Raw genomic sequence first — 230686 nt, forward strand, 5'->3', positions numbered from 1 at the left:
AACTTAGTAGATTTTAGCTTTATTGAATCTCTAGCTTGGCAAACATTGAATAAAGATGATTTACAGCAAATGACTGAAAGAAGTTTCTGGCAACATGACCATCATATCTTTGCATTACGTAATGATTTCACCGACCAATTATTGCGTTATTACAGTAATTATCCTCCGCGTCATCAAAAAGTAGTTTATGCGGGACCGATTGTTCGTGATAACCATGTCTATACGCAATTGGGTATCGAACATTACAACCCTACCATAACGGATATGCAGGAAGATTTTATGACGTTTTATAAATATATACAACAATATCTTAATGACGATATCGATTTTGTCATTTTAGGACATTATCAACTTATCGATTTACTGTTAACTACTAAAGAACAAACAATAACGATTTTAAAATTAGTACAAGAGCGTAATATTTCAGAACTTTCATCCGAACTTGGCACTTCTCATCCGCTTGTTCAATTATTGACAACAAAAACAACGGATCAATTAGATTTACTAAGTCAACTCTTTCCTTACGATCATCGTACAATACAAGCTTTGCGTCGTTGGGAACAGTGGTTTAAGTCATTAAATGTAAAAGATATACATTTAGATATCACACCACAACCGCCTCGTTCATATTACAAAGGTGCATTTTTAAAATGTTATCTAAAAAATGATAAAAACCACCAACTTACGGGAGGTTTCTACAAAGGTGAATTAGATGGTTTTGGATTAGGTTTTATATTATAAATAAAAGGAGTTCTTATTATGCTTACAGTAGCTATAGCCAAAGGTCGATTATTAAAAAGCTTTATTACTTATTTAAAACAAGCTAATGAACAAGAACTAGTAGATGCATTAGAAAAACGAGAACGTCAATTATTAATTTCTGTAGGATCTATTCAAATCGTATTAGTTAAAGGTAGCGATGTCCCTATTTATGTAGAACAAGGTGTAGCTGATGTCGGGATTGTTGGCAGTGATATTTTAGAAGAAGGAAATTATACAATTAATAATTTGGTGGATTTACCATTTGGAGATTGTCATTTTGCTTTAGCTGCTAAACCAGAAACTTCTTCTTTCAATAAAATTGCTACGTCGTATGTAAAAACTGCACGTGCCTACTTCGAAGCACAAGGTATAGATGTAGAATTGGTAAAACTATCAGGTTCTATTGAATTAGCTTGTCTCGTAGAAATGGTGGATGGAATAGTAGATATTGTACAGACTGGTACAACACTAAAATCAAATGGCTTAGTTGAAAAAGATACGATTAAACCCATTAACGCGAAACTTATCACAAATAAGCAATCCTATTTTAAAAAATCATCTGAAATTGATGCTTTTTTATCAACACTGGAGGTGTCACTCATTGATCATAGATAAAACGCTATTTTTGAAAAAGTATTTAAACCAATCTTCCTTAAATGAAGACCTATACCCCATCGTAAAGGATATTTGCGAAAACGTCAGACTTCACGGAGATGATGCCCTCAGAAATTATAATCAACAGTTTGATCAGGTAGAGACTTGCAATTTAGAAGTCGCTTATCAAACTTTAGAAAATGCCTATAATCGCCTAGACAGTGATTTACGTGAGGCCTTACAACAAAGTCACGCGCGTATTCAATCTTACCAAGAATCCATTAAATGGACTAAGCAACAAGGCACATCAGATTGTTATGAATTGTATCATCCTTTAGAACGCGTTGGCGTATATGTACCAGGTGGTAAAGCCAGTTACCCATCAACCGTCTTAATGACAGTAACACTGGCAAAGGTAGCTGGTGTAAAAAATATATCTGTAGTCACGCCCCCACAACTAAATGGTATACCAGATATCGTATTAGCCGCCTGTTATATCTCAGGTGTCGATAACGTTTATCAAGTTGGAGGTGCTCAAAGTATTGCTGCCCTAGCTTACGGTACAGAAACATTGCCAAAAGTTGATAAAATTGTAGGACCTGGTAACCAATTTGTTGCCTATGCTAAGAAATACCTCTTTGGTCAAGTAGGAATTGATCAAATCGCGGGCCCTAGTGAAATTGCATTAATTATTGATGACTCTGCTGATTTAGACGCCATCGCATATGATGTATTTGCACAAGCAGAGCACGATGAACTTGCAAGAACTTTTGTCATTAGTGAAGATGAAGCATTATTAAAACAACTTGAACAAAAAATACAGCACATACTTCCTCAAATTGAACGTCAATCAATCGTTCAAGCAAGTTTAAATGATAACCATTTTTTGATACATGTGAATAACTTTAGCGAAGCGTGTGATTTAATGAATCTCATTGCACCAGAACATGCTTCAATACAAACAGTTTCACCACATGATTATCTAAATCATGTCCGTTACGTCGGCGCACTATTCTTAGGTTATTATTCACCTGAAGTTATTGGTGACTATGTCGCTGGCCCAAGTCACGTACTGCCAACCAATCAAACAGCTCGATTTACCAATGGTCTATCTGTTAATGATTTTTTAACACGTCATTCAGTGATAGATTTATCAAAAGATACATTCGATACCGTAGAACTGACTGCGCGTAAATTAGCCCATGTTGAACAATTATATAATCACGAACAATCCATAGAAATTAGAACATCAAAGGAGTTTAACGATGATAAGAATTAACAAAAATGAAAGCCCACTTCGCCCTTTAACAGAAGCACAACTCACATCGATTATACATCATGCTTCATTTAACTTTTATCCAGATGAAGAATATGAACGATTTAAGGCAGGTTATGCGCGTTATTATAATCTATCACCAGACCAAATTATTGCAGGTAATGGTTCTGATGAATTAATTCAAAAATTAATGCTTATCATGCCAGAAGGTCCAGCATTAGCACTTAATCCAGATTTCTTTATGTACCAAGCCTATGCCGACCAAGTTCATCGACCAATAGCGTTTGTAAATGCAGATAACGACTTAACATTTAATCTAGAAAATATATTAAGTCGCATTGAAACAGTGCAACCCGCATTCTTTATTATGAGTAATCCACACAATCCATCTGGCAAGCAGTATAATCTAACATTTTTAACTGCAATTGCAGATAAAATGAAAAATATTGGTGGTTATTTTGTTATTGATGAAGCTTATTTAGATTTTGGGGATGCCTACACGCTTGAATTGCAACCACATGTTCTTCAAATGCGTACCCTTTCAAAGGCATTTGGTATTGCCGGTTTACGTTTAGGCGTGTTAATTGGAACACCTGAGACGATTCAACTTATACAAAGTATTGAACATCCTTATCCATTAAACACACTCACTTTACACATTGCACTTTTCATGTTTGAACATATTGATAAGACACGCACATTCATTGAACATCAGCGTGCATTAGCTGTTAGATTAAGACAAATGTTCCAAGATAATGTTAGCGATATAATGAAAGTCTTCCCTTCATCAACTAACTTTGTCTTAACAAAAGGATCCGCAGCGCAAAGTCTTGGCCTTTATATTGAAGATCATGGCTTCTTACCTAGACGTTATGACGAACCAAACATGAACGATTATGTAAGATATTCCATCGCCACAGACGACCAGTTAGACCAATTAGAACAGCTCATTAAATCATGGAGGTCACAATATGATATTTCAAAAGAAACGTAAGACTGCAGAAACAGAGTTATCAATCATTTTAGCCGATGACAAACGAACAAGTGAAATTAACACAGGGGTTGGTTTCCTAAATCATATGCTCACACTCTTTACGTTTCATAGTGGGCTGTCAATTATAATTGAAGCAAATGGAGATACCGATGTAGATGATCATCACGTAACAGAAGATATTGGCATCGTACTAGGTCAGCTATTATTAGACATGATTCGAGAACGCAAATCTTTCCAAAGATATGGTGTGAGTTACATCCCTATGGATGAAACTTTATCTCGTGCTGTAGTTGATATTAGTGGACGCCCTTATTTATCGTTTAATGCCACTTTGAGTAAAGAAAAAGTAGGCACATTTGATAGCGAATTGGTTGAAGAGTTCTTCCGTGCTTTGATCATCAATGCACGTTTAACTACGCATATTGATCTACTTAGAGGCGGCAATACGCATCATGAAATTGAAGCCATATTTAAATCATTTGCCCGTGCATTAAAAATGGCACTTTCAGAAAATGATAATGATAACATCCCTTCATCTAAGGGTGTGATTGAGTGATTGCGATCATTGACTACGGATTAGGTAATGTAAAAAATGTTCAACGCGCAGTTCAGTATTTAGGATACGATGCGATATTGACCGATAAGTATAACGAAATTGCAAATGCTGATGTCGTCATCTTACCCGGTGTAGGTCACTTTAAAGATGCCATGCAAGCAATTAACGAGCGCGGTTTAGCAAATATAATCACATCCATTACGGATAAACCAGTGATTGGTATCTGTCTCGGTATGCAACTATTTTATCATTGGAGTGCAGAGGGTGATGTCAAAGGGTTAAATATTTTCCCGGGAAATATAATTCCAATACAGTCCCCTTATCCTGTACCGCATTTAGGATGGAATAATCTAATAAGTAAACACCCTTTATTATTACATGATGTTTACTTTGTCCATGCGTATCAAGCTGAAATGTCACAACATGTGGTTGCTTACACAGAATACGGCACAAAAATCCCAGCAATTGTGCAATATCAAAATTATATCGGCATTCAATTCCATCCAGAAAAAAGTGGTGATGATGGATTAGCAATACTTAATCAAGCACTGAAAGGCGGATTTCAAGATGATCAAACTATGGCCGGCAATTGATTTAATCAATGCTACTAGCGTGCGACTTACTGAAGGTAAATACGATTCAGAAGTTAAAATGGCGCGTAGCGCAGAAGAAAGTGTACTTTTCTACAATCAGTATCAGTGTGTAGACCGAATTCATATCGTCGATTTAATTGGTGCAAAAAATCAAGTATCCATCGAGAGTGACTATATCAATCAATTACGCTCACTGACTGATAAACCTATGGAAGTTGGCGGTGGTATTAGAGATAGAAATACCATTGACACTTACTTTAATAATGGTATTGATTATTGTATCATCGGCACCAAAGGTATCGAAGATTTAGCGTGGTTATCGCACATGACACAAGCATTTCCAAATCGTTTATATCTATCCATTGACGCTTACCGTCGACAAGTCAAAATTAATGGCTGGGAAGAAGATGCTGGCCTCGATATCTTTGATTTATTACAACAAGTAGAAGCTCTCCCACTCGGTGGTATCATTTACACAGATATTTCTAAAGATGGCAAACTCGAGGGCCCTAATTTCGAAATCACACAACAATTAGTTCAAGCAACTCAAAAACCAATTATTGCTTCTGGTGGTATTCGTCATCAACAAGATTTAGCCCAATTAGAATCCATTGGCGTTCATGCAGCCATTGTTGGCAAAGCTGCACACAACGCTACCTTCTGGGAGGGATTGTCATGATTAAAAAACGCATTATTCCATGCTTAGATGTCAAAGATGGTCGCGTCGTCAAAGGCATTCAATTTAAAGGCTTGCGTGATATTGGCAACCCTGTAGATTTTGCACTTTATTATAATGAACAAGGTGCTGATGAACTTGTTTTCTTAGACATTTCACGTACAGAAGCTGGACATGATCTTGTACTTGATGTTATTTCGGAAACAGCAGAAAAACTTTTCATTCCATTGACAGTTGGCGGTGGTATTTCAACCATTGACGATATCTCTCAATTATTAAACCACGGTGCAGATAAAGTATCCTTAAATTCAAGTGCACTTAAAAATCCAAGTTTTATAAAGGAAGCCAGCGAAAAATTTGGACGACAATGTATATGTATCGCCATAGATAGCAATTACGATAGCGAACTAAATGATTATTTTTGTTACACACACGGTGGTAAACAGCGAACGGATAAACGCGTTTATGATTGGGTTCAAGAAGTTGAAGCCCTAGGCGCAGGTGAACTTCTCATTACAAGTATGACGCACGATGGTATGAAACAAGGTTTTGATGTCTCACACTTACATGAAATTGAAAAACTTGTGAATATTCCCGTTATCGCTTCTGGTGGTGGCGGAAATCCTGAACATTTCGTTGACTTGTTTAAAGAAACAAACGTTTCAGCGGGACTTGCGGCAAGCATATTACACGATAAAGAAACAACTGTGAATCAAATTAAATCATCAATGAAACGAGGAGGTATTCCAGTAAGATGACTACTCAAGAGCCTGATTTTGACAAAGGACTTATCCCTGTTGTATTACAAGATGTACGTAACAAGCAAGTGCTCATGCTAGGATATATGAATGAAACTGCCTATCAAAAAACACTCACTGAGGGAATTGTTACATTTTACTCTCGCTCAAAAGAACGTTTATGGACTAAAGGTGAAACTTCAGGTCACACTCAAATAGTGAAACATATCCATCTGGATTGTGATCAAGATACATTGCTTATTGAAGTACTTCCAAACGGACCAACCTGTCATACAGGTAATCAAAGTTGTTTTAATACGTCCGTACCTTTTAATGTGCAACAACTTGAACAAACAGTTGCAGCAAGTGCGCAGGCAGATAAAAGTAATTCGTATACTCAATATTTATTAAAAGAAGGACTTGAAAAAATAACTAAAAAATTTGGTGAGGAAGCATTTGAAGTGGTGATTGGTGCAATGAAAGGCGACGTTGAAGAAGTGACGAATGAAACCGCCGATGTTATGTATCACCTTTTTGTATTATTACATGCTTTAAATATTAAATTTGAAGAAGTTGAAAAAGTACTAGCAAAACGTCATCAAACAACTAATAATTTTAAAGGCGAACGAAGTGATATTGATCACTGGTAAGCGTCAAAATAAAATAAGCACATCATAGATATCAAATTATATAAATTCGATGACTATGACGTGCTTAGTTTTTACTTATGCTTTAAAAGTTCTTTTTTAAATAGTTCAGCTTGTTTCTCTACTGAAATTAAATCTGCATAAATTGCTTCATCCATAGAATAATAAATAACATTACCGTTTTGAACAGCTTTATTATTTTTCCAAGTATTTGATTTCACAAAATCATTATTCGGTTTCTTACCATCTTTAGTAGGAAGGAGTAAATAATCTCCCGAATACGTATTGAATTTCTCTTTTGAAACTTTCATAAACTTCTCTTTTGGCATTGCTTGCTTAGCTTCTGGGTCCTCTTTCAACTTAAACCCTTCATATATAGCTTTACTTCCGCAGCCGAATCTAGGGCCAAATTGATAAATATCTTTTGCTTGAATATCCATAATTGAAAAAGTATTATCTTTACCAATTGCTTTCTTAATTTCTTTACCATCTTTAGCTAGTTTTTCTCATAGTTTATCAGCTTGTTTTTTAGCTTTAGCTTCTTTGTTTACTAATTTCCCAATTTCATTATGTGTATCTTTATAGTCCATATCCTGTACTTTAATAGGTACTGTCGGTGCAATTTTAGCTAATTTTTTATTATCCTTGTTCTCTTTATATGTAATAATTAAATCTGTTTTTAATTTTGCCGCCGCTTCAACATTTTCAGGATTAATTTTTTAACCTTACTCATATCTATATATTTAGAATCTGGAAATACATTTGTGATAGCGACAGGTTTAACACCTAATTTTTAAAGTTTCCATAATTAGCGGTTAACACAAGTACTCTTTTTGGATTTTTAGGTATTTTTACTTTACTACCATCATCTGTAGTATAAGTCTTTGTATCTTTGTCATCTTTTGACTCTGAATTTTTCGAACCATTACCGCAAGCTGCTAAAAATAATAACAAACATAACATCAAGCATAAAAATTTGTTCAAAACGATAACCTCTTCTCTTGTTTATTACTACTATTTTAATCGAAAACGATTATCAATTTCAATAGAATAAAATGAACTTTTAAAATAATTAGTTGCTTCTAATTTATAAAAAAATAATTTACCAAATACTTTTATAGTTATATTTTTGCTATTATATATTAAAGGAGTTGTTATTTATGTTCAATCAATTTTTAGGTATTGATCATGTTCAGTTAGCTGCACCACCTCACAATGAATCGTTAGCAAAGGCTTTTTATTCTGATAAATTAGGTTTTAAAGAAATAGCAAAACCCTCCAATCTCGCGAAAAATGGTGGCGTTTGGTTTCAAGTTGGTGACCAACAACTACATATTGGTGTTCAAGATGACTTTAAACCAGCAACAAAAGCCCACCCAGCGTTTTTAGTACAGAACGCTTCAGATATACGGAAAGAACTTGAAGCTAAAGAAATTGAAATCATCTATGGTGATGAACTTGAAGGCGCCAATCGTTTTTATATCTATGACCCATTTGGTAACAGAATTGAAATTATAGAATGGTTATGATATTTCAAACTAAAAAACCAGAACGAGACATAATGGTGACTCGCCCTGGTTTTTTTATGTGCACCCATAAGTTGAATACGTGTTATTTATAACAACTACACTTCAAGATACATTAAGTCTTCATCATAATACCTATGACCATCAAAGATTGATTTAGGTTCCCTACCATAACGCTGAAACCCTAATTTTTCATACAAACGAATGGCTTGTGTATTCTCAGATAATACACATAAGCCAATGATTTTCACAACACCAACCACACTAACATCGTTAATGATATGTTGTATCATTTGAGCTGTAATACCTTGACCTCTATATCGGGGATCACAATAGACAGTCACTAAGTTACCTTTATGTTTTACCTTTTCCATTCTCTCACTATAAAATGTAGCGATACAAATAAGCTCCCCACTATCAAACGTGCCTATCGTAAAATGCGTATCATTTAATTTAAGCCGTGCTTTAAATTCATCTTCCGGCAATGATTTTTCACGTTCATATGTTGATACAAATCCCTTTGGATCCGTCTGTAACGATTTTAATCGAATGGCTCGGTACTGTTTTACATCTCTTTCGGTAAGGTATCGCATTTCCATTTTTCTCACTTCTTTCACGAATACATTCAAGCTAAACTATTAGAAAAATGAACAAAATCAAAAAGTCCTGATAAAAATTTCATAGTCTTCGCTCTTATTAAATAACGCGTTAAATGAATCTCATTTGCGTAATACATGAGCTAGCGTTTTTATATTTGTAACTTAGCATGTAGATTACAGTCCATATAAATTAATTTGGCCGAGACACTTCTTATTAATGTCCCGGCCTTCTAATATTTCATTTATGTTTAAACAGGTCTCACTGTCACTTCATTCACATTGACATGGCTTGGTTGCTGTAATGCATAAATTGCTGCTTCTGCAATATCTTTAGGATCTAATTTTTTGCGTGCTCCCCAATCTGTATCTCCACTTAATGGTGTATCAACCATCCCAGGAGAGATACTTGTCACACGTACGCCTGTTTTCGCTAATTCTTTTTCTAGACCTTGTGTAATACTGTGTACAGCTGCTTTGGATGCACTATAGAGCGTGCTTTTTTTAGTAACTTCAAATCCAGAAATTGACGCAATATTGATAATGTGACCACTAGACTGATTTAGCATAGATGGTAGCACAGCATTAATTGTATATAAGGTACCTTTGATATTCACATCAATCATTGCTTCCCATGCTTCAACGTCACCCTCAGTTATTGCTGATGATAACATTAAGCCAGCACTATTCACTAAAATATCAATCTGACCAAATTTTTCTTTTGTTTTTTCAACTAATTCTGTTACTTCTTCTTTGTGTGTAACATCCACAATACTTGTCTCAACTACTGCTTGTTTATTATCTTGTATACGTTTAGCCACTTCTGCTAAGCGCGACTCATCTCGTCCTGTTAAGACAACTTTGACTCCTTGATTAGCTATTGTTTCGGCTATACTTGCACCGATACCACTACTCGCTCCTGTTACGACTGCCACTTTATCTTGTAATTCAACCATGTATATCTTCCTTTCTATTTATACTTCTCTATATTTATTTAAATATTTCCCTAATTACGATTATTGTATCATGGCGTTTTCATTTTCTTGAAAGTTTTGCTTTTGATCAGCTTGTCAATATCCATATTTCAATATAAAGTGGGTATATAATAAAGTATATATTAATAATGTTTATTGTAGCGTTAAGGGAGGGGCATATATATTATGAATTTTGATGAAAAATTAGAAGCATTAAGAAAATCAATAGATCGAACAAGTTTCCAATTTCATTTTGAAGATTTATTCGACAAAGATGAATGGATTCAAATGCCTATATTAGAACGACAACAATTAGAAAAAACTTTCCGTAAATATGTAGCACAACATAATCACTTACGCATTCCTTATGCATCTGAAGAACATATTCGTATGCGTATGTACAACTCTTTATATGATTTTAATGAAATCAAGCATAATTTTAAAGATTATGTTTAATTGTCATCATTAAATACTATAACTAAAAGCCTATGTTACTGGATGGACAGTAAACATAGGCTTTTTAAAATACTTTAGGGCGTTTCAAATAAATCATGAAAGTTAATACGAGGGAGAAAAACTTTAAAAATAATACCCGTTTGCTATATTAATAGATTGTGAATACAACAAAACTTTTTAATTACTTGATGCATACAGTGTATTAATGATTAACTAATAGCGTCTTTTTCAATCCATAGTTGTATAACTTTTCTGCATCAATATAAGCTATATAGTCAATACTTCTGTATCCATCTTTAATATCATTAATAATACCTTGATTTACACCTGTATGAGTGTAAATTTCATAGCTGCTTTCATTTGAAAAAATAACCTTTTCAATTACTTCTCTCATATGAATCACTCCGTATTTTTTCTTTCGCAAAGCTTGCGTCATTTATTACATCTTTATCTTAATTCATAAGGATACAAATTGGAAGTGTTTTGTGATTAATTTCACAAATTTATCACTTTTGCCTTTCTCCGGTTAATTTCCTTAGTTTTAAAATTGACAATATAATCAATACAGCAATTTTAACTTCTGTTAAGATACACGAAGTTTTTAATTTCAATCTGTACAATCGAAACCAATGAGATCTTATTGCTTACTGAAAAGTGCATTAATACAACCTTTTTATATAAATAGATGACTGTTAATTTATTTTGTTATTTACTTAACCTTTTTATAATAAATTCAACCTAAAGTGATTATATTGTGAGTTATTTCACATAATATGATTGAATCCTATAGTTTTTTTGAACTTGAAATGCTAACTTTAATAGTATAAAGAAAGCGCTTTATTTTACACTCTGCTTTTCTTTTATCTATTTTCATTTCAACACTCAAGCTCTATAAACGGTACATATCGATTGTTTAATCAATCAATTTATTTCGAGAGGAATTTTTAACATAATCGAATCATTAACACAATACAAACCACATTATAAAAAATTAATATGTGTTGATTCTGATGGCTGTGCTATCGATTCAATGACTATTAAACATGAACGTGCATTCGGCCCTGCGCTTGTTAATGAATGGCAACTTGATACCTATTCCGAAAAGATATTAAACCGTTGGAATGCATTTAACCTCTATGAAATCACAAGAGGTATCAATAGGTTCAAAGGTTTAGAAAAAATGTTAGGCGAATTGGTCTCTGAGGGGATTGAAATTGAAGGTTATAAATACATTAAACATTGGGTTACAACAACCGATTCATTTTCTAATCCAAGCTTAGAACAAGCTATTACTGCCTCTCCAAATCAAATAGGCTTACGCAAAGCACTCTCTTGGTCTCACATGGTAAATAGTCGAATTAAGTCATTACCTAGTACCGGGCCATTTAATTATGTGCTTGATACATTAAAACATGCTGCAACATTCGCCGATATCGCCATCGTATCTTCGGCTAATCTATCTGCAGTACAACACGAGTGGGAAACCTATCATCTAACACCTTATTTAAATGGTATGTTCGCACAAGAAGCAGGTACGAAAGAACATTGCTTAGATATTTTAATATTCGCTTGTTGTAGCAGTTCATTACAACGTTGTTCATTGGATCGCTGTTCCATATATGGGCCTATAATGTAAATCTGTTTATATTTTTTAAATTTAAATATTAAGAAGTTCACATCGAAAACATTGGTATAATGGTATATTTTATTACTGCCCATATTGATGATAAAATGTTTCAACTCATTTTTGAATTGTTTACGTGACGTATTTGTAAATGGTGACTTAATATGATTGCTGATCCCTTTTAAGTCATCCATATCATAGCCTTCTAGTTGAATCCCCAATAATTGCAACGCATTCGTCTGTAAAATTTCTAATGTTTCCTCGTTCATAAAAAAACACCCTCTATTCCTTTATTTTATTATAACTAAAAATAAGGATAAGGTGTGTTTCGAAATTAATTTTATATACATAAATGTCAACAAGCATAAACAAAGTTATAGATTATAATAAAACTTTTATATATCTTTCTTGCCAAACTTCAATTTAAAAGGTGCATACAACAATACAAAAATTAATACAAGGCCTAGGTAGCCGATTAATGGGTAGAAGATTGCTACTAAATCTGTAAAACCAACAAAACTCAGACATAGACCTACAATAACGGTAACAGCATAGAACAGTTTGAAACGTTTCGTATCTACGACTGTAAACCTTGTAGCAAACGCATAAAACATACCTAAACCCGTATTAAAGATCATTCCAAAAATAACAATAGCCATAATGACTCCAAGTATAGGTGAAATATGATTCACAATACCTAACATTGGCATTTCCATATTTCCAACGATATCTATTTGTGTGAATATAGCCAAATGACTCAATACAATCATGACGCCTAACGCGAGTCCACCAACTAGTCCGCCAATAGCTGCTACTTTCGTATTCTTCTCTGAACCTCCCATAACAATGGCCATTGATGCACCTACAGCTGTATTAAATGATGCGTAGTTCACACCTGCTACAAACCAATTCGGTAATGTTGAAGGTTTCGCATCAGACAAAGTATTTAACTGTGAAAATGAACTATCCGTTGTCATAAAACTATAAACTGAAATAATAATTATAAAAATGATTAAAAACGGCGTAATATTTCCAATTACTTTTACAACACCTTCAACTTTCAGCATACCCGCGAGAATGATAAGTACAGTCATCAATAGTGTGCCAACGATAGATGGTAAGCCAAACTGCTGATTAAGATTTGAACCTGCACCTGCAATCATGACAACCCCTACACCAAATAATGTGAATATGATGACTAAATCAATCACCCATCCCAATAATTTTCCAAACATTGACTTACCCGTGATACGATAAATGACTTCTTTATGAGAATCAGTTTCAGACTTACTTCCCAGCCAAACTAACATCATTCCAACATATGTAAATAATGCGGTCGTTATCATTGCGCCGAATGTTCCCATCATGCCAAAACTTGTGAAGTATTGGAGCACTTCTTGTCCAGAAGCGAATCCTGCACCAACAATGACGCCAATAAAAGTACTCGCAATTAATAATATCCTTTTCATTTTCCAACCCCCTATAGCGATATAACTACTTCCTTTACAACATACTTCCGTTTATCTCTATACTTTAATCTAGCATCTAAATTATACATTCCAATGCATTTTCAGTATGTTCAGACAATAGTAACTTCTCTATTTTATCATTTTAAAATTAATTCATGTTGTAATTCAATGGTCTCACATTCAAACAAACGGCATTGATATCAACATTATTAAATTTGTTTCATTAAAAAATCGGACAAAAATGATTTTGTCCGAAGCATCTGTTTATCTATTATCTTAGTAAATAACCACCATCTACTGGTAATGATATACCTGTTACATAATCTGAGGCTTCACTAGCTAGAAATATAAGTGGACCCATTAAATTTTCCGGAACACCCCGTTGTCCCGATGGTATATGTCCTTTAATTTCTGGCCCTCGAATTGGATCTTCTTCTAGCACTTTCGTCATATCAGTACGGATATAACCAGGAGATAATGCATTTACTTGTATATTGTATGGTGCCAAAGTATCTGCATAGGCGCGCGTAATGCCAACTACGCCATGCTTACTCGCTGCGTAAGGAAAGATATTTTTTCCAGCGCGGTATGACTGCATAGAACCTATATTAATGATTTTACCTGAGCCTTGTTCTGTCATCACTTTAGCCGCTTCATGAGCCATATAATACGTTGCATTTAAATTAATATCTATGACATTTTGCCAATCTTCATCTTTATAATCTAAAATATTATTTCTAATTTGAACACCTGCATTATTAACTAATATATCAAGTGATCCCCACGTTCCAACTGCATTTGTGATAACCTTTGCTGCAGAACCCGATTCGGTTAAATCTTGCTGAAGAAAGGATACATTACCCTCATGCTGTTTCACATATGCTTTCATTTCATCCCAGGCATTGGTTGAAGAACTAACTACAGTTACATTTGCCCCATACATTGTTAAAGCAATGGTATAATATTTGCCTAATCCGCGTGCACCGCCTGTTACTATCGCATTTTTACCTTTTAAAGAAAAACTTTCTAAACTAAATTTTGTTATTTTCAAACTCCTTCACTGACCCTTTTATGTTAAAACATTGTCCAAGTATTCATTCAGTAAGCATTTGTACCATACTATAAAATAAACCAAACTCAATAATTAACTTAATTTAAAATAAGCTTAATCTAAGCCTTTAAAAATTGAAGTTATGTTAGTGAGTCTGGTCAAAAAACATCTACAATGTAAACCGTGATCCCATTCAATCTTCTATCGTTTTCACTGCTATGATTTCGTTTTATACAAATATACTTAAAATCAAGATAAAGACAAGACCTGAAACTGAGATAACTGTTTCTAGTAATGACCATGTTAGGAAGGTTTCTTTAACTGTTAAACCGAAATATTCTTTGAACATCCAGAACCCAGCATCATTAACATGAGATAAAATAACACTCCCTGCACCAATTGCTAATACCACTAATGCAACGTTAACGTCTGATGCTTGTAATAACGGTAAAACGATACCTGTGGATGAAATAGCAGCTACGGTTGATGACCCAAGTGCAATACGAAGCACTGCAGCTACAATCCACGCAAGTAATATCGGAGACATTTCTGTACCTTCAAATAATTTAGCGATTGTATCACCGACACCGCCATCAATTAATACTTGTTTGAAAGTACCGCCACCACCAATAATTAAAATCATCATTCCGATTGGATAAATCGCATTTGAAACTGAATCCATAATATCGGCATTTTTACGTCCTTGTTTGATACCCATTGTAAAAATCGCAAATAAGACAGCGATCAACATTGCAGTTGCTGCAGTACCAATAAAGTAAATAAATGATTCAAAACCATTCGTCGCTGATTCATGTCCTGTTACTAACTGTACAATTGTTGATAATAACATTAAGATAACTGGAGACACAGCTGTCAAAAAGCTGATGCCAAATCCTGGCATTTCTTCTTCAGTAAATTCTTTTTGTGCACCTAAAGCTGATATGTCGCCTTCACGACGATAAGCTGATGGTGTGATTTTTTGTGCAATTTTATTGAATAATGGTCCAGCAATTAATGTCACTGGTATTGCAATAATAATACCGTATAGTAATACATGTCCTAAGTTTGCTTGTAATTCTTTTGCAATTACAACTGGGCCAGGGTGTGGTGGTAAAAATCCGTGTGTTACAGATAGCGCCACTACCATTGGTAAGCCTAATTTTAATTGTGAAACATTAGCTCGTTTGGCAATCGTAAATACCAATGGAATTAATAAGACAAGACCTACTTCAAAGAATAACGCAATACCTACAATAAATGCGGCAACTAACATTGCCCATTGTACGTGCTTATGACCGAATTTCTTTATAAGCGTATCAGCTATTCGTGTAGCACCGCCACCGTCCGCAAGTAATTTACCGAGAATGGCACCTAGACCAAATATTAAAGCAATGTGACCTAGTGTACTGCCCATGCCATTTTCGATTGTTTCTATGATTTTATCTAAAGGCATTCCTAGTAATATAGCAGTTACAACTGATGTAATAATAAGTGAAATAAACGTGTTTAATTTCAAGAATATGATGAGCGACAATAATACAATGATACCGATTACCACAGTGATCAGTGGCCAAATTGTTTCAAACATTTCCGTTCTCCCCTTTCAATATCAAGATTGAATTTCAGCTAATTGAAATCGCCATTCAATCTTGGTAACGCTTTCTTAATTACGTAAAATTTTTATTCCTAATAATATGACACAGGTAAGGTAACGTCATGATTAAAAATACATTGTTTGTTTAATCATGACATCCGTTATACCTGCTCTAATATTTCATCATTCGTCTCCTGTCATATGTTCGCGTTGGAATGCTGCTATTTCTGTATAACGTGCTTCCAATGAACGACTTAAATTAATAAATATAGATACTAACTGTTGATACGTTCTTACATTATCCTCATTAGGATGATGTTTGTTTGTTGTTCCAACCATATCTTCTATAATTGAAAAATCATCAATTTCACCTAATGCCTTCATACCTAATACGCAAGCGCCTAAACAAGAACTTTCGTAACTTTCTGGCACAATTAAATCTGTATCAAATATATCTGCCATCATTTGACGCCAGACTTCACTTTTAGCAAAACCACCAGTCGCCTTGATTGTTTTAGGCGTTTCATTCATCACTTCAATAAGCGCAAGATACACAGTGTATAGATTATAAAGTACACCTTCTAAAGCGGCTCTTATCATATGTTCTTTCTTATGTGATAGTGTTAAACCAAAGAATGAACCTCTTGCATCAGCATTCCATAAAGGCGCACGCTCTCCCGCTAAATAAGGGTGGAAGATTAGTCCATCTGCACCGGGTTTGACATTATTAGCAATCTTGGTTAAGACATCATAAGGATCAACGCCTAAACGTTTAGCTGTCTCTACTTCACTAGCTAGTAATTCATCGCGTAACCATCTCAGTACAACACCACCATTATTAACTGGACCACCAATAACATAATGGTCTTCTGTCAGAACATAGCAAAATATTCTACCTTTATAGTCTGTACGTGGTTTGTCAATCACGGTTCTAATGGCACCAGAAGTTCCAATGGTCACTGCAACTTCACCTTTTTTAAATGCGTTCACACCTAAATTTGAAAGTACGCCATCGCTTGCACCCACTACAACTGGCGTATTTTCATCGATACCCATTAATGCTGCATATCTACGTTTCATACCTTTTAAGATGTGTGTCGTTGGTACAATTTCAGGCAATTGAGCTTCAGTTATACCTAAAAGCGACAAGGCTTCTTTATCCCATTCCAACGATTCCAAATTAAGCATCCCTGTCGAAGAAGCCATTGATTGATCAATCACAAACGTTTCAAAAAGTTGATAAAAGATATAGGTCTTAATATCCGCAAACGTTGCAGTTTGATTGAATATTTCTTGTTGTTCATGTTTCATCCAGAATATCTTAGACAATGGCGACATTGGATGGATAGGTGTCCCTGTTCTTTGATAAATCGCATCGCCATTATGCTTGGTTTTAATTGATTCTGCATATCGACTCGCACGATTATCAGCCCAAGTTAAATTCTCTGTTAAACGTTGATGACTTGCGTCCATTGCAATTAAACTGTGCATTTGTGCACTAAATGAAATTAATTTGAGGTCTTCTTTAGCTATGTCTGCTTCTCTCATAACATATTTTATGGTCATTAACACGGCATCAAATAATTCATCTGGATTCTCTTCTGAAACTTCAACATTTGGTGTGTGCAATGGATAACCAATATTATGTTTCATTATAAACTGACCTTTTTCGTCATAAAGTACTGACTTTGTACTTGTTGTACCAATATCAACACCAATCATGTATTTCATGATTTCGCCTCCTACAATCTTTACTGCATTAAATTGCTAAGTTAACCAAAAACTATCGATGTCTTCACCAACATCATCAAAGTTTAAATGGAATGCTTTATTTAATTTCTTAGCATCTTGTTGTTCTATCGCTTCTATAAATATCTCATGGTTATGATGAATACGTTCAAAATCTTCCGGATTCTCATTCATTCTTTTACGCATAGATAATAATATGAGTGATTCCATCACTGGTCTCAAATTATTCCAGAATGTTTTTAAATATTGGTGCTTTGAAGCCATAATCGTTAATTCATGAAATTTCATATCATGTTCAGTGAAGGCTTCTGCATCTTCAAATTGCACTGCAACTTTCATCATTTCAAGCTGCTTTCTCATTTCTTTTACAATTTGCTCATGATTTAAGTTTTTAATTCTACTAAAAGCAAAGGACTCTAGCATAATTCTCAAATCATAGAGTTCCTTTTTCTCTTTATCTTCAAACGGTAAAACTTCTGCTCCCATTCGTTCAAGATGAATGAGTTGGTCTTGCTTTAATAATTTAAATGCATCTCTCACTGGTGATCGACTTACATTATATTCTTTAGCAATTTGGTTCTCCGTTAATAATGTATCTGGTGCTATTTTTCCATCTACAATTCTCAGTCGAATTTCTGCCGCAATCATTTCGCCCTTTGAAACACCTTCTAACCATTGTTCTGGGTAATCGTATTTCACTAAAACATCACCTCGATAACTTTACGATATACTTGTATACAAGTATATTAAAACACAAGTACCCAATTTGCAAGCGCTTGCAATTATAAATATCGTTTTTCTTAAAGTAAAAAAACCGATATGTCAGGTTTCATCCCTCACACATCGGTTACAAAAATTTTTTTATTCATATGAAATTTGATTAAGATTGGACAATTGCTACACAGTGATGATCTTGGTCACAATGTGGACATTGTAATTTTCTCGTTTTAGGCGTATGTGCCGAAAACATCCATTGCTTTAAATTGGGTTTAAATGTTGCTTGGCAATTTGGACAAACATAGCTTAGTGCCGTATAAGTAAATATTGTAAAATTTACAGCATAGGTAAACAATATAGGTAAGGTAGATAACAATGGCCACCATTTTTTAGTGACCATACTTACTATTAAAGCAGTATATTGAAATATACCTATAGGTATGATGCGATACAATACAGATTGTTTAAATTGTTTCATTTTTGGTTTTTGATTTACGTATGTTTTTGTTTCTAATAGTTTTTCTAAAGGCGCTTCAGAACGTCGACCAATATATTGTTTAAATTGTCGTATCTCTGCAAGCAAAGTCTTATGGCTCTGCATTTCCTTTTCTATATCTAATTCTTTTTGTGCTAACATAACACGAACCGTTTTCAACTTATTTTTTTCATTCAAGATTGTTTTAATATCTTTCAAGGAGAAATTAAAAGCTTTTAAAATTAGAATGATTTCTAAATCTTGTTTGCTTTGTTCATCAAATATACGCCGCCCATTTTTTGCTGTTTGTACCGTTTTTAATAAACCTTTTCTATCATAATATTGAATGGTCCGAACAGAAACATTTTTTAGTTTCGCTAATTCACCTGTTTGATATTGGCTCATGTAATCACCTCCTGAGTCTAATCATAGTTGATGACGCGACGTCATGAGCAAGCAAATTGTTATATTGCATTGTTATTATTTAATTATCAAATACTTCAGAATGTATTTCCTGCATTTTACTTTCTACTGATGTAATGTCTGTTGCACATTGTTTCAATATCGCTTTATATTTTTCCGTATTTTCTGTGTTTTTATAACGTATTTTATGCTCTAAGCTCGCCCACATATCCATTCCAATCGTTCTTATTTGTATTTCTACGGGGACTATTTCAACAGAATGCGCTAAATAAACTGGGATGGTTACAACAATATGTAAACTTCTATAACCATTTTCTTTCGGATGTTCGATATAATCTTTACGTTTAATCAATTTCACGTCTTCTTGTTTTAATAATAATTTTTCAATAACATATATATCATCAAAGTAATTACAAACTACTCTAATACCCGCAATATCTAATATGTTTTCTTTGGCTGACTCAGTGCTAATAGGGTAACGCTTTCTGTCTAATTTTTTAATTAAGCTTCTCATCTCTTTCACACGACGTTCCATGTGATGAATGGGATTATGTTTATACATCTGTTGAAATTGATCATCTAAAATATCTAACTTTGTACTAATTTCTTTAAGAGCCGACGTATAAAGTTGCTCTAAAGCAACAAAGCCTACAACCATATCTAATGCTTCTTCTGACGCGTTTATATGATCAATACTTTCCTTAAATTCAGCTTTCAAATCGTCAATGTTTACCGAGGGTTTACGTTCTATATACATTTTGTCTTACCTCCAATAAAAAACTTCTTTAAAATTCATTATAGCTTATTATAATTGACTTATTAAATTTAAAAGCTATTCAAATTTTACGCTTCTAAAAGATTCAATTTGTGTTTTAAGTGGTTATTTTCAATACAGAAAAGCAACCCAATGCCTTCAATTTATGCATTGGATTGCCCTTTTAATTATTTTTAATTGTTCTAGCATGCTTAATTTTATTCATCTTTTTTATGTTCGATAATTTCAGTTCTACGGTTATCAGCGATATTACGTGCACGTTTCATGGCATCTTCTTTTTTATCGAAACTATCAGATGCCTGTTTCGCACCATCTGATTTAATCTTCCATTCATCATCTTCATAATAAACATGTACATCTTTCTTGTTTAATGCAGGATCTGCTGAATCATCTTTTTCATGTTTAGTAATTTTTTTGTTTTTTAAGGATTCCAATTCTTTTTCGGATGCATCTTTATACCAAGATTCTGCTTGCTTTGTAGCAATAGGTATCACGTTACTCTCCTCATAACCATCTTTTAACATGGCATTGCCAATATCAATGGCTTTTTTTCGTTCAAGTTTATCCATATTTTTCCAACTTTGAGGGTAATCTTCCATTGTCCAAGGCATTATGAGCACTTCCAATCTGTTTTGTTCTTGTTATCTATTTACCACCAACATTGAATAATAAACGCGCGCTAGCGCTTGATATTTTGTACTCTTATAAAATGGTGCATGATTAATACTGGTCATAAAGGGAATTATAAAACAGTGGAAATTTAATCACATACATAGATTGGTGGTGTTGTTTATGGCTAATATCACCGTTGGTTTAATCCCTTCACCCGATATGCCACATAAAATTATAAATAAAATATATACTGATTTACCGAATGAAATCCGTCATCATACAGGGGGAAATGATGAATGGCACATTGAAAAACACATTGCTTCAATTGTAGGCACTGCTGAGCACATGGATAAAGCAATGGATATCACGACGAATATGAAAAAACAAAAAGCATGGGACTATGCTATTTGTATTACAGATTTACCTACTCTTTCTAACAATAAAACCGTCGTATGTGACATAGACTTAACAAATAATATTGCCTTGATTTCATTACCAGCATTAGGTGCAATAAATTTAAAACAAAAATTACGCCATTTTATTTCATTTGTCATTCAATATATGCATAGTAATGGTTCAGATAATAATCTCTTGAATAGTCAACATTTTAAATTAACTAAATTTACCACAGTTACTCCAAATGAAGAAGATAAAAATAAAAATCATTTACGTATTATTTCAACATCTACCTTCATAGGTTGGTTACACCTCATATCCGGTATGACTTTTGCTAATGAGCCATGGTCAACAATTTTTGATTTCAAAAAAATCATTTCTGTCTCCTTTGCGACAGGTACTTATATTTCAATTTTCTCTACTCCTTGGGATATAAGCTTAGATTATGATTATTGGCGCTTCATTTTACTTATGTTTATGTCCATTTTCGGCATGGTTGGTTGGCTTATTTATTCTTATAATTTATGGGAACGTAAAAACCCAAAAACACAAAAGTTATATAGATATATCTATAATTTTACAACGTTGACCACATTAACTGTAATTACGCTTTTTAATTTTATAACCCTATTTCTATTACTAACCATTAGCACATTATTATTTGTACCTCCGGAATTGTTTTCCAACTGGACTTCGCTTGGTAGTAAACAACCCACTTTAATCAATTATATTAATTTGATATGGTTTATCACTTCTTTAGGAATCTTAGCAGGTGCAATGGGATCAACCGTAGAAAATGCTGACAAGATTAAACGTGCTACTTATTCATTCAGACAATATTATAGAAACAAGCAATTAGAACAAGAAAATGATGCGGATTATAATAACGATGAAGAATCAAATGATTATGCAGGTCGAAAACAAACGCACAGAGAGGAGGAAGAATAATGTGCAATCACATTATCAAGATAGGTTTAGTAGCTGCACCTGGTGTGACTGAAACAATAGCCAACCATTTGCAACAAGAGCTACCTTCATTGTTATCATCTACTATAAATTCAGAAGTTGAATGGCAAATTGATACAATGATTGACCCACTTACTGGTTCTGCTGAAACGGTGCAAAAGATATACACTAAAATTTCTGATAATCAAAATGATAATGAATGGCAATATACGATTGGTTTAACTGATTTACCAATTATTAAGAACAAGCATGTTGTCGCATTTGATATCAATAGTAAAAATGGCGCAAGCTTAATTTCATTACCTGCATATGGTTGGCGCCCCATAAAAAAAAGAATTAAGCATTCCATATCGGGCATTATTAAAGCAATTGACGAAAATATGAATCCAAACCAATCGTCTACTCAACATCATAGTGAAGAACAATTAAATTCACAGTTCCCCTTTTCAACTTTAGAAACACATACTGAGTACTTTGAAGATACAGACTCTCAACATACTTTATATTATGTATCTTCGAATACGAGAGGCATGATACGTTTAATTAGTGGGATGACTTTTGCTAACAATCCTTTTAATATGCTCAAAAGCCTCAGTAATGTAGTTACTATTGCCTTTACAACTGGTGCCTTTGGCATTGTCTTTACAACAATGTGGAATTTAAGTTTTGTTTATTCTGGATGGCGCATGTTATTAATTATGCTGGTCGCTATTTTAGGCATGATGTTATGGATTATTGTTGCACATGGTTTATGGGAATCTACTTCTGAAAGTAATGATAGACAAATAACAATATTATACAATTTAACTACAACTTTAACGTTAACTGTATCCATTGCTTTTTATTATGTCATATTGTTTTGTCTTTTCTTGTTAGCCACACTCGTTGTATTGCCACCAGGATATTTAGGGCAAGCACTCCAGTTGCAGGGCTCGGCTAACTTTATGACTTATATTAATCTCGCTTGGTTTGCAACATCCATTTCTACTGTTGCAGGTGCAATTGGTGCTGGGTTGAATAATGAATCACAAATACTAGAAAGTACATACGGTTATCGCCAAAAACAACGTTATCAAAAAATGAATGAAGATAAACAAAATGAAGCAGAAAAAGAACAACACGCGCAAGCTGCCATTGAAAAGAAAAAACAAGAAAGTGAAGCAAAGGCTAGACAAGAACGAAGCGACGATTGACACTTTCAAGTGGCGGCAGTCTGACCTAAGACAACCCGCACACTACCTATCTCAATATACTCAAATATTTTTAATAAAAAGGCCAAGACATTAATAAATGTCTTGGCCTTTTTTCAAATAACCATATTTAATTAAGAGATAATTTAACTTCTTTTCGAGCATTGACACAGTTGTTTTGTATACTCATTAAAGCTGTTTTTATATGTGTATATTGCGGTAATGTAGCCATTTCTTGAACTTGAATATTCGTGCCTCTTTCAAAATGTTTGGCTATATTTTCAAAGACAAGTAAATACTGTCCCATCGTTTCATCATCAATATGATATCGTTTTTCATTACTTAGTGCTCTTGTTAACATAAAGCTGATTTCTTCTAATGCGTAAATGCTTGGATAATAATACTGTATAACCATTTTATTACTGAATAGTTCACCGTTTGCACTGTTATACACTTGGGTCATATTATTCAATTTCACACTTAGTTTTAACATTTCTTTTTTATCTTGTTCTCTAGATGCATATTTGTTACTTGAGAATAAGTAATGAAATAATATGGATTCGTCTCTCGCTACGGCTGCTAATGTACCTGGCAACATAGAAGATGCTGTTTTTCTACCGATCACTAGCAAGCAAATCACTGCTATGATAATTCCTACAATTACATCAATAATTCTTGGTAATGCAATGAGTATGGTTAGATGATTTGACGCTAATCCATTTAACAAGATAACTTGTATCGTGATAAATATAACTGCAAATGAGTAATTTGCACCTACAAACATTTCTGTCACACCGGCAGCTAAAGCCAATAAAACAATGGCTACTGGTACAGGCGGTGTTGTTAATAAGATGAGTGATAACACCAACACCCCGAAGATCGTGCCAACGCCCCTTGCCCCAGCTCTTTCAAAGCTATGCAGTGTTGTAGAGCCTAGTAAGACTGTATGTGTACTCAAAGGTATCCAGTAGGCTTTTTCAAAATCAAACATTAAAGCAATAAAAATAGAAATTGCCATAATGACTGTGTAGCGTATTGTATTTCTAAATATAAAAGAATCTAACGTCAAGTTTTTCAACATGCGATGTCCATAGATTGGTACACGAATATCTATTTCATGTTCGACTCTATCATTATTTGCATTCATAATTGCGTCAACTTTAATGATACTATCTACTAAACTTTGATACTCTTTATCGAAATCTACTTTTTTAGTCCACTGTTGGGTTGACTTACCGAGTGAATAAACACGTTTAATGACAAAATCCGTCATTTCTTTTATTTCCGTTGGTAACGGACGTGCATTACATTCATTTAGTTCCAATAGTTCGGAATGAATACCTTGCGCTGTATTATGCAATAATAATAAGCGTTGAAATTCAGGTGAGGTTTTCGATTTTGGTGTACTTGACGTAATCAATTGATTATCCGAATTTCTGAAAGCTGTTACTGCAAATTGTGATGCTTTCGCAAACGCTTTGGGATCATCAAAGTTATAGACCAATTGTTTAATAATATTATAATCATTTTTAATGGCTTTGATTTCTGTAGATTCTTTAGATAGTAGGATTACAGCGATTACAATCAGTGTTGCTAATAATCCACCTACAAACATTGCTAGACCTCTATTTAATGCTTCTTCTGGCGCTACTGGTAAATTAATTGGCAAACTGAAGGCAACGATAAAGAAGGTTGAAGATGGCCCTGGGATATTTAACGAACTAAAGATGTAATATGGAATAACAGTTACTAATAGTAGTAACACACCAAATATAAGTGGTTGATTAACTGTGAGTGTCCCTAAAATCATCGCAATGGATAAACCTAGAGATGAAAATAAGACAATGCGTAACTTAGATCTCTTAGGACCACCAAATACATAAATATGCGCTAGCGTCCCTGTTGAAATGAGTAATCCCTTAGAAAAGTGACCTGTCAAATAGCCAACAAGTAACGGAATGAGCATGAGAATACATTGTCTTATACCTTTAGCAACATCGATTTTCATCGAATTGAAACGTATTAATGACTTTAAATATTTAATCAATGTTGTCATGCATCTCCTTTAATTTTTAATATTTCGTATTTTATTTCATTTATTGTCACCATATCAAATGACATTTAAAAATACGTTACTCATAAATAACGTATTTTTCAGAAAAACATATAGGTAAAGTAAACATCAATTTACTTTTCATTTTATAAAATCTATATCTTCATTCTAAAATATCCGCGCATAAATTCGTAACAATACCTTACTATTTTAACACTTTTTTTAAATTCTTCTAGTGGCGATGTCTTTAAAATAAATTTACCTCCATATCATTGTCTTTATATTCACATACATACGTGCTCATTTAATTCTTCTCAAATCGCTGTGTAAATCATGGCAAGTGCTATATAGACAGAGTTCATGACTAAATATTCAAATTTAGCTATTTATCCATCTAATACGTTATGTAATGACATTATATTTACACAATAACAAGCCCATTTTTTTCTCTCTTATCACACTATTCAAAAAAACCCTGAACTCACAGTTATTTGTAAGATCAGGGTTTAATATATTAATTTGAACTTAGCACTTTAATTTCAGGTTCTTCAACTAAGTATTGTTTAACTTCGCTAAAGAATTGTTGAAAGTGTTCTGACTGATTATGCGCTTCCAAAGCTTGTTCATCTTTATATCGTTCAATAAAAGCAAACGTATTCGGTTCATCTGTATTTTCAAAATGTTCATAGTATAATGCACCTGCTTCTTGATTTGAAGCGCGCTTTAATGGGTCTATTAAAGCTAAGTAATTATCACGTTGTGCAGCATCCACTTTCATAATCGCATTGATAGTAATCATATCATTTCCTCCTTTATAAGCATGATGTTTAATAATTACCTAAAAGTTAATAAATTAAACATTACAAGTCTTCTTTTTCTACGATAAGTGGTTGGTCTGGTTTTACAAAGAACCACATAATAATTGCGAAAACAACTGGGATAATCACAAGTTCTAACGTTACTGTCCAACCTACAATATCAACCATCATACCAGCTAATAGTGGACTTAATAACGCACCAATGTTCCCCCATAAATTCATCCAACCTGATACAGAACCTGAGAAGTTACGTCCTAAATCTGTTGCTGCTGCCCAGCTCATTCCAGTCGCAATACCAATACCGCCTAAACAAAGCGATAACCAAATAACATTTGTTACTAAATTATCCGTTTGTATAGACATGAAGAGTGAAATACAGAATACAACAAATCCTGTGATAGCGATAGAAGCACGTGCTATGAAACGTGACATACCACTTTGTAATAATTTATCTGAAATAGCACCACCACATAAAATCAATAAGAACATTGCAATCCATGGTGCACCGGCTGCCCAAGCCATGTCTGGATCTGTTAATTTAACGTTATACTGTTCCGTTAGATAGGTTGGTAACCAAATCAAGAATAATGAAACGACGAATTGCACTACAAAATATTGAGCTGCTAATGCATAGAAACTAAAGCGTTTTAAAAATATATTCCATGGCGCATTAGATTTCTCAGTTTTAATAATGTCTCGATTTTCCATAATATAGCTTTTTTCTGCTTCATTAACCATTTTATGTTGTTCTGGCAAGTCTTTGGCAATAACCATCCATAATATAGCAATAATAAAACCAATAGCACCAAAAATATAGAAAACGGCTTGCCAACCAAACATATTTACGATTGCAATGGTTACTACTGGCGCGATGACTGGGCCAAAATAGGATCCAGCTAATAACGCACTAGATGCGCGTCCTTTCTCACCTTTCGCAAACCAGTTCGTATTAAAAACTGCGTTAGAAGGATACATTGGCGCTTCACCAATACCAAATAAGAAACGCACCGCATATAACATCCCGTGATTCTTCACAACACCTGTCAATATTGTAAAGGCACTCCACCATACAAGTGCAATGGTTAACATTTTTTTAGAACCAAATTTCTCAGCTAAAAATCCAGAAGGCACTTGCATCAGTGCATACCCCAGTGAGAAGAATGACGCTAATAACCCAAATTGTGTCTTATTCAAATGTAAATCTTCCATCATCGGACCGGCTATAATCGATATGTTCGAGCGGTCCATATATGCAATAACCCCTATAATGAAAAACGCTATGGCAAAATACCATCTAATATTTGTTCTTTTTTGATCCATGTTTTCTCCAACTTTCTCCCAATCTTTTATAGTCATCATATGACCTATTGTTTAAAAATAGTACCACAATATGAAATCGCTTACAATGACTTTTTTCAAAATTTACTTATTTAAAATGTAATATACTTCCTATAATTGATTTACACAAAAATCATCCTGTAGACCTATAACATAACAATGCATATTTATTGTTTTTGGACTATAATAAAAAGACATGTTTTAATTAACTACTAAGTTACATTTTAAAAGGAGCACATTGCAGAATTATGGAACAGATACTCACTGATTTTATTAGTACATGGGGCTACGCCGCAATCACTATATTAATATTACTTGAAAATATATTACCTTTTATCCCTTCAGAAATTATATTAACCTTTGCCGGACTGATGTCCGTCAAATCTGACTTATCCATTCCCGTACTCTTTACAATTTCAACCATTGCCTCATTAATTGGTTTACTTGTGCTTTACTATATTAGTAGGCTTGTTTCTGAAGAACGTTTGTATCGTTTTGTAGATAAATATGGCAAATGGATTAAACTTAAAGGTAAAGATGTTGCACGTGCAAACGATTGGTTTAAAAAATATGGCGCAATTGCTGTTTTTATTTGTCGCTTTATACCTGTCTTACGTGTACTGATTACGATTCCAGCGGGTATTAATCGCATGAATGTGATGCTATTCGCGATCTTGTCTTTAATCGGGACTACGATATGGAATTTTGCACTGATCTACCTGGGTAAAATGTTGAGCGGCAGTTGGGATATGCTAATGAATGGTCTCCATACATATTCATATATTATGTATGTCATCATCATTCTTGCAGTGATTTTCATCGTATATAGATTATTCAAAAAGAATCGCGCTCAATAAATAGATTCAATTCCAAACAAACAGGGTCTGACATCAATAAGTGTCAGACCCTGTTTTATAATAATATAAAAAGACTAACTCCCCCTTGAAGTTAGCCTTTTCTCTATTTAAAAATTTCTCCCTTTTGATAACAGACATAGCCAATTATCATTTTCTACATTAAATCATAATTTAAACCCCTTTTTAAATTATGATTCTTTTTGATCTTCACCAGTTTTAACCAGACGACGAACATCTGTTAAATCTGCTTTAACATCAATTTGTGGTTTCTTCGTGAATTTACTTACTACAACCGTAACGATTAAACTAGTTAAGAATCCAGGTATAATTTCATATAAATTAAAGAAATCATTCACATCGCCTAATGGCTTAACAAATGCAATCCATATTATGACTACAATGGCACCTGATAACATACCACTTACAGCACCTGTTCTACTTAACCCCTTCCAATATAAGGATAAGAGTACAAGCGGTCCGAATGCGGCACCGAAACCAGCCCATGCATTACCTACTAGACCCAAAATGGTATCGTTAGGTGACCAAGCAATCCAAATCGAAACAATCGCTACGATGATGACTGATAATCGACCTACTAAAACAAATTCTTTTTCATGTTCCTTTGCAGCTTCCTCACCACGAATTAATTTGTAAAAGTCTTCTGTTAATGAACTTGACGTTACTAACAATTGTGAAGAAATTGTACTCATAATCGCAGCTAAAATAGCAGCAAGTAAGAATCCACCAACTAACGGATGGAATAAAATTTGTCCCATTAAAATGAATAGTGTTTCAGGATTTTCTATATCTGTACCACTTTGATTAATAAACGTAATACCTGTCAATCCGACACCCACTGCGCCTAATAAGCTGATTGCCATCCAACCGATACCAAAACGTCTTGCCGTTGGTAATTGTTTGACAGATTTAATTGACATAAAACGTACAATAATATGTGGTTGACCAAAGTAACCTAATCCCCACGCAAAGAATGAAATAATACCTATAAACGTCGTTCCTTTAAACAAGTCTAAGTTTGTCGGTTTTAATTCTGCTGTTTGCGTAAAAGTATCAAGTCCGCTTAATTGCAACATAGCAACTATTGGTACCATAACCATAGCAATAATCATCACTACACCTTGGAAAAAGTCTGTTAATGATACTGCTAAATAACCTCCGAAAAATGTATAAGCAATGACAATCACAGCGACAAGTAACATACCAATGTGATAGTTAACGCCAAACGCACTTTCCAATAATACACCGCCTGATACCATTCCAGAATGCGTATAAAGTGTGAAAAATACAACGATAATGGCACCTGAAATAATTTTAATCGAATTAGATTTATCATCTAATCTATTTTTAAAGAAATCAGGTAGTGTAATTGCATCTCCGGCTTTCTCTGTATATATACGAAGTCGAGGTGCAACAACAATATAGTTTATGTATGCGCCAAGTGTTAATCCAATCGCTAACCAGGCTGCTGATAAACCGGTAGTATATACTTCACCAGGTAATCCCATAATCATCCAACCACTCATGTCAGATGCGCCTGCAGATAATGCAGTTACATATGGACCAATGTTTCTACCGCCCAGCATATATTCACTGACGTTACCGGTAGATTGTTTAAAGCCATAGTACCCAATCACTAGCAATACCACAAAATAAACGACAAGCATGATATATGTTTGCCAGTTTGGATCGACTTGACTCGATAATGATGTCCCCAATGTAAACATGAAACAAAACGCCCCCTTATAATTTTGTTACATGCATATATTATACAAAAATAAATTATAAATTAAACAGTAAATCAATAATTTTTTTCAAATAAAACCAATAAAATACAGCTTTATAACGATTAAGCATTGATTTAACAGTATTTTCAAGCTCCAAAATTATAATGGTAAAATTACTACACAATGTTAATTATACAATAAATAACATTCATTAAAATGTATGTTTCCTACAACTTTTATATAAATCCCCATTTTATTATATTTGAGTAGCATCATTTCCTTTTTCTACTTTTCTAACATATGCGCTTACTAATAAACCTTAAATTTTTCAGTTAGTAATATACACTCAATCCATTTTTTAGAATTTAATTTAACTTCATAATATAATAAGAAATAGACAAAGGCGTGCCAATTAATGCTACAATAAGAAACATAATTTGGAAGCGTTTTATAAAATGCATTTCATAATTACGATATTTTTACAACTGGAGTGACATAACCATGCAGAAATCAGCAGATAAGAGCCTAAAAGATAGATATTTAGATTTACTTTCACAACAATTTAATACTAAAGAAGAACTTGCAACAGAAATTATTAATTTAGAGTCTATTTTGGAACTCCCTAAAGGTACTGAACATTTTGTGAGTGATTTACACGGTGAATTTCATGCCTTTCAACACGTATTGCGTAATGGTTCAGGCAACGTTCGTTCAAAAATTAATGATATCTTCCAAGATACTTTGACACGCAAAGAAATTAATGAATTTTCTGCGCTTGTATACTATCCTGAAGAAAAACTTAAATTAATTAAAAACAGCTTTAGCTCAAAATCCGAGCTCAATGAATGGTACATTACAACGATTAATCGTCTGATAAAACTAATCACCTATGCTTCATCCAAATACACGCGCACAAAGTTACGCAAATCTTTACCAAAAAATTACGTCTTTATTATAGAAGAACTGTTATATAAAAGTAATAAATATAATAATAAACATTCTTATTATGAAACATTAATTAATCAAATCATAGAGCTAGAACAATCAGATGATTTGATCATTGGCTTATCTTTCACAGTTCAGCACCTTGTAGTGGATCACCTTCATGTTGTTGGCGATATCTACGACAGAGGACCAGAACCTGATAAAATTATGGAAACACTGATTGATTATCCTTCAGTAGATATTCAATGGGGAAATCATGATGTCCTTTGGATTGGCGCCTATGCAGGTTCCAAAGTTTGCCTTGCAAACCTACTTCGCATTTGTGCACGTTATGATAACTTAGACATTATTGAGGATGCTTATGGTATCAATTTAAGACCCTTATTAACCCTTGCAGAAAAACATTATGATGGAAAAAACAAAGCATTCAGACCTAAAAATGCTGAAGGCTTAACTGAATTAGAACTTGAGCAAATCACAAAAATTCATCAAGCCATCGCCATCATACAATTTAAATTAGAGGCACCAATCATTAAACGTCGCCCTACTTTTGAAATGGAAGAACGATTGGTATTAGAAAGTATTAACTATGAAAAAAATGAAGCAACACTCTATGGAAAAACATATCCATTAGAAAATACTTGTTTCCAAACGATTGACCCAAATGATCCAAACAAACTCACAGACGAAGAGTCAGAAGTGATGGATAAACTATTATTATCTGTCCAACAATCAGAAAAATTGAAACGACATATGACCTTCCTTATGCAAAAAGGCACGCTTTACCTGCCTTATAACGGTAATTTATTGATTCACGGCTGTATTCCAGTAGATGAAAATGGTGAAATGGAATCAATGGTTATCAACGATGTGAAATGCTATGGCAGAGATTTATTAGACCATTTTGAAGATTACGTCAGAGAAGCTTTTGATCACAAAGATATTCAAGACGATTTAGCCACAGATTTAGTATGGTATCTTTGGACTGGTAAATACTCTTCACTATTTGGCAAACGCGCTATGACGACTTTCGAGCGTTACTTTATTAAAGACAAAACAGCGCATAAAGAAACTAAAAACCCTTATTACCATTTGCGTGAGGATGTTAATATGTGTAAAAAAATGCTCAAAGATTTTGGCTTAGACCCTGAACAAGGGCACATTATCAATGGGCATACACCTGTCAAAGAAATTGATGGTGAAGATCCAATTAAAGCTGAAGGAAAAATGATTGTGATTGATGGTGGCTTTTCGAAAGCTTATCAGTCAACAACAGGTATCGCAGGTTATACATTACTTTATAATTCATTTGGTATGCAACTAGTCGCACACCAACATTTTAATTCCAAAAAACATGTTTTACTGAATGGCGCTGATGAACTTTCTATACGTCGTGTCGTCGATAAGGAATTACAACGACAAAAAATAAGACATACAAACACCGGACAAGATATTCAAGAAAAAATCGATATTTTAAAAGAACTTATGCATGATCGTTATGTTAACTAATCAGTATTCATAAAAAACCCCGTTCACACATGATTTTCAATCTGTATGGACGGGGATTTTTTATATATTCGAATGTAAATAAGCATCTTTTAAATAGCCAATCATACCTTCTTCTGAATTTGTAATATTTTGATTATCACGTTTAAATGTGACTTCGTTATTATCATCAATATGATAGAGGACCATGTCATAAGCCGTTAAATTATCCTTACTCGAAACTGGCATTTCTAAAATATTATGTTCGACGATATAGCGATTAAACCAATGCGACGTAAAATTAGAATCAAATAGTATGTGATTTCTAATTGGTCCATCTAAGTTACTTCGCGCATGTTCATCACTAAAAGAAACTGGCATCATGTTGACATTTTTCAAACCAAACTCAGGCACTAATTCATTAAACGCCAAACTATTGAACACAAAAGATTGAGTCATTAATAAACATTTATTGTAACGTGTCATATCGGCATATATACGATCATTACTAGATAATAAATTGCCTTCAAATACTTCAAAATCTAATTCCTGTGCTCGTTTTGATGTGTTATTAAATAAATTAAAAGTCATAACTGGAATGTGATGTTCCCTCAATTTCGCACCTAAATGAAATGAAAATTCACTTTCTCCAACAATAATGACGCCAGGTGGTTCCGTACTTGAAAGGTGCGTCATTTTGCTTAACGGTAGAAAACTAAAGCCATAAATGACCACAGTTATAAATACTAATCCAAATGTAACAGGCGTGATGTATTCTGCCATGGGTGTCCCTTTTTCTACAAATAAGCCTCCAAAGAACTGTGCAACAGTAAGTACGACAATACCTCGTGGTGCCATCATTGAAACCATAGCTCTTTCCCGTTTAGAAATCTCAGTATTCATCGTAGATAACAATATAGAAATAGGTCTGACTAATATAATCATGACTGCACAGAATATAAATAGTTTCCACGATATAATACTTTCTAACACATTTAAAGTTAACGAAGACGTAATTAATATAAAGACGGTAGAAACCATAATAGAAGATGCATTTTCAATAAAATGATCTGATTCTTTAAAGATCAAATCATGACGCTTCATACGTGCCATCATTAACCCAAATATGGTTACCGCAAGTAGCCCTGATTCATGCAATATTTCATCACATATTGCAAAAATAAGTAAAATAAATACCAATTGGATAGGTGGCATTAAATTTTGTGGAATGAGATCTCTTTTAATGAGCAACATAAATAAATAAGATGCGCCAAAACCTATAACAATGGCAATAACAAAACGTAAAGCAAAACTTAAAATAATTTGAATCTCAAAACCTTGCTCTACGATTTGAAAAACATAAAATGCACCTAACGCTAACATTGGTCCAATAGGATCAAGAATAATACTTTCCCACCTTAAGATGGAATCTACACTTTTCCTAACTTTCGCTTGTTTTAATAATGGTTGAATCACGGTAGGACCCGTAATTAAAAATAAGCCACCTAATACAAGTGATATCGTTACTGAGAAACCTAATACAAAATGTAAAGCCATGGATCCTAAAATCCAAGCAATCACTGCCCCCATAGTAATGATTCTTATAACTGCTTTAGAGATACCTTTCAACTCACGAAAATCTAAGTTACTGCTACCTTCAAACAAGATGATTGCAACTGCCAACGAAACGAGTGGGCTAAACACCTCTTGACCCAAACTTTCTTGAGGGTTAATCAATCCAAAAATAGGGCCCACAAGCAACCCTACAATAGCCATAACAACGATGGATGGCCATTTTATTTTATCGGCGAACCATTGGCTAAAAATACCCAACGCTAAAAAGATAACAATGAGTAATGTTAGTGGTAAGTTTAATAAAGTCACTTTGTTCCCTCTCTCTTATACAGATTAAATTTCGTTATCTTCCAAATCACTTTAAACATTTATCACATAATAAAAAAACATACTATCAAATTTTTAAATTTAACGCATCCAAAGAACCTTCATCATTTACCCACTTTGATAAACCATTAATCTAAATACGTTTATGTGCGCACTTTTAAGTTCTCTCTAAAAATACAATTGTTCTTATCAAAAATACTTTTTCTTTTCAATTTATTTTATTTTAAGCTAAAATAATAAATTGTGAGTTTATATATATGAATGACATTTATATTATCTACACCATTGAAAGGATTTATATGACTATGACAAGTTTAAAAGAAATTATTATTGTGGCATTTGCTTTTGTTGGTGTGGTTGTCGGCGCTGGATTTGCTACAGGTCAAGAAATATTCCAATTCTTTACCAGTAATGGCAATTACAGTATCTGGGGCGTGATTATAACGGGTTGTATTGTCACTCTAGGTGGCATTTTTGTACTCCAAACTGGCTATAAATTAAATGCACATAATCACACTGGACCTATAAAGTATTATTTACCCAAGCGTATTGCCACTTTATTTGATATCATCTTAACTTTATTTCTACTTGCACTCGCTATGATTATGACGGCAGGTGGGGTTTCAACGATTCATGAAAGTTTTAATATACCATATGCATTGAGTTCTGTACTTTTAATTTCAATTATTTTAATAACATTATTCTTAAAATTTGAACGCCTCATCGCAATTCTAGGTATGGTCACACCTTTTTTAGTTATTATCGTTACTATTATTGCTATGTATTATTTAATGACCGGTTCACTCAGCTTTAGTGATCCCAATCAATACACGAATACCGGGACTCGTTCTGATCAATGGTGGTGGTTCGATGCAATTAACTATGGGAGCTTACAAATTGCAGCAGCGTTCAGCTTTTTATCTGTAATGGGAGGTCGTTTAAAATTTAAATCTTCCTCTGTTTACGGAGGCATGATAGGTGGCTTAATCATTACTTTCTTATTGCTTATGTTAAACTTAGGTATGGTATCGCAATTCTCTCACATAAAAGATGTCGCACTGCCATCACTATTATTAGCAAAAGAAATTTCTCCTATGATTGGTTTATTTATGTCTATCGTTATGATATTAGTTATTTATAATACTGTCGTGGGTCTTATGTATGCATTTGCTTCTAGATTTACAAGACCTTATAGCAAACATTATTATATTATGATTATTTGTATGGCAATCCTTACCTTTGCTACGACCTTCATTGGGTTTATTGATTTAATAGGAAAAGTATTTCCTGTTATGGGGATCTTTGGTTTTATATTATTATTTCCAATTTTGATAAAAGGTATTTCACGTAAATAACCCCCATTTAAAAATGCTAAACTATTGCTTATTACAATAAAATATCTCTGTAAATGGCAACATCATTAACTTATACGCTATAAGTTAATGATGTTGCCATTATTTTTCTAAAAGCTAGCTTTACATAAGGTTTTGACAGAACTATAATTATTATGAAAAATCTTATAATAAATTAATAGGATATGATGTTAAATATAGTGTGGTAAGCGCTTTAGTTGCGTCTTCTACGCTAGTTTTCTTAAATACTATTTTAATATCATATACTTGTACTATATTTAGTTTTTTATCAAATAAAAGGACAAGAAAGGTGCATCATAATATGAATAGTGACATCCACTACAGAAAATTTATCTTTCCCATATTGATTGGTATCATTATCTGGCTACTTACCCCAATTAGACCAGAAGGCTTAGATGTTGGCGCATGGCATATGTTTGCAATTTTTGTAGCAACAATTATTGGTTGTATTACACAACCACTTCCAATAGGCGCCGTTGCAATGATTGGTTTTACACTCGCGGTATTAACGCAAACCGTTAAGATAGACACTGCAGTTTCTGGATTTGGAAATAGTAGTATTTGGCTTATAGCAATGGCATTTTTTATTTCAAGAGGATTTGTAAAAACAGGTCTAGGCCGACGCATCGCCTTACAATTTGTTAAATTATTTGGTAAGAAAACTTTAGGCTTGGGCTATTCATTGATTGGTGTAGATTTAATCTTAGCACCTGCCACACCAAGTAATACAGCACGTGCTGGTGGTATTATGTTTCCAATCATTAATGCACTTTCCCGTTCATTTGGATCAAAACCTGAAGATGGTACCCAACGTAAAATGGGTGGATTCCTTATCTTTACAGAATTCCACGGCAACCTTATTACAGCTGCCATGTTTCTTACTGCTATGGCAGGCAACCCTTTGGCTCAATCTTTAGCGAAACATCAAGGCGTAGATATTACCTGGATGCAATGGTTTATTGCAGCACTCATCCCTGGTATCATATCGTTAATCCTTGTGCCATTAATTATTTATAAAATGTATCCTCCAGAAATTAAAGAAACTGCTAATGCGAAATCTTGGGCTCAAAACGAGCTTAAAGATATGGGTAAAATGGCGACCAGTGAAAAATTTATGGTTAGCATCTTTCTCGTTGCACTTGCACTTTGGGTATTAGGTAGCACGTTAAATATCAATGCGACATTAACCGCTTTTATCGCACTATCCTTATTACTCATTACCGGTGTCCTTACTTGGAGTGACGTACTCAAAGAAACTGGTTCTTGGAATACATTAGTATGGTTCTCAATATTAGTAATGATGGCTAATCAACTTAATGAACTGGGCTTTATTCCTTGGCTAAGTAAGTCTATCTCAGGTAGTTTAGGAGGTCTTAGTTGGCCAATCGTGTTAGTACTATTAATCTTATTCTACTTCTATTCTCATTATTTATTTGCTAGTTCAACCGCGCATGTAAGTGCTATGTACTCAGCATTATTAGGCGTCGCTATCGCTACTGGTGCACCACCACTTTTCAGTGCGTTAATGTTAGGTTTCTTCGGTAATTTAATGGCATCTACTACACATTATAGTAGTGGTCCTGCACCTATTTTATATTCAGCAGGCTATGTTTCTCAAAATCGATGGTGGACGATGAATGCCGTACTTGCGATATTTTACTTTATTGTATGGTTAGGTATCGGCTCTTTATGGATGAAACTCATCGGCCTTATGTAACTATAAAGCCCTATGTTATGATTTCAACGACATGATTAATGCTAAAGTCATGTAAATGTTTGAAATATAACATAGGGCATTTATTTTTATTTTAACTGTTACACCATGCTTCTACTGTTGTCACATCTGCATAACGCGTTAATATTTTGTCGATTAAAAATTGATGTTTTTCTACATCTTGATCGGCCATTGCATCTGATAATAGCGTTAGCTTATAATCTTTGTCTGCCGCTTCAACTGCTGTAGATAATACGACACCGCTTGTACTCACACCTGTAAGTACAAGATGATCAACTTGCAAACCGCGTAATAACACCTCTAAATTACTACCAGTAAACGCACTTAATCGATGCTTCGTTACAAGGGGTTCCTTTGCTTGGCGATTCAACGCTTCAACAATTTGAGTTGATTCATCTTGTTTATTCATAGGCACGCCTTTTGCTTTCATTTGCGAAAACATTTTATTATTTGGTGAAACTTCCATATATTCCCCTGTAAACGCAACACGTACAAAAATGACTGGCATACTATTACGACGTGCAGTCTCAATTACTTTTTGATTATTAGCTATTATATTTTCTTTTTGCTGCAAACCATTTACAATACCATTTTGCATATCCATCACTATCAACGCTTGATGATTCATAATGATCGCCACCTTTTCTATTATCCATATATTATAGTCTAGATTGACTTCATTTTCTAAAATTGAAATCGCCACAAGCCATCTACACTTTGTATCATGTGTAACAAATGGTGACTTATATTGGTAATTTATTTAAAAATATTGTTTAATAAGTCTCGACCGGCTACCACACCTGCTTGAGTCAGTTCGTGACTATTTACCCAAACTTGCGTGACATTTGCACCACGGTTTTCGAATAAATCAATGACATTTTGACTATCTTTGCTTGTAACAATTGGGTCATGTTCGCCCATTGAAAGTAATACATGCATACCACTTAAATCTTTATCATTGGCGTCATTCACCGGATAAAGTGGTGCATATAACAGTGCTGTTTGAAATGAAATGTCTTGATGTAAAATCATGCTGATTGCAATATTAGAACCGTTTGAAAAACCTACAGGAATTGCTAGCGATAAATCAAAACCATAGCGTTCAGCAGCTTCTTTTAAAAATGCAATGAGTCTATCTGTTCGAAAGTTTAAATCCTCTATATCGTATTGTCCTTCACCGTGACGTTTGAAGAAACGGTTCATTCCATTCTCAGATACTTCACCTCTTATACTTAACACATTATACTTAGGGTTAAGTAGCTGACTTAATGGTAATAAATCACTTTCATCTCCACCTGTCCCATGTAGTAAAATCAATGTAGGTGCATTTGCTTCACCTTCTCTAAAAATATGTTCCATATCAAGTGTGCCTCCTCTTATATCTATTTTCTATATACGAATAGGTGGTAGCAATTGAAGTATCGTTTCTCTTCTGTCTTCAAATTGAGGTGGTAATACTAAATGCGTACCTAATGTTTCAAATCGTTCATCCACTGTAAAACCAGGGCCTTCTGTCGCAAATTCAAAGATAATGCCACCCTGCTCTTTCATATAAATAGCTTTGAAATAGTTGCGATCTTTAACGTCAGTCACATGATAACCTTTACCAGTCATTTTAACTAACCATTCTCGTTGTACTTTATCAGTTGGAACTGACCAAGCAATGTGATGAACAACACCAACACCCCAACGAACATTCATTTGAGCGCTTTCTTTTTTGATAATCACATGATGTTGCCAATGGCCTTTTGTTTCAACATGTACCACATTGTCATCTTCGTTCACTTTATGAAGACCCATATCGTTTACTAGTGTATTCAACGTTGCCTTAGGATGACTAGATAATAAAGTCACCCCATGAAATCCAATGATACTCTGTGCGTCAGTTTGGTCGTTATCGTCATCTGCTTCAACTAGTGCTAAAGGTAAGTCATGTGTATCGTTAAATTCTAATGTTTCACGATCAAACAATCTAGTTTCTACTACTTCAATTTGATGTGCTTGTAAATGTGCTTTCCAAATATCCCTTGAGTTTTTAGGTATTCTAAAAGCAATGCGTTCGACTTGCCCATTTCCTTTACGACCTTTATGTGCATTTGGCCAATTGAAAAACGTTAAAATCGTACCATTTTCAATATTTCCATTTGAGAAGTAAAGATGATAAGTGGATGGATCATCATAATTAACCGTTTTTTTAATTAATTTTAGATTTAATACATCTCTGTAAAATCGAATATTTTCTTCTGGATTACCTACAATTGCTGAAATATGATGAATATGTTGAATTGCTTCCATAAAATTACCTCCTTAAATATTTGAATTTAAATTTCCCTTTATATCTTATGCTATGGTGGTTTACTCTAACCAAAAGTCCTTTTATCTGCTTGTATCAAACGGACGTATTTCTGATTCAATATAGGCTCTTTGTGGTTCTAGAAATGGTGGTAAAGCTAGACTTTCACCCAATGTTTCATAAGGCTCATCACCCATAAATCCAGGTCCATCTGTAGAAACTTCAATTAATATATGTCCTATTCGTGCATATAACGCTTCAAAATAAAATCGATCTACTAAACCAGAATTACCGATACCTAATGTTTGATATTTTTCTAACCATTGTACGATTGTTGCATGATCTTTTAGTCTAAATGATACATGATGCACCTCACCATAACCTTGTCTTGCTTCAGGTCCATCTGTATCTTTCCTTAAGATAACTTGACCCCCATTACCCCCTTCACCGACTTCTAAAATGGCTACTCCGTCTTCTTTAGTTAAGACTGTCATGCCAAATACATCTTCAAGTATTTTCATAAAATCTTCAAAATAACTCACGGTAATTTCGATAGGACCTAGACCATAGATTGCTTTATCCATTGGTACTGGACCATTTTTCCATGGTTTACCTGGTGCCACACCTTTATTATGCTCATCAGACACCAGTTGGTAACTTTGACCATCTACCTCTTCAAACGGTAATACCTTTGTACCAAAGAGTGATTGTATACCCTCATGTTTAATATTAAATTCGTCAAATCGTTGCTCATAATATTCCAACGCTTCATCGTTTGGCACTCTAAATGAAGGACGTGTAATTGAATTTGTACCTGCTGCCCCTTTAGGAATATTAGGAAAATCAAAGAATGTCATATCCGTTCCAGGCGAGCCTTCGTCATCCGCAAAAAATGTATGATACGTATAAATATCATCTTGATTTACTGTTTTCTTAACGAGTCTCATACCTAATACTTCTGTGAAAAATTGATAGTTTCTTTCCGCATCATCTGTCATTGCTGTGACATGATGAATACCTAATAATTGGTTATTTGTCATAATAAACGCCTCTCTCTTATAATTATCTCGATTTCGAAGTAATTTTTGATAAAAATTTTAAGTGCCCTTTTATTCAATCGGTTGAGCACTTAATTTTTTTAAAGCTGTTTGTAATACCGTTATTTCTTCATCTGTTAGTACTGAAAAAGTAGATTCTAATGTTGATGCATGATCTGGGAATATTTCATCCATCATACTACGTCCCTTATCGGTTAAAGATGCATTCGTCACACGCTTATCTTTCTCATTACGTTGTCTAACTACACAGCCTTTTTCTTCTAATTTATCTACGACATACGTAATACTACTACTTGCTATTAATACACGATTACCGATGCGTTGAATGGGTTGGTCACCTTTATTGTAAAGCAGCTCCATTACAGCAAATTCTGTTACATTTAATCCATAACGTTGCACATCTGTTTTAACGATTTTCATTAGATGATCTAAGGTTCGATTTAAACCAACAAATGTATTTAAAGATATTTGTGTACGATCCACTTTATTCACCTACTCCCTAAATTTATTTCGAATTCGAGATAAATTATAATGGGCTATTCACTTTCTGTCAACATATAAGTATAAAAAATATATCACCCGCTCCAAATTTAGCATTAGTCCGTTTTAAGCACTTTCAGTTGGACATATAAAATAATATATTGAATGTACGTTTCAATGAAAATCAAGCGTTCGGTTTTTCAACATTACTTAAGTGTTATGTATATATTGTGGAGGTGTCACAATTGAATCAATTATTTATAAACAATGAATTTATAGCAAGTAAATCTACTGACACAATGGATGTTATCAACCCTGCAACAAGAGAAAAAAATAGATACGATTACATTTGCAACGGAAGCCGAAGTCAATGATGCTGTAGAAAAATCCAAACAAGCTCAATTAGAATGGGAAAAAACACCAGAGCCTACACGCGCTGATCATGTTAAATTGCTCATTCCATTATTAGAACAAAACAAAGATACATTAGCTGAACTTTATGTTAAAGAGCAAGGTAAAACCTTAGCTTCAGCAAAAGGTGAAATTGATAGAGCTATTCAATTCATTGACTATATGACTGGATTGAGTATGAATAATAAAGGAGAAGTTTTACAAAATAGTCGTGAAAATGAAACCATTTTACTAACGAAAAACCGATTGGTGTAACTGCAGGCATTGTACCTTGGAATGCGCCAATTATGGTCTTGATGAGAAAAGTGATTCCTGCTGTTATTACTGGTTGCTCTGTTGTCATTAAACCAAGTGAAGCAACTTCTTTAATTACATTAAAAATCGCAGAATTACTACGTGCCTCAACGATACCTGCTGGCCTAGTACAAATATTACCAGGTACAGGTGAAACTGTAGGAACGCAACTAGCACAACATCCTGATATCCAACTCATTTCATTAACCGGTAGTATGCGCGCTGGCAAGTCTGTCTATGCTGAAAGTGCCTCTACAGTCAAAAAAGTGACCTTAGAGCTTGGAGGTAACGCGCCAGTTATCGTTACACCAAATTCTGACTTAGATAAAGCCGTTAATTATATTGTTACAGCAAGAATAAATAATGCTGGTCAAGTTTGCACTTGTCCTGAGCGTATTTTTGTCCACCAAGATGTTCACGATACATTTATCGACAAATTGAAAGCTCAAATGGAACAATTAACAGTCGGCGATCCGTTTGATGAATCTACAGATTATGGTGCCATTATTAATCAACAACAACTTGACAGTATAGATGACAAAGTACAAAATGCTGTATAAAATGGTGCTCAATAAATCACTGGTGTTCATAAAATTAAGCGTTCTGGTTTCTTTTATGCTCCTACTATTTTAGATCATATCAATCCCGAAGACAGTGCGTTCAAAGAAGAAATATTCGGTCCTGTTTTACCAATTGTGACATATTCTGAATTTGAACATGCGCTTAACCAAGCCAATGATACGAATGCAGGCTTATCATCATATATCTTTTCTGAAAACTTAAAAGAAATTATGTTAGCTACTGAAAAACTTAAATTTGTTGAAGTTTCTGCCAATTGTGAAGCCGAAGAAGTAGTTAATGGTTTTCATGCTGGTTGGAGAGAATCTGGCTTAGGTGGCGCTGATGGTATTCATGGCTTAGAAGCGTATTATAATACAACTGTTTCTTATATTAGATATGATTAACTAACTTAGACCATGCCTTTTGTTAATACCGACTATTATTTTTATAATATAAGTTCATTAGATTGATACTGACGGAAAAGTGCTCAAAATAAAAAAGGTGCACATAGCTTATTTATGACAGTTCATAAATGGTTATGCGCGCCTTTTTCTAATTAATGATTTAATGCTTTATCCAATGATTTAATATTTTCTTTCATAAGTGATTGATAGGTTATATCTTTATCATTCATTTCTTTTTTAGATAGTGTAGCCATATTGTGCAAGCTAAGCGGTGTTGTGTTAGATTCTTTCTGAATAACATCTGTTACTTTAGAAGAGATGTTTTGTTCATAAAGCACATATGGTTGTTTTGTATCATCAATGCGCTTAACAATAGCCATTAAATCCCTTTGACTAGGTTCTTCATTATTCATACCACTGACACCTTCTTGCTTAAATCCATAACGATTGGCTAAATAACCAATAGAATCATGCGAAATCACTACTGTATCTCGTTTAGGATTTGAAGTAATATCTTTCATTTTATGATTAATATCATCCAAATCAGCAATAAGTTGTTTATAACGTTTTTCATAATATGCTTTATGGCGTGAATCTTTTTTCACTAAGTCATCCTTGATCGCTTTCACCATCTTTTTGTTTAGAACTGGGTCTAGCCAAATATGTGGATCTTTGCTGCCCTCTTCGTGATCATGCCCTTCATGTTCATCATGTTCTTCATGCGCTTCGTGTCCTTCGTGCTCATGGTCATGTTCATGATTTGATAATAAATCAGCTTGCTTTAAATTCGCTGCTACAGGTAATTTTAGATGCTCATTATTGATTGAGCCCGCAATTTTTTTAGCGACAGGATCCATATCTTGATTAGAATAAATAAATAAATCGCTCTTAGCAATATTCACCATTTCTTTTTGTGTTGGCTCAAAAGAATGCATATCTGCGCCAGGCGGATAAATTGATTCAACATCTACATATTTGCCACCAATTTGCTCCGTAAAACTTTGAAAAGCAAAAGCTGTTGTATATATTTTAAGTTTATTATTTGTACTGACGTCTTTTTTCTCACTTTTATTGATGTTACCACACGCACTTAATGTAGTCATCATTACACATGTCAGCATGATTATTATACTTTTCTTCAAAAAACGCCCCTCCAAATCGAAATTATTTCGTTAAAACTATAAACTTATTTTTGCAATATTTCAATGCTTTTAACTCAATCTATTACATTTCTTCTCATTTCATTCAATCACAAAATGTTTAATAGTCGCTCAAATGTGATATTTAATAACTATAGACAAAAATTAAGGAGCGATATTATGGCTGAAATTAAACAAGGTACAAACAAATTTTACATTGGTGATGACGAAAATAATCCACAAGCTCAAATTACTTTTAACCAACAAAATGATAATCAAATCGATATTGACCACACTGGTGTACCAGAAGAAATGGGCGGCCAAGGTATTGGTTCTCAGTTAGTTAAAGCTGTTGTTGATTACGCACGTGACAATAATTTAAAAGTATCTGCTACATGTCCATTTGCTAAAAGTGTTATTGAAAAACATGATGAATATCAAGATGTGTATGTCGGTTAATCAAACATTGGACCTATTAATATAGGCATAGGACATCGAGTTTCACACTCGTCATCCTATGCCTATACTTATATTTAAATTAATTATGATAACAGTTTTATCCATTCTGTAATAAATACATATTATGATAAATACCTTTTTGTGCTATCAATTGTGCATGCGTACCACGTTCAACAATTTCCCCTTTATTTAATACAAATATTTGATCAGCATCTTGAATTGTAGATAATCGGTGGGCAATCGCTAATGTCGTACGGCCTTTTCTCATTTTATTCAAAGATTGTTGGATTTGTTCCTCTGTTTCTGAATCTATATTCGCTGTGGCTTCATCTAAAATTAGGATTTTAGGATTTGTTGCAATCGTTCTTGCAAAAGCAATCAACTGTCTTTCACCACTTGAAAATGCGCTACCTTTCTCAATCACTTTATGTTGATATTGATTTGGCAGTTTTTCAATAAAATGATTTGCATGAACAAACTCTGCTGCTGCTTTCACTTGTTCAAATGTCATTGAAGGATGATAAAGTTTAATATTTGAAGCTATCGTGCCATAGAACATAAAGGCATCTTGTAAAACCAAGCCAATTTTTTCTTTCAATTCTGTTTTTGGTATCTTTTTAATTGAATTGCCGTCTATTTTAATATCACCGCGATTGAATTCATAGAAACGCATGAAGAGATTGATGATAGAACTTTTACCAGAACCTGTATGACCGACAAGCGCAATCATTTCTCCTGGTTTCGCGGTCAAACTAATGTTTTTTAACACGTCTGTTTCTCCGTCATAACTAAAGCTCACATTGTCGAACTCGATTTCACCGGTCTCAATAGCATTGTCATTGTTTGCTTCTTGTTGTGGTTCATACGTATCATCATCGATGAGTGCAAACACTCTACTTGCTGAAACCAGCGCTTGTTGCAGTATATTTAAATTTTGACTTACTTGATTGATAGGTTCAAAAAAACGTTCCATATATTGTACAAAAGCAAACACCACACCTGCAGTGATGCCAGTAGTAAAGCTGATTACTCCAAAGTATCCAAGAATCATTACAACCGCAAAAATTGAAATAGAACTGATTGCAGGGCGAAGTAAAAGACTGTCTAATTTAACAGTTTTTAACATATATTGATAATGTTCATCATTAATCTTATTAAATTCTTTATTTAATCGGCGTTCTTGATTAAAGGCTTGGATAATTTTCATGCCTTCTATAGATTCCGCTAACTTCGAATTTAAATCAGATAACCGTTGTCTTGACTTTGAAAATAAAAAAGCAGAATACTTTCTATAACTTGCTAATATTATCATTATGATAGGTAAAAAAATGAGCGCAATTAAAGCTAATTTGACATCTAACACAAACATCATGATGTAACTTGAAATCATCATAAAGAATGCCATTATAAATGTGGAAAAAACACCTACAATCATATCAACAATCGTTTCTGTATCATTTGTAAGTCGAGAAACAATGCTACCACCAGGTACTTTATCAAAGTATCTCATACCTAATTTACCCAGCTTATTAAATGCATCAATCCTTAATTGTTGAATTACTTTAAATGCTAAATATTGAAATAAATATTGGCTAAAGTAAAGGGTGATAGCGCCAATCAACTGTATGCTAATAAAAATAACAATCAACCATACCATTGTCTCTTTAGGAAAATGGCGTGGTGTTAAATAATCATCGATGAAAATTTTCACCATATAAGGTGTCATCATACTAGCAATCGTTGATAATATGAGCGTAATAAAGGCCAAAACAATAATCCATTTATAGGGTAAGGTGTATTTAAATAACCTAATGAGTGCGCTACCTTGATCTTTTGCTGTTAGATTAGCATTTTCAGTCATTTTCACCATCCCCTTTCGTTAGACTATCCAAGTTGCGAGACAGTTGCTCTTGTAATGCTTGAGCCTGGTAAGTATCATAATACCAACCTTTTTTACTCATCAGTGTTGCGTGATTACCACGCTCGATGATACGGCCTTCATTCATTACTATAATTAAATCGGCGTGTTTTACAGCACTCATTCTATGTGCCGTTATAATATTGGTCTTACCGCTTCTCAGATGTTCCAAATTTTCTAATATGGCTTCTTCTGTTTGTGCATCTACTGCTGATAATGAATCATCTAAAATGAGTATTTCTGGATTAACGAGTAGCGCACGTGCAATAGAAACACGTTGCTTTTGACCACCTGATAACGATACACCACGTTCGCCTACTACGGTTTGGTAATCTTTAGAAAATTGCATGATATCATCGTGAATGTGACTAAGCTTGCTAGCTTCAAATATTTTCTCATCGTCAATCGTTTCATTACTAAATGCAATATTATTACGTATGGTTGTTGAAAATAAAAAATGTTCTTGTGGCACATAACCAAATTGAGCTCTTAATAACTCAACATTGTAATCACGAATGGGATGTCCACCAAATTCAATATCTTGAGCGTGTTGTGTATCAAATTCTCGTAATAATAACCTAATTAATGCACTCTTACCTGAACCTGTACGACCAACAATACCAACTGTAGAACCTTCTTTAATTGTAAAATGAATATCATAAATACCTTGATCCTCATTACCCGGGAAATGAAACTGATTTATATTAAACCTTATATCCCCTTGAGGACGTTCATCAATGACATATGAAGTATCGATATCATTAGGTAGTTCGCCAATTTCCTCAATACGTTCATATGATGCTTTAGCTCTTTGGACAATATTAAAAAACAGGCCTAGCGCTAGTAAAGGCCATACCAGCATGCCAAGATATGTATTAAATGTGATTAACTGCCCCAAGCTGATATCATTATGAAAAACCATCTGCGCACCGAATGCAATTGATAAGAAATAACTCATACCTATGACTAAAGTAATCGTCGGATCAAAAAGTGCATCTATTTTTGATACTTTCAAATTTTTCGCAACAACATCATCACTTAAATGCTTAAAATCCGCCTGATCACTTGGTTCATAGCCAAATGTTTTAGTTACTTTAATACCTGCCACACTCTCTTGTGTCTTATCATTTAGTTTACTAAACGCAGCTTGTGCTTTTTTAAATCCTTTACTTAGTAGCGAACCATAAATGCTGGTAAGCAATACCATAAATGGAAGTGGAATCATGGCAATTAACGTTAATTTCCAACTGACTGTTGTTGCCATCGTGATAATGACTGTGCCACCAGTTATCAACGAATCTGCAATCATTAAAATACCTGCACCTGCAGCATTTTGAACAGCTCTGATATCATTCGTAGCATGTGCCATCAGATCACCCGTTCTTCTATTTTGGAAAAAGATAGCACTCATTTCTGTATATTTTTTATATAGATAGGTCCTTAATATCTTACCTAATTTTTGACTTGTTCCAAATATAGATAATCTCCATACATATCTGAGAACATAAGTTAATATTGCAGTAATAACAAGTATGAATAAATAAATGGCTAATAATCGAGGCGTTAATCTATTAGAAGTCATCTCATCAATTGTACGACCAATGATTTGAGGCGGTACAATTTCAATTAATGCGATTAACAATAAGGTGCCTAAGCCTATGAGATAACTCGTTTTTTGTTGTTTAAAAAACCAACCTAATTTCAAGAATACTTTCATCACGCCACCTCCATAAAATCATGATTTAATAACAAATCTATCAACTATTATGGACATCCATGCTTTATATCAGTCCATACAATACGTGTCTCATATTTTACCACAACTTAACATCTGTAAATAGAATGGATATATTACACACTAACTATCCACAGATTTCCATTGAATTTAAAAAATGAACTTGAGACATTTGCCATATCTCAAGTTCTAGCTTTGTATTATGCTATTGTTAACCTAGTTTGCATTTTTACGTTGTTTTTCCTGAAATTCATAAAACACTTGGAACAATAGTATTAACATAGCCGGATGATATGTTTCCGTTTCTATATACACATCGTGCCTGGAAGCAAATTTAAATCGCTCTGATTCTGTTTGCGTAATTTCTTGATTACGCTTTGTCACCTTTACACTTCTCGAAAAAAATCCTGACTGAAATTTTATTATACCTCCTTGAGTCCCTTCAAAATACATAGTTGGTTTGAGCCCCATTTTTGAACGAAATAGGCCTATGGGTTGATTATTCTTTTCAACTGTCCAGACTGTCTTAAAAGGTGTTTTAATAGCACCCTCTTGCAACACACGATAGGTATCTTGACCATCTGTAATCTCAAAGTTCTGCTTGTTATTACCTAAATATGCCATTGTTTGTTGTACAGCCGACGTATAAAACAGTTCGATGGTAAACACTACATCTTCTTTATCATTATAAATTTCTATCGCTGATCTAGAAGCATTGAAAAAGTTTTCTTTAAAATAATAGTGTGTCATCTATAACATCCTATTCTTTTGGATTTAATACATTGTGTTATACCCATTTTACAAAAACGAATCTTTTAATGCCACCAAATATATTTTTTATACTTTCCAAGCTTTGTGTATTGACTTAGTATATTTTTTATACTAGAATTCAACTTGTAATAATTATAAATACATGCAATGAATAAGGAGCTAAATTATGACTTTCCACGATAAAAATGCAACGCAAGTAACAAATATCACATTAAACGTCTCAGATTTGAAAAATATGATTAAATTCTACACACAAATTTTAGGGTTAACTATTAAACACGAAACAAATCATGCCGTTACCTTTAATGTCGGCGCACACGGACATACGCTAACACTAAATGAAATAGAAAACGGACGTCGTCCCTCTATGAGAGAATCAGGACTATTTCACATGGCGCTCTTATTACCGACACGTCAAGATCTCGGTAATTTCTTATATCATGCTGCAAGTACAGGTGTTCAAGTTGGCGGTGGCGATCACCTTGTCAGTGAGGCGCTTTATTTTGCAGACCCTGAAGGTAATGGGATTGAAATTTATTATGATAGACCTAAAGCAGGTTGGATTTGGAATGACAATAAAGTGAAGATGGATACGCTCGAAGTCGATGCGAATGACTTAGTTGAACAAAGAAGTGAAAATGGATGGCAAGGTATGCCAGATGATGCAAAAATTGGTCACCTACACTTAAAAGCTGCTGATATAGGTCAATCCCGTCATTATTATCTCGACGAACTCGGCTTAGACCACGTTTCTGATTTACCACAGGCTGTATTTATGTCAACTAATCATTACCACCACCACATTGCTTTTAATACTTGGCAATCCAATATATTACGCCAAAACAATAGCCAAAGTTTAGGCTTAACACATATAGAAATATATAAACCAAATGCACAAGAAACACAATTTATTGGACCAGAAGGTTTCGAAATTTTAGTTCATAGCAATACACAACTCGTTGCTGATAAAGACTAATTGATGCTAGGAAGATGTTATGACATTGATTGCAAAAGCAGTGTTCATTCAAGTTGAATGCGCACTGCTTTTTATTGTTTTCAGAAACGATATCGGCGTTTCTTTTTGACTTATGATAAACATCTACTCTATATTAAATATATAATCATTTTTATTACTAAGTTAATAAATAAGGGATGTTATATTTATTATGAAAATTACTAAAATACTGAATAACAATGTGGTTATTTCAAAGATTAACAATGAAGAACGTATCGTCATGGGAAAAGGGATTCCCTGTGGCAAACAAAATGGTCAAGAGCTAGAAAAAGACAAAATTGATAAAGTTTTTAGAATCACAAGCGAAGAACAAGAACGTATGCTTACGTTACTTAATGAAATCGATCAAAATGTCTTATTAACGACTCAAGATATTATTATCAAAGCCAATCAGCTTTATGAAAAACCTATGTCAGAATCTATTTACCTATCACTAACGGACCACATAGATTACGCTATTAAAAGAACCAGAGAAGGTCACATTATTAAAAATCCATTATTATACGAAATCAACAGACTCTATCCTAAAGAATATGATTTATCAATAAACGCAGTTGAGACCATTAACCGCCGCTTTGATATTCAGTTACCTAAAGATGAGGCTGGATTTATTGCTATGCATATTGTCAACGCAAGTATGGATGAAAATATCGCAAATATATATGAAATCACAAAGATTACCAAAAGTATTTTAGATATTGTGCGCTATCACTTTAATTTACACATTAATGAAGATGCCCTAAGCTACTCCAGATTTATGACTCACCTCAAATTTTTCAGCCAAAGGTTAATTAACCATGAGTCACTAAACGAAGTGACTGATGAATCATTGCTACAAGTATTGCAACAAAAACATGTGAAATCCGATGCATGTGTAGATAAAATATCCTTACTTAGAAGCATCCCATTGGGGCTGGCAAATCGATCCAATCGGACTCAGAATCGTCTTAAATGAATTGTGGGACCGTTATAATAAACCGTTATTCATTGTTGAAAATGGGTTAGGTGCAAAAGACACTATTGAAGATGGCCAAATTCATGATAATTATCGCATTGATTATTTACAAAAACATATTGCTGAAGCAAAAAGAGCCGTTGAAGATGGCGTTGATTTAATGGGTTACCTTGCATGGGGGCCTATTGATTTAGTATCAATGTCAACGAGTGAAATGACTAAACGCTATGGCTTCATTTATGTAGATCAAGATGATTACGGTCAAGGTACTAAAAAACGTATTAAAAAAGATTCTTTTGACTGGTATAAAGCTTTAATTCAATCGAATGCACGTGATTTATAATATAAAAAGCTTGGTGCAACTGCACCAAGCTTTTCTTCATTTATTCTAACCATTCTACGATATCATCTTGTGTTTGGCGTACTTTATCTTTCGGTTCCGTTTCTCTATAACCAAAAGCCACCATAACAGATGGCGCAAAATGCGCTTCGTCTATAATGCCTTCATCAGTTAAAAATTGTGTGACCGCATCTAAATCAAAGCCTTCTATTGGACATGAATCGATATTTAATAATGCTGCACTTGTCATCATGTTACCCAGTGCAATATAAGTCTGTTTTCTCGCCCAATCTAATAAAGATTGGTCATTGTCATTAATGTGAAAGTTAGTTTGAAAATCATCAAATTTCTTTTCTGTAGCTGGAATGCTCGCTTCACTATATTTTTTTACATTTCTTATCATATGTTGTACGTAATCTGATTGTGAAGTTACATTTTTGCGTGCTAAAATTAATACAAAATGACTTGCTGTATCAAGTTGCCCTTGTGCACCCCAACTGATTGCTTTAAGTTTATCTCTAATTTCACGATTTTGAATAACTACAAATCTCCAAGGCTCTAAGCCTAGTGAACTGGGTGAAAGTCTCCCCGTTTCTAAAATTGTATTAAAATCACTCTCTGAAATTTTTTTGTTTGCATCAAAGCGTTTTGTTGCATGTCTAAAATTAAAAGCATCTAAAATCGTTTGTTGCATTTGAGTTATCACTTTTTGAAACCTACCTTTCAAATTAATCATTTATATATGTAGTGTAGCAATTTTGAAATTCGTATTAAAACAATATGTTTTATAACACAATCAAATCGGTTTGTTTAATACTTCGGATTCAATCACGCTTAACACACCTTGCTTATCATTCGAGGGTGCCACATGTTTTGCTGCTTCAAACAACGAATGATCTTCACTATTCTCCATCACATAACTATGCTCGGCTAATAGCAACATATCTAAATCATTATTTGCATCACCAAACGCCATTAATTCTGACGCGTCGAGTTGCCATGTGTTCAATAAACGTTTTAATGCGTTCCCTTTTGTTACACCAGGGATAATGATATCAATACTATCATGTCCACTAGATACAAATTCTAACTTACCATGAAAACGCGCTTTAAGATCCTCATCAAGTGTAGGATGCGTCTCACGGTTTATGTTAAATGCTATCTTCACATACTCATCTTCGGGTAAGTGTTGTAAAGAATGAATTTCTTCTAATTGACGATAATAAAAATGTGCATCTTTTTTAAACGACTCAGGATTTTCCTTTAAAATATAGGCACTACTTAATCCGCATACAATTAAGTTATTGATACCTCTTTCAATATTTAAATAATCTACCACTTGCTGATAAAAGTCTCTATCGAATGTTTGATAATCATATAATTTATCCCCTTCATAAATAACCGCACCATTTTCTGCCACAAAGTACATCGCTCGTTCTCCGAAAATTGATTTCAATTTCGCATATTGGTTACCACTAGCAGCTATAAACTTAATCTGCTGCGTTTTTAATTGCTGAAATATACGTTCAAATCGTTCTTCATCGTATGTTTTTTGCGTATTTAAAAATGTACCATCCATATCAACTGCAATTGCTTTTATCATAGTGTCCCCTCAAATCTTTCAATTTATATGTTTATCTATTATTATATCGATATTGTAGTTTGATTCAAAGTAAATCCCTTACATAATAGCTGAATTCATAAAAAAACAGAGTCAAACAGCAATCTCTTTTAATAAGATTTCGCTTGTTCCACCCTGTAGGTATGAAACCATATTATAAATACCTATACTTTACCGCTTCAATTCAATCATGTTAAATATAACCATAAACGAAAAAATTTGTCTTAGATTATCTTTAATTACTTGTTTAATGATTGAATAAAGTTCAAATAATCTTGCGTATTCTCTTCTAATTGACTAGGCGCAATAGTAAATGCACTGTATAGCTTATGCGCACCAACATAGTTTGCAGATACAAATAGTGTCGTTGCAATCATCGGACTCACTAATTCATCAATTGTAAATTTCACATTACCTTCTGGTGTATAGGCTTCTGCTATTGACCCAATAGAAATCGCCAATCCTATATTCTTTCCTTTTAAGGCGTCTCCTTTAGAACCATATGCCCAACCATGTGTAAAGACTTCATCTAAGTACTGTTTCATTAATGGTGGAGAACTATACCAATATAATGGATATTGAAAAATAATATGATCATGCGCTTCTATCAGTTTTTGTTCTTTTTCGATATCAATTTTGCCATGTGGATATTCTGCATAGATTTCATGTACTGTGACAGACTCACCTATCTTAGAAAGTGCATCTCTCCAATGCTTATTCACAGTTGAATTGCTAATATCTGGATGTGCAATAATGACTAATGTAGACATTTGGTCAGTACCTCACTTTTTTAAATTTAATAAGTATATATTAATCGCATATGACTCAAATTGAAAATTTTTTGCCTAATTTAACTAAATCTTTTTAAAATTATTTATTTTTTCATATTTATTTCAAGAAAAAAGTTCATCTACTGTCACATCAAATAACTTCGCGAGTTTAAATGCTAATGACAATGAAGGGTCATATTTATCATTTTCTATAGCATTGATTGTTTGCCTTGATACTCCCAATTTTTCACTCAAATTTTCTTGAGAAACACCAGTACGTTTTCTATATACTTTAATTTTATTTTTCATTTAATCAATCCTTAAAAGTGTACTTTGAACGCGTAGTTAAATAATTAAATAGTAGTAGAAATAGACCAATAACCAAGAATATAATTTCAGGATATGTCGATATTAATGCTCCATCCATATCAAACCAACCAAAGGTTCTTAGTATAAATATAAACAACAAACAGTACACGAGCCAAATAAAACTTTTAGCTAGTATTTCTACAAACATTTTACTTTGTCTTTCATCATATTTCGATCTACCTTTGTGTTGGTCTAAAGTTTCTTTTGGTAAAAATTTATTGGTAAACCAAGTCCAAATACATGAAAAAATCAATACAACTCCAAATAGTAGAATATTCATATTTAACAATCCTAAATGTCAAAGGTTTTTTACATTATTAATATAACTATCCTACTAGAAAATGTCAAATTTATTTTACATTTTCTATCTTGAGATTCTTCGCATATTTAATTGCTAATTAAAAAATAAATTACAATAAAAAGCTTACCAGTGTGTACTACACTGATAAGCTTTACTTATCTATTTCTTCACATGTATTTTAGAAACGTAATTTCATTTTTCTTTAATATCAAAAATAGTTAAGCCAACAATATCTTTTTTCTTACCAGGTATTACAATACTGATTAGATAAGAGAAGATAAATGCAACTAGGAATGAAATAATGGATACAAAGAATGGCGAATTGCCACCGCCAATACCATTGAAGATATAAGCGAAGATAATACCTAACGCCAAACCGCATATAACGCCTAGGGTATTTGTTCGTTTCGTAAAGATACCTACAGCAAATACACCCGCCAATGGCACACCTACAAGGCCTGTAATTAATAGGAATAAATCCCATAAGTCATTATAATCTGAAGCAATTAAGTAGATAGACATACCAAATCCAAATAAACCAGAAAGTATAATCATCCATCTAGCAAAAGTAACTTCGTCTTTCTCTTTACCTTTACCGAAAAATCTATGTTTGATATCGACAGATAAACAAGCTGAAATTGAATTTAAGCTTGATGAAATTGTAGATTGTGCAGCTGCAAATATTGCTGCAATAAGTAATCCGGCAATAAATGGTGGCATTTCTATCAGTATGAAATAAGGTACAATCGATGATGTATTAAAACCTTCTGGCAAAGCACTTTCATGTGTGTAGAAGGAATAAAGCATTGTCCCCATATCATAAAATAATGGGGCTGAAATCAATGCCAAAACACCATTCATCCATAATGATTTCTTCGTTTCAGACATGGATTCAGATGCTTGATAACGTTGTACAACATCTTGACTTGCAGTATATTGATGCAAATTATTAAATATATTCCCTAAGAAAATAATAGGAATTGCTGCCGCGGCAGTATTAAACTTCCAATTATTTGCACTGATTAATTTTTTATGATCTAGCGCGTCCGTCACTACAGTTCCCATACCACCTTTGATATGTACAATACCCAAGATAATGATTGCTGCAACACCACCTAATAGGATGACCCCTTGAATGAAGTCACTCCATACCACACCTTCAAAACCACCAAGGAATGTATAAAGAATACACAATATCCCTACTAGACTCGCTACGACATAAGTATTTAAATCAGAAACCGCAGTAATCGCTAGCGTCGTTAAATAAATCACAATAGCTACCCTTCCTAAATGGAACAATACAAATAGCAACGACCCAATCACACGGACATTCGGCCCAAATCGTGCTTCTAAATATTCATAAGTTGATGTCAACTTTAATTTTTTTAAAGAATGGTACATAAAAATAAATTAACAATGGAATAATAGCTACATTAGTGATATTGCCAGCTATGTAAGACCAATCTGTTAAAAATGCTTTTTCTGGTGTCGACATAAATGTAATCGCACTTAATGTCGTTGCATAGATAGAGAACCCAACTGCCCACGAAGGCAAACGGCCACTAGCTGTAAAGAAACTATCTGTGTTTTGACTTGCTCGTTTTGTAAAATACGCACCCACCAATAACATTAATACGAGATAAACTATTACAGCTACCCAGTTCCACGTCCCAAAACCTACTTGTTGCATTTACTTCATCCCCTTACGCGATGTCTTATAAATTATAGTCTTTAATCAGTTTGTCTAATTTACTTCTGTTTGCTTCGTTAAATGGTTTAAATGGACGTTTAGGTACGCCGCCGTCAATACCACGTGATGCTAAAATCTCTTTTAACGTAGAATAAATCCCCATAGATAATAAATTTTCGATAATATTATTGGTTTCGTGTTGAATTTCATAAGCTTCCGCAATATTGCCATTTTGCGCTTTTTCAAATATTTGTCTTGCACGCACACCATTGACATTATAGGTTGAACCAATTGCACCATCTACGCCTGATACTGCTGCTTGAACTAACATTTCATCAAATCCTGATAAGATTAATTTATCTGGAAAAGCTTTACGAATTCTTTCTAATAAGAAGAAGTTTGGCGCTGTATATTTCACACCAATGATTTTTTCATGGTTGAAAAGTTCACCAAATTGTTCAATCGAAATATTTACACCCGTTAAATCTGGAATTGCATAAATAATTAAGTTATTTTGTGTAGCTTCAATAAGTTCAAAATAATAGTCTTTAATTTCTTCAAATGAAAATGGATAATAGAATGGTGTGACTGCAGATATCGCATCATACCCAAGTTCTGTAGCATACTTACCAAGTTCAATCGCTTCATTTAAGTCTAATGAGCCAACTTGCGCAATCATTTTCACATCGTCATTGACCGCTTCTTTTGCGACTTTGAAGACTTGTTTCTTTTTGTTCTTTACTGAGCAAGAAATTCTCACCTGAACTACCATTAACATATAAGCCATCTAATTTTTCTGTCTCAATCGCATTTTTGTCAATTTGTGCTAACCCTTCTTCTTTCACTTGTCCATTTTCATCAAATGGTACTAATAATGCTGCATATAGTCCTTTAAATTTATCTTCCATGAAATAAACCTCCGTTTGCTTTTATGAGTATTCTTCTGTTAAAAACCCTGTGTTCCTTTATCCAAGTTGAAAAATGTTTGTTTAATACTATTTACAGTTCAAATTGTAAACGCTACCATAAAGTGTATCAATAGTATTTTGAAAAAATTCATCATTTATACTAAATTTCAATGAAAATATTTTTCAAAGTTATTATAGCTACACTTTTAAATTTAAAAATGATACATATATATTTGAATACATTACAGGAGGCAATATAAATGACGGATTATAAAGTCGCAATTGATATCGGAGGCACTGATATCAAAGCTGCTGTTTTAGATAACGGCTTAAATTTTGTAGATTATCAAAAAATACCCACACCGAATAATATAAATGAATACATCGTTGACAAAGTTTATGACATTGTTAAACATTTTCAAATGACCTATAAACTTTCACCACTGCATGTAGGCATTTCCAGCGCAGGTGTAATAGATGAAACCAATGGCGTGGTTGATTATACTGGCCCTACCATTCCGAATTTTAGGGGCACAAATTTCCCCAAACTGTTAGCATCACTCAATGCGGATGTCAAAATTTACAATGATGTTAATGCGGCTTTATTAGGAGAACTTTATTTTCATCAATATGATGTAGATAACATTTTTTGTCTTACTTTGGGGACTGGTATTGGTGGTGCTTTTTATAATCAAACTTTAGGTTTATACAATGGCACACGTCATCGTGCGAATGAGATTGGCTACCTATTATATCGCTCTGAAGATCAATTAACATTTGAACAACGCGCTTCTACAACAGCACTTAAATCTTTAATGAAATCCAAATCATTTCCTTATAGCGATGATGTGCCAATGCTATTTAAATTGGCGGATCAAGACAATGAACTCGCCTTAGATATTCTAAATGAATGGAGCTTTAATGTTGCAGAAGGCCTAGCACAAATACAAATCATATATGATCCTGGTTTAATTCTGATTGGTGGAGGGATTTCTGCTCAAGATCAAACTTTACTTAAATATATCGTTCCTAAAATTCAGAATTTCCTTCCACCTGAATATGGTCATGCCGAAATTAAAACGACACACACTAAGAATCATGCTTCACTATTTGGTGCAGTTTCACAATTTTAATAATTTAAAAAAACGCACTTTATCAAAACCAAATATGGTTTGATAAAGTGCGCTTTTAAGTAACAACATCCTACATATAAAATACTATTCATTCAGCACTGTCTTTTTCGTATGTTGATAGACATTATGCATATAATCGTCATCTAACAGTAAATAACTTACAATATCTATTAAAAAAAGTGTCGCTATTTGTGTATTGATAAATCTTGAATCATTGATTCTTGATTGATCCGTAGTAATTAATACCAAGTCTGCACATTCCGTCAATGTACTACCTTCGTAATTTGTTATAGCAACCACATAGGCCCCACGCGCGTGTGCCACTTCAGCTGCTGCAATTAACTCAGCAGTTTCCCCACTATTTGAAATGGCAACAAATGTATCAGAAGTTGTTAATAATGATCCAAATATTTTCATTTGATGCGCATCTGTCGATACACTACCTTTTAATCCCATGCGCATCATTCTGTAATAAAACTCTGTCGCAGATAAACCAGAACTACCTAAACCCGCATAAATAATTTGTCTACTTCTCATGATTTGATTTACAAAACTTTGAATTTTTTCATCAGATATAAATTCACCAGTTTGTTGGATAATATCTTGATGATATTTATGAATACGCTGAATCAACGGACTATTTTCTATCACTTTATCCGTCATTTCTTGCTGTAAATTAAATTTTAAATCTTGGAAATTATCATAGTCTAATTTATTACTAAAGCGCGTAATCGTTGCTGGCGATGTTCCAATCGCATGCGCCAATGAATTGATTGTTGAAAATGAATCATCAAAATGATTACTTTGAATATATTCAACAATTTGTTTGTCTGTCTTTGTAAATAAATGATGATAGCGTTGAATGCGATTCTCAAATTTCATATAATCCCCTGCTTCCAAATTTTGATTTCATTATATTATAAATGAAAATATTTTTCATAACAACGAAATGTATCGATTAATATTTTCTTAGTGTTATATTGAAAATACAAATCTAATACAATATAAATATTCAATTAAATCTACTAAAGTTATGGAGAGTGCAATTATGTTACCACAGGGATTAATCGTATCGTGCCAAGCATTACCAGATGAACCATTACATTCATCTTTTATTATGTCTAAAATGGCCTTAGCAGCATATGAAGGTGGCGCCGTTGGTATCAGAGCGAATTCTAAAGCAGACATTATTGAAATCAAAAAAGAAGTCGACTTACCAGTAATTGGAATAGTAAAACGTGATTATGCGCATTCTGACGTTTTCATCACGGCTACTAGTAAAGAGATCGATGAATTAATTGAAAGTAACTGCGAAGTCATCGCATTAGATGCAACCAAACAAACTCGTCCTAAAGAATCATTATCAGAGCTTGTATCCTATATAAGAAATAAAGCACCAAACGTTGAAATTATGGCGGATATTTCTACACTTGAAGAAGCTAAAAATTCAGACGAACTTGGTTTCGACTATGTCGGCACTACGTTACGTGGGTATACGTCATATACAAAAGGTCATATTTTATATGAAAACAACTATCAGTTTTTAAAAGATGTCTTGGCTCATGTAAATGCTAAAGTCATTGCTGAGGGTAATGTAATTACACCTGAAATGTTTAAAGATGTAACAGATTTAGGTGTTCATTGTACTGTTGTAGGTGGCGCGATAACAAGACCGAAAGAAATCACAAAACGTTTTATCAATGCTTTTGATAAATAATACAATAAAAAAGACCTTATCTTAAGAATGATCTGTATCGTGTCATCATTTCTATGATAAGGTCTTTTATTTAAACTTATACCGCTTCAGCTATAAATATTTTACGATCTTCCCAAGTATTTGTTTGTTCATTATAGTTGTCACAAGTAATTAACGTTAATTGTTTTTTACTAGACTTGTGTTCATCTAAAACTTGCACATCTTCAGGTTTGACATCAAATATTTTTGTGATTTTATAGACATTGTTCTTATTGCCTACTTTAAAGCGCACTTCACTGCCTTTTTTCGCTTCTTTTAAATTAGAAAATTGATAATCAGACGATCCGATATTAGTATGACCAGCAATGGCAATATTCTGATCATCTAGCGACTCATCCGCTTCTGCAAAGCTAACACCTCTATCTAACAGCTCAGGCGTTGCCGGTCCTGGATAAACAGGCGTCTTTATTTCTGCATCTGGGACTGTTAAGTATCCCACCATCTCAGATTTATCTTTTGGAATTTCCTGTTTGTTTTCTTTTTTATTTGCAGCATCTTTATCATACGTTTCTATTTTTTCTTCGCTTTCTTTTTCATGTAAATACTGGTCAATATGCGGTTTAGCGAATAAATAAATCGCTGCTAATATGAATAGCATACCAATTAAGGTAATGAGTCGATTCCCCCATTTTTTCATACACGTGTAACTCCTTTTCCAAATCATCTTTTCTTCAAATATTATAAATAAGTATAGCACAACTTATAATGTATGATGTACCTTAATCTAACTATACCAAAAGAAGTATAATGCTACTAAATGTTAACTTTTATAACATACATTTGCTAAATTTTGCGCTGAGGTGTTTAATGATTTTATTATTTAATTTGAAACATAGTAAAAAAAAAGGATGGTCATATAATGATAAGACATGCTACTAAAAGTGATTTGCCAAATATTTTAGATATATATAATGATGCAATTTTAAATACAACTGCAGTATACTCGTATAAGCCACAGACCTTAGCATCACGTGAAATTTGGTTTGAAAATAAATCTCAAAATAATGAACCCATTTTTGTTTTCGAAGAACAAGGTGAAGCTGTTGCATTTGCTACTTATGGGTCTTTCCGTGATTGGCCTGCATACCAATACTCAATTGAACATTCTATATACGTAAATGAACATCATAGAGGTAAAGGCATCGCTTCGCAACTACTCAAACAACTTATAAATCATGCTCAGGTTGAAGGTTATAAGACACTCGTTGCAGGTATTGATGCTACAAACGATAATAGTATTTATTTGCATAAAAAATTCGATTTCCAACACTCAGGTACGATACAAAATGTTGGTTATAAGTTCGATAAATGGTTAGATCTTGCATTTTATCAACTTGACTTAAGCAAATAAAACACGTCATTACGACATCAACTCACTTCTCCTATGCGTTTTAAAAATGCATGTTAGTGGTGTATAGTACTGTAATGTCAGTATTATCTAATGAAGAACGCGTGAAAATATTATCAGATATCATTGAAATTCAATCCGTAAATGAAAAAGAGTTAGATGTTGCACATTATTTACAAAAACTATTTAAACAATATGATATTAATTCCGAAATATTAGAATTAGAAGATGAATCTTCACGTGCAAACTTGGTGGCTGAAATTGGAAGTGGCAAACCTGTGGTTGGAGTTTCAGGACATATGGATGTCGTTAAAACAGGTGATACAGAGCAATGGAACTATGATCCATTTAAATTAACAGAAGATGATCAGGGTAGATTACACGGGCGTGGTTCTGCTGATATGAAATCAGGGTTGGCAGCACTCGCTATTAGTTTAATAGAAATTAAAAAAGCAGGTACATTAAATCAAGGTACCATTCGCTTTATGGCAACTGCTGGTGAAGAAGTAACGAGTAATGGAGCTGCTTTATTGCATGAAAAAGCTTATATGGATGACGTTGAAGCATTATTAATTGCTGAGCCTTCACAAGATGGTATTGTTTATACTCACAAAGGTACGATGGATATCCAAGTGATTTCAAAAGGTAAATCCGCACATAGTTCAATGCCAGAACTTGGATTTAATGCTATTAATCCACTCGTTGATTTTATTCACTATTTAAATGTTGAATATAATAAAGTAGATGTTCGTAGTAAACTTTTAGGTACACCTACAATGAATTCAACGATTATCAATGGTGGCGATCAAGTGAATTCCATTCCTGAATACGCAGAATCATTATTTAATATGCGTACCATTCCTGCATATGATAATAAAAAATTCGAAAGCTTATTCAACAGTATAAAAGAAAAAGTAGAAAAAGAAGATAACGCCGATATTACTGTTAATCCTTATGTTAATCGTGATCCAGTATATACGACTGGTGACAATGAATTCTTAAAATTAGCAAAATCTTTAGGCGATGAATATTTCAACAGAGATTTAGATGTTACGTCTTCTACAGCAACTACTGATGCGTCTTATTTAATGAAAGATAAAGGTGAAGATTTCTCATTTGTTATGTATGGTCCAGGTGAAACAGGACAAGCGCATCAAGTTGACGAATATGTATATAAAGATACGTACTTAACATTCATTGATCTTTACACACAAATGCTTCCACAATATTTGAATGACTTTAAATAATCTAATATATTGTTTTTAATACAAGATGTACTAAAAGAGCTTGGGACACAAATAAGTGGCTCAAGCTCTTTTTCTATTTGGCAATGGGTATAGAGTTTATTTCTTCTTCAGTCAATATTAAATTCACTTATAACAACTATCAACATAAAGTAATCCAAAATTTTCACTAAACTTCAAAATGTTATTTTATTATTTATTCATTTCTAACCATTTAACTAACTTATTAAGATTGCTCACAGTCATCGTAGGAGATTGGCCATTATAATCGAATTGTACTTTGTCACGATTTATCCAAACGGTATCAAAGCCAAAGTTTGCAGCACCTGTAATATCCCATGAATTTGAGGAAACAAATAAAATCTCTTCTCTAGTCAAATGATAATAATTTAATATTAAAGCATAGCTCGCAGGACTTGGTTTATACTGTTTAATTTCGTCCACACTCATGACAGTGTCAATATATTCACTGATTTTCGAATTATCAACTAAAGGCATTAACATGCTATCATTACCATTCGATAGCACACCTATATCTATATTTTTAGCTTTTAAATCCGAAAATACGCTTGGTATTTCTTTAAAATAGTCTAGATCTAAAAAAGCATCAAACAATTGATTAATATCTTCTCTATTATATTGTACTTTGTGTTCATCTAACGTATATCGCAAAGCATCTTTAGTTAAATCATCAAAAGTGATATAACGTTGCATAATTTGTTTTAAAAACATATGTTGTAATTGTGTTTTTCTCCATAATTGTGAGATAGAAGATGCTTGCGCTTCATCAAATTGGTCCATATGCTTTTCAAGTGAAGATATATCAAAAATAGTGCCATACACATCAAAAATAATCGCTTTATACATCATTAACCTCCCCTTCATCCAAAAATCAAACTCACTTACTATTTATCACCAATTTAATCAATCAAAACCGTTTTTACTCAAATTCTATATATATAGCTTACTAAACCTAATTAATTAAATTTTTTAATGTCTTCAATCATTCGATTCATATAAACACTTTAATTATAGTTATCATGCTAAATATTAAGAATTTGTAAAATTACACTTATGTAGATTATATAATCTTAAAACGGTTATAGCATAGTAAAAAGGAGGCTGGTTGATATGAAAAAACTTTTTCTGGTAGATTTATTAAACTTGTTCTTCATAGCACTGGGTTATTTAATAATCATTGCAATCCTACTATTTTCATTCGACTTACTTGAAATTAAAACAACCGGTTCTGTTTTTCTAATCGCCCTGAGTCAGATTACTTTTGTTAATATTTTTAGTAATTCAGTATTCAATGGATTATTCACTTTATTTTTAATCATTTCTTCTCTAATCTTCATATATAAATCAATCGATTTATATATATAAAGCAAATAAACGTGCACTTAATGATAATGCGACGTCATCATGAATGACTTTATAGCAGTAATTAGTATTTATCGCAATTAAAATCGTTTTATCTTTAAAATGTTTTTGATTTAATATTGTAAAGATACATTATAAGTTATATAATATCCATATAGAATGTGTGTGTTTATATCGAGGCTTGTGATGTGCCGTTAATTATCATAGTTATATTCCATTCCCAGAATTAAACTTTATGCACCCATTTTAATCTATGATATAAAACTACATTCTTAAAATGTGCGCTTAATTGTGTGTGCATTAAAAAGAGAACTAAAGTCACATTCAGGCTGTGACTTTAGTTCTTCTATTTATAATCAATTTATTCAGGTTTACCATTAGGATAAACCATTACTTTTAATGATCCACTCTTATTCGTTCTCGCCTGTTCCATCGCTTCTTTTGCCTCATTTAAATCATAAGCATCCGTGAACATCGTGTTTAAATCTGCTGATGTGGACGCCAACATTTCTAGACCCATATCATACGTATTTGCGTATCTAAAAATACCTACAATATTGATTTCATGATTTGCTATAAAAGGAATGTTTAACTCAATATTTTCTTGTTGAGGTAAACCAACAATAGCTAATGTACCACCATTGTTTAAAGCAGCTAAAGCATTTTGTAGAGCAATTGGGTTACCCGCTGTCTCAAATGCATAATTAACACCTTTACCTTTTGTAATTTCATTAATTCGTGTAGCCACATCTTCTTCTTTAATATTAATTGCATGTGTTGCACCTAATTTTAATGCTTCGTCTAGACGTATTTTTTCAAGATCAGATACAATAATTTTTGTAGCACCAAATGCCTTGGCTGCCACAACTGCCATGAGCCCTACTGGTCCCATTCCCATAATAACCACTGTTGAGCCTGGTTGAACATTGGCTCTTTTACAAGCTTGCACACCTACAGAAAATGGTTCATTAAGGGTTGCCTCTTCGTATGATAATGCTTCTGGTATATGGAATAAAAAGCCCTCAGGATGGCTGATATATTGACTAAATGCACCGTCAACTGGCGGTGTTGCAAGAAATTCTACATCCGGACATAGATTGTATTTCCCTGATTTACAATACTCGCATTCACCACAAGGCACACCAGGTTCAATCGCTACTCTATCCCCGACTTTAAATCTTGTTACATTACTACCTACATCGGTCACTACACCTGAACACTCATGCCCTAGAATGAGAGGTTTTTCAACTACAAATTCACCTACACGTCCGTGCTCATAATAATGTACGTCTGAGCCACATACCCCTACAGCCATAACTTTTACCAAGACATCTGTTGCGCCTATCTTCGGCACTTTAACTTCTTTCATTTCCATATCAAATGGCTTATTTAATAATGAGATATTCATTGTTTCTGGTATATTTTTTTCCATAATTGTACTCCTCCTATATTATTTAATAGTTAATAATTGTTGCGTTAATGTCTGTGTTTGTTCATAAATTTGTCTATAAACGTTATAATACTGTTCATATTTTTTATGGTTTTCCAAGTTTGGATAATACGTTTTATCATATTCAATAAAAGCATCTACACAGTCTTCCATAGATTTAAACCAACCCAATCCATAAGCTGCCAGCATTGCTGCACCCATACCTGGCCCCTCTTCATATTTCAAAGGTGTGACCTCTGCGTTAAAGACGTCAGCTTGAAGCTGTAACCAAAAATTACTTTTAGATCCTCCACCAATCGAAATAACACGATTACTGTTACTGTTCGCTTGCATCATGTATCGATAGGATTCATAAAGCGAGTATGTGATCCCTTCAATTGTTGCTCGTGCAAAATCAGCCTTAACTGTATTACTACTTAAACCAATAAAGCTGCCTCTTATATATGCATCACCATGAGGTGTACGTTCACCTTGTAAATATGGGGCAAATAGTAAACCATTGGCACCAATTTGAGATTCGGCAGCCTGTTGCACAATATCATCAAAGGATTCATCATCAAACATTGTACGTTTTAACCAATTCAAGCTATCTCCTGCACTCAAAGTCACCCCCATTGTATATGTGATTTGAGGCAATGCATGATTAAAATAATGTATATTGTTTCCTAATGATTTTTCATTTTCTTGTGAGCAAGTTAATACAACACCAGACGTTCCTATACTGCATAAAGCCTGTGCTTCATTTATAACCCCTGCTCCTAAGGCGCCACAAGCGTTATCAGCTCCGCCAGCAAATACAGCGACATCATTATCAAGCCCTAATGCTGCTTTTACATCTTCTGTTAAATTACCAACAAAATCATGCGAATTAATTAACTTAGGATATATATCACCTATTGCTAATTGTTCACCTACTCGTGTATCCCATTGCTTTGTATCTGTATTCAATAATAACGTACCTGCAGCATCACTATATTCCATTGAAATATCACCAGTCATTTTGTATCTAACATAATCTTTAGGTAGTAAAAACACATCTAATGCTTGCCAATGTGTTGGTTCATTCTCTTGTAGCCACAATAATTTAGGTAAAGTAAATCCTTCTAGTATTGGATTTTTCAGCAATGTTTCTCCAAACTGATTTTTGATTGATTGGCATTGTTGTGTCGTTCTTGTGTCATTCCATAAGATTGCATTTCTAATTGGTTCTCCTTGGTGATTCAGTGCTACTAATCCATGCATCTGTCCGGAGAACGATGCGCCAGATATTTTTTTATTTTTCAACTCATCTAACTTAAGCAGTTCTTTAATGCTTTTCATAACCGCTTCAACCCACGAATCTGGATCTTGTTCATTATAACCAGGTTCAGTTTGAATTAATGTCAATGGTTTACTCATTTGACCAACTACTTGCCCATCTCTATTAACTGCGATTGTTTTAACTGCACTTGTACCTAAATCGATACCTAGAACGACCTCTTCCACTAAAATCATTCCTTTACTAATTAGTTTGTGTTTGTTTATTCATTTCAGTTACTTTACGATCATCTATACCCGGTTGATGTACTTTTATAAAGTAAGTAATCACTGCACCCACGAAATAACAAATTGCAAATGCCCATACGACACCAACTTCATTAAATATTGGTAAGAACAGTGTTGCAATGGCTGGTGCAGCAAAATTACTCAAACCTGCAGCTAAATTATGTGATGATAACGTTGCACCAATATGTTCAGGTTCTAATGCAGTAAAAATTGCAAAAATTGGAACAAATGCTGACTGCGTAATACCAAATAACACTGCACATAAAATAGCAATAGCAAATATATCTCCACTCAATATTGGTAAATAATAGAAAAGTAACGTTGTAATGCCACATCCTATACAACCAAATAACATGACTTGGCGTTTCCATCCAATCTTATCCGCTACAATACCCCATACGACATCTCCTACAATACAAGTAATATGCATCGTTCCCCATGTCCATAGCCATTGTTGCATTGTAAAACCAATCGTATCTGTAAATAAAACAGGGAAAATAACGACTAATCCAAATAGAGAAAGCTGATTAATAATCCTAACTACAAACACTTTAATAATATCTGGATTTTTATAGACAATCCCCACTTCTTTAAGTACTTTTACATATCTTTCTTTAATAGGCTTATCCACATTAGGTTTAATATTTCTCTTGCCAACGACATAGAATGCAATTAATCCACCTACCCCAATCCAGATGACAGACATCCAAAGTGTGCCCATAAATCCTATATGAGGGATAGTAAAGCTTGGTAAATATGTACCAATCACACCCATACCTACTGAGAACATTGCCCAGAACCAACCTATAGCAGTTGCCAACCGCGCTTTATTCGTAATATATGTTACCCACACTAAAAATCCATATAAGAATAAAGGATAACCTAATCCTCTAATACCGTACATGAGCAACATCATACTGTAATTTTCTAAACCAAGCCCAAAAACTAAAAATAATATGTGAAATACTAACCAAATAACTGTTCCTAGAACCATCACTTTTCTCGGACCATAGACATCTGATAAAACTGCCGCTAACCATGAACCGACGACTACCATGACACCATATAACGTGAATACAAGTGATGCTTGTCCGCTTGAAAAACCTAAATCAACAATGTTTTTTGATAAAAATGCTTGTTCGATGCCATCACCTGTCATGAAAATGAATATTGCAATGAGCGCTGCAAATATGATTCTCGGTACTCCCATCCAAGTCTTTTCTCTCACGCTATTACTTGAAGTATCCAAATTAATTCCCCCCTTTATGATTAACCATCTTTCAACTTAAACGTTTAAGTTAAATTCAATAAAAACCCATATAGTCATGGATTTTTTAAGTTTTATTAAATGAACACGATTCACGGATAATCAATTTTGTCGATAGTTTGATTGACGTTACATCCTTACCTTTAATCAATTTATAAATCATTTTTGCTGCAACCTGACCCATTTCTTTAACTGGTTGAGATATTACTGTAAGTTTAGGTGTATAAATTTCATTCCAATAACTATCATCAAAACCCACGATAATAACATCTTTTTTAATTTCTTTTTCACTTTCTTTTATGGCTTGTAACGCGCCTAACAGTAATAAATGATTCGTAGCAACAATTCCTTTAATCCCTTTACTTAGCAAAGTCTTCGTAGCTTCGTAACCACTATAGATTTGAGCATTTGTCCCTAATTGTTGATCACTATAATGAATTAATGACGGATTAACATTTAAATCAAACTCGGAAATAGCCTTATTATAGCCATTTTTCCTGCCAATTGTAGTGCTAATATTAGGATTCGCAAGTAGTAAGCCCACTTCTTTACATGTACTTTCTAAAACACGTTTTGTTGCAATATAACCCGCTTCTTCATTATCAACGGTTATTGACGGTAGGCTTGTAGATTCAAGCTCTCTATCCAACGTCATTATCGGTATTTTCAACCACTCACGCTTCATTTGAAATTTTGATTTCACTGGCACAAGTATAATAGCGCTTACATTTTGTGATACAAATGTTTCTATTAAATCTTGTTGTTTGTCTTCATTTTCTTCTGAAGATGCAACGGCAACATGTAGATGATGTTTTTGACACTCGTGGCTTATCTCAGTTAACACTTCTGTAAAAAATGGATTTTGGTCTGGGACAATAAATGCAATAATATTGGAACGTCCTGTCTTTAATCCCCTAGCAAATTGATTAGGTTCATAGTTCAATGTTTCTATGGCATTTAGCACCTTATCTTTGGTTTTATCACTTAATTCAGAACTTTTATTGTTCAACACGTTTGATACTGTGGCAATGGATACACCGGCCACACGAGCTACGTCATGCAAAGTAGGTTTATTATTTTTCATCTCTCTCACCTTAAACGTTTAAGTTATACTGTAGACTTTTACAAGTCAATATATACATTATAAGAACTAATCTTTGTTTTTGCAAGCGCTACCAAACAAATTTTGAATTTCCTCGCTTCAAGTTTTCTTAGACATCTTTTTATTAATCCAACACCCCAACTTTTTAATACCATCTGTACAAAATCTAAAATATAAATAAATTCACCCCTCATTAATTATTTCAAATAGTCTTTATATTAATAAATTTAGATATTCAACATTTTCAAACAATGAAGTTGTACAATAATAATATTATTATCTAAATCAATCGTTATTTATCTAGGCAAAGGTGATATTTGTGATTAGTTCCTTATCAATTAGAAATCATTACACAACTGAATTAAAAAGATGTATAAACAAAGTTATTATACTACTCCCCTTAAATAAACCTTGTAAAATCAATTTAAATGGATCAACGATTACCATTGAAGACGGGATCATCATTAACAACGCTGATCTATTTCAAATGTTCGATGTACAAGATTTAGTAGAACTAAGTTTGCCTTTACCATTATTTTTTGAAAAAGATACCTGTCTTTCAACCTCTTACTTTGATTTCAATCACATCAAACTTGTAGAACAGTTTAGAAATTTAATACTAGAGAATTTGCACTTACCCTTACAAGATGAAAACACTGCAAGTCTTTATATTTCAAATATCATTGACTTTTTAATTAAAGAAGCTAAAGTAACCTTAAATACAGTCTATATTCCACCACTTAATACCAAACATCCGCTATTGCAGCAAATAACTGAATATATACATCACAATATCTATCATAAAATAAGTACGAAGAATGTATCTAAAGCATTTTATATTTCACAATCATATATCTCAATATTATTTTCCAGTATTCTAAATATGAACTTTAAGCATTACACTACTTCATTAAGAATTGCTTTATCATTATTTGATTTAATACAAAATGATCAAAGTATTTATGATGTGGCTATCAAATATCAATTTACAAATGTAAGTACGTATTCAAAACATTTCAAACATTACATTCAGATGCCACCCAAAAAATATATTTATAATTTTAGGCAAGAATACTATAACGAGCCCAAACAAATTGATATAGATCAAGCTAAAACGATTCACTATTTTGCACAAATTCAAAAGTCAGCTAAACGTGTAGACCACATTGCAAAGACACTCAACTTATCAACATTATCTTTTAGCGATACTTTTAATGAACCTCATACATTCATACAATTAGAAAGACTTGATGACTTAGTACACTTTGATGCTATGATTTCAGAACAAAATGATATCCTTGTATTTCCAAAAGTAAATATATCTATATTAGATACGCAAATCATTCATTTAAATGCCTTTAAATTACAACAAGTATTAACATCTATACACCAACTCATTGATAGAAATTATCACATTACGCTTAAAATTACGTCTAAATTTTTAACAAATCAATCTAGTACTTTTTTGCGTAAATTATTGCTTGAATTAAAAAATAACTTAAATCATATTACATTACAGTTAGATTTAACTTTTAATGAAGCTAAGTCGATGACTGAAACGATTAACAATATCAAACAGTCTTACCCACAAATAAAAATTGGTGTGATAATTGATAAGATTATTGAAAACAGTGCTAATATACTACAAATTCGTCGCTTTATGTCATTGTTAGAAACTGATTTATATTTTATTAACTTAGATTTAATATCTTTAGCAGAGTTAATCACACAAAAAATCTCACCTATACAACAGGACCTTGATTTAAAAGCACGTATCGTATTGTTTATTCACAGTTTAGGTTCTAAGCATGCTAAAAAATTGATATTCAATCACCTTACCCATAGTGCAATAAAAAGTTGCTATCACTACTCTAAACAAGAAACACATGTCGCAATAACTCAATTTCTTATTGAATTTAATCAACTTATTGGAGGATTTGGTTATCCTTACTATTCTGATGATTATGATCGCATCATGTTGTTCAATCAATATCAAAGTGCTATGCCAGTGGTTCATATTTACGGTTTGTTATCACCTTATTATAAGCAACCAATTACAACACTGCCTTATGCTATCGTCACAAAAACCAAAACACACTATCATATATTACTTTTTAATAATCTTAGCGAATCAACGATTTCAGTTAATATCAATCATCATTTCATTAAGTCATTTCCAATATTTTCTAGTTTAATCAATAGTGAATATGGTCTGATTAACAATTTAATACCTCAAAATATAAACCAAACCTATATAGATAAATCACTATTAAAACAAATAAACAGAACGAATTATCCACGTTTAAAATTAACAATGCATTATTTTAAAGATCCTTTGATTTTCAAGCTAACAAAATCTGCTTTACTTAACATTATGATTTCTATCAATTAACTCAAAAAAGAACCTGAGACATCCATTTATGCCTCAGGTTCTTTTGCATGCGCACTAGCCCTAATATTCACTTTATATCCTAGTCGTTCATATGCGCTACTTTATCCATACACTCAATAACTTTATATTTCAAAAAATGATTGTAATTTCCCTAAATTTGCATCATTCATTGTATATTGATCTTTAACGTGCCCATTTTCTAAATGTAAGATTTCATCGGCACATGATAGTAATAGTTCATAGTCATGAGTAATCACTATAATGGTATGCCCATTAGTTGCTAAATCGTCGATGATTCCACTAATTTCTCGCATACGCTGACCATCTAAACCACTTGATGGTTCATCAAAAATAAGTATATCACGGCTTGTTTCTACTGCACTTGCAATAGCCAAACGTTGTTTTTCTCCTCCTGATAATGATAAAGGATGCCGTTCAATGTGCTGAGAAATACCATAATATTGTAACTGTTTTTGAATTGTTTCGTCATCTAAATCAGCATGACTTAAACGTAATTCTTCACCAACACTTTCTGCAAAAAGTTGATTATTTACATCTTGAAACACCAAATAGACATTGTTTAATCTATGTCCCCGCTTCAAAGTAACTTCATCATTATCAACTTTCCCTTTGAATTTACTTTCCACACCTGTTAAGCATCGTGCAAATGTAGATTTTCCCGAACCGTTTTGCCCTATAACTCCTGTCACTTTACCTTTATTTAGTTCAACTTTAGGTATATTAATTGATAAAGGTAATCTAGGTTTATATTTAAAATTAAAGTCTTTCAACGTTAACGTACCACATGCGACATTGTGATGAACTTTAGGTTTCATTTTATCTAAATGTGTTGTTCTCAATCCTAACTCTGCCAATGTTTCATGACTCAGTTTATTAAATGTATCCTTGTCATATTGTTTACGCATTGTAGCTTGTGCCAATATGATAAAGCGATCAACAACATCCATTAAATAATGTAAACGGTGTTCAGCTATAATAATGGTTTTACCTTCTTGCTTCCATATATTTAACATTTTTCGCAGTTTGCTGATTGTTTTGAAATCTAAATTTGATGAAGGTTCATCTAAAATAATGATATCGTGACCACTCACTTGAATCGTCGTACATGCTATTAACTGTTTTTCTCCACCAGAAAGATTAAATATACCTCTATCCAATAAATGTTCAATATTAAATTCATAGGCGCTGTTAGCAATTTGTGTATTAATTTCGTTTGGCTCCACACCAAAATTCTCAGGCTCAAAAGCAAGTTCACTTGTTGTATTTAAGCAGAAAAATTGTGAGCGTGGATTTTGAAAGACTGAGCCACTTACTTGTGAAACCTCATAAATAGATTGTTTAGTAATGTCTTTACCATTCACAATGATACGACCATCTATCTCTCCATGAAAGAAGTGTGGTATCGTCCCATTCAATAATCGTGTTATGGTGGTTTTACCGCAACCTGATGCACCAGTTAAACAAATAACCTCACCATCATTAATAGTAAGGTTTATATCGTTTAAGATTTTTTCGCTATTGTCATAATTAAATGATACATTTTCAAATTGAATCATATTTTAACCTCACACTATATAGTAAGTTATACATAAAAGCAGTGTGCCAATTATGAATAACCAATCAAGCCAACGTATTTTCAACGTCACAATAGAACTTCTTTTATGTGTCAAATTCAATCCACGAGTAATGGATGCGATAGTCAATTCATTCCCTATTTTAATCACACTATTTAATAAAGGTACAATACGATACTCGATATATTGCATTGGTTTTTTAAACGCAAACCGTAAAGAAATCCCTCTCATTTTCATTGCATCCTTAATGGAAGCTGATTCCATTCTTATTGTGGGTATAAATCTAAACATAACAGCAATTGGGATAGTTATTTTTCTAGATAACTTCATGCGTTCTAAACCTATAATAAGCACTTCTACTTGTGTTGTCTTAAATATATAGTAACCCATGGCTAAAGAAGGCAAAAATCTTGTAATAATTCCAGAAGGTACAAACACGAGTAATGTTGCAACTTGGCTTTGTTCAATAGACACAAATGCTTCACCATACCAAGCAGCTACGGTTAGCACAATACAGGCAATGCCAATCTTATATTTCCCTATCACAATCAATAATAAGACGGGAATCACCATTATAATCAATCTGATAAATATGCCCTGACCCGTTACGCCACCTGTTAGTGAAATGAGTGAAATAATTAGCATGAGTCCAATTTTTATCCTTGGATCAAAGTTAAATATATGATTTTGACTTAATACTTGATTATACATTTTATATAATACCTGCCCGCTTAAAATGCTTTTTCAAAATGCCTTTAGCAATGTATGCACCTATCCAAGCACCAATAATTGTAGTGATAAGAATAATGGGAATCATACCAATAGAAAACAATCCTTCTACTGTCGCTTCATAATCTGTACCATATTTGTCTTGAATAAAAGCTAAATATGAATTTCTCATAAAATAAAACGGTAGTAAATTACCTATTGGCCAAAATGAAAAAATAATATAACCTATACTATTTAATTTCCAACTTTTATATTGGCCCATCGCCATAACCATATCTGCAATCACAATCACTGGCACGCTTAAAATCAAAGCCATCCAAGGATGCCCCATGATTGCTAATAATAAACTTACGACAACACCACAAATCGTTAATGCACCAAATTTCTGCGTTTTGGTAATAAGTAACATCACAGGTATGCCACCTACTAGCCCTATCATTGCAGGAAGTAACAACATAAAGATAGGTATAATACCTAAAATACCCGGTGGTGCTATAAAAATGAAGTATACTGCCGTAAAGAGTCCTATATTAATTAAATCTTTAACATCTATTTTACTTTTTGTCATCGGTAACTCCCTCTTCACATGAATCTAAAAGACAATCTATATATAAATTAATTATTATTAAATTAAGATATAAAAATCATTCATTTCAAACATACTATAATTGAAAATCATTATCAATAACATTCGATTAAAAAAATAGTAAGTCAGCTAATATTTCTTTAACTCACTTACTATTATATACCAACTAGTATTTTAAAACTAAATGGGGCGTTTCAATTTTGAAGTTCTTTTTCAGATCTTTATCTTTCACTTTTTCTCCAACAGACAGATGATAAGTAAGTGTGTCTTTTGTAGTCACAGACGTTAAATAACCATACGTAAACATATGAGGTAAGATGACAGCTGTCATCCCTTCAGATAGAATATAGTTAAATTCTAAGCTGCGTAGTTGTATTGTCTGTTTGTCCTTAATTTCAACAGCTAACATTTCATTTAATTTGTTGCTCGTTATATAAAATGATAAATTATCGAAGTCTTTCGTAAAATATGGTGTAAATCGATAATACTGATTGTTATATTGGGTAATTGTGCTCGTTTCCTTACTATACGGGTACTTAACACGTTTATTGCCAATACGTTTCTCAATGGTCATATTATCCACACGCATCTCTAGATGTGCATCCCAGACTTTTTCTTTTATGAGATAAGGCATCAAATCATTTAAATCTGCCTTAAACTTAAATCTAGTCTGATCATTCATAGTTAAAGGTATATAAATAAATTCTTTTTTATTACGTGATAATAATTTGAGTTGAATCATTGAAGCAACATGGTTGGGATTAATAATAGAACTAATAAATTCTAACTCCAGTTCAAAACCTTGATCGTTAAATTCGAAATGTGACATTCTAATATCAGGCTTCACTAATTTTTTGAAGACAAAATACGGTTCACCTTCATCAAATTGTATTTTTAACGTTCCTTCTTGAGCACTGTAGCTATGAAACTTCCCATTTTTATAACTTTCTTCTACCATTTGGTAATGCTTCATGTCTTTTAGACGAGCGTAATGTAATAACGGTTTGAATGAATCATTCACTAATTCATCTACAGCTGTTGGTACTTTTTGAATAAAATCTCCTAACGCATCCATCCACGCTTCTTTTTTATCATCTGCAATTTTAAGAGAAAAGTTATTTGTTCTAGAGAATGAGAAATGTCTATCTATAAAATATCCTAGCACTTCATTTTTATTTTCTAATGGGCTGTTTAATATTTCTTCAGTAATTAATGACATCACTTTATAAAAATCTTCGGGTGAGACATACGCAGAACTCATATGTTCTCCCTCACGTTTAGTTGCATAATAGTAAGGCTTATCTGCAAGTACAGCGATTCGTTTCGCATTGACATATGCCTTCATTGTAAATAATTGATCTTCTGCACTTCTTAAGTCCTCTGGAAATTCGATTGCGTGATCACGTAATAATGAGGTTCTATAGAACTTAGTTGGGCTAAGTGTATAAATAATTCTAGAATTGGCTAATGTGACTGCATCACTCGTTTCTTTAAACATGGATTTCGGTACACCACGACCATTCACGCCTTCCATTTTCACCAAGACCACGTCTGCATGATTTTGATCAACAAATTTCGACACATCTTTTAATGTATCTTTATTAATGTAATCATCTGAATCTACGAAAAATACATATTCACCTTGCGCTAATTGTAAAGCCGTATTTCTAGGTTTACCTGGTCCGCCTGAATTTGTATCAAGTTGTTTTATTATCAAATTTAATTTATTTTTATAAGCTTCTACCACATTTAAAGTATTATCTGATGAACAATCATCTACCAAAATAACTTCAAAATCTTTTTTATCATAACTTTGATTTTGTAAACTGTTTAAAAGTTCTGCTATATATTTTTCTGAATTGTAACTTGGTACTATAATTGAAAATTTCATTATACTCCACCTTGTAAAAATGAGTTAAGTACAAATCAATATCAGCCGTTCAGCAATCTCAATTACAGGATCCCGTTCTATATCTAACGCTGAATATATATTTTTGTAGTTAACTCATTATGTTTTAATTGGTATTTCTATTCACTTAATTTAGCTGCCAAAAACATTTCTTACTAAACGTTCACTTGAACGTCCATCTTGATATTTAAAATGTTTATCTAAAAATGGCTCAACTTTTTCAACGTCAAAATCTTTTTGATCCAATGCTACAATTAAATCGTTAAACGATTCAACGATTTTACCAGGTACAAATGTTTCATATGGTTCATAAAAATCACGTGATGTGATGTAATCTTCTAAATCAAATGCATAAAATAACATTGGTCGTTTAAATACAGCAAATTCATATACAAGTGATGAATAATCACTAATTAAGATATCCGTAATAAACAAAATATCATTCACTTCTCTAAAATCAGATACATCTACAAAGTATTCTTGATATTCTCTAGGAATATTCAATTTATTTTTAACAAACGGATGCATCTTGAATAGCGCAATTGCATTATTCTCACGGCAATAACGTGCAAATCTTGCAAAATCAATTTTGAAAAACGGATAATGCGCAGTATGATGGCCACTCCCTCTAAATGTCGGTGCAAATAATATCACTTGCTTTCCTTTAACAATTGGAAGTGCTTCTTCCATATCTGCAACAATGGCTTTTTCATAGTCTTGATCAAATAATATATCCGTTCTTGGTACGCCAGTTGGAATAATATTTTGTTCTTTTATACCAAACGCCTCACCATAAAATGGAATATCCGTTTCTGATGATACAAATGCTTTGGTGTAATTCCTATGGTTTACTGAGTTAAAAAATGGTCCGCCTTTTTTACCAGTACGGCTATAGCCTACTGTTTTAAATGCGCCTACTGCATGCCATACTTGAATAATTTCCTGACTCTTTCTAAATTTCACAGTATAAAGTAATGGATGGAAATCATCTACAAATATGTAGTCTGCTTTACCTAATAAATACGGAAATTTAAATTTATCGATAAAATTACGTCGTACAGATATATTAGATTTAAACAATGCATGTATTTTATATTTTTCATCTAAATTTTGACGTAACATTTCATTGTAAACATACTCAAAATTACCTGACATTTCCGCTCTAGAATCAGAAGTGAAAAGTACTGTATTCCCCTTTTTCAGATGGAAAAATTTAGTAATCTTGAAAATAGACTGAAAGATGAAGTTACGGACATTAAATGAATATTTATTATATTTTAATTTAAGGTCTGTAATCCTTTTCTTAACTGGATTCATTTTAGGCATAGGTGCTTTAAATATAATATTCAATACAAATTCGTTCACTTCACTCGAAATCATAGGCTTTACAGTATATTCTGTTTTAGATGATTTACCTCCCTTTTTAAAGGTAAATGTAAAGTGGTCTAATAATAAATTATTTTTGCCATTTTGAGTCATTTCATCGCTATACTGTTCGAGTGCTGTTTCTTCTAATTCATAATTATTGGGATCTAACAATGTTTCATTTATATTGGCAATATAATCAAAATCGCCTTTATAAACAATTAAGTACTCACCTGGTGGAAGATAATTACCGTCATCTAATATGGCAACATTAAAACGTGCCTTAAATTGGTTGCCTTCTACTTTCACATCGTTTGCTTTTAGTTCTTTGGTTTCAGTCAAATTTCTCAATACAAAGTTTTTCTTATTAAGCTTTATATCTTCAACATGACCTTCAATAAATAATTGAATTCTTTCCCAATATATATTATCAATTATTATTTTAGATTTACTCAATTTTAAAAAATCCTCTCTTCATTCAAGTTGATAGGTTTTTATTACTAATTAAAAAAGCGAAAATGCCTTACAAATTTACATTGTCCATTTGATAACCGTTTTACCCCATGAAGTGGATAAATCTGTTTCAAATGCATTGACCGCATCGTTGATTGTTTTGACATCAAACTCATTACCTTTAAGGAGCGCTAATTTTTCTACAACATCTGGATTATTTTTATAAAATTCAGCAATTTCTCTAAAGTCTTGTGCGCCACTTCTACTACTACCAAACATCGTCAAACCTTTTTCAAGTACTAAACGTGTATTGACTTCAATTGGATATTCACTGACACCAAGTAAACTAATCGTTCCTTCAGGTGATACTAAGTCAATAATCTGGTTAACTGCGGATTGGCTACCTTTGCCACCCACGCACTCAAAAGCATGATCAAACGTGACATCTGCAGGTACTTCGTCAATATGATAGATGTGCTCCACAAACGAAAAATGACTTAATTTATAATCTGTTTTACCAAACACATAAATTTTAGCTTGAGGATACAATTTACTTAACAAAATAGCTGTAATATAACCTAAATTCCCATCTCCCCATACACCAAAACTATTTTTATTGGAAATTGATTTACGTTCAAATCTTTGTAATGCGTGCCAACTTACACTCACTAACTCTGAATAAGCAATCGTACTTAAATCTTCAATACTGTCGTCTATTTCAACGACGCGATCGTGATCCATAAAAACGTAATCTTGCATAAATCCATCGAAGCCACTAGATCTAAATTTACTACTAGGTAAATAGTTTTCTGCTATAACATCATCTTTTTCAACTGGTGTATTAGGAACCATAATGACCCTTGTACCAATTTCATATTCACCTTTACTGTCATAGACGACTTCGCCAACACCTTCATGAATTAATGACATAGGTAATTTCTTTTTCAAAACTTTTTCATTTCTACTACCTGTATAATATCTTTGATCAGCAGCACAGATAGACAAATACAACGGTCTGACAATCACTTTGTTACTTTTAATATCTTCATTATTATAGGTTACTTCAAATTGTCTTGGCGCAACGAGTTGATAAACTTGATTAATCACTCAACATCCCACCTTTTATGATTGAGTTTGCCACTTTAAGATCATAAGGTGTCGTTATTTTAATGTTATATAATTCTCCCATTACCAATTTCACTTGTTTACCTGCTACAACTAAAATCTTACATGCATCTGTCATGATTTGTTTATCTTCATCAGATAAATCATTGTAGCTATTTCTCAATAGATTTACATTGAAAGATTGCGGCGTTTGTCCTTGATACATCTCACTTCTCACCGGTATCGATTGAATTGAATCACCATCTGCCGATGTGATAATCGTATCAGTTGCTGTAATAACAGTGTCTACTGCGCCATATTTCAGAACACTTTTAATATTTTCTTTAATTATTCTGCGTGTTAAAAATGGTCGTACCGCATCATGCGTTATAATAACATCATCATCAGAAATACCATTTTCTTTTTCTGCTGCACTAATAATATTCATAATTGTTTCATTACGATCAGAACCACCTTGAACAACTTCAATTCTGTCATCTGTAATGTGATGCTTACGTAATGTATCCTTTGTGTGAGAAATCCATTTTTGAGGTGTCGCGATAAATATCTTATCGAATTCACTTGTTAATAAAAACTTCTCAACCGTATGTACTAAGATAGGTTTTCCATCTAAATCTAAAAATTGTTTTGGTAGTGGTACATTGCCCATTCTTGAACCAATGCCACCCGCTAATATACCTGCATAAATCATATACATTCCTCCATTAAAGTTCTAACTCATACTGTTGTTCAACTTCGTTACTATTTATTTTCATGTTTAATTAACGCTATATATATTTCCTGAATTTTGTTATAGATAAAAATATTATTTTATAAGAACAATATTACCAATTATCCCTCACTTTTTCTACTTATTACATTTTTCACAGTGTCCAACCATTTCTCAAATCAATGCTATTTATTAGATACAATATTTTCAGGATTAATTTCATCCACAGAATATTTGTGTCAAATTACACATAATGAGCGTTATTCAATTTTAATTTTTCAGAATATATTTACAATTCTAAATTTTCTTAGTATATTCATACGTATCAACGATTATTTGGGAGATGTCATAATGCATGCACTGTGGCGTATAGTAATCATTTCTATTTAGAAATACACTAGCAATTAATAGAGTGCCAATCACTATTTTCAATCCAAATCTGCATCAATCATGCGCACTATCTTATTTTCAATCATTGGGAGGCACAAATTATGAACAAATCAGAGCAACTTATAAATGAGGACAGTCAATACTTCGCAAAACCAGGACGCATCAAATATTATCCTTTAGCAATTTCTCATGGATATGGTGCGACACTTGTTGATGTTGAGGGCAATACATATATTGATTTATTATCAAGTGCAAGTTCACAGAATGTTGGACATGCACCTGAACAAGTTACTGAAGCAATTAAGGCACAAGTAGACCAGTTCATTCACTATACCCCTGCTTACATGTATCATGAACCCTTAGTTAAATTAGCAAAAAAATTATGTGAAATTTCACCCGGCCAATATGAAAAACGTGTCTTATTTGGACTATCTGGATCAGATGCCAATGATGGTATTATCAAATTAGCACGTGCTTACACCGGCAGACCTTATATCATCAGCTTTGTAAATGCATACCATGGTTCAACCTATGGTTCACTTTCAATGTCTGCTATTAGCTTAAATATGCGTAAACATTATGGTCCAATGTTGCCTGGTTTTTATCATATTCCTTTTCCAGACAATTATCGTGGCATGTTTGGCAGCAACCAGCCCAATACCGTTTCCGAATATCTAGCACCACTTAAAGAAATGTTTGAAAAATATGTACCTGCAGAAGAAGTGGCCTGCATCATGATTGAAACAATACAAGGAGATGGTGGTTTGCTCGAACCAGTAGATGGCTATTTCGAAGCCTTACAAGACTTATGTAAAGAACACGGTATCTTACTTGCTGTTGACGATATTCAACAAGGATTAGGACGCACAGGTAGCTGGAGTTCTGTCTCACATTACAATATTGAACCTGATTTGATTACATTCGGTAAATCATTAGCAGGCGGTTTACCAATGTCTGCAATCGTAGGGCGTTCAGAAATCATGGATTATTTAGAAGCACCTGCACATCTCTTTACCACGGGGGCTAATCCAGTGAGTTGTGAAGCAGCATTAGCAACCATCGCCATGATTGAAGACCAGAATTTATTACAAGCAAGTACAGATAAAGGTAATTATGTGCGCAAACGTATTGATGCTTGGACAGAACAATTCAATACTGTGGGTAACGTTAGAGGAAAAGGATTATCCATTGGTATTGATATCGTTTCTGATAAAATTAATAAAACACGCGCATCAGAAGCAGCACTAAAAATTTGTAACCGTTGCTTTGATAATGGTGTTGTCATTATTGCAGTAGCAGGCAATGTACTACGCTTTCAACCACCACTTGTCATTACCTATGAGCAACTGGACACTGCGCTTAACGTTTTGGAAGCAGCGATATCAGATTTTGAATCGGGTAAACTAGATAACTACGACACTGCAGGTCAGGGTTGGTAATAAATGAGTAAACTATGACAACCTTCTTGAATTTAAATAAACAACAAAAGTTAGATTTTAAAACTACAGTATAATTAAAAAAACAAGAGTCTGGGACATAAATAGATGTCTCAGACTCTTGTTCATTTGTGAAGTAGATGATTGCGTTGAATAAGGATGGGACTACGAAATCGCAATTAGAAAATTTGATTTCTGTCCCGCTTCCTTGTTTTGAATTATATATTACGTTTCATACCCCTTTGTATGAAGATATATGGATTATCTATTACCAACATCTTGTCCTATTTCTACTGTTTTATCATTTTTATTGTAAAGTGCAGCTTGGACACTACCAAAGTTTGGATCATTGCGTTTTTCTTCAATTTCGAATCCTAAACTTTTGAATATATCTACATCTTGTTTACTAGTTGCATTTTCATAGAATATTTTTCCACCATCGTTGTAAAAGCGTGGTTTATCTATAGACTCTTGTAACGTGCCATCGCCTCTTAAATAATCTACCAGTACTTCATTCAGTGTTGTTGGTATTTTATTACCACCCGGTGTTCCTATACCCATATAATAATCAGGGCCTACAACAATACTTGGTGCAGTAAATGATCTCGGTTCTTTGTGTTTACCACCATAGTTAGGACTGGCTGGATTCGATGAGAAGTTACTTAAAGAGTTATTCATATAGAATCCCTCTTTCATGAATTTACCAGATCCAAAGAAACTCGCGAGTGTATTGGTAGTACTTGTTAATTTTCCATCTTTATCTATGACAACAAAATGCGTTGTGCTCGTATTATCAACATTATTCGTATTAAAGTTACTATTAAAGTTAACCTCGTTTAGTCTACCGAGTAAATAATCTTGTGATAAATATTCATCATAATCTTCATCTTGTCCATTGATAATATCTCTATTTCTATACATCAATGCTCTAGATTTTAAGATACCTGTTATGTAATCTAGACGATTATCTGGTGCTGCTTGGTTATCAGTAGCTTCATCTATTTCCAATCCTTGAAGCATTAATGTACCACCAAGTGGGTTAGACGCAGAGTAAACTTTATTATTCAAATAATCTGTACCTACAGGTTCTTTCTTCTCTGTTTTATAACTTTCAAAATCTTTCTCATTAATTTCATCATCTACTTGTTTAGAAACACTTTCACCAATTTTATCATAGAAATAATCTGGTCCTTTGTCTCTAATCCCTTTGATAGTAGAAGCTAGAGCTGGTTGTTTAACAACATCGCCTTCTCTTTTCGTTTGTTTTCCATCAAAAAACGGTGAATTTCTATCGATGTCTGAACCGTATAATTTTAGACTTCGCTCGAGTTCTGAATCTACTTCAAAACCATCTTCAGCTAAAGGAATAACGTAATTCAGGATTTTCTTTTCATCCATTTTCCCTGCTTCTTTATGTGCATCATGTATGCCTCGAACAAAACCAGGTGTACCGATTTCATCCTTTTGTTTAAAGTTAAATGACGAAATATCTTTATATTGCCATTGTTTTGGTGCAACGTTCTCTTGACCATCATAAGATAACATTGCACCTCCACCACCTAAACCGGATGAATGCGGTTCTGTTATAGCTAAAGCATAAGAAACACCCATGGATGCATCTACGGCGTTACCACCATCTTTTAATATTTTTTCACCAACGCGCGTAGCAATTGGGTTATTTGAAGCGACACCGTAATTTTTATCTGACTTATCTTGGTTATGATCAGCTATTTTATTCTCATATAAATCATCTTTATCGTAATTATCTTTTTTTGTAATCATAAAAAAGATAAACGAAATAATGATTGTTAGGAGTAATATTACGATGAGCGATTTCTTATTGTAAATACTCATACTTAAGCTCCTTTAGACAAATATTGGTGATGAGAAGTCTCCAGTTCATTTTTTTCATATTGATCTAAGCCTTCATTCGCTCTAGCAAATACAATTAAAAGAAAAATAACCAATACGATTGAAATGATTGTAATACTTACCCAATGTTGTTTAATGTTCATAAACGTAGCCTCCATTCTCTTTTTTAAGATCCAAGTTTTTACCTTCTATATTGTTCAATAACTTTCTCTCTTCTACTACATTTGGTGATGACTTCGTCACTTTACCACCTTGCGATTTAATTGGTGTAATCATAAATTTAGATTGTTTACCATTCCAAGTTTGCTGAACTGCTAGACCTTGTTTATTTTTTGATAAGAAATCTTCGGATGTCGTATTGCCTAAGCTGTAAAAAATATCTGTATTTTTATATTTTTCAATTTCTTGAACAACCGAATTATGGCCAATAATCACATCAGCACCAGCTTTAGATAATGAATGTGCATACTCTCGTTGTCTAGTCGTCACTGAACGTTCATCGGTAATCCCCCAATCAACATTCACGACGACATAATCGTTATTCTCTTTTAATTTTTTAATTAATGGCATATAAATACTGGGTTCTAAACTAACTGATGTTGTATTTTTCAATGTATCCGTGTAATTTGACTCAACATCTGTAAATGAAACATTGGCAATTTTTTTACCCTTTATAGTTTGTTGTACCGTCTTACTATTTATCGGATTTGAACCATTTCCAGTAAGATAATTATATCCAGTTTGAGCTTCTACTGATTTCATAAAATCACGCGCCGTAATATTATCGGTAACTTGATTGATCACATTCAAACTTTTTAAATTGAGTCCCTTTAAGAACAATACATTTTCCAAGTTTTTGGATATATTCGTTTTCCTGTCATCTGAGAACTTCGTCATTTCTAAACTCGCAGTAGAATAATCACTTCCCTTTAAGATCTCTTTAATGGATGCAAAAGCATCATTAAGATTGTTCTTTCTGATATGATTATTTAATTCAATGTTTCCTAGATATGTCATACTTATCTCATTTGGTGCTTTTCCTATTGCTTTTACTGGTTCTATTTTTTGTGAAGTCATGGCAAATACTAAAAGTATCAATGCTACAACGAAGATAATACCGGTGTATATTGAATTCCTTTTTTTATGCCGCTTCGTCCACTTTAGTATGCGTTCTTCCATTGAAAATTTTTTAGAATTCTTCATAATCCAAGCTCCTTACTAGTTGATAAAGCTGTAAAAGAATAAGATGACATATGTAATACATGTGAGTAACATACAAGTTGACAAAGTAATTATGACACCTTGTTTTTGAATCGTATTAGCTATGATGCCCGGTATTACAACACCAATGCCTGACATCTCTACCATTTGAAATGGACTTAACGGATAAATTAAATCAAAAACAAATTTCAACACCATACCGGTTAGTATCATCGCCGCAAATTTTCTACGTCCATATAATATAACGATACGACTAATACCATGGTTAACGATGAAGTATGTAATACAACTAATAATCAGTACGGATAATAACATGATCGGCTGATCAAATATTAAAGCTAAATATCCTGGTACTACTAAACCAGCAGGACTGATACCAAATTTTTCGGCAAATATTAAACTTAATACGATGCCTACAAATAATGAAAAATATAACTCTGAACCTATCATATTATTTGATCCCTTCTATATACTCTGCTATTTGTTTACCTGGTCCGTGAATATTCCCTACACAGAACATCAAGGCATTTTGAGATTCATTATAAACTGCGCGTTCAACCTCTTTTATGTCTTTACCTTCAAAGTTTAAATATTTCTTCTCGGGCAATCCTTTCATTACGTCCGTTACCATCTGTGTACTCTTTCCTGTACATATCAATGTATCGAATTCAACATCCGTAATAAAGTCTTCACAGAACTGTCTCGTTCTATCAATTCTGTCTGAACGACAATTTAATATAAGAACAATTTTATTGTAAGGGTAATTATACGTTTCAACCTTATTTAAAATTGCTTTTGTAGACTGCGGTTCATTGGCAGCAAATGCATTTACATAAACATTTGTTGAATTATTCGCATTATAGTATTTCACTTCTACTGCGCCGACATCTGGTGGTGCATTTAACATGCCTTGTAACGCAACGTCTCTGTTGATGCCAAGTGCTTCAGCCACACCCATTGCAATTGCAACATTATCTGGAAACACGATATACCCAAATTTCCTTAAGAATGATTCAGGCACTTCTTCTTTATTAACGACAATTAATTTAGTCTTACGTCTTTTGGCTACTTTAGCAAAAAAGTCGGTGTAATCATCCTTCATTACAATAAGATGACCTTTGTAAGGAATTGTCGCTGTAAATGCTTCAGCTACCTCGTCTAAAGTAGGTCCTAAGACATCCATGTGATCTTCCATGACATTAACGATAACGCCAATATTAGCTTTAACCAATTCTTTTTGAAAGGTTATCTGATAATCAGGATTCACTGCCATACACTCATTTACAAGCGCGTTCGCCTTTTGTTTAACAACCTTCTTTATAATGTCGCGTTGTTCACCAATATTAGCGCCTTGAGGCTTTCTATAAACTGGATACTCTCTCGGTGTAAACCAATACATCATACGAGCGTCTGTACCTGTTGTCTTGCCTATTACACGATATTGATCTTCGCGTAAAATACTATAAATCAATCTTGTAATTGTTGATTTACCTCTAATACCATTTATATTGATGCGTATAGGAATTTTTTCTAATCTATCAGAATGCTGTCTTTTCTCAACAATTCCTAACCATAGAATCAAACCTACACAAATAATGATTAGTAGCAAATTTTGTCCCTCTTTTCACTTCAGACTATTAAATTTTATGTATAAATGCTTAAAGGCAAAGCACATGAGTCAACCACACTATACATACGATGTTTGAGACTATGTATATTCTTCACCATTCAATAAAGCCATCCTAACACGGAGTTATTGATTTAATATAAACACTTTGAACTAAGTGTTAATCAAATGTAAATTCGCATTTACAATACATGTAAAAAAGAATTTTTTTCAATCAACAAATCCTATCACAACAATGTTTTAATTTTTTTAAAAGCAAATATTTTTTTGATTATTTTTTAAAAATATTTTTACTCATCTCAAACAATTTTCAAAAAACAAAAATATAATATTTACTTCAACTTTACATGATATTAAAAATCAAATGTTATCTTGTATGTATTAAGACATATACGAATAAATGATAAGGAGGCAGTTTATGAGTAAGTCAGTTAAATTAGTAGTTTCAATTTATCTTGCAGTAGTTGTAATTATTTGTTGTAGCTATCTAATTATGATTCTAGTTGGTAGTTTTCAAGGAAATGATATGAGAGGTTCTGTGCTAGATACGGATAACACAAAAAATATTGAAAATGTAGACTATATTAACAATACTTTAAAATCATCAGAATCAAATGCATCTCCTTCAGATAGTGTTCCAAAAAATTCACAATCTAGTATCGATACAACTTCAAATAAACTGTCTTCTATACAAGACGCTCATCATACATGGTCTTTAGATAATTCAATTTCTAAAAACCATGTATGATTTTTTTATTTCTATATATAACAATGATTGAAAGCCCTTTTTGATTTAATACGTCATGATATCCAATATTCAAGTTGAACATTCAAATGCAAATACCTTCCCTTTCTGAATTTATGCGATGCCATCTTTAATATATTCGATATAATTAAAATAACTCACATAAATTGTTTATTTATTGAAAAGGGGTTTTTAATTATGAGTAAATTTACAGAAGCTGAAAAAGTTCAAATTCTAGAAGATTTAGTTGCGATTAAATCAGTTAATGACAATGAAATGGAAGTTTGTATGTATTTAAAAGACTTACTATCGCAACATAATATTGATGCTAAGATTGTTAAAATCAATGACACGCGTGCCAATCTAGTTGCTGAAATTGGTGAATCAGGACCAGTCTTAGGTATTTCAGGACATATGGATGTTGTGTCAGAAGGCGATATTAAAAAATGGACATATGATCCATTCAAATTAACTGAAGTTGACGGCAAATTACACGGTCGTGGTGCTGCAGATATGAAATCAGGTTTAGCCGCTTTAGTATTGAGCTTTATTGATATTCATGATCAAGGTTTATTAGAATATGGTAGAATCCGTTTACTCGCCACTGCAGGTGAAGAGATTGTTGTCGAAGGGGCTAAAGCTTTCCAAGAACAAGGTTACATGACAGATGTAGAAGCACTTGTCATCGCTGAACTTTCACAAGACCGCATCATCTATGCACATAAGGGTTCGATGGATATCCGTGTTATTTCCAGAGGTAAAGCATCACATAGTTCAATGCCACAACTTGGTTTCAATGCCATTTCACCACTCGTAAAATTTGTTTACAAAGCGGATGAAGGCTTTAAAAGTTTCAATAAACGTAACGATTTATTAGGTGATGTACTAATGAACGCGACTATTTTCAATGGTGGTAATCAAGTGAATTCAATTCCAGAGCATGCCGAATCTGAATTCAATATACGTACGATTCCAGAACATGATAATGACCAATTCATCACTTATTTTAATGAAATTTTAAAGCAAGTTGAAACCGATAAAACAGATATAGAAATTGACACTTATATGTCTAGACCTCCTGTATATACGACAGGTGAAAATAAATTAGCTTCATTAGCGCATGATTTGGGTAAAAATATTTAAATTCCGATTTACCTCTTGAAGCATCACCTGGCGTAACCGATGCATCCGATTTATTAGTTGATAAAGATGAAGACTTTTCATTCATTATGTATGGACCTGGATTAATACATCAAGCACACCAAGTTGATGAATATGTTGAAAAAGATGTTTATCTTACATTTATAGATTTGTATACAGAATTTTTCCCTACTTATTTAAAAAACATGAAATAATTTATTAACAAGTAATCCAATTACTCAACTTTTATAATACACTTTATAAAAACGACACTTCTGCAAAAGTCGTAACAGCAATATACGCGCTACAAATTTTCACTTATCAGTGTCTATTTTGTAGCGCGTATATTATTTATGTAAATATTTTCTGTTTGCATATTTGATGCGGTTAATTTGTATGATGATATTTTTGGTATTGCTTTGGCGTCATACCGTAGCGTGCTTTAAATACTTTTATAAAATAACTCGTAGTTGAGAATCCACAAGCCATAGCTATTTCTGTAATAGTAGATAACCTATCTTTATCGAGGATAGATTTACTTTGTTCTAGTCTGTATCTCAACAGATATTCAAATGGCGTTTGTTTAACATATTTTTTAAATAATCTTATCGCTTCAGCTTCGCTTAAATAAATATTTTGACTCAGAGGTCCTAGAGTGATTTTATCTTGAAAATGTTTATGTATATAAGACATCATTTGCTTTACTCTATAATCAAAATGGTATGTTAATTCCGTAGGTTGTTGTTTCATATATTGCATGAGCCATTTCACTATCTTATAAAAATAGGTCATGATATCCAGCTGAAAATATGCCTCTTGTTTCTGATATATTGTACCAACGCTTTCAATACATGCTAGTAATGCATGATGACTCAAATTTTTGTGAGATAAATATGTAAGGTACAATTTCAGCTTGTTGTGATATATAACTTAAATATTTATACTCCATATAACTCGAAATATTTGGTATTTCAATATTCCAACAATAAAACTCACTTATATGTTCAAGCCCCTGTATCTCGTGCACAACATTCGAATTAATAAATATGCCATCACCTGTATTTAACACGATGTTTTTGTCACTAATGCGAATAGTCAATTTACCACGTAATACAAATACAAATTGCAATGCACTGTGCCAGCGTATGGGTATCTGTTCCATAAACGCTTGATCTAACCTTGTTTTCAACACAATATGTCACCAATATTCATCAGGGTATTGAATGCGCTCTTCTCCATTATCTTCAATAATTATCCCTTTATACATAGCCTATCACCTCAATATATTGATAATTTTAAACCATTTATTTGTATTATATCAATATTAAGTGCGTTATATTTTAATATATTAATACATCGTAGGTGATAAAATGAAACAACAATCTCGTTTTCTCGGCATTATATTGGCAATATTAGGCGCATCTTTTTGGGGTTTAGGTGGCACAGTTTCTGATTATTTATTTAAACAGCAAAATATCGACATTAACTGGTACGTTACTGCACGACTCTTAATCAGTGGCTTTCTACTGTTAACAATATTTAAAATACTTAACCCTAGGCAGTCCATATTTATAGTATTTCGTAATGTAACCAATACAATACAGTTACTTATATTTTCAACTTTAGGTATGCTACTTGTTCAATATGCTTACATGGCATCAATTAACTATGGTAATGCTGCCATTGCTACCTTATTACAATACATTGCACCTGTTTATATTATTTTGTGGTTTATCATACTCAAAAAAGAAACCTTTAAATTATTTGATGTTATTGCAATATTATTAACACTCACAGGAACATTCTTATTATTAACCAATGGTTCCCTTGACAGTTTAATGGTTTCAAGCTCGAGTATGATTTGGGGTATCATCTCTGGTTTATCGTTAGCCTTCTATACTATTTATGCCAGTAATCTATTATCCAAATTTCCAGCAATACTCGTCGTTGGTTGGGCAATGCTCATTTCTGGTATCTTAATGAATTTCAAAGCACCTATTTGGCAATTCACTATATCTCAAATAGATATAAGTGTGATTTTGTATTTAGCCTTTGGCATTATTTTAGGTACCGCAATGGCATTTTTCTTCTTTATTAAAAGTTTAAATTATTTATCTGCCAAAGAAACTACACTTTTTGGGACAATAGAACCTGTAATGGCAATTGTTGCGAGCGCACTTTGGTTAAAAGTTGTTTTCCTACCATTTCAACTATTAGGTATCGTGCTCATTATTATTCTGATATTAGCACTTTCTTTAAAAAAGGATAAAGAACGATAAATATGTATTGTACATCAATGTAAAACATTAAAACACAACTACTCAATCTTATACTAAAGAGGACTCATCCATCATATACGGACGAGTCCTCTTTAGTTGAGGCAATCATACGATTTTGAAGGTGCATGCTTGCTTAGAACCTAGAGCATAACTTGAGTTGTCAATCTCTTACTCATACTCATACAATGCTCCCTCGGTGACAACAGATTATGAAGTCAGTGACACTACCTCTATCATGTATATTTAATGTTGTTTAATAATTTTGTTGATCTTAGCGATAAATTGTTCTTTTTCTGGTATTGGGAAAATAGGATGTATATGAAATAAATTATATCCTGGCATAAAATCATGTTGAATATTTCGAGCATTCAACATATTTGATAATTTCACTGCGTCTGGATATAACGTTTCTTTCGTCCCTATTGAAATTGTTATATGGCCCAGCCCTTCAATATCACCAAATATAGGAGATACGCGCCAGTCTGTCAAATCAAGGCCATTCGCCCATAATTTTATAAAATATTTACTTCCGTCGATTGCAAGCATTGGGTCTATTTTTTCATAAATTTTTGCTTCCGGATTTGAAAATGTTGCGTCAAGCACTGGAGATATTAAAACGATGTTACTTGGTTGTGCTAAGTTTAACGTTTTAATATATTGTGCAAATGATAAGGCTATTTGGCCTCCTGCAGAGTCACCCATTATTGTGAGTTGATGAGTATTTTCGACTTGTTTCAGTAATTGTGTATATAATGTTTCCAACAATGTGAACGTCTCTTTATAGGTTGCATGTGGTACTTTAGGATATATAGGCATGATTACTTTAGCACCTAGTTCGCCAGCCAGTGAATCTATAAAATCAAAGTGATATTTTAATGGATTTTGGAACCAAGCACCACCATGAATATACAAGACAACTGGTTGTTGTCTATCTTTGTTGTCATTCACAATATATACTGTAGACTCTTGAACTGTAGTCGTTTGGACATTGTGATTGAAATAATAATCCGTACCTTCATATAATGCTTTCGTTTCATCTTTAACCTTCTCTAATGCTTGTTGCGCATTTTCCACATTTAAAAATGAACTTTTCATTTTTGTTGCTCTAATAATGATTTCTTCTAAAAAACTTTTGTAGCTACGTTTTTCTTTAACTTTTGCATATACGTATGATGTGGCAACACCTATACCAACAATAGTGGCTATTTTTCTAATCACGTTAATTATCCTCCTCGCACTTTCTTATACATATATTTTATAACAAATTGAGCAATCATTTTAAATAAAAGGTACTATCTTTATAGTAGATTATAAAGTATATACGCAATTTCCTGTTTATAGAAAATTCTAATGCATCATGCTCAGATTTGTTAAGCGTTAAATTTTAATCTTGGTTTAGCATCATTGCCATATATAATTCATCAAAATAATGTTCTTCCATAAAAACAGATTCATGCTTAATTCCCTCAATTTTAAAACCTAACTTTTCATAAAAGTTAACTGCTGGTTTATTCGAAGTAATCACCGTTAATTCTAGCCTCCTTAATCCTTTGCGTTGTGCCCATTTGATTGTTTCATTAAACATTTGCGTCGCTAAGCCTTGTTGATGTAAGTCATTGATTAAGCCAGTCACAATATATCCAATTTGTCTAACTTTAGCTAACATACTGATATGGACAGATAAATAACCTAATATTTGATTATCGTCCGTTTTAACACCTATATAAAAATTCCTTTTTATATCTTCACTCAGTTTATCTTTATCAAAACTTCTTTCATCAGGCAAATAAAGCATATATTGCGTTTTTTAATCTATCTTTTTCATACAATTATAAAGTGCTTCTGCTTCATTTGGACAGATTCTTTCGATACGCATAAACACCCCCCTTAATGCTATAAATTAAATTTATCATACATTACTTTTTATAATTGAGATATAATTTATCTGATTTTTCTTGTTTCAATTTAACACAACTTTTTTAATTAAAAATAAAAGCATGGAAGTGTGACAGAAATCAAATTTTTTAATAGATATTTCGTAGCCCCAACTATGCAATCAAGGCAAAGATGACGAGGATAAAGGTTTACTTGAGCTAAAGCTCATGCATAAGTCTCACTAGCATTTTTACGTGGCATACATAGGCTTTTGCAAAAGAACAAGTGAGACTTAATATTTTCAATTCAGTCATCTACTGCCTAAACGAAAAAGAGTCTGAGACAACTATTTATGTCCCAGACTCATGCTTCGTTATATCAACGTGATGGTTGTATACATTTTTTATATATAGTTAATACAAATCTTTCTGTTATACCATGCTTTTATACATCAAAGTCAGTTGATGTTCAAATTGTTGCATATCAATAAATCGACCTTGACGATGCATTTCTTTACCATTAAAGTAAATTAAATCTACAGGCACAGTAAAGATAGATAATTCTCCTGCAATCTCCTCTAATTCACTTTGATTAATCACACCTAATGGAACATCAGGAAACTCATTCACTATACCCGCAATTTGAGGTAATACAGCATGACATACGCTACAATGATCTCTCATGATATGAATGACTACAAGCCTATGCTCTGCAATAAATTCATGAAACGCTTCTATCGATGTTAATGTTTTTGGCATTTTGAACACCACCTCTACAACATAAATTGAATATCATTATGTACTGTATTGCTTTGGACAATCAATTATTTTGCTCACTGTAATATCATATTTACACTTTTTCACATATTATGATTAGCTTAAAATCGTTTGAAATACTTCCGGCAATCTCGTTACTTTTTTCTTTTGTAAATCAAAAAATGTCCCACTTTGTTTGCCTATACAATGCACTGCATCCTCTGATTCAATTTCAAACTCAAATTCCCAACGTAGTTTACTTGCTTTTACTAAATAACAACGTCCTACGGGTTTATCATGTATGGTAATGGGTGTTTTGTATTCTGCTTCTGTATTCATTAGAATAGGCGATATTTGTTGATTCATCATATCAGAATATGGCATATATTGATTAATAAAGTCAGTTCGTAAATCTTCAAACCATCTTATATATACAATATTACTTACTATGCCCATCGCATCAATATCATATCCATTTACTTCAAAGTTTCTTTCAGCCACTAATTTTCTTTCAGTCATAATCCTATTCGCTCCTCAAACAACCTTTAATTTATCTATCCTCTATATTATAAGTATATAACTAGCAAATTGCATTTGTTTGAGTTTATTGTTAAAAATGCGATTATTCTTTGTAAAAGTTAAATTTACTTTAATAATGAAAGATCTATTTTATGCAACATCGTTTGCAAACGTAAACGTTTCTCTTGCGTATAGCCTTGTAGTCCACCCGTATGTATAAATAGAATGTTGTCTTGATTATCATACGCACCGGATTTTATTTCATGAACTAAACCTCTAAAAGCTTTTCCAGTATATGTTGGATCTAGTATAATGCCTTCTTTTTGTGCAATATCGATATAAAATTGTAATTCTTCGTCAGTTGCTTTACCATATCCCAGTCCAATATAAGCATCGTTTATCGTAATTGTCTCGTATGATTGAATTGTTTCATCTAATTGCTTTATTATCTCTATCACTTTATTTTTGAATGCATGTGCATTTTGGTCTACTGCATAACCTATAATTTGCGTAGTTTCACAGTTAATCATTTGCCCATACCAAAGACCAGCATACGTACCACCAGAACCAACAGCAACATTGATTGAATCAAAATGTACTTTCAGCTCATCCTGTTGCTTTATGATTTCATTATACGCATTAACGTAACCATGTGTTCCTATCCAATCCGAAGCACCCACTGGAATTAAAAATGGTGTTTTCCCTTGTCCTTCTAATGTCTTATATAGCTTATCCATCGCATCTTCCCGAGAACTTGTTGGTTCGATGATATGTATATGCGCACCTAACATTGCATCTAAAAATAGATTCCCTTCATATTCTGCCATCTCTCCTCTTAGAACAAGATGACATGATACATTACACTTAGCACACAAGGCAGCTGTAGCACGTGCGTGATTCGATGTAATTGCTCCGGTTGTTATAATAGTGTCATATCCATGATCTAATACATATTGCATTGTATACTCGAGTTTACGCACCTTATTACCTGATATTTCTGATCCAGTGTAATCATCTCTCTTAATATAAATATTTTTTCCTAATGCATCACTTAACTGATCTAATTTTTGAATTGGTGTATTTAAATTGGCAATATCTAATTTATTATGTAACATCCTTTAATCTCCTTCATACGTGTCAAATCGCTAACGCTTTATTTTCCGGAAAATATTTTTCATGCTTTTCGTTCCGCTTCGATAATATATTTTTACTTAAGTAATCATCTGTAATTATTATGCATTGATTTTAAAAGAAATAGTTCTACCTGCGCTTAAAAATCTCTTTTCAACAGTACATAGCGATTCATATCTCTAAAGCGTTCACCATTAAACACATCTTCATAATCTGTTGCAACAAATTTAAAGCCCGCTTTTTCTGCTACTTTACAACTCGCTATATTGTTAACATCCGCCATAATAGTTAATTTATTCAGTGATAATGTTTCAAAAGCGTAATGGCATAACTGTTTAACGCATTTTGTAACAATTTGCTTCCCTGTATAGCCTTCTGCTATCCAATATCCAACCTCTGCTTTGTAATTAGCTTGATCAATATGATGTAAATCTATCGTACCAATCATCGTTTCCTCGTAGTAAATCATAAATAACCTAGCCTTATTTTCTGCATGCTGCTGTATCATCATTTTCAAATATGCTTTTTCATCTTCAACGGTTACATCTTCCTTAATAAAATCTAAAAATGGAGATAAATGTGAAAAATTACTTTTAATCAAATCATATAAAGTTTCCGCCATATTTAACTCTGGCGGTATTAGCGAAACATTGGGCATTACATTCATTGCTGGTCTATAATTCATACGTTCACCTGCGATCATTTATTTGTTATCTCTCATGATATTTATATTTTCAGAATATTTCAATACTTTAGACAAAATAAAATAGGAGTAGCTTTGAAATCTATGATGAGATCTCAAAATTCTACTCCTATACTATATGGATGAACTCAAGTGTTTCATCCTAGTTTACAACATTTATTTGTCATCTATCACTTTAATGATTAATTGTTCTGCTGTTACATCTTTGACGTCTTCTACAGATAATTGTCTATCCTCTAAATTAGTAATAATTAATGGCGTAACCGTACTTGGTGCATGGGCTGTTATATAATCTAAATCAATTTGCATCAGTACTTGTCCTTTATGGACTCTATCATCTGTTTCTACAAAACTTTCAAAACCTTCCCCATTCAACTTAACCGTATCTATGCCTATGTGTATTAATAATTCAAGACCTTGATCTGATTCTAATCCAATGGCATGCTTTGTCGGAAAAATGGTTTTCACTGTACCATCGAATGGCGCAACAATTTTACCGTCAGCTGGTATAAACCCAACACCATCGCCCATCATTTTTTGCGCAAAGACTTGGTCTGGCACTTCAGACAACGGTATAACTTGACCATTTCCTGGCGCATAAATGTTTACTTCAGACGCACGTTCGATATGAACTACTTCTTCACTTTCTTCTTCCGTAACTGTCGTCTCTTGAGGTTTTGTAATTTCACCTTTCATTATCAAGGACATGTCGTGTTTAATTTGATCTGATTTAGGACCAAAAATGGCTTGCATATTGTTTCCTACTTCAAGCACACCTGATGCGCCTAATGCTTTCAATCCTGCTACATCAACTTTATCTTTTTCTTTTACTTCCACACGTAATCTTGTAATACATGCATCTAAATGCTTAATATTTTCTTCTCCACCCATTGCTTTCAATACATTAAATGGAAGTTCGCTTGCTGATGAATTTGTAAATTGTGCTTGTTTATCTTCGCGTCCCGGTGTTTTATACTTGAATTTTAAAATTAAGAATCGGAAGACAAAGTAATAAATAAAGGCGTACACAATACCTACAGGAATCACTAACCACCATTGTGTCTTGTTTGGTAATACACCTAGTAAGACGTAGTCTATAAATCCTCCTGAGAAGGTATATCCCAAATGTACATTTAATAAATATAAAATTAAGAATGATAAACCATCCAATATTGCATGCACAAAGAATAATACTGGCGCTACAAATAAAAATGAAAATTCTAATGGTTCTGTAATCCCTGTTAAGAAAGAAGTTAATGCAGCTGATCCCATTAAGCCAGCTACGACTTTTTTATTTTCAGGTTTTGCTGTATGATAAATGGCTAAAGCTGCTGCAGGGAGACCAAACATCATCACTGGAAATTCACCTTGCATAAATTTACCTGCAGTTAATTTACTACCTTCACGTATTTGTTCAATGAAGATACGTTGATCCCCATGAATCATTTCTCCAGCTGCATTTTTCCATGCACCAAATTCAAACCAGAATGGTGCGTGGAAGATATGATGTAACCCAAATGGTATCAATAATCGTTTAATAAATCCAAAGAGAAATACGGCTAATCCAGTATTCGAGTCAAGTAAACCTTCACTAAATGCATTTAAGCCTGTTTGAATACTCGGCCATATCCATGCCATTGGAAACGCTAATATGAATGATGTTGTTGCCATCATAATAGGTACAAAACGTTTACCTGCAAAGAAACCTAAGTAAGACGGTAACGAAATATTATAGAATTTGTTATAACACCAGGCTGCTAGTGCACCAATAATAATACCGCCAAATACACCTGTTTGTAATGTTGGGATACCTAACACACTTGCGTAGCCACTCGCTGCATCATTTACATTATCAGGAGATACATGTAAAAATGCACCCATTGTTTTGTTCATTACAAGATAACCTACAAATGCTGCAATAGCTGCAACTCCATCACCACTTGCTAACCCAATTGCGACACCCATCGCAAAAATCATAGGTAAATTATCAAATATAATACCTCCGGCACCGGTCATCATTTCTGCGACACTTTGAACCCCCCCATTTTGAATAAATGGTAAGTAGTGTTGTAACGATTCACCTTGCATCGCAGTACCAATTGCTAATAATAGCCCGGCAGCGGGTAAAATAGCGACTGGTAACATTAATGCTTTACCAATACGCTGTAGCTGTCCAAATAGCTTTTTAAACATATAAAAACATCCCTTCAAAAATTTAAAATTTTATCAAAACCACCAAAAAGCGCACAAAAAAAGACATGAACAAACAGACTATCTCAGATAGTCATTATGTTTGCTCATGCCTGCCTAACCAGTAACACGCAATTTGACGATTATTTTTTTATATTATATAACGCTTTCATTAAAGATACAATAACTAATTGCAAATTTATTTTATTTTTTTGATCTCAATCTAAATACCCTTGTGATTAGTAACCTACAATTAATGCAATCGACATACCAATACAACAGATAAGTACCCAAGTTAAAATAATCTTCCAAGCAAACTTCAACCATTGTGTATACGTGATTTTACCGACTGCTAAAGCGCCCATTAAAATAGCCGACGTAGGAAATAATACATTACTTATTGCATCACCATATTGAAATGCTAATACAGTGATTTGACGATTAATATCTAATAAATCTGATATCGGTACCATAAGCGGCATGGTCGTCAACGCTTGTCCCGATCCAGATGGAATAAAGAAATTTAACATGAATTGTAAAATGAACATTCCGATGATGACTAATGCTGATGGAACACCATTTAATAATGTCGTCATACCATAGACAATACTGTCTATGACTTGTCCGTTTTCCAAAATAACAATAATCCCCTTAGCAAATCCTACAATCATTGCCCCAAACAAAATATCTTTCATACCATCAATCATTGCATCAAATGTACCATTTAAACCAAGTCCACCAATAAATCCAGCAAGTAAACCTGCCAATATAAAATTCGCACTCATTTCATTGAATGACCAACCATATGAAAAAATACCGTATACATTTAAGATAATTGCTAGAACGATTAAGCCTAAACCACATGCTTGTCTTTTGGTAAAACGAGCTATATGCATGGACGTAACCGTATGTCCTTCAGATTGTTCTAATTCATAAACATAACTTTTTGTTTTATCATGCTTAACTTTACGCGCATATAACATCACTGTAGTGATAGCGGCAATTAAAATGAAAATATAGATGATGGAACGTAGACCCCATCCTGAAAACATCGGTAATTCTGCTACTGTTTGAGCAACACCTACAGTAAACGGATTTAACATACCACCCATAAAACCACTCGCTGCGCCTAATATAACCATAGCAGCACCAGTAAGCGCATCATAACCTAAAGTACGTGCAATGATGATCCCAATAGGTACAAAAATAATTGTTTCTTCTGCTAAACCAATTGAAAAACCTAAGATTGAAAAAATCGTCATCGTCAATGGAATCATCAGCACTTTATATTTTCCTAATGATTGCATTGCTTTATTTACACCATTTTCAAATGCACCCGTTTTATGTACAATGCCAAACGCGCCACCTACAAGAAAGATATAAAATACAATTTCGCCACCACTCATCAATCCTTCTGGAATTGCACGAAAAATATCGAAAAATGAAACACCGTGCTGTTGTACTTGTTCATACGAACCAGGAACGACAAGCGTCTGCCCATCTTTTTTCTCCCTGGCATATTCTCCAGCAGGAATTAAATATGTTAATATGCTAGAAATAATGATGATCATGAGTAACAGTGCATATGTATGTGGTGTTTTTATACGTAAATGCCTAAAGCTATGTTTCCCCATATTTTAACTTCCTCTCCCAACTATAAGTACGCTTTAAAATGTTCATTTATTTAAAATTTGTATAAGTCTTATTTTTATATTATGCCATTTACATATATAATTATCAGAATATTGCGCTTACTCTATTATCCCATAGTCCTAATTTTAATCAATACTAAAGCGACAAAAAACGAAAACAAAATACAAATAGCAGGCCGAGATATTATTAAACATCTTGGCCTGCTATTCTAATAGAAAATCAATAACTAAATTATTAAATTATAGCAACCTAGTTATCCATTTTTAAATATTATTTTAGTCAAATAAACACGTTGCTACGTTCCGTTTTAACTATTAGAAGAAACGTTTAACGGCAGTTGACATTGGAGGGATTTCATCTAAATCTAGTTTTTTATCTTCTGTAATAGATCTGTATGCCCATTTACCATAATTAATTGCTTCATCTTTAACAATTTTACCAGGTAATGGTGCAGCATTTGGATCAACATAAACATTTACTATTGTTGGTTTATCTTGAGACATTGCTTCTTCCACTACTTCGTCAATTCTATTTGGATCTTTCAATGTATAACCAACACCGCCACAGCTTTCAGCAAATTTTGCTAAATCCATATCTGTGAAATTAATTGCATATTCTAATTCGCCCGCTGCTTGTTGTTCATATTTAATGAATGATAATTCTTGGTTATTTAATACAAAAATTGTCATTGGTAAATCATATTGAACGGCAGTTGCAAAATCTTGCATAACCATTTCGAAAGCACCGTCACCAGCAATACCGACAACTTGGCGATTTGGGTAAGCGCGTTTTGCTGCAATAGCACCAGGTAATGCACAACCCATTGTACCTAACCAACTTGAAACGATAAATTTGTTATTTACAGTTAAGTTTAAATAACGCGTAGACCAAACAGTTGAAGTACCAACATCAATAGAGAAGATGGCATCATCTGTTCTAACTTGATTGATAGCATCCATGAGACGTTCAGGGCGGATAGGCGAACTGCTGTCTGCCATATCTTTTGCCATCCATGAATCCCAAGTCGCTTTTCTTTCAAGTGTTTTATTTAAGAAATCACGATTTTTAACGTGTTTTGCTGAATCAGTTAGTTGTTGTAACGCTAATTTACTATCACCAATGATACCAGCATTTACATCGAAACGGTGTCCAATATTTTCAGGATTTGTATCGACTTGAATTGCTTTAATATTTTTCTTAGGTAAATAATCTACATAAGGGTAGTTCGTACCTACCATAATCAATAAGTCTGCATCTTGAATTGTTTGATAAGATACTTTCGTACCAATCTTACCTAAATTACCTAAGTTATAAGGGTGGTCATCTGCAAGAATCCCTTTCGCAGGTAACGTAACAATTGTTGGGATTTTAAATGCTTCGATAAATTCACGTACTTCATCTTTAGCGTGTTTCGCACCTGTACCAAGTAACATCACTGGACGTTTACTTTTATTTATTAATTTAGTTGCTTTTTTAACACTACGAGGTTTTGGCGCAACTCTTGCTGGAGGTGCAGTATCTACACCTTTGCTTGTAGTATCTTTAACTTTATTATTTAATAAGTTGTTTGGAAGAATTAACACCGCAACACCTTTTTTCTCATAAGCTGTGCGAATCGCTTCATTCACGATACCAAATACGTCTTTATCATTTTCAGAAATTTGATGTTTATATACAGCAACATCATCAACCATGTTACTAATATCAGTTTCTTGGAAAGCTTTTGTACCTAAAGCAGTACTATCTGTTTGTCCTGCTAAAATAAGTTGCGGTACGTTATCCATTTTGGCGTCATACATACCATTAAGTAAATGTACAACACCTGGACCACCAATACTTAATGCGACACCAATTTTACCTGTTAGTTTAGTGTAACTTGCAGCAGCTAAACTTCCGACTTCTTCATGACGCACATGTACAAACTCAATATTATCTCTTTCCGTTCTTAATCTATCAACTACTGCATCTATTGAGTCACCTGGAATACCATAAATATGATCAATATCCCATGCTTGTAATGCTTTTACTAATGCTTCATTTGCTTTAATCTTGCCCATTATTAAAAACTCCCTTCATTTTTTAAATCGACTTCAATCGAATTTTTAAAGCTAATTTTAAGATAGATGTGGAACAGTAAGCTGATTTTCTAATATCTTTTTTTAAATAAAGGAGTAGTTCTTTAAAATATTTACATTAATTTCATTTAACTCCAGCTCACTGATACCACATCATTACTTAAATGTACAAATTGATTATAACGCATACCTATTTAGTATAAAAATAGTATGAGTATAGGTAAAACAATTGAACTTAGAACTGCTGTTAAAATCATACCAATTGAACTATAAGCACCAGTTTCTGAATCAATATCAAGTGCTTGAGCAGTACCAAAGGCATGTGATGCGTTACCATAAGTCATTCCTTTAGCAATTGAAGATCTAAATCTTCCTAATCTTAATAAATAAGCGCCTAAAATGCTACCAATCAAACCTGTCGTTATAATAAACATAACCGTAATTGTATCAATGCCACCTAGTTGATCTGACACTTCAATACCTACTGCAGCGGTCATTGATCTTGGTAACATCGTTACAATAGTTTCTTTAGAATAGCCAAATAATTTTAATATACTAAATACAAATACAAAATTTAACATGACCGCCATCAATACACTACTAAAAATAACACGCGCATACTTTAAAATTTTATGACGGTTTTGATAAAGTGGGAAAGCTAAACAAACCACCGTACAATTCAATAAATAATTAATCCATTTTCCACCGAGCATGTAAGTCTTGTAATCTAGTCTAAATAATAATAGAACAATAATAATACCAATAGATGCTATAAGTGCAGGATTCAAAAATGGAGTTTGAAATTTTTGTTGTAGCTTTTTCGCGCCAATATACATTGCTATTGTTAAAATAATCATTATTATCGCTTCTAAAATCAACATCTAATTAACTCCATTCCCGTCTTGTTTATTTTTAACCATTTTTTCAGCTATAAAGCCTGAAATTAAAGCTACGCAACATGTACCAAGAAGAATCATTGAGAAGAATAAAATGAAATTCAAATTAATCATTGGTACAACATCCATGATTCCTACTACTGAAGGTACAAAGAAAAATACCATTGTCGTTAGGAAAAAATTTGACCCTTCATTTACCCATTTTTCTGGAATTACTTTAAATTGTAATAATAAGAAAAATAATAATAATCCTACGATACTGCCTGCAATGGGTATATGCATATAACGTTGAATTACATTACCTAAATAAGTAATCCCCATAATCACTAATACTTGAATCAACACTGTTATTATCTTTTTAAATTGTTGCAATAGCATCATTCCTTAATTGCATTTTTTTCTACTTGCTTTCTTGATTACAATTACTAGTATAGAATGATTATTCTTATAATAAAAATATTGAATTTTTATATGACCTATTATGATTATGAATGAAAGCGGTTTGATTAATCATTTCAGATAATAAATCCTCTTATTCTAATGAATTACGCATAAAAACCGAAAAGATATCTTATTTAATGTAAGATTTCTTTTCGGCTTTTATTAAGTGTATACATGTTTATCTTTATAATCTTTCTTTCATAAAATCAATCCACTGTTTCGTTGCATGACTTAGGTACTTATCTTTTTTCCAAATCACACCTAATTCCCAACGCATACCTGGATCTTCTAATCTTTTGTTACTAAAACTACTATCTAATAAATGTACAATATTTTCGGGTAATATGCTGACTCCTAAATGGGCGTTCAATAAGTTTTCGATAAAATTCCACTGTGAAATTTTAGAAATCGTATTAGGAATAAATCCGGCATTTTTCGCCGCTTCAATAATTTTGTCGTTCAAATAAAAATCTTCATTAAATAAAATGAAGTCTTCATCTTTTAACATACTCATATCAACATGCGCTTCATTCGCTAAATGATGTTCTTTATTTAATACTAATTTTAAATCTTCTTGATATAACGTCACAGAATGAAAAATGGACTGATCAACCGGTAATGTTGTGATGCCTATATCGATTTCATCATTAATTAATTGTGTTTCTATCATTTTCCCGCCATTTTCGACAAGACTATAGGTAACATTAGGATATTTTTGATGAAATTCACCTAAAATATTAATAAATTGGTTCATGTTCATCACAGCAGACAATCCTATACTGATATGCCCGGTTTCCAATCCTAAAAGGCTATTGATTTCTTTCGGCACATCATTATATAACGTTAAGATTTCCTTACATTTTTTATAAAAAATCGAACCCGCATCGGTTAAGACAAGTTGTCGCTTACTGCGATCAAACAATGTCATATCTAATTCTTGTTCTAAATCTTTAATCGCTTTACTTATTGTCGGTTGAGCGATAAATAAATGTTTTGAAGCATTCGTCATACCTTTTTGGTCAACAACTTCAACAAAATATTTCATATGTTTAATGTCCATGTATTCACTCCTTTGCATATATTTATTTAATATTATTCAGTATACGTTGAAATTTCAATAATTCAATAATATCGTAGGACTGAAACCTAAGTTACTATTAGGCTTACATCCCACTTTAGACATTTCAACTAAAAAAATGAATACAGAACATATATTCAATACATTTTATAAACTATCATAACACGTACAAAATAAAATTATTTTCTTTTATTTATTAAATTCGTTTCAGTTTTAAGCATTATTCGCATCATTTGTTTGTGTTAATTTATTTGGTTGATTAGTTATTTCATTATCTTGATTGCTAAGTTTAACAATTTTAAATCCAATATAACCAAATATTATTGAGATGATAGGGACTGTATAATTTAATATCGCATAGGGTGCATATTCTATTACTGAAACACCTAAGGTAGATGCAATAAATACGCCGCATGTATTCCAAGGTACAAATACAGAACTTAATGTACCGCCATCTTCCAGTGCTCTCGAAAGGTTTTTAGGATGCAATTCCTTCTCCTTAAAGGCATTAATATACATGCGAGAAGGTACGATGATTGATATGTATTGCTCTGAACAAGTAATATTTGTGCCGATACATGATACGATGACCGATGCTATTAATGTACCTGTAGACTTTGCAATTTTAAGTATCTGAGTGATTAAAGCCTTTAGCATACCTGAGTACTCTAATACGCCACCAAATGTCATCGCTACTAATGTTAAAGAAATTGTGTAGAACATAGATTCTAATCCACCACGGTTGAATAATTCATCTACAAGTTTATTACCTGAATCAATCGTATACCCTGTTTGTAGCGCGGTTAATGCTTCTGTAATCGTACCACCTTGTACAAAGATTTGTGCAAAAAATCCAAGAACAATCCCCATACAGATGGCTGGAATCGCCGGTACTTTTAATACAACTAGAGCTATGACGATTAAAGGAATTAATAATAACCATGGCGTAATTAAAAAGTGATTTTGCATGGTTTCTAGAATGGCATTAATGTTTTTTGTATCAAAGTTTTTCGTCCCAAAACGGTGACCAATAATAAAGAATGCAACCAGTGAAATGATTAAAGCTGGAATCGTTGTATAGAACATATGTTTAATGTGCTCAAATAAATCAACGCCTGTTAAGCCAGAAGCCAAGTTCGTGGTATCAGAAAGCGGGCTCATTTTATCACCAAAATATGCACCACAAATGACCGCACCAGCAACCATACCAGCTGAAATCCCCATACTGATTCCAATGCCCATTGATGCTACTCCCACCGTTGCCATCGTTGACCAACTACTGCCAATCGCTAACGCAACAATACCGCACAAAATAATAACTACAACCAAGAAATATCTTGGATCTATCAATTGCAACCCATAATAAATCATAGTCGCAACCACACCACTACCAATCCATGAGCCGATTACTAAACCAACTAATATAATGATGACAATCGCTGGTAAAGCATGTCGTATGCCCTTATACATCATTTCTTCTACTTCACTGAATTCATAACCATGTATTAAGGTAACTAAAATAGCCACTGCTGTACCAATTAATAATGGGATGTGTGGTTCTTTTTCAAGCACAGCCACTGTTATAAGCATTGCTACAATCATGGTAATTAAAGTAAATAGCGCTGCACTGAAACCTAAAGTCTTTTTCGCTTTGCGTCTACTGCTATTATTGTTCGTTTTTCTACTAAAAATAATAGCCACCTCCTTTGTTAATAAAATCATACTCGAAAACGGAAACGCTTACAACACTTTACTTATTATTTAATTATATAATTAATTTTTATTTTTTTAATGATAGTTGGACAATTAATGATATTGATTTGTGATATTGACTTTTAAATATGTACTTATTCAGATGTCATATTACAATTGTGTGGCATATATTTCTTCCTTGTTAAAGTTATTTGTAATAATTGTTTATATTATTGTACTTTTTATTTCTCAACCTTATTATAAAAATACAATTTTAAAAATGACTGGAGATATGTATGAATATTAAAAAGAAATTAGTAAATGTATTTATTGCAACTACGCTATTAATGACAGGGACAGTCACTTTTCAAGCGATTAATGAATCACAAACTACAAATGCTGCTGTTAACTATTACTATAAAAACCAATGTACTTGGTATGTATTTAAAAAACGTGCGAGTGTCGGTAAAGCTGTACCAAATGGTTGGGGTAATGCAAAGTACTGGTACAGTAAAGCTAAAAAAGCCGGATATCGTGTAGGAAAAAAACCAGCAAAACGTGCTGTCATGCAATCTACTAGTGGCACATACGGTCATGTAGCATATGTAGAAACCGTTTATAATAATGGTAGTATTAAAGTCTCTGAATATAATTACAATCGACCTTTAGCCTATGGAACAAGAGTGTTAAGCAAATCCTCTGCAGCGAAGTACAATTACATTTATTAGTTTCTATTTAGACTAAATAGATGCAAATCATAATTGCCATAGAAATCTTTCTAGATTAGCCAGCGTTTTATATAACTGTTACAAGTACGCCATAGATGACGTCTTGCTGTTTAATTCAAGCCAAAACGCATACCTAAAAAAGTGGTGGCTCAATGTTTTCAGTCATCTGCTGCCAAATAAGAATAAGCGTCCGAGACATCTATTCATGTCTCGGACGCTTATTTTATATATTAATGAAATTGATAACTTTGATGACCTTTAGCAAATGCTTTAACAGTGTATATCCATGATCCCCCATCATTTTCGATGTCATTTGCACAAATGATGAGTTGGTCTGTACCTGGTATAAACGCTGGATGTGTCGATCTTAACATGTGACCTTGATCCCGCCCTGGCATTAATATCTGACCAATAGGCGAACCTTTTTTATTAAAAACGAGAACTTTTCCTTGACCATACATGGCAACATACAAATTATCATCGCTATCAATACAGCACGAGTCTGGACCCTCATGACCTGTAAAATAATATGGAATGGAAGCACCAAATGGCGCAATTGTCACCCCATCCTCTAATAAATCGATACGGTGTAAACGATTGGCATTCGTTTCTGTTACCCACAATGTTTTTTCATCTGTGCTTAAAGCTACACCGTTAGCAACTGCAAGATTTTGTATGACTGGTGTAATTGATTTAAAATCTGGCGATACATAATAAACGCCACCTTTGAGATTAGTAGAATAACCACGGAAATCAGTAAAATAAAACCCACCTTTACTATCAAAGACAAGATCATCAATACAGTATTCAGTTCCAATATCTGAAACGATATCTTGCGCGTCATTACCGTCAGCATCTACCATGAAGATTCCTCCAGTGCTCTCAAAATCCCCTAAATAGCAGACAAATAGTCTGCCATCTTTATGAATTTTGACGGCTGCTGGGTTTTGTTTATGCGATTTAAATAGTTCAGTGACTTTTTTATCTGGTAAATTCACATGAAAAATCGTACCACCAAACACTTCACAAAGTAATAAGTTACCTTGTCTATCAAAGCATAATCCTTCTAACTGTAATCCTTGTTTAGATATTTCTAGCCAAGGTTCGGCAGTGACTGTAGGTAATTGTTGCTCATGTGCAGGTATTGGTGCGACACTATTTTCTCCATCTTTATAAGCTAGTACTGGCAATTCATTTGAATCCATAAAGCTCCACCCCTTTTTTAATTACTCATCTTCTTAATTATATCCAAAGCCTTTCATAAAATAAAATAATTTCATTTCCTGAATCGTGCGTATATATCTAACGCTTATAATAAAAACCCCTTTTAATGAGAAATTAAAAGGGGTTAAATAATTAATAAATGACTCTATTATAATCATTCGTATTGTACTTATTGTTTTTGTAATCTTAATTCGTCTAATAATTGTTGGGCAACAGCTGTATTCGCTCTTGGTTGTGTTTTTAACATATCCGCAATTTGTGCTATTTCCTCACCTTGCGCACCAACAACGATTGCTAAAGATTTATATTGTAAGCTCATATGTCCTTGTTGAATACCCTCAGATACAAGCGCACGACAAGCTGCAAAGTTTTGTGCTAAACCAACTGCCGCAACAACATGACCAAGTTCTTGCGCAGAATCTACTTTCATTAAATCCAGAGATGCTTTTGCAATAGGTAACACTTTCGTGCCTCCACCTACCGTTGCAAGTGTCATTGGTACTTCAATTGTTCCCACTAAAGTTTGTCTTTCTTCATCATATTTCCATGTTGCTAAACCACGATATTGACCATCTTTACTTGCATAAGCATGCGCTGTAGCTTCTGCACCTCTAGTATCATTGCCTGTTGCGAGTACAACTGCATGTATGCCATTCATGACACCTTTATTATGTGTAGCTGCACGATGGATATCAACTTGAGCTAATACAGAAGCCCGTTCCATTCGCTTAGCAACTGCTTCGCCATCTCGATCACCTTTAGATAACGCATCAACTGTAATTTCACCTTGTACCTTTACTACAGAAGCTGTGGCATGATTCGACAAGATACTCATTAATATATCAACGTCTTTTAATTCATTTTTAAGATACGCTGTTATACCTTCTAATATGGTATTTAACATATTCGCACCCATTGCATCTTTGGTATCTACGGATACTTTTAATGATAATAACCCTTCATTTGGAAAAGTATCAATATCTATTGTACGATAGCCGCCACCTCTTTCTATAATAGAAGGATACACTTCATCCGCAATTTGTTTAATTTGCGTTTCGAGATTATATATCTGTTGTGATAGTATCTCAGTATCGGATACTCCATCAAAAACGATTTGACCAATCATTAGACGTTCACTAGAAATAACTTTAAATCCACCTGTCTGATTGACAAGTTTTGCACCGTAACTTGCCGCTGCTACTACAGATGGTTCTTCAACCATCATCGGTACCACGTAAGATTTATCATCTACTATAATTTCTGGCAATAAACCGACAGGTAATGTTCCTTGTCCAATGACATTTTCAATTAAACTATTCGCAATTTCTTCAGGGATTAAAGTATTATTTAACAAAGTATTTTTATTTTCCTCATTTAACCAACCTTTTTGAACTAACGTGTTTAACTTGTCTTCTCTTGATAAATGACGAAATGATTTGTCTAATGCTTCCATTATTAAACCTCTCTTTCTATAGCAATAGCGATACCTAAACCGCCACCAATACAAGCAGTAGCAATGCCTGTTTGTTTATCTTCTTGTGTTAAAATATTTACAAGTGTTGTAACTAAACGCGTACCACTTGCACCTATAGGGTGTCCCAAGGCAATCGCTCCACCATATAAATTGAGTTGTTCTTCAGCTATACCTAGATTTTTACTTACTGGTATACTCTGCGCCGCAAAAGCTTCTGTCATTTCAACCACATCAAAGTCTTCTATCGCTTTATCAGCTTGGTTTAATAATTTTGTAACTGCATGATATGGTGCATAACCCATTAACTCTGGATCACAGCCTATTTCTGCATGTGCTCCAACAAATGCTAATATTTCAAAACCATTTTCTTTGGCATAAACTTCATCCATCAAGATAATTGTTGATGCCCCATCATTAATGCTTGAAGCATTGCCACCTGTCACAGTACCGTCTTCTTTAAAGATTGTTTTTAGTGTACTTAATTTTTCAACACTACTATTGCCACGAATACCTTCATCTGTCGTCATCCAGTCTCCGTTTACATCTTCTAAAGGTACAATTTCATTTTCAAATTTCTTAGCTTGTGTGGCTTGATGTGCTTTCAGTTGTGATTCATTAGCAAACGCATCTTGCGCTTCACGTGTCACATCATATTTTTCAGCAATTTTTTCCGCTGTAATACCCATAGGTACATTCATAAAGGCATCAGTAAGACCATCATGCATAAAGCTATCAACAGGTGTTTCACTGTCATTTAAAATGAGTTGAGGCGCATTCGTCATACTTTCAACACCGCCAACTGCTACGACTTTGGCTTCACCTAATTGTATTAATTGTTTTCCTAAAATAATGGATTTCAATCCTGAACCACAGACTTCATTTATTGTCATAGCTGGTGTTGTATTAGGCACGCCAGCATTAATAGCGATTTGACGTGCTGGATTTTGTCCATTGCCAGCTTGTAGTACATTACCATATATGACTTGCTCAATATTTTGTGAATCTAAATTTATAGCTTTTATAGCAGCTTCCAATGTTTTAGTGCCAAGTTCTACTGCTGAATAATGACTTAACTTTCCTTTAAATCTCCCTATCGGTGTACGCTTAGCACTTACAATTGCGATTTTATTCATGTTCATTCTCCTTTATATCTCTTTTTCAAATCATTGTATTTTATTGTCACGATTTGGTATGATACAATTGCTTATTTATATATAGAAAGGTGTCGATACGCTTTATGACAGTTGGTATTGATCAAATTAATTTTTATGTTCCAAGATTTTATGTAGACATGGCTAAGCTTGCCGAATCCCGTCAAGTAGACCCAAACAAATATTTATTAGGTATTGGCCAAACTGAAATGTCAGTAAGTCCAATGAGCCAAGACATCGTTTCAATGGGTGCAAATGCTGCCAAAGCGATTGTTACAGATGAAGATAAAAAACAAATTAGTATGGTTATTGTTGCAACTGAATCTGCCATTGATTCAGCTAAAGCATCTGCAGTACAAATACATAACTTGCTAGGCATTCAACCATTTGCTCGTTGTATTGAAATGAAAGAAGCTTGCTATGCAGCTACACCTGCCATTCAATTAGCTAAAGATTATTTAGCACAACGTCCAGATGAAAAAGTGCTTGTTATCGCTAGTGATACAGCGCGTTATGGTTTACATTCTGGCGGCGAACCAACACAAGGTGCTGGTGCAGTAGCTATGATGATTTCACAAAATCCACGCATTCTTGAACTAAATGACGATGCCGTTGCATTTACAGAAGATGTCTATGATTTTTGGCGTCCAAGCGGACAAGCTTATCCACTTGTAGATGGTGCTTTATCTAAAGATGCTTATATTCGTTCATTCCAAGAAAGTTGGCAAGAATATGCACGTCGCTACAACAAATCATTAGCTGATTTTAAATCTTTATGTTTCCATGTACCATTTACTAAAATGGGCAAAAAAGCACTTGATTCTATTTTAACAGATGACATTGATGCTGAAACAAAAGAACGTTTAACTTCAGGTTACGATGCAGCCACTTATTATAATCGTTATGTAGGTAATATTTATACTGGCTCACTTTACTTGAGTTTGATTTCTTTACTTGAAACACATGATTTATCTGCAAACGATACGATTGGCTTATTTAGTTATGGTTCAGGATCTGTTGGCGAATTCTTCAGTGGTAAAATCGTAGATGGCTACCAAGATGTACTTGATATTCAAGGACATAAAGATTTATTAAATAACCGCGAAGAAATTTCAGTCGAAACTTATGAATCATTCTTTAACCGTTTCGACAATTTAGAATTTGATCATGAAACTGAGTTAGAAAATGAAAAAAATACTATCTTCTACCTTGAAAGTATTAATGATCATATCCGTAATTATAATACCTTAAATTAGATTTTAAATCACTAAATCTTATCACCTACGAACGACATCCTTTAAATTGTCTTATTTATTGTATACATTTTAATCAAATGTCCGTTGTTCGTTATAAATTCAAGTTCAAAATTATTAATTAATAATGAGCGCTTTCATACTTCAGTTTCACTGATGTAATGAAAAGCGCTTTTTATATTCAATAAACAAATCCACCTCAAAAATTGTTTGAATTCTTTGAGGCGGATATAGGTTTAACCGTAATAACAACAAATGTTATTCGTATCTTTTTCTATTTTCTTCTTCAATCAATTTTGTATATGTTTCACTTCGTTTTTCATTTATTTTTAATGTTAATCCCAAGGCTTTTCTCTCACTATTAGCATCCTTATAGAAGGAAACCATCATTAGAAAAACAACAACACTAAATGGAAGTGCTGAAATAATGGCAGCTGATTGTAAAGCGCTTAGTCCAGTATCTCCACCTGCTAACAATAATACATAGGCAATAGCTGCTAAAGCCAAACCCCAAACAATTTTTATAAAACCTGAAGGATTTAATGTTCCATATGCAGTTTGCATTCCCAGTACATATGTCGCAGAGTCGGCAGAGGTAATAAAGAAAGAAGCTATCAACGCTAATGCTACAATTGATAATATAAATCCAAATGGCAATTCATTAAAGATGCCAAACAGTTGCGTTTCTGGTGGCATTTTTAAAATGCTTGAATGCGATTGGCCCACTGTAATACCTGTAGCACCAAAAGCACTAAACCAAATAATACTTATAACAACTGGAACACCCAAGACTGCAATGATGAATTCTCTAATACTTCTCCCTTTGGAGATTCTAGCAATGAACGTACCAACAAACGGACTCCAGCTCATCCACCAACCCCAATAATAAATAGTCCAAGATTGAAGCCACTTACTTTTCTGTTCGTTCAACGGCGCTACGTCTAAACTATTAAATACAAGTGAGTTTAAATAATCACCTGTACCACTCGTCATCATGTTGAGGATAAGTAATGTTGGACCAACGACAAATATGACAATTAACAATATCGCTGCTAGAACCATATTCAAATTACTTAAGTACTGTATGCCTTTACTTAATCCACTCCATGCGCTGTATAAAAACAATACGGTAACGATTGCAATAATAATACCTTGTACAACTGAATTACTTGGTACACCAAATAAATAATGCAAGCCACCATTAATTTGAATCGCACCGACACCTAAAGAAACAGCAACACCAATCACTGTTGCAAATACAGCGAGTATATCAACGATGTTACCAATTGGCCCATCTACTTTATCACCTAATATAGGTCTCAATGTTCTTGAAATAAGACCATTTTCACCTTTACGAAACTGAGAATAAGCAAGACCTAAGGCAACAATACCGTATACTGCCCATGGATGAAATCCATAGTCAATAAATGACGACTTAAAAGCTTCAGCCATAGCCGCTTTTGTTTCTGGATCTGCTGTTGGCGGTGCCATATAGTGGGATATTGGCTCAGAAGCACCGTAAAATACTAAACCGATACCCATACCAGCACTAAATAGCATAGCAAGCCAGGAAACTGTTTTAAATTCTGGTTTATCTTTTGGTTTTCCTAACTTTAACTTTCCTATTGGACTGAATAATAAGAAAATACAAAATCCTAATATAGCAGTATAAAGTAGCATATAGTACCAACCAAACGTCTCAGAGACCCATGTTGATATATTGCCACTAACTGTTCCGAATTGTTGTGGAAAAATTGCACCCACAATCACTAGCAAGCCAATTACTGCTGTAGAATATAAAAATACACTTGAAAATCCCTTTTTTTCCTTTAACAGAACACTCACCATCCCTAAATAATTTAATAAAGACGGTTATCACGATATCATACTGAGCTAATTAATCAACTCTATTTAGAAAAACTTTACAATCCGTAATTAGAAAGTGCAAAGCTCAATACATGTAGGTGTTCATTAGACTGCATCAAGGTTTCGTACTGTGCTTGGGTCTATAAAATACATTCATGTCTAGACCCTCTAATTTTAACAATTCTATTTTGGTATCTATGCCACCACCATAACCAGTCAAGCTTCCATCTTTTCCTACAACTCTGTGACAAGGAATGATAATAGAAATCGGATTACTACCAACTGCGCCACCAACAGCTTGAGATGACATCTTAGCTTCACCTCTTTTCTCAGCAATTTTTTGAGCAATTTCTCCATAGGTCCATGTTTCACCCTGTGGTATTTCCAAAAGTATTTGCCATACTTGTTCCTTAAATGATGTTCCAGTTGCTTTTAAAGGAAAATCTATTTTAGGATTATTTCCTGAGAAATACGCATCCAACCAACGTTTTGCTTTATCAAAAATTGGCAAATCAGCTGTCATTAATTCATCTTTATACTGTGTTTCAAAGTCTTTATGATTAGGTAGCCATAAACCCGTTATATTTTCCCCATCTGAAGTGAGTGCGATTTGACCAATTGTCGATTGATAATTACTTTTATAATGCATGGTATCCCCTCTTTTCCTTACTCATTTATTGGTTATAATCTTAATGCTTTCATCATTTCGTGTAAACTCGTAAGATGATATATTATAATATTTTCATTACTTACTAAAGGAGGACTGTACATGTCTAAATTCAAACAATCATCTAAACACTTAAATTTAAGTTTCCATCAAATCCAAGCATCTGACCGCATAACAGCCATTTACAAAGCACTTTACCAATTCAATGATGTCGTACTCGGCTTAGTTTTTCTAATTGGTAGTATTCTATTTTTTAATAGTTCAACTGTAACAAATGGTACGATATTATTTGTTATTGGTAGTATTCAAATGACTATAAGACCATTAATTGCCTTCGTACATGATTTACATCTTGCTTTTAAACGAAAGCAATAATGAATCTTGTTAAAGGATTTCCTAAGTTAAAACACAATTCCAAGATAAACCTGGTCAAACCATCTAATTATGCAGCGACCAGTTTTTTTATTTTTATTATCCTTCTGTCACTTGCCCCTTTTCGCCTTGTCTCACTTTTCGCGTTGGAATAACCAATGCACTTGCACATACGCCGCCTATAACCAAACATGTTCCAACTACAAACCCAATACTAGCAGCTGTATCAACTGTTTGTCCGCTTTGTGAAACTCCAGTAAATATGGACATCATAATCGCTATACCAAAGGCTCCACCAAGCGTTGAGCCCATTTTAAAAATACCAGATGCTACCCCAACTTTTTCTGCAGGAGTTGTTGAAACTGCGGTGCTTAAAGCCGGTGTAGCAAACAAGCCAGTACCTCCACCAAAGAAAACCGCAGCAATTAATGCGACTACTACATAAATTGAAGTATTAAAGAAAGTTAAACTAAATAACAATATACCTGTCGCTGTAAAAATAGGTCCAACAACCATTGCGCGTTTTGCACCAAAGCGCTTGATACTTTTTTCTCCTAATCGAACTACAAGTAACAATGTAATTAAATAGGGTATCGTTAACAAACCAGCTTGAAAAGTACTGAATTTCAAGCCACCTTGTGCATATATATTAAATAAAGCAATAACGCCTACACCAGTATTCAACAAAAAGTTAGCAATGACAGCACCAATAAAAGGTTTGTTTTTAAATAACTCCAAATCAATAAACGGTGATTGCTTTGCTTTTTCTACTTTATAAAAAATAAAAATACAGATAATAAATACGGCACTCAATATTAGCGTTGCTGAACTTACCATCCTAATTTATATCCTTATGTAATTACAAAACTGATACTAGCAATCATAATTACAAAGATAGTTAGACCAATATAATCAAAATGGTTAGATTGTGCTTTGACTTGTTTGCTTTCTGGCAGGTTTTTTACCAACAGCAATGCAACCAAGGACAAAAGTATAGAGAGTACAAAGATGGATTGCCACGATATAAACGTAGCCATTGCACCTGCAAAGAATGATGATAGGCCGGTCCCTCCAAATGCACCTATAGACCAAAAACTTAATGCTTTTTGTCTATCATCCCCTTCAAAGAAATCATTAACGATAGAAATGGTTGCTGGCATAATAATCGCTGCTGAAAAACCTTGCACAATTCTTCCCAAGAGCAACAAAGTGACATTACCAGAAATAATAAGCATCAATGATCCAATAATACTCAAAATTAGAGCAATACGCGTCATCTTAACCTTCCCAATTCTATCTGAAATGTTACCTGCTACAACCATAAAGACGCCAGTAACAAATGATGTCAAACTTACTGAAATGTTAACAATATCTGGACTTGCTCCAAAAGTTGCCTGTATCTTATGTCCACTATTTAAAAAAGATTGTGCAAATAGCCAATAAGTTAAAATAGATAAGCCAATTCCTACCAATAACTTATTGTCTGAAATTTTAGTAGTACCTTCTGTCATAAAAAAACATCCCCTATGTTTAAACTAATACGAAAATTCAGCTTAATATTTTTAAAATCATATATCCAACTCACTGCCCAAAACGTCATTTTACACATTATGGCTAAGAGCGGTATATTTAAAAATGATTTACACTTTGAATTTTAGCATTTTTTTAACATAAAAAGGATGAATCCACTTATTTTTGCGAATTTTCTGACAATAATCGTATTTCTTTTATCTGTCGCTACTTAAAATAATTTATTGATTGCTCTATTAAAATATTTCTTAAAATAATATTGGCGGTGCAGCCCTTTTCTATTTGTATCAAAATAAAATACGGATGTCTGTGATACTAGCAGTTCATTCAAAATATCTACTGCTGCCTCTGTTTGTGGCACCATATATTGGTTTAAGTGATTACTTTGTTTCCCTTCAAGTTGGCCGACATACCAGTAAATATGATGTGTTGAATTAATAATCGGTTGGGATTTCATAAACTTAACAAAGTCAGGGTACCAAACTGAAGGTGAAATTAATATATAATGCCCAAACGTATCTGCGTGTTTAAACAACGCATATAGCGATACGAGCCCACCAAATGAGGCACCTGCAATACCGATGTCTTTTCTATCCTGAGAAATACGGAAACATTTTCTTAAATACGGTATTACCGCATCAGCCACCCAAGTGATATACGCATCCGCTTGACCACCATATTCAATATCACCAACAACACTTTTCCAGGGTGTATAATCTTTTTTTCGGTTATTCGGCACGATACCAACAAATATAACGTCTTTTTTTACATCTTTAAATAAGTAGTCTCCATCTTGAACTATAACTAAAGGATAAGACTTACCGTTTGTCTTAAAATAATTCTTCGGTAATTTAATTTTTATTTCTTGGTGATGAAAAGATAGACTGAGTTCTCTTATACTCATAACGATCACCTCTTTCTATAACCAACTTAAAATGAACTGTTTTTATAAGAAATTATAAAGGTTAATATCGTTTTCTTTAGCATACTCTAAAGCTAATATTTCCAATATATTAATCATTGATGGATTGCCTTTAACTTTAATAAATTGAAATTTTAATCCATAATTTTCAGCTTTAATTTCTTTTGTTTCAGCTTCATCTAAGCTATTTTGTTCGGCAAATACTCTTCTGAATCTTGCAGTACCAGAGTCTGATTTCACATTAAATTGGCCTAATTTATCGTTTAAATCTTTTTGTGTTATTTTATAACCCGTCATATAAGCGCCTGCTTGGCCTACAAAGATAGGTTGCTTATTATTAAAAATAACAAAAATCCCTTTTTGACCTTCAACCTTGCTTCTGCTCTCTTTATCAAAAGCACATGCATTTGATTTATCATATTTAAAAAGCTTTTTTAGTGGTTTTTTATAATTATCAAGCAGTTCACTTATTTTTTTGTCACCGTTCATTTTAATCATCCTTTATCATTTTATTATCACTCTTTATATACACTATATCGTACTTTCATAAACTTACGGTAACATATATGTTTTTTGATTAATTTTATACAATACAAATAGAAACAGAATGATGATAAGCTACTTTATATAGCTATCTCATTCTGTTTCTATGTTTACAATAAAAATAAATGAACTTTATCGAAATGAATACTAGCATATGTCTCTATTCCTCATAAGGTACAAATGCTTTTCAATCATTGGGCTTATATTTTATTTTAAATAATTCATAACTGTAACACCTACAGCCTCTGCTGAGACACGTAAGGCTTTTTCACTGATATTGAATTTAGGATGGTGATGTGGATAGATGTTACCATCTTCTGGAGCAGCACCCGCATATATAAACGTACTAGGCAGCGCTTTTGCATAATACGCAAAATCTTCTGATGGTGGCTGAGCTTCACATCTTTCTACTTTTTGAACGGCATCCGTATCAGCACTTTGAATTGAGTCGACCACAAATTGCGTAAACTCTGGATCATTGTACAACGCTGGATAATCGTCATGATAATCTAATTCACATGTTACACCAAACGTAGCTTCTAAACCTTCTGTTAAACGTTGTATTTCTTTCTTAATCGTATGTTTTGTGTCATCTGTCAGTGCGCGAACGTCTCCTTCTATTTCGATACTGTCTTTAATAACATTAAATTGTCCTTTACCATCAAATGAGCCGATAGTAACAACACCTGTTTCAAATGGATTTAATCTTCTTGAAACAATTGTTTGAACTGCATTGACGAAATATGCGCCAGCAACAATACTATCATTGGCTGTATGTGGTGAGGAACCATGTCCACCTTGGCCATTCACTTTCAATTTAAAGAAATCCCTACCAGTTTGAACATACCCTTCACGATAATAAATGTTACATGCTGGCATGTGACTCATAACATGTACGCCTAATACATGATCAACGCCATTTAATACACCATCTTGAATCATTGCTTGTGCACCACCAGGTGGTACTTCTTCGGCTGGTTGGTGAATGATGACTACTTTCCCTTTGAATTGTGATTTTAATTCAATTAACGTTTCTGCAAGTATGAGCATATATGCTGTATGCGCATCATGACCACATGCATGCATGACACCATCATTTTTAGATGAAAAAGATAAACCTGTATCTTCTTCGATTGGTAAAGCATCAAAATCTGCACGAATTGCAATTGTTTTACCCGGTTTTCCACTATCAATCGTTACTTTCAAACCATTTGGTCCAACATTTGTCTCAACTTCACAGTCTTTATCTTTATAAAATGCTTCAATATATTTAGGTGTTTCTTCTTCGTGAAATGATAGTTCTGGATGCTCATGTAAATATCTACGTATTTCAATCATACGTGACTCTTTGTTTTTTAATATATCTATTAATTGTTTAACCATTATTATTCCTCCTAATAATCCTTTGTTTAATAACATGATACACTTTCTAGTTTCTCTATATGTGTTAAAACATTTATAATTGTTTTATTTTAACCCTTCGCTTTTGTTTTAGTAGCTGGCACCATAAACATGATAATGATTAAAGATAATAGTGCCATAATGACATTTAACCAAAGACCTGCGAATGCACCAATTTGAACATTTGTTGCACTTGCTATAACACCAAAAAGTGCGCCTGATAATGCAATACCAAATGCACCGCCAAGTGATGATGCCATTTTATATATACCTGAGGCAACGCCCACTTTATCTTCTGGAGAATTAGAAATTGCCATATCTGTAGACGGTGTCGCATAGAATCCTAAGCCTAAACCATATAATAAATAACCAATAATACAAACTACTACATAAATAACACTAGGTAAGAATGTCAGCGATATGAGCATAATACCTACCATATTAAAAAGTGTCCCTAATAGCATCGGCTTTTTAGCGCCCACCTTTTGCAATACTTTCTCACCTACACGGATCATTAATAACACAGTTATTAAGTAAGTAATGGATAACAGTCCTGTTTGAAATGCATTAAATCCTAGTCCTTGTTGTACAAATGTATTAGCAACTAAAAGTGCACCTGCAACACCATTCAATAGGAAATTAGATAATGTGGCACCTGTATATGCTTTATTATTAAATAATTTAAAATCAATTAATGGATTACCCACCCTGTTTTCAATTTTTAAGAATATGATTGTTGCTACTATAAATACAATAATAAGACCTAAAATCAATGGCGACTTGATACCGAATGTTCCACTTTGCGTTATAACAACGTTAATACTCAACATCATAATCACAAATAATATCAGTCCACTATAATCAAAACGTTGCTTCAGTGTGCTTTCTGATTTTGTTTCGGGTGTTCCTTTGATTAAATACATTGCTAATAATGCAATGATAATAGATAAAATATATATCCAGCGCCATCCCACAAAAGTAGCAACCATACCTCCAAATAATGATGCTAGTCCTGAACCTCCCCAAGATCCTATAGACCAGTAACTTAACGCACGTTGTCTCTCTTTTCCTTCAAAATAAGTTTTCATAATTGCTAATGTTGATGGCATAATAGCAGCCGCAGACAATCCTTGAATAACCCTTCCGACAATTAATAATAGTGGTAAATTACTGATAATGATTAATAATGACCCAATAATACTGAGCCATAAACCAATATAAGTAATTCTTACGCGTCCCACTTTATCAGCAAGACTCCCCGCACCTACAACAAACATACCTGAAAACAAAGCTGTAATACTAACTGCAATGCTAATTGTTCCAATATTACTATCAAAAGATTGTTGTAACGTTGGGACCACATTAAGTAAAGATTGTGCAAATAACCAAAACGTAACAACGCCTAACACAATACCTAATATGAGTTTATTATCCCCTTTATAATTTTGTGTATTTCCCTGTTGTGTCATTATACTTCCTCCTCTATCCAATTTAACTAATGACCATTAGGGAAGATAAGCTTTCATTGTAAATGCCCTTCATAGTAACATTTTCAACTCTATTAATTCGCTATCCTCTCTATCTCAAGTGTAGTGATTATCAATTAATAGCAATATATATTATTTGCTATTTTAACTATCTATTTATTGCATATGTATTATTTCTTCGACTGACCACAAAAATAGATGTATCATTTTTGTCTTTATAACAACATACCTTTCAAATTTTGATAAATAGAAAGAGGCTATTACAACAAAAGGTGCCTCCCCTTCGTTGTAATAGCCAATTCAACATAGATATTTTTTAAACTCTATAATTTGGACAGCATTCGTTAGCAATTTCAAGTGATATGTGATTGTATCATTGACTTTCACTTCACTAATGTCCATTTTCGGATATGAGATGCGATTAACATAAGCAATGGTTTCTTCATCCATACCATATCGCGTATTATAATCTTGCCAAACTGTATATAATGCCCCGTTATTTTTATCTAAGGTCATATGCTTAATTTTGTATGTTCCAGGATGTGCATTGATGATATTAATCTGATATTCCTTATGATTTAAATATTGTGCATGATGATTCAATATATAATATGGATTATAATGTTCTGCATCCCACATGACAATTTGAAAATGGTCAGTCGATCCAACAACCATACAATTTTCACTTTGATATAACACTTGATCGAACAGTTTTCTATAAAAGGCACTTGTAAAAAAGGCCGGCCTTTTTCCATCAAATTGATGATATAACTCAATACCAGTGAGTTGTGCACTTGAATCTTTTAATTTAAATTGTTCATGCAGCTCATAATTCAGCCAATAACCGATCATTTGAATTCTGTCATTCATTTCAATTAACTGTTCAAATATGATACCCGCTCTAAAATACTCTCCATTCGTTAAATGTGTATCTCCAGTCAACGTATTCCAATTTAATAATATAAACGAGATAGAACTTTGCTGAAGCTCTAATGTTTCAACAACCTTATTAAATTGTTCGTAAATATGTCGTTTCGCTAATTCATATTGCTGACTTTCTATAGATTGAAAATCAATCATATCATTCTGATTGGCTGAAAAAGCAATGCGATCAACAATACTGTCTGATTGTTCTAAAATTCGTTTCGCTTTATGAGGCGCTTCTAATTTCCCTATGTCCACATTCAGCACAATTTCCACATTTGTAAAATAATATTTAAAAAGAGCAACCAGCTGATTAAATATTGAATCTTGCTTACAATCAATATAAACTACAAATTTCAATAAATTATTATTTGGTAAGCCATTAAAAATATGTTCTAAAAGGTAAGTCAATTCTTGATAATATTGGGTGAAATTAATCGTACTTCTAGGTGGCGTAAGTTCGATGCCTAAACCAATTTGATGTTTTATTAAAAAATTAATTGATTCATCCACTTGCATGTAAGGATGTATATTGGGAATCATTTCATCACTCTCAATTTCCGAATGATTGATATGTCCCTGTTGAATGGGATCTTTGATAAGTATATGGTCTAATCCTAACATGGTCTTCACTTCAATTAACTGTCTCCTAACGCGATGTGTCAGGATTGTTTCGAGATAACCAACTTGAATAACGTGTTGATAGTGGGAAATGGATTTACCGTCATTTTGTAATGTGATATCAATTACTTTTTGTGCATCGGGTGATTGAACAATATCTCCTATATTTTGATCAATCAATAAAGATAAATAATATAAATAAGATTGATACGTTGTTGTGGTAGGACAATCATCTACTTTTATATGTTGTTCTTTCATTTGAAATTTAAGTCGGTAGTTCGATGGCGTGTATGTTGTTTCAGCTTTAAAGTACTTTAATAATGCGTTAGAGTTACTAAAGCCATTTTTATAGGCGATTTGTGTAATGGGTTCATTCGTGTAAATTAAATCATTTTTACACTGTTCAAGGCGCACATGATTCACATATTGATTAAATCCAACGCCCTTTTTTTGCTTAAACAATTTAGATAAATAAGCATCGCTAAGTCCAACCATGTCTGCCATTTCAGTAAGTTTAATCGATTCAGTATAATGTTTATCAATATATTCGCAAATATATGCTAACCTGTCATCTGCTACCAATGGCATTTGTGCTTGTATATTGGTAGTTGGTAAACACCGCATCATGATAAATATTAAATCTATGAGTTGTTGTTCGATATATAAACGGTAGAATTCACCTTTTCTAATATAGACAATGCCTATTTTGGCAACTGCATTCACAATTTGTTGGTAAATGACTTCTTGCAAAGTATTTTTATTTAAAATAAATGCTTTATCTTTATAATCATTCATATACTGTTTTAAGTATGATTCCGTTAAATGAATTGAAAGATATAATGTATCTTTATGAGTTGAAAATCGACATGACGCTCTATGATTAATCAGAAATACTTCGCCTTTTTGATAGGTTGTCACAGAGTCTCCATTAATCACTTTCATCATACCGTTTAGTACGAGCACAATGCGTAACCCTTCTTCTAAATCTGTAAGGCTATTAAAATTTTTATTAAATTCCACATTATATAGTTCTCTCATGTTGCACCTCTTATTAACTTATACTTCGTGTACGAGGACTAATTAATACTTTCATTTTAGCAAGATTAGCAAATTTTTGACAGTGACGCTTACGCAATCACGAAACAATTTGGTATATAAAAAAACGTAGGTATCACAGCCTAATGGCTATGTACCTACGCTTAATTCAACAATCGAATCTATTATTTTTTAACAAGTTTTTCTATCAATGCATTTAATTCACTGATATTGTCACTTTGTTTTGATAAGAGTGACATCAATGCTTTATCTTGTAGCTCTGAATCTTCATTTAATTTAGAAGTTGCTTCATGACATCTATCAGCATCATTATCTGCCTTACCTTGATAAGCTTTTAATGCTTCATATAAGAAATGTTGATTCGTAGACTGTTGAGCAATTTGATTATATAAAGCTTTTGTTTGTGCGTCAGTAGTAATCACATTTTTGTTGTCACGGTTATCATTTGAAGTTGCAATACTAAATGAACGATCATACTGTTCTTTCGATGCATTTTGATTTTGTTTCGCTTCTGGTTTTGAAGGCATTTTATCTTGTAATGCATGTCCTTCAATATCAACATGCGGTAAGATTCTATTTAACCAACCAGGAATGTACCAAGATGCTTTACCAAACAATTGTGTTAATGCTGGTATTAATAATAAACGGACGACAAATGCATCAAATAATACACCAAATCCAAGTGCAATACCCATGGATTTAATCATCACGTCATCTTGGAATACAAAGGCGATAAACACACTGAACATAATTAATGCGGCAGCGACAACAACTGGGCCACTTTCTTTAATACCAACTTTAATTGAGTGTTCATTATTGCGTGTCTTACTGTATTCTTCATGGATACGTGACATTAAGAACACTTCATAGTCCATTGCTAAACCAAATAACAGACCTATAGTTATAACAGGTAAGAATGCAAGTAATGGTCCAGTCGTATCCACACCGAATAAGCCTGACATAAATCCTTCTTGCATAATTAAAGTTGTAAAGCCTAGTGTTGCAACTAATGAAAGTACAAAGCCTAATACCGCTTTAAGTGGAATAATAATTGAACGGAATACAATCATTAACAAGATAAACGCTAATGCTACGATAACACCTGCAAATAACGGAATCGCTTCATTTAATTTTTGAGACATGTCTATATTGATGACACTTTGTCCTGACACTTCTGTCTTGAAACCATATTTATCTTTAGCATCATCATTATAATCTCTTAAATCATGAACTAAATCATTTGTAGATTCTGCGTTAGGTCCTTTTTCTGGAATTACCGCAATTAAGGCATAATCTTTGTTTTTACTCAATTGTGGTGGTGTCACCATATCAACATTATCTTTTTTATCGATATCTTTCGTCATATCTTGTAAATCTTTTTGTAATGCTTGTGGGTTATCATTCTCATCTTTAACATTCACAAGCATGGCAATTTGACCGTTATAGCCTTCGCCAAATTTATCAGATACAATATCATACGCTTTCTTCTGCGTACTATCTGCTGGTTTCATACCATCATCTGGAATACCCAATCTCATGTTACTAATTGGTATTGCAGCTACGACTAATATAATAAGTCCTATAAGTACAGCAGCTAATGGTTTACCGACGACAAATTTAGACCATTTTGTGTCTACATCGTTGTCAAATTCTGATTTCGTTTTTTTCGGTTTGATTTGTTTATGGAAAATACTGATTAAAGCTGGTAACAATGTCAACGCACTAATAACCGCTACAAGCACACTGATTGAGGAGGCATAACCCATGATAGCTAGGAAATCAATGCCAACTAACGATAAACCACAAACAGCTATAATTACAGTTACCCCAGCAAAGATAACGGCACTTCCTGCAGTACCTACTGCTAAACCAACTGCTTTAATATGATTCGATTCCGTCTTAACAATCTGACGGTATCTAAATAATATAAATAAAGCGTAATCTATACCTACAGCTAAGCCAATCATTACCGCTAATGTTAATGTTACATTAGGGATATCGAAAGCATATGTAAGTAACGAAATAATACCTACACCTGTACCTAAGCCAAGTAATGCACTAATAATTGGCATACCAGCCGCAATAAATGACCCAAATGTAATGAGAAGCACAACAAACGCTACGATAATTCCGATTAATTCAGAAGAACCGCCAATTTCTGTGTTTTCCATACCTGTACCCATCAATTCAACTTGCACATTATGGTCATCTTCTAATTTATCGACTTTATCTTGCACATTATCCTTGCCATCTTGTGTCATAGACGTCGCAGAGATATCATAATTAATATCTGCAAATGCTGTCGTTTTATCTTTACTTATTTGTCTATTTTCGTATGGATCGGTAATGTTTTTAATATCTTTGTCATCATCTTTGATGTCTTTCAATGTATCCTTGATATCTTTTGTCATATCTTGTTTAACGATGCCATTATCGGCATCGCTTTTAAATACAACCCTTATTTGAGCCTTCTCGCTGTCTTGATTAAATTCATCTTCAATTTTATCGTTAGTATCAAGTGATTGCAAACCATTCATTGTGATATCATTATCAAATTTAGGTGCACTTACTGTAAGCGGGATAATAATTGCAGCAAGTATAATAACCCACGCAACGATACTCCACCATTTATGTTTGGCCACAAATGATCCTAACTTGTATAAAAACTTTGCCAATCTATTGCCTCCTCAGATAATCAACGTTATAGTTTAATTGTATAGTGTAGATTATTTATATTAACACAATAAACGCTGTGTACAATTAATAAAAGAATTAAAAACTGTAATATGCCTATTTAAACTACAGATTAGGAGAAATGTAGAATGAATGAAAAAGATTTACGAGTCATTAAAACCAAACGCGCTTTATCCACAAGCCTATATGTCTTGCTTGAGAAACATGCATTTTCAAACATCACGGTAAACCAAATTTGTAATGAAGCACTCACACATCGAACGACATTCTATAAACACTTCTATGATAAATACGATTTGCTTATTTATTTAATTACAGAAATCACAAAAGATTATTTTTCTATGGATATTAAAGATCGTATCAATAATCCCTTTAGTGTTATGGAAAGAACTTTAAATGATATTAACGAGTTGAAACGTGTTGGTGATAAACAATGCGATGATAAAGAATTCGAGCGTACAATCAGTAATTATTTCATCAAAATATTGCAAAATGATATTAAGGAAAATGAACATCGCATTTCAGTAGACGCAAGCGTTCCAACAGAATTGATATTTTATATTTACGCAACGAGTTTATATGGTTTTATGGAATGGATACGAGATAATGATATTCAACTAAGCGCACATGAAATCGACGTACTCTTCCAAAAATTAATCAATATCAAAGTTGAAGATGTTTAATCATTGTTGAAGTATTTTATATGATATGTCATTTCCATAATCTTAATTATAATGCCCTTTTTCAATGACATTAAAACTTATTACACTACAAAAAGGCGACGCCATTTTACTGGCATCGCCTTTTTCAATTTAAAGATCGTGTTATATTGATATGCTTTTAATAAATCACTTTATGCGATTTAAAACATTTCTGAAACTACTTTTTGTTCTAAGAAGTTTAATAAGTAGTCTGGACTTCCTGTTTTAGCATCTGTACCTGACATTTTGAAACCACCGAATGGGTGATATCCAACAACTGCAGATGTACAACCACGGTTCAGATATAAGTTACCAACATCGTATGATTCAACGGCTTCTATCCAGTTTTCGCGATTATTTGTAATCACAGCACCTGTTAAACCATAATCTGTATCATTCGCAATTTCTAATAATTCTTCAAAGTCTTTACCTTTAACAAAACCTACAACCGGGCCAAAGATTTCTTCTTGCATAATTTGGTCGCTCGATTTAAGGTCTGCTATAATAGTAGGCTCTACAAAGTATCCAGTAGCATCATCTGTACCGCCACCTTGTTTTAACTTGCCTTCTTTACTACCAATTTCAATATAATTTTTAATTTTATCGAATTGTTTTTGATTAATAACTGGTCCCATATACGTGTTATTTTCCGTATTGCCTACAGTTAAGTTTTTAGTTAATGCAACAGCTTTTTCTAAAACTTCATCATATACATCTTTGTGTACAATGGCACGTGAACAAGCTGAACATTTTTGACCAGAGAAACCAAAAGCAGACGATACGATTGATTCTGCAGCTAAATCTGTATCAATGTCTTTATCCACTACAATAGCATCTTTACCACCCATTTCAGCAATCACGCGTTTTAAGAATTGCTGTCCGTCTTGTACTTTGGCTGCTCTCTCAAAAATTCTAGTACCTGTTGCACGAGAACCTGTAAATGTAACGAAATGCGTGTGTACACTATCAACAAGATAATCGCCAATTTCTTTAGGATCACCTGGTACAAAATTCACAACACCTTTTGGTAATCCAGCTTCTTCTAAAATTTCCATTAATTTATATGCCGTTAATGGTGTATCTTCCGCTGGTTTTAAAAGTACTGTATTCCCTGCAACTACAGGTGCTAATGTTGTTCCTGCCATAATTGCAAACGGGAAATTCCATGGTGGGATAGTTACGCCTGTACCGATAGGTTTGTAGAAATATTTATTATGTTCTCCTTCTCTATCTAATACTGGTTTACCATCAGCAAGCTCCATCATTGATCTTGCATAATATTCAATGAAGTCAATACCTTCTGCAGCATCGCCGACCGCTTCATCCCATGGTTTACCTGCTTCATAAACCATTACTGCTGAGATTTCTTCTTTACGACGTCTAATAATAGCTGCAACTCTAATTAAAAATTCAGCACGGTCTTTGTGTGACCATCGTTTCCAAGATTTATAAGCTTCATTAGCTGCTTCAAATGCGTCATCCACATCTTTTTGAGTTGCTTTTGAAACTTCTGCAATCACTTCAGTTGTATTTGCAGGATTGATAGACTGATACGTATCTTTTGTGAATTTCTCTTCTCCATTAATAACTAAAGGAATTTTTTGATTTAATTCACCTTTAACTTTCTTTAATGCTTCTTTAAATGATTCAACATTCTTACTATCTGTAAAATCTATGCCTGGTTCATTGTGATAATTGACTACCATTTTTCTACCCCCATGTGAGTTTGTAAATAGAAAACTAAATGGAATCTTCCATTCTTAATGTCATTGTATATGTATCACACAATAAATGCAATCGCTTACATAAACTTTCCTAAAATTGAGTCGCTTCGAATCTATTTCCGTTCATTTTGCCACACTTTATATTATATTCGATATTTTTAATTGTGTAATGTTTATATTTTGTATTTTAAATTTAATAATTTGTTACTTAAAATTCGTGATTAGGTTATATTCTTATGTTATTATTTTAAATTATAAAACATTCGCTTTTATAATTATATTAAATTTTAAATTAAATGAACAATCGAGAGGTAAGCTATATATGAAAACATATACGTCAGTTATATTTTGGATGCGCACGATAGCTTGTTTAAGTATTGTTCTCATTCATTCTATTACAACTACATTTAGCAAAATGGATTTTGTAGGTCATGGAACTGCAATCAGAGTATTTCAATTAATGCTTATGTTCAGTACCCCATTATTTGTATTTATTTCTGAATTCTTATTAGCTAAAAATTATCACGTCAAAACAAAACCAGGATTTTTTAAGAATAAATTAATTTATTTAGGTATCCCCTATATAATCATTAACATTGGTATTGCACTATTCTATTTTGAATCCAAAACATTCGATCAATTCATGACACATCTGGGAGACACAATGTTCCATGGTGGTGCAGTGACATATTTCATTGTTATTATTTTCCAATTCTATATATTACATATACTTTTTGCAAAATATCTCATTAAATGGAAACCTGTCCCAGTGATTATTGGTGCCGTTATCTTTGCTACAATTTATTGGGCATTTAGACAATATGCACCACAGTCAGAACATCCAATCCTTGGTCTATTCTGGGAAAGAGAAGGCTGGATGCTCTTTTTAGGATGGATTAGTTACTTCTTACTTGGCTTTTACACTGGTATCTACTATGAAACTTTCATGAAGAAGATTAAAAAATATACTTGGCCAATTATTATTGGCGCAATAATAGCAACTTCTATATTAGTCGGTAACTATTTGTTTGGCATAAGCACGTGGGTAGAATCAAAACGCTTTGATATTCCTTTTTATGTAACGATGGTTATCCTAGTCTTTTTCTTATTCGCTTCATATGTTAAATATGTACCAAAATCCATATTATTTATAAGTAACTATTCCTTCTGTATCTACTTAATACATTACTTCTTCGTCCATGACTTAGGTTTGTTAAGAGCAGATAGTTCACTTAGAAATATTGCTTTCAATTTCATTATCACGTTAACCGTGTCCATTTGTTTAGCCTATATATTCAATTTGTCAAAATATGGTAAGTTTATCGTTGGTGGTATTGGCCATATAAAATATGACAAAGTATACGAAAGTTATAAACACGGTAAAATGGATTAAGCTGAAATGTTAATGTACGTCAATGCGCATTTACTACTTTCATTCAGTCATCTACGCTCTAAATTGGAAATAGCCTGAGACATCTATGTGTGTCTCAGGCTATTTTATTCGCTATTTTTTATAACGTGATTTCCTACTTAATTGTGTTGGTGCTTTATCTTGTTCTTCTGATTTATAATCATCCACTTCATGATATGTAGTTTTAGTATTACGTTTTTGATTGTTATGATGATGCTTTGCTTGTTCTTTTTTTCTATTTCCTTTAGCTGGTTGATAGCAATCATAAGATTTTTGTTTTTTTCTTACTAATAATAATATACCTGCTACTAACCAAAGTATAGCTGTTATCCAATTGAGTGTAAGAACTGTCACAAGTCCCAGTAAAATAAATATAATACCAACAAATTTTGGAAGTTTATTTGTTAATATTGCAAATATAATGGCAATCACTGTACAAACAATAACAACAATTAAAGCTAAAATAAATAGATTACTCACTAAGTCTACTATATTAGCTGGATCCATCTGTGATGCATTTTGATTATAAATATTACTCTGGTTTATTACTTCTATTAACTCATTTTTCACACTGACATCATTAAAAAATGGTGCAACGATAGCCATTAAAAAAATTAAAATAAATTGTAGAATAATACCAATCCATATGAGTATTTTTTCAGCAGTCCTTTTCATATGTCTCCTCCTAACATCATCTATGTTGTTTTCATACCCTGCTTTTCAATAACTTATGCACTGGTCTGTATGCCATTCAGTGACACGCGTTCAAGTAAATTACTTTAAAAGTATTTAATCCCTATTTGATTACATTTTTTGTTAAAATAGTAATAATACATAGTTAAGGGGTGGTTTGATTGAACCTACAAGATGCGCAACCTAGCACTTTAAGAGAAATGATTACACAAGGGAAACTAACTGGTCACACAAGCGGGATGGCAAAAGGCTATGTACAAGCTAACGTAGTCATACTTCCATCTAAATATGCTTATGATTTTTTACTATTCTGTTTTAGAAATCCCAAAACATGTCCACTCTTGGACGTATCTGAAAAAGGAAATAAATCATTTACAAAATATGGTGTAAATGCAGACATTAGTACTGAAGTAGCTGCTTACCTTATTTATCAATATGGTGAACTCATTGAAACACGTGCCAATGTGGACGATTTATATACTGATGATATGGTTAGCTTTTTAATAGGCTGTAGTTTTACATTCGAACATGCTTTATTGGAAGCAGGCATACCGATTCGACATTTAGAAGAAAATCACAATGTCCCTATGTATGTAACTAATATACCTGCTAATCCAAGTGGGCAATTTAAAGGTAACATTACAGTGAGTATGAGACCCATGACCATGACACAAGCAATTAAAGCTACAGAAATTACGACGCGTTTTAAAAATGTCCACGGGACACCTATTCACATTGGTAATCCTACAGAGATAGGTATCACAGACCTTGCTCTACCAGATTTCGGTGAATCCGTTACTATTAATGAAAATGAAGTTCCTGTATTTTGGGGATGTGGTGTAACGCCTCAGTCAGTTGCACTAGATGCTAAACCCGATTTAATGATTACACATGCACCAGGTCATATGTTTATTACAGATATACCAGATAGTCAATTAATCGATTAGTCAAAAACACTTCGATGCCTTAACTTTTTAGCATCGAAGTGTTTTACTATCTTGTTTCTATATCCTCTTTTGAGACAATTGGATAGTTTTTAAATAACACTGAACAAACATAACCAACTATTAAACCTATTAATCCAATAATCGCACCATAGATAAATATTTTTATAGGATCATTAAAACCGAACATAACCAAGAACCCTGCCAATGGTGTCGCAGTACCTGTAGCATCATTTATCATACCTGATGATGCAATCACAGCACCTGCCAATGCACCTCCAATAAAATTAGCTGTGTATATTGGTACCGGGTTCGCTGATACAACATCAGCCTGAGACAAAGGTTCAATACAAACTGCAATTCTAGATTTACGATCTCCCAATTTTAATTTATTGAACATTGTGCCATTGATAAATGATGATGCAAAGGACACCATCGCTGCAATGGCCATTGGCATACCAGTTAAACCGAGTAGCGCTGTTAAAGCCATTGAACTTAACGGTGCAGTACCTACTACTGTAATGACACCACCTAAGATAATACCCATAATAATTGGATTGACCTCAGTAGAACTTTGGATAATATCACCGATTTTTAATAATGAATTATTGACTAATGGTGTAACACCTACGGCTACTAACCTCGCTAAGGGTGCAATAATTAAAATACCAACTATTAAATCAACACCATCTGGTACTTTACGTTCTGCATATTTCATTAAATAACCAATAACATAACCAGCAACAAAACCAGGTATTAAATCTAGTCCACCACATGAAGCAGCAATCGCTAATGCATAGACCGGAGATACACCAATTGCAAGTGCAACTAAACCAGCAGCTGCAACGCCACCGAGACCTCCGGCTGCATCACCAAGATCTCCCAAAAATGAAATGCCTAATAAATCTCCACCGACATATTTGTGAAATGCCTCAACCAAAAAAGTCGCAATCGCTGCATTTGCTAAGGCACCCATAGCTCTCATACCCATAGGTGCTCGATATGTAAATAGTGTAAAAAGTGCTAACACTACAATTAAAAACAATGTTCCAATCAAAATATCCATTTTTTCGAATTCCTCATTCCTATTCTAGAAGTAGTTAAATTAAGTACGGAAATAATTTTTCAACCATTTGCTAAGCAGTATAGACAAACATTTTATTAATTATTACTCCTACTATTTCACTCATATTTTATATTAACACAAATTCGTTTTATATTCCGAACAATTTTATTAATTTTTATTTAAGCTCCGCGGAACATTTTGATAAATGGTTTTAATTATTTTTAATATATTACACAATTTTATATTAATTTTCTTTCAAAAAGCCTGAATATTTGTTTTGTATATTTTATATGTTTAACTTTTACTGTACTAAAAAAACGAGTATACAAATCTAAAAAACAACTTTAGCATTTGCACACTCGTCTTTCGGAGCATTATTATATTCTTCTATATAAAACAAGAAACACCTTGTAAATTACTTATAGCTAAGCAGCATGTCAACATACGATTAGCTTAAATTTATTGATTTTTGATATCGCTGACCGGTTTGGCTGGTGTACCTAACGCTAGCACATTCGGCGGTATATCTTTAGCCACAGTACTACCAGCGCCTATTACTGAACCTTCACCAATTGTTACTCCAGGTAAGACAACGACATTGGCACCTAACCAGACATTAGACTCAATTCGAATTGGTAGTGCTTGTTCTAACCCAATATTACGTTCCTTATATTCTAAGGGATGCACTGCTGTATATAAGCCACAACTTGGCCCGATGAACACATCATCACCAATAAATATCTTGCCACCATCCATAAAATAGCAGTCATGATTAATAAAAATTCTTTCACCTAAAAAGATATTATATCCATAATCTGTTTGGAATGGACTTAACAACTCTAATGCTTTCGGTTCATAATTTAATAATTTTGTAAGTATTGTATGACGCGATTCTTTATCACTAGGTTTGATATGATTTAATTCAAAGCACAAATCCTTAGCCTTCATTCTCTCAGCATCTAATGATTCGTCAAAATTAGCATCATACCAATCACCTGCTAACATTTTTTCTTTTTCACTCATCGTAAATGCACCTCCATATTTTTTATATTCACCCTAAATAAGTTAAAAGTTGATACATTAACGTTCCTGCATAATTTCCAATAACATAACCTAATGTGCCAATGATAAGTATAGGGCCAACCACCTTCGTCCAACCTTTGCCAATTGCTAATGCGGCAGCAGTTGTTGGCCCACCAGCAGTTGCGTTACTTGCAAGTAAAATTTCTTCTATTTTAAAGCCAAAAATTTTACCAAAGATTAAGCTTAGCCCTAGATTAAAGACAAGGATAATTATAACAAAGATAAACAATAAAGGCGCCGTTGTTATTATCGTAGCAAATGAGGCAGGTGTCCCAATAACCACAAAGAAAATATAAATTAGAAATGTACCAATTTCTGAAGCACCTGCTAAACTTTCAAAGAAGTCTCCCCAAACTGCAACTACAATTAAAGTTAAAGTGGTTAACAATAAATAAGGATCTCCCAAAAAAGAAACAATCAATGTAAGAACTACATTGTGTTGCGGCATCCATTGTTGAATGAGATCAGCACCTTTGAAACTGACTGCTACAAGCGTCACAGCACTTGCAATCGAAAAAGCAATATCTAATAATTGTATTTTTTTTGGCTCCCAATACGCTTGTTGAGATTCTGGAGTACTTTTTGATTCATAGTCACTTTTAAATTGTTTTTTAATTAAAGGCAATGAAGGTAGTGCGATTAATAGCATAAAATAAAGTGCCATGACGCTATTATCTGCTACTACAGTAGATGAAATCATTTCACTTGGTGTCTCAAGTTTGGAACTCAATGCCGCAAAGTTAACGCCTCCTCCAATGTAACTTCCAGTCATCATGGCTCCTATTTTATTTAAATATGGAATCCATTGATTTAAGATCATAAATCCTACCGTTGTACCAATCATAGTACCTATAGAGGCTACAAAAAATATCACTAATAATCTTCTACTTTCTTTCCAAATCTTCAATATATTAGAACTAAAAAGAAGTAATGGAATAGATAAGGGCACAATATAATCCCACACAGTGTCATATACTGGTGCGCTCATTGGAATCACTTTGAAATTCGATAGTAACATTGCCCCAACAAGTGCAATAATCGCACCCGAAATGGTACTCGCCCATCGATAACGTTGTTCTAAAAATAAACTCACCGTTGCCCAAACAATAATGATTGCCCATAATAACCATGTATCATCTTTAGCTACTATTGCACCTATTAGCATAAATAATCCCCCTTCGACAATCTACAATTTGTTAAATTCATTCTACCAGTTACCTCGGATTATTTTTACAATTTTCTGAAAAATGAATTGTTTATAAAGTTTTAAATTGATATTCTTACTGGTACAGGGGTTATAAACAAGGGGGATTTACATTTATGAAACAAAAAATCGGATTGATTTTAGGACCATTACTTTTTATTATCTTTTATTTTATACCTGCCATTACAGGTTTAGCAGACGCACCTAGAGCTGTGTTAGCAGTTACATTATTCGTAGCAACATGGTGGATTACAGAAGCGATTCCAATTCCTGCGACTTCATTAATTCCACTTATTCTCCTACCACTTACAGGTGGTACAGATGAAGTGATTGCAGCAAGTGCCTATGCGGATCCCATTGTTTTTATGTACATGGGCGGATTTATTATTGCGCTAGCGATTGAAAAATGGAATTTACATAAGCGGATTGCGATGACAATCATTTCCATGATGGGCACAAGCAGTAACCGCATTATATTAGGAACAATGATCGCCACTGCCTTTATATCTATGTGGATATCAAATGCTGCGACAGCACTGATGATGTTACCGATTGCCTTAGCACTTATTCAAGAAATTAAGGATGCACAATTTCTCAAACCAGCATCTGCAAGTAAGTTTAGTAAAGCGCTCTTACTTACCGTTGCTTATTCCGCTTCTATTGGTGGACTAGCTACACTCATTGGTTCAGTACCCAATGCAGTCTTTGCTGCCGTTGCATCATCAAGTCTTGATCGAAAAGTATCATTCGCGCAATGGATGATTTTCGCAGTGCCATTAACAGTTATTTTATTAGCAATTCTCTACTTTCTCTTAACAAAATGGCTATTTAAAATTGAAGACGCTGACCAAATATCCTCAGATTTTGCCAAGAAAGCTTTGCATGATTTAGGTCCGATGTCTAAAGAAGAAAAATTAACAGGCATTGTCTTTTTACTCGTTAGTTTATTATGGATTTTCGGAGGGCTTTTACCTGAAACATTGCACATCACAGATACGATTATAGCAATGTTTGGCGCTGTGTTGTTATTCCTTATTCCAGCCAAAAATGCTAAAGGCGGATTACTGGTATGGGACGATATGAATAAGTTACCCTGGGGAATATTACTACTATTTGGTGGCGGTTTGTCTTTAGCTGCAGCATTTGAAGATTCAGGGTTAACAAAATGGTTTGGTGGTATGTTAGGTATTGTGAAGCCACTGCCATTCATACTCATTGTAATTGTATTAACAACGGCCATCTTATTCCTAACAGAAGTGATGTCAAATACTGCCGTTTCAAATATGTTAATGCCTATCAGTATTGGATTTGCAGCAGCTATCAGCCAAGATCCCTTTATCATTATGGGTATCGTTGCCTTATCTTCTACTTGTGCATTTATGTTGCCTATATCCACGCCACCGAATGCAGCCGTATTTAGTTCGGATGAGTTAGAAATGAAAGATATGGTCAAGGCTGGCTTTGTACTTGATATTTTTGCAATTATTGTTATTTCACTCTTTGCGTATTTCTGGCTACCTATCGCATTCGGTTTATAGCTGGATGCTTCACAATAAACGATCGATACGTGCTATACTGCTAAGGTATGACACAACATCTATACTAAGGACGCATGTTAAATTGAGCGAAACAGTATAAACTAGGTATATAAACTTATAAAAGGAGTCAATAATTATGAAATTTTTAATTAAGGGAGCAATTGCCGTGGTCATTATACTTGGTGTCGTGAAGACTTTTGAAGATCATGATGTAACTGCCGAGGCAACAAATTACTATAACCAAGTTAAAAACGGTGAAATACTACAAAGCATTGAAAACCTAAATTTTGACGGTATAAAAAATTTGGATTTCGAAAAGTTGATTCCTTCTGATTTCTTTTAAAGTTTATAACCTCATCAAGACATGACACATAAGTATTTAACATATGCTATACGTTATCTTGAGGTAACGCTATGCATATACAAATTGGATTTACTGTATCGGAATAACGCAATTGCAACAAATAGATTTTCTAAGACAACCTTCAGACTGAAGCAACGGACCGCTTATTTAAAAGCGCCGTTGCTTTTTTGTCGTGAATTTTATTTTCCCTATAGATTATAGTGAAATATTATAAATAATTATTTATAATATAATTAAATTATAAAAGGGAGGTTTTCTTATGAAGAAATTCATTGTAAGTTCATTGTTGCTTGCCTCATTTTCCTTAAGCACTAGCCCTATACTCAAAGCCGCTACTGTTTATACTCAAGGTGGCGTTTGGAATTAAAGTATAGGTAGTATTGTCGTTATTAGAAAGTACTCATTTCATTAAAATAAAGGAGCTATCATCATGAAAAAAACCTTACTCATTATCGTTATCCTTTTTGTACTATTGACAGTTGCCTTCTTCTCATTTGATAAATTTGACAGATTTAACCCATTATTAAAAAAAAGAAACCTCTTATGCCATCGTTAAATTAAACACGCAATACTATCAAGATGTATCCATTTATTCTAAACAAGGAGAAAAACGCAGTTATAAAGTGTCATTTAATAGGTATAACCCTTCTCAACAATATGTAAAACTAAAACATAAAGGTACATACGTTGAACATATAGAATATATCAGCAAACAATCTTTCCCATCATTAAAATGATTAAAAATAATATTTCCAATAAAATATTTAACTTTAACAAAAGGTACTTCTCCCCAGTTTTATCAATTAAATATAAGTTTCCAATAACATTAAGCAATCAAAATGAGTCAGAAATCAGATTTTCTAATATATATTTTTTAGTCCCATCCTGCGAACGATGACTAGAAAATGAAAAAGAGTCTGAAACATTTATGTTTGTCCCAGACTCATTGTCTTATTTTTTCCATTTCTATATTTATGAAGTAATATAATCTCCACCATTAACATGAATAACTTGCCCAGTGATATACGAACTATCCGCATAGGAAGCTAAAAATACATAAGAAGGCGCAAGTTCTGCTGGCTGCCCTCTTCTTTCCATTGGTGTTTCCCCACCTTGATTTTCCACTTTATCTTCAGAAAATGTAGCTGGTATCAGTGGTGTATAAATAGGACCTGGTGCCACAGCATTGACTCGAATGCCTTTGCTCATTAAAGTTGTCGCTAGTGAACGCGTAAATGCAACAATTGCACCTTTAGTAGCTGAATAATCAATTAGGTGTGCAGATCCTCTATAAGCTGTAACACTCGTCGTGTTAATGATTGCGTCACCTTCTTTTAAATGTGGTACCGCTGCTTGAGATAAAAACATCATTCCAAATATATTTGTTTCAAAAGTTTCTTTGATTTGTTCAGGTGTGATATCTTCGAAATGATCTTGTGGAAATTGAACGCCACCGTTGTTTACTAGAATATTCAATTCTCCGAAATCAGCAATGACCTTTTCAATTAATTTTTGTGAATCTTCGACTTTTTTTAAATCATGGGCGTATGCTTTTGCAGTAACGCCTAAAGATGATATTTGTTCAACGACCGCTTCAGCATCTTCATATTCATCATAGTAACCAATCGCTACATTAGCACCCTCTTTTGCATAAAGCACTGCGATAGCACGTCCTATACCAGAGTCACCACCCGTTATTAATGCAACTTTACCTTTTAACTTGCCTCCACTGTGATAACTTTCCATTTCCGTGATTGGTTGTGGGTTCATATCTTTTTGTATACCTGGTTGTCTATCTTGTGTGTATCCTTTTATTTGCTTATGAAATTCTAATAAATTCATTAACTATACACCTCTCTGTTATAATCTCTATCCATTGATAGATACCACCTTATTCGTATGACAAACATGAATGGCACAACATAAATTCTAGACATACTATGTGCATTATCCAAAAACACTGTAACGATATACGCTACAGTGTTCTAAATAAAACCAATGTTATTATATTTAAATTGAATGTCTGACGATACGGCTTGAATGCACAAAAGCCATTACTGCAAAAATACCATAGACAATTGAATAGGCAATCATGACGATATAAATCGGAGTCATCGTTGAACCACCCATAAGAAACATAAAGGCTTTTGCTGCAAAGTAAGCATGTAATAATGAAACAATGAGTGGTAGACCAAAGTTGAATATCACTTTAAGTCCAAGCCCTTTCAGCATATCTTGATGTGTATAACCAATCTTACGTAGAATACGGAAGTTAGGAATTTCATCTTCGGTTTCATCCATTTGTTTGATATAAATGATACATCCTGCCGCCACTAAAAACGCTAATCCTAAAAATGCAGTAACAAATAGTAGAATTCCTACAGAATCATTCATATCTTGTCGCTGTGTTTTTTGAGATTGTATGTCTGGATTAATGGATTTAGCGATTTTATTTGCCGCTTTCCAATCACTTTGTTTTTCCAAATTATATCCATATTGATGTTTGGTTTCTACAGCACTTTGTTTCAATTGATTATATTTATCTTCACTAACAATAAGTACCGGTCCAGCATAGCTCACTTCACTACTGAAATGGACATTTTCATTACTGTCTATAACCTTAATTGATTGATCCGGTTTACTTTTCAGTTTAATAATACCTTGATCATTATGTTGTGCAAATCCACCTGCAGCTGCTAAATTAGTTATCTTAGCTTTGTTTCCAGTAATGTCTTTATCTTTAAAATATTGATTACTCGTAATAAACATTTCAGTTGGCATCATATTGCCAGTGCCTCCACTTTCCTTGAAAAAGCTATCCTTCGTCACTTTCACTCTCTCTAATTCTTTATATTGTTCATCGTAACCAATATGCGCCTTATCTAATTTATTTTCGAACGCTTCTGCTTGTTTTTGTTCTGTGAAATTAAAATCTTGTGGAGAACTCAACTTCACATTGTCATCAATCGTTGCTTTGCTAATTGCACCAAAGCATAATACTGTCACTGTCACTGCAGATATTGTAGCAATAATTGTTAAAGATAACGCATTCTTTTTCATTCTATGCATAATTGAAGAAGTAAATACAACATCTGTAATGGACACTTTACCATGTTTAGCATTTTTGATTGTTTTAAAAATAACTGATACTGAACTTCTGAAGAATAGATATGCGCCTACAACTGTTAAGAACAGAATGATAAATGGTGTGAACATCATACCACTTGCAAATTTACCAAACATTTCTGTAGACATATAGTAACCAAAGATAATCATAGCGATACCCAAAATACCAGATATGAGTTCAGCAATTGAAATATTATTTTTAGTTGCTTCTGATTTTGAACTATCGTTCATCATTGATAAAATACTGCGTTTTCGTAAAAAGATAAAACTTTGTATCATAATTAAACACATTGCTACAATAACGAGTAATACAGTTTGTGTAACTGCTGGAAATTGGAATGTTAATGATACGCTTGTACTAATATCCAATATTTTAAGTACAATCATCAGTAGAATTTTCGATCCAAAAACACCTACGATAATACCGATTACACTTGTCACTAAGAACATAGCGATTTGTTCAATCAAAATCATGCGTAAAATATTAGATCTCGTAAGCCCAATGAGTTGGTATAATGCAAATTCACGTGTACGTCTTTTAACAAATAACTGATTTGCGTACATTAAAAAGACGATAATAATAACGAATAAAAAATATGAACCAACGACAGAGCCCTTTTTAATGATGCCTATAGAATTCGCGTTATTGATACTATCTGTATATTTTAATGTAACAAAGCTAAAATATAATACAATACTCACAATGAGCGAAAATATATACATCGCATAGTGACGTAAATTTTGTCTTAAATTTTTAAGAACAATTTGATTAAAGCTCATGTGCCACACCACCTAAGGCTGTTTGCATATGAATGATATTTTTATAAAATGCTTGATTCGTATCTTCACCTTGGTAGACTTCTGAATGAATATTGCCATCTTTCAGCATGATTACTCTATTTGAGTAACTCGCTGCAACAGGGTCATGTGTCACCATAACGATTGTCGCATTCATGTTTTTATTAAGATCTTCAAGTCTATGCAATAAGTCTTGCGCATTTTTAGAGTCTAACGCCCCTGTAGGTTCATCCGCGAAGATAATTGCTGGTTTATGAACTGATGCACGCGCTGCAGCAGTACGTTGTTGTTGACCACCAGAAATTTCATTAGGATATTTATCTCCAAGTTCTTGAATACCTAATGCTTCTGTCACTTCTTTATAATTTTTTTTTTTTTCTTCTTTTGACATTTTTTGAATTGATAGAGGCAACATAATATTTTCTTTAACTGTCAGTGTATTTAAGACACTATAATTTTGGAAAATAAAACCGACTTCTTTTTTTCTAAAGTCTGCCAATGCTTTATTACTCATTTCATTCAATTTGTGACCATTGATTTCAACTGTTCCACTGGTAATATAATCAATAGAACTCAATACATTTAACAAAGTTGTCTTTCCTGATCCAGACGGTCCCATAATAGAAACAAATTCACCTTTTTCTATTGAGAATTCAATCCCTTTTAATACTTCTTGTTGACGATGTCTGTTTCCGTAACTTTTCGTTAGTCCTTCTACTTTTAATATAGACAAGTCGCTCACTCCTTAATTACTGTATAGTCATAGCTTAACGAATCTCAATTCTTTTTTCGTTTGTTTCAACTAACAAATATTTCCATTTAAATGACAAACCTGTCACATATGTAAAAAGTATTTTATTCAAATCTTAAAATGCTCAATTATATCTTATGATATAATAGCTAAGTTCAATTTTAAATAAGGAGTACAAGAGATGTTAAATAAATTAAAAAGTGAATGGCTAACTGCACCAGGCACCAATGTTTTAGCTGGTATTGTTGTTGCATTAGCGCTCATTCCGGAGGCCATTTCGTTCTCAATTATTGCTGGTGTGGATCCCATGGTCGGTTTATATTCTTCATTTATTATAGCAGTGGTCATTTCCTTTGTAGGGGGCAGACCAGCTATGATATCTGCTGCTACCGGTTCCGTCGCATTAGTAATTGTTCCTTTAGTCAAAGATCATGGCGTCCAATATTTGCTTGCTGCGACAATATTAATGGGTATCATACAAATCATTTTCGGTATTTTAAAAATAGGAAGATTAATGAAATTCATTCCAAATTCTGTCATGATTGGATTCGTTAATGCACTAGCTATTATGATTTTCATGACCCAAATCAAACATATCTTTGGTATTTCTATCCCAACTTATTTATTTGTTATCTCTACCCTACTTATTATTTACTTGCTACCACGCGTATTTAATAAAGTACCCGCACCACTTGTTGCAATTATACTACTAACCATAACGTATTTAATTACCGGTGCAAAAGTTGAGACTGTGGGTGATTTAGGTGCAATTAATCGTTCATTGCCACAATTCTTTATTCCGGATGTACCATTCAACTTACAGACATTACAAATCATTTTTCCGTACTCATTATCTATGGCGATTGTCGGTCTGGTAGAAAGTTTATTGACTGCTAGAATTGTGGATCAAGCAACAGATACATATAGTAGTAAAAATCAAGAATCACGTGGTCAAGGTATTGCTAATGTAGTAACTGGTTTCTTTGGCGCAATGGGTGGTTGCGCGATGATTGGTCAATCTGTCATTAATGTTCGATCAGGTGCAACGACAAGATTATCTACTTTTACTGCCGGTATATTTTTAATCATTTTGATTATCATCTTTGGCGACTGGGTTGTTCAAATTCCAATGCCTATTCTCGCTGCAATTATGGTTATGGTTTCAATTGGTACATTTGATTGGAGATCTTTTAAATTTATTAAAAAAGCACCTCGCACTGATGCATTTGTCATGATTTTAACAGTTGCGATTGTGCTAATCTCCAATAACCTAGCTCTAGGTGTTATCGTCGGTGTCGTTGTGAGTGCACTTTGTTTTGCAACAAAGATTTCAAACGTGGTTGTTACCTACGAAGAAGAGGACGACACCATTCATTATTATATTACTGGACAAATTTTCTTCGTATCTATTGATTCATTAATGAACCAACTTGATTTAGAATTAAGACATAAAACAATTTACTTAAATTTTAAAGATGCACATTTATGGGATGATTCTGCAGTAAATGCCATAGATACTTTAATAGATAATTATTATAAAAAAGACAATACAATTTACGTTCAGTATCTAAATAAAGATAGCCGTAAAATTGTAAATGAATTAAGTAAAGTGAATCAACAACATCTTTTATAAATATTTTCCAAGACTGAAGCATGATATACCTTAATTGGCATACGATGCTTCAGTCTTTTTTTAAACATTGTGTTTGACTTGTATACCTACTAGGGGTATATTATAAATATAAAACAAATGACTTAATCGTATGTATCCAGACATTTTATTTTAACTATAAGGAGGTCACAGCATATGACTGAACAGAAAAAGACGACCATTGGCATTACTGGAATGACATGTGCTGCCTGTGCCAATCGCATTGAGAAAAACTTAAATAAATTAGATGATGTAGAAGCAAATGTGAATGTTACAACTGAAAAAGCTACAATATCTTACAACCCAGAATCAACATCCGCAGATGATTTAACAAAAACCATAGAAAAAACAGGTTATGGTGTGTTAAATGAAACAGCTGAGTTAGATGTTATTGGCATGACGTGTGCAGCATGTTCTAACCGAATTGAAAAAGTATTGAATCGTACAGATGGTGTAGATCAAGCAACAGTCAATTTAACAACTGAAAATGCTACGATTTCCTATAATCCTAGTACAACGTCTGTTGATGCATTAATTAAAAAAATACAAAAAATAGGTTACGATGCACAACCCAAAAAAGAGGTTGCCGAAAAAAGTTCTCAAAAAGAATTAGAATTAAGAAGCAAATTAATTAAATTAATCATTTCTGCAGTGTTGGCCGCGCCACTCTTGCTAACAATGCTTGTACATCTTTTCAGTATACAAATTCCATCTATTTTTATGAATCCTTGGTTCCAATTTATATTGGCAACACCGGTTCAATTTATTATCGGATGGCAATTTTATGTTGGAGCTTACAAAAACTTAAGAAATGGCTCAGCAAATATGGACGTACTCGTTGCACTAGGTACAAGTGCCGCCTATTTCTACAGTTTATACGAAATGGTCAAATGGCTATTCAATGCTAATGTGATGCCTCATTTATATTTCGAAACAAGTGCCGTATTAATTACACTTATTCTATTTGGTAAATATTTAGAAACTCGTGCAAAAACACAAACGACAAATGCATTAAGTGAACTATTGAATCTTCAAGCCAAAGAAGCGCGTGTTTTGCGGGACAATAAAGAACAGATGATACCGCTAAACGATGTGGTTGAAGGCGATTATTTAATTGTTAAACCTGGTGAAAAAATACCTGTAGATGGTAAAATCCTTAAAGGAAAAACGTCTATTGATGAATCGATGCTAACTGGTGAATCCATGCCAGTTGAAAAAGTGCAAGATGATAACGTTATCGGTTCAACTATGAATAAAAATGGTTCTATCACTGTTAAAGCTACGAAGGTAGGAAAAGATACTGCCCTCGCGTCTATTATTAAAGTTGTTGAAGAAGCACAAGGTTCGAAAGCACCGATACAACGTCTAGCCGATGTTATTTCAGGTTACTTTGTACCTATCGTCGTTGGTATCGCAGTACTCACTTTTATTATATGGATTGCATTCGTTCAACAAGGTCAATTTGAACCCGCATTAGTTGCCGCAATTGCAGTACTCGTCATTGCGTGTCCTTGTGCACTTGGCTTAGCAACACCTACATCAATCATGGTAGGAACTGGAAAAGCTGCAGAAAACGGTATTTTATTTAAAGGTGGCGAACACATTGAACGTACCCATCAAATCGATACCGTCGTACTTGATAAAACAGGTACGATAACGAATGGGAAACCAGTAGTCACTGACTTTGATGGCGATGAAGAAGCTTTGCAATTATTAGCTAGCGCAGAAAAAGGTTCAGAGCATCCTTTAGCAGATGCCATTGTTAATTATGCCCAAACGATGAATATTAAACTATTAGATACAACTGATTTCGAAGCGGTACCTGGGCGCGGTATTAAAGCAAATATATCTGGCAAAAATTTAATTGTTGGTAACCGTCAATTTATGAACGACGAAAATGTCGATATAAAAGATTCAGAAGACACTATGACTCAATTTGAAAAATCTGGTAAAACAGCTATGTTAATTGCAATCAATCAAGAATATAGAGGGATGGTTGCCGTTGCAGATACAGTCAAAGACTCAACTGCTGCTGCAATTAAACAATTACATGATCTCAATATTAAAGTCGTCATGTTAACCGGTGACAATGAACGTACAGCACAAGCTATTGCCAATGAAGTTGGTATCGATACAATCATTGCCCAAGTATTACCAGAAGAAAAAGCAGCAAAAATCAAATCACTCCAAACCCAAGATAAAACCATTGCGATGGTGGGTGACGGCGTTAACGATGCACCAGCACTCGTACAAGCCGATATTGGTATTGCTATTGGTACTGGCACAGAAGTCGCTATTGAAGCCGCAGATGTTACAATTCTAGGCGGTGACTTATTATTAATACCTAAAGCCATTAAGGCAAGTAAAGCAACCATACGCAATATTCGCCAAAACTTATTCTGGGCATTTGGTTATAATGTTGCAGGTATACCTATCGCCGCACTTGGTTTGCTCGCACCATGGATTGCTGGCGCAGCCATGGCTCTAAGTTCTGTTAGTGTAGTAACAAATGCGTTAAGATTAAAACGTATGAAATTATAAATGATATATAGTACAATCATACGACTTTATGAGGAGGTGATTTATATGGCTACAGAAACAATTCAAGTAGAAGGCATGAGCTGTGATCATTGCAAACATGCTGTAGAAACTGCATTAACTGAGCTTGATGGTGTATCAACAGCTGACGTTAGTCTAGAAGCCGGTAATGTTAAAGTAGATTTTGACGTTGACAAAGTTACAATGCCTCAAATGAAAGACGCAATAGAAGACCAAGGTTACGATGTTAAATAAATATAAAAGAAGGGACGCTTAGTCATTTAAGCGCCCCTTCTTTTATGTATTTAATTTACTCTTAAACGTGTGTCACCTGTTTTTATGACTTCCATCGTTGCATCTAATGCATCAACAATCAAATTTTCGACAGCAGCATCTGTATAAAATGCAATGTGTGGTGAAACAATGACATCTGGTCGTTCAATCAATTGCTTTAACATATCATCATTAAATGCTGTATGACGTTGATCACTAGGGAACAAGCCTTTTTCACCTTCATACGTATCTAATGCTGCACCTTTTATCAAACCTCGATCTAAAGCATCGATTAATGCGCTTGTTTTCACAATTGTACCTCGAGCACAATTAATAAATACAGAACCTGGTTTAAATTCATTGAATAAAGTTTCATCAAACAAATAATCATTTTCCTTACTAGCTGGAATATGTACTGTTACGATATCTGCATTTTGGATTGCTTCATTGATGGTACTTGCATAAGTTAAAAAGCTTCTATAATCATCATTAGGTGCAATGTCATAAGCCGTTACTTCAGCGTCAAATCCTTGCGCAAATATCTTAGCAACAATTGAACCAATGCGACCTGTTCCAATGACAGCAACTTTCAAGTCTCTAATAGAACGTGATAATATATCCGGTTGCCACCTAAAATCATATTCAGCAGTTTTTTGTTGAATGTCATTATAATTACGAACTAGATTGAGTGCTTGTGACACAGTATATTCCGCAATTGAATGTGGTGAATAAGAAGGTACATTACTAATAATCAAATTATATTTTTCCGCCAATTCAAAATCATAAATATCAAAGCCAGCACTACGTTGAGCAATTTGTTTAATCCCAAAATCATGTAATTGCTTATAAATGGTTTCGTCCAATGGTATTTGTTGCGAAATAGACACACCATCAAATCCTTTTACACGTGAGACAGTTTCACATGTTAATAAATCTTCATCTAAATCGACTTCTACTTTATGCTTATTAGACCAAGCTTCAATGAAAGCTTTATCCTCATTTCTAACGCCAAAAAGTTTTATACGCGTCATGTTAGCATCCCCTTTAAAATTAATGTTATTCATACAGATGTCTCAGAGATTGGATTCTCTCGGCAGCTACTTTCAATTGCTCATCATCAAGCGCTAATGATATACGCACATAGTTTTTACCATGTTCACCAAACGGAATACCCGGTGCAACAAGTATGGATTGCTCTTGTAATAAATAGTCAACAAATGATTCCCCGTCAAAATTTGGCGGCGTTTTTAGCCACAAGAATATACCACCTTTCATCGGTTCAAATGGAATATTTTCTTCCTTTAACTTCGCTTCAAAAGTATCCCTACGTTGTTTGAAAATATTACTTTGTTCGTCCAAGAAATCATCATAGTGATTCAATGCATAGGTCGCTGCATCTTGTAACGCACCAAACATACCCGCATGCGTGTGTGTGTGATATTTTTTCAACGCTTGAATGATATCTTTATTGCCTACTGCAAATCCAACTCTAAAACCGGACATATTATATCCTTTAGATAATGAAAATACTTCAATCGCTAAATCTTTTGCACCTTCTGTTTGTAAAATACTCGGATTTTTATGATCAAACCCAAATGCACTGTACGCAAAATCATGAACTATTTTAGTCTTTGTACCTTTAAATTGCGCTACAGCCTCATCAAATACAGCTTGTGTAGCTACTGATCCAGTAGGATTATTTGGATACGTTAAATAGACTAATCGCGTATTTTTCAATATATCCCTATCCACTTTATCCCATTGAGGCAAGTAATATGGTGGTTCTAATACGAGCGGTTGTGGATGTGCATCAGCTAATAAGACACCCGCCTTATAATCTGTATAACCTGGATCTGGTAGTAGTACATTTTCACCAGGATTAACAATACAAGATGGTAAAGCTACCAAACCATTTTTAGTTCCGTACAAAATACAGACTTCATCGTCTTTATCTAACACGACATCATATTGCCTTTGATAAAAATCTACAATCGCTTGTTTAAAAGTCTCTTTACCATGAAATGCTACATACTTTTGATTATTTGGCTCTCGCAATGCATCTGTAAAACAATCAATAATCCCTGTTGGTGTTTCTCCATCTGGTATACCTACCGCCATATTAATTAAAGGTAACGGCCCATGTTCAACAGGCTGCCCCATCGTTTTTGCAAAATAACTATCTGGTACTTGTGCTAATCTATCCGAAATCACCATCAAAGTCCTCCTAAAAAAAACTATATACCTACGAAAGTGGCATATAGTTTACATGTCACCTATCTTTCAAGTAGTGTTACTTGTTGGACGAAGCACAGTACTTCTTTACAAAGTCTGTTGCTGAAGCTTCACAGGGCCAATTCCCTCAACTTCTCTGGATAAGTTTTGCTTTTAAATTACTATTAATTTTATCAGAATATTCAAACATGTCAATGCAAAAAAAGGGAGTAGGACAGAAATCAAATTTTCTAATAGAGATTTCGTAGTCCTACCCCGGCAAGGATGACTAGGATTGAAAAAAGCTTGATATAAGTGTATTTTCAATCCAGTCATCTACTGCCTAATTGAAAAAGAACCTAAGACATTAATTTATGTCTCAGGCTCTTATATTTATACCACCAAACCGCGTGTTCAGTGCTATAAATCCTACCACCAACCGTGTGAAGCACGGAAAGATAACGCTGCGTCTACTGAACCATAACGCTGTTTAGCGTAGTTTAACATACCTTTAGTTTGATCAGCTACTGAACCAGTACCCCATGATTCTTTAGTTTGACCTAAACCTCTGTATCCAGCTGAGTTAACAGCGTTTGGATTACCACTTGATTCAGGTAAAACGATTGAATTCCACATAGCTTCTGAACCACCAGCAGCTAAGAATTGAGCTTTAACTGATCCACCAGTTGAAGCAGCTGAAGTTTGAGCAGCTTTATAAGTTTTTACTGCAGCACTTGTTTGTGCAGTTTGAACGTTTGTGTTAGATGAAGCTTTAGGCGCTTCAACAGCTGCTACTTCAGTGTTGCTTGATTGTTGTTGTGTACGAACTTCGTTAGCTGAAGTTTCGTTAGTGTGTGTAGTTGCTTGAGCAGTTACATCTTGGATAGTGTTAGAAGATGCACTTTGAGCACCTGCAGTTGTATAATTCCATGACCAAGTTTGGCCATCAGAAGTGAAAGTATATTCGTTTCCACCTAATACGAAATCATAGTTATACGCACCAGCGTGTAATGGTTTTTCATTTAATTGCTCTGGGTTGTTTTGAGCTAAGTCAGCTAAATGCGCTTGGTCGATATTTTCTTCTGATGCATGCGCTTGATTGTGATCAGCTGTTGCTGCATATCCTGTTACACCTAATGCTACTGCTAATGATGATGCTAAAATTGTTTTCTTCATAATAAAAAAAATCCTCCAATTAATTTCTTTTTAAATTAAATTATATTTTCGTTAAATTATTTATCGTATGTGCTGAAATCTTTTAAATTTAATGTCTTATCTTTTTGCCACAAATAATATACCATAAATTTCGTTCAGTTATATTACACTTCCTTAACAAAACGTTACAAATCAAATTCCACTTTGTAACATTAGGACATATTTGTTTTATTTTGTAATGCTAAATAACTATTGATAGATAAAAGGATATTATATGAGTATATGATATAAAGCGATTAAATAAATTTACATTTAAGAAAATCATATATTCTGAAATATTACAAATCACACTTTTGTTACATAACTGTAAAATAACAAAAAGACAAAAAAATTATATTTTGGAGTAAAACTTGCAAATTTTTTTGTTTAAATTAAAAAAAGACCACTGATGTGTGGCCTTTTTTAATAATTTTATATTTTTTTATGTAACGACAACCTTATGCTTTATTACAAAACATGACACACATTTTAAGCAAATTGTGTAACCTTACGCTAAGAACTTGAAGATTTCTCTATCATATATTTTCAATATCTTCATATATAACGTATTAATTAAATACCCCATAACAAATGGTACGACAAAAAATGCAATAAACACAAAAACTAAATTCAATATTATTGAATGTTCCATAAATCTAAAAGCACTGATCGGTCCAACTAGTCCGATAATACCAAAACCAGCTGATTCCTTTGTACCTCCAATACCAATTAACCCACCAACTAAACCTGTAATAAGCGCATTGGTAAAAATAGGTAACAATATAATAGGATGTCTGACCATATTCGGAATCATCATTTTGACGCCACCTAAGAATATCGTAAGTGGTACACCCGCTCTATTTATTTTAAGTGTGCCTGCTACTAATGCACCTTCACACGCAACAATACCTAGTGAAGCTGAACCTGCAGCTAAGCCACTGATACCAATAGCTAAAGCAGTCGCAACTGTGGAAATTGGTGAAATAATAATAAAGCTAAACACTAATGCAATGAGCATTGACATAAGGACTGGCTGCAACTCAGTAAAAGAATTTACTAAGTTCCCAATACCTGTTGTAATCATTTGGATATATGGCAAGGTAAATACACCAATTACACTTGCGATGACCCCCACAATGGTAGGTAAAATAATTAATGTCAGACTGCCAAATTTTTCTCCTACTAATAATATTAAAAATACTGCAATCGCTGCAGTAAGCATTGTATTAATTAAATCTCCAACTCCAACTAATAACCACACGCCATCTTTGAATTGTGCTGCGCCGCTTCCTACAAATGCAGAGCTAGCTACGACTGCAGTTGCTAATGGGCTTAGTTTGAAACGCATGGCAATTAAAGCACCTACTAATAAAGGAACTGTAAATTGAATACTTTCCACAACTTGCAATAAAGTTGTAAATACTGAAGATTTTGGTGCAAAAAGTTTAAATAATTCTCCCAAGATCGCATTAGGAATTAAACCTGCAACAATAGCAATTGCTACACCTGACAGAACATTATATAGAAATTGTTTTGGACTTACTTTAATCATAGAAGTTCCCCCTAAGCTGAAATAGAATACTACTATATCATATCTTCTTAATTTTCAGAATATTCATTTTATATTATTTTTCACTTTTACTAAATTCATCACAGGGGTGATTTCATTTAGTAGCAAACACAAAACATTGGAGGAACTCGACTTTCTAAAAATCGCATCTTATATCAAATCAATTTTAACGATATTCTAAAATGAGATATATCAAAATAACGAGTCTAGGACATAAATAGTGGTCCTAAACTCGCTTACATTTAGGCATTAGCAGATAGTTGAATTGAAAATATGAAGTCTCACTTATTTAAAGAAAGTATTTTTTTCCATATTTATGGAAACGAGTCGTTCTGATGCATAAGCTTTAACTCAGGTAAACCATTATCTTAATCATCCTTGCCTTAATTGCATCGGTAGAACTAAGAAATCTCTATTAGAAATTTTGATTTCTGTTCTACTCACACTTTTTATATCGTCATTTTCATTTATCCATTAATTCTGTTGTTAACACTAACCCCTGTGTATCCGTTTCAAAAAATTCTAGCTTTTGTAATGAATTATTTTCAGGTAAGTGTTTATTAAATTGATGCCAAATCCAAATCGCAATATTTTCTGCTGTTGTATTCATCTCTGGCAATGTTTCATTCACAAGTTGACCATCAATATAAGGCGCTATTTCTCTTTCATACAGTTTATCTACTTCATTAAAATCCATAGCTAGACCATATGCATCAATGCTAGATAATATTTCTATGTTGAACTTATATGTTTGGTTTTCTAAATCTTTATGCACAGTTTGAGTAAAATAAATTCTATTATCACATGTAAATTCATAATAATTTTTTATTAACACTTCACCCTCTTTATATCGAAAATGGTCAGGTGGTTGAATATGATCAAATTTAGACATTATCATCACTCCTATTTCCCTTTTTATTTATATACCCATTCCTGTTCCTTCTATAATATAACTATGTTTTCAAATTTCATTTAACGGTAATAATATGATTGATACTAAATGATTTTCAGGGAGGCAGTAGCATGACAATTCAAATACAACGCATTTATGAAAATAATCAGAGCGAAGGTACGCGTATACTTGTAGATCGTGTTTGGCCTAGAGGCATATCAAAAGAAGACGCAAATTTAGATTTTTGGTTAAAAGAGCTAGCGCCAACTACCGAATTAAGAAAATGGTTCAATCACGATCCCAAATTATATGCTGCTTTCAAAGAAAAATATGCCAAAGAATTACGTGACAATGAATCACAAAAAGAAGCCTTTGAAAAATTAAAATCTATCATTTCTAATACTAAGCATGATGTCATATTATTATTTGCAGCAAAAGATGAACAGCACAATCAAGCAGTTGTGCTTCAAGACTTATTAAATTAAGAGGTAATTTATGAATACATGGCAAATTTCCGTTCAAGATGCATGCGTACAAACGCTAATTAAACAAGATGCCACACTTGCGCATTTAATTAACCAGATAGGAGATTTACAGATCCAGACGCGCCCAGACCCGTTAAAATCCCTTATCCGGTCTATCATTGGACAGCAAATTACAGTAGCTGTAGCGCAGTCTATTTTCCAAAAATTATCCATCGCCATTGACGATCACTGGACGGTAAATCAATTATCACAACTAAGAGAATCCGAAATGAAAGCGTTAGGTTTATCTCAATCAAAAATAAACTATATCCAAAATGTACTATTTGCAGTGCGCAATGGACAATTGAATTTTGAACAACTCTACAAAATGGACGACAATAGTGTTATTAACGCACTGACTCAAATTAAAGGGATTGGTAGATGGACTGCCGAAGTTTTTCTTCTATTTACATTACAGCGCAAAAATATATTACCTATATACGATGTTGGATTGCAACGTGCTGCTCAATGGTTATATCAAACAACCAAAGCCGAAAGAAAGAAACAACTCACTATCTGTAAGGAACAATGGCAGGGTTGTGCTTCAATTGGTGCATTCTATTTATGGGAAGCAATTCATCAAGATTTATTACAATACGATTCTATCTATGATATACCAAAAGACCATAAAAATTAGGGCGAGGCAATGAAATCAAACATTATCATTTGAATTCATCGTCTCGCCCTATTCACGTTATCTCAAAAGCTATTATTTTTTCATAAACCCCATTTTTCATTACTTCTTGTGTTGTTTGGTATTAATAGTATGAAAAACTCTAACTTCTAGAATCTCTTTTATTTAATATAGCGATTTACTCTACTTCAAATAAACTTTCTTCTCCATTTGGCAAATCTTCAACATAATCTTTAGGGTCTATCGCATAATCGTTACCAACGCCACCTTCCATACGTTGAAAATGCAAGTGTGCGCCAGTCGTTTGTTCACCGGTATTACCTGACAGTGCAATCGTATCACCTGCTTTAACGTCATCTCCTACTTCTACTTTAAATTCATTAAGATGCATATACCACTGATGATATTCACCATTTGACTCTGCTATCTGAATTACTTTACCACCTAAATCATCATCGAATGTTCGCGTCACTTTGCCATCAGCAGCCGCTTTGATTGGCGTATCTTCAGGCAAATGATAATCGATGCCGTAGTGTTTACCATCAAATTCACTAAATTTATATTCCCCAAAATTTTCTGTTTCCCTACTGCCATCGAAAAACTTACTAAAAGAACCTTCACTTTCACCTTGGTCTGCGTCCTGATTTTGTGTAGTAAATGTTTCATTCATATTTTCTTTTATATCATTTATATTCAGTATTAACCACGTTAGTGGAACAATAATAAGTATTAGTAAGACAATCCACTTCATTATATTTTTCACTATTTGATTCACCTTTTAATCATTTTAAGTATTGGCTTTTCAGTATACTTTTTATAGTGATAAATCTCTAATAATTCGCTTGAATTAGCGCTCATACTTTAGTTGTAGCAAAAAGGAGCAGCACTATGAAATCTTTATAGTAAAATCAGATTTCTGTACCACTCCCGCTTATAAATGTCTGCTTGTTAATGTGTATGCTTCTCATAACTTGCTAACATATTTTCCATTAATGTCCATACACTCGCTACATCGACCGCTGTAGCAAAATAGGCATTTTTCTCTTTATTCATAATATCATTTAAATCTACTGACATCGTGCCATATGTCAATGGACTCTGGTGCTCTATATCGATATGTGTATGTTGCATTGTAAATAAATCAGGTTGCATCAAATAAAGTACCGTACAAGCATCATGTATTGGACCACCATCCATGTCAAAGTGCGTTTTATACGTAGATTTGAAAAATTCTAGAAGTTCTACAACAAAGTTTGCAATTGGATTCTTAATCTGTTTAAATCTATCGATAACATGATCTGTGGCTAATACTTGATGCGTCACATCTAAACCAAACACATTGATACACACACCACATTCAAAGACGCGCTTAGCCGCTTCTGCATCAACCCAAATATTAAATTCTGCAGTAGGAGTCCAGTTCCCGAAGGTGCCACCGCCCATAATTGTAATAGATTCAATATGTTGTGTGATATTTGGTTCCTTAATCAGCGCCGTAGCAATGTTGGTTAATGGACCCGTTGCAACAAGCGTGACTGGTTCCTTACTTTGCTTCAATGTTTCGATAATAACATCGACTGCTTGTTTTTGCGTTGGTTTTAGTGCTGGGACTTCAGGCAGTTTCGGACCATCTAACCCACTATCGCCGTGTATTTGTGAAGCAAAGGATGCTGGCTTAATAAGTGGACGCGTAGCACCAACAGAGACACTAATATCATCTCTTCCCATCACTTCTAATACATTTAAAGCGTTTTTGGTATTTTTTTCTACCGATTGATTCCCTGCTACCGTTGTCACAGCTAATATATCTAATGGACTGTTTTGTGCTCCTGCTAAAATTAATGCGATTGCATCATCATGACCCGGGTCACAATCCATAATTATTTTTTTACTCATTTTAATCACTCCAATATAAAAATTCACAACCTATGCGTATTCATGTTAAAAGCACGCATTACTCAGCTGTATGCTTTTTGTATTGTCTATACATTAAAGCAAGTACAATCAACCATAAAGGTGCTAAAATAACCCCAATACGTGTTTCTGGGTTAACAAATAATACCCCGAAAATAAATACGAAAAATGCAATAATACAAATCGACATAATTTTTCCGCCTGGCATTTTATATCTACTTTGTTTATGTAAGTCCGGACGTGCTTTGGTGTACCTTACATAGGCAATCATAATAATTGTCCAAATAAAGATATTTAATACTGTAGAAACTGTACTGATATACACAAATACAGTCGTCGCATTTGGAATAAAATAATTCAATAATACTGCAAATAACAATAATGCACACGTTACAAGAATTGCGACAACTGGTACGCCTTTACGGTTTGTTGCTTGAAGCTTCGGTGGTGCTTGTTTTCTATCTGATAATCCGAATAGTGTTCTACTATTAGCAAATATCCCACTGTTACACGCTGACGCTGCAGCTGTTAACACAACAAAATTAATCATGCCTGCAGCAAATGGTATCCCCACTAATGCAAATACTTTCACAAAAGGACTGCCTTCTGGATCTAGTTCATTCCAAGGTATAATAGAAATGATGACTGCTAACGCACCAATGTAAAACAATAAAATCCTAAGCGGCACATTATTAATCGCCTGAGGAATTGTCTTATGAGGATTTTTTGTTTCTCCGGCTGTGATACCAATCATCTCAATGCCGACAAATGAAAAGATTGCCATTTGAAACGACATTAAGAAACCAGACATACCATTAGGGAACACCCCACCATGACGATAGATATTTGATACGCTAGCATGACCAAATGGCGTTTTATAAGCCATGATAATCATTACAATGCCGACAATAATCAATGCCACAATAGTTACTACTTTGATTATTGCAAACCAAAATTCTAATTCGCCAAATAATTTCGTACTTAATAAATTAAACGACATAAGTAACAATACACATGCCAGTGCTGTTAACCAGTTTGGAATATCTGGATACCAAAAGGATACATATTTAGCTACTGCTGTCACTTCTGCCATCCCTGAAATAATCCATGTTAACCAATATGTCCATCCCGTTATAAATCCAGCTAACGGCCCTACATATTCATGCGTGATATCCGCAAAAGAATTAAATTCAGTGTTTGACAATAACATTTCTCCCATTGCCCTCATGAACATAAACAACACAAATCCAACAATAATATAGGTGAGTAAAATGGATGGTCCAGCTAAGTGAATAGATTGTCCAGCACCTAAAAACAATCCGGTTCCAATGGCTCCTCCAATCGCAATTAACTGTATATGCCGATTACTGAGTTCTCTCTTTAATTTATCTGCCATTATTTCTACCCCTTATTCGAAATATTTGCACATTTTTATCATACTACTTTTTCATGATAAGTATCAAAATACTTTTAACACAAATGAAATCATATTGCTTTACGCTTATTATTGCCTATAAATATATTTACAAACATACTAGCTTTGCTAATTTTTAAATAAATGTTAAATTAAAAATATTAATTATTTTCAATTACAGTGTTAAAGGGTGAATCGTATGCGTGCAATATTAATTGGTATTCTTGGTGCATTATTTTTTTCTGTAACATTTATCTTGAATCATGCAATGGCTAAAGATGAAGGCAATTGGCTATTTAGTGCTTCATTACGCTTTTTATTTATGTTCCCCATACTTTTTATAATTATATACATTAAAAAGAACCTAACTAAAGTACATCATCATATTAAAACGCATTTTGTTGCATGGATGATTTGGAGTACCCTAGGATTTGTATTTTTTTATATGCCAATTACATTTGTCGCTAATTACAGTCCCGGATGGCTTATCTCTGCAACATGGCAATTAACAATCATTTGTGGTCTACTCCTCGCGCCATTTTTTTATGAATATGTGCAAATAAATCATCAACAAATAAAAGTAAGAGAGCGTATTTCTTGGCGCTCTGTAGGTACCTCTAACATTATGGTCTTGGGTGTGGTACTTGTCCAAATACCTCAAGTTTCTCATATTGAAATACAAGTTTTTATCATGTCGGTACTTCCTTTAATTATAGGTGCCTTTTGCTATCCTTTAGGTAATCGTAAGATGATGATTCTTGTGGATAATCAATTAAATACACTTGAACGTATTTATGGTATGACGCTCGTCACACTACCTATATGGGTGGTTATATTTATATGTGGTGTATTGAGGTCCGGTCCGCCTTCTTCTAATCAACTTTTACAGACATTTATCGTAGCCGTATTCTCTGGGATAATAGCTACGACACTCTTTTTCTATGCAACCAATATGGTAAAACATAACCAAGCAAAACTTGCAGCAGTCGAATCGACACAAGCGACTGAAATCATTTTTACATTAATTGGTGAAATGCTCCTTTTGGGCTTACCGCTTCCAAGCACAGTTAGTATGATAGGGATCATCATAATTACATTAGGTATTTTCATCTATAGTTTCATGAACAGCATAATTAAGGAAAACAATAACATGACACTGTAATTCAAATCACAAAATATTTTGGGACAAAGTTTTATAGTAAGGTTTTTAAACGTATTCCTTAATTTGTAATATATGCAGTTCAAATCATTCACATTGACATCTCGTTATGAAAGCAAGATAATTTGTTTGAATACATAATCGTTTTATAAATTAGAGGAGGTATGAGGTCAATGACTACAACACATGTTGACCCAAGAGTAACCAGAACTAAAAAGTTGTTGATGGACGCCTTTCGTGAAATTGCTAAAGAAAAAAAATTACAAACTATAACAATTAAAGACATTACGGAACGTGCAACGGTAAATCGCGCTACGTTTTATGCTCATTTTTATGATAAATATGACATTATGGATTATACGCTCTCAGAAACTGTATTAAAAAATTTAAATGATGCATTAGATGTTTCTTCAGAACTTAACGAAACGACATTATCTTCCAGCTTCATTACAATTACGAGTTATATTCAAGAAACACATAATGAATGTAAATTAAATAGCGAAGCCTATGGACAAGTTGTTGAAAAAAGAGTCAAAGAAGAGTTAGAGGATATCTTTTTAACATTGCTTGTCCAACAACATCCAAATGAAACAAGAGAATCTCTTGCGGCAAGTGCGAGATTTCTTTCATGGGGGTTATACGGTACAGCTAAGCATTGGTTTCATAGTAGTCAATTATCAGCAAATGATTACATTGAGGGTGCACTACCCTTTCTAATGAAACAGATTTTAAAATAAAAATCCACGTCAGGACTTATTAGGTCTCTGTCGTGGATTTTATGCTTGTACCTTTTATTAACTTTTATTCTTATTAATAAAGCTCAATACATCATCTGTCATAGCTACGGCACTATTACTTTCCCCTTCAATACCACCTTGGTGTATACCAATCACTTCATTATTTTCGTTAAATACAGGAGAGCCAGAATTACCTCCGAATGTACTCGCATTATATTCAAATTCAGTAGTGTTCGTATTCAGTATTTGGCCCTTACTCTCCCACATTGTAGCCAAGGACTTATCTCCTGGATAACCCGTTACGGTAATCGACATATCTTTTGTTACCGCTGAGGCATCTTTTAAAGTCGCCGGTTGAACTACATCTCCAACTGATTGGCCATCTTTATTTTTATTTAAATGTATAAGCGCTAAATCTTCATTTCCTGGGTACACTTCAATTTCTTTTTCAGAAAATGTACCATAAGACATCGTATTTTCATTTTGGGCAGCTGGTGAAAAAGTCATATTCCCTTCAGAAAGGTTGGCAACGTGTTTATTAGTTAACACTGTATTTTTATCAATCACAACACCCGTCGCAATATTATCTCCAATACTAATATAGCCAACAGATTGATAATGACCATTTGTTGTATTTTCTATTTGTGTTCTATCGTCATTAGGTAAGACGACTCTTGTCTTAATTTGATTGGTACCGACTTTAGCGTCTTCAGACTGAGCTGACTGATCAGTCGATTGATGTGTTTGCGTTGCAGCATATGTATTTCCATTTATCGAGATCACAGTACATAATAAAGCTATTATGAATATGAGACCACCTCGTAGTTTTCTTTTAAGCATAAACAACCTCCATCAAAATTTTTTCTATTTCAATTTAATGAATTTTCGGATAATAATCAAATAATTGTATTATCGTTTTAGAAATTTAGCTTTTAAAATAATAAATATCATTTAAATTCAACTGACTTTTTTAGTGAATAAACAACACAATTTCATTTTTGTTGTTTAGACAATATATGCATAAACATGTTGTTTGCATTAGTTAACAAATCAGTATACAATGCATTTATACAACAAGTGTTAGTTAGTTATCAAGTGTTGTAAATACAAGTTAAGGAGGGATAGACGTGACAACAATTCAAAAACACAATGGTTTCAAACGGACTTTTCAACAAGGCCATTTAACTTTGGGTTTAATGCTGCCTTTTGATAATTCTGAAAACATCGCATTGTCGTTTGAAAATCAAGTTGATTTAGCACAGTATGCTGAAAATCTTGGATTTACAAGCCTTTTTGTGAGAGATAATCCACTTTATAGTCCACATTTAGGTAATGTAACGACAAACTACGATCCGTTTGTATTTTTATCTTATTTAAGCGCTAAAACATCGAAAATCGCTCTCGGAACATCTAGTATTGTTGCTACATTGCGTCATCCAATTCATACAGCTAAAGCTGCAACTTCTCTTGACTTGATATCAGACGAGCGATTTTTATTAGGTTTAGCAACAGGAGATCGTCCATTTGAGTTTCCAGCTTTCAAGATAAAAGAAACGCAATTATCAAAGCAATTCCAGGATGCGATCTATGCAATGAATGATTTGTGGCAATCACATTCGCCAAAAATATCAAATTCAATATTTGAATTATATGAAGATTCAGGTCTTCAAATATTGCCAAAACACAATCATATACCCATGTTTGCTACAGGATATTCGCGACAGGAACTCTCCTGGATTAAGAAAAATATGGATGGCCTTATGTTTTATCCACAACCATTTCAAAAACAAAAAGCTTTATTAAAAGAATGGCATAACAATGATGTATTCAAACCATTTATGCATCCATTAGTTATCGACTTATCTTTAAATCCTAATGAACTCGTTAAACCAATTAAAGGTGGCTACCGTTTAGGTAGAAATACTTTATTAAACATTTTAAAATCATATGAAAAAATCGGTACAAATCATATAATGTTGCATTTAACATCTAATGATAGACCATATAAATCACTATTAACTGAGGTCGGCGATTATATTATTCCACACTTCCCACCTCATTTATCACAGGAGGAAAAAAACAATGACATTACTAGACAGAATTAATGAACTTGCAAATAAAGAAAAAATAGAAACGTTAAGCATTGAAGAAAAAGAAGAACAACAAACTTTGAGACAAGAATATTTGAAAATGATACGTGGACAAGTAATCCATACATTTTCAACGTTAAAAGTAGTCGATCCTTTAGGTGAAGACGTGACACCAGACAAAGTTTACCAATTAAGAGAAGAAATGGGTACACTTGATATAGATTAATTTAAATGAATCATCTAGAGATACTTGATTGTTATGAATAAGAGCCTGAGACATAATTAGATGCCTCAGGCTCTTTTTTCGTTTAGGCAGTAGATGACTGAATTGAAAATGTAACGTCTCACTTGTTTAAAGAAACGATGTTTTCATTTTTATGGACACAAATCATTCTGATGTATCAGCTGAAACTTAGCTATGCCACATAAAAATGCTAGTGAGATTGATGTATGAACGTTAGCTCATGCAAACCTTTATCCGAGTCATCCTTGCCTTGATTGCATAGATAGGCATACGAAATCTCTATTAGAAAATTTGATTTCTATCCCACTTCCTTATTTTATTGATTTAATATTTTTTGCATTGAACGATCAACACTACCTGCATACATTTCACCAAATTTAACTAGATGTACCATTAAAAGATACAATCTATAAAATTCTAAGCGCACATCTGCTCCCTCACTCAGTGGATAGTGCTTATGATAAGCGTCATAAAATGCTTGCGTAAATCCTCCAAACACTGAAGTAATGCCTATATCAAATTCTCTATCCCCATATAATGGTGCAGGATCGAATAGCGCTGGTGAACCATCTGTTAAAAACATGTAATTACCGCCCCATAAGTCGCCATGTAATAACGAAGGTTTGCTATTATGACTTTCTAATTCATTTACAATCACACGACGTACTGCCTGATATTGAGTGACATCTGCGTCTCCCCATAATCCTTGTTGCACCAATCTATCTTTGAGCTTATCTAAGCGTTTTTCTACAAACAAGGTAATCCAACTATCCGTCCAACTATTATCAAATGAAATATCGCCACCTTCATAAGGTAAATCAAAACCAAATTGATTATCTGCTTGTTGCTCGCTATGCATACGCGCCACAAGTTGTCCTAATGCTTCTTGGCTACCTGACACGCCTTCATCTAAATAAGTTAATAGTAAATAAGCGTCATCTTCAATTTCTCCACTATCAATGACTCTCGGTGCAGTAATACCGACTTTTTCAAATAAATTGAGCCCTGCAATTTCGGCATCAAAAAAAGTTGACTTTCTCTTACGTTGTACTAGTAGAAAATAATCTTCCTGATCCGTTTCAATACGAAATGCATCATTAACATCTCCACCACTTACAGGAACGATATTTTTAATATGACTTAAAGGCAATTGTGATTGCCACGCTTGATTCATGAATCATCCCTCCACTAATCTCTTAAAATTAAGTTATATATGATTATTTCCTTTTTCTTATCTACTTAATCATACAAAACTACCCAATGATTTCTGTGAATCTTCTATTAATTATTTTTATTTGGTCTAGGCATATATTCCGTAAAATGCTAGTCTATTAAAGACATCATTTTCAATTCAGCTTTTTTACATATTGAACTTAATATACATAAATATTTTTAATTAAATTTGATAAATGGAGCGATCACTATATGTATAAACTCATCAAACCAATGTTATTTCAATTCGATCCTGAAAAAGCGCATGGAATGACGATAGACGCGCTTAAATTTGTTCAAAACCATCCAAAATTATTACCTGTAATTAAAAAAATCTTTCATTACGAAAACGACTCATTAAACCAAAACCTCAAAGGCATTCACTTTGCGAATCCTATTGGTTTAGCAGCCGGCTTCGACAAATCTTGTGAAGTTCCTAAAGCTTTAGAAAATGCAGGATTTGGATCAATTGAACTTGGTGGTATAACGCCTAAACCACAACCAGGTAATCCAAAACCGCGTATGTATCGTTTAGTTGAAGATCAAGCACTCATTAACCGCATGGGATTTAACAATTTAGGTATGAATAAAGCTTTAAGTTATTTACGCAAGCATCGTTATCAAATTCCAGTCGGTTTAAATGTTGGTGTAAATAAATCCACACCTTATGAAGCGCGTTATGAAGACTACATCAAAGTGATTGATACGTTTAAAAACGACGTCACATTCTTTACTGTCAACATCAGCTCACCTAATACAGAAAATTTACAAAGCTTCCATGATAAAGATGAATTCTCGCAATTATGCGAAGCTATTCAGACATATAAACATAAAGAAAGCCTTAATGTTCCTATTTTCATAAAATTAACTTCTGATTTATCTTTAGATGGTCTTGGTGCAATGTTAACACCAATTACGCAAACTTTTGATGGCATTATACTAGCCAACACAACACAACAACGTGAAGCACTGCATTCAAATCATCGTGAAGAAACTGGCGGTTTAAGTGGCAAACCACTATTCGAGCGTAATCTTAAACTCATTTCTTATGCTTATAAACAAACAGATGGCCAATTTTTAATTATCGGAACTGGTGGTATTTTCAACGCAGAAGATGTCATAAAAATGATGCGCCAAGGTGCATCACTAGTTCAAATTTATAGTGCTTTAGTATTTGAAGGTCCAGGACTAACTCAGAAATTGAATAAACAATTAGCACATTATCTTAAATCAAATGGCTACAACAATGTTAACGAAATTATCGGTTTAGATGTAAAATAACGCTATGCTAACAAGCGTCATCCTATTTATTTAAGCAATCACTTAATCATCAATATTAAATTATTACTTTATTTTTAATAGGGTATATGAATAAAAAGGAGGCGCTATCATGTATAAGAAAATATTATTAGCTTACGACTTTGATAATTCGTTCAATAACGTCCCTAAAGAATTGGAAAATTTAACCAATGGCGTTGAAAATGCTGAAGTTACAGTATTTAATGTTATTCCAGAAGGTGAACTTGAAACGTCGGTACGTTACGATAATAAGCATTTTGAAGATTTAGCAAACGAGAAGAACGAAGTGCTCTCACCTTTCATTCAACAATTAGAAGCACTCGATTTAACTGTCACGGTTAAATTTAGCGCAGGTTATGTTAAACAAGCGATTTTGACTGAAGTGAAGGAAAATGCATATGACATTATCGTAATGAGTAATACGCGTGAAAAATCTGATATCAAGAATATACTTGGTAACGTTACACACAAAATTGCAAGTAATGTTGACATACCTGTATTAATTGTAAATTAGCAAATAAAAACTCAATTTCAGTTATAACTCGCCTCTATTCATTGGCAGGTATAACTGAAATTGAGTTTTATTATTAAATGCACTATTGTTGAAGATATCGTTCAATCACTTGTAAAACACCTGATTCATCGTTAGACGGTGCCCGATGTTTTGCAATCGCTGCTAATTCATCACTGCAATTTGCCATAGCATAACTATGTATGGTTAAACCGAGCATTTCTAAATCATTATTGGCATCACCAAACGCGAGTAATTCGTCCTGCTGTATGTCCCATTCTTTTAACAATTCTTTGATTGCAACGCCTTTATTCACACTAGGTAAGATTAAATCCACACTGTCATTTCCACTTGTCACTGCACGTATCTTCCCTTTATAACGTTGTTCTATTTCGTTAGTCACTTGCTTAACCAAGTCTTCATCTTTAATCCGTAAAGCTATTTTTACAAAGTGATCCTCTGTGATTTCATTAAATGAAGCTACTTTTTTGATATCATAGTAATAATTTCGTATAAAATTTAGGAATTCGTCGCTACTCTCATCACTTACATATGCTGAATGTATACCACTTAAAACAACATCACTGATATGATACGTTTGATGAATCATTTCTAAAACTTCAAATATGAGTTGTTGGTCAAAATAATGTGCTGTCAACAATGCATCATTTTGATAAGTTACCGCGCCATTTTCTGCTACAAAAGTGATATTATCTACCTTGTCAGGAAAAAATGAGCGTAACTGTGCATATTGATTACCACTAGCTACGATAAATTTTATATTTTGCTGTACAATTTTTTGATATAAACGATCAAAATATGCTTTGTCATAGGTATGGTCAGATTTAAGAAATGTACCATCTTTATCTACCGCAATTGCTTTTATCATACTGATACTCCCTTCAATACTGTATATAAATGTTTACGTTATAGTTTAAATTACATTGCGATAATATTAAATAAATGTCCATCAATATCGCTAAATAGACCACCATAAAAGCCTTCATGTTTTGTACCACGTTGAAGTACTTTTCCACCTGCTGTTTCAACAAGATTTAATAAGTCATCTACCTCTGCTGCCTCTTTTACAGAAACTGAAACCAATGCTTCATGTCTACCTATATCAGATTGTTGCGCCACTTTTTCAAATTGACCTTGCTCAATTAACATAATGATTTTATGATCTGCTGTTTCAATACCTCTCATTTTGTCTAAAACAGCTTCATTCTTTTTAATCGTAAACCCAATATTTTCAAAGAAAGTCGCACTCGCTTTTAAATCTTTTACTGGTAAATTAAGCCATGATGATTGTATATTCATCATAAATCCCCCCTATTTCATTCAATCTCAAATTTAATATTAGCTTACCATTTGCACTTGAATAAAACTATAAATCACTGTTTTTAATATAAATAAAAATACATCCTTTAAGTTAAGACCATGTGCCTAACTTTCGGGATGTATAAATTATTTTTCATCAGAGCATTCTATTATAATGAGGCTAAATAAAAATACTTTTTGAAAATATTAATGCGCTGCTAAAAGTATGTGTTAATTAGCTTTATTATCACTTTTCTAAAAATTTCTAGGTAATTATCTACTGGTATTAAACACTGCTTAACAAAGGTTCACATAAAAGTGGTATTTTTGTGTATATTTACACATATTTTTATAATATTTTTCTGAATATTTAGATATATATGTGCTATGATATACATTATCATAAATTAGTTATTAAGTTTTACGATATAGTATTCATTGGGAGAGGTTCATTATGAAAGGTTTTTTTAATAAGATTTTAAAAAGAGAAGATCCTTCCGTCTATCAAGTGAAGGATGCACATTTAAATAGAACATTACGTGTAAAAGATTTCCTTGCTTTAGGTGTTGGTACCATTGTTTCAACTTCTATTTTTACATTACCAGGTGTAGTCGCAGCACAGCATACTGGGCCAGCAGTTGCACTTTCGTTCTTATTAGCTGCAGTTGTAGCGGGTCTCGTATCTTTTGCTTATGCTGAAATGTCATCGGCAATGCCGTTTGCTGGTTCAGCATATTCTTGGATTAATGTCGTATTTGGGGAGGTATTCGGTTGGGTTGCCGGTTGGGCATTGTTAGCTGAATACTTTATAGCCGTCGCCTTTGTTGCCTCTGGTTTTTCGGCAAATTTACGTGGTCTCGTCTCACCATTAGGGATTGAATTACCCAAATCATTATCCAATACATTAGGGACAGATGGAGGCATCATTGATATCGTTGCCGCTGTGGTCATTTTACTTACTGCTTGTCTCTTGTCATATGGTGTTTCGGCAGCAGCACGTATTGAAAATATACTCGTTGTAATTAAAGTTTTAGCTGTTTTACTATTTATCGTAGTAGGTTTAACCGCTATTAATTTAAGCAATTATGTACCATTTATACCTGAACATAAAGTAACTGAAACAGGTTCCTTTGGTGGTTGGCAAGGTATTTATGCAGGTGTATCAATGATATTCTTAGCATATATTGGTTTTGATTCAATTGCAGCAAATTCGGCTGAAGCAATTAATCCACAAAAAACAATGCCTCGCGGTATCTTAGGGTCATTAGCAATAGCTGTCATTCTATTTGTCGCAGTATCACTTGTCCTTGTAGGTATGTTTACTTATTCAGCTTATGCTGATAATGCTGAACCTGTTGGTTGGGCCTTAAGACAAAGTGGTTTTGGTGTTGTGGCAGCTATTGTGCAAGCAATTTCTGTTATTGGTATGTTCACAGCCCTTATTGGAATGATGTTAGCTGGCTCACGTCTACTATATTCCTTTGGTCGTGATGGTTTATTACCTTCTTGGTTAGGTAAACTAAACAAGAAAAATTTACCTAATCGTTCATTAATTATTTTAACCATGATTGCAGTTATCATTGGCTCTATGTTCCCATTCGCCTTCCTTGCGCAGTTAATTTCTGCAGGAACCTTGGTCGCATTTATGTTTGTTTCCATTGGCATTTTTGGGTTACGCCCAAGAGAAGGAAAAGATATTCCGATGCCAGCTTTTAAAATGCCATTCTACCCTGTTATGCCAATCATCACGTTTGTCAGTGTCGTTGTTGTATTCTGGGGCTTAGGTGCTGAAGCAAAATTATACACACTCATCTGGTTTATTATTGGGTTGCTCATTTACCTTCTATATGGTGTGAAGCATTCTAAAAAACGTCAATCTTAATAATACGAATAAAAAGGGCTAAAACATGCATACGTGTTTTAGCCCTTTTATTTATAAAACACTCGTTTTATCATTCAACCAAATATTTATACTGCTGTTTATTTATCAACACAGCTATCGTTATAGCTTACATACACCATTAATCTATACTATCTATTTGAGAAAGCTTACGAATATTAGAAAAGCTCACTTTTGAGATCAGACTTTCATACGTGTTCAAAGCTTTTTCAGTAATGTCCTGCCCTTCCTCAGTTAAATAAATATACATCGCCCGGTGATCTTCAAGACATTCTTGTCTCACTACTAATGCTTTCGTTGGCTTTTCTATTCTTACAATTAAACGTGACATTGCACTTTGGCTTAAATCTACAATTTTAATCAAATCATTAATTTTATATTTTTTCCCTTTAGCTTTGTAAATCTCATACAACACATAAAACTCTTTTAAACTCAAATTGTATTCTTGCTTCAATTTTTTCTCAATCATCGTATCGATATAGTTTACATATTTCGTGAGCTGTACCCAATTATCAATTTTCTGTTGTTTTTTCATCGTATCCTCCCAAAGATATAAGCATCGTTTTAATACAATGTGATTTTATTTATGTAAATGATAACATTTATTTAATTAATTCTATAAATACATTTTTTGTCTTAATATAGGATGTCACCTTATAATGTTTAGCTCAAAAACTATGACATATGCATCTTTCTTTATCATCTTAGCGCTGTTATCAAAATAATGACCATTGATACACATTGACATACTCAATCAAATAGAAAAACTGCCGCAAAGTTTAACAACTTTGGCGACAGTTTTAAGTTTACTTCACTAACTAATTTGTTTTAAATGACTAATGATTTAATAATTTTTCTTTTAAGTCTTTACGTTCATAGTCTAATGAATATGGATCATTTAACCAGTAGATACCTTCATCCACTTTAAATGTTTTACCATTTTTAACCGCTTCTGTATTTTTCCAAATATCTTTATTTTCGAATGATAAATCTGCACCTTTGGCAACTGGTGTAACAACATAATCTCCTGACATTTCAGGAATTTGTTCTTCAGATATATCAGCTAAATCATTTTTCTTAGTCGCTTTTTCTACTTTTTCAGGCATTTTCAAACCAAATGAATCATATAGAATTTCACTACCGTGACCATATGTTTTACCTAATGCATAGATTTTTTTGTCGAAATCTTTAATGATAGATACAGTTGTATCTTCACCGATGGCATCTTTAATTTCATTACCATCATCTTTTGTTTTTTCTTCCCAGTCTTTAATCCAATCTTCTGCTTTATCTTCTTTACCTACGATTTTACCTAACTCTTTATGCTGTTCTTTATAATCATGTTTCATATAATCAAAAGCAATAGTTGGTGCAACTTTATTTAATTTTTTCAAATTCTTGTCAGTGTTGTATGTAATAATCAAATCTGGTTTAAGTTTCGCTACACTTTCAACATTTTCAGCATCTACTTTATCAACATCTTTAAATTTGTCTTTTAACACTTTACTATCATCTACAATGTTTGCGACACCCACGATATTTGCATCAAGTTCTTTCAATCCACCTGCATATGTTGCACCTAACACTACGATACATTTAGGGTCTTTAGGTATCTTTACTTTTTTACCTGAATCTTGTGTATACGTCTTTTCTTCTTTATCCTTTTTCGAAGCGTCATCACTTGAATTATTGCCACACGCCGCTAGTATTAACATCAGTGCTAGCAACGGAAATATTAATTTTTTCATTTATCTTTCCCCTTTTCTCATCTTATTCTCAATTATACATTATTATATATTAATCTCAATCATATATCACGCATTATTTTTGAAATTTAAATATATTTTATTATCGAAATTTAAATATATTTTATTATCGAAATTTAAAAAAATACTACTTTCTAATAAATAGAAAGTAGTGTTTTAGTATATTCATGACGCGTAACATTAAATAAATCTTTAGTTTCAAAATCATCTACAATTTCACCATTTTTCATTACAATGAATCGATTAACAATTTGATTTAGAAACGCAAGATCATGTGATATTAATATCATGCCTTTATGTGTTGTTTTATAATAATGCCTTAATATATCAATCATACGTTGTTCTGCAATGACATCTAAGCTTGCTGTAATTTCGTCACAAATAAGTATGTCAGGTTCTAACATTAATGTACGTATCGTATTAAAACGCTGCAATTGGCCACCACTTAACTCTTCAGGCAATCGATCCATCAATTTTGTATCTAATTGCATATAGACCATTAAATCAGACAAGCGTTGCGCCGCCTTTTGTGATTCCCCTCTACGTTGATACTTTATTGGCTCTTCCATAGATTTTCTAATTTTAAATTTAGGATTAAAGCTATCTACAGCATGTTGAAATATTGGTAAAACGCGTTCCTTATGCGTGATAACTTCACCATGTGTTGGTTGAAGTAATCCGAGCATTATTTTTGCTAGTGTCGTCTTACCAGAACCACTTTCACCAACGATTCCGACAATCTCGTCGGCTTGTATGGATAATTGAATCTTTTTTAAAATAGCTTCATGTTTATAGCTAAAGCTAACGTCTGTTAAATTAAGCATGGTAATCCCCTTTCTTTAATCGACTACGGGAATTAAATAATTTTAAACTATACGGTTTAACATCATTATTTTTAAAAGCATCAATATGATTGGACTCTACCATTTCACCATTTTTAATGACATGAATCCAGTCACTAAAATCTAATACATGCGATAGATTATGTGTTATTAACAGCAAAGTCACTTTGTGTACTTCAGCCAAATGTTTAATCAAATTCATAATACTCACGCCTGTAACAGCATCTAATGAAGCTATTGGTTCATCGGCAATAATGACCTTAGGATTGAGCATTAATACGCTAGCAATTTGAACTCGAGCTAATTGCCCTCCAGAAAGACTGAAACGGTACTTTGACATCATTTGAGAAGGATTTAATTCGACCCATGATAGTGCTTGTTCCACAATTTTTTGCGCACCTTTTTTATCTGTATTGTAATGTTGTCTATATATAGAAATCAATTGTTTCCCAAGTTTCGTATGATCGTTAAAGCTGTGTGTATAGTTTTGAGAAATAAAACCAATTTCTTTACCTAAAAGATTGTGCATATCAGACATCTCACTATGTTCATAAGTCATGCAATCGTATTGCATATCTAGTGTGTTCGGTATCTGTTGGACCATTGCTCTAGCTGTTAAACTTTTGCCAGAACCACTCTCACCAATTAAGACATTCACTTTACTTTTTTTAAGACCTAAATCCACGTGTTGAATCAGCTTATTACCAAAACGATCTGCTATAGATAAATTTGTTATTTCTAGTATATTAGTCATTCACATCACGTTGTCCTTTCAATAACCTGTCTCTCAGCGCGTCGCCTGCTAAGTTAAATAATAAAATCGTAACAGTAATTAAACAGGCTGGCACAATAATCAGTAACGGGTAGGAACTAATATAATCTCTGCCTGCATTAAGCATCGCGCCCCATTCAGGAGATGGTGGTTGTGCACCTAATCCTAAAAATGAAAGTGAAGAAATATATAATATAATTTTCCCAAAATCTACAGTCATTAATACAATAATAGATGGCATCACTTGCGGCATAAAATGTTTAAAAATAATGACATGTGTCGGTACATGAAATAATCTTGCCATCTGTATATATGGTTTATTGATTTCACTACTAACTACTGACCGCGTTAATCTTGTATAGGTCATCCACTTGATAATTGTAATCGCAATGACAAGGTTCCAAATACTCGGTTTGAAAAAACTAGCTAATGCAATCATTAATACAAACTCAGGAATGCTTAACCCAATATCAATTAAACGCATAATGAACGTATCTACGATACCTTTCTTATAACCAGCAAGCAGACCTAATGGCACACCAATGATAACTGTAATAAACAGCGTAATTAAACTTATGATTAATGTATATCTAGCACCGATAATCACTCTTGAAAATAAATCACGTCCGTAATCATCCGTACCTAACCAATGTGTTAAATTTGGCGTTTCCAAACTACTGCCTAAATTGACTTCGTATGCACTATGAGACGATACAAAAAACTGTGCAATGATAAGTACAACAAAATAAACCGCAAATGCATAAAATATCATATTTCGTCGGTTAATGTGCTTCATAATGACTCACCATCCTGACGTTTCATGCATTCAATATCCGTTGGCTTGTTATATCGTCGCTTGGGATCAATCCATAATAATAGTAAATCACTCACTGTATTTGCTAATACAACAAAGAAACCAATCATGATAACAGCACCTTGAACAACAGGGTAATCACGTGCTCGAATACTATCTACAAGAAAATGACCAATCCCTGGTATACCAAATAAATTTTCTATCACAACAGTACCACCGATTAGACTGCCCACAGACATACCTAACACCGTAATGATTGGAATAATTGCTGGTTTAAATAAATCTTGCCATAATATATAACGTTCAGACATCCCTCTTAATCTTGCTGCTTCCACTTCTTTTGATTGGTAGAGTTCGACTAAATTTGAACGCATTAACCTTACGTAATATGCACTCATACCAACGCTTAATGCAATGACTGGTAATATATAGCCTGCCATTGTATCAAGACCAGAGGACGGGAGTAGATTCCACTTTTGCGCAAACACATAAATCAATATCGTACCCAAGAAAAAGGACGGTATACTTACTGTAAAAGATGTCACACTTCTTATTAAACTGTCTAACCATGTATGATAGTACTTTGCTGCAATCATGCCTAATGGTATGGCTACGACAAACACGACAACTATTGTCATCACTGCGATAAATAATGTTGGCGGTGTATAGTAAATTAATTCTTTGATAACGGGTTCACCTGTTTGATAACTGGTCCCAAAATTTAATTGGATAATTTGCCCGAGCCATTGCACATACTGAATGATTACGGGTTGGTCTAGCCCCAGTTTTGCTTTAGTCGCTTCTATTTGATCACTTGAAACATTTGCTACATCCAAATGTAATATTTTATCTATAGGATCTCCTGGCGTAAGTTTCATTAAAATAAAAGTAATAGTAGAAAGGACAAACAATACAATAATCATTTGTCCAATTCTAGAAAGTATATTTTTTAATATCATTTCGCTTTATCAACCTTATAATCAATGAGATAAATGCCTTCAGGCGTTGCTTTTAAGTTTTTAACTTTTTTATTCATACCGACAATATTATCCATATAAGTAAGATAACTATTGGCTTTATCTTTATCTGTAATATCGATAATTTCATTAGTTAGTCGATTACGTTCAGTTTTATCAACTGTTTTATTGAATTGATCAATCAGTTTGGTTACTTTCGCATTGTCATATCCACCTGCATTGATTGCACCCTCAGGCTTATACGCTTGATTAAAGAAATAACCCGTATCACCTCTAGGAATCGTTCCAAAGCTATACATTGATGCATCCCATTGGCTCTTGTCTTTAAGATAACCCTCTATATCATCTACGTTACGAATCGTAATATCAATATTTGCTTTTTTAGCATCTGATTGAAGTACTTGAGCCATTTTTGGAAGCTCTGGACGTCCGTTATATGTTGATACCGTTAGTTTTAAAGGATGTGCTTTCGTGTAGCCTTGCGCTGCCATTATTTTTTTAGCTTCATCAATATCTTGCTTTTGTACCTGTTGTTTATCAATAAAATCTAATTTTGTATTAAATGGCCCAGTGGCAGGTGTCGCATGATGCTTGGAGACATTTTTAGCAATGCTTTCTCTATCCACAACTTTGTCAAGGGCTTCACGCACCGGTTTCGTCATTTTTTTACTTGTGTGGTTATACATGATCAAGGACGTTCTAAATCCAGAAACTGAAGATGTTGTCGTTTTATCACCTTGATTTAATGTTTTTTCTTTTTCGACTGGCACATCTGTGATGACATCGGCTTTGCCTGAACTTAGATCACTTGAACGCGCATTACCATCTTCTTGATATGTAACATTTACATGGTCTAATTTTGGTTTACCTTGCCAATAATCCTTAAATTGATCTAGTTTAATATTTTGAGATTGTTTGTAATCTTTAATTTGGTATGGTCCCGTACCAACAGGCGCTTTCGTTACATCACTATCCGCTTTTGTATCGTAAATAGCCGAAAATGGACTGGCCAATTCAGATACTAATTCAGGATAAGCCTCTTTGGTAGTGATACTTACATTTTGGCCATCTACTTTAATTTCTTTAATTGGTAATGAGCCTTTAACGAGATCACTTTTTTTTATACTTTCCTCAAGACTCGCCTTTACAGCTTGGCCCGTTACTTTTTTACCATTTTGAAATTTAATGTCATCTTTTAATTTCAAATCTAATTGCGTTGGTGATTTCTGGTTATACGTATCTACTAAAAGTTTTTGTACTTTACCATTCGCACCTGCTTTAAATAGTGATTCTGCTGAGCCTATCTTAACAGGTACATCTGTTTCGTAAGGTGCTATAGAAGTTGTCTTTAGTGGCAATTCGACATTCAATGTTTTACCTTTTGATTCATTACCTGATCCACTGCAACCTGCCAACACAATCGCTGTTGTTGCTAATAGTGCGACCATTTTTTTCATTCATATTCCTTCTTTCTAATAAATTATTAATCACTTAAAAAATATACTTATGACTTTATCTTGCATAACATTCATTATTAATAACCTATGATTATATTTCTTGCGCTTTCATTTGATTACCCGCAAATAGCATTATCCACGTTGCGATAATAAACGGCAGTGTAAAGACAGGGAGTCCATAGGGTGTTAATAATGTCGTCATACCTGCATGGATGACCACAGTCAGCAATATACCTAAAACGATACTAATTGGTCGTTGTATTCTAGTTCGAAATGCTATGCCTAGCGCTAACACAGTGAGTATCACATTATAGCCGAATAAACCTTCATTAATTTGATCATGATTTGCACCTAATACAATCACTGCTAAAAATCCTATTAAATTGGCTACTATCGCATAAACACCCGCTTTTCTAGATGCTATAAAAATGCCGATTAATATTAACGTGCCCGCTAACACACTTTTCAATAAAAATATTTCACTAAATCCGGATAAAAAAGCATTGATAAATTGAATATGATGACCCGAAAATTGAATTTCCTGTATCGCATTGGGAAGAATATTTACATCAGCATTTACGAATTTAAATTGAAATGACATGAGTAAAATGAGCCAACTTACGAACACATAAGGCATCGTTAACATAGGTACACCAAAAGGTTTAAAGAACTCTCTAAATGCAGAACCGATTGGCATCGTAATGATGATTGCAACTAAAATAATAATTAAACTGTACCATTGTGGTACTAAAAATAATGTCAATGCAATTGCTGTTAATACTGGATTAAAACCTGATAATCCTGTATTGATTTCTTCTTCTGAATAATTAGTCCTTTTTGCTAGTAACAATGCAATGACGCTCGCTATGAGTGCCATCACACCCACCTTCCAGCTACCTATAAATAGCCCTAGCAAAATAAATAATCCCGTCCATGCATTATTTAGCAGTAGTACTTGTGAGATATTCTTCAATACAATTCGAATCGCATCCACATTGTCACCTGATTTCTATATATTCTGACTTAAACAATAATATATGAGAAATACAAAAAATTAAAGCAATATATATCATGATTTTATTTAAATATTTTTGAATTTTGTAAAATGTAATGGGTTATTCTTGTAGTTCTAAATTAATCGTCTTATTATTAAGGTGCACATATAATTTTTTATGTACACAATTCAATTTGTCGAAAGGTAGTGAGATTGTGCATTTTACACAACGTGAACAAGATAAACTGATGTTGGTCATCGCAGCAGATTTAGCTCGCAGACGTCAACAACGAGGTTTGAAATTAAATTATCCGGAAGCTGTAGCTATTATCAGTTTCGAGTTACTCGAAGGCGCTAGAGACGGAAAAACAGTTGCCGAACTCATGAGCTATGGTAAACAAATATTAAATGAAGATGACGTGATGGAAGGCGTTGCAGATATGTTAACTGAAATGGAAATCGAAGCAACGTTCCCAGATGGTACGAAACTCATTACTGTCCATCACCCAATCGTTTAGAGGAGGATTAAAATTATGAAACCTGGTGAAATTATAGTCAAACGTACAGAAATCGAAGTGAATCAAGGGCATAATGCAACAATCCTTAATGTTAAAAATACAGGCGATCGCCCTATTCAAGTTGGTTCACACTATCACTTTTTCGAAGCTAACCCAGCGTTACAATTCGATCATGAAAAAGCCTATGGCAAACGTCTAGATATACCAGCAGGCGCGGCTGTTCGTTTTGAACCTGGTGATGAAAAAGAAGTACAACTCGTAGAATACAGTGGTAAACGTAAAATCTACGGTTTTCATGGTGACGTAAATGGTTCCATCGATGAGTCACGTGTTTATAAACCGGAAGATGATGGTACTGCAACAGAAGTCATTGCAGAACAAGACAAAACGAGTAAAAATGCTAACAAAGGAAGAGGGTAAAAAGTATGAGCTTTAAAATGACGCAATCCCAATATACAAGTCTGTATGGACCCACTGTTGGTGATTCTGTAAGATTAGGCGATACAAACTTATTTGCTCGCGTAGAACGTGATTACGCTACATATGGAGATGAAGCTGCATTCGGCGGTGGTAAGTCTATCCGTGATGGTATGGCACAAAATCCAAATGTCACACGTGATGACAAGCAAGTTGCTGATTTAGTCATCACAAATGCGATGATTATTGATTACGATAAGATTGTCAAAGCCGACATCGGCGTTAAAAATGGTTATATCATGAAAATTGGTAAAGCTGGCAATCCAGATATTATGGATAACGTAGATATTATTATTGGTGCTACAACAGACATTATTTCTGCTGAAGGTAAAATCGTAACTGCGGGTGGCATAGATACACATGTCCATTTCATTAACCCTGAACAATCGCAAGTTGCATTAGAAAGTGGTATCACAACACATATCGGTGGCGGTACAGGCGCGTCTGAGGGTACGAAGGCGACAACTGTCACACCTGGACCATGGCACTTACATCGTATGTTACTCGCAGCAGAGTCATTACCGTTGAATATTGGCTTTACTGGTAAAGGGCAAGCTGTAAACCACACAGCTTTAGTCGAACAAATTCACGCTGGTGCAATCGGCTTAAAAGTACATGAAGACTGGGGTGCAACGCCTTCAGCACTGGATCATGCTTTACAAGTCGCAGATGACTATGACGTACAAATCGCGTTGCACGCAGATACGTTAAATGAAGCTGGTTTCATGGAAGAAACGATGGCTGCAGTAAAAGATCGCGTATTGCATATGTATCATACGGAAGGTGCTGGTGGTGGCCACGCGCCCGATTTAATTAAATCTGCTGCGTATGCTAACATTTTACCTTCTTCAACAAATCCGACGTTACCTTATACTGTCAATACAATCGATGAACATTTAGATATGGTTATGATTACCCACCACTTAAATGCATCAATCCCTGAAGATATTGCGTTTGCGGATTCACGTATTCGTAAAGAAACCATTGCAGCTGAAGATGTACTTCAAGATATGGGCGTATTTAGTATGGTAAGTTCTGATTCACAAGCAATGGGACGTGTCGGAGAAGTAATTACCCGTACTTGGCAAGTTGCTCACCGTATGAAAGAACAACGTGGATTATTAGATGGCGACAGTGAATACAATGACAATAATCGTATTAAACGCTATATAGCTAAATATACGATTAACCCAGCCATTACACATGGTATCTCTGACTATGTAGGTTCAATTGATGAAGGTAAATTAGCCGACATCATTCTTTGGGAACCAGCATTCTTTGGCGTTAAACCTGATGTCATCGTTAAAGGCGGATTAATCAATGCTGCAATCAACGGAGATGCGAATGGCTCTATCCCTACTTCAGAACCTTTAAAATATCGTAAAATGTATGGTCAATTAGGTGGAAATCTCCAAAGTACATCGATGACTTTTGTTTCTACAACTGCTTATGAAAACGATATTGGTAAACTTTTAGGCTTAAAACGCAAATTAAGACCTGTGCACAATATCCGTAAATTAAGTAAAAAAGATATGAAAAACAATAATGCAACACCAGATTTAGACGTTGACCCACAAACATATGAAGTTTTTGTTGATGGAGAGAAAATTACAAGCGAACCTGCTACAGAATTACCATTAACACAACGCTATTTCTTATTCTAGGAGGTAAATCATGATTATCGAAGAAATTGTAGGTAATATCGCTAATCTTTCAGATAGTGAAAAAGGTAAACATATGGAAAAGGTATACCTAGAAAATTCAGATTTAGTAAAAAGAATTCAACGCGTTACAACAGATCATGGTAATGAAATAGGTATCCGTTTAAAACAGCCTATTGATTTACAATACGGCGATATATTATATAAAGATGATAAAAATATGATTGTTGTTGATGTAAATTCTGAAGATTTACTGGTAATCAAACCACGTACATTACAAGAAATGGGAGATATCGCTCATCAACTTGGTAACAGACATTTACCAGCACAATTCACAGAAACTGAAATGCTCGTTCAATATGACTACTTAGTGGAATCTTTATTAAAAGACCTAGGTATTCCTTATGAACATGAAGACCGCAAAGTTAACAAAGCATTCAGACACATAGGACATTCACATGATTGATCATGCACACCTACGCCTGTTTCAATTTTGCGATTCGCAATTCCCAACAGGCGCATTCAGTCATTCATTTGGACTTGAGACATATATCCAGCGTGATACTGTCCATGACGAAGAAAGTTTCCAACAATGGCTTGTGTTATTTTTAAATGAGCAATTAACATATGCAGATGGTTTAACAATGCGTTTAGTGTATGATGCCCTAAATGAAAATGATACAAAAGCAATATTGAAATTAGATCGTATTCTTTTCGTTCAAAACTTACCAAAAGAGACGAGACAAGGTTCAAAACAAATGGGAAATCGCATGGTTAAACTTGCGTCTGAATTATATGATAGCGATTGGATTAATTGGTATCATGACCAAATGAAAGATAAAAAAGCATCCTTGCATCCTGCAATTTGCTTTACAATGCTTGGTCACCATCTCGGTGTCGATATCGAAACCATCATTGACTATTATCTATATCAAAATGTGTCCAGTCTCACTCAAAATGCCGTTCGTGCAATTCCATTAGGACAAACTGCCGGACAGCGTATTGTTCATAAGATGATTCCAATCATGAAAGAAACAAGAGACCATATCATGATAATTCCTGCGTCACAGCTCGGTATTACAGCACCAGGTTTGGAAATCAATCAAATGGAACATGAAAACGTAAATGTAAGAATTTTTATATCTTAGGAGGACAAGCTTTATGACAGATACAATTAAAATAGGTGTCGGCGGCCCTGTTGGTGCAGGGAAAACGCAACTTATCGAAAAAATTGTCAAACGCTTAGCAAAAGACATGAGTATCGGTGTAATTACAAATGATATCTATACTAAAGAGGATGAGAAAATATTAGTAAATTCAGGTGTCTTACCCGAAGATAGAATCATCGGTGTAGAGACAGGTGGTTGCCCTCATACAGCAATTCGTGAAGATGCGTCAATGAACTTTGCAGCGATTGATGAATTAAAAGAGCGCAATGATGATATTGAACTTATCTTTATAGAATCAGGTGGCGATAACTTAGCTGCTACATTCAGTCCTGAACTTGTCGACTTTTCAATCTATATTATCGATGTTGCCCAAGGGGAAAAAATCCCACGTAAAGGTGGCCAGGGTATGATTAAGTCCGACTTTTTCGTCATTAACAAAACAGATTTAGCACCTTACGTTGGCGCATCATTAGATCGTATGGCAGAAGACACGAAAGTCTTCCGTGGGAAACGACCATTTACTTTTACAAATCTTAAAACAGATGAAGGCTTGGATGAAGTCATACAATGGATTGAACAAGATGTCTTTCTTAAAGGATTAGCCTAAATGTCTAACAACAAACAAGCTTGGACAGGACAATTAGATTTATCCGTTTTTAACAATGGTAAAAAATCTGTTGCTAGAGATGTCTTTTTTGAAAAAGCCTTAAAAGTCATGCGTCCAGTCTATCTAAATCAATCTGATATCCCCACCTTCTATATCGTCAACGTAGGTGGCGGATACTTAGATGGTGACCGCTATACGATGAATTTTAATATTGATTCTGATGCTAAAGTTATATTAACTTCACAAGGTGCCACAAAAATTTATAAAACATTGAATGATCATGTCGAGCAATACCAAACCTTTAATATAAAAAATAATGGTTATGCTGAATATGTTGGTGATCCCATTATAGCCTTTGAAAACGCTAAATTTTATCAACACAATGTATTCAATTTGGAATCAACTGCTTCCCTATTCTATACAGATATTCTTACGCCAGGCTATTCCAAATCAGACAAACGCTTTAGTTATACGTATATGCACTTACTAAACGAAATATATGTAGATGATGCATTGGTAACGTTTGATAATATGTTACTCGATCCACAGAAACAAAATGTAGATGGTCTAGGTTATATGGAAGATTATACGCACCTTGGTTCTTGTTATTTCATCCACCCTAGCGTAAATCAAAAATTTATTGAACAAGTTTATGAGGAAATTAAACACTTCCAACATAAATATGACTGTCGTTTTGGTATCACACATTTACCAACTCACGGTTTCAGCCTTCGTATCTTATCTAATAAAACACAAGTGATTGAAAGTATCATAACTGCAGTTCAATGTTATGTCGTCAAACAAATCTTTGACCGTGATGTAGATTTTTTAAGAAAGTATTAGTTTTAAAAAAGGGCTGGAATCATTTCCAGTCCTTTTTATTATGAATATGAGTTCAGTTATATTATTAACGTTCAAAGTCTATTTCTTAAATCAGGTTAAGTAGCCAAACTAAGCTTGCTACAAATAATACAATAGTAATGAGATAAATGGTTAACTTTTGCCCTTTAGTTAATGCTTTTTCTTCTTTTGTAAACAAACTAAACATGGTACCATCTTTGCCCATTAATAATGTAATAGAATAAATAAGAAAGACAATAGAAATAATGAATAATATTAAGGCAACCAATACCATATATGTCCCCCTTTTCCAGTTGTAAATTTTTCTAGTAAGCTAAATATCATACTATCTTACATTATGGATTTTATAAAGAATTAACTATTTTTAAGCCTCGTAAAACAAATTGTTAACTCTGTTCATACATAATTGATACAATAGTACAGGCTTATAAAAAATAAAGGAGTGATTTTTGTGACAGATGAATATATCTATAAAAATACGGTACAGCCATCTTGGATAGACAATAATAATCATATGCATGATGCGCAATATTATTCCATTTTCAGTGATGCTGTTGTAGGCTTTTTTGAATCTATCGATTTCTCTACAGATTATCGTCATAGTCAAGATGTGACAATGTTCAGCATAGAAGCGCATATTTCATTTTTAAAAGAACTTTTACTCGATGAATCCTTCTATATTAAAGTACATATTTACGATTACGATGCCAAAAGAGTACATTTATTCTTAACAATGTATAATAGCAACGATGAACGCAATGCAACATATGAAGCCATTATGATGGGTGTTGGCAATGAAACAAGACGAAGCATGGACTTTCCTAAACCCATCCAAGAAAAAATCAAACACTATTTTGATCAACAAAACACTTTCGACGTACCTAAACAACTCGGACATGTCATCGGCATTCCAAAGAAATAGCTACGCTTGGTTACTACAACTAAATCATGCAAATATCATTCGACGCTATTAGTAAAGCTCAATACACTTTATAATCAGATAAGTGTATTGAGCTTTACGCTTTTTTTGACATTCTCATTGTGCGTTGCTAGAATTAAATAGAATGACCATTCTACTTTGAAAGTGTGAGATATATGTCACAAAAGAAACAAGATATCTTGAGTGTAGCAGAACGCCTATTTTATGAATATGGTTTTAAAGGTGTAGGTTTGAAGCAAATTATACAAGAAGCTAATGTCGCAACGATGACGCTATATAATCATTTTGAATCTAAAGATAACTTAGTGGCTCAAGTACTGAAACAGCGTGAAACACGTTATTGGCACTATCTAGACAGTCACGTTGAACAACATCCTGAAAAACCTTTTATATCAGCAGTCACGGCGCATTGTCAGTGGTTAAATGATTATTCGTATAAAGGTGATATGTTTATGCGTGCTATTGAGGATTATGCAGACACGGATAATGAGATTGAAAGTACAGCAAGAGGTCACAAAGAAAGACTGTTACATTATTTAGAAAAACTTGCTGATGATGCTGGTATTGAAAATGGTTATGATTTAGCCGTTCAATATACTTTGCTTTTAGAAGGTACAACTTCTATGACTGCTTTATTAGGTTCTAAAGATGCGACTTCGCATGCTATCACAATGGCCAAGTTATTATTAAATGAAGCACATAATCAATAATTCCAAACGAGTTTGAAGTATTTTAATACAAAATGCACTTACTCGTTATCTTTAGCGCAAAAGTAGAATGAACATTCTATATATTTTTTGGTTCTAAGTAGAATGAACATTCTATCTATAAAAGGAGGTTCCTATTAATGAAATTTTCAAAACTTGTATTCCCTGGTATTGCTATGATCGCAACGACCTATGGATTAGGCCGTTTTAGTTTTGGTCTCTTTTTACCAGACATTACTAATGATTTATCTTTATCTGCATCTCAAGCTGGTCTAATTTCGTCTTTATTTTATTTAGCGTATTGTTTTACAATCGTTTATTCAACTTTACAGACAGATACGATTGGTCCAAAACGTATGATTATACTTGCTGGCATCTCTGTAGTCATTGGTTTGATTACTATTGGCGTATCAAGCAATGCAATCATTCTATCTATCGGTGTTATTTTTACAGGTGCAAGCACCGGTCTCGTTTCTCCTCCGTATGGCTATACCATTTCGTTGTGGATTAATCTTCAAGATCAAGGTAAAGCAAATACTTGGATTAATTCAGGAACGAGTATGGGTTTAATGTTTACTGGTATAACAGCAATGCTTGTATTTTTAGATTGGCGTCATACTTATTTAATATATGCTTTAATTGCATTGGTTGTTTTATTTTGGAACTATATCGTCATACCGAAGCTTCAAAAAGATATTAAAATTCATACAGGTAGTCTTAATATTAGAGATATTTCTGCGAGCACACGTATCGTCACTGCCTCTACACTGCTCGGTATATCTACAGCACCATTTTGGACTTTCTCAAAATCCTTTGTCCAATTAACAGGCAATTATTCAGATATAGCACTCTCTATTTTTTGGATTTTAATTGGCATATTTGGTGTAGTTGGTGGTATTTCTGGTTCAATTATCGATAAAAAAGGGATTCATTTCGCGTTTAATTTTGGCGTTATTGCATTAGCATGCGCTAGTGTATTATTAGCATTCACGCCAAGCATTTGGTTACTGCCATTTGTTGCGTCATCACTATTCGGCCTGAGTTATATTTTCTTAACCGGTGTTTTACTGGTTTGGGGAATCAAACTGTTTGTCAAAAATGCTTCTCTTGGCATAGGCATACCTTTTTTACTTCTAGCGGTTGGACAAGTCATAGGTTCATCTATCGCTGGTATTGTAATTGATATACTTAATTATCAATATAGCTTTATCATTTTTGGCATTATCGGACTGATTCCATTACTCATTTATCCTAAAGTAGAGGTTACAGAAAACAAAATACCGAAAGGTCGTTATAGTAAATTACAAAAAACTAACTCAGATATACTTAACGATACTTACGCACAACATCAAACTTCAAACTCAAATAATGATGAATATAACCATATATAAAAAGGGAATAAGCCTGAAATCAATAATTCTAAATTGATTTCAGCTTATTCCCAACTTATGCCTATATGCATATCATTTCTTTTTGAAATTTATACTATTTATCTAATGCGTTTAATGATTGTTCTAGATCCTCGACTAAATCTTTTGTATCTTCAATACCTACAGATAAACGTACTAATCCGTCGGCGATGCCTTCTTTTTCACGAATATCTTTAGGAATTGAAGCATGTGTCATTAATGCAGGTACTGAAATTAAACTTTCAACAGCACCTAAACTCTCAGCTAAAGTGAAATAATGTGATTCACTGATTACTTTTTTAGCACTTTCTATGTCAGCGACTTCAAATGCGACAACACCTGTATGGCCCTCGGATTGTGCTTCATGAATATCATGATTTAAATGATCTGAGATACTTGGATGGAATACCTGTTTCACTGCTGAATGTTGTTGTAACATATCAATGATAGCAAGCGTATTACGTTGGACCTGTTCCATGCGTAATCCAAGCGTTTTTATGCCACGAATCAATAAATAACTATCTTGAGGTCCAAGCACGCCACCAGTTGAGTTCTGAATAAATCCTAAACGTTCAGCTAATTCAGCGTCACTTGTTGCTACTAATCCAGCGACAACATCGCTATGACCACCAATATATTTTGTTGCTGAATGTAAGACAATATCAATACCCAATGTTAATGGATTTTGGAAATATGGTGTCATAAATGTATTATCGACAACCGAAATTAAATGATGCTTTTTAGCAATTTCTGCTGATTTTTTAATATCAGTGACACGTAATAAAGGATTAGACGGCGTTTCAATGTATAACATTTTCGTTTCAGGTTTAATATATTGTTCAACAACTTCTATATTTGTCGTATCGATAAACTCAGCATCAATACCAAATCTATTAAACACTTTTGTTAAAGCTCTATAAGTACCACCATACACATCTGAATTGATGAGTAAATGGTCACCTTTATCTAATAACATAATAACTGCTGAAATAGCTGCCATACCTGAACCAAATGCAAAACCACTTTCACCTTGCTCTAAATCTGCAATCAACCCCTCTAAAGCACTACGTGTTGGATTTGCCGAACGTGAATATTCATATCCCTGTCTCATATCGCCAATACCATCTTGCATATACGTACTTGTTTGATAGATTGGCGTTGTAACTGCACCTGTATACGGATCTGTTGTTTGTCCACCATGAATTAATTGTGTTTTTTTATTCATTTGATTGTCTCCTTATAATTTAAAATTTGTTTTGACATATATCGATCACTGCCATCTGGAAAAATGGTTACAATGACACCTTTATTAATATGTTTTTTAATTTCTAGAGCGCCTTGCAATGCTGCTCCAGAAGAACTACCTACTAAAAGACCTTCTTGTCTTGCTAATAATTTAACATTTTGAAAAGCGGCATCATCACTCACTTTTATAATATCTGACACCAATGCTTTAGGTAGAAAAGATGGCCATTTTTCTGAACCGATCCCTTCAATATCATGACTATGCGCATTACCGCCACTTAAAATAGAGCCTTCTGGTTCTACGATGACACTTTCGGTACGATATGATGCTGCTAAATGTTCAGCAACACCAGCAAAAGTCCCTCCTGAACCAACACCACCTACAAAATAATCAATATCTTTAAGCTTATCTGTTATTTCTTTTCCTATTGTAGATTTATAGGTCTCAGGATTGCGATAAGATTCGAATTGATTTAAATAATACGCACCAGTTTGCAGTTCATAATCACGTGCGGCCTTTTGTGCACCTGCCATGCCTAAAGTTTGATCTGTTCTGATGACTTCAGCACCTAACGCTTTTATAATTGATATCTTTTCTTCAGAAAAACCTTCAGGTGCAAAAATCACAGCACTGACGCCATAATGGTTAGCAGCAATTGCAACGCCAATCCCTGTATTTCCTGCAGACGCCTCTACAACGACATCACCTTTTTGGATTATATTCTCTCTTATTGCTGTTTCGATTAAATGTTTTCCCAATCGATCTTTCACACTACCACCAGGATTATACTGTTCTAACTTGGCATAAATTTGTACATCTTTATTACTAAATGACTCCAACAATACTAATGGCGTATTTCCAATTAAATCAAAAGCAATCATTATTTCCCTCCATAATGCCTTTCTCTCCACAATACCTTACTATACCGATAAGAATTATAAATCCTTTTGTTCTTATTTGCAATCATTTCATTTTCAAGATAATAAAGTATAATAATCTAATTCCTACTTTTTTAGTAAGCATACTTGAAATAGCCAATTAGCTCTTGTATAGTTGTAATTATCAGAAAATTTAGAAATTATATGGAGGTTTTATCATATGACTCAAACCCCTTGGCATTTAGATACTTTATCTATTCATGGCGGGCAAGTAGTAGATGATTTTTCAAAAGCACGTGCTGTACCAATTTATCAGACATCTAGTTATGTCTTTGATAATACTGAACATGCGAGAAAGTTATTTGCTTTAGAGGAAGATGGCAATATTTATACAAGAATTATGAATCCTACACAAAATGTTTTTGAAGAACGGATTGCAGCATTAGAAGGTGGTGTAGGTGCTTTAGCTACATCTTCTGGACAAGCAGCCATACATTTAGCACTTTTAAATATTGTAGAAAGTGGCGATGAAATTGTTGCTTCGTCAAATTTATATGGAGGTACCTATAACCTTTTAAATATCACCTTTAAAAAACTAGGTATTAAAGTCCATTTTGTAGATCCTAGTCATCCAGATAATTTCAAAAATGCAATAACAGATAAAACAAAAGCAGTATATGCTGAAACCATTGGGAACCCACGCATTGATGTGTTAGATATTGAAGCTGTAGCCGATATCGCACACAATCATAACATTCCTTTAATTGTTGATAACACATTCCCAACACCTTACTTATTGCGTCCTTTTGAATTTGGAGCAGATATCATAGTACATTCAGCCACTAAATTCATTGGTGGCCATGGCACTTCCATTGGTGGCGTAATCGTAGATAGTGGAAAATTCAATTGGGATAATGGAAAATTCCCAGGTTTAGTAGAACCCGATGAAAGTTATCATGGTATTTCTTATACTAAAGATGTTGGCGAAGCTGCCTATATTACTAAAGCACGTGTACAGTTGTTACGTGATTTAGGTTCTGCAGTATCACCCTTTAATGTCCATGAATTCTTAATAGGTTTAGAAACACTACACTTACGCTTAGAACGACACTCTGAAAATGCTTTACGTGTCGCACAATATTTAGAACAACATCCAAAAGTAACTTGGGTCAACTATCCAGGTTTAGAAAATAACGCTTATCATCAACTCGCTCAAAAATATTTACCTGATGGCCAAGGTGCTATATTGACCTTTGGCATAGATGGTACGGTAGACGATATCGCCAAATTTGTTGACGGTTTAAATCTATTTTCCCACTTAGCGAATGTAGGTGATTCAAAATCATTAATCATTCATCCAGCTAGTACTACACATTTACAATTATCACCAGAAGATCAAAAAGCTTCCGGCGTAGTACCAGAACTAGTTAGATTGTCTGTAGGTACCGAAAACATTAATGATATTATTGCTGATCTCGATAACGGTTTTAAAGAATCACTTGGAAATTAATGTTAAAAATTTCCTTAGTGATTCTTATGCAAAAGATTTTCTTTTGTATTCATTAATTTCACTTGGTAATTAATGTTACGATTTTCCTTAGTGATTCTTATGCAAAAGATTTTTTTGTATTCCTTAATTTCACTTGGTAATTAATGTTACGAATTTCCTTAGTGATTCTTATGCAATATTACTACGTTTATGATGTAACGCTAAAGTGTGACATCACACATACTCATAAAAAAGGCAGGGCCATATCACTATGGCCCTGCCTTTTTTACACGTCTCAGAATACTTACCTCACACAAACCGAAGCCTAACCTCAGTGTAATTTCCTACAACCTTCTATTCATCACTATATTTAAGTATATTGTAGCCATTACCGGATTGATAAACAAGATAAGCATTTATTTTAAATATAAAAAACACGCATTCAAAAGAAAATATCTAATGAATGCGTGTTTGAAAGTTTTAATCGCTATTGTTGTGCTGTATGAATCGTTTGTCTAATATATTCATATGCTTCTTTAAGTTGGCGTTCTTCTTCTTTGTCTAATGTTATCGCAAATCTTTGAACAATACCCTTTTTATCTATTAATGTTGGTAAACTAAATGCACCATCTTCTAAGCCATATTCTGCACTCAGGGAAGTCAATGGTGTAATTGTTCTCTGATCCAATGCAATGGACTGTATCAAAAATGATGTCACTTTTGATATCGCTGCGTTGGTCCACCCTTTTTGATAAAAAACATCCATCGACACTTCGTTGATAATGGACGAGATGTGTGACTTATCAATTGCTGGACGATCACTTAATGCCTCAAATTCCGATAGTTCCATACCATGAATATGCACTTTACTCCACACGGGGATTGCATGTTGACCATGTTCCCCAATGACAAAAGCTTCCACATTATTTGGATCAATTTGATAATGATCGGCTATAATTGTTTTAAATCTTGATGTCTCTAGAGCCGTACCCGTACCAATAATTTTATGGGCTGGGTAATCTATTTGATTTGCAAAGTAAACCATAGAATCTACAGGATTAGATATCAGAATCACAACCGCCTCTTGCGTCACTTCAGCTATTTGGGACATTATGCCCTTAATGATGTCGTGATTTCCTTGCGCTAATAATGTACGGTCACCATTATTTTTATCGGTTGCTTCACTCGCAGCTATGACGATAAAGTCTGCATCCGTTAAGTCTTGATAGACACCGCTACGAATCTTGATATGTGCAGTATTTATCAGTCCTTGCGAGTGACTATGGTCAAGTGCTTCACCACTTGCCACGTCCGCTCTATCATCAATTAAAATAATCTCTGAAAACAAATTCAGTTGCTGTACATCTGTAAGTACTTGCGTACCCACTTTTCCTAAACCAATAATACCTAGCTTAGACATAATCGAATCACCTTCCTCTTCAATCTATATATTACATGATTATTTATTTTTCATACGGAATAACATCTTGTCCATATTTATCAGTTATAAATTTCTTCATCTCTTTAGATTGTAAAACTTTCATAAGTTCTTTGAATTTTTTATCGTTTTTATGTCCTTCTTGTACGGCAACAATATTCGCAAATGGTGATGATTTTCCTTCTATAGCAATTGCATCTTTATGTGGTGTTAGACCATTATCAATCGCATAATTAGAATTCATTATCACTGCTGCGCCTTCTTTACTATTATAAGTTTTAGGTAAGAATTCCGCACCTTGCTTGTTATTAAATTTCAAATCTTTTTTATTTTCTACAATGTCATCAAACTTAGCATCTTCAATACTGACACCTTTTTTAATTTTGATTAAGCCTTTATCAACAAAGAATGACAAGAAACGACCTTCTTCAGCAGGATTGTTTGATACATAAATGGTAGAACCTTTAGGGATATCTTTAATGTCTTTATATTTTTTACTATAAACGCCCATCGGTGTCGTGAACACTTTCCCGGCTTCTTCTATTTTATAATTATGGTCTTTCTTTTCTGCTTTAAGATACGGTGTATGTTGAAATGCATTCGCATCAACATCTCCTTTATCTAATAATTTATTAGGAACCTTATAATCATTAACTGTTTTTATTTTTAAATCATAGCCTTTCTTTTTCATTTCTTCTTTTGCATGTTCAAGTACGACGCCATGGGGGGCTGGCGAAGCAGCAATCGTAATTTCCTTATCCTCTTTTTCACCATTCGATTTACCACATGCTGCTAGTATAATCGTTAACACAAACAATGAACCTAAAATAAACCATTTTCTCATAATACTTTCACTCCTTAAAAATTTGTTTCAACGTACTTATATGTATAAAAAAACTTTCTCTTAATAAATCAAGAGAAAGTTTGCACTTTCTCTCATCTCCAAAAGTTAAATAACTTTTTGTGACTTAGCACCATTTCGAAAAATCGACGGTTGCTGGGTTTCATCGGGCACATCCCTCCACCACTCTTGATAAGAGTCAATCATATGTATGTTTAGTGGTTTAATCCTAGCATTATGCTCAAGATTAGTCAATGAGTTTTTAGAAAATTCTAAACACTAACACGATAAAATATACCTGTCCTTCACAAAGAAGACAGGTATATCACTAAGAATTATGTAAATTACATGATAATCATGAAAATATACGCTAATAAATTATTCAAAGCATGTAACGCAATGGCTACAGCTAAACTACGCTGCGATTTCATATATACATATACAATACCAACTGCTATGGCAAGATACATCACAATTTCTAATGGAGATTTAGCTTCTGTTACATGTAAAGATGCAAACACAATAATTGAAATAACAGACATAACATAGAAATTTAATTTCTTTCCTAATTCGCCAATAATTAAATGTCTAAATAAAAATTCTTCTGTCATTGGTGCAATAATTACAATTGAGAAAAAAGCTAATATGGTTGATACAGGCGTAGCAAACATTTCCTCCACCATTTTGTCATTTTGTGTTTCTTCAAATTTCCAATGTTCTGGTGCGAATGCATTTACTAAATATGGATAAATTTCTTTAAACACTATAATAACGATAAATGTAATGACAATGAGTTTCCAGTGTTGCTTAATATTTTGTAGCCCCTGTTTCCACGATTGTCTAAATGAATGTCTATGGAATAAAATCCATAACGCGAATATAATTATAAAGGCAATCATTTCCATTAATATGCCTGGCGTACCTGAAAAGTTAGCATTAAAGTTAGCGTTATTTTTCCCTTGCGTTTCATTGATTCCGATCATGATTGTTAAGATGACTATAGATAAACAAAAATTACCTATCAAATAAATAAACGGTAGTAGAAAATCTCTCCCTTGTATATCTTTCCACTGATACTTATGATCATTTTTAAACGACATTGGAACCCCTCCATGTTTGTAATTAGTGAACACTTATTACATTGCACAACCTTTATTGATTTCAAACATATATTTAAAAATAAAATATATTGTCTCAACTACATCTATTGAATTATTTGAAAATTATTTTCATATGCGTATATGCCCCTCAAATGTGGTATATATACATCAATTAACAAATCAACACACATAGCGTATAAGGAGTTGTATTCAATGCGTATATTAGTATTAGGTGCTGGCGGTATCGGAGGCTATTTTGGAGGCAGATTAGCCGAAAGCGGACAGAACGTGACATTCTTAGTAAGACCCAAACGCAAGTCATTTTTAGAAAGAAATGGATTAGCCATCCACAGTGAGCAGGGAGATTATCATTTCAATCCTCAACTCATTACAAAAGACGATCGCGTAGCGCCTTTCGATGTTATTTTACTTTCTTCTAAATCCTATCATTTAGAGCAAGCCATGACAGATTTGAAGCCATTTGTCGATGGTCATACTGCCATCATTCCATTATTAAACGGTGTCGCACATATTCCACAATTACAATCTATCTTTGGTAGAGACAAAGTTATGGGTGGCTATTGTGTGATAGAAACAACATTAGATAGTATGGGAGAAATCATACAAACAAGCCCTTTTGATAAACTCTTTTTTGGAGAACTAGATGGAAGTAAAAGTGAACGCGCACAAAAAATTGCACAAGCATTTTCTGAAACAAAGGCAGAATTCAAATTAAGCACTTCAATCGAGCAAGGCATGTGGCACAAATATTTAATGATTACTGTGTTATCCAGTATCACAACATTAATGCATGCGCCTATTGGTCCTATTCGAGACAGTGATGGTGGCATTAACTTCGTTCGCTCTTTATACAATGAAGTCGCTTCGATAATGCGTGCACATCGAGCGCCACTCGCAGACGATATTGTATCACAATATATGACATCATTTGATCAGTTATCATACCATTTTAAGACTTCTATGCAACGTGACATGGAAAAAGGATTAAATATTGAAACAGATCACTTACAAGGTTATTTATTAAACTTAGCCGATACGTACCAAATTGACGCCCCATTACTTAAATGCGTCTACCAAAACCATAAAGTCTATAAAGAAATGCTTAAATAATATAAACAGATCACACATCTGAAATACAACAGCGCATGTCATCTTTATTATGAGATGACATGCGCTGTTTAAAGTTAAGTCGATAAGTGCAATATTATTTTAGTTTTGACATATATTGATAAGCTGTTACGCCATATCGATATTTAAATACCTTATTTAAATGCGCTAAATCTACGAAAGCACATTCTGCTATAGCAAGATATACATCTTTACTCTTTTCTATGATATGCTTAGCAACTTCAGCTTTATAATTTATATAGTACTGATACGGTGTTATCCCTGTTTGTTGCTTAAATAATCTTATAAATTGATACTTTGATAAATTTAATTCGCTACAGATGAAATCTAATTTAAACGAAGTTGAAACATTATTTTTAATAATGTCTTTTGCTAATTTTAATTTAACATTATCAACATTAAATTCATCATAATAAGTATCTATTTTCAAACCATCCACAAGGTTTTGAAAATGTTCATAACAAATTACATCATCTGATCCATTAAAAATAGAATTAGCTAATTGCAATATGTTTTGTGCTATTTTGTTATTATAAACAATCGGCTCTTTAAATTGAACCATATGTTTTTGATTTGTAGCTTCTAATAATTGTTCTGGTTTGATATAGAGCATGATATACTCCAAGCCTTGTACACCATTAGACATACCATCGTGGTTTTCTTCTGGATTAAAAAACATAACCCCATTTTGATAGGACTGTTTTCGTTCTCCTTTTAAATGATATCCTTGAATGCCTTTTAAGGTCACACCTATGCTATATTCTTGATGTGAATGCTTTTTATAGGTGAAATCATCCATTTTGGCCTCTAATGCCGTTATGCCAATTGCATTTTTAAAATTAAATTCATTCATCTAAACACTTCCTAAACATCATACCCACACTATAATAGCTGCATATAATAAAAATAGTGCCATGGTTATATTAACAATCATTTCATGTTTCTGTATAAAAGTCTTAAGCAAAGTTCCAAAAAATATCCAAAAACTAAATGAAATTAGCGCAATGATTGAAGTCATAATAACATAAATTGAAATCATTAGCGTGGACGGCTGATTCACTAATACAAAGGTGGGAATGACAGTCATTGTAAATGTCACCACTTTGGGATTTAAAAATTGTAAAGCAAAGCCTGAATAAAATGTTCCAATATCATTTTCCACTTTATTTTCGCTATGCTTTCTGAAAAGCGTATAAATCAAATATAACATATAGATACTACCAATTAATTTCATAAATAATAAAAAGCTAGGCATCTTTTCTGATAAAAAAATGTTCACAACAGTAGATATGATGAGTAAAAAGACGAATGCCGTAATAGCACCATAGGTATATTGAATGCCACCTTTCAACCCTTTATTTCTAATCGTATTCAAAATATCTATATTAGTTGGACCTGGAGTCACTGTTATCAAAAAAGTATACATAATGAAAGGTAATAAATTCATTACTAAACGCACCTCACTAAACTAATTATGCATACCATTATATTGATGCTTCAGGTTACAGATATAGTACATTATTGCAATAAGCATATGCATTATGGTTACTTACACTTTAAATTCCAATTATCTTTGCCTTATCGTTGAACTGCATTGATTGCATCTATCAGTGCATGTCTAAACCCATTTTTTCTAATGCAGCTACTGCCTTATTGGCTCAATTTCAGCAAGATGACATTGATTTAGTCATAGGTGAACAAACAGAACTTCAAGAAGGCATCTGCTATGAATATTGGTTTGACGAACCATTCGAACTAGTATTTTCAAAAAATCACCCTCTAGCTCAATCAGAAACAATCAATTTGAATGATTTGTAGCAACAACATTTTTATCTATTAGAACCTCCAGGCGATACATTTGATTTTAAAAAGAACCAAATTGACCCAAAACAAATGGATTTGTCCTATGTTAAAGATAGAGAGTCTATCATGAACTTTATTGCAACAAGTGATAGTGTGGCCATTTGCCCACAATCCTATATGAAAAAAGTTAACAGTGATATTTATACACACATTCAATTACCTAACGCCTCGCGCACCATTGGTATCTATGCCAAAAAGCAATATCATATTGATAATTTTTTTAATATCCTTCAAATTTCTAAATAAAATATGATGTAAACGCTTTAATTATAGGGTATAGCATTACATGAGCTTAAATAATTGGAGGAATTGATAATGTCATCTAAACATAATTTTGATAAAGCGACAGAACTCACAATACAATCCTCAGGTGTTTATCGTGGGCAAACATCTGAGTCTTACGCCAATATGGTTGGACCTTTTGGTGGTGTCATTGCTTCTACATTATTACGTGCTGTATTAGATCATGATGAAAGATTAGGAGATCCTATTTCATTAACAATCAACTATGCTGCCCCAGTAGCGAATGGCGACTTTAAAATCGTTGCCACACCGAGCAGAACCAATCGCTCAACACAACATTGGTATATTGAACTTACACAAAATGAACAAATCATAATTACTGGTACTGCAGTTACAGCAAACAGGCGTGATACATGGTCTTCTACAGAGTTATCCTTTCCAGACGTTCCAAATCCAGATCAAATTGAACCAACACCTTTAGATAGTGCACCGCCATGGGCACAAAATTATGAAATTAGAATGATTAAAGGCGCACCACTTGCAATAGCGACAACGGATTATCCTGATTCAATTACCTTACAATGGATACGAGATAACCCTAACAGAGACTTAGATTTTTTATCTCTAGCTGCAATTTGTGATGCTTTTTTCCCAAGAATTTATGTACGTCGCAAAGAACTCGTCCCAATAGGCACCATCTCACTGACAATTTATTTCCATGCCGACGCAGAAACACTCTTAGCCAACGGAAGCCGCTCAGTACTTGGACATACACGTGCACTTAAATTCTTTAATGGCTATTTCGATCAAACTGGTGAAATATGGAGTCAGGACCATAATTTATTAGCAACCACAAGTCAAATCGTATATTATAAATCATAATAATTAAGGGGTGAATGAATAGATGAAACCTATGTCAGACATCACTGTATCCACTTTATGTTTCATAGATGATGGGACAATACCGAATAATCCCACCTTACCTGTTTTGATTTATCACCATGTATTAGGTTCACATGAACATTTGGAAAAAACCATTACCTCTAATCAATGGGGCAATACTTGGACTGGTGGTGTATTTTCGTATCATCATTATCACAGTAACGCGCATGAAACACTCTTAGCGATCAGAGGAGAGGCCAACTTGCTTATTGGCGGGCGCAATGGTTCAACAATTAACGTCACAGCTGGCGATGTGCTAATATTACCGGCTGGTACTGGGCACAAATTATTAAATGCCAGTCATGACTTTATCGTAATGGGTGCATATCCTAACGGTCAGTCTTTCGACATTTGTACTGGAGATAAAAATAACAGAACGCAAGATATCATGAATATCGAAAATGTGCCATTACCTGAAACAGACCCACTATGGGGTGAACAAGGCCCATTACTATTGCATTGGCATTAAATGATGACAAAATAAGCGCCCAAAGCAACTATTACTGCATTGGGCGCTTAATCTATTTCATTTTGAAGTGATTGTGTTGTTATTTATTGCTCTTTTACTTCTTTAGCATCTGTTCTTTTTTGTAAAATAATGGCGAATGCAGCTACAACGATCACTAAAATAATGATACCGATTAATCCAAGGAACTTCGCAACATTACCAAAAACAATACCTACGACTAAGAAATCCGTATCTGAGAATGTTGTTGCCGCGCCTCCTAAGTCTCCTAAAAATGGTAAGAATAACAATGGTAAGAACGTGATTAAGATACCATTCAATGCGGAGCCAGCTACAGCACCTTTAATACCACCTCTTGCATTACCAAAGACGCCTGCGGTAGCACCGAGGAAGAAGTGAGCGACAACGCCAGGAAGTATAACCACTCCTCCGAATAAGAATAAGACAAACATGCCAATGACGCCTACAATAAAGCTAACAAAAAATCCAATGAGTACAGCATTTTGTGCATATGGGAAGACAATCGGACAGTCTAATGCAGGTTTCGTATTGGGTACGAGTTTTTCTGAAATACCTTTAAATGCTGGCACAATTTCAGCTAAGATTAAACGTACCCCTGTCAAAATGATAAACACACCCGCAGCGAACGTGACACCTTGTATGAGAGAAAATACAATAAAGTTCTGACCGTTACTAATTTCACTATGTACATAGTGTGGCCCTGCAAACAGTGCAGCTACAAAATATAATAAGGTCATCGTTAACGAAATACTAATCGTACTTTCTCTTAAAAAACTTAACCCTTTTGGGAAATTAATTTCTTCTGTTGATTTTGATTTACCTTTAAATAGCTTTCCTACTTCACCTGCTGCCCAATAACTTATCGTACCAAAGTGTCCTAAAGCAACTTGGTTATTACCCGTTATTTTTTTCATTGTTGGATGCGCTAATGCAGGTAGTATCGCCATAATCAGCCCCAAAATAATCGCACCGATGACAACAGTTAGCGTTCCAGTAATATGACCGACTGATAATAATATAGCTAAAAAAGCAGCCATATAAAATGTATGATGACCCGTTAAAAATATATATTTCAAATTAGTAATACGCGCTATGATGATATTAACTATCATGCCAAACACCATAATTAATGCAGCTGTTGTTCCATACTGTTCCAATGCTATTGAAATAATTGCTTCATTGTTGGGCACGACACCTTGCACGCCAAACGCGTGTTGAAATATTTTCCCAAATGGTTCAAGTGATTGCGTTACTACATTCGCCCCAGCACTTAATACTAAAAATCCCAGTATCGTTTTGATCGTACCTGAAGTGATATCTGTTGCTGATTTTTTCTGCATGATCAATCCTATAAATGCGATTAAAGCAACTAGTATTGCAGGTTGGCTTAAAATATCAACGATAAAGTCTAAAATCGGTTTCATTTTATTACCTCCTTAGGCGTTATTTATAAAAGATTCAACTCACTTAATTTTTCACTTAATTTATTTTGAAGTTCTTCTTTATCTAAAATATTATCTAATACAATGACGTCGTCTAAATTTTTAGTATTTTCTTCTAAATCTCTCCCACAAATGAATAAGTCTGCCATATCAGGGCTTGCACTCATTACATCGCTGTGTTCTACTTTTATATCAGATGGTGCATTTAAATTTTTCAAAGCTTCCTGAGCATTCATTTCTACCATAAAGCTACTACCTAACCCGTGACCACATACAACTAAGATTTTCATTTTCATCATTCTCCTTTAAATATATTTAATATGTCCTTAACTTCTTGTGCTTTCAATAATTGATTGACCACTTCTTGATCCCCTAGCGTTGTTGCCAAATGCCTTAGGATCTCAAGATGTCCTTCATTGTCTACTGCACTAAGTACAAATATAAGTGACGCATAGTGACCTTCTTCTGAAAAATTAATGTGTTGATTTAATTTCAGTAAACTCAGTCCTATCTTGTTTACTTCATCATTGGGTCTCGCATGTGCAATTGCGATTTCTGGCGCAATAACAATGTACGGTCCTAATTTCTTTACACTGTCAATCATTGATGTAATATAACTTTGTTCAAAGTAATCTTGGTTTAATAATGGTTGCGCAGCTAAAGCAATGCCTTGTTCCCAATTATCAACCTGTTCCTTTATTTGAACTTTGTCAGCTGACAGAATTTCTAAACTCATTTAAAAGCACCTCCTTATTCCTGACTTACCTTACTAATAGCTTGCATTATTGCTTGTAAATCTCCAGAAAACATGGTTGCTCTATATGTCTCATCCATGATTAACTCGCTAAACTGACGTAACGCATTTAAATGTATTTGAGGATGTTCTGTTGCTAATGTAATTATTATAAAAACAGGATCATACCCATCTTGCGAAAAATGAATACCTTCTTTATAATGTATAAGACTAAAGCCTACCGATTGTTTAACATGTTCATGTTGAGCGTGAATGAGTGCAATATGAGGACTAACCACCATATAAGGTCCAAACGTGTCTAACTGCTTGATAATATCTGTAGCATAAGCTGGTTCCACTACACCATCCTCGACAAGTAGTGCCACACTCTGCTTGATTGCTTCATCTCTATTTCGCGATGCTTGCTGTGTTTTAACTCTGGATTGTGGCAAGACTTGTTCTAACGTTGGACCTAATCCACGCAACTGAATTACATATTTTTCTCTAGATTGATTGATTATTCTATTTAACTGCTCCCGATCATGTTTATCTAAAAATGGAGAAACCTGAATAACTGGGACGACAGTTTCCTTAAAAGGCACCGTAGAGATAATGTAATCGACCCCTTCATGTTTCAATATCGTTTCATCCACTTCATATATTGAATAGGCATCCATAATTTCTAACTCTGGGTAAATGTGCCTTATTTTACTTTTTAATAATTGTGACGTTCCAATACCCGATCCACATAGTAATACGACTTTAATTTTATTTGTCTTAATCGTTGATATTCTTTCAATAGCAGATGCAAAATGTAATATCATATAGGTCAATTCGTCATTGTTAAATACAATTTGATATTTTTCCTCAATGATCCAAACATGCTTTTTAATTTCATCTATTAATTGAGGATATTGGCTTATAATTTCATCTTTCAATGGATTTTCGTGTGTCATATCAAATTTCAATCTATGAATTGCTGGTCTCAAATGTACAATTAAGCCATTGCGTAATTTAATATCTGTCACCAAATCAAGTCCTAGCGCGCCACTCATACGTTCAATCAATTGCTCCGTCAGAAGTTCTAACGTATCAATTTCTTCATTTAACTGATTCTTTTCTGAAGTTTTAGCTCCGAGTAAATGCAATGTTATGAATGCCGCTTCACTTTTTGGAAAATGAATCTGGAAATTGCCTTCAAGCCTTTCTTGAATTTGTAGCGCAATTTGAAACTGCTCTGTTTCCTTCAATTTCAAATATGCATCATCTGGAATTTTAAAAATAAAATCTTCATTTATTCGATGCATCGCGATGAGTATATGATAAATCAAACCGTCTATTGCACTTTGTACTAATTGATAATTTGTATTTCTCAGCACAGTTGTAACACTTGAACGAATGCGCTCTAATTCATGATTTGAAAATAAGTCATGCCCCATCTCATGCGTATACATTTTAAAATATTCACGCACCATTTCTGCGTAAGCTTTGCGATATGCATTTTCTGGGCCTTGAATGACAAATCCTTTATTTTTCTTATACTCAAGCCTTAAGTCATGCTGCTCTAACCAATTTTGAACGCTTTTCAAATCTTCCACAATCGTTCGTCTTGAAACAGATACGGTGGTCGCAAGCACTTGTGATGATGTCGGCGTATTGGCTTCAAGTAATTTTAACGTTATATATAACAAGCGCTCTTCTTTTGCATAATGTATTGTATGCGTTGTCGATTTAGGTGCAAAGCGCTTTAACTGTTCTGGTGTTGTGGTTATTTTGACCCCCTCTTGCTTAGTCCTTTGAATATTTAAACCTAGGTTACTTGCCATATCTTCAATGTATTCAAGATCGTACTGTATCGTTCTTTCTGTAACATTAAAGTGCGTTGCTAAATGATGAATTTGCACAAAAGTTTCACATTCAAGTATGAACGTTAAAATATGATACTGTCGCTTACTTAACATATTAGCAACCTCCTCGCCTCTTTATTGTAAACGCTTTCTAAAGATAATAGATGTGTAATCTCTTTCGTCTTTAAATGCGAAAAGTTGCACATCAAATAAAAAATCATTATATTTTTAAATTATAAAGTTCAAAGTGCATATATGATATCGTTTTATAAAAAAAAGCCCGGACATAACTAAATGTCTCGGACTCACCTTATTTAGGCAATCATATATTCTATTGAAAATACATCGCTATCACTTTTTAAAATGCTATTCTTCAGACTGCCTAATCATCCTTGTCAGTATATATAACAAGGCAATCGTTTTATCATAATACTTTCGCTAAATTTTCTTTCAACATTAAACTTCACGAATCATATTTAAAAATCTTTGTAGTTCAGCGCTTTGTGGATGATTAAAGATTTGCTCTGGAGGCCCAGATTCTCCAATTACACCATCATGTATAAATACAATCTTGTTAGATACTTCTTTAGCAAATCGCATTTCATGCGTCACGATAATCATTGTCATACCTTCATTAGCTAGGTCCTTGATGACACGAAGCACATCATTAACGAGTTCTGGATCTAACGCAGACGTAGGTTCATCAAACAGCATTACTTTTGGATTCATGGCTAAAGCTCGAGCAATTGCTACACGTTGCTGTTGCCCTCCAGATAAAGCATTCGGTCTTTGATCTTTTACAGCAGTTAAATCTACTTTTTCCAATAAAGCTAATGCTTGTTGCTTTGCTTCATCTTTTTTCGTTTTTTTAACAGTAATGAGACCTTCCATTACATTTTCTAATGCCGTTTTATGTGGGAATAAGTTATAACTTTGAAATACCATGCCCGACTGTTTACGGACTTTTATCTGTGATTTCTTATCTGCATTGCTATAAGTCTCTCCATTAACATACACAGCACCTTCTGTAGGCAACTCTAAAGCATTAATCATTCTCAACAAAGTCGTCTTACCTGAACCTGATCGTCCAATAAATGTCACAACTTCTCCTTGATTAACGTTTAAATCAATCCCTTTGATAACTTCTTTATCATCAAATGATTTTTTTATATTTTTTAATTCAATCATGAGCGATACCCTCTTTCAAGATAAGATTCATAGAAGTTTTGTGCAATTGAAATGATAAAGCAAACCACCCAGTACATAAGTGCTACAAGTAGATAAATAGTTAAATACTCATATGTCGTCGAAGCGACTTCTTGTGCTTTTCTAAACATCTCAGCTACTAATATAAATCCTAAAAGTGATGTATCTTTAATTAAACTTAAAAATGTATTACCTAATGCTGGTACGGATACTCTAATCGCTTGTGGCAAGATAATACGTTGAATCGTTTGTCGATAATTCATACCGATTGAATAGGCCGCTTCTGTTTGACCCTTAGGTATAGACATAATACCTCCACGAATAATTTCAGAAGCATATGCCCCTACATTTAATGATAAACCAATAATTGCTGCGATAACTGGTGCTAACGTCCATTGATTTTCAGAGTTATTTGTCAATAATCTGCCGAGTTCAGGGATCCCGTAAAAGATAATGAATAATTGTACAATCATCGGTGTGCCTCGGATGATTGAAATATAAAAACGAGCAATCCCTCTTAAAATACGGCTTGTTGAAATGCGCATTAACGCAGTGAGTAACGCAATCACTAAACCTAACACAAAGGTTACTAATGTAATAGGTATAGAAAATTTCACTAATCCTTCAAGCATCGGTGCAAATGCTTGACCAGCTGCGTCTAATGCATGTTGCTGTTCAGTATTAAGATTTAGAAACATCTTCGCCGAACCATTTTTTACTTATTTTTGCTAATTCACCATTATCTTTTAATTTTTTCATTGCTTTATTTACTTTTTCAATTGTTGCATCGTCTTCTTTTTTACTAAATGTTAATGCAGATTGACTCTTCTCAGCATTACCTTCAATAATTTTCACATCTGCATTAGGTTTTTGTTTTTTATAATCTAAGTATGAAATATTGTCATTAAATGTACCTTCAACTCTATTAGATTGTAATAAATCCATAGCCTGATTGAAGCCATCTACTTTCGTTAATTCTGCACCTTTAGATTTAGCCAATTTACCATAATTTGAAGTAAACGTTTGAGCCAATTTCTTACCTTTAACATCGTCAAATGATTTTATATCTTTGTTGTTTTTGTTAACGACTAATACTGCTTCTGAATACGTATATGGTTCTGAGAATTTATATTTTTCTTTACGTTCATCATTAATACCTACTTGGTTCGCTATCACATTAAATCTACCAGAGTCTAATCCAGCAAACATAGAATCCCATTGTGTTTCTTTAAATTTAACTTTGTAACCCATTTCTTTAGCTACTGCTTTCATTACATCAATATCATAACCTGTTAGTTTATCTTGTTTATCATGATATGAGAAAGGTGCATAGGTCCCTTCCGTACCTACAACAAATGTTTTATTTTCACTTGCAGTTTTATTTTTGTTATCATTGTCTTTTTTGTCAGAAGTACCACAAGCTGCGAGTCCCACAACTAAAAGTAACGTCAGTATACCTAATAATATTTTTTTCATTTCGCGCCCTCTATTCTTATTATTCTTATCGGAATAAAAATATTCTATGCCTAACCCTTCATTAAGTCAATAACTTTTTTATCCAAACATACATTTATTTTTTAATTCCAATTAATTAACATATAACACAATTAAGTTGATTCCCTTGTTTACTCCTTTTTTTACAATAATGAACAAAAAAGTACATCTTCAAATCTTTTGAAAATGTACTTTTTCAATGATACTTAATATATTTATGCTTTCGAATCCATCTTTTTATATAAATCGATCATTTCTGCTGCCATATCTTTGAACGTAATAGCTGTCATTAAATGGTCCTGACTGTGAATGGTTAACAGCGACATTTTTATCTCATCACCTTGCGCTTCTTTGGTTAACATATTTGTTTGAATATGATGTGCCTCTAATAATGAAACTTCTGCAAGTTTTAATTTCTTTTCAGCTTCTTCAAAAGCATTTTTCTTTGCCGCATAGATGGCTTCCATTGCATGACTTTTGGCGTCACCACTGTATGCAATAAGTGACATGGCAAACTCTAAACTATTTTCCGCTTCTGACATTGAACCACCTCTATTTTGTCATCAATTGTTCAGCTGTATTTAATACATTTTCTCCATTCATCGTTCCATAATCTCTCATTTCAATGACCGCTACAGGTATGTCTTTCTCAGAGCATTTTTTAGTATATTCATCTTTTTTAAAGCGAACTTGTGGTCCTAGTAGCAATACATCTATATTGTCACTTTCAATTTTTTGATCTGCTTCTGAAGTGGAAACGGCAAAAATATCTCTATCAAGCTTTTGCTTTTCAGCTTCTTTTTGCATTTTTTGTACCAACATACTTGTACTCATTCCCGCTGCACATACCAACATGATTGTTTTTTCTGCCATAAAAAATTCCTCCTGATTAAAAGCGTAGTTTCATCATTTAACGTTGAATCGATCTAGCTATCATGGAAACTGTATGTCTTTCCCCTCTGATTGCCTTACTTAATTCAAAAATATTATTGACTGGTGCAAGACCGCAATAACCAGCATCACCAATGTGTTGAATATCAACACCACAGATTTTATTACGTATCGCAAAATCCCTAATGGTACTTGGATCAGAACTTTCTTGGCTTGTTCCTATTGCAGACATAACTAAACCTTCACGACGGTGTACTGCTTTAACAATATTTTTCAATTGTTCCTCATCAAATCCTGGTACCGTGCCAATTGATGGTACAAGAATAATATCTGCCCCAGCGTCTATAAATTGATCTACATACGTTTCCGTTATTACAGGTTCATCTACACCAGCGCTATGCATTTTCCCCGCTATAATAAGTCCTGTAAAATGCTTTCGTGTCTCTGAAATAGCGTTGACAATTTTATCATTCGTTACACCTGTCCCAGGATTCCCTGTCATACATATAAAATTAATACCTAATTTTTCTAATGCCTTTACCGTTTTCGAACTTGCTTGTCGACCTTCTACAATATTTAGTTTTTCTTCTGACATCGTTGCGGTTTCATCTACTGGTTCTAAATTGACACCAATCGGTCTACAAACAAGACGTCTCAATTCATTGATAACCTGTTTATCTTCATCTACATTAACAACTTTAGGATCAAAGGCATCTAAACCATTTAATAAAATTAAATCTGCGCCAAATGCACGAGCAAGTTCAGCATTTGTAATATCTGGAATGACTGGAGTACGTGTGACCACATTTTCAGATAATACAACACGACCATCGCTTGCTTTAATACTTTGTTTTAATTCTGTGGCTGTCATTTCAACGATTTCAGATGCATTCGCACTTAATAATCTTTTTACCATGAGACAAATCCCCTTTGTTTAGATTTCTTTTGTTTCATCTGCTTCTTTTTGCTCTAGTTGCAAATTATATTTTTCCATCGTTCTGTAAAATGGATAATACAATAAGATATCAACAATGATACAAACCATTTGTACCAATGAACCACTAACATGACCCGTAGCTAAAAACCCACTAATAATAGGTGGGATTGTCCAAGGCATCGCAGTACCATTAGTTAAATGAACAAGCCCGCTTGCCATGGAAAAATAAGTAATCGTCGCATTGATCATCGGCGCCAATATAAAGGGTACAATCAGCCTAACATTGAGAACGACTGGCAAACCAAACAAGGTCGGTTCATTAATATTAAAAATACCAGGCATCAATGTCAGTGGTGCCATTGTTTTCGTAATTTTACTAGAACGCTTTTTAAAGGCTAAAATGGCAATGACAATCACTAAGCCAATGGTTGACCCACCGCCCCCCATAAATACAAAATTATCTATAAAAGGTTGCGTGATGATATGTGGCAAATCGCCATGAGGATTAGCTTGATATGCAATACGGTTTTCATCTATGTTCTTAAGCCATATTGGCTGCATAACCGCATTTACTACATTTGCACCATGAATACCTACAAACCAAAAGGCACTATTTAGTCCTACTAATATAATCGTACCTATTAAAGTACCTCCCATTAAACTTAATGGCACACCTAATGTATTAACAATAAGGTCATGTATGTTTCCAAAAGGAAGGTTATCTAATGCTATATAGATTATAAGCCACAATAAAATAATGACAGCTCCAGGTATTAATGCGCTAAAGCTTTTCGCTACTGCAGGTGGAACTTGATCGGGCATTTTAATCCTTATATTTCTATTAATAAACCATTGAAATATCAATCCGGAAAAGATCCCTATAATTAATGCTACAAAAAGTCCCTGACTTCCCATATACATTTGAGGTATAGCTTCTTCTGGTGTTTTGCCACCAGTCATAACATTAGGTGTTACAACTAAAAATGCAGCCATGGAAATAATTCCTGCTGAAACACCATCCGTATCATACTGTCGAGCAATACTATGTGCCACACCAAAACTTGCAACTAATCCCATCAATCCAAATGTACCATTTACTGCTTTCATTAAATAGGGTTGTATGCCTTGTGCTTCCAACCATTCAATCCATCCCGGTATGGCTATACCACTAATGACAAGAAATAGTGATCCAATGATAATCAATGGCATCGCAACGATAATACCATCTCTCAATGAAATTAAAATTTTATTCGATCCCAATTTAGACGCGACTGGTAACAAATACTTTTCTAATGTGTCATTAAAACGACTCATATGAACACCCCTAATCCATTTTCACTACTAAACGTGCCGCTTCACCTCGCGCCAAGCGGTCAAACCCTTCATTAATATGTTCTAAAGGTAATGTATCTGTTAAAAGTTCATTTACTGGTAAACGACCTTGATGATATAAGTTGATGAAACGTGGTATATCACGGTCAGGAACACAACTTCCCACATATGAACCTTTTATCGTACGCTCTTCAGCAGCGAGCGTTACTTGTGGAAATGAAAATTGGTGTTTGGGATCCGGTAAACCTGTTGTCGTTGTCATTCCACCTCGACGTGTGATTTGATATGCGACATCCATGGCAGGTACTACGCCCGCCGTTTCAAAAGCATAATCCACACCACCTTGCGTATATTGTTTAATATCTTCTATTGTATGTGCTTCACCTGAATTAAATACTGCTGTTGCTCCAAGTGATTTAGCCAATGCAAATTTTTCTTCATTAATATCTAGTGCAATAATTTCACTTGCACCTGCGAGGCGTGCACCAAGAATTGCGTTAAGACCAATGCCACCAAGCCCAACAACCGCAACAGTACTCCCTGCATTAATGCGAGCTGTATTAATGACTGCACCTATGCCCGTAATGACTGCACAACCAAAAATCGCCACCTTTTCAAATGGAATCTTTTTATCTACTTTGACAATTGAATTTGTAGATACCACTGCATAATCTGCAAAACCTGATACACCTAAATGATGATGCATTACCTCATCACGGTCAGATTCATAACGAAAGCCACCTTCTAACATTTCTCCTTTTTCATTTGCCGCTGCACCATTTTCACATAAGGCAGGTCTGCCTTCACGACACGGAATACAATGTCCACAACTTGGTATAAATGTACATACGATATGATCACCCACTTCAAATTCCGAAACGTTTTCACCTACTTCGATAATTTCTCCAGCTGCTTCATGCCCTAACACCATTGGCATTGGACGTGGTCTACTGCCATTAATTACAGATAAATCAGAGTGACACAAACCCACTGCGCCTATTTTTATAAGTACTTCATTTGATTGAGGCCCTTGAAGTTCTAAAGTTTCTATTGTTAAAGGATGACTTTCTGTATATGGTGCATCTTTACCCATCTCACGCAATACTGCCGCTCTTGTTTTCATAACATACACTCCTCATTCACTGTAGTGATTTAAAGATAATTTGATAAAATAGCAATTATTCATAATAACCTTCCGTTGATTTTCTAAATCCTTCGAATTGTTCGCCATCATGTCCAAACCAAATTTGAGCATTTTTTTCTTTTGCTAATCTTTGAATTTTCTCCACAGATTTCGTCCATCCAATAGAATCATATAAAATACCTGGTGGCTTCAATGTATCTTCTATACTTTCCTTGGTGTATATTGCGTCCGATGCTAATATAATCGTTCCTAATTCAGCACTCTCAATCTCTAGACCAATGATGCCCCATGCATGACCACTACCATAATTTAAAATTCGAACCCCATCTACTAGTTTCAAATTATCTTCTTCTTTTTTAATCGTTCTCCATTTCAGATTATTTTTCACCCAAGCATCTATATCTGCCCAAATATAAGCCCCTTCTTGTTGGTTTCGTGCATATGTTTTCATTGCACCACTTAATTCATCATCATGGACAATTATAGTTGCATTCGTAAAATATTCTAAACACCCTGCATGATCCAAATGTAAATGTGAAGCAATAACAAAATCGACTTCTTTAGGATCTACATTAATTTGCTCGAGTCTATTAGGTAAATGACAAGCTTCATCAGCAAAGTACGGAAAAGCTTTTTGTGTTGCACTTATCCATCTCCCACTATCTCCCATAGCGTTCGGATTACAAGCTGTATCAAAAAGGATTTTAGCATCTGGGTGATCTATAAACACAGTATATATAGGGAATTCATGCATCTCGTTATTGGCGTTAGGGTCATCTAATGTTGCTTGATTGGAATTAGCAATCATCAAATTCTTATCCATCTTCATGCGTCCGTTATCCAAAACATAGACTTTCATACGTTCTTTTTTCACATTAACCATAACTACACACCCCTTTTAAAATTGTATAATTACATTATAATTGCAAACGTTTACAAAAATCAATTTTTAAATTATTATTTCATTTAAGATTTATACTTTATGTATTTCATTAAAAACGATACAGACTCATTTTTGATTCATTAAAAATAGTATTTAATTATTACAAGACATAAAAATGCGCCCTCCAAAGTTGTCATTTTTAGAATGTCTACTTTGAAGGACGCATATGATTATTTATATCTCACTTACAATGTTCCATCTTCTATGAGTGAAGTAAAAATTTCATCATCAATAATAACTTCTACATTAGGATGTTTGTGCAAAATAGAAGCTGGCAATGCTTCTGATACTTCGCCTTCTAACAAAGCTTTTATTGCTTGCTGTTTATTTTTACCAAATGCTAACAATATGATCCGTTTTGCTTTCATAATAGACGACAATCCCATAGAAATCGCTTGCTTAGGTACGTCTTCTATATTTTCAAAATGTTGACTATTCGCATTAATGGTTGAAGGTGTTAAATCAACAACTCTCGTTACACTTTCAAAAGATGAATATGGCTCATTGAAGCCAATATGCCCATTTTCACCAATGCCTAATATTTGGATATCAGCTGAACCGATTTCACCTAAACGCTGTTCATAAAGTTCACTTTCTAATTCAATATTAGGCGCATCACCTACAGGCAAATAAATATTTTTATTATTCCATGTTTGATTATGATTAAATAAGTGCGCATTCATATAAACATGATAACTTTGATTATGTTCTGCAGATAAACCTACATATTCATCTAAATTAAACGTTACGACATTGGATAGATCTATTTGATTCACATTTAATAACGCTGCTAACGTTTTATAAACTTCGATCATGGTATTACCAGTGGCTAAACCTAATACAGCATTAGGTTTGGAGATAACCTGTTTCAGTATTTCTGTTGCTACGTATTGGCTTCCAATCGTACGATTTTTTAAGTTGATTACATTCATCATCTCACCAAAACTTTCTATAATCTTTTAATCATCCTCTAATTGAATACCTTACTTATCATTTTCTAAAAGTTCTTCTACTTCGTTTTTAATGGTAGTAACATGTGGCCCATAGATAACTTGTACACCGTTCCCTTTTTGAATCACGCCACGTGCTTCTGTAGAAGTTAGCATTGTTTTATCGACAGCTTTATCACTGTTTAACGTTACTCTCAATCTAGTTGCACAACAATCAACGACATCGATATTTTCTTTTCCACCCAGCGCTTGAATAATCATTTTAGCACGATCAGTTGCTTCAACTGTTTCTGTTACACCTTCGTCTTCACGACCAGGCGTTTTAAAATTAAATTTCGTAATGAGGTATCTAAATATGACGTAATATAGCACAAACCAAACGATGCCAATTGGAATGACCCATAAGAAATTCGTCTTTTCATTACCTTGTAGTACACCAAACAATAAATAATCAATGAAACCGCCACTAAATGTTTGTCCCACAGTGATATTGAAAATGTCAGCCATCATAAATGCTAGTCCATCTGAAACGGCATGGATTACGTATAGCATTGGTGCAACAAATAAGAAACTGAATTCTAAAGGCTCTGTAATACCTGTTAAGAACGATGTTAATGCTGCAGATAACATTAAACCACCGACTACTTTTTTACGTTCAGGCTTCGCCGTGTGATAAATTGCTAATGCTGAACCGCAAAGTCCAAACATCATTGTGATAAATCTTCCAGACATATAACGTGAAACGCCTGAGAAATATTTAGTTACATCAGGATTACCTAGCTGTGCAAAAATATATTTTGCGTTCCTTGAACCATGTGCCCTTTAACTTCTAAAGAACCTCCCAGTGCGGTTTGCCAAAACGGTAAGTAGAAAATATGATGCAAACCAAATGGTCCTAATAACCTCAATATAAAACCAAAGAAAAACGTACCAATAACCCCTGTTTTATCTACTAGACCACCGACACCAAATATCCATCCTTGTACCGTTGGCCAAATAAAGAACATAACCACACCTAGCACTATTGAAGAAACTGCAATGATGATAGGTACAAAGCGTGACCCACCGAAGAAACCTAAATACGCAGGCAGTGATATTTTATGAAATTTATTATGTAACAAAGCTGTCATAATACCGGTGATAATACCTCCAAATACACCTGTTTCTACAGTTTGTATTCCCAATACCATACTTTGACCTTCTTCTGCTAAGTTGCCTTTCGCCAATGTATCTGTGATCGTCAACAAACCATTCATTGATGCATTCATAATTAAAAACCCAAGCATTGCTGCTAGACCAGCCGTGCCTTTTATCACTTTTTGCTAAACCTAATACCACACCCACCGCGAAAATAACCGGTAAATTTTGAAAAACGATATTTCCTGCTGCTGACATTAAAATAAATATATTTTGCAAGAGCGCAATATCCAATACTGGATAGGCTTTGATTGTATTCGGATTACTCAACGCACCACCAATACCTAACAATAAACCAGCTGCTGGTAAAATAGCTATTGGTAACATAAATGATTTCCCAAATTGTTGTGCTTTTTCAAACAACTTACTCATATGCTATAACCTCCTAATTAACATCAATATACAGTCAAAGAAAATATTAATCAATACAATAGAACAATATGAAAAATATTTTCATAAAGTGTTATCATTATCTATTATATGCATCTATTAAGTTATCCATATGTTGTCCAAATTCATTTTAGATATATACTTTTAACTTCCTTCATTTCAACGAAAGTCACACCTTAACTTCATTTTTAAATTTGAAGATAAAAAAACAACCAACAAATTAAATTTGTTGATTGTTTACAAGTAGAAACGTCGATCTATTTCATAATAAAATGCTAACACTATCTATGCATTAAATTAAGTGGGCCTTGACATGTTCAATTCAGTCATCTACTGACTAATCGTAGGAAAAGAGTGTAAGACATTTCTTTTTGTCCCAGGCTCCATCCTTTTTATAGTAGCATTACAAAATCTCTTCATAATACTTAACATCTAATTTAAAAAATATCACCCAGTGTTACAGCCATAATTGCTTTAATAGAGTGTAATCTATTTTCTGATTGGTCAAAAATGACAGCATGTTCACCTTTAAATACGTCATCTGAAATTTCCATTTCAGTTAAGCCGTACGTTTCGTAAATTTGTTGTCCTACTTGTGTATTTACATCATGAAATGCAGGTAAGCAATGTAATACGATAACATCTGGATTCATTGTGTTGATCAGCATCTCTTTGTTCACTTGATAAGGTAATAATTGATTGATACGCGGTTCTAATACCGATTGATCTTCACCCATTGAAAACCAAACATCTGTGTATATTGCATCTGTTTGATAGATCGCTTGTTGAATATCATCTGTAATCAATATATCGCTCGATGATTCAGCAGCATATTTTTGTGCCATAACTTGAATATCTTCATCCGGTTGTAATGCTTTTGGTGCGGCTACATGTATGTTCACACCTAAAATTGCACCCGTAATAAGTAAATCATGAGCTACGTTATTTCTAGCATCACCGACATAAGTCAATGTTTTTCCTTGTAATGTTCCCCAGTGTTCTTTTAATGTGAAAAAATCTGCAATCATTTGAGTTGGGTGCCATTCATTAGTGAGCCCATTCCATACTGGTACACCTGCATTTTTAGCAAGTGCTTCTACATCTTTCTGATAATGACCTCTAAATTCAATACCATCATACATTCTACCTAGAACTTTGGCAGTATCTTCTGCGGATTCTTTAACTCCTAAATGAATATCACCTTGCCCAAAGTATTCAGGATAAGCGCCTAAATCATATGCTGCTACACTAAATGCTGAACGCGTTCTAGTAGAAGGTTTTTCAAATAAGAATGCCAAATTTTTCCCTTTTAAATACGGGTGTGGAATACCACGCTTTTTCTTTTCTTTTAATTCACCAGTAAAATCAATTAAAGTATGTAACTCATCTGCTGAAAAATCACATGTCTTCAAAAAGTCTTTACCCTTGAATAATGCTAGCTTGTTTAATGCTGTTGTGTACGCCCCATTTTCATCACTCCAATGTTTTATAAGATTTATATACATAATAAAGGTATTTAAATGATATTTCAAGTATATTTATACTAAAAAATGAATATTATTTAATTTTATGTACATTGACAGCTTTTTCCAATTTTAAAAAAAGTTAAAGTCTCTTAAACAATAACGTCGAAAATCTCGTCATTTAAGCATTGAAAATATCTGAAAATAAACAGTTGTGAACTTTAAATTTCAAGTTATGCGTTACATATCTTTTATTATCAAAATGGTTGTATATTGGGAATGTAATCATTTATCTCACGGAGGTGAATTATTATGTTTAAAGATATTGTAGCTGTAATTAAACAAATCGTAGCACAATTTGTTTCAGGCGGTTTCCAAGAAAAATAAAGCCTTTATTTCCACTCCACCTCAAAAAATTCCATAATCACCCTTTTAATCAGAAATGAATTTTCGAATCAGTCGTTGATCGTCAATTTCATTCAAAGCCTATGAGATACCCCCTTATATTTCATAGGCTTTTTTATAAATTTCGTTATATTTCAATATCTATTCAATTTATTTAATTATTACCTATGAAAAAAGACCATGACATCTATAGATATCACGGCCTTGTTCATTATATGTTATCCATCGTATTTTAAGTTGCTTCTTTTTCGTTCAAAATACCACGCTCTTCTGGTGTTTTTAAAAAACGAGTCATAATCGCACTTGCTACATAAAGTCCAAATATAAGATACATCATACCTTGTACGCCAATACTATCGTAGAATAAAGCGACTAATCCAGGTCCAGCAAACACACACAAACCTGCTCCTAAGTTCAATATAGCCATTGCCGGACCTTTATCACCATCATGCACTAGTGAAGGCACAAGTGCTGATATAGGAACGAATCCAGCTAAACACATTCCCCATAAAAATCCTACTGTTCCGATAATGAACACATTCCCTGTAAATATTTCAGGTATAAAATACAAGCCTAAAGTAAATACAGCACAACCAACGCCTCCGATATAAGATATTGTATTTTTCCAACCAATCTTGTCGCTTAATGCGCCAAATATAAGATTGAAAATAATATTTGCAATAAAAATCGTACCCCAAATATTTAACCACGTCGTCGTTGCGATACCTTTCGTAGATAAATATATTGGAAGGAACAACGGAAATGCATATTGTGCAGCTTGATTAATAATTCTTACAATACAAGCAACCGCTACGCGAGGTTCTCGTTTTAAAATTGTAATACCAGCGCCCATCTCTTTCAAATGGGTTTTAAAACCATTCCCTTTATTCTCTATTTCAAATTTATCACGATTTACAAATACTGCTAAAAATGTTCCAACAATCACCCATAAAATCGCAGTCCATAAGGTGAATATATGACCAAATATTTGAATCGCCATCGAAGAATAAAATGAACCCAGTACACTCAAACCTCCTGTAAATACAAACCAAAACCATCCTACTGCTGCACCTAAACGTTTCTGTGGAGAACGATATGCTACCCAAACTAAAAATGAATAGGCAAATAATGGATACCCAAAACCTCTAATCGCATACGATGGTATCATTAGTCCATAATTCATGGATGGAAGTGCTAAGCCTACAAATATCATGTGACCAATAATATACAATAGCGTTCCCAATAACATTACTTTTCGTGGACCAATAATCTCTACTAATACACCTGAAAACCAAGATCCAATAGCAATCGTTACACCATAACAAGTAGTTAATATAGCAGTTTGATGCACAGATAGGCCATGATCATGTAAGTATGGACTAATCCAGGCTAGCTCCAAGCCATCCCCCATCATAAAAATGAGTACACCAATATACCCCCATAATAGTGTCGGTGGCATGCCCATTTTAGCTAACTTTTTATTCATTCATAACACCCCTATATCTATAAATTTTCATTCCTATGTTATTTCAAATAATATGCGCTTTCTTTAAAACCCTATGCATTCATTTATTCCAATCAAAAGAAAACGCTTTCATTTATTTCTATTATCTTATTTCATTTTTTCTATTATCGCAAATTTATTTTCGTTTCTTTTCGTTTCTTTGTTTTAATTACTATTAAAAACTGTGTTTACAATTTTAAATTTCCTACAAACGTTTTCACTCTTAAAGTATGTTTTTAAAAATAAATGTCATTTTTAAATGAAATAATTTATTTATTGGAATTTGAATTTTTACATGAATGCGTTTACAATGAATAATATTTAATCATCATATGACTAGATGATTGTTATTTTTACTTAGGGGGATTTTTTAAATGATGTTATTTGTTGCTTTTAGTGCTGTCATTGTGCCTTTTATTTTTTTAGTATTACTACGTATGTCTGCACTAAAGGGTATGATCATTAGTGCGTTCATTGTCACATTCTTGGGCATCTTTGTTTGGGGAATGCAAGGGCATGTCATATTGGCCTCAATGCTTCAAGGTACTCATAAAACTCTTACCATTCTCTATATTTTATTTGGTGCGCTTGTGTTACTTAATACTTTGCGACAAACTGGTGCAGTCACACGTATTAATGAAGGATTCAAAAAAATATCAGGAGATATGCGTGTTCAAGTTATTATTGTGGCTTTTTTATTTGGCTCATTGATTGAAGGTGCATCTGGATTTGGCACACCTGCAATGGTCACAGCACCGCTCATGGTAGCACTAGGTATCAGACCGATGATAGCTGTTGTTACCGCTTTGATTGCTGATAGCGTTGCTGTTTCATTTGGTGCCGTGGGAACACCTGTATTGGTCGGTTTAAGTACATTAAATGACGCAGATAGTTCACTGTTTCAAGCTACAGCTGAACGTATTACAACATTAGATTTACTAAGTGGTATTTTTATACCTATTATATTAATTGCTACTTTGATTATTTTCTTTGGCAAAACAAACAAACTCAAATCTATTGTTGAAATGATTCCATGGCTAGCCTGTATTGGTTTCATCTATGTCGCTTCTTCATTTGCCTATGCCTTTCTATTCGGTTCTGAATTCGTTGCAATTCTCGGTTCACTCACAGGACTTATCGTAGCCGTAGTCACAGCAAGTAAAGGTTGGCTACTCCCTAAAAATGAATGGAAAGACGGTTTTGATGACAGTTATGCACCCACAAAATCAGAACATGACATGCCATTATTAACTGCTTGGGCACCCTATTTAATGGTCGTTATATTATTATTACTGACAAGAACTGTACCACTGATTAAAGATTTCACTACACAAGTGTTAGATTTATCTTGGAATCAAATTCTAGGCTTTGAAACAATTTCATCTGATTGGGAATTTCTTTATTCACCAGGCACTATCTTACTACTTTCTGCTTTATTCGCCATCCTAATACAGAGAAAATCGTTCAAAGATCTATCGCAAGCAAGCGTAGAATCGCTAAATACGATTAAAACCACTGGAATAACATTAGTAGCTACACTTGTGATGGTGCATGTGTTTATCAATTCTGGAATCAATACAAGTGATTTAATCAGCATGCCAGAATATATTGCTGAGAATATGTCTAAATACTTAGGACCTATTTGGCTATTCGTAGCACCTTTCTTAGGCGCATTAGGCTCCTTTATTACAGGAAGTGCAACCGTTTCTACATTGACATTTTCACCTATTCAATTAAATATTGCTCAATCCATTGGCGCAGAACCTTATACCGTCTTGGCTGCACAAATTATTGGTGCAGCAGCTGGTAACATGATTTGCGTACACAATGTCGTAGCTGTATGTGCTGTAGTGAATATGCCAGGAAAAGAAGGCAGTGTAATTAGAAAAACACTCGGCCCAGCATTACTATACTGTCTCTTAGTTGGTTTAAGTGCTTATATCATTACCTCAATATTCTTTTAATCTATAAATGTATTTTTAAAAGGACTAAACCCTTACTGTTGGGCTTAGTCCTTTTATTTAACTTCATAAATACTTTATTATAATTTAATAATTGCTTTTGATGATAATTTAGAATCTGCAGCAATTTCAAAACATTTAGGTTATATAAATTCTTAATATTATCATCTTTATTATTATTTTGATAAAGTACTATTAAAATACTTTTTAAAATATGGTTACTACGTGGGGATGGGATATACATATGAAATTTGAAAGTATAACGTTATGTACTTCAGAATTAGAAGAAACGCTACAATTTTATGAGGAAACTTTGGAATGTCCTGTAGAAGTTATTAATCAAGATACTTTCATTGTTCAAATTGGTGAAACACAATTGCAATTTTGTAGGTCTGAAGAAGTTGTTCAACCTTATTATCACTTTGCAATTGATATTCCATACAATCATTTTTATGACATGAAAGAGCATTATCAAAATATATTATTTTTATTGATGGAAGACGGGCACCATACAACTTATTTTGAATCATTTGTCGCACACGCTGTATACTTTAATGATCCATCTGGAAACATCGTGGAATTGATTGCAAGAGTATCCAACATTACAGATGAACCTGAATTTTCTAGAATCAGTGAAATCGGCTTTGTATGTAATGAGACAAATGCTATTTACCAAGCTTTATCGGATTATAAAATCGAAACATTTGAACACGCTCATTTTGAACCTTATGCGTTAAACTTTCTAGGCGATACATCCGATGAAAGCTATATACTACTCACACCTGAAGATAGACGCTGGTCATTTTCTGAGAAACATTCCATTGCGTATCCAATTGATATTAAGACGGAAACATTCCACTTATCGTATGATACGCGTCATCAATGGCACTTAAAGCCATCTTAAATTATTCAAAAATAGTAAATATAAACGTGGAACAGAAATCCAATTTTCTCTAAAAATTAAATTTCTGTTCCACTATTTTTATATCATCCGTTATACTTTATACTTTTTTAGGCCTGGGCCAAATAAAGTAGCTCAGTGTGATTAATAAATCAATCCCTAATATAACTGTCCAAATTTTAATAACATGATAAAGCGCTGCTACACTATCGCATTGTCCTACAATATTTATAATTAACCACAATAGACCTGTTCCAATCAAATAGGCTAAAACATGTCTTAACCAACTTACAAAATAAGCTTTTGCATAAGCAATACCCGTTTTCTTTTCAGGTAAATTTCCTTCCTTTAAAACATAGTATTTAAAACGTTCGTCTGCCCATTGAATCATTTGTTTTCCAAATGCAATTGAAACGCCAATATATACTGCTGCTATGCCATGAGGAACCGTTGCTTTGGCACCATTTAATAAATCTACACTCATCGTAATAATTAAAATCAAATCAATTACAGGCGTCATTGCAAGTAAAATCAAACCAACTTGTTTCATGCGTAAGACATATCTTGAAATCAAACCTAAAATAATGACAATCCAAAATAATAATTCAGCTGCAATAAGTATCATTAATACCCCGTTCATTATATTACCTCCTTAACCAGGATTTCACTTCGCTCTCTATTAAATGTTCAATATCTTCATTTATCATCTGCTCGGGATTTAACAATTTATGTAATGCTAATCCATCCAATAATGCATGCATTTTCATTATTGCTACATATTGATTTAACGATGTGTCGAGTAAGTCATGTTCTTCTAAAAATGACATCGATGCTTTTACTAAAGTAAAGATTTCATTCCCCATGGAATCTTTACCTACTTCATGTAACTCATATTGAAAGGCCAACCAGACCTCCATATCCGCATATCGTTCTTCATCAAGCGGCATAGCTTTCAACATCGCCTGTATGACTTTATCAAGCGGGCTTAGACTTCCGTCGTTATATACCGCTTTAATTCTTCCTCTAACTTTACTATCTACTTCGACCGATACTGCTTTTAACAAATCATGATGGTTTGGATAATAATAACGTATTTGTCCTGGTGTCATTCGTGCTAACTTTGCAATATTTCTAACTGTAGCACCCTTAGCGCCATTGCTTACGATAGATTGCCATGCATACTGTATAATTTGCTGCTTCTTTTTCTCGTGATCTACTACTTTGGGCATATATCAGAACTCCCTTTTTAATACAATTGTATTAATTAAAAACTAAAAAAATAGCCTTTAAAACTTATTTTATTTACTTTAACATATTTTAATACACCTGTGTTAAAACAAAGCATTTTTAAAGACGTATCGCAATTATTTAGATACGCCTTTAAATCAATATCTTTTATTCTATTACTTGCGCTTTATCACTGACAAACTTTTTTAAAGTTTTATTTAAGCCATCTTTCGCTTCTTGATCATAACCATAAGTACCGTCTTCATTAGATGTAATATGTTTGTCTAAAATAAATCTACCTTTATGAATTGTATCTGCACCCAATTCTTTTATAACTGGATCTAAGCTATATTGAATCGCTAATACATGTGCAAATGTACCACCTAATGCGAGCGGGAGGACTGTTTTACCTGTAAATGCGCCACGTGGCAGTAAATCTAAATATGTCTTCACGATGCCTGAATACGCTGCTTTAAATACAGGTGAAACGATAATTATCCCATCAGCTTCTTCAATTTTTTTATGTGTTTCATTAATTGATTCATTTGAAAAGTCAGCGGTAATCAATGCTTCAGCGTCTAATTGATGTACATGTATGACATCTGTCTCAATGCCTTCATCATTTAAATATTTTTCAGCATATTTTACTACACCTGTTAACCTAGACTGAATCTTATTACCACCTGCGATAATTGCTACACTTGCCATACTTATTGTCCCCTTTCATTGTTAAACACGATATATCTATATGAAGCACTTTAGGGTCATTGTTCGACTCGCAACTTTTCCCCTAAACAACCCACGTTTAATTAATAATTAAGCTTTAATCTTGCCACTTTATAATCTTTCTACACTCTCTACCGTATCATCAATTATAAATGCTGTCATAGTATACGTCTTAAATACCTTATCTTTTTACTCGTATTTATAAACACATATCAAGATTGAGGTATATTTTCTGTAATGACAACCTGATTTTCCTTGTCTATATAGGCACATGTGCCAGCGATAATATCAATATGCCACTTATAAATGCCCGCTCGTGCCATTTCATCGCAAAACTTTGGAAAATCCGTTTCACCTGATTGATGACGCTGCAATATATCTTTTACCAACGCAAGGTGTGTCTGTTGTGCAATGGGTACAGCTACTTTAACACTTTCATCCGTAATTTCAGCTCCATCCTGATGAATATAAGATGTTTCACCTTGTTCTATATTCACTGTATTAACAATGATTCCCATATCTTTAAAAGCTTTAAACAATTTCGGAAAATCTACGCCTGTATATTGTTGGTGTGCTTGATGAATTTTATTTAATGATAACGTCATAATCGTACCTCTTTTACGCTTATTTGCTTACTCTATATCATAGCTTTAAAACTTGTATACAACAAGTTTATTAATCAATTAATCGTACTATTGTAATTATACACAATATATATTTTAAAATTATAAAGTTTTTATTAAAAGTCTTTTCACTTATCAAAATAATTTGCCAGATGTATACTTGTTATAGTCTTTCTAAAGGAGTGGTATGTTATGAGTACATTTTCTGTAGAAGAAAAAGTACAAATATTATCTGATATTGTAGCAATGAATACAGTAAATGATAATGAAATCGAGGTATGTCAATACTTCCAAAATTTATTTGAACAACACGGTATTAAATCAACCATTGATAAAGTTGATGAACGACGCGCTAACTTAATTGCCGACATTGGTGAAGGCAGTCCAGTCATCGGTGTATCTGGACATATGGATGTCGTATCAGAAGGTAATCGTGAACAATGGTCATATGACCCTTTTAAACTTACCGAAGACAATGGTTATTTATATGGTCGTGGTGCTGCTGATATGAAATCTGGACTCGCTGCACTCGCTATTGTTCTTATCGAAATGCACGATGCACAATTATTAACAAAAGGACGCATTAAATTCTTAGCTACTTCAGGTGAAGAGATGGAACAACTTGGTTCACAAAATCTCTACGAAAAAGGTTACATGGATGATGTTGACGCACTCATCATAGCCGAGCCTTGTCAAGATATGATGGTCTACGCACATAAAGGGTCTATGGACTATCGTATTAAATCACAAGGTACTTCTGCACATAGTTCTATGCCTATCCTCGGTGTAAACGCAATTAAACCTTTAATTGAATTTATTCAAGATATCGATAACGCATATCAAAAAATATCTAAAGAAATTAAAGGTGAATCTTTAGACTTCACTCATTTGATCGATCGAATGAAACCTTCTCTACCAGCTACATTTGCTGTTGAAGAAATTGAATCCGCATTACAAGGGCTTGTCATCACTAACACATTAATCAAGGGTGGCGTTCAAGTGAATTCTGTCCCTGAAGACGCTGATGCTGATTTCAATATTCGTACAATCCCAGAATACAATAATGACCAAGTTAAAAATTTATTTAATAATACAATTGAAAAACATAATGCAAATGGCTCAAATTTAGAAAGTGAATTATATCTTGACTTAGATCCTGTACTTACTACTGGTCAAAATAGCCTAATTGACACTGCTAAAACGATTGGCAAAACAGCATTTAATAAAGATTTTGTCGCTGCCCCAATTGGTGGTGTGACGGATGCTTCTAATTTACTACGCGGTAAAGATGAATCTTTCCCATTCTTAGTATTTGGTCCAGGTGAAAAACCACACCAAGTAGATGAACGTGTAGAAAAAGCAATGTACATTAAATTCATTGATTTCTATAAAGAACTATTAATCACTTATTCAAAAAATTATTAATGGCCTGATTAGCACTAAGCACGATATCCAAGCCATTTATAAAAAAACAACGCATATGCGTCATTCCAGCATATGCGTTGTTTTTTTATTTTCAAATTAACCATTACACTATCACGCCAATTCAATCCTACAATGTAAATAGCAGCTGAAAAACACTAACTAATTGCGTTACTTTAATATGTACCACATCGTCTAAAAACAGCGCTATTTCAAGCATCTACCAATTTTGTTTATACTATGACAAAGTCTTTTTTAAATTTTTAATATAGTGATACTTTGATTTAACGATTTCCCAGGAAATTGCTATTATATTATGCTCACAACACAATCGTTGTCCCAATACCTTGCCCAGTTCTTATCCTTTCCACGACATGCGCTTCGTTACCTGCTGCGATAACTACTTTTTGACAGCCATATTCAATGGCACTGATCGCATCTTGTACTTTAGGAATCATCCCCCCATATATTTGCTCTTGTTCAATATAATTTTTAATATGCTCTGAATTCAATGTGGCCTTTACTTTATTATCTATCATGACACCTGGTATATCACTCAATAAATAGATAGGTGCGTTTAATGTCTGCGCTATTTTGTACGCCAACGTATCTGCGTTAATATTATATAAATGTCTAGAGGTTTTATGTCTGCCGATAGACGCAATAACAGGTATATATGCTTCTGTAAGATGATCTATAACTGCTGTATTAATGTTGATTGGTTCGCCTACATATCCATATTTTTCGTTTAATGGTTCAACGTCAAATAGCTTGGCATCTATTCCATTTAACCCAATACTTTGAATATTTTCATCATTCATTTTACTTACAAGCTGCGGATTCACCTTTCCGATTAATATCTGACTTGTAATTGACATTACTTCATCTGTAGTAACCCTCAATCCATCTTCAAATAATGAATCGACGCCTTGCTGCTCTAACGCTTGATTGATAAAAGGCCCTCCACCATGAATAATAATCGGATGCAAACCCTGTTGCTTTAACTGTGCAATATCATCAATGGTAGTTTCATGTAATTCGGTCAAGGTACTACCACCAATTTTGATAACTATATAATTCATTGCAGTCACTCCTTAAGTTCTGTACGACGCGTTGATACGTACATATTCATATGATAAATCACAACCATATGCTGCCGCTTCTCCTTCCCCGTTTCCAACAGTCGCTTCAATTAAAATATTATCTGATGCTAATTCTTCTTTTAAACGCTGTTCATCAAAATCTACAGCCATACCTTTTTCCAACACACTCACTTGGCATAACGAAACATGGGTTGCGCTAGGTTCTATATATCGCGATGCGTATCCTATAGCAGTGACAATTCTTCCGAAATTCGCATCTTCACCATGGATAGCGGTTTTCACTAAATTCGAGGAGACAATGCTCTTGGCAATTTTTCTTGCTTCAACAACATCGTGAGCGCCCTTGACCTTTACAGTTACCAATTTAGTTGCCCCTTCACCATCTTTAGCGATGCTCTTGGCAAGATAGTGGCATACAAAATTTAATGCATTCACAAACTTATGCCATTCGGGATGTAATGCATCAATTTGTGTATGTTGCGCTTGACCATTTGCCATGCATAGCACCATATCATTTGTACTTGAATCACCATCCACCGTAATCATATTAAACGATTGATCGATTGATTGTTTTAGGCAATAATCCAACGTATTCGCATCAATATTGGCATCAGTAGTTATAAATCCTAGCATTGTTGCCATATTGGGATGTATCATGCCTGATCCTTTTGCAGTGCCACCTATCGTTACTGTGGTACCATCGATTTCAACCTTTACTGACAGATGTTTCGTCATCGTATCAGTTGTTAAAATAGCTTGATTGAATGCTTCACTTTTATTATATTGTTCTTTTAAAACGTGCTGCGTTGCATATTGTATTTTATCCATTGGCAAAAACGATCCAATAACACCTGTAGAGGCAACACCAACAAGATGTTGCTCGATATTTAATTGCTCAGCAATCCAAGCTTGTGTATCCAACGCATCTTGCATACCTTTTTCTCCTGTACACGCATTCGCAATAGCCGAATTCACAATAATGGCTTGTAGTGCTTTATCCTTATTAATACTATCTTCAGTTAGTTTTAATGGCGCAGCTTTAAATTGATTCAATGTATAAACACCTGTTGCTGTAGCTGGCGTCGTTGAATAAATCCAACCAAAGTCCACTTTCTTTCTTCTCAAACCGCAATGTAAACCACCAGCAATAAAACCTAATGGTGAACTCACGTCGCCTTCTAAATCTATATTTAATTGGTTTAATGTATCAATTGTTTCAATGTCTCTCATTTCTTCTCTCCTTTCATCCTACTTTATGGATAAACTGGTGATTGTAGCAATCCAGTGTTTTCTTTCCATCCATACATTAAGTTCAAATTCTGAATCGCTTGACCACTTGCACCTTTAACTAAGTTATCAATCACAGACACGAGAATCGCTGTTTGATTCTCTTCATCAACATAAATACCGATATCACAATAATTGCTACCGTAAACTTCCTTAGTTTTTGGAAATTGGCCTAATGATCTAATTCTTACAAATGGTTTATCTTCATAATAATCTTTAAACATATTATGTAAGTCTTCATTAGTAAAAGCATGGTTTAGTTTGATATAAATGGTTGATAAAATACCTCGAGTCATAGGTACGAGATGCGGTGTAAATGTTACTTTTACTTCTTGTTGGGCTAATAATGATAAATATTGTTCAATTTCAGGTTTATGCTTATGCTTTCCTATCGCATAGGCGCTTAAATTTTCATTCATCTCCGCGAAATGAACATGTTGTGCCAAAGACCTACCGGCACCGGATACACCCGTCTTCGCATCGATGATAATGTTATCTTGCTTTACAATATCTTTATCTATTAGCGGATGTAGTGCTAACAATGTAGCTGTTGGAAAACATCCAGGGTTCGCAATTAATTGCGTTGTTTGTGCATTTACATTTGACCATTCTGCAATGCTATAATTTGCTTCATTCAAATATTCTTGAGAAGCTGCCGTTTCTCCATAATACGTTTCATAAGTAGCTCGATTAGTTAATCTAAAATCACCCGACAAATCAATGATTTTAATCCTCTTGCTAAGCAACTGAGGAACAATGTGTTTACTCACATTTGAAGGTGTCGCAAAAAATATCACGTCGCATTCAATTCCTTCACTATTTAACGTTTCATAGTGATATGTGAGCTGTTCCAAATGTGGAAATGTTTCCTTTATAGGTTGATCCTGTTTAGAATGCGAAAAGATATATTTTATATTTACATTAGGATGCTGAATTAATAATCGAATTAATTCAATGGCTCCATATCCACTACCGCCAACGATACCAACTTCAATCATTCACTTCATTCCTTTCTGAATATTCGGAAATTTTATATTAAATTTTACTTTTCCAAAACTTCTGTTATGACACGAATTACTTCATCGATTTCATCTTTATCAATAACAAGTGGTGGTGCAATCCTTATAATATTGCCCTGTGTTTCTTTACAAAGCACACCTTTATTTATCATTTGTTCACAATAGTCCTGTGCTGCTACATTTAATTCTATACCTATAAACAATCCCCTACCTCTCACTTCCACGATTAGTTCACTTTCAATTTGTTGCAGGTGCTTTAATAATCTATCGCCTAAGTCTAATGCATTTTGTACTAAATGCTCTTCATTCAGCACGTCTAATGCTGCCATTGATACAGCGCAAGCTAGTGGATTACCACCAAATGTGGAACCATGCGTGCCTGGGGTGAGGACACTCATCACATCTTGATTCGCTAACACTGCGGATATCGGATATAACCCTCCACCTAGTGATTTACCTAATAAATATATATCTGGCTCTGTATTTTCCCATTCCATTGCGAACATCTTACCCGTTCTTCCAAGCCCCACTTGTATCTCGTCTGCAATTAATAACACATTATATTCGTTACAGAGTTGACGTACTTCTTGTATAAAATGTGTTGGGGGAATATTTACGCCTCCCTCACCTTGTATTGGTTCCAGAATAATTGCAGTTGTTTGATTATTAATTAATTTTTTTAATTGTTCTATATCTCCAAAATCTGCGTAGTGTATATTGTTTAATAACGGTCCAAAACCTTTTTTATAACTAACTTGTGATGATAATGATAATGAACCTAACGTACGGCCATGAAAGTTTCCATTCATAGCAATGATTTCTGATGATGATTCATCAATATTTTTAATATCAGTGCCCCATTTACGAGCCATTTTTATGGCTGTTTCCACAGCCTCTGTGCCAGTATTCATTGGTAAAACATTTTCTTTATTTGCAAGTTTACAAATCTTTTCTTCCCATTTACCTAAATTATCACTATATAAAGCACGAGAAACCATTGTTATTCTTTGGCTCTGCTCTTGAAATGCCTTTATGATTTTAGGATGACAATGGCCTTGATTAACTACCGAAAATCCAGAAATACAATCTATATAACAATTGTCTTCAATATCCCAGACTTTTGCACCACGTCCTTTAGCTAAAGCTAATTTTAATGGACTATAATTTTTAGAACTATATTTGTCTGTGTGTTCATATAAATCAAGCATCAAAACCCTCATTTCATAATATTTATTCTCAAAAATGAATTAATATTCATAAATAATACACTTGTCATATTAATTAGTCAAAGGTTATTTTGAATTTTTACACTTTAAACGAATTGAAAATGTTGTTTTAATGGGGATAAAAAACATTGTTAAATAATTTATTTTAATGAAATTTACTTTTCCATAGAATATCCCATGCATTTATTTTGCATAAAATGTTGTCCACTGCAATATTGCATACGCTTATTGTCTAAGTACAGTCGCATTATTATAGTCATTTTCTATACATAAAAAAGATGGAGCAGAAATCAAATTGTCTCAAAAAGATTTCAGGCTCCCACTCCATTTAAGCATGATCATTCAAATGATTAACTATGTCGCTATTTATATGAAAAAAGCGTCTGGGAGATTTAACAATGTCCCAGACGCTATATATATTTCTACTCACAGAATTAAATTATTCTTCACTAATGTGTTCTGATTTACGTTTTTCACGTAAATCCGCACGCATATCTTTATTAATCTTTTTAGCACGTTTAAAGTAAACACTTTCAAAGTAACTAGACGTACCTATTTTGTAGAAGATTAATGCAATAATGATAATAACAATAAAATCATAAGGGTAATGAATCCAGTTCATACCTTTAAATTCTTTACTACCGATAAATGATAAGAAGGCAAGTACAATAAGATATAAGATAATCCACAAGCTACCGCCAATTTGTTTTTTGGTATTTTTCCAATTCATTTTATATTCATAGAAGAAGTAAATTGGTAATCCTAGAATAATAATTAAAATAACTTCGGCTGTTGTTGGCCACATCGCCCAATATATCGCTAATGAAGCCATCACAAATGAAAATGGTGCCATAAATTTTAATAAGTTTGCTCTAAACGGTCTATGCATTTTAGGTGCCATTTTACGTAGTGCAATCACTGTCGTTGGTCCTGTTAAATATGCCACTAACGTAGCTGTTGATATTACACTTGCTAAAGTACCCCAATCACGGAATAGCGATACCATGACCATACTTATAATTGCATTAAATATAATGGCTACACGAGGAATCATAAATTTTTCATTCATTTTCCCTAAAAATTTAGGAATATGACCATTTTGTTCCATAGCGCGTAAAACACGTCCAGTAACAGCTACAAATGATACACCTGTACCAAATGGTGAAACAACTGCTTCCATATATAGTAATATAGCTAACCAATTTAATCCTAATAGAATAGCCATATCAGCAAATGGTGAGTTAAAGTTAATACCACTCCAACCATTTTCATGCAGCATTTCAGTAGGCATTGACGTAATAAATGTACTTTGTAGTACTATGTACAGGGTTGCACTTAAAGTCAGTGAAATAGCTATACCACGTGCAATGTTTTTTTCAGGTTTTTGAATTTCAGATCCCATATTAATAATTGTCTGGAATGCGTTGAATGAAAAAATAATACCTGATGCTGTTGTTGCAGCAAATATAGGTGCTGAACCGTAAGGCATAAATGTTCCAACTGAATGACCATAGTTCCCAGTGTCAAAACCAGAAATAATTAACATGATAATCGTTAATAAAGGCACACCTAATTTAAATACTGAAATTAAACTTGTAAATGACGTCAATAATTTTACTGACCAATAGTTTAATAATGAGAAGATAATAATAATCACAAATACTGCAAATAAACCTGCGTTACTTATTGTAGATCCATCCATTAAACCAGACGTAAATTTCGCCCATTCCCAAGGCCATGAACTCATATATTGTACAGCTGATACTGCTTCAATAGGAATGATAGTTACCAGCGATACCCAGTTTGCCCAGGCAGCAATGAATCCAAGTAACGAACCATGTGTATATTGCGCATAATTACTCATACCACCTGATTGTGGAAACATCGTTCCTATTTCAATATAGTTATAAGCAATTGAACCTATAACTACAAAACCAATAATCCAAGAAATAATTGCGGCTGGTCCTGCAATAGAAGATGCCTCCCATGCGCCAAATAACCAACCAGATCCAATTAATGAACCTAATCCTAGCAATACGAGCTGTGGTAAATTAATTTTACTACTTTCATCTTTTTGTCCCATAATTACTCCTAATATTTTCTCTTTTATATTCATATCAAGAATAAGTGGCTTTTATACACCTTCTTGTATATGGTGTTATTATACTCGTATAACAATTCTAGTCAAATCAACTTTTCACTACCAATAATTGTATATATTTGTGTTTTTATTCATAATATTAGCATATTACTGTATAAAAACATCGCACAACATAAGTCACTCAAGATAGTGTCATTAATACGCTGAAAGTAGATTTATTCATGTTACTCATTTATTCACATAAAGTATAATACCCAAAACCTTCTAATTTATAATACATATGCTACAAATACCTTTACATCAGTAATCACAAGACTTTGAATCGATGCATTTAAAAATATTTGTAACTTTTGTAACGGTTTTGTGTATTTATACTAAAATAAAGCATTATTCACAAAAATATCTTTAAATACTTTGCAAATAATGCTTTTTATGATGTTACACAAATATGAATCATTGTTATTTTACTTTATTATTTTAAATAAATAGATCCAGAATTAAGACAACCATTAATCCTGTTACAGATGTCGTTAATAACAACGCACCCCATGTCTTAAATGTATCCTTAATAGAAATATTAAAATATTCTTTGAATAACCAAAATGATGCATCATTAACATGAGTAATGATATTACTACCTACAGCTGTAGCTAATACCATAAGCACAGGGCTGACATCAAAAGTGGGTATCAACGGACCAACGATACCTGCAGCAGTAATTGCTGAAACAACACCTTGACCCGTCGCAATACGGATCAGCGCTGTAATTAACCAAGCCATAATAAGTGGAGAGATATTGTTACCTTTCATGATATCTGCAATATAATCTCCAACATGTGCTTCTAAAATGATTTCCTTAAAAGCGCCACCCGCTCCGACAATGAATATAATAGTTGCAACACCTTTTAGACCTGTTTCAAATGATTTCATCATTGTATCCATATCTTTACCTTTTCTAAGTCCAAACATAACAATCGCAGTAATAATAGCAATGATAAGACTGATTTCCACACTTCCAATAAATGATACGATTTCATGTAATATCGTGTCTTCGGTAATAAATAAACTGAGTATGGTTGATATTGAAATTAGAATAGCTGGTATTAATGGTACAAATAAACTCAAACCAAAACTAGGCATTTCACTGTCTGTAAAATTTTTTCTTTTTTGTAATAATGGTGGTATAGGATAATCTATGTGCTTCATGAATCTCGGCAATATAATACCCGCAATAATCACACTAGGAATAAAGACGATCATCCCCAAAATATAAACCATTCCCATATCCGCATTGTAAGCATCTACGAGTGCTGTGGGCCCTGCTTGTGGCGGGAAAATACTGTGTGATAAAGTTGTCGCTGCAACCATTGTAATCGCCAATTTCATAAATGGTGTCTTAGCTTCAACAGCAATACTGATGACTAACGGTGCTAAAATCATAAATGCTACTTCATAAAATACAGAAATACCAAATACAGCACCGATGATAATTAAAGCCCATTGAACATATTTAGCACCAAACCTTTCTATAAGTGTTGAAGCGATACGTTGTGCTGCGCCAGAATCTACCATTAATTTACCAAGTACTGCACCAAACCCAATAATTAATGCGAGACTCCCTAATGCAGATCCTAATCCTTCCTTAATTGTATCTAAAAATTGCTAACGGCTTCATGCCATTCATAAATCCTACAAGCACCGCTGCGAATATGAGCGATAGGATACTATTAATCTTCAATTTAATGTTTAAAAATAGTAATACTCCTACACCAATAACAAGCTATATGAGCGGCAAATGTTCCCCTAAAAATGACAAATTCGTGTTCCCCCAATCCCTTAAAAATAATGAAAGCGAATTCACAATTACTCATTATAAATTATTTATCGCATAATAACAACGTTGTTATTATTGTATTAATTTATGTTTCTTCTTTTTCACCTCATTATATACAAAATAATTAAAACCACATCCATCATCACGGGGGTTCTCCATGAATGGTTGTGGTTCATCATCTCTATTTATTATTATATACTTCGAATGCCCAATGCTTATCTTCAAGAATTTCCCTATAGAATGGATCATTACCAATTACTTTAATTTGATCCGCTAATGCTTCAACTTCATCTAAGTGGTGTGTCGTTAATATAATGAGTCGTTCCCTCTTCATTGTATTCAAAAGGTTATGAATATCAAATCTGGATTTTAAATCTATACCTACTGTAGGTTCATCTAAAATTAATATTTGCGGATTACTTAATAAACCGATTAGAACATTCACCTTTCGTTTCGTACCACCAGACAAATTAGAAATTGTCATGGTTCTCTCATTTAAATTGAGTTGACGTGCATACTCGTCTATCAATACATTGGATAACGGTGCTTTGCATAGCGCCTTAAAACATCGAATATTTTCATTAACTGTCATATGTTCAAATAGTGCAATATCCTGTGGTACATAACCGATTTTATCTTGTCTTTGCTTTTTTGACAGTTGTTCTCCAAAATAACGTATTTCACCTTTAGTCAATTGTTCTAAACCGGCAATCATTCTTAATAATGTGGATTTACCAGCGCCGTTTTCACCTAATAAAACGGTTAATTGCAAATTTTCAAATGTCATATCTAGGGACTCAAAGATGCATTTTTTACGATAGTGCTTGCTTAAATTTTTTAATTCTATCATCTTATCACTCCTATAATTGTATAAAGATATATAACACCGCCATCAATAAGGCAAATATGACTGCCATAAAGAGCCTATGACTGAGTGTATTTATTTTGAAAAGTAACCATGAAACTCCTAGTTCATAAACAATAATAATCACTAATGATTTCGCAAAGAACGTAAATGAAAGTTGTTGTTGAAATATGAATGTTGTTATGCCAAGTACAAGCATTAAAATGAGTGTATGAATCAAAATATAAGTTGTGAAAAGTATCAACTTACTGTATTGAAATATAAAAAGTCTTGTTAACGGACCATTTTGTTTCAGCCTTTGATGCAACACGATTTGAACACTACTAACGAATAAGATAATGCCAAACACTAGGCTGATTGATATAGACGTCTCAGAATTGGTATTTACGACATGGTGAACAATGGCTGATTTGGGCGTGTGTTGATTTAATGTATCGGACACCTTTTCTAAGGACGTCTCTTGACCGTCATCATCTAAATGTTTTTTTACAATATACGGAATTTGTTGTTCATATAATGAACGACTAATCATTTCAAATGTAATATCACCAATAAAATCATCTCTTGCATAAAGTGTAAGTGCCAATTTTAATTGATTATTTTTCAATTTATCACTGTAATCTTTAGGGATATGCATCGCTGCAACCGCTTCTTTCTTGCTAACACTTTCATCCAGATATATTGCTTCTTGGTCCAACTTTTCAACTTTAACAAAGTCGTTCTTCTCAATACTTTGAATTAATGTATGTGAAGCTTGGGATTGATCCTGATCTTGAACTGCGACTGGAATTTTAAAAGATTGATTCAGCGATGAATAAGCTGCCCATATCAATAACAACGTACACGTTAAAATAGTAAAAAAAATCACTAATTGCTTCCACTGTTTTAATATAATGATAAATATAAAGGACTGTATCATCGGCGATACCTCCAAACAATGATTACCAATAATATAATAGCTGTTATCACAAAGCTCATATAGAAAGTAATGGGTGTATCTAAGATATAATTATTTAATATAATCTCTAACATTTGATTAGTGACAAAACTAAATGGCTGCACATTAAACATGCCATTCAATAAATGTTTGAAATATATCGTTGGTATAATTTGACCAGAAAATAGAATAACCATAAGTGCAAGCATGATTTTCAGTACGATATTGAACCAACGGAAATTGATCAAATCAATAATGGTTAACCAACCTATAATCATTAGAATATAATAAACTAATTGAATAACTACAGTTGGCCAATTATAAGGCTCAAAAGTATTGGGCAATATCTGTATCATGCATAAGCATCCTAACAAGGTCCACACGCCAGTATAAAATAGCGTAAATAAACTTCTAATTAATGTTAGCTTTTCAAATGAAAAATGGTACATATGTAATCTGGATTTTAATGCCTTAGCTTGGTTCATTTTTAAAATTGAAAATAGTGATAGTGCAAAAATAAATATGGAGGCTAAATAACCTGTCACTACATAATAGCTCGATGTATCAAATATTTGTATCGATTGATAATCAAATCCGCCTGTCCGATTTAAACCGGTAAATAATAAATCCGTCAATAATTGTAATTTATCGTCCTTATTGGCCTCTGGTGATAATGTCGTGTAGGTTAACCCTCCACCCATCGATAACATGAGGCGACTATAAACTGAATCAGTTAACTGATTAATAACTAAACTTTTAGTTGACGTTTGATCATATGTATTAACAGCTATAGGTAAATTACCATGTTTATAAAATGTTTTTGTCATACCTTTTTCAAAAACATAATATCCCTCTAATTTTTGTGCTTTCAATAATTTTTGCGCTTGATTTTGATTGTAACGCTGAATACGAATATCTTTACCTAGATGTGTTCCATTTCCCATTGAATTGAGTATGAGCTGTGTCTCCGCGGAATTATCGTGATCAACAATACCTATTCTAAACTTTGCATCATCTTGATTAACGTACTGAACGACTAGTAAGGCAGTTAAAAAAGCACACATCATCAAAATCAAATAGAAAAAAAGATGCCATTTTTTTAATAGAAAAGAGTGGTAAATGCGAAACAATTGAATTGTTTTCATTTAACCACTCCTCTCTCCATTAATATATTACCTTTTTAAATGAGTTATCTTTATTTTTTATCTTTAATATCTTTTGCGATATCTTTTACAATATCTTCAGTGTTGTTAGATATTTCTCGTTGTAGTTTTCTAAAGTCACTATCAGACATTGTATTTAAATCTTGTGCATTTGCTTTTTTAAATTTAATGTCTTCTTTAAGT

Annotated in this window: 215 protein-coding genes, 7 pseudogenes and 2 riboswitches (2 of these 224 running past the window's edge); of the genes and pseudogenes, 73 read left to right on the forward strand and 149 right to left on the reverse strand. The window is 33.6% G+C overall.

The window, feature by feature from the left end; genetic code table 11:
• The 9 genes in view from ACP7BT_RS08230 to hisIE are tightly spaced (at most 18 nt apart) and all read left to right on the forward strand, a layout consistent with a single transcriptional unit that may run on beyond the window.
• Positions 1-741 carry the 3' portion of an ATP phosphoribosyltransferase regulatory subunit gene (locus ACP7BT_RS08230; RefSeq protein WP_002482390.1) on the forward strand. Its footprint begins 75 nt before the window's first position, so 741 of the gene's 816 nt are visible here — the last part of the coding sequence; the start codon falls outside the window, past its left edge; its stop codon occupies positions 739-741.
• Positions 742-759: 18 nt separating this feature from the next.
• Positions 760-1377, forward strand: a complete 618-nt coding sequence (gene hisG, locus ACP7BT_RS08235) for an ATP phosphoribosyltransferase (protein WP_002482389.1) — start codon at positions 760-762, stop codon at positions 1375-1377.
• The gene (gene hisD / locus ACP7BT_RS08240; protein ID WP_228160984.1) at positions 1367-2635 is read left to right on the forward strand and encodes a histidinol dehydrogenase; all 1269 of its coding nucleotides are present in this window, start codon (positions 1367-1369) and stop codon (positions 2633-2635) included. Before hisG ends, hisD begins: the two co-directional genes overlap by 11 nt.
• The gene (locus tag ACP7BT_RS08245; protein ID WP_002482387.1) at positions 2622-3626 is read left to right on the forward strand and encodes a pyridoxal phosphate-dependent aminotransferase; all 1005 of its coding nucleotides are present in this window, start codon (positions 2622-2624) and stop codon (positions 3624-3626) included. The genes hisD and ACP7BT_RS08245 overlap by 14 nt, the downstream gene beginning before the upstream one ends.
• A complete protein-coding gene (gene hisB / locus ACP7BT_RS08250) occupies positions 3604-4182 on the forward strand; it encodes an imidazoleglycerol-phosphate dehydratase HisB (protein ID WP_002482386.1) in 579 nt (192 codons plus the stop codon). The genes ACP7BT_RS08245 and hisB overlap by 23 nt, the downstream gene beginning before the upstream one ends.
• Entirely contained in the window at positions 4179-4775 is a 597-nt protein-coding gene (gene hisH / locus ACP7BT_RS08255; protein ID WP_002482385.1) for an imidazole glycerol phosphate synthase subunit HisH, read from the forward strand. Before hisB ends, hisH begins: the two co-directional genes overlap by 4 nt.
• Positions 4750-5454 carry a 1-(5-phosphoribosyl)-5-((5-phosphoribosylamino)methylideneamino)imidazole-4-carboxamide isomerase gene (gene hisA / locus ACP7BT_RS08260; RefSeq protein ID WP_069826162.1) on the forward strand — a complete coding sequence of 235 codons (705 nt, stop codon included), beginning with the start codon at positions 4750-4752 and terminating at the stop codon, positions 5452-5454. The genes hisH and hisA overlap by 26 nt, the downstream gene beginning before the upstream one ends.
• On the forward strand, positions 5451-6209 hold the full coding sequence (gene hisF, locus ACP7BT_RS08265; protein WP_002482383.1) for an imidazole glycerol phosphate synthase subunit HisF: 759 nt from the start codon (positions 5451-5453) through the stop codon (positions 6207-6209). Before hisA ends, hisF begins: the two co-directional genes overlap by 4 nt.
• Positions 6206-6838, forward strand: coding sequence for a bifunctional phosphoribosyl-AMP cyclohydrolase/phosphoribosyl-ATP diphosphatase HisIE (hisIE, locus tag ACP7BT_RS08270; RefSeq protein ID WP_041079282.1), 633 nt, complete (start codon positions 6206-6208; stop codon positions 6836-6838). Before hisF ends, hisIE begins: the two co-directional genes overlap by 4 nt.
• 71 nt (positions 6839-6909) lie before the next feature.
• On the opposite strand, the gene ACP7BT_RS08275 is transcribed toward hisIE, so the two are convergent.
• From ACP7BT_RS08275 to ACP7BT_RS08285, 3 genes are all read right to left on the reverse strand, one after another.
• Positions 6910-7275: an ABC transporter substrate-binding protein gene (locus ACP7BT_RS08275; protein WP_228481081.1), complete on the reverse strand. Its 366-nt coding sequence runs from the start codon at positions 7273-7275 to the stop codon at positions 6910-6912.
• 66 nt (positions 7276-7341) lie between these two features.
• Complete coding sequence (locus tag ACP7BT_RS08280) at positions 7342-7551, reverse strand: ABC transporter substrate-binding protein (RefSeq protein WP_327083190.1); 210 nt, start codon at positions 7549-7551, stop codon at positions 7342-7344.
• Positions 7552-7621: 70 nt separating this feature from the next.
• Positions 7622-7798, reverse strand: coding sequence for a hypothetical protein (locus tag ACP7BT_RS08285; RefSeq protein WP_228481084.1), 177 nt, complete (start codon positions 7796-7798; stop codon positions 7622-7624).
• Positions 7799-7995: 197 nt separating this feature from the next.
• On the opposite strand from ACP7BT_RS08285, the gene ACP7BT_RS08290 reads away from it, so the two are divergent.
• Positions 7996-8364 (forward strand): VOC family protein, encoded by a 369-nt coding sequence (locus tag ACP7BT_RS08290; RefSeq protein WP_002482379.1) that lies wholly within the window; start codon positions 7996-7998, stop codon positions 8362-8364.
• A gap of 95 nt (positions 8365-8459) precedes the next feature.
• Here the strand turns inward: ACP7BT_RS08290 and ACP7BT_RS08295 are convergent, their stop codons facing one another.
• Together ACP7BT_RS08295 and ACP7BT_RS08300 are read right to left on the reverse strand one after the other, a co-directional pair.
• The gene (locus ACP7BT_RS08295; protein ID WP_041079284.1) at positions 8460-8960 is read right to left on the reverse strand and encodes a GNAT family N-acetyltransferase; all 501 of its coding nucleotides are present in this window, start codon (positions 8958-8960) and stop codon (positions 8460-8462) included.
• Between the two features lie 248 nt (positions 8961-9208).
• A complete protein-coding gene (locus tag ACP7BT_RS08300) occupies positions 9209-9913 on the reverse strand; it encodes an SDR family oxidoreductase (protein WP_041079286.1) in 705 nt (234 codons plus the stop codon).
• Between the two features lie 204 nt (positions 9914-10117).
• On the opposite strand from ACP7BT_RS08300, the gene ACP7BT_RS08305 reads away from it, so the two are divergent.
• Entirely contained in the window at positions 10118-10387 is a 270-nt protein-coding gene (locus tag ACP7BT_RS08305; protein WP_002482376.1) for a DUF1413 domain-containing protein, read from the forward strand.
• 202 nt (positions 10388-10589) lie between these two features.
• Here ACP7BT_RS08305 and ACP7BT_RS08310 read toward each other — a convergent pair whose 3' ends face one another.
• Positions 10590-10781 (reverse strand): hypothetical protein, encoded by a 192-nt coding sequence (locus tag ACP7BT_RS08310; RefSeq protein ID WP_002482375.1) that lies wholly within the window; start codon positions 10779-10781, stop codon positions 10590-10592.
• 636 nt (positions 10782-11417) lie between these two features.
• Here ACP7BT_RS08310 and ACP7BT_RS08315 point away from each other — a divergent pair.
• The gene (locus ACP7BT_RS08315) at positions 11418-12023 is read left to right on the forward strand and encodes an HAD family hydrolase (RefSeq protein WP_235304902.1); all 606 of its coding nucleotides are present in this window, start codon (positions 11418-11420) and stop codon (positions 12021-12023) included.
• Positions 12024-12406: 383 nt separating this feature from the next.
• Here ACP7BT_RS08315 and ACP7BT_RS08320 read toward each other — a convergent pair whose 3' ends face one another.
• The 8 genes from ACP7BT_RS08320 to ACP7BT_RS08355 form a co-directional block, all read right to left on the reverse strand.
• Positions 12407-13480, reverse strand: a complete 1074-nt coding sequence (locus ACP7BT_RS08320) for a YkvI family membrane protein (protein ID WP_041079290.1) — start codon at positions 13478-13480, stop codon at positions 12407-12409.
• A gap of 271 nt (positions 13481-13751) precedes the next feature.
• Entirely contained in the window at positions 13752-14531 is a 780-nt protein-coding gene (locus tag ACP7BT_RS08325) for an SDR family oxidoreductase (protein WP_200885946.1), read from the reverse strand.
• A gap of 229 nt (positions 14532-14760) precedes the next feature.
• On the reverse strand, positions 14761-16119 hold the full coding sequence (locus ACP7BT_RS08330) for a gluconate:H+ symporter (RefSeq protein ID WP_037537693.1): 1359 nt from the start codon (positions 16117-16119) through the stop codon (positions 14761-14763).
• A 189-nt stretch (positions 16120-16308) separates the two neighbouring features.
• On the reverse strand, positions 16309-17856 hold the full coding sequence (gene gntK, locus ACP7BT_RS08335; RefSeq protein WP_037537690.1) for a gluconokinase: 1548 nt from the start codon (positions 17854-17856) through the stop codon (positions 16309-16311).
• A gap of 36 nt (positions 17857-17892) precedes the next feature.
• Positions 17893-18573: a GntR family transcriptional regulator gene (locus ACP7BT_RS08340; RefSeq protein ID WP_002482369.1), complete on the reverse strand. Its 681-nt coding sequence runs from the start codon at positions 18571-18573 to the stop codon at positions 17893-17895.
• Positions 18574-18754: 181 nt separating this feature from the next.
• Positions 18755-19471, reverse strand: coding sequence for a MerR family transcriptional regulator (locus tag ACP7BT_RS08345; protein WP_002482368.1), 717 nt, complete (start codon positions 19469-19471; stop codon positions 18755-18757).
• Between the two features lie 79 nt (positions 19472-19550).
• Positions 19551-20246: a GTP pyrophosphokinase gene (locus ACP7BT_RS08350; RefSeq protein WP_002482367.1), complete on the reverse strand. Its 696-nt coding sequence runs from the start codon at positions 20244-20246 to the stop codon at positions 19551-19553.
• A 215-nt stretch (positions 20247-20461) separates the two neighbouring features.
• Positions 20462-20875: a DUF2188 domain-containing protein gene (locus tag ACP7BT_RS08355; protein WP_037537688.1), complete on the reverse strand. Its 414-nt coding sequence runs from the start codon at positions 20873-20875 to the stop codon at positions 20462-20464.
• Between the two features lie 181 nt (positions 20876-21056).
• Here ACP7BT_RS08355 and ACP7BT_RS08360 point away from each other — a divergent pair, with 181 nt between their 5' ends.
• Entirely contained in the window at positions 21057-22220 is a 1164-nt protein-coding gene (locus ACP7BT_RS08360; RefSeq protein WP_041079292.1) for a hypothetical protein, read from the forward strand.
• Positions 22220-23431 carry a cell envelope integrity protein TolA gene (locus tag ACP7BT_RS08365; RefSeq protein WP_041079294.1) on the forward strand — a complete coding sequence of 404 codons (1212 nt, stop codon included), beginning with the start codon at positions 22220-22222 and terminating at the stop codon, positions 23429-23431. The genes ACP7BT_RS08360 and ACP7BT_RS08365 overlap by 1 nt, the downstream gene beginning before the upstream one ends.
• Positions 23432-23558: 127 nt before the next feature.
• On the opposite strand, the gene ACP7BT_RS08370 is transcribed toward ACP7BT_RS08365, so the two are convergent.
• From ACP7BT_RS08370 to ACP7BT_RS08380, 3 genes are all read right to left on the reverse strand, one after another.
• Complete coding sequence (locus ACP7BT_RS08370) at positions 23559-25484, reverse strand: FUSC family protein (RefSeq protein ID WP_041079296.1); 1926 nt, start codon at positions 25482-25484, stop codon at positions 23559-23561.
• A gap of 511 nt (positions 25485-25995) precedes the next feature.
• Positions 25996-26280: a putative quinol monooxygenase gene (locus ACP7BT_RS08375; protein ID WP_002482362.1), complete on the reverse strand. Its 285-nt coding sequence runs from the start codon at positions 26278-26280 to the stop codon at positions 25996-25998.
• Between the two features lie 61 nt (positions 26281-26341).
• A complete protein-coding gene (locus ACP7BT_RS08380; protein ID WP_011302373.1) occupies positions 26342-27619 on the reverse strand; it encodes an MFS transporter in 1278 nt (425 codons plus the stop codon).
• Between the two features lie 266 nt (positions 27620-27885).
• On the opposite strand from ACP7BT_RS08380, the gene ACP7BT_RS08385 reads away from it, so the two are divergent.
• The gene (locus tag ACP7BT_RS08385) at positions 27886-28494 is read left to right on the forward strand and encodes a DedA family protein (protein WP_002482360.1); all 609 of its coding nucleotides are present in this window, start codon (positions 27886-27888) and stop codon (positions 28492-28494) included.
• 188 nt (positions 28495-28682) lie between these two features.
• Here ACP7BT_RS08385 and putP read toward each other — a convergent pair whose 3' ends face one another.
• Entirely contained in the window at positions 28683-30239 is a 1557-nt protein-coding gene (gene putP / locus ACP7BT_RS08390; protein ID WP_041079298.1) for a sodium/proline symporter PutP, read from the reverse strand.
• 501 nt (positions 30240-30740) lie between these two features.
• On the opposite strand from putP, the gene ACP7BT_RS08395 reads away from it, so the two are divergent.
• On the forward strand, positions 30741-32693 hold the full coding sequence (locus tag ACP7BT_RS08395; protein WP_002482358.1) for a fructose-bisphosphatase class III: 1953 nt from the start codon (positions 30741-30743) through the stop codon (positions 32691-32693).
• A gap of 60 nt (positions 32694-32753) precedes the next feature.
• Here the strand turns inward: ACP7BT_RS08395 and ACP7BT_RS08400 are convergent, their stop codons facing one another.
• On the reverse strand, positions 32754-34553 hold the full coding sequence (locus tag ACP7BT_RS08400; protein WP_426303759.1) for a cation:proton antiporter: 1800 nt from the start codon (positions 34551-34553) through the stop codon (positions 32754-32756).
• 323 nt (positions 34554-34876) lie between these two features.
• Between ACP7BT_RS08400 and ACP7BT_RS08405 the strand changes: the two genes are divergently transcribed.
• On the forward strand, positions 34877-35926 hold the full coding sequence (locus ACP7BT_RS08405) for a YkvI family membrane protein (RefSeq protein ID WP_041079302.1): 1050 nt from the start codon (positions 34877-34879) through the stop codon (positions 35924-35926).
• 319 nt (positions 35927-36245) lie between these two features.
• Positions 36246-37661 (forward strand): anion permease, encoded by a 1416-nt coding sequence (locus tag ACP7BT_RS08410; protein ID WP_041079305.1) that lies wholly within the window; start codon positions 36246-36248, stop codon positions 37659-37661.
• 91 nt (positions 37662-37752) lie between these two features.
• Here ACP7BT_RS08410 and ACP7BT_RS08415 read toward each other — a convergent pair whose 3' ends face one another.
• The 5 genes from ACP7BT_RS08415 to ACP7BT_RS08435 form a co-directional block, all read right to left on the reverse strand.
• Entirely contained in the window at positions 37753-38307 is a 555-nt protein-coding gene (locus ACP7BT_RS08415; RefSeq protein WP_041079306.1) for a cysteine hydrolase family protein, read from the reverse strand.
• Positions 38308-38435: 128 nt separating this feature from the next.
• Complete coding sequence (gene mhqD, locus ACP7BT_RS08420) at positions 38436-39038, reverse strand: methylhydroquinone degradation carboxylesterase MhqD (RefSeq protein WP_011302367.1); 603 nt, start codon at positions 39036-39038, stop codon at positions 38436-38438.
• 30 nt (positions 39039-39068) lie between these two features.
• Positions 39069-39974: a VOC family protein gene (locus ACP7BT_RS08425; RefSeq protein WP_011302366.1), complete on the reverse strand. Its 906-nt coding sequence runs from the start codon at positions 39972-39974 to the stop codon at positions 39069-39071.
• Positions 39975-40055: 81 nt separating this feature from the next.
• Entirely contained in the window at positions 40056-41012 is a 957-nt protein-coding gene (mhqE, locus tag ACP7BT_RS08430; RefSeq protein WP_041079308.1) for a ring-cleaving dioxygenase MhqE, read from the reverse strand.
• 69 nt (positions 41013-41081) lie between these two features.
• Positions 41082-41513: a MarR family winged helix-turn-helix transcriptional regulator gene (locus tag ACP7BT_RS08435; RefSeq protein ID WP_037537676.1), complete on the reverse strand. Its 432-nt coding sequence runs from the start codon at positions 41511-41513 to the stop codon at positions 41082-41084.
• 296 nt (positions 41514-41809) lie between these two features.
• Here ACP7BT_RS08435 and ACP7BT_RS08440 point away from each other — a divergent pair.
• Positions 41810-43180 (forward strand): annotated as a pseudogene (locus ACP7BT_RS08440) (aldehyde dehydrogenase family protein).
• Positions 43181-43332: 152 nt separating this feature from the next.
• Here the strand turns inward: ACP7BT_RS08440 and ACP7BT_RS08445 are convergent.
• Positions 43333-44322: a metal ABC transporter solute-binding protein, Zn/Mn family gene (locus ACP7BT_RS08445; RefSeq protein ID WP_041079310.1), complete on the reverse strand. Its 990-nt coding sequence runs from the start codon at positions 44320-44322 to the stop codon at positions 43333-43335.
• Between the two features lie 174 nt (positions 44323-44496).
• On the opposite strand from ACP7BT_RS08445, the gene ACP7BT_RS08450 reads away from it, so the two are divergent.
• Positions 44497-44778 carry a GNAT family N-acetyltransferase gene (locus ACP7BT_RS08450; protein ID WP_172439371.1) on the forward strand — a complete coding sequence of 94 codons (282 nt, stop codon included), beginning with the start codon at positions 44497-44499 and terminating at the stop codon, positions 44776-44778.
• Positions 44779-44875: 97 nt separating this feature from the next.
• Here ACP7BT_RS08450 and ACP7BT_RS08455 read toward each other — a convergent pair whose 3' ends face one another.
• The 3 genes from ACP7BT_RS08455 to ACP7BT_RS08465 form a co-directional block, all read right to left on the reverse strand.
• Positions 44876-46639 (reverse strand): ABC transporter ATP-binding protein, encoded by a 1764-nt coding sequence (locus ACP7BT_RS08455; protein WP_041079312.1) that lies wholly within the window; start codon positions 46637-46639, stop codon positions 44876-44878.
• Positions 46632-48413: an ABC transporter ATP-binding protein gene (locus ACP7BT_RS08460; protein WP_041079314.1), complete on the reverse strand. Its 1782-nt coding sequence runs from the start codon at positions 48411-48413 to the stop codon at positions 46632-46634. Before ACP7BT_RS08460 ends, ACP7BT_RS08455 begins: the two co-directional genes overlap by 8 nt.
• A gap of 234 nt (positions 48414-48647) precedes the next feature.
• A complete protein-coding gene (locus tag ACP7BT_RS08465; RefSeq protein ID WP_041079316.1) occupies positions 48648-49181 on the reverse strand; it encodes a tubby C-terminal domain-like protein in 534 nt (177 codons plus the stop codon).
• A gap of 187 nt (positions 49182-49368) precedes the next feature.
• Here ACP7BT_RS08465 and ACP7BT_RS08470 point away from each other — a divergent pair, with 187 nt between their 5' ends.
• The 3 genes and pseudogenes from ACP7BT_RS08470 to ACP7BT_RS08480 form a co-directional block, all read left to right on the forward strand.
• Positions 49369-50178 carry a VOC family protein gene (locus ACP7BT_RS08470; protein ID WP_002482342.1) on the forward strand — a complete coding sequence of 270 codons (810 nt, stop codon included), beginning with the start codon at positions 49369-49371 and terminating at the stop codon, positions 50176-50178.
• A 190-nt stretch (positions 50179-50368) separates the two neighbouring features.
• A complete protein-coding gene (locus ACP7BT_RS08475; protein ID WP_080773280.1) occupies positions 50369-51172 on the forward strand; it encodes a PRD domain-containing protein in 804 nt (267 codons plus the stop codon).
• Positions 51096-51515, forward strand: a pseudogene (locus tag ACP7BT_RS08480) (family 1 glycosylhydrolase); the annotation flags it as partial. The gene ACP7BT_RS08475 and the pseudogene ACP7BT_RS08480, both read left to right, overlap by 77 nt.
• 40 nt (positions 51516-51555) lie before the next feature.
• On the opposite strand, the gene ACP7BT_RS08485 reads toward ACP7BT_RS08480, so the two are convergent.
• The 7 genes and pseudogenes from ACP7BT_RS08485 to ACP7BT_RS08515 all read right to left on the reverse strand — a co-directional run bounded on the left by ACP7BT_RS08485 (position 51556) and on the right by ACP7BT_RS08515 (position 57171).
• Positions 51556-52215, reverse strand: a complete 660-nt coding sequence (locus tag ACP7BT_RS08485; protein ID WP_037537761.1) for an NAD(P)H-dependent oxidoreductase — start codon at positions 52213-52215, stop codon at positions 51556-51558.
• Positions 52216-52308: 93 nt separating this feature from the next.
• Entirely contained in the window at positions 52309-53115 is an 807-nt protein-coding gene (locus ACP7BT_RS08490) for a Cof-type HAD-IIB family hydrolase (protein WP_041079318.1), read from the reverse strand.
• 257 nt (positions 53116-53372) lie between these two features.
• The gene (locus ACP7BT_RS08495; RefSeq protein ID WP_041079320.1) at positions 53373-53903 is read right to left on the reverse strand and encodes an NAD(P)H-dependent oxidoreductase; all 531 of its coding nucleotides are present in this window, start codon (positions 53901-53903) and stop codon (positions 53373-53375) included.
• Positions 53904-54026: 123 nt separating this feature from the next.
• On the reverse strand, positions 54027-54212 hold the full coding sequence (locus ACP7BT_RS08500) for a helix-turn-helix transcriptional regulator (RefSeq protein WP_002482335.1): 186 nt from the start codon (positions 54210-54212) through the stop codon (positions 54027-54029).
• Positions 54213-54216: 4 nt separating this feature from the next.
• Positions 54217-54552: a hypothetical protein gene (locus ACP7BT_RS08505; RefSeq protein ID WP_037537662.1), complete on the reverse strand. Its 336-nt coding sequence runs from the start codon at positions 54550-54552 to the stop codon at positions 54217-54219.
• 213 nt (positions 54553-54765) lie between these two features.
• Positions 54766-56263 (reverse strand): annotated as a pseudogene (locus ACP7BT_RS08510) (sodium:solute symporter).
• 25 nt (positions 56264-56288) lie between these two features.
• Positions 56289-57171, reverse strand: a pseudogene (locus ACP7BT_RS08515) (N-acetylneuraminate lyase).
• A 260-nt stretch (positions 57172-57431) separates the two neighbouring features.
• On the opposite strand from ACP7BT_RS08515, the gene ACP7BT_RS08520 reads away from it, so the two are divergent.
• A complete protein-coding gene (locus ACP7BT_RS08520; protein WP_041079322.1) occupies positions 57432-58304 on the forward strand; it encodes an ROK family protein in 873 nt (290 codons plus the stop codon).
• A gap of 84 nt (positions 58305-58388) precedes the next feature.
• Here the strand turns inward: ACP7BT_RS08520 and ACP7BT_RS08525 are convergent, their stop codons facing one another.
• Positions 58389-59186 carry a MurR/RpiR family transcriptional regulator gene (locus tag ACP7BT_RS08525; RefSeq protein WP_037537659.1) on the reverse strand — a complete coding sequence of 266 codons (798 nt, stop codon included), beginning with the start codon at positions 59184-59186 and terminating at the stop codon, positions 58389-58391.
• A 166-nt stretch (positions 59187-59352) separates the two neighbouring features.
• Between ACP7BT_RS08525 and ACP7BT_RS08530 the strand changes: the two genes are divergently transcribed.
• Positions 59353-60021, forward strand: a complete 669-nt coding sequence (locus tag ACP7BT_RS08530; protein ID WP_037537658.1) for an N-acetylmannosamine-6-phosphate 2-epimerase — start codon at positions 59353-59355, stop codon at positions 60019-60021.
• Between the two features lie 76 nt (positions 60022-60097).
• Here the strand turns inward: ACP7BT_RS08530 and srtA are convergent, their stop codons facing one another.
• Complete coding sequence (srtA, locus tag ACP7BT_RS08535) at positions 60098-60697, reverse strand: class A sortase SrtA (protein WP_002482327.1); 600 nt, start codon at positions 60695-60697, stop codon at positions 60098-60100.
• A gap of 222 nt (positions 60698-60919) precedes the next feature.
• Here srtA and ACP7BT_RS08540 point away from each other — a divergent pair, with 222 nt between their 5' ends.
• Positions 60920-61411, forward strand: a complete 492-nt coding sequence (locus ACP7BT_RS08540) for a GNAT family N-acetyltransferase (RefSeq protein WP_011302346.1) — start codon at positions 60920-60922, stop codon at positions 61409-61411.
• Positions 61412-61485: 74 nt separating this feature from the next.
• Positions 61486-62655 carry an ArgE/DapE family deacylase gene (locus ACP7BT_RS08545; RefSeq protein ID WP_002482325.1) on the forward strand — a complete coding sequence of 390 codons (1170 nt, stop codon included), beginning with the start codon at positions 61486-61488 and terminating at the stop codon, positions 62653-62655.
• A 189-nt stretch (positions 62656-62844) separates the two neighbouring features.
• Here the strand turns inward: ACP7BT_RS08545 and ACP7BT_RS08550 are convergent, their stop codons facing one another.
• On the reverse strand, positions 62845-63519 hold the full coding sequence (locus tag ACP7BT_RS08550; protein ID WP_041079324.1) for a haloacid dehalogenase type II: 675 nt from the start codon (positions 63517-63519) through the stop codon (positions 62845-62847).
• 264 nt (positions 63520-63783) lie between these two features.
• Between ACP7BT_RS08550 and ACP7BT_RS08555 the strand changes: the two genes are divergently transcribed.
• The gene (locus ACP7BT_RS08555) at positions 63784-64038 is read left to right on the forward strand and encodes a hypothetical protein (RefSeq protein WP_037537656.1); all 255 of its coding nucleotides are present in this window, start codon (positions 63784-63786) and stop codon (positions 64036-64038) included.
• A 358-nt stretch (positions 64039-64396) separates the two neighbouring features.
• On the opposite strand, the gene ACP7BT_RS08560 is transcribed toward ACP7BT_RS08555, so the two are convergent.
• The 4 genes from ACP7BT_RS08560 to ACP7BT_RS08575 form a co-directional block, all read right to left on the reverse strand.
• Positions 64397-65467: an NAD(P)-dependent alcohol dehydrogenase gene (locus ACP7BT_RS08560; RefSeq protein WP_041079326.1), complete on the reverse strand. Its 1071-nt coding sequence runs from the start codon at positions 65465-65467 to the stop codon at positions 64397-64399.
• Positions 65468-65485: 18 nt separating this feature from the next.
• Entirely contained in the window at positions 65486-66979 is a 1494-nt protein-coding gene (gene xylB, locus ACP7BT_RS08565; RefSeq protein WP_180373861.1) for a xylulokinase, read from the reverse strand.
• Positions 66980-66986: 7 nt separating this feature from the next.
• Positions 66987-68279 (reverse strand): MFS transporter, encoded by a 1293-nt coding sequence (locus ACP7BT_RS08570; protein WP_037537655.1) that lies wholly within the window; start codon positions 68277-68279, stop codon positions 66987-66989.
• 85 nt (positions 68280-68364) lie between these two features.
• The gene (locus tag ACP7BT_RS08575) at positions 68365-69381 is read right to left on the reverse strand and encodes a LacI family DNA-binding transcriptional regulator (protein WP_069821602.1); all 1017 of its coding nucleotides are present in this window, start codon (positions 69379-69381) and stop codon (positions 68365-68367) included.
• Between the two features lie 337 nt (positions 69382-69718).
• Here ACP7BT_RS08575 and ACP7BT_RS08580 point away from each other — a divergent pair, with 337 nt between their 5' ends.
• Positions 69719-71791, forward strand: coding sequence for a helix-turn-helix domain-containing protein (locus tag ACP7BT_RS08580; RefSeq protein WP_041079329.1), 2073 nt, complete (start codon positions 69719-69721; stop codon positions 71789-71791).
• Positions 71792-71913: 122 nt separating this feature from the next.
• Here ACP7BT_RS08580 and ACP7BT_RS08585 read toward each other — a convergent pair whose 3' ends face one another.
• From ACP7BT_RS08585 to ACP7BT_RS08615, 7 genes are all read right to left on the reverse strand, one after another.
• Positions 71914-73368: an ABC transporter ATP-binding protein gene (locus ACP7BT_RS08585; protein WP_041079330.1), complete on the reverse strand. Its 1455-nt coding sequence runs from the start codon at positions 73366-73368 to the stop codon at positions 71914-71916.
• A 9-nt stretch (positions 73369-73377) separates the two neighbouring features.
• Complete coding sequence (locus tag ACP7BT_RS08590; protein ID WP_041079332.1) at positions 73378-74097, reverse strand: energy-coupling factor transporter transmembrane component T; 720 nt, start codon at positions 74095-74097, stop codon at positions 73378-73380.
• 1 nt (position 74098) lies between these two features.
• Entirely contained in the window at positions 74099-74683 is a 585-nt protein-coding gene (locus tag ACP7BT_RS08595) for an MptD family putative ECF transporter S component (protein WP_002482316.1), read from the reverse strand.
• Positions 74684-74867: 184 nt separating this feature from the next.
• Positions 74868-76592 (reverse strand): glycosyltransferase family 2 protein, encoded by a 1725-nt coding sequence (locus ACP7BT_RS08600; protein ID WP_041079334.1) that lies wholly within the window; start codon positions 76590-76592, stop codon positions 74868-74870.
• Between the two features lie 150 nt (positions 76593-76742).
• On the reverse strand, positions 76743-78431 hold the full coding sequence (tarL, locus tag ACP7BT_RS08605; protein WP_041079336.1) for a teichoic acid ribitol-phosphate polymerase TarL: 1689 nt from the start codon (positions 78429-78431) through the stop codon (positions 76743-76745).
• A 75-nt stretch (positions 78432-78506) separates the two neighbouring features.
• Positions 78507-79535 carry an alcohol dehydrogenase catalytic domain-containing protein gene (locus ACP7BT_RS08610; RefSeq protein ID WP_002482313.1) on the reverse strand — a complete coding sequence of 343 codons (1029 nt, stop codon included), beginning with the start codon at positions 79533-79535 and terminating at the stop codon, positions 78507-78509.
• Entirely contained in the window at positions 79528-80244 is a 717-nt protein-coding gene (locus tag ACP7BT_RS08615) for a D-ribitol-5-phosphate cytidylyltransferase (protein ID WP_041079338.1), read from the reverse strand. Before ACP7BT_RS08615 ends, ACP7BT_RS08610 begins: the two co-directional genes overlap by 8 nt.
• A gap of 509 nt (positions 80245-80753) precedes the next feature.
• Between ACP7BT_RS08615 and ACP7BT_RS08620 the strand changes: the two genes are divergently transcribed.
• Positions 80754-82091: an aspartate aminotransferase family protein gene (locus ACP7BT_RS08620; protein WP_041079340.1), complete on the forward strand. Its 1338-nt coding sequence runs from the start codon at positions 80754-80756 to the stop codon at positions 82089-82091.
• Positions 82092-82349: 258 nt separating this feature from the next.
• On the opposite strand, the gene ACP7BT_RS08625 is transcribed toward ACP7BT_RS08620, so the two are convergent.
• The 5 genes from ACP7BT_RS08625 to pgsB are packed head-to-tail and all read right to left on the reverse strand — an operon-like array spanning position 82350 to position 86790.
• Positions 82350-83942: a gamma-glutamyltransferase gene (locus tag ACP7BT_RS08625; protein WP_037537647.1), complete on the reverse strand. Its 1593-nt coding sequence runs from the start codon at positions 83940-83942 to the stop codon at positions 82350-82352.
• Between the two features lie 2 nt (positions 83943-83944).
• Positions 83945-84103, reverse strand: a complete 159-nt coding sequence (locus ACP7BT_RS08630; protein ID WP_100217371.1) for a hypothetical protein — start codon at positions 84101-84103, stop codon at positions 83945-83947.
• Complete coding sequence (locus ACP7BT_RS08635) at positions 84093-85163, reverse strand: CapA family protein (protein ID WP_002482308.1); 1071 nt, start codon at positions 85161-85163, stop codon at positions 84093-84095. The genes ACP7BT_RS08630 and ACP7BT_RS08635 overlap by 11 nt, the downstream gene beginning before the upstream one ends.
• Positions 85164-85178: 15 nt before the next feature.
• Entirely contained in the window at positions 85179-85631 is a 453-nt protein-coding gene (pgsC, locus tag ACP7BT_RS08640; protein WP_002482307.1) for a poly-gamma-glutamate biosynthesis protein PgsC, read from the reverse strand.
• A gap of 1 nt (position 85632) precedes the next feature.
• Positions 85633-86790, reverse strand: coding sequence for a poly-gamma-glutamate synthase PgsB (gene pgsB / locus ACP7BT_RS08645; RefSeq protein ID WP_041079342.1), 1158 nt, complete (start codon positions 86788-86790; stop codon positions 85633-85635).
• Between the two features lie 436 nt (positions 86791-87226).
• Between pgsB and ACP7BT_RS08650 the strand changes: the two genes are divergently transcribed.
• Positions 87227-87556 carry a hypothetical protein gene (locus tag ACP7BT_RS08650; RefSeq protein WP_041079344.1) on the forward strand — a complete coding sequence of 110 codons (330 nt, stop codon included), beginning with the start codon at positions 87227-87229 and terminating at the stop codon, positions 87554-87556.
• 195 nt (positions 87557-87751) lie between these two features.
• Positions 87752-88908 (forward strand): annotated as a pseudogene (locus ACP7BT_RS08655) (ArgE/DapE family deacylase).
• 172 nt (positions 88909-89080) lie between these two features.
• Here ACP7BT_RS08655 and ACP7BT_RS08660 read toward each other — a convergent pair.
• Positions 89081-89569, reverse strand: a complete 489-nt coding sequence (locus ACP7BT_RS08660) for a helix-turn-helix transcriptional regulator (protein ID WP_228481094.1) — start codon at positions 89567-89569, stop codon at positions 89081-89083.
• Positions 89538-89885, reverse strand: coding sequence for a cupin domain-containing protein (locus tag ACP7BT_RS08665; protein WP_041079346.1), 348 nt, complete (start codon positions 89883-89885; stop codon positions 89538-89540). Before ACP7BT_RS08665 ends, ACP7BT_RS08660 begins: the two co-directional genes overlap by 32 nt.
• A 178-nt stretch (positions 89886-90063) precedes the next feature.
• Here ACP7BT_RS08665 and ACP7BT_RS08670 point away from each other — a divergent pair, with 178 nt between their 5' ends.
• The gene (locus ACP7BT_RS08670) at positions 90064-90972 is read left to right on the forward strand and encodes a DMT family transporter (protein WP_041079348.1); all 909 of its coding nucleotides are present in this window, start codon (positions 90064-90066) and stop codon (positions 90970-90972) included.
• Positions 90973-91215: 243 nt separating this feature from the next.
• Here the strand turns inward: ACP7BT_RS08670 and ACP7BT_RS08675 are convergent, their stop codons facing one another.
• The 13 genes from ACP7BT_RS08675 to nhaC all read right to left on the reverse strand — a co-directional run bounded on the left by ACP7BT_RS08675 (position 91216) and on the right by nhaC (position 105890).
• Positions 91216-92190, reverse strand: a complete 975-nt coding sequence (locus ACP7BT_RS08675) for an alpha/beta hydrolase fold domain-containing protein (protein WP_002482301.1) — start codon at positions 92188-92190, stop codon at positions 91216-91218.
• A 166-nt stretch (positions 92191-92356) separates the two neighbouring features.
• Positions 92357-92758, reverse strand: coding sequence for a GNAT family N-acetyltransferase (locus tag ACP7BT_RS08680; RefSeq protein ID WP_228481097.1), 402 nt, complete (start codon positions 92756-92758; stop codon positions 92357-92359).
• A gap of 520 nt (positions 92759-93278) precedes the next feature.
• A complete protein-coding gene (locus ACP7BT_RS08685) occupies positions 93279-93605 on the reverse strand; it encodes a thioredoxin family protein (protein WP_011302318.1) in 327 nt (108 codons plus the stop codon).
• A gap of 114 nt (positions 93606-93719) precedes the next feature.
• Positions 93720-94124, reverse strand: coding sequence for an acyl-CoA thioesterase (locus ACP7BT_RS08690; RefSeq protein ID WP_172439370.1), 405 nt, complete (start codon positions 94122-94124; stop codon positions 93720-93722).
• Between the two features lie 122 nt (positions 94125-94246).
• Positions 94247-95236 (reverse strand): D-cysteine desulfhydrase family protein, encoded by a 990-nt coding sequence (locus ACP7BT_RS08695; RefSeq protein ID WP_041079351.1) that lies wholly within the window; start codon positions 95234-95236, stop codon positions 94247-94249.
• A gap of 155 nt (positions 95237-95391) precedes the next feature.
• Positions 95392-95955, reverse strand: coding sequence for a GNAT family N-acetyltransferase (locus ACP7BT_RS08700; protein WP_228481591.1), 564 nt, complete (start codon positions 95953-95955; stop codon positions 95392-95394).
• Positions 95956-96111: 156 nt separating this feature from the next.
• Entirely contained in the window at positions 96112-98148 is a 2037-nt protein-coding gene (gene ptsG / locus ACP7BT_RS08705) for a glucose-specific PTS transporter subunit IIBC (RefSeq protein WP_041079353.1), read from the reverse strand.
• 236 nt (positions 98149-98384) lie between these two features.
• Positions 98385-99779 (reverse strand): YfcC family protein, encoded by a 1395-nt coding sequence (locus tag ACP7BT_RS08710; protein ID WP_037537637.1) that lies wholly within the window; start codon positions 99777-99779, stop codon positions 98385-98387.
• Positions 99780-100112: 333 nt separating this feature from the next.
• Positions 100113-101855: a pyruvate oxidase gene (locus tag ACP7BT_RS08715; protein WP_002482289.1), complete on the reverse strand. Its 1743-nt coding sequence runs from the start codon at positions 101853-101855 to the stop codon at positions 100113-100115.
• A gap of 212 nt (positions 101856-102067) precedes the next feature.
• Entirely contained in the window at positions 102068-102754 is a 687-nt protein-coding gene (locus ACP7BT_RS08720) for an LrgB family protein (RefSeq protein WP_041079355.1), read from the reverse strand.
• Positions 102755-103150 carry a CidA/LrgA family protein gene (locus ACP7BT_RS08725; RefSeq protein ID WP_269461536.1) on the reverse strand — a complete coding sequence of 132 codons (396 nt, stop codon included), beginning with the start codon at positions 103148-103150 and terminating at the stop codon, positions 102755-102757. It lies immediately after the preceding gene.
• A 244-nt stretch (positions 103151-103394) separates the two neighbouring features.
• Positions 103395-104270: a cidABC operon transcriptional activator CidR gene (gene cidR / locus ACP7BT_RS08730; protein WP_041079359.1), complete on the reverse strand. Its 876-nt coding sequence runs from the start codon at positions 104268-104270 to the stop codon at positions 103395-103397.
• Between the two features lie 231 nt (positions 104271-104501).
• Entirely contained in the window at positions 104502-105890 is a 1389-nt protein-coding gene (gene nhaC / locus ACP7BT_RS08735; protein ID WP_052463667.1) for a Na+/H+ antiporter NhaC, read from the reverse strand.
• Positions 105891-106276: 386 nt separating this feature from the next.
• Between nhaC and ACP7BT_RS08740 the strand changes: the two genes are divergently transcribed.
• Positions 106277-106708: a CHAP domain-containing protein gene (locus ACP7BT_RS08740; RefSeq protein WP_011302307.1), complete on the forward strand. Its 432-nt coding sequence runs from the start codon at positions 106277-106279 to the stop codon at positions 106706-106708.
• A 230-nt stretch (positions 106709-106938) separates the two neighbouring features.
• Here ACP7BT_RS08740 and ACP7BT_RS08745 read toward each other — a convergent pair whose 3' ends face one another.
• The 3 genes from ACP7BT_RS08745 to ACP7BT_RS08755 form a co-directional block, all read right to left on the reverse strand.
• Positions 106939-107913 carry an SMP-30/gluconolactonase/LRE family protein gene (locus ACP7BT_RS08745; protein ID WP_041079362.1) on the reverse strand — a complete coding sequence of 325 codons (975 nt, stop codon included), beginning with the start codon at positions 107911-107913 and terminating at the stop codon, positions 106939-106941.
• A gap of 188 nt (positions 107914-108101) precedes the next feature.
• Complete coding sequence (locus ACP7BT_RS08750) at positions 108102-109385, reverse strand: hydroxymethylglutaryl-CoA reductase, degradative (protein WP_041079363.1); 1284 nt, start codon at positions 109383-109385, stop codon at positions 108102-108104.
• Between the two features lie 2 nt (positions 109386-109387).
• Positions 109388-110539, reverse strand: a complete 1152-nt coding sequence (locus tag ACP7BT_RS08755; protein WP_002482281.1) for a thiolase family protein — start codon at positions 110537-110539, stop codon at positions 109388-109390.
• 104 nt (positions 110540-110643) lie between these two features.
• Here ACP7BT_RS08755 and ACP7BT_RS08760 point away from each other — a divergent pair, with 104 nt between their 5' ends.
• The gene (locus ACP7BT_RS08760; RefSeq protein ID WP_041079364.1) at positions 110644-111813 is read left to right on the forward strand and encodes a hydroxymethylglutaryl-CoA synthase; all 1170 of its coding nucleotides are present in this window, start codon (positions 110644-110646) and stop codon (positions 111811-111813) included.
• Between the two features lie 255 nt (positions 111814-112068).
• On the opposite strand, the gene ACP7BT_RS08765 is transcribed toward ACP7BT_RS08760, so the two are convergent.
• Positions 112069-113658 carry a BCCT family transporter gene (locus tag ACP7BT_RS08765; RefSeq protein WP_174543799.1) on the reverse strand — a complete coding sequence of 530 codons (1590 nt, stop codon included), beginning with the start codon at positions 113656-113658 and terminating at the stop codon, positions 112069-112071.
• A gap of 133 nt (positions 113659-113791) precedes the next feature.
• Positions 113792-114325, reverse strand: coding sequence for a methylated-DNA--[protein]-cysteine S-methyltransferase (locus ACP7BT_RS08770; RefSeq protein ID WP_041079365.1), 534 nt, complete (start codon positions 114323-114325; stop codon positions 113792-113794).
• Positions 114326-114445: 120 nt separating this feature from the next.
• Here ACP7BT_RS08770 and ACP7BT_RS08775 point away from each other — a divergent pair, with 120 nt between their 5' ends.
• Positions 114446-114718, forward strand: coding sequence for a YrhK family protein (locus ACP7BT_RS08775; RefSeq protein WP_002482277.1), 273 nt, complete (start codon positions 114446-114448; stop codon positions 114716-114718).
• A gap of 96 nt (positions 114719-114814) precedes the next feature.
• Here the strand turns inward: ACP7BT_RS08775 and ACP7BT_RS08780 are convergent.
• From ACP7BT_RS08780 to ACP7BT_RS08810, 7 genes and pseudogenes are all read right to left on the reverse strand, one after another.
• Positions 114815-116226, reverse strand: a pseudogene (locus ACP7BT_RS08780) (MFS transporter).
• A 230-nt stretch (positions 116227-116456) separates the two neighbouring features.
• Positions 116457-117149 (reverse strand): alpha/beta hydrolase, encoded by a 693-nt coding sequence (locus ACP7BT_RS08785; protein WP_041079366.1) that lies wholly within the window; start codon positions 117147-117149, stop codon positions 116457-116459.
• A gap of 42 nt (positions 117150-117191) precedes the next feature.
• Positions 117192-117656, reverse strand: coding sequence for a hypothetical protein (locus tag ACP7BT_RS08790; RefSeq protein WP_037537604.1), 465 nt, complete (start codon positions 117654-117656; stop codon positions 117192-117194).
• A gap of 261 nt (positions 117657-117917) precedes the next feature.
• Positions 117918-119093 carry a M20 family metallopeptidase gene (locus ACP7BT_RS08795; RefSeq protein WP_041079367.1) on the reverse strand — a complete coding sequence of 392 codons (1176 nt, stop codon included), beginning with the start codon at positions 119091-119093 and terminating at the stop codon, positions 117918-117920.
• An 89-nt stretch (positions 119094-119182) separates the two neighbouring features.
• Positions 119183-120580 (reverse strand): MFS transporter, encoded by a 1398-nt coding sequence (locus tag ACP7BT_RS08800; RefSeq protein WP_041079369.1) that lies wholly within the window; start codon positions 120578-120580, stop codon positions 119183-119185.
• Between the two features lie 318 nt (positions 120581-120898).
• Positions 120899-123181 (reverse strand): transcriptional regulator AryK, encoded by a 2283-nt coding sequence (aryK, locus tag ACP7BT_RS08805; RefSeq protein WP_041079371.1) that lies wholly within the window; start codon positions 123179-123181, stop codon positions 120899-120901.
• Positions 123182-123363: 182 nt separating this feature from the next.
• Positions 123364-125874: an MMPL family transporter gene (locus tag ACP7BT_RS08810; RefSeq protein ID WP_069821616.1), complete on the reverse strand. Its 2511-nt coding sequence runs from the start codon at positions 125872-125874 to the stop codon at positions 123364-123366.
• Positions 125875-126021: 147 nt separating this feature from the next.
• Between ACP7BT_RS08810 and ACP7BT_RS08815 the strand changes: the two genes are divergently transcribed.
• Positions 126022-126576 (forward strand): TetR/AcrR family transcriptional regulator, encoded by a 555-nt coding sequence (locus ACP7BT_RS08815; protein ID WP_041079375.1) that lies wholly within the window; start codon positions 126022-126024, stop codon positions 126574-126576.
• A gap of 179 nt (positions 126577-126755) precedes the next feature.
• Here the strand turns inward: ACP7BT_RS08815 and pruA are convergent, their stop codons facing one another.
• Positions 126756-128300, reverse strand: coding sequence for an L-glutamate gamma-semialdehyde dehydrogenase (gene pruA, locus ACP7BT_RS08820; RefSeq protein WP_041079377.1), 1545 nt, complete (start codon positions 128298-128300; stop codon positions 126756-126758).
• 340 nt (positions 128301-128640) lie between these two features.
• Here pruA and ACP7BT_RS08825 point away from each other — a divergent pair, with 340 nt between their 5' ends.
• Positions 128641-129711: an acyltransferase family protein gene (locus tag ACP7BT_RS08825; RefSeq protein WP_002482266.1), complete on the forward strand. Its 1071-nt coding sequence runs from the start codon at positions 128641-128643 to the stop codon at positions 129709-129711.
• A 111-nt stretch (positions 129712-129822) separates the two neighbouring features.
• Here the strand turns inward: ACP7BT_RS08825 and ACP7BT_RS08830 are convergent, their stop codons facing one another.
• Positions 129823-130404 (reverse strand): DUF4064 domain-containing protein, encoded by a 582-nt coding sequence (locus ACP7BT_RS08830; protein ID WP_041079378.1) that lies wholly within the window; start codon positions 130402-130404, stop codon positions 129823-129825.
• 179 nt (positions 130405-130583) lie between these two features.
• Between ACP7BT_RS08830 and ACP7BT_RS08835 the strand changes: the two genes are divergently transcribed.
• Positions 130584-131369, forward strand: a complete 786-nt coding sequence (locus ACP7BT_RS08835) for a putative hydro-lyase (protein WP_041079380.1) — start codon at positions 130584-130586, stop codon at positions 131367-131369.
• A gap of 46 nt (positions 131370-131415) precedes the next feature.
• Here the strand turns inward: ACP7BT_RS08835 and ACP7BT_RS08840 are convergent, their stop codons facing one another.
• The 3 genes from ACP7BT_RS08840 to ACP7BT_RS08850 form a co-directional block, all read right to left on the reverse strand.
• Positions 131416-132432, reverse strand: a complete 1017-nt coding sequence (locus ACP7BT_RS08840; protein WP_041079381.1) for a PTS sugar transporter subunit IIC — start codon at positions 132430-132432, stop codon at positions 131416-131418.
• Positions 132433-132891: 459 nt separating this feature from the next.
• Positions 132892-133455 (reverse strand): sugar O-acetyltransferase, encoded by a 564-nt coding sequence (locus tag ACP7BT_RS08845; RefSeq protein ID WP_002482261.1) that lies wholly within the window; start codon positions 133453-133455, stop codon positions 132892-132894.
• Positions 133456-133483: 28 nt separating this feature from the next.
• Positions 133484-134680: a DUF819 domain-containing protein gene (locus ACP7BT_RS08850; protein ID WP_002482260.1), complete on the reverse strand. Its 1197-nt coding sequence runs from the start codon at positions 134678-134680 to the stop codon at positions 133484-133486.
• Positions 134681-134835: 155 nt separating this feature from the next.
• On the opposite strand from ACP7BT_RS08850, the gene ACP7BT_RS08855 reads away from it, so the two are divergent.
• The 3 genes from ACP7BT_RS08855 (at position 134836) to ACP7BT_RS08865 (ending at position 137358) form a co-directional block, all read left to right on the forward strand.
• On the forward strand, positions 134836-136257 hold the full coding sequence (locus ACP7BT_RS08855) for an SLC13 family permease (protein WP_041079383.1): 1422 nt from the start codon (positions 134836-134838) through the stop codon (positions 136255-136257).
• A 136-nt stretch (positions 136258-136393) separates the two neighbouring features.
• On the forward strand, positions 136394-136600 hold the full coding sequence (locus tag ACP7BT_RS08860) for a hypothetical protein (protein ID WP_041079384.1): 207 nt from the start codon (positions 136394-136396) through the stop codon (positions 136598-136600).
• A gap of 608 nt (positions 136601-137208) precedes the next feature.
• A complete protein-coding gene (locus tag ACP7BT_RS08865) occupies positions 137209-137358 on the forward strand; it encodes a YxeA family protein (protein WP_232010396.1) in 150 nt (49 codons plus the stop codon).
• A gap of 235 nt (positions 137359-137593) precedes the next feature.
• On the opposite strand, the gene ACP7BT_RS08870 is transcribed toward ACP7BT_RS08865, so the two are convergent.
• The 3 genes from ACP7BT_RS08870 to ACP7BT_RS08880 form a co-directional block, all read right to left on the reverse strand.
• A complete protein-coding gene (locus ACP7BT_RS08870) occupies positions 137594-138463 on the reverse strand; it encodes an SDR family oxidoreductase (RefSeq protein ID WP_041079385.1) in 870 nt (289 codons plus the stop codon).
• A 168-nt stretch (positions 138464-138631) separates the two neighbouring features.
• The gene (locus ACP7BT_RS08875) at positions 138632-140527 is read right to left on the reverse strand and encodes an FtsX-like permease family protein (protein WP_041079387.1); all 1896 of its coding nucleotides are present in this window, start codon (positions 140525-140527) and stop codon (positions 138632-138634) included.
• On the reverse strand, positions 140517-141278 hold the full coding sequence (locus ACP7BT_RS08880; protein ID WP_041079389.1) for an ABC transporter ATP-binding protein: 762 nt from the start codon (positions 141276-141278) through the stop codon (positions 140517-140519). Before ACP7BT_RS08880 ends, ACP7BT_RS08875 begins: the two co-directional genes overlap by 11 nt.
• A 199-nt stretch (positions 141279-141477) precedes the next feature.
• Here ACP7BT_RS08880 and ACP7BT_RS08885 point away from each other — a divergent pair, with 199 nt between their 5' ends.
• The 3 genes from ACP7BT_RS08885 to copZ all read left to right on the forward strand — a co-directional run bounded on the left by ACP7BT_RS08885 (position 141478) and on the right by copZ (position 145740).
• Positions 141478-142929 (forward strand): SulP family inorganic anion transporter, encoded by a 1452-nt coding sequence (locus tag ACP7BT_RS08885; protein WP_041079391.1) that lies wholly within the window; start codon positions 141478-141480, stop codon positions 142927-142929.
• A gap of 174 nt (positions 142930-143103) precedes the next feature.
• A complete protein-coding gene (locus tag ACP7BT_RS08890; protein ID WP_041079393.1) occupies positions 143104-145488 on the forward strand; it encodes a heavy metal translocating P-type ATPase in 2385 nt (794 codons plus the stop codon).
• A gap of 45 nt (positions 145489-145533) precedes the next feature.
• Complete coding sequence (gene copZ, locus ACP7BT_RS08895; protein ID WP_002482251.1) at positions 145534-145740, forward strand: copper chaperone CopZ; 207 nt, start codon at positions 145534-145536, stop codon at positions 145738-145740.
• Between the two features lie 50 nt (positions 145741-145790).
• On the opposite strand, the gene ACP7BT_RS08900 is transcribed toward copZ, so the two are convergent.
• The 5 genes from ACP7BT_RS08900 to ACP7BT_RS08920 form a co-directional block, all read right to left on the reverse strand.
• Positions 145791-146789: a D-lactate dehydrogenase gene (locus ACP7BT_RS08900; protein ID WP_011302279.1), complete on the reverse strand. Its 999-nt coding sequence runs from the start codon at positions 146787-146789 to the stop codon at positions 145791-145793.
• Between the two features lie 25 nt (positions 146790-146814).
• Complete coding sequence (locus tag ACP7BT_RS08905; protein ID WP_041079394.1) at positions 146815-147972, reverse strand: aminotransferase class I/II-fold pyridoxal phosphate-dependent enzyme; 1158 nt, start codon at positions 147970-147972, stop codon at positions 146815-146817.
• Between the two features lie 56 nt (positions 147973-148028).
• Positions 148029-148137, reverse strand: a riboswitch (SAM riboswitch).
• Between the two features lie 261 nt (positions 148138-148398).
• Entirely contained in the window at positions 148399-149145 is a 747-nt protein-coding gene (locus ACP7BT_RS08910; RefSeq protein WP_041079396.1) for a hypothetical protein, read from the reverse strand.
• 526 nt (positions 149146-149671) lie between these two features.
• Complete coding sequence (locus tag ACP7BT_RS08915) at positions 149672-150715, reverse strand: PTS transporter subunit IIC (protein ID WP_041079398.1); 1044 nt, start codon at positions 150713-150715, stop codon at positions 149672-149674.
• 481 nt (positions 150716-151196) lie between these two features.
• Entirely contained in the window at positions 151197-151625 is a 429-nt protein-coding gene (locus tag ACP7BT_RS08920) for a 6-pyruvoyl trahydropterin synthase family protein (RefSeq protein WP_011302275.1), read from the reverse strand.
• A gap of 131 nt (positions 151626-151756) precedes the next feature.
• On the opposite strand from ACP7BT_RS08920, the gene ACP7BT_RS08925 reads away from it, so the two are divergent.
• Complete coding sequence (locus ACP7BT_RS08925) at positions 151757-152110, forward strand: DUF488 domain-containing protein (RefSeq protein WP_041079401.1); 354 nt, start codon at positions 151757-151759, stop codon at positions 152108-152110.
• Between the two features lie 10 nt (positions 152111-152120).
• Positions 152121-152786, forward strand: a complete 666-nt coding sequence (locus ACP7BT_RS08930; RefSeq protein WP_002482244.1) for a DNA-3-methyladenine glycosylase family protein — start codon at positions 152121-152123, stop codon at positions 152784-152786.
• 175 nt (positions 152787-152961) lie between these two features.
• Here the strand turns inward: ACP7BT_RS08930 and ACP7BT_RS08935 are convergent, their stop codons facing one another.
• The 3 genes from ACP7BT_RS08935 to ACP7BT_RS08945 all read right to left on the reverse strand — a co-directional run bounded on the left by ACP7BT_RS08935 (position 152962) and on the right by ACP7BT_RS08945 (position 156093).
• A complete protein-coding gene (locus ACP7BT_RS08935) occupies positions 152962-153534 on the reverse strand; it encodes a M23 family metallopeptidase (protein ID WP_232010394.1) in 573 nt (190 codons plus the stop codon).
• 197 nt (positions 153535-153731) lie between these two features.
• On the reverse strand, positions 153732-154679 hold the full coding sequence (locus ACP7BT_RS08940) for a nucleoside hydrolase (protein WP_041079403.1): 948 nt from the start codon (positions 154677-154679) through the stop codon (positions 153732-153734).
• A gap of 58 nt (positions 154680-154737) precedes the next feature.
• A complete protein-coding gene (locus ACP7BT_RS08945; RefSeq protein WP_002482241.1) occupies positions 154738-156093 on the reverse strand; it encodes an amino acid permease in 1356 nt (451 codons plus the stop codon).
• Between the two features lie 217 nt (positions 156094-156310).
• Between ACP7BT_RS08945 and ACP7BT_RS08950 the strand changes: the two genes are divergently transcribed.
• Together ACP7BT_RS08950 and ACP7BT_RS08955 are read left to right on the forward strand one after the other, a co-directional pair.
• Entirely contained in the window at positions 156311-157273 is a 963-nt protein-coding gene (locus ACP7BT_RS08950) for a DMT family transporter (RefSeq protein ID WP_041079405.1), read from the forward strand.
• A 170-nt stretch (positions 157274-157443) separates the two neighbouring features.
• Positions 157444-158007 carry a TetR/AcrR family transcriptional regulator gene (locus ACP7BT_RS08955; RefSeq protein WP_011302267.1) on the forward strand — a complete coding sequence of 188 codons (564 nt, stop codon included), beginning with the start codon at positions 157444-157446 and terminating at the stop codon, positions 158005-158007.
• 57 nt (positions 158008-158064) lie between these two features.
• Here ACP7BT_RS08955 and ACP7BT_RS08960 read toward each other — a convergent pair whose 3' ends face one another.
• Positions 158065-158847, reverse strand: coding sequence for a trypsin-like serine peptidase (locus tag ACP7BT_RS08960; RefSeq protein WP_037537573.1), 783 nt, complete (start codon positions 158845-158847; stop codon positions 158065-158067).
• 287 nt (positions 158848-159134) lie between these two features.
• On the opposite strand from ACP7BT_RS08960, the gene ACP7BT_RS08965 reads away from it, so the two are divergent.
• Positions 159135-160112 carry an LLM class oxidoreductase gene (locus ACP7BT_RS08965; RefSeq protein ID WP_002482237.1) on the forward strand — a complete coding sequence of 326 codons (978 nt, stop codon included), beginning with the start codon at positions 159135-159137 and terminating at the stop codon, positions 160110-160112.
• A complete protein-coding gene (locus tag ACP7BT_RS08970; RefSeq protein WP_002482236.1) occupies positions 160090-160323 on the forward strand; it encodes a DUF896 domain-containing protein in 234 nt (77 codons plus the stop codon). Before ACP7BT_RS08965 ends, ACP7BT_RS08970 begins: the two co-directional genes overlap by 23 nt.
• Before the next feature lie 334 nt (positions 160324-160657).
• On the opposite strand, the gene ACP7BT_RS08975 is transcribed toward ACP7BT_RS08970, so the two are convergent.
• Positions 160658-161515, reverse strand: coding sequence for a fructosamine kinase family protein (locus ACP7BT_RS08975; protein ID WP_002482235.1), 858 nt, complete (start codon positions 161513-161515; stop codon positions 160658-160660).
• A gap of 251 nt (positions 161516-161766) precedes the next feature.
• Between ACP7BT_RS08975 and ACP7BT_RS08980 the strand changes: the two genes are divergently transcribed.
• Complete coding sequence (locus ACP7BT_RS08980; RefSeq protein ID WP_041079408.1) at positions 161767-162834, forward strand: quinone-dependent dihydroorotate dehydrogenase; 1068 nt, start codon at positions 161767-161769, stop codon at positions 162832-162834.
• A 109-nt stretch (positions 162835-162943) separates the two neighbouring features.
• Positions 162944-163366, forward strand: coding sequence for a universal stress protein (locus tag ACP7BT_RS08985; RefSeq protein ID WP_002482233.1), 423 nt, complete (start codon positions 162944-162946; stop codon positions 163364-163366).
• An 82-nt stretch (positions 163367-163448) separates the two neighbouring features.
• Here ACP7BT_RS08985 and ACP7BT_RS08990 read toward each other — a convergent pair whose 3' ends face one another.
• Positions 163449-164252: a Cof-type HAD-IIB family hydrolase gene (locus tag ACP7BT_RS08990; RefSeq protein WP_002482232.1), complete on the reverse strand. Its 804-nt coding sequence runs from the start codon at positions 164250-164252 to the stop codon at positions 163449-163451.
• A 50-nt stretch (positions 164253-164302) separates the two neighbouring features.
• On the reverse strand, positions 164303-164683 hold the full coding sequence (locus ACP7BT_RS08995) for a VOC family protein (RefSeq protein ID WP_037537570.1): 381 nt from the start codon (positions 164681-164683) through the stop codon (positions 164303-164305).
• A 454-nt stretch (positions 164684-165137) separates the two neighbouring features.
• Between ACP7BT_RS08995 and ACP7BT_RS09000 the strand changes: the two genes are divergently transcribed.
• Positions 165138-166565 (forward strand): APC family permease, encoded by a 1428-nt coding sequence (locus ACP7BT_RS09000; protein WP_041079410.1) that lies wholly within the window; start codon positions 165138-165140, stop codon positions 166563-166565.
• Positions 166566-166704: 139 nt separating this feature from the next.
• On the opposite strand, the gene ACP7BT_RS09005 is transcribed toward ACP7BT_RS09000, so the two are convergent.
• The 8 genes from ACP7BT_RS09005 to yut all read right to left on the reverse strand — a co-directional run bounded on the left by ACP7BT_RS09005 (position 166705) and on the right by yut (position 174205).
• Positions 166705-167118: a MarR family winged helix-turn-helix transcriptional regulator gene (locus tag ACP7BT_RS09005; protein ID WP_002482229.1), complete on the reverse strand. Its 414-nt coding sequence runs from the start codon at positions 167116-167118 to the stop codon at positions 166705-166707.
• Between the two features lie 301 nt (positions 167119-167419).
• Entirely contained in the window at positions 167420-168331 is a 912-nt protein-coding gene (locus tag ACP7BT_RS09010) for an ABC transporter substrate-binding protein (RefSeq protein ID WP_426303760.1), read from the reverse strand.
• 152 nt (positions 168332-168483) lie between these two features.
• Positions 168484-169173, reverse strand: coding sequence for an ABC transporter ATP-binding protein (locus tag ACP7BT_RS09015; protein ID WP_002482226.1), 690 nt, complete (start codon positions 169171-169173; stop codon positions 168484-168486).
• A complete protein-coding gene (locus ACP7BT_RS09020; protein WP_041079412.1) occupies positions 169166-169945 on the reverse strand; it encodes an ATP-binding cassette domain-containing protein in 780 nt (259 codons plus the stop codon). The genes ACP7BT_RS09015 and ACP7BT_RS09020 overlap by 8 nt, the downstream gene beginning before the upstream one ends.
• On the reverse strand, positions 169938-170759 hold the full coding sequence (gene nikC, locus ACP7BT_RS09025) for a nickel transporter permease (RefSeq protein ID WP_041079414.1): 822 nt from the start codon (positions 170757-170759) through the stop codon (positions 169938-169940). The genes ACP7BT_RS09020 and nikC overlap by 8 nt, the downstream gene beginning before the upstream one ends.
• The gene (gene nikB / locus ACP7BT_RS09030) at positions 170756-171736 is read right to left on the reverse strand and encodes a nickel ABC transporter permease (RefSeq protein WP_041079416.1); all 981 of its coding nucleotides are present in this window, start codon (positions 171734-171736) and stop codon (positions 170756-170758) included. The genes nikC and nikB overlap by 4 nt, the downstream gene beginning before the upstream one ends.
• Positions 171733-173211, reverse strand: a complete 1479-nt coding sequence (gene nikA / locus ACP7BT_RS09035) for a nickel ABC transporter substrate-binding protein (protein ID WP_041079417.1) — start codon at positions 173209-173211, stop codon at positions 171733-171735. The genes nikB and nikA overlap by 4 nt, the downstream gene beginning before the upstream one ends.
• Positions 173212-173302: 91 nt before the next feature.
• The gene (yut, locus tag ACP7BT_RS09040; protein WP_041079419.1) at positions 173303-174205 is read right to left on the reverse strand and encodes an urea transporter; all 903 of its coding nucleotides are present in this window, start codon (positions 174203-174205) and stop codon (positions 173303-173305) included.
• A 215-nt stretch (positions 174206-174420) separates the two neighbouring features.
• Between yut and ACP7BT_RS09045 the strand changes: the two genes are divergently transcribed.
• From ACP7BT_RS09045 to ACP7BT_RS09075, 7 genes are read left to right on the forward strand one after another with little or no spacing between them, the layout of a single operon-like run.
• Positions 174421-174723, forward strand: a complete 303-nt coding sequence (locus ACP7BT_RS09045) for an urease subunit gamma (RefSeq protein ID WP_011302251.1) — start codon at positions 174421-174423, stop codon at positions 174721-174723.
• Between the two features lie 15 nt (positions 174724-174738).
• The gene (locus ACP7BT_RS09050) at positions 174739-175143 is read left to right on the forward strand and encodes an urease subunit beta (RefSeq protein WP_002482219.1); all 405 of its coding nucleotides are present in this window, start codon (positions 174739-174741) and stop codon (positions 175141-175143) included.
• A 5-nt stretch (positions 175144-175148) separates the two neighbouring features.
• Positions 175149-176864: an urease subunit alpha gene (gene ureC / locus ACP7BT_RS09055; RefSeq protein WP_002482218.1), complete on the forward strand. Its 1716-nt coding sequence runs from the start codon at positions 175149-175151 to the stop codon at positions 176862-176864.
• Positions 176865-176874: 10 nt separating this feature from the next.
• Positions 176875-177327 (forward strand): urease accessory protein UreE, encoded by a 453-nt coding sequence (ureE, locus tag ACP7BT_RS09060; protein ID WP_002482217.1) that lies wholly within the window; start codon positions 176875-176877, stop codon positions 177325-177327.
• Complete coding sequence (locus ACP7BT_RS09065) at positions 177320-178009, forward strand: urease accessory protein UreF (protein WP_041079422.1); 690 nt, start codon at positions 177320-177322, stop codon at positions 178007-178009. The genes ureE and ACP7BT_RS09065 overlap by 8 nt, the downstream gene beginning before the upstream one ends.
• A gap of 13 nt (positions 178010-178022) precedes the next feature.
• Positions 178023-178637, forward strand: a complete 615-nt coding sequence (gene ureG / locus ACP7BT_RS09070) for an urease accessory protein UreG (protein WP_002482215.1) — start codon at positions 178023-178025, stop codon at positions 178635-178637.
• Positions 178638-179480, forward strand: coding sequence for an urease accessory protein UreD (locus ACP7BT_RS09075; RefSeq protein WP_002482214.1), 843 nt, complete (start codon positions 178638-178640; stop codon positions 179478-179480).
• Positions 179481-179565: 85 nt separating this feature from the next.
• On the opposite strand, the gene ACP7BT_RS09080 is transcribed toward ACP7BT_RS09075, so the two are convergent.
• On the reverse strand, positions 179566-179772 hold the full coding sequence (locus tag ACP7BT_RS09080; protein WP_011302246.1) for a hypothetical protein: 207 nt from the start codon (positions 179770-179772) through the stop codon (positions 179566-179568).
• Between the two features lie 177 nt (positions 179773-179949).
• Here ACP7BT_RS09080 and ACP7BT_RS09085 point away from each other — a divergent pair, with 177 nt between their 5' ends.
• The 3 genes from ACP7BT_RS09085 (at position 179950) to ACP7BT_RS09095 (ending at position 182536) form a co-directional block, all read left to right on the forward strand.
• The gene (locus ACP7BT_RS09085) at positions 179950-180420 is read left to right on the forward strand and encodes a thioesterase family protein (protein ID WP_037537560.1); all 471 of its coding nucleotides are present in this window, start codon (positions 179950-179952) and stop codon (positions 180418-180420) included.
• A gap of 173 nt (positions 180421-180593) precedes the next feature.
• Positions 180594-181148, forward strand: a complete 555-nt coding sequence (locus tag ACP7BT_RS09090) for a TetR/AcrR family transcriptional regulator (protein WP_002482211.1) — start codon at positions 180594-180596, stop codon at positions 181146-181148.
• 137 nt (positions 181149-181285) lie between these two features.
• A complete protein-coding gene (locus tag ACP7BT_RS09095; protein WP_002482210.1) occupies positions 181286-182536 on the forward strand; it encodes an MFS transporter in 1251 nt (416 codons plus the stop codon).
• Between the two features lie 94 nt (positions 182537-182630).
• On the opposite strand, the gene ACP7BT_RS09100 is transcribed toward ACP7BT_RS09095, so the two are convergent.
• Both ACP7BT_RS09100 and ACP7BT_RS09105 read right to left on the reverse strand, forming a co-directional pair.
• Complete coding sequence (locus ACP7BT_RS09100) at positions 182631-183779, reverse strand: bifunctional cystathionine gamma-lyase/homocysteine desulfhydrase (RefSeq protein WP_041079437.1); 1149 nt, start codon at positions 183777-183779, stop codon at positions 182631-182633.
• Positions 183776-184681 carry a PLP-dependent cysteine synthase family protein gene (locus ACP7BT_RS09105; protein ID WP_002482208.1) on the reverse strand — a complete coding sequence of 302 codons (906 nt, stop codon included), beginning with the start codon at positions 184679-184681 and terminating at the stop codon, positions 183776-183778. The genes ACP7BT_RS09100 and ACP7BT_RS09105 overlap by 4 nt, the downstream gene beginning before the upstream one ends.
• A gap of 217 nt (positions 184682-184898) precedes the next feature.
• Between ACP7BT_RS09105 and ACP7BT_RS09110 the strand changes: the two genes are divergently transcribed.
• On the forward strand, positions 184899-186188 hold the full coding sequence (locus tag ACP7BT_RS09110) for a homocysteine synthase (RefSeq protein ID WP_002482207.1): 1290 nt from the start codon (positions 184899-184901) through the stop codon (positions 186186-186188).
• A gap of 466 nt (positions 186189-186654) precedes the next feature.
• Here the strand turns inward: ACP7BT_RS09110 and ACP7BT_RS09115 are convergent, their stop codons facing one another.
• From ACP7BT_RS09115 to ACP7BT_RS09125, 3 genes are all read right to left on the reverse strand, one after another.
• Positions 186655-187587 (reverse strand): L-lactate dehydrogenase, encoded by a 933-nt coding sequence (locus tag ACP7BT_RS09115; RefSeq protein WP_041079439.1) that lies wholly within the window; start codon positions 187585-187587, stop codon positions 186655-186657.
• A 43-nt stretch (positions 187588-187630) separates the two neighbouring features.
• Positions 187631-188449 (reverse strand): MetQ/NlpA family ABC transporter substrate-binding protein, encoded by an 819-nt coding sequence (locus ACP7BT_RS09120; RefSeq protein ID WP_011302237.1) that lies wholly within the window; start codon positions 188447-188449, stop codon positions 187631-187633.
• A gap of 89 nt (positions 188450-188538) precedes the next feature.
• A riboswitch (SAM riboswitch) is annotated at positions 188539-188645 on the reverse strand.
• Between the two features lie 145 nt (positions 188646-188790).
• Positions 188791-189546, reverse strand: a complete 756-nt coding sequence (locus ACP7BT_RS09125; protein WP_041079441.1) for a CPBP family intramembrane glutamic endopeptidase — start codon at positions 189544-189546, stop codon at positions 188791-188793.
• Positions 189547-189759: 213 nt separating this feature from the next.
• On the opposite strand from ACP7BT_RS09125, the gene panE reads away from it, so the two are divergent.
• Positions 189760-190677 carry a 2-dehydropantoate 2-reductase gene (gene panE, locus ACP7BT_RS09130; RefSeq protein WP_069821375.1) on the forward strand — a complete coding sequence of 306 codons (918 nt, stop codon included), beginning with the start codon at positions 189760-189762 and terminating at the stop codon, positions 190675-190677.
• 94 nt (positions 190678-190771) lie between these two features.
• Here panE and ACP7BT_RS09135 read toward each other — a convergent pair whose 3' ends face one another.
• Both ACP7BT_RS09135 and ACP7BT_RS09140 read right to left on the reverse strand, forming a co-directional pair.
• Positions 190772-191548 (reverse strand): AraC family transcriptional regulator, encoded by a 777-nt coding sequence (locus tag ACP7BT_RS09135; RefSeq protein ID WP_041079445.1) that lies wholly within the window; start codon positions 191546-191548, stop codon positions 190772-190774.
• An 18-nt stretch (positions 191549-191566) separates the two neighbouring features.
• Positions 191567-192142 (reverse strand): LysE family translocator, encoded by a 576-nt coding sequence (locus ACP7BT_RS09140; RefSeq protein WP_041079447.1) that lies wholly within the window; start codon positions 192140-192142, stop codon positions 191567-191569.
• Positions 192143-192309: 167 nt separating this feature from the next.
• Between ACP7BT_RS09140 and ACP7BT_RS09145 the strand changes: the two genes are divergently transcribed.
• The 4 genes from ACP7BT_RS09145 to ACP7BT_RS09160 all read left to right on the forward strand — a co-directional run bounded on the left by ACP7BT_RS09145 (position 192310) and on the right by ACP7BT_RS09160 (position 194212).
• Positions 192310-192513 carry a LysR substrate-binding domain-containing protein gene (locus ACP7BT_RS09145; RefSeq protein ID WP_041079449.1) on the forward strand — a complete coding sequence of 68 codons (204 nt, stop codon included), beginning with the start codon at positions 192310-192312 and terminating at the stop codon, positions 192511-192513.
• Positions 192514-192588: 75 nt separating this feature from the next.
• On the forward strand, positions 192589-192804 hold the full coding sequence (locus ACP7BT_RS09150; RefSeq protein ID WP_002482197.1) for a hypothetical protein: 216 nt from the start codon (positions 192589-192591) through the stop codon (positions 192802-192804).
• Between the two features lie 69 nt (positions 192805-192873).
• A complete protein-coding gene (locus ACP7BT_RS09155) occupies positions 192874-193683 on the forward strand; it encodes an acyl-CoA thioesterase (RefSeq protein ID WP_002482196.1) in 810 nt (269 codons plus the stop codon).
• Between the two features lie 22 nt (positions 193684-193705).
• On the forward strand, positions 193706-194212 hold the full coding sequence (locus ACP7BT_RS09160; protein WP_181877796.1) for a cupin domain-containing protein: 507 nt from the start codon (positions 193706-193708) through the stop codon (positions 194210-194212).
• A gap of 83 nt (positions 194213-194295) precedes the next feature.
• Here the strand turns inward: ACP7BT_RS09160 and ACP7BT_RS09165 are convergent, their stop codons facing one another.
• The 17 genes and pseudogenes from ACP7BT_RS09165 to ACP7BT_RS09245 all read right to left on the reverse strand — a co-directional run bounded on the left by ACP7BT_RS09165 (position 194296) and on the right by ACP7BT_RS09245 (position 212090).
• The gene (locus ACP7BT_RS09165; RefSeq protein WP_002482194.1) at positions 194296-195654 is read right to left on the reverse strand and encodes a PTS ascorbate transporter subunit IIC; all 1359 of its coding nucleotides are present in this window, start codon (positions 195652-195654) and stop codon (positions 194296-194298) included.
• A 23-nt stretch (positions 195655-195677) separates the two neighbouring features.
• Positions 195678-195962, reverse strand: a complete 285-nt coding sequence (locus ACP7BT_RS09170) for a PTS sugar transporter subunit IIB (protein WP_210140651.1) — start codon at positions 195960-195962, stop codon at positions 195678-195680.
• Between the two features lie 5 nt (positions 195963-195967).
• The gene (locus ACP7BT_RS09175) at positions 195968-196408 is read right to left on the reverse strand and encodes a PTS sugar transporter subunit IIA (RefSeq protein ID WP_002482192.1); all 441 of its coding nucleotides are present in this window, start codon (positions 196406-196408) and stop codon (positions 195968-195970) included.
• Positions 196409-196422: 14 nt separating this feature from the next.
• The gene (locus tag ACP7BT_RS09180; protein WP_426303761.1) at positions 196423-198366 is read right to left on the reverse strand and encodes a BglG family transcription antiterminator; all 1944 of its coding nucleotides are present in this window, start codon (positions 198364-198366) and stop codon (positions 196423-196425) included.
• Positions 198367-198708: 342 nt separating this feature from the next.
• Entirely contained in the window at positions 198709-199440 is a 732-nt protein-coding gene (locus ACP7BT_RS09185) for an amino acid ABC transporter ATP-binding protein (RefSeq protein WP_002482190.1), read from the reverse strand.
• Positions 199437-200156, reverse strand: coding sequence for an amino acid ABC transporter permease (locus tag ACP7BT_RS09190; RefSeq protein ID WP_041079455.1), 720 nt, complete (start codon positions 200154-200156; stop codon positions 199437-199439). The genes ACP7BT_RS09185 and ACP7BT_RS09190 overlap by 4 nt, the downstream gene beginning before the upstream one ends.
• Complete coding sequence (locus tag ACP7BT_RS09195) at positions 200140-200934, reverse strand: amino acid ABC transporter substrate-binding protein (RefSeq protein ID WP_011302232.1); 795 nt, start codon at positions 200932-200934, stop codon at positions 200140-200142. Before ACP7BT_RS09195 ends, ACP7BT_RS09190 begins: the two co-directional genes overlap by 17 nt.
• A gap of 233 nt (positions 200935-201167) precedes the next feature.
• The gene (locus ACP7BT_RS09200; protein WP_011302231.1) at positions 201168-201494 is read right to left on the reverse strand and encodes a PTS lactose/cellobiose transporter subunit IIA; all 327 of its coding nucleotides are present in this window, start codon (positions 201492-201494) and stop codon (positions 201168-201170) included.
• Positions 201495-201504: 10 nt separating this feature from the next.
• Positions 201505-201825 (reverse strand): PTS sugar transporter subunit IIB, encoded by a 321-nt coding sequence (locus ACP7BT_RS09205; protein WP_002482186.1) that lies wholly within the window; start codon positions 201823-201825, stop codon positions 201505-201507.
• A gap of 37 nt (positions 201826-201862) precedes the next feature.
• The gene (locus tag ACP7BT_RS09210; RefSeq protein WP_041079457.1) at positions 201863-202759 is read right to left on the reverse strand and encodes a hypothetical protein; all 897 of its coding nucleotides are present in this window, start codon (positions 202757-202759) and stop codon (positions 201863-201865) included.
• Positions 202760-202777: 18 nt separating this feature from the next.
• Positions 202778-204094 carry a PTS sugar transporter subunit IIC gene (locus ACP7BT_RS09215; protein ID WP_002482184.1) on the reverse strand — a complete coding sequence of 439 codons (1317 nt, stop codon included), beginning with the start codon at positions 204092-204094 and terminating at the stop codon, positions 202778-202780.
• A gap of 10 nt (positions 204095-204104) precedes the next feature.
• Positions 204105-205235: a zinc-dependent alcohol dehydrogenase family protein gene (locus ACP7BT_RS09220; protein ID WP_002482183.1), complete on the reverse strand. Its 1131-nt coding sequence runs from the start codon at positions 205233-205235 to the stop codon at positions 204105-204107.
• 55 nt (positions 205236-205290) lie between these two features.
• Positions 205291-206139: an AhlS family quorum-quenching N-acyl homoserine lactonase gene (ahlS, locus tag ACP7BT_RS09225; RefSeq protein ID WP_041079459.1), complete on the reverse strand. Its 849-nt coding sequence runs from the start codon at positions 206137-206139 to the stop codon at positions 205291-205293.
• 245 nt (positions 206140-206384) lie between these two features.
• Positions 206385-207131 carry a glucosamine-6-phosphate deaminase gene (gene nagB, locus ACP7BT_RS09230; protein WP_037537547.1) on the reverse strand — a complete coding sequence of 249 codons (747 nt, stop codon included), beginning with the start codon at positions 207129-207131 and terminating at the stop codon, positions 206385-206387.
• Between the two features lie 51 nt (positions 207132-207182).
• Positions 207183-208718, reverse strand: a pseudogene (locus ACP7BT_RS09235) (PTS transporter subunit EIIC).
• Between the two features lie 455 nt (positions 208719-209173).
• Complete coding sequence (argF, locus tag ACP7BT_RS09240; protein WP_181877808.1) at positions 209174-210241, reverse strand: ornithine carbamoyltransferase; 1068 nt, start codon at positions 210239-210241, stop codon at positions 209174-209176.
• Positions 210242-210836: 595 nt separating this feature from the next.
• On the reverse strand, positions 210837-212090 hold the full coding sequence (locus ACP7BT_RS09245) for an MFS transporter (RefSeq protein ID WP_041079468.1): 1254 nt from the start codon (positions 212088-212090) through the stop codon (positions 210837-210839).
• A gap of 392 nt (positions 212091-212482) precedes the next feature.
• On the opposite strand from ACP7BT_RS09245, the gene ACP7BT_RS09250 reads away from it, so the two are divergent.
• The gene (locus ACP7BT_RS09250) at positions 212483-214072 is read left to right on the forward strand and encodes an L-lactate permease (protein WP_041079470.1); all 1590 of its coding nucleotides are present in this window, start codon (positions 212483-212485) and stop codon (positions 214070-214072) included.
• A 241-nt stretch (positions 214073-214313) separates the two neighbouring features.
• Positions 214314-214973, forward strand: a complete 660-nt coding sequence (locus tag ACP7BT_RS09255; RefSeq protein WP_037537545.1) for a glyoxalase/bleomycin resistance/dioxygenase family protein — start codon at positions 214314-214316, stop codon at positions 214971-214973.
• Positions 214974-215070: 97 nt separating this feature from the next.
• Here ACP7BT_RS09255 and ACP7BT_RS09260 read toward each other — a convergent pair whose 3' ends face one another.
• From ACP7BT_RS09260 to ACP7BT_RS09275, 4 genes are all read right to left on the reverse strand, one after another.
• The gene (locus tag ACP7BT_RS09260; protein ID WP_041079472.1) at positions 215071-215610 is read right to left on the reverse strand and encodes a hypothetical protein; all 540 of its coding nucleotides are present in this window, start codon (positions 215608-215610) and stop codon (positions 215071-215073) included.
• A gap of 4 nt (positions 215611-215614) precedes the next feature.
• Positions 215615-216199 (reverse strand): TetR/AcrR family transcriptional regulator, encoded by a 585-nt coding sequence (locus tag ACP7BT_RS09265; RefSeq protein WP_041079474.1) that lies wholly within the window; start codon positions 216197-216199, stop codon positions 215615-215617.
• 166 nt (positions 216200-216365) lie between these two features.
• Positions 216366-216905 (reverse strand): NADPH-dependent FMN reductase, encoded by a 540-nt coding sequence (gene ssuE, locus ACP7BT_RS09270; RefSeq protein WP_041079476.1) that lies wholly within the window; start codon positions 216903-216905, stop codon positions 216366-216368.
• A gap of 230 nt (positions 216906-217135) precedes the next feature.
• Positions 217136-217528, reverse strand: coding sequence for a DUF1398 family protein (locus ACP7BT_RS09275; protein ID WP_041079478.1), 393 nt, complete (start codon positions 217526-217528; stop codon positions 217136-217138).
• Between the two features lie 210 nt (positions 217529-217738).
• On the opposite strand from ACP7BT_RS09275, the gene ACP7BT_RS09280 reads away from it, so the two are divergent.
• Complete coding sequence (locus ACP7BT_RS09280) at positions 217739-218971, forward strand: ArgE/DapE family deacylase (RefSeq protein ID WP_426303762.1); 1233 nt, start codon at positions 217739-217741, stop codon at positions 218969-218971.
• A gap of 317 nt (positions 218972-219288) precedes the next feature.
• On the opposite strand, the gene argB is transcribed toward ACP7BT_RS09280, so the two are convergent.
• From argB to ACP7BT_RS09335, 11 genes are all read right to left on the reverse strand, one after another.
• On the reverse strand, positions 219289-220050 hold the full coding sequence (gene argB / locus ACP7BT_RS09285; RefSeq protein ID WP_041079480.1) for an acetylglutamate kinase: 762 nt from the start codon (positions 220048-220050) through the stop codon (positions 219289-219291).
• Between the two features lie 12 nt (positions 220051-220062).
• Positions 220063-221301, reverse strand: coding sequence for a bifunctional glutamate N-acetyltransferase/amino-acid acetyltransferase ArgJ (gene argJ, locus ACP7BT_RS09290; protein ID WP_041079482.1), 1239 nt, complete (start codon positions 221299-221301; stop codon positions 220063-220065).
• 23 nt (positions 221302-221324) lie between these two features.
• Positions 221325-222356: an N-acetyl-gamma-glutamyl-phosphate reductase gene (argC, locus tag ACP7BT_RS09295; protein ID WP_041079484.1), complete on the reverse strand. Its 1032-nt coding sequence runs from the start codon at positions 222354-222356 to the stop codon at positions 221325-221327.
• A gap of 44 nt (positions 222357-222400) precedes the next feature.
• On the reverse strand, positions 222401-223585 hold the full coding sequence (gene rocD / locus ACP7BT_RS09300; RefSeq protein WP_041079485.1) for an ornithine--oxo-acid transaminase: 1185 nt from the start codon (positions 223583-223585) through the stop codon (positions 222401-222403).
• 457 nt (positions 223586-224042) lie between these two features.
• Positions 224043-225686, reverse strand: a complete 1644-nt coding sequence (locus ACP7BT_RS09305) for an APC family permease (RefSeq protein WP_041079487.1) — start codon at positions 225684-225686, stop codon at positions 224043-224045.
• 495 nt (positions 225687-226181) lie between these two features.
• The gene (locus ACP7BT_RS09310; protein ID WP_327083191.1) at positions 226182-227351 is read right to left on the reverse strand and encodes a gluconate:H+ symporter; all 1170 of its coding nucleotides are present in this window, start codon (positions 227349-227351) and stop codon (positions 226182-226184) included.
• A complete protein-coding gene (locus ACP7BT_RS09315) occupies positions 227347-227442 on the reverse strand; it encodes a hypothetical protein (RefSeq protein WP_268747309.1) in 96 nt (31 codons plus the stop codon). Before ACP7BT_RS09315 ends, ACP7BT_RS09310 begins: the two co-directional genes overlap by 5 nt.
• A 277-nt stretch (positions 227443-227719) precedes the next feature.
• A complete protein-coding gene (locus ACP7BT_RS09320; protein WP_041079489.1) occupies positions 227720-228388 on the reverse strand; it encodes an ABC transporter ATP-binding protein in 669 nt (222 codons plus the stop codon).
• 10 nt (positions 228389-228398) lie between these two features.
• Positions 228399-229322, reverse strand: a complete 924-nt coding sequence (locus ACP7BT_RS09325) for an ABC transporter permease (RefSeq protein WP_011302206.1) — start codon at positions 229320-229322, stop codon at positions 228399-228401.
• Positions 229319-230485 (reverse strand): ABC transporter permease, encoded by a 1167-nt coding sequence (locus tag ACP7BT_RS09330; RefSeq protein WP_041079491.1) that lies wholly within the window; start codon positions 230483-230485, stop codon positions 229319-229321. The genes ACP7BT_RS09325 and ACP7BT_RS09330 overlap by 4 nt, the downstream gene beginning before the upstream one ends.
• A gap of 50 nt (positions 230486-230535) precedes the next feature.
• Positions 230536-230686 carry the 3' portion of a DUF6583 family protein gene (locus ACP7BT_RS09335; RefSeq protein ID WP_011302204.1) on the reverse strand. It continues 1355 nt past the right edge of the window, so 151 of the gene's 1506 nt are visible here — the last part of the coding sequence; its start codon lies beyond the right edge, outside the window; its stop codon occupies positions 230536-230538.

Source organism: Staphylococcus sp. Y174-1, from assembly GCF_049897865.1.
Taxonomy (GTDB): domain Bacteria; phylum Bacillota; class Bacilli; order Staphylococcales; family Staphylococcaceae; genus Staphylococcus; species Staphylococcus saprophyticus.

Bases quoted from the DNA above. Each gene is read 5' to 3' on its own strand.
- ACP7BT_RS08305 (WP_002482376.1), top strand. From the start codon at position 10,118: ATGAATTTTGATGAAAAATTAGAAGCATTAAGAAAATCAATAGATCGA.
- ACP7BT_RS08710 (WP_037537637.1), bottom strand. From the start codon at position 99,779: ATGGGGAAACATAGCTTTAGGCATTTACGTATAAAAACACCACATACA.
- copZ (WP_002482251.1), top strand. From the start codon at position 145,534: ATGGCTACAGAAACAATTCAAGTAGAAGGCATGAGCTGTGATCATTGC.
- ACP7BT_RS08365 (WP_041079294.1), top strand. From the start codon at position 22,220: ATGTGCAATCACATTATCAAGATAGGTTTAGTAGCTGCACCTGGTGTG.
- srtA (WP_002482327.1), bottom strand. From the start codon at position 60,697: ATGAAAAAATGGGGGAATCGACTCATTACCTTAATTGGTATGCTATTC.
- ACP7BT_RS09260 (WP_041079472.1), bottom strand. From the start codon at position 215,610: ATGAACGGGGTATTAATGATACTTATTGCAGCTGAATTATTATTTTGG.
- ACP7BT_RS08540 (WP_011302346.1), top strand. From the start codon at position 60,920: ATGATAAGACATGCTACTAAAAGTGATTTGCCAAATATTTTAGATATA.
- ACP7BT_RS08885 (WP_041079391.1), top strand. From the start codon at position 141,478: ATGTTAAATAAATTAAAAAGTGAATGGCTAACTGCACCAGGCACCAAT.
- ureG (WP_002482215.1), top strand. From the start codon at position 178,023: ATGACAGATACAATTAAAATAGGTGTCGGCGGCCCTGTTGGTGCAGGG.
- ACP7BT_RS09170 (WP_210140651.1), bottom strand. From the start codon at position 195,962: ATGAAAATCTTAGTTGTATGTGGTCACGGGTTAGGTAGTAGCTTTATG.
- ACP7BT_RS09015 (WP_002482226.1), bottom strand. From the start codon at position 169,173: ATGCTTAATTTAACAGACGTTAGCTTTAGCTATAAACATGAAGCTATT.
- ACP7BT_RS08355 (WP_037537688.1), bottom strand. From the start codon at position 20,875: ATGCCTTGGACAATGGAAGATTACCCTCAAAGTTGGAAAAATATGGAT.
- ACP7BT_RS08385 (WP_002482360.1), top strand. From the start codon at position 27,886: ATGGAACAGATACTCACTGATTTTATTAGTACATGGGGCTACGCCGCA.
- ACP7BT_RS08760 (WP_041079364.1), top strand. From the start codon at position 110,644: ATGACAGTTGGTATTGATCAAATTAATTTTTATGTTCCAAGATTTTAT.
- ACP7BT_RS09135 (WP_041079445.1), bottom strand. From the start codon at position 191,548: ATGAATGAATTTAATTTTAAAAATGCAATTGGCATAACGGCATTAGAG.
- ACP7BT_RS09255 (WP_037537545.1), top strand. From the start codon at position 214,314: ATGAAATTTGAAAGTATAACGTTATGTACTTCAGAATTAGAAGAAACG.
- ACP7BT_RS09145 (WP_041079449.1), top strand. From the start codon at position 192,310: ATGTCTAAACCCATTTTTTCTAATGCAGCTACTGCCTTATTGGCTCAA.
- cidR (WP_041079359.1), bottom strand. From the start codon at position 104,270: ATGGACATTAAACATATGAAATATTTTGTTGAAGTTGTTGACCAAAAA.
- ACP7BT_RS08590 (WP_041079332.1), bottom strand. From the start codon at position 74,097: ATGTATAATCAAGTATTAAGTCAAAATCATATATTTAACTTTGATCCA.
- ACP7BT_RS09165 (WP_002482194.1), bottom strand. From the start codon at position 195,654: ATGAAACCGATTTTAGACTTTATCGTTGATATTTTAAGCCAACCTGCA.
- nhaC (WP_052463667.1), bottom strand. From the start codon at position 105,890: ATGATTGTAGCAATGCTTATAACAGTGGCTGTGCTTGAAAAAGAACCA.
- ACP7BT_RS09000 (WP_041079410.1), top strand. From the start codon at position 165,138: ATGAAAGGTTTTTTTAATAAGATTTTAAAAAGAGAAGATCCTTCCGTC.
- ACP7BT_RS08310 (WP_002482375.1), bottom strand. From the start codon at position 10,781: ATGAGAGAAGTAATTGAAAAGGTTATTTTTTCAAATGAAAGCAGCTAT.
- ACP7BT_RS08855 (WP_041079383.1), top strand. From the start codon at position 134,836: ATGAAACAAAAAATCGGATTGATTTTAGGACCATTACTTTTTATTATC.
- ACP7BT_RS08415 (WP_041079306.1), bottom strand. From the start codon at position 38,307: ATGAATCATCAAGCGTTGATAGTGATGGATATGCAAAATGGTATTGTA.
- ACP7BT_RS08285 (WP_228481084.1), bottom strand. From the start codon at position 7,798: ATGTTATGTTTGTTATTATTTTTAGCAGCTTGCGGTAATGGTTCGAAA.
- ACP7BT_RS08785 (WP_041079366.1), bottom strand. From the start codon at position 117,149: ATGAGTATAAGAGAACTCAGTCTATCTTTTCATCACCAAGAAATAAAA.
- hisIE (WP_041079282.1), top strand. From the start codon at position 6,206: ATGACTACTCAAGAGCCTGATTTTGACAAAGGACTTATCCCTGTTGTA.
- ACP7BT_RS08300 (WP_041079286.1), bottom strand. From the start codon at position 9,913: ATGGTTGAATTACAAGATAAAGTGGCAGTCGTAACAGGAGCGAGTAGT.
- ureE (WP_002482217.1), top strand. From the start codon at position 176,875: ATGATTATCGAAGAAATTGTAGGTAATATCGCTAATCTTTCAGATAGT.
- ACP7BT_RS08555 (WP_037537656.1), top strand. From the start codon at position 63,784: ATGAAAAAACTTTTTCTGGTAGATTTATTAAACTTGTTCTTCATAGCA.
- ACP7BT_RS08395 (WP_002482358.1), top strand. From the start codon at position 30,741: ATGCAGAAATCAGCAGATAAGAGCCTAAAAGATAGATATTTAGATTTA.
- ACP7BT_RS08330 (WP_037537693.1), bottom strand. From the start codon at position 16,119: ATGTTTGAAACAATTTGGCCACTGATCACTGTGGTAATCGGTATCATT.
- ACP7BT_RS09175 (WP_002482192.1), bottom strand. From the start codon at position 196,408: ATGAGTTTAGAAATTCTGTCAGCTGACAAAGTTCAAATAAAGGAACAG.
- argB (WP_041079480.1), bottom strand. From the start codon at position 220,050: ATGAATTATATAGTTATCAAAATTGGTGGTAGTACCTTGACCGAATTA.
- ACP7BT_RS08425 (WP_011302366.1), bottom strand. From the start codon at position 39,974: ATGGAAGCAATTCAACATATTCATCATATTTCAGCAATTGTAGGTAAT.
- ACP7BT_RS08375 (WP_002482362.1), bottom strand. From the start codon at position 26,280: ATGATTACTATCAATGCGATTATGAAAGTGGATGCTGCACAACGTGAT.
- nikB (WP_041079416.1), bottom strand. From the start codon at position 171,736: ATGATATTAAAAAATATACTTTCTAGAATTGGACAAATGATTATTGTA.
- ACP7BT_RS08670 (WP_041079348.1), top strand. From the start codon at position 90,064: ATGAAACAACAATCTCGTTTTCTCGGCATTATATTGGCAATATTAGGC.
- ACP7BT_RS08625 (WP_037537647.1), bottom strand. From the start codon at position 83,942: ATGAGTATTTACAATAAGAAATCGCTCATCGTAATATTACTCCTAACA.
- ACP7BT_RS09100 (WP_041079437.1), bottom strand. From the start codon at position 183,779: ATGAATAAAAAAACACAATTAATTCATGGTGGACAAACAACAGATCCG.
- ACP7BT_RS09125 (WP_041079441.1), bottom strand. From the start codon at position 189,546: ATGTCGTTTAAAAATGATCATAAGTATCAGTGGAAAGATATACAAGGG.
- ACP7BT_RS08695 (WP_041079351.1), bottom strand. From the start codon at position 95,236: ATGTTACATAATAAATTAGATATTGCCAATTTAAATACACCAATTCAA.
- ACP7BT_RS08455 (WP_041079312.1), bottom strand. From the start codon at position 46,639: ATGACTGAAAATGCTAATCTAACAGCAAAAGATCAAGGTAGCGCACTC.
- ACP7BT_RS08770 (WP_041079365.1), bottom strand. From the start codon at position 114,325: ATGCATTATAAAAGTAATTATCAATCGACAATTGGTCAAATCGCACTC.
- ptsG (WP_041079353.1), bottom strand. From the start codon at position 98,148: ATGTTTAAAAAGCTATTTGGACAGCTACAGCGTATTGGTAAAGCATTA.
- ACP7BT_RS08765 (WP_174543799.1), bottom strand. From the start codon at position 113,658: ATGGTGAGTGTTCTGTTAAAGGAAAAAAAGGGATTTTCAAGTGTATTT.
- ahlS (WP_041079459.1), bottom strand. From the start codon at position 206,139: ATGGTTAATGTGAAAAAAGAACGTATGAAAGTCTATGTTTTGGATAAC.
- ACP7BT_RS09305 (WP_041079487.1), bottom strand. From the start codon at position 225,686: ATGGGACAAAAAGATGAAAGTAGTAAAATTAATTTACCACAGCTCGTA.
- ACP7BT_RS08750 (WP_041079363.1), bottom strand. From the start codon at position 109,385: ATGGAAGCATTAGACAAATCATTTCGTCATTTATCAAGAGAAGACAAG.
- nagB (WP_037537547.1), bottom strand. From the start codon at position 207,131: ATGAATGTAATCAACTTAAAAAATCGTACGATTGGAAGCCAATACGTA.
- ACP7BT_RS09110 (WP_002482207.1), top strand. From the start codon at position 184,899: ATGACTCAAACCCCTTGGCATTTAGATACTTTATCTATTCATGGCGGG.
- ACP7BT_RS08720 (WP_041079355.1), bottom strand. From the start codon at position 102,754: ATGTTGATTTTAGAAGCGATAATAATGATTATTTTAACAATAGCAATG.
- ACP7BT_RS08860 (WP_041079384.1), top strand. From the start codon at position 136,394: ATGAAATTTTTAATTAAGGGAGCAATTGCCGTGGTCATTATACTTGGT.
- ACP7BT_RS08830 (WP_041079378.1), bottom strand. From the start codon at position 130,404: ATGAAAAGGACTGCTGAAAAAATACTCATATGGATTGGTATTATTCTA.
- ACP7BT_RS08970 (WP_002482236.1), top strand. From the start codon at position 160,090: ATGACATTACTAGACAGAATTAATGAACTTGCAAATAAAGAAAAAATA.
- ACP7BT_RS09150 (WP_002482197.1), top strand. From the start codon at position 192,589: ATGGATTTGTCCTATGTTAAAGATAGAGAGTCTATCATGAACTTTATT.
- ACP7BT_RS08775 (WP_002482277.1), top strand. From the start codon at position 114,446: ATGTCTAAATTCAAACAATCATCTAAACACTTAAATTTAAGTTTCCAT.
- ACP7BT_RS08245 (WP_002482387.1), top strand. From the start codon at position 2,622: ATGATAAGAATTAACAAAAATGAAAGCCCACTTCGCCCTTTAACAGAA.
- ACP7BT_RS09155 (WP_002482196.1), top strand. From the start codon at position 192,874: ATGTCATCTAAACATAATTTTGATAAAGCGACAGAACTCACAATACAA.
- ACP7BT_RS08845 (WP_002482261.1), bottom strand. From the start codon at position 133,455: ATGAGTGAAAAAGAAAAAATGTTAGCAGGTGATTGGTATGATGCTAAT.
- ACP7BT_RS09195 (WP_011302232.1), bottom strand. From the start codon at position 200,934: ATGAAAAAAATATTATTAGGTATACTGACGTTACTTTTAGTTGTGGGA.
- hisA (WP_069826162.1), top strand. From the start codon at position 4,750: ATGATCAAACTATGGCCGGCAATTGATTTAATCAATGCTACTAGCGTG.
- ACP7BT_RS08490 (WP_041079318.1), bottom strand. From the start codon at position 53,115: ATGATAAAAGCAATTGCAGTTGATATGGATGGTACATTTTTAAATACG.
- ACP7BT_RS09210 (WP_041079457.1), bottom strand. From the start codon at position 202,759: ATGGTAAAAAGATTATTAAGTGCGAATGCATCTGAAATCGTTGAAATG.
- ACP7BT_RS09320 (WP_041079489.1), bottom strand. From the start codon at position 228,388: ATGATAGAATTAAAAAATTTAAGCAAGCACTATCGTAAAAAATGCATC.
- ACP7BT_RS08755 (WP_002482281.1), bottom strand. From the start codon at position 110,539: ATGAATAAAATCGCAATTGTAAGTGCTAAGCGTACACCGATAGGGAGA.
- ACP7BT_RS08875 (WP_041079387.1), bottom strand. From the start codon at position 140,527: ATGAGCTTTAATCAAATTGTTCTTAAAAATTTAAGACAAAATTTACGT.
- ssuE (WP_041079476.1), bottom strand. From the start codon at position 216,905: ATGGCAAGTGTAGCAATTATCGCAGGTGGTAATAAGATTCAGTCTAGG.
- ACP7BT_RS09275 (WP_041079478.1), bottom strand. From the start codon at position 217,528: ATGACGTTATCATTAAATAAAATTCATCAAGCACACCAACAATATACA.
- ACP7BT_RS08405 (WP_041079302.1), top strand. From the start codon at position 34,877: ATGACAAGTTTAAAAGAAATTATTATTGTGGCATTTGCTTTTGTTGGT.
- ACP7BT_RS08495 (WP_041079320.1), bottom strand. From the start codon at position 53,903: ATGTCTACATTAGTCATTATTGCACATCCAGATATTAGCAATTCAACT.
- ACP7BT_RS08960 (WP_037537573.1), bottom strand. From the start codon at position 158,847: ATGCTTAAAAGAAAACTACGAGGTGGTCTCATATTCATAATAGCTTTA.
- ACP7BT_RS09265 (WP_041079474.1), bottom strand. From the start codon at position 216,199: ATGCCCAAAGTAGTAGATCACGAGAAAAAGAAGCAGCAAATTATACAG.
- ACP7BT_RS08910 (WP_041079396.1), bottom strand. From the start codon at position 149,145: ATGAAGAAAACAATTTTAGCATCATCATTAGCAGTAGCATTAGGTGTA.
- hisB (WP_002482386.1), top strand. From the start codon at position 3,604: ATGATATTTCAAAAGAAACGTAAGACTGCAGAAACAGAGTTATCAATC.
- ACP7BT_RS08545 (WP_002482325.1), top strand. From the start codon at position 61,486: ATGTCAGTATTATCTAATGAAGAACGCGTGAAAATATTATCAGATATC.
- ACP7BT_RS08700 (WP_228481591.1), bottom strand. From the start codon at position 95,955: ATGATCGCAGGTGAACGTATGAATTATAGACCAGCAATGAATGTAATG.
- ACP7BT_RS08470 (WP_002482342.1), top strand. From the start codon at position 49,369: ATGACTTTCCACGATAAAAATGCAACGCAAGTAACAAATATCACATTA.
- mhqD (WP_011302367.1), bottom strand. From the start codon at position 39,038: ATGGAACATATTTTTAGAGAAGGTGAAGCAAATGCACCTACATTGATT.
- ACP7BT_RS09005 (WP_002482229.1), bottom strand. From the start codon at position 167,118: ATGAAAAAACAACAGAAAATTGATAATTGGGTACAGCTCACGAAATAT.
- ACP7BT_RS08315 (WP_235304902.1), top strand. From the start codon at position 11,418: ATGACTATTAAACATGAACGTGCATTCGGCCCTGCGCTTGTTAATGAA.
- hisF (WP_002482383.1), top strand. From the start codon at position 5,451: ATGATTAAAAAACGCATTATTCCATGCTTAGATGTCAAAGATGGTCGC.
- ACP7BT_RS08940 (WP_041079403.1), bottom strand. From the start codon at position 154,679: ATGAGTAAAAAAATAATTATGGATTGTGACCCGGGTCATGATGATGCA.
- ACP7BT_RS09120 (WP_011302237.1), bottom strand. From the start codon at position 188,449: ATGAGAAAATGGTTTATTTTAGGTTCATTGTTTGTGTTAACGATTATA.
- ACP7BT_RS09330 (WP_041079491.1), bottom strand. From the start codon at position 230,485: ATGAAAACAATTCAATTGTTTCGCATTTACCACTCTTTTCTATTAAAA.
- ACP7BT_RS08295 (WP_041079284.1), bottom strand. From the start codon at position 8,960: ATGGAAATGCGATACCTTACCGAAAGAGATGTAAAACAGTACCGAGCC.
- ACP7BT_RS08560 (WP_041079326.1), bottom strand. From the start codon at position 65,467: ATGGAAAAAAATATACCAGAAACAATGAATATCTCATTATTAAATAAG.
- ureC (WP_002482218.1), top strand. From the start codon at position 175,149: ATGAGCTTTAAAATGACGCAATCCCAATATACAAGTCTGTATGGACCC.
- panE (WP_069821375.1), top strand. From the start codon at position 189,760: ATGCGTATATTAGTATTAGGTGCTGGCGGTATCGGAGGCTATTTTGGA.
- ACP7BT_RS09020 (WP_041079412.1), bottom strand. From the start codon at position 169,945: ATGACTAATATACTAGAAATAACAAATTTATCTATAGCAGATCGTTTT.
- ACP7BT_RS08500 (WP_002482335.1), bottom strand. From the start codon at position 54,212: ATGAAAAATAAAATTAAAGTATATAGAAAACGTACTGGTGTTTCTCAA.
- ACP7BT_RS08790 (WP_037537604.1), bottom strand. From the start codon at position 117,656: ATGAACGGTGACAAAAAAATAAGTGAACTGCTTGATAATTATAAAAAA.
- ACP7BT_RS09250 (WP_041079470.1), top strand. From the start codon at position 212,483: ATGATGTTATTTGTTGCTTTTAGTGCTGTCATTGTGCCTTTTATTTTT.
- ACP7BT_RS08530 (WP_037537658.1), top strand. From the start codon at position 59,353: ATGTTACCACAGGGATTAATCGTATCGTGCCAAGCATTACCAGATGAA.
- ACP7BT_RS08890 (WP_041079393.1), top strand. From the start codon at position 143,104: ATGACTGAACAGAAAAAGACGACCATTGGCATTACTGGAATGACATGT.
- ACP7BT_RS08915 (WP_041079398.1), bottom strand. From the start codon at position 150,715: ATGATTAAAGTAAGTCCAAAACAATTTCTATATAATGTTCTGTCAGGT.
- ACP7BT_RS08575 (WP_069821602.1), bottom strand. From the start codon at position 69,381: ATGAAAAATAATAAACCTACTTTGCATGACGTAGCTCGTGTGGCCGGT.
- ACP7BT_RS08935 (WP_232010394.1), bottom strand. From the start codon at position 153,534: ATGAAGTGGATTGTCTTACTAATACTTATTATTGTTCCACTAACGTGG.
- ACP7BT_RS08870 (WP_041079385.1), bottom strand. From the start codon at position 138,463: ATGAATTTATTAGAATTTCATAAGCAAATAAAAGGATACACACAAGAT.
- nikC (WP_041079414.1), bottom strand. From the start codon at position 170,759: ATGAAGCACATTAACCGACGAAATATGATATTTTATGCATTTGCGGTT.
- ACP7BT_RS09105 (WP_002482208.1), bottom strand. From the start codon at position 184,681: ATGATTGCTTTTGATTTAATTGGAAATACGCCATTAGTATTGTTGGAG.
- ACP7BT_RS08410 (WP_041079305.1), top strand. From the start codon at position 36,246: ATGAATAGTGACATCCACTACAGAAAATTTATCTTTCCCATATTGATT.
- ACP7BT_RS08380 (WP_011302373.1), bottom strand. From the start codon at position 27,619: ATGGATCAAAAAAGAACAAATATTAGATGGTATTTTGCCATAGCGTTT.
- ACP7BT_RS09185 (WP_002482190.1), bottom strand. From the start codon at position 199,440: ATGATTGAATTAAAAAATATAAAAAAATCATTTGATGATAAAGAAGTT.
- ACP7BT_RS09115 (WP_041079439.1), bottom strand. From the start codon at position 187,587: ATGTCTAAGCTAGGTATTATTGGTTTAGGAAAAGTGGGTACGCAAGTA.
- rocD (WP_041079485.1), bottom strand. From the start codon at position 223,585: ATGCTTGATTTATATGAACACACAGACAAATATAGTTCTAAAAATTAT.
- ACP7BT_RS08900 (WP_011302279.1), bottom strand. From the start codon at position 146,789: ATGACGCGTATAAAACTTTTTGGCGTTAGAAATGAGGATAAAGCTTTC.
- ACP7BT_RS09140 (WP_041079447.1), bottom strand. From the start codon at position 192,142: ATGAATTTATTACCTTTCATTATGTATACTTTTTTGATAACAGTGACT.
- ACP7BT_RS08825 (WP_002482266.1), top strand. From the start codon at position 128,641: ATGAAAACATATACGTCAGTTATATTTTGGATGCGCACGATAGCTTGT.
- argF (WP_181877808.1), bottom strand. From the start codon at position 210,241: ATGTATATAAATCTTATAAAACATTGGAGTGATGAAAATGGGGCGTAC.
- ACP7BT_RS08505 (WP_037537662.1), bottom strand. From the start codon at position 54,552: ATGAATATTCTACTATTTGGAGTTGTATTGATTTTTTCATGTATTTGG.
- ACP7BT_RS08715 (WP_002482289.1), bottom strand. From the start codon at position 101,855: ATGGGCAAGATTAAAGCAAATGAAGCATTAGTAAAAGCATTACAAGCA.
- aryK (WP_041079371.1), bottom strand. From the start codon at position 123,181: ATGAGAGAACTATATAATGTGGAATTTAATAAAAATTTTAATAGCCTT.
- ACP7BT_RS08320 (WP_041079290.1), bottom strand. From the start codon at position 13,480: ATGAAAAGGATATTATTAATTGCGAGTACTTTTATTGGCGTCATTGTT.
- ACP7BT_RS09325 (WP_011302206.1), bottom strand. From the start codon at position 229,322: ATGATACAGTCCTTTATATTTATCATTATATTAAAACAGTGGAAGCAA.
- ACP7BT_RS09095 (WP_002482210.1), top strand. From the start codon at position 181,286: ATGAAATTTTCAAAACTTGTATTCCCTGGTATTGCTATGATCGCAACG.
- ACP7BT_RS08475 (WP_080773280.1), top strand. From the start codon at position 50,369: ATGAAAATTACTAAAATACTGAATAACAATGTGGTTATTTCAAAGATT.
- ACP7BT_RS08345 (WP_002482368.1), bottom strand. From the start codon at position 19,471: ATGAGCCAATATCAAACAGGTGAATTAGCGAAACTAAAAAATGTTTCT.
- ACP7BT_RS09010 (WP_426303760.1), bottom strand. From the start codon at position 168,331: ATGAAAAAATTAATATTTCCGTTGCTAGCACTGATGTTAATACTAGCG.
- ACP7BT_RS08620 (WP_041079340.1), top strand. From the start codon at position 80,754: ATGAACAAATCAGAGCAACTTATAAATGAGGACAGTCAATACTTCGCA.
- ACP7BT_RS09190 (WP_041079455.1), bottom strand. From the start codon at position 200,156: ATGTTTCTAAATCTTAATACTGAACAGCAACATGCATTAGACGCAGCT.
- gntK (WP_037537690.1), bottom strand. From the start codon at position 17,856: ATGAAATACATGATTGGTGTTGATATTGGTACAACAAGTACAAAGTCA.
- ACP7BT_RS08685 (WP_011302318.1), bottom strand. From the start codon at position 93,605: ATGCCAAAAACATTAACATCGATAGAAGCGTTTCATGAATTTATTGCA.
- ACP7BT_RS09080 (WP_011302246.1), bottom strand. From the start codon at position 179,772: ATGGTATTGGTTGCCTTAATATTATTCATTATTTCTATTGTCTTTCTT.
- argJ (WP_041079482.1), bottom strand. From the start codon at position 221,301: ATGAGAGACATTGAAACAATTGATACATTAAACCAATTAAATATAGAT.
- ACP7BT_RS08800 (WP_041079369.1), bottom strand. From the start codon at position 120,580: ATGACACAACAGGGAAATACACAAAATTATAAAGGGGATAATAAACTC.
- xylB (WP_180373861.1), bottom strand. From the start codon at position 66,979: ATGATTTTAGTGGAAGAGGTCGTTCTAGGTATCGATTTAGGTACAAGT.
- ACP7BT_RS09090 (WP_002482211.1), top strand. From the start codon at position 180,594: ATGTCACAAAAGAAACAAGATATCTTGAGTGTAGCAGAACGCCTATTT.
- ACP7BT_RS09050 (WP_002482219.1), top strand. From the start codon at position 174,739: ATGAAACCTGGTGAAATTATAGTCAAACGTACAGAAATCGAAGTGAAT.
- ACP7BT_RS09220 (WP_002482183.1), bottom strand. From the start codon at position 205,235: ATGAAAACAAGAGCGGCAGTATTGCGTGAGATGGGTAAAGATGCACCA.
- ACP7BT_RS08990 (WP_002482232.1), bottom strand. From the start codon at position 164,252: ATGATAAAAGCAATTGCGGTAGATAAAGATGGTACATTTCTTAAATCT.
- putP (WP_041079298.1), bottom strand. From the start codon at position 30,239: ATGTTTACATTGGGGACATCATTATCGAGTCAAGTCGATCCAAACTGG.
- argC (WP_041079484.1), bottom strand. From the start codon at position 222,356: ATGATTGAAGTTGGTATCGTTGGCGGTAGTGGATATGGAGCCATTGAA.
- ACP7BT_RS08980 (WP_041079408.1), top strand. From the start codon at position 161,767: ATGTATAAACTCATCAAACCAATGTTATTTCAATTCGATCCTGAAAAA.
- ACP7BT_RS08975 (WP_002482235.1), bottom strand. From the start codon at position 161,515: ATGAATCAAGCGTGGCAATCACAATTGCCTTTAAGTCATATTAAAAAT.
- ACP7BT_RS08850 (WP_002482260.1), bottom strand. From the start codon at position 134,680: ATGCTAATAGGTGCAATAGTAGCTAAAGATGATACATGGTTATTATGG.
- ACP7BT_RS08925 (WP_041079401.1), top strand. From the start codon at position 151,757: ATGACAATTCAAATACAACGCATTTATGAAAATAATCAGAGCGAAGGT.
- ACP7BT_RS08360 (WP_041079292.1), top strand. From the start codon at position 21,057: ATGGCTAATATCACCGTTGGTTTAATCCCTTCACCCGATATGCCACAT.
- ACP7BT_RS08955 (WP_011302267.1), top strand. From the start codon at position 157,444: ATGACTACAACACATGTTGACCCAAGAGTAACCAGAACTAAAAAGTTG.
- ACP7BT_RS08725 (WP_269461536.1), bottom strand. From the start codon at position 103,150: ATGATGCTATTGCAACAATTTAAAAAGATAATAACAGTGTTGATTCAA.
- ACP7BT_RS08275 (WP_228481081.1), bottom strand. From the start codon at position 7,275: ATGGATATTCAAGCAAAAGATATTTATCAATTTGGCCCTAGATTCGGC.
- ACP7BT_RS08550 (WP_041079324.1), bottom strand. From the start codon at position 63,519: ATGTATAAAGCGATTATTTTTGATGTGTATGGCACTATTTTTGATATA.
- ACP7BT_RS08840 (WP_041079381.1), bottom strand. From the start codon at position 132,432: ATGGATATTTTGATTGGAACATTGTTTTTAATTGTAGTGTTAGCACTT.
- ACP7BT_RS08950 (WP_041079405.1), top strand. From the start codon at position 156,311: ATGCGTGCAATATTAATTGGTATTCTTGGTGCATTATTTTTTTCTGTA.
- ACP7BT_RS09280 (WP_426303762.1), top strand. From the start codon at position 217,739: ATGAGTACATTTTCTGTAGAAGAAAAAGTACAAATATTATCTGATATT.
- ACP7BT_RS09065 (WP_041079422.1), top strand. From the start codon at position 177,320: ATGATTGATCATGCACACCTACGCCTGTTTCAATTTTGCGATTCGCAA.
- ACP7BT_RS08600 (WP_041079334.1), bottom strand. From the start codon at position 76,592: ATGAAATTTTCAATTATAGTACCAAGTTACAATTCAGAAAAATATATA.
- ACP7BT_RS09245 (WP_041079468.1), bottom strand. From the start codon at position 212,090: ATGAATAAAAAGTTAGCTAAAATGGGCATGCCACCGACACTATTATGG.
- ACP7BT_RS08615 (WP_041079338.1), bottom strand. From the start codon at position 80,244: ATGATTTATGCAGGTATATTAGCGGGTGGCATTGGTTCAAGAATGGGC.
- ACP7BT_RS08465 (WP_041079316.1), bottom strand. From the start codon at position 49,181: ATGACACACTATTATTTTAAAGAAAACTTTTTCAATGCTTCTAGATCA.
- ACP7BT_RS08995 (WP_037537570.1), bottom strand. From the start codon at position 164,683: ATGAATATACAATCATCATGGCTTAATTTACCAGTAAAAGATTTAAAA.
- ACP7BT_RS09075 (WP_002482214.1), top strand. From the start codon at position 178,638: ATGTCTAACAACAAACAAGCTTGGACAGGACAATTAGATTTATCCGTT.
- ACP7BT_RS09205 (WP_002482186.1), bottom strand. From the start codon at position 201,825: ATGGCAGAAAAAACAATCATGTTGGTATGTGCAGCGGGAATGAGTACA.
- ACP7BT_RS08815 (WP_041079375.1), top strand. From the start codon at position 126,022: ATGAATGAAAAAGATTTACGAGTCATTAAAACCAAACGCGCTTTATCC.
- ACP7BT_RS08985 (WP_002482233.1), top strand. From the start codon at position 162,944: ATGTATAAGAAAATATTATTAGCTTACGACTTTGATAATTCGTTCAAT.
- ACP7BT_RS08795 (WP_041079367.1), bottom strand. From the start codon at position 119,093: ATGGTTAAACAATTAATAGATATATTAAAAAACAAAGAGTCACGTATG.
- ACP7BT_RS08650 (WP_041079344.1), top strand. From the start codon at position 87,227: ATGAGTAAGTCAGTTAAATTAGTAGTTTCAATTTATCTTGCAGTAGTT.
- ACP7BT_RS08740 (WP_011302307.1), top strand. From the start codon at position 106,277: ATGAATATTAAAAAGAAATTAGTAAATGTATTTATTGCAACTACGCTA.
- mhqE (WP_041079308.1), bottom strand. From the start codon at position 41,012: ATGACAAATAACCAATTATTAGGTATTCATCATGTCACAGCAATGACA.
- ACP7BT_RS08595 (WP_002482316.1), bottom strand. From the start codon at position 74,683: ATGACAAAAAGTAAAATAGATGTTAAAGATTTAATTAATATAGGACTC.
- pruA (WP_041079377.1), bottom strand. From the start codon at position 128,300: ATGGTAGTCAATTATCACAATGAACCAGGCATAGATTTTACAGATAGT.
- ACP7BT_RS08745 (WP_041079362.1), bottom strand. From the start codon at position 107,913: ATGGATTCAAATGAATTGCCAGTACTAGCTTATAAAGATGGAGAAAAT.
- ACP7BT_RS08460 (WP_041079314.1), bottom strand. From the start codon at position 48,413: ATGAAAGTATTCTTGAAATTAGGTTGGTTTTTTAAACAACAAAAAACG.
- ACP7BT_RS08585 (WP_041079330.1), bottom strand. From the start codon at position 73,368: ATGATTCAATTTGAAAATGTATCATTTAATTATGACAATAGCGAAAAA.
- ACP7BT_RS08905 (WP_041079394.1), bottom strand. From the start codon at position 147,972: ATGGTGATTTCGGATAGATTAGCACAAGTACCAGATAGTTATTTTGCA.
- ACP7BT_RS09215 (WP_002482184.1), bottom strand. From the start codon at position 204,094: ATGAGTCGTTTTAATGACACATTAGAAAAGTATTTGTTACCAGTCGCG.
- ACP7BT_RS09160 (WP_181877796.1), top strand. From the start codon at position 193,706: ATGAAACCTATGTCAGACATCACTGTATCCACTTTATGTTTCATAGAT.
- ACP7BT_RS08920 (WP_011302275.1), bottom strand. From the start codon at position 151,625: ATGTCTAAATTTGATCATATTCAACCACCTGACCATTTTCGATATAAA.
- ACP7BT_RS08930 (WP_002482244.1), top strand. From the start codon at position 152,121: ATGAATACATGGCAAATTTCCGTTCAAGATGCATGCGTACAAACGCTA.
- pgsC (WP_002482307.1), bottom strand. From the start codon at position 85,631: ATGATAGGTTCAGAGTTATATTTTTCATTATTTGTAGGCATCGTATTA.
- ACP7BT_RS08630 (WP_100217371.1), bottom strand. From the start codon at position 84,103: ATGAACATTAAACAACATTGGGTAAGTATTACAATCATTTCAATCGTA.
- ACP7BT_RS08945 (WP_002482241.1), bottom strand. From the start codon at position 156,093: ATGGCAGATAAATTAAAGAGAGAACTCAGTAATCGGCATATACAGTTA.
- hisG (WP_002482389.1), top strand. From the start codon at position 760: ATGCTTACAGTAGCTATAGCCAAAGGTCGATTATTAAAAAGCTTTATT.
- ACP7BT_RS08520 (WP_041079322.1), top strand. From the start codon at position 57,432: ATGACGGATTATAAAGTCGCAATTGATATCGGAGGCACTGATATCAAA.
- ACP7BT_RS08350 (WP_002482367.1), bottom strand. From the start codon at position 20,246: ATGTATATAGAACGTAAACCCTCGGTAAACATTGACGATTTGAAAGCT.
- ACP7BT_RS08370 (WP_041079296.1), bottom strand. From the start codon at position 25,484: ATGACAACATTGATTAAATATTTAAAGTCATTAATACGTTTCAATTCG.
- ACP7BT_RS08525 (WP_037537659.1), bottom strand. From the start codon at position 59,186: ATGAAATTTGAGAATCGCATTCAACGCTATCATCATTTATTTACAAAG.
- nikA (WP_041079417.1), bottom strand. From the start codon at position 173,211: ATGAAAAAAATGGTCGCACTATTAGCAACAACAGCGATTGTGTTGGCA.
- ACP7BT_RS08635 (WP_002482308.1), bottom strand. From the start codon at position 85,163: ATGAAGAATTCTAAAAAATTTTCAATGGAAGAACGCATACTAAAGTGG.
- ACP7BT_RS08290 (WP_002482379.1), top strand. From the start codon at position 7,996: ATGTTCAATCAATTTTTAGGTATTGATCATGTTCAGTTAGCTGCACCA.
- ACP7BT_RS09180 (WP_426303761.1), bottom strand. From the start codon at position 198,366: ATGTTAAGTAAGCGACAGTATCATATTTTAACGTTCATACTTGAATGT.
- ACP7BT_RS09200 (WP_011302231.1), bottom strand. From the start codon at position 201,494: ATGTCAGAAGCGGAAAATAGTTTAGAGTTTGCCATGTCACTTATTGCA.